Annotated in this window: 234 protein-coding genes, 4 tRNA genes and 1 other RNA gene (2 of these 239 running past the window's edge); 138 read left to right on the top strand and 101 right to left on the bottom strand. The window is 37.7% G+C overall.

What is annotated here, in order from left to right:
* The 34 genes from rplC to SJY23_RS01585 all read left to right on the top strand — a co-directional run.
* A protein-coding gene (gene rplC, locus SJY23_RS01750; protein WP_035335925.1) for a 50S ribosomal protein L3 crosses the window boundary here: on the top strand, positions 1-361 show its 3' portion. The gene continues 251 nt to the left of window position 1, outside the view; 361 of the gene's 612 nt are visible here — the last part of the coding sequence; the start codon falls outside the window, past its left edge; it ends in the stop codon at positions 359-361.
* Positions 361-990, top strand: coding sequence for a 50S ribosomal protein L4 (gene rplD, locus SJY23_RS01745; protein ID WP_035335926.1), 630 nt, complete (start codon positions 361-363; stop codon positions 988-990). Before rplC ends, rplD begins: the two co-directional genes overlap by 1 nt.
* 6 nt (positions 991-996) lie before the next feature.
* Positions 997-1287: a 50S ribosomal protein L23 gene (rplW, locus tag SJY23_RS01740; RefSeq protein WP_035335927.1), complete on the top strand. Its 291-nt coding sequence runs from the start codon at positions 997-999 to the stop codon at positions 1285-1287.
* A 9-nt stretch (positions 1288-1296) separates the two neighbouring features.
* A complete protein-coding gene (rplB, locus tag SJY23_RS01735; protein WP_013751325.1) occupies positions 1297-2121 on the top strand; it encodes a 50S ribosomal protein L2 in 825 nt (274 codons plus the stop codon).
* A 6-nt stretch (positions 2122-2127) separates the two neighbouring features.
* Positions 2128-2409, top strand: coding sequence for a 30S ribosomal protein S19 (gene rpsS, locus SJY23_RS01730; protein ID WP_035327551.1), 282 nt, complete (start codon positions 2128-2130; stop codon positions 2407-2409).
* Between the two features lie 6 nt (positions 2410-2415).
* Complete coding sequence (rplV, locus tag SJY23_RS01725) at positions 2416-2826, top strand: 50S ribosomal protein L22 (RefSeq protein ID WP_013751327.1); 411 nt, start codon at positions 2416-2418, stop codon at positions 2824-2826.
* 4 nt (positions 2827-2830) lie between these two features.
* Positions 2831-3553: a 30S ribosomal protein S3 gene (gene rpsC, locus SJY23_RS01720; RefSeq protein WP_013751328.1), complete on the top strand. Its 723-nt coding sequence runs from the start codon at positions 2831-2833 to the stop codon at positions 3551-3553.
* A gap of 21 nt (positions 3554-3574) precedes the next feature.
* Positions 3575-3997, top strand: coding sequence for a 50S ribosomal protein L16 (gene rplP, locus SJY23_RS01715; protein WP_013751329.1), 423 nt, complete (start codon positions 3575-3577; stop codon positions 3995-3997).
* 11 nt (positions 3998-4008) lie between these two features.
* Positions 4009-4197 carry a 50S ribosomal protein L29 gene (gene rpmC / locus SJY23_RS01710; protein WP_013751330.1) on the top strand — a complete coding sequence of 63 codons (189 nt, stop codon included), beginning with the start codon at positions 4009-4011 and terminating at the stop codon, positions 4195-4197.
* Between the two features lie 11 nt (positions 4198-4208).
* Complete coding sequence (gene rpsQ, locus SJY23_RS01705) at positions 4209-4466, top strand: 30S ribosomal protein S17 (RefSeq protein WP_013751331.1); 258 nt, start codon at positions 4209-4211, stop codon at positions 4464-4466.
* On the top strand, positions 4466-4834 hold the full coding sequence (gene rplN, locus SJY23_RS01700) for a 50S ribosomal protein L14 (RefSeq protein ID WP_035335929.1): 369 nt from the start codon (positions 4466-4468) through the stop codon (positions 4832-4834). The genes rpsQ and rplN overlap by 1 nt, the downstream gene beginning before the upstream one ends.
* Before the next feature lie 13 nt (positions 4835-4847).
* The gene (rplX, locus tag SJY23_RS01695; RefSeq protein WP_013751333.1) at positions 4848-5159 is read left to right on the top strand and encodes a 50S ribosomal protein L24; all 312 of its coding nucleotides are present in this window, start codon (positions 4848-4850) and stop codon (positions 5157-5159) included.
* A 2-nt stretch (positions 5160-5161) separates the two neighbouring features.
* A complete protein-coding gene (gene rplE / locus SJY23_RS01690; protein ID WP_013751334.1) occupies positions 5162-5713 on the top strand; it encodes a 50S ribosomal protein L5 in 552 nt (183 codons plus the stop codon).
* A 3-nt stretch (positions 5714-5716) separates the two neighbouring features.
* Entirely contained in the window at positions 5717-5986 is a 270-nt protein-coding gene (gene rpsN, locus SJY23_RS01685) for a 30S ribosomal protein S14 (RefSeq protein WP_013751335.1), read from the top strand.
* Positions 5987-6072: 86 nt separating this feature from the next.
* The gene (gene rpsH, locus SJY23_RS01680) at positions 6073-6471 is read left to right on the top strand and encodes a 30S ribosomal protein S8 (RefSeq protein ID WP_035335931.1); all 399 of its coding nucleotides are present in this window, start codon (positions 6073-6075) and stop codon (positions 6469-6471) included.
* Between the two features lie 20 nt (positions 6472-6491).
* The gene (gene rplF, locus SJY23_RS01675) at positions 6492-7034 is read left to right on the top strand and encodes a 50S ribosomal protein L6 (protein ID WP_035335934.1); all 543 of its coding nucleotides are present in this window, start codon (positions 6492-6494) and stop codon (positions 7032-7034) included.
* An 11-nt stretch (positions 7035-7045) separates the two neighbouring features.
* Complete coding sequence (gene rplR / locus SJY23_RS01670; RefSeq protein ID WP_035335936.1) at positions 7046-7402, top strand: 50S ribosomal protein L18; 357 nt, start codon at positions 7046-7048, stop codon at positions 7400-7402.
* A 5-nt stretch (positions 7403-7407) separates the two neighbouring features.
* Positions 7408-7932 (top strand): 30S ribosomal protein S5, encoded by a 525-nt coding sequence (rpsE, locus tag SJY23_RS01665; RefSeq protein ID WP_013751339.1) that lies wholly within the window; start codon positions 7408-7410, stop codon positions 7930-7932.
* A 10-nt stretch (positions 7933-7942) separates the two neighbouring features.
* The gene (gene rpmD, locus SJY23_RS01660; RefSeq protein ID WP_035335938.1) at positions 7943-8122 is read left to right on the top strand and encodes a 50S ribosomal protein L30; all 180 of its coding nucleotides are present in this window, start codon (positions 7943-7945) and stop codon (positions 8120-8122) included.
* 12 nt (positions 8123-8134) lie between these two features.
* On the top strand, positions 8135-8587 hold the full coding sequence (rplO, locus tag SJY23_RS01655; RefSeq protein WP_013751341.1) for a 50S ribosomal protein L15: 453 nt from the start codon (positions 8135-8137) through the stop codon (positions 8585-8587).
* A gap of 13 nt (positions 8588-8600) precedes the next feature.
* Positions 8601-9953, top strand: a complete 1353-nt coding sequence (gene secY, locus SJY23_RS01650; RefSeq protein WP_396597225.1) for a preprotein translocase subunit SecY — start codon at positions 8601-8603, stop codon at positions 9951-9953.
* Complete coding sequence (gene infA / locus SJY23_RS01645; protein ID WP_013751343.1) at positions 9953-10168, top strand: translation initiation factor IF-1; 216 nt, start codon at positions 9953-9955, stop codon at positions 10166-10168. Before secY ends, infA begins: the two co-directional genes overlap by 1 nt.
* A gap of 17 nt (positions 10169-10185) precedes the next feature.
* Positions 10186-10302: a type B 50S ribosomal protein L36 gene (ykgO, locus tag SJY23_RS01640; RefSeq protein ID WP_010519235.1), complete on the top strand. Its 117-nt coding sequence runs from the start codon at positions 10186-10188 to the stop codon at positions 10300-10302.
* A gap of 5 nt (positions 10303-10307) precedes the next feature.
* Positions 10308-10682: a 30S ribosomal protein S13 gene (gene rpsM / locus SJY23_RS01635; RefSeq protein ID WP_035335941.1), complete on the top strand. Its 375-nt coding sequence runs from the start codon at positions 10308-10310 to the stop codon at positions 10680-10682.
* Positions 10683-10691: 9 nt separating this feature from the next.
* Positions 10692-11075, top strand: a complete 384-nt coding sequence (gene rpsK, locus SJY23_RS01630) for a 30S ribosomal protein S11 (protein ID WP_035335943.1) — start codon at positions 10692-10694, stop codon at positions 11073-11075.
* An 87-nt stretch (positions 11076-11162) separates the two neighbouring features.
* Positions 11163-11768, top strand: coding sequence for a 30S ribosomal protein S4 (rpsD, locus tag SJY23_RS01625; protein WP_035335945.1), 606 nt, complete (start codon positions 11163-11165; stop codon positions 11766-11768).
* A gap of 25 nt (positions 11769-11793) precedes the next feature.
* Positions 11794-12786 carry a DNA-directed RNA polymerase subunit alpha gene (locus tag SJY23_RS01620; RefSeq protein WP_396597224.1) on the top strand — a complete coding sequence of 331 codons (993 nt, stop codon included), beginning with the start codon at positions 11794-11796 and terminating at the stop codon, positions 12784-12786.
* 57 nt (positions 12787-12843) lie between these two features.
* Positions 12844-13314 carry a 50S ribosomal protein L17 gene (gene rplQ / locus SJY23_RS01615; protein WP_396597223.1) on the top strand — a complete coding sequence of 157 codons (471 nt, stop codon included), beginning with the start codon at positions 12844-12846 and terminating at the stop codon, positions 13312-13314.
* 153 nt (positions 13315-13467) lie between these two features.
* Positions 13468-14184 (top strand): hypothetical protein, encoded by a 717-nt coding sequence (locus tag SJY23_RS01610; RefSeq protein WP_396597222.1) that lies wholly within the window; start codon positions 13468-13470, stop codon positions 14182-14184.
* Between the two features lie 75 nt (positions 14185-14259).
* Positions 14260-15372 carry a glutamine-hydrolyzing carbamoyl-phosphate synthase small subunit gene (gene carA, locus SJY23_RS01605; RefSeq protein WP_396597221.1) on the top strand — a complete coding sequence of 371 codons (1113 nt, stop codon included), beginning with the start codon at positions 14260-14262 and terminating at the stop codon, positions 15370-15372.
* Between the two features lie 151 nt (positions 15373-15523).
* On the top strand, positions 15524-16813 hold the full coding sequence (gene eno, locus SJY23_RS01600; protein ID WP_035335948.1) for a phosphopyruvate hydratase: 1290 nt from the start codon (positions 15524-15526) through the stop codon (positions 16811-16813).
* Positions 16814-17549: 736 nt separating this feature from the next.
* Positions 17550-18836, top strand: a complete 1287-nt coding sequence (locus SJY23_RS01595; protein ID WP_396597220.1) for a citrate synthase — start codon at positions 17550-17552, stop codon at positions 18834-18836.
* 102 nt (positions 18837-18938) lie between these two features.
* The gene (locus SJY23_RS01590; protein ID WP_396597219.1) at positions 18939-19436 is read left to right on the top strand and encodes a GyrI-like domain-containing protein; all 498 of its coding nucleotides are present in this window, start codon (positions 18939-18941) and stop codon (positions 19434-19436) included.
* Between the two features lie 99 nt (positions 19437-19535).
* A complete protein-coding gene (locus tag SJY23_RS01585) occupies positions 19536-20450 on the top strand; it encodes a dimethylarginine dimethylaminohydrolase family protein (RefSeq protein WP_396597218.1) in 915 nt (304 codons plus the stop codon).
* 29 nt (positions 20451-20479) lie between these two features.
* Here the strand turns inward: SJY23_RS01585 and SJY23_RS01580 are convergent, their stop codons facing one another.
* Genes SJY23_RS01580 through SJY23_RS01570 form a run of 3 tightly spaced genes read right to left on the bottom strand, consistent with a single transcriptional unit; the run spans position 20480 to position 23983 of the window.
* Positions 20480-20968: a MepB family protein gene (locus SJY23_RS01580; RefSeq protein ID WP_396597217.1), complete on the bottom strand. Its 489-nt coding sequence runs from the start codon at positions 20966-20968 to the stop codon at positions 20480-20482.
* Between the two features lie 6 nt (positions 20969-20974).
* Positions 20975-22138, bottom strand: coding sequence for a formate-dependent phosphoribosylglycinamide formyltransferase (gene purT / locus SJY23_RS01575; protein WP_396597216.1), 1164 nt, complete (start codon positions 22136-22138; stop codon positions 20975-20977).
* 60 nt (positions 22139-22198) lie between these two features.
* Positions 22199-23983, bottom strand: coding sequence for a DUF885 domain-containing protein (locus tag SJY23_RS01570; RefSeq protein WP_396597215.1), 1785 nt, complete (start codon positions 23981-23983; stop codon positions 22199-22201).
* Between the two features lie 218 nt (positions 23984-24201).
* On the opposite strand from SJY23_RS01570, the gene SJY23_RS01565 reads away from it, so the two are divergent.
* On the top strand, positions 24202-25050 hold the full coding sequence (locus SJY23_RS01565; protein ID WP_396597214.1) for a carcinine hydrolase/isopenicillin-N N-acyltransferase family protein: 849 nt from the start codon (positions 24202-24204) through the stop codon (positions 25048-25050).
* 77 nt (positions 25051-25127) lie between these two features.
* Here SJY23_RS01565 and SJY23_RS01560 read toward each other — a convergent pair whose 3' ends face one another.
* Positions 25128-26312 (bottom strand): pyridoxal phosphate-dependent aminotransferase, encoded by a 1185-nt coding sequence (locus SJY23_RS01560; RefSeq protein WP_396597213.1) that lies wholly within the window; start codon positions 26310-26312, stop codon positions 25128-25130.
* Between the two features lie 111 nt (positions 26313-26423).
* Positions 26424-27521 carry an acyl-CoA desaturase gene (locus tag SJY23_RS01555; RefSeq protein ID WP_299147982.1) on the bottom strand — a complete coding sequence of 366 codons (1098 nt, stop codon included), beginning with the start codon at positions 27519-27521 and terminating at the stop codon, positions 26424-26426.
* Between the two features lie 201 nt (positions 27522-27722).
* Between SJY23_RS01555 and rsmG the strand changes: the two genes are divergently transcribed.
* The 5 genes from rsmG to dnaG all read left to right on the top strand — a co-directional run bounded on the left by rsmG (position 27723) and on the right by dnaG (position 33199).
* Positions 27723-28352, top strand: a complete 630-nt coding sequence (gene rsmG / locus SJY23_RS01550; RefSeq protein ID WP_038599649.1) for a 16S rRNA (guanine(527)-N(7))-methyltransferase RsmG — start codon at positions 27723-27725, stop codon at positions 28350-28352.
* Between the two features lie 138 nt (positions 28353-28490).
* Positions 28491-29060, top strand: a complete 570-nt coding sequence (locus SJY23_RS01545) for an RNA polymerase sigma factor (RefSeq protein ID WP_396597212.1) — start codon at positions 28491-28493, stop codon at positions 29058-29060.
* Positions 29044-29805, top strand: a complete 762-nt coding sequence (locus SJY23_RS01540) for a hypothetical protein (RefSeq protein ID WP_396597211.1) — start codon at positions 29044-29046, stop codon at positions 29803-29805. Before SJY23_RS01545 ends, SJY23_RS01540 begins: the two co-directional genes overlap by 17 nt.
* 51 nt (positions 29806-29856) lie before the next feature.
* Positions 29857-31020 (top strand): hypothetical protein, encoded by a 1164-nt coding sequence (locus SJY23_RS01535; protein ID WP_396597210.1) that lies wholly within the window; start codon positions 29857-29859, stop codon positions 31018-31020.
* 196 nt (positions 31021-31216) lie between these two features.
* A complete protein-coding gene (dnaG, locus tag SJY23_RS01530) occupies positions 31217-33199 on the top strand; it encodes a DNA primase (protein ID WP_396597209.1) in 1983 nt (660 codons plus the stop codon).
* Here dnaG and SJY23_RS01525 read toward each other — a convergent pair.
* Together SJY23_RS01525 and nadE are read right to left on the bottom strand one after the other, a co-directional pair.
* Positions 33196-33834 carry a response regulator gene (locus tag SJY23_RS01525; protein ID WP_396597208.1) on the bottom strand — a complete coding sequence of 213 codons (639 nt, stop codon included), beginning with the start codon at positions 33832-33834 and terminating at the stop codon, positions 33196-33198. The genes dnaG and SJY23_RS01525 overlap by 4 nt on opposite strands.
* Positions 33835-33958: 124 nt before the next feature.
* Positions 33959-34768: an NAD(+) synthase gene (gene nadE, locus SJY23_RS01520; protein WP_396597207.1), complete on the bottom strand. Its 810-nt coding sequence runs from the start codon at positions 34766-34768 to the stop codon at positions 33959-33961.
* 111 nt (positions 34769-34879) lie between these two features.
* Between nadE and gldB the strand changes: the two genes are divergently transcribed.
* The 3 genes from gldB to SJY23_RS01505 are packed head-to-tail and all read left to right on the top strand — an operon-like array spanning position 34880 to position 36564.
* Positions 34880-35833, top strand: coding sequence for a gliding motility lipoprotein GldB (gene gldB / locus SJY23_RS01515; RefSeq protein ID WP_396597206.1), 954 nt, complete (start codon positions 34880-34882; stop codon positions 35831-35833).
* A 3-nt stretch (positions 35834-35836) separates the two neighbouring features.
* Positions 35837-36175, top strand: coding sequence for a gliding motility protein GldC (gene gldC, locus SJY23_RS01510; RefSeq protein WP_035335975.1), 339 nt, complete (start codon positions 35837-35839; stop codon positions 36173-36175).
* Positions 36176-36180: 5 nt separating this feature from the next.
* Positions 36181-36564 carry a GTPase gene (locus SJY23_RS01505; protein ID WP_396597205.1) on the top strand — a complete coding sequence of 128 codons (384 nt, stop codon included), beginning with the start codon at positions 36181-36183 and terminating at the stop codon, positions 36562-36564.
* On the opposite strand, the gene yihA is transcribed toward SJY23_RS01505, so the two are convergent.
* Together yihA and SJY23_RS01495 are read right to left on the bottom strand one after the other, a co-directional pair.
* Entirely contained in the window at positions 36542-37147 is a 606-nt protein-coding gene (gene yihA, locus SJY23_RS01500; RefSeq protein ID WP_035335980.1) for a ribosome biogenesis GTP-binding protein YihA/YsxC, read from the bottom strand. The genes SJY23_RS01505 and yihA overlap by 23 nt on opposite strands.
* Before the next feature lie 121 nt (positions 37148-37268).
* Entirely contained in the window at positions 37269-38033 is a 765-nt protein-coding gene (locus tag SJY23_RS01495; protein WP_035335981.1) for an alpha/beta fold hydrolase, read from the bottom strand.
* 315 nt (positions 38034-38348) lie between these two features.
* Here SJY23_RS01495 and mraZ point away from each other — a divergent pair, with 315 nt between their 5' ends.
* The 18 genes from mraZ to SJY23_RS01405 all read left to right on the top strand — a co-directional run bounded on the left by mraZ (position 38349) and on the right by SJY23_RS01405 (position 58668).
* On the top strand, positions 38349-38819 hold the full coding sequence (mraZ, locus tag SJY23_RS01490; RefSeq protein ID WP_035335982.1) for a division/cell wall cluster transcriptional repressor MraZ: 471 nt from the start codon (positions 38349-38351) through the stop codon (positions 38817-38819).
* Positions 38806-39702, top strand: coding sequence for a 16S rRNA (cytosine(1402)-N(4))-methyltransferase RsmH (gene rsmH / locus SJY23_RS01485; RefSeq protein ID WP_396597204.1), 897 nt, complete (start codon positions 38806-38808; stop codon positions 39700-39702). Before mraZ ends, rsmH begins: the two co-directional genes overlap by 14 nt.
* 8 nt (positions 39703-39710) lie before the next feature.
* Entirely contained in the window at positions 39711-40031 is a 321-nt protein-coding gene (locus tag SJY23_RS01480; RefSeq protein WP_035335985.1) for an FtsL-like putative cell division protein, read from the top strand.
* 4 nt (positions 40032-40035) lie between these two features.
* Positions 40036-42027, top strand: a complete 1992-nt coding sequence (locus SJY23_RS01475; protein ID WP_396597203.1) for a penicillin-binding protein — start codon at positions 40036-40038, stop codon at positions 42025-42027.
* A complete protein-coding gene (locus SJY23_RS01470) occupies positions 42024-43487 on the top strand; it encodes a UDP-N-acetylmuramoyl-L-alanyl-D-glutamate--2,6-diaminopimelate ligase (protein WP_396597202.1) in 1464 nt (487 codons plus the stop codon). The genes SJY23_RS01475 and SJY23_RS01470 overlap by 4 nt, the downstream gene beginning before the upstream one ends.
* Entirely contained in the window at positions 43487-44725 is a 1239-nt protein-coding gene (gene mraY / locus SJY23_RS01465; protein WP_035335990.1) for a phospho-N-acetylmuramoyl-pentapeptide-transferase, read from the top strand. The genes SJY23_RS01470 and mraY overlap by 1 nt, the downstream gene beginning before the upstream one ends.
* A gap of 59 nt (positions 44726-44784) precedes the next feature.
* Positions 44785-46122: a UDP-N-acetylmuramoyl-L-alanine--D-glutamate ligase gene (gene murD, locus SJY23_RS01460; protein ID WP_396597201.1), complete on the top strand. Its 1338-nt coding sequence runs from the start codon at positions 44785-44787 to the stop codon at positions 46120-46122.
* Positions 46123-46223: 101 nt separating this feature from the next.
* Positions 46224-47432: an FtsW/RodA/SpoVE family cell cycle protein gene (locus SJY23_RS01455; RefSeq protein ID WP_396597200.1), complete on the top strand. Its 1209-nt coding sequence runs from the start codon at positions 46224-46226 to the stop codon at positions 47430-47432.
* On the top strand, positions 47419-48507 hold the full coding sequence (gene murG, locus SJY23_RS01450) for an undecaprenyldiphospho-muramoylpentapeptide beta-N-acetylglucosaminyltransferase (RefSeq protein WP_396597199.1): 1089 nt from the start codon (positions 47419-47421) through the stop codon (positions 48505-48507). Before SJY23_RS01455 ends, murG begins: the two co-directional genes overlap by 14 nt.
* 55 nt (positions 48508-48562) lie before the next feature.
* Complete coding sequence (murC, locus tag SJY23_RS01445) at positions 48563-49915, top strand: UDP-N-acetylmuramate--L-alanine ligase (protein WP_396597198.1); 1353 nt, start codon at positions 48563-48565, stop codon at positions 49913-49915.
* Between the two features lie 85 nt (positions 49916-50000).
* Positions 50001-50621 (top strand): cell division protein FtsQ/DivIB, encoded by a 621-nt coding sequence (locus tag SJY23_RS01440; RefSeq protein ID WP_396597197.1) that lies wholly within the window; start codon positions 50001-50003, stop codon positions 50619-50621.
* Positions 50622-50692: 71 nt separating this feature from the next.
* Positions 50693-52042 carry a cell division protein FtsA gene (gene ftsA / locus SJY23_RS01435; RefSeq protein ID WP_396597196.1) on the top strand — a complete coding sequence of 450 codons (1350 nt, stop codon included), beginning with the start codon at positions 50693-50695 and terminating at the stop codon, positions 52040-52042.
* A gap of 92 nt (positions 52043-52134) precedes the next feature.
* Positions 52135-54153 carry a cell division protein FtsZ gene (ftsZ, locus tag SJY23_RS01430; RefSeq protein WP_396597195.1) on the top strand — a complete coding sequence of 673 codons (2019 nt, stop codon included), beginning with the start codon at positions 52135-52137 and terminating at the stop codon, positions 54151-54153.
* A gap of 201 nt (positions 54154-54354) precedes the next feature.
* Complete coding sequence (locus SJY23_RS01425; protein ID WP_396597194.1) at positions 54355-54804, top strand: GatB/YqeY domain-containing protein; 450 nt, start codon at positions 54355-54357, stop codon at positions 54802-54804.
* Positions 54805-55007: 203 nt separating this feature from the next.
* Positions 55008-56966, top strand: coding sequence for an OmpA family protein (locus tag SJY23_RS01420; protein WP_396597193.1), 1959 nt, complete (start codon positions 55008-55010; stop codon positions 56964-56966).
* A gap of 35 nt (positions 56967-57001) precedes the next feature.
* A tRNA-Arg gene (locus SJY23_RS01415) sits at positions 57002-57075 on the top strand.
* Between the two features lie 259 nt (positions 57076-57334).
* Entirely contained in the window at positions 57335-57874 is a 540-nt protein-coding gene (locus SJY23_RS01410) for an RNA polymerase sigma factor (RefSeq protein ID WP_035336005.1), read from the top strand.
* On the top strand, positions 57871-58668 hold the full coding sequence (locus SJY23_RS01405; protein ID WP_396597192.1) for an anti-sigma factor domain-containing protein: 798 nt from the start codon (positions 57871-57873) through the stop codon (positions 58666-58668). The genes SJY23_RS01410 and SJY23_RS01405 overlap by 4 nt, the downstream gene beginning before the upstream one ends.
* Positions 58669-59140: 472 nt before the next feature.
* On the opposite strand, the gene SJY23_RS01400 is transcribed toward SJY23_RS01405, so the two are convergent.
* The 3 genes from SJY23_RS01400 to SJY23_RS01390 form a co-directional block, all read right to left on the bottom strand.
* Entirely contained in the window at positions 59141-60430 is a 1290-nt protein-coding gene (locus tag SJY23_RS01400; RefSeq protein WP_396597191.1) for a tetratricopeptide repeat protein, read from the bottom strand.
* A gap of 77 nt (positions 60431-60507) precedes the next feature.
* Positions 60508-61131, bottom strand: a complete 624-nt coding sequence (locus SJY23_RS01395) for a hypothetical protein (protein WP_396597190.1) — start codon at positions 61129-61131, stop codon at positions 60508-60510.
* A 19-nt stretch (positions 61132-61150) separates the two neighbouring features.
* A complete protein-coding gene (locus tag SJY23_RS01390; RefSeq protein ID WP_035336011.1) occupies positions 61151-61855 on the bottom strand; it encodes a DUF4331 family protein in 705 nt (234 codons plus the stop codon).
* 173 nt (positions 61856-62028) lie between these two features.
* On the opposite strand from SJY23_RS01390, the gene SJY23_RS01385 reads away from it, so the two are divergent.
* Positions 62029-62562 (top strand): hypothetical protein, encoded by a 534-nt coding sequence (locus SJY23_RS01385; RefSeq protein WP_396597189.1) that lies wholly within the window; start codon positions 62029-62031, stop codon positions 62560-62562.
* A 210-nt stretch (positions 62563-62772) separates the two neighbouring features.
* Entirely contained in the window at positions 62773-63474 is a 702-nt protein-coding gene (locus SJY23_RS01380) for a Bax inhibitor-1 family protein (protein WP_396597188.1), read from the top strand.
* Between the two features lie 75 nt (positions 63475-63549).
* On the opposite strand, the gene rpe is transcribed toward SJY23_RS01380, so the two are convergent.
* Entirely contained in the window at positions 63550-64209 is a 660-nt protein-coding gene (gene rpe / locus SJY23_RS01375) for a ribulose-phosphate 3-epimerase (RefSeq protein WP_396597187.1), read from the bottom strand.
* A 287-nt stretch (positions 64210-64496) separates the two neighbouring features.
* The gene (locus tag SJY23_RS01370; RefSeq protein WP_035336018.1) at positions 64497-65360 is read right to left on the bottom strand and encodes an RNA polymerase sigma factor RpoD/SigA; all 864 of its coding nucleotides are present in this window, start codon (positions 65358-65360) and stop codon (positions 64497-64499) included.
* 358 nt (positions 65361-65718) lie between these two features.
* Here SJY23_RS01370 and SJY23_RS01365 point away from each other — a divergent pair, with 358 nt between their 5' ends.
* The gene (locus tag SJY23_RS01365; RefSeq protein WP_035336020.1) at positions 65719-66000 is read left to right on the top strand and encodes a twin-arginine translocase TatA/TatE family subunit; all 282 of its coding nucleotides are present in this window, start codon (positions 65719-65721) and stop codon (positions 65998-66000) included.
* Positions 66001-66054: 54 nt separating this feature from the next.
* On the opposite strand, the gene SJY23_RS01360 is transcribed toward SJY23_RS01365, so the two are convergent.
* The 10 genes from SJY23_RS01360 to kynU form a co-directional block, all read right to left on the bottom strand.
* The gene (locus tag SJY23_RS01360) at positions 66055-66696 is read right to left on the bottom strand and encodes an O-methyltransferase (RefSeq protein WP_396597186.1); all 642 of its coding nucleotides are present in this window, start codon (positions 66694-66696) and stop codon (positions 66055-66057) included.
* Positions 66697-66762: 66 nt separating this feature from the next.
* Positions 66763-67854 (bottom strand): amidohydrolase family protein, encoded by a 1092-nt coding sequence (locus SJY23_RS01355; RefSeq protein WP_396597185.1) that lies wholly within the window; start codon positions 67852-67854, stop codon positions 66763-66765.
* Between the two features lie 79 nt (positions 67855-67933).
* Positions 67934-68395 carry a DUF1648 domain-containing protein gene (locus SJY23_RS01350; protein WP_396597184.1) on the bottom strand — a complete coding sequence of 154 codons (462 nt, stop codon included), beginning with the start codon at positions 68393-68395 and terminating at the stop codon, positions 67934-67936.
* Positions 68396-69175: an SDR family oxidoreductase gene (locus SJY23_RS01345; protein ID WP_396597183.1), complete on the bottom strand. Its 780-nt coding sequence runs from the start codon at positions 69173-69175 to the stop codon at positions 68396-68398.
* A gap of 58 nt (positions 69176-69233) precedes the next feature.
* Positions 69234-70676 (bottom strand): aldehyde dehydrogenase, encoded by a 1443-nt coding sequence (locus tag SJY23_RS01340; protein ID WP_396597182.1) that lies wholly within the window; start codon positions 70674-70676, stop codon positions 69234-69236.
* Positions 70677-70850: 174 nt separating this feature from the next.
* On the bottom strand, positions 70851-71147 hold the full coding sequence (locus SJY23_RS01335) for a GIY-YIG nuclease family protein (protein WP_396597181.1): 297 nt from the start codon (positions 71145-71147) through the stop codon (positions 70851-70853).
* A gap of 225 nt (positions 71148-71372) precedes the next feature.
* Entirely contained in the window at positions 71373-71825 is a 453-nt protein-coding gene (locus tag SJY23_RS01330; RefSeq protein WP_396597180.1) for a RidA family protein, read from the bottom strand.
* A gap of 15 nt (positions 71826-71840) precedes the next feature.
* Complete coding sequence (locus tag SJY23_RS01325) at positions 71841-73241, bottom strand: FAD-dependent oxidoreductase (RefSeq protein WP_396597179.1); 1401 nt, start codon at positions 73239-73241, stop codon at positions 71841-71843.
* A 50-nt stretch (positions 73242-73291) separates the two neighbouring features.
* Positions 73292-73909, bottom strand: coding sequence for an FMN-binding negative transcriptional regulator (locus SJY23_RS01320; protein ID WP_396597178.1), 618 nt, complete (start codon positions 73907-73909; stop codon positions 73292-73294).
* Positions 73909-75171: a kynureninase gene (kynU, locus tag SJY23_RS01315; protein ID WP_396597177.1), complete on the bottom strand. Its 1263-nt coding sequence runs from the start codon at positions 75169-75171 to the stop codon at positions 73909-73911. The genes SJY23_RS01320 and kynU overlap by 1 nt, the downstream gene beginning before the upstream one ends.
* 185 nt (positions 75172-75356) lie before the next feature.
* On the opposite strand from kynU, the gene SJY23_RS01310 reads away from it, so the two are divergent.
* The 3 genes from SJY23_RS01310 (at position 75357) to SJY23_RS01300 (ending at position 77993) form a co-directional block, all read left to right on the top strand.
* Complete coding sequence (locus tag SJY23_RS01310) at positions 75357-75980, top strand: hypothetical protein (RefSeq protein ID WP_396597176.1); 624 nt, start codon at positions 75357-75359, stop codon at positions 75978-75980.
* A gap of 198 nt (positions 75981-76178) precedes the next feature.
* Positions 76179-77261 carry an MFS transporter gene (locus tag SJY23_RS01305; protein ID WP_396597175.1) on the top strand — a complete coding sequence of 361 codons (1083 nt, stop codon included), beginning with the start codon at positions 76179-76181 and terminating at the stop codon, positions 77259-77261.
* 90 nt (positions 77262-77351) lie between these two features.
* The gene (locus tag SJY23_RS01300) at positions 77352-77993 is read left to right on the top strand and encodes a 7-carboxy-7-deazaguanine synthase QueE (protein ID WP_035336039.1); all 642 of its coding nucleotides are present in this window, start codon (positions 77352-77354) and stop codon (positions 77991-77993) included.
* A gap of 218 nt (positions 77994-78211) precedes the next feature.
* Here SJY23_RS01300 and secDF read toward each other — a convergent pair whose 3' ends face one another.
* From secDF to murC (SJY23_RS01275), 5 genes are all read right to left on the bottom strand, one after another.
* Positions 78212-81193, bottom strand: a complete 2982-nt coding sequence (gene secDF, locus SJY23_RS01295) for a protein translocase subunit SecDF (RefSeq protein WP_396597174.1) — start codon at positions 81191-81193, stop codon at positions 78212-78214.
* A 156-nt stretch (positions 81194-81349) separates the two neighbouring features.
* Positions 81350-81952 (bottom strand): hypothetical protein, encoded by a 603-nt coding sequence (locus SJY23_RS01290; protein ID WP_396597173.1) that lies wholly within the window; start codon positions 81950-81952, stop codon positions 81350-81352.
* A 250-nt stretch (positions 81953-82202) separates the two neighbouring features.
* Positions 82203-83129, bottom strand: coding sequence for a malate dehydrogenase (gene mdh, locus SJY23_RS01285; RefSeq protein ID WP_035327767.1), 927 nt, complete (start codon positions 83127-83129; stop codon positions 82203-82205).
* 873 nt (positions 83130-84002) lie between these two features.
* A complete protein-coding gene (gene gyrB / locus SJY23_RS01280) occupies positions 84003-85946 on the bottom strand; it encodes a DNA topoisomerase (ATP-hydrolyzing) subunit B (RefSeq protein ID WP_035336044.1) in 1944 nt (647 codons plus the stop codon).
* A gap of 185 nt (positions 85947-86131) precedes the next feature.
* Positions 86132-87484: a UDP-N-acetylmuramate--L-alanine ligase gene (gene murC, locus SJY23_RS01275; protein ID WP_396597172.1), complete on the bottom strand. Its 1353-nt coding sequence runs from the start codon at positions 87482-87484 to the stop codon at positions 86132-86134.
* Between the two features lie 294 nt (positions 87485-87778).
* Here murC (SJY23_RS01275) and ftsY point away from each other — a divergent pair, with 294 nt between their 5' ends.
* The 3 genes from ftsY to SJY23_RS01260 are packed head-to-tail and all read left to right on the top strand — an operon-like array spanning position 87779 to position 90799.
* The gene (gene ftsY, locus SJY23_RS01270) at positions 87779-88732 is read left to right on the top strand and encodes a signal recognition particle-docking protein FtsY (RefSeq protein WP_035327777.1); all 954 of its coding nucleotides are present in this window, start codon (positions 87779-87781) and stop codon (positions 88730-88732) included.
* Between the two features lie 14 nt (positions 88733-88746).
* Complete coding sequence (locus tag SJY23_RS01265; RefSeq protein ID WP_396597171.1) at positions 88747-89079, top strand: hypothetical protein; 333 nt, start codon at positions 88747-88749, stop codon at positions 89077-89079.
* 37 nt (positions 89080-89116) lie between these two features.
* The gene (locus SJY23_RS01260) at positions 89117-90799 is read left to right on the top strand and encodes an amidase family protein (protein WP_396597170.1); all 1683 of its coding nucleotides are present in this window, start codon (positions 89117-89119) and stop codon (positions 90797-90799) included.
* A gap of 46 nt (positions 90800-90845) precedes the next feature.
* On the opposite strand, the gene SJY23_RS01255 is transcribed toward SJY23_RS01260, so the two are convergent.
* A complete protein-coding gene (locus tag SJY23_RS01255; protein WP_396597169.1) occupies positions 90846-91970 on the bottom strand; it encodes a serine hydrolase domain-containing protein in 1125 nt (374 codons plus the stop codon).
* Positions 91971-92129: 159 nt separating this feature from the next.
* Between SJY23_RS01255 and rimO the strand changes: the two genes are divergently transcribed.
* Together rimO and SJY23_RS01245 are read left to right on the top strand one after the other, a co-directional pair.
* Positions 92130-93482 carry a 30S ribosomal protein S12 methylthiotransferase RimO gene (rimO, locus tag SJY23_RS01250; RefSeq protein WP_396597168.1) on the top strand — a complete coding sequence of 451 codons (1353 nt, stop codon included), beginning with the start codon at positions 92130-92132 and terminating at the stop codon, positions 93480-93482.
* Between the two features lie 115 nt (positions 93483-93597).
* Complete coding sequence (locus tag SJY23_RS01245) at positions 93598-94842, top strand: hypothetical protein (protein WP_396597167.1); 1245 nt, start codon at positions 93598-93600, stop codon at positions 94840-94842.
* A 257-nt stretch (positions 94843-95099) separates the two neighbouring features.
* Here the strand turns inward: SJY23_RS01245 and SJY23_RS01240 are convergent, their stop codons facing one another.
* The gene (locus SJY23_RS01240; protein WP_396597166.1) at positions 95100-97589 is read right to left on the bottom strand and encodes a M14 family metallopeptidase; all 2490 of its coding nucleotides are present in this window, start codon (positions 97587-97589) and stop codon (positions 95100-95102) included.
* 121 nt (positions 97590-97710) lie between these two features.
* Between SJY23_RS01240 and bshC the strand changes: the two genes are divergently transcribed.
* Positions 97711-99306 (top strand): bacillithiol biosynthesis cysteine-adding enzyme BshC, encoded by a 1596-nt coding sequence (bshC, locus tag SJY23_RS01235; protein ID WP_396597165.1) that lies wholly within the window; start codon positions 97711-97713, stop codon positions 99304-99306.
* A gap of 27 nt (positions 99307-99333) precedes the next feature.
* On the opposite strand, the gene SJY23_RS01230 is transcribed toward bshC, so the two are convergent.
* On the bottom strand, positions 99334-99867 hold the full coding sequence (locus tag SJY23_RS01230; protein ID WP_396597164.1) for a hypothetical protein: 534 nt from the start codon (positions 99865-99867) through the stop codon (positions 99334-99336).
* A 2-nt stretch (positions 99868-99869) separates the two neighbouring features.
* Positions 99870-100325 (bottom strand): tRNA (cytidine(34)-2'-O)-methyltransferase, encoded by a 456-nt coding sequence (locus SJY23_RS01225; protein WP_396598089.1) that lies wholly within the window; start codon positions 100323-100325, stop codon positions 99870-99872.
* A 149-nt stretch (positions 100326-100474) separates the two neighbouring features.
* On the opposite strand from SJY23_RS01225, the gene SJY23_RS01220 reads away from it, so the two are divergent.
* On the top strand, positions 100475-101623 hold the full coding sequence (locus SJY23_RS01220; protein ID WP_396597163.1) for a BamA/TamA family outer membrane protein: 1149 nt from the start codon (positions 100475-100477) through the stop codon (positions 101621-101623).
* Positions 101624-101710: 87 nt separating this feature from the next.
* On the top strand, positions 101711-103036 hold the full coding sequence (locus SJY23_RS01215) for a M24 family metallopeptidase (RefSeq protein ID WP_396597162.1): 1326 nt from the start codon (positions 101711-101713) through the stop codon (positions 103034-103036).
* A gap of 1 nt (position 103037) precedes the next feature.
* On the opposite strand, the gene SJY23_RS01210 is transcribed toward SJY23_RS01215, so the two are convergent.
* From SJY23_RS01210 to SJY23_RS01170, 9 genes are all read right to left on the bottom strand, one after another.
* Positions 103038-104054: a glycosyltransferase family 2 protein gene (locus tag SJY23_RS01210; protein WP_396597161.1), complete on the bottom strand. Its 1017-nt coding sequence runs from the start codon at positions 104052-104054 to the stop codon at positions 103038-103040.
* A complete protein-coding gene (locus SJY23_RS01205) occupies positions 104045-105037 on the bottom strand; it encodes an NAD-dependent epimerase/dehydratase family protein (protein ID WP_396597160.1) in 993 nt (330 codons plus the stop codon). Before SJY23_RS01205 ends, SJY23_RS01210 begins: the two co-directional genes overlap by 10 nt.
* Before the next feature lie 90 nt (positions 105038-105127).
* Positions 105128-105595: a sterol desaturase family protein gene (locus SJY23_RS01200; RefSeq protein WP_035327817.1), complete on the bottom strand. Its 468-nt coding sequence runs from the start codon at positions 105593-105595 to the stop codon at positions 105128-105130.
* A 17-nt stretch (positions 105596-105612) separates the two neighbouring features.
* Positions 105613-106452, bottom strand: a complete 840-nt coding sequence (locus SJY23_RS01195) for a phytoene/squalene synthase family protein (RefSeq protein ID WP_035336076.1) — start codon at positions 106450-106452, stop codon at positions 105613-105615.
* Positions 106452-107912, bottom strand: coding sequence for a phytoene desaturase family protein (locus SJY23_RS01190; protein WP_396597159.1), 1461 nt, complete (start codon positions 107910-107912; stop codon positions 106452-106454). The genes SJY23_RS01195 and SJY23_RS01190 overlap by 1 nt, the downstream gene beginning before the upstream one ends.
* On the bottom strand, positions 107905-108834 hold the full coding sequence (locus tag SJY23_RS01185; RefSeq protein ID WP_396597158.1) for a MerR family transcriptional regulator: 930 nt from the start codon (positions 108832-108834) through the stop codon (positions 107905-107907). Before SJY23_RS01185 ends, SJY23_RS01190 begins: the two co-directional genes overlap by 8 nt.
* Positions 108835-109069: 235 nt before the next feature.
* A tRNA-Leu gene (locus SJY23_RS01180) sits at positions 109070-109152 on the bottom strand.
* Positions 109153-109297: 145 nt separating this feature from the next.
* A tRNA-Lys gene (locus SJY23_RS01175) sits at positions 109298-109370 on the bottom strand.
* Between the two features lie 129 nt (positions 109371-109499).
* Positions 109500-109572: transfer RNA gene (locus tag SJY23_RS01170), tRNA-Lys, on the bottom strand.
* 119 nt (positions 109573-109691) lie between these two features.
* Here SJY23_RS01170 and SJY23_RS01165 point away from each other — a divergent pair.
* Entirely contained in the window at positions 109692-110213 is a 522-nt protein-coding gene (locus SJY23_RS01165; RefSeq protein WP_035336084.1) for a shikimate kinase, read from the top strand.
* Here the strand turns inward: SJY23_RS01165 and SJY23_RS01160 are convergent.
* Together SJY23_RS01160 and SJY23_RS01155 are read right to left on the bottom strand one after the other, a co-directional pair.
* A complete protein-coding gene (locus tag SJY23_RS01160; RefSeq protein ID WP_035336087.1) occupies positions 110205-110708 on the bottom strand; it encodes a phosphoribosyltransferase family protein in 504 nt (167 codons plus the stop codon). The genes SJY23_RS01165 and SJY23_RS01160 overlap by 9 nt on opposite strands.
* Positions 110709-110749: 41 nt before the next feature.
* Positions 110750-111145 carry an RNA-binding S4 domain-containing protein gene (locus SJY23_RS01155; RefSeq protein WP_396597157.1) on the bottom strand — a complete coding sequence of 132 codons (396 nt, stop codon included), beginning with the start codon at positions 111143-111145 and terminating at the stop codon, positions 110750-110752.
* 89 nt (positions 111146-111234) lie between these two features.
* Here SJY23_RS01155 and SJY23_RS01150 point away from each other — a divergent pair, with 89 nt between their 5' ends.
* Entirely contained in the window at positions 111235-112260 is a 1026-nt protein-coding gene (locus SJY23_RS01150) for an FKBP-type peptidyl-prolyl cis-trans isomerase (protein WP_396597156.1), read from the top strand.
* A 298-nt stretch (positions 112261-112558) separates the two neighbouring features.
* Here the strand turns inward: SJY23_RS01150 and SJY23_RS01145 are convergent, their stop codons facing one another.
* From SJY23_RS01145 to pyrE, 5 genes are all read right to left on the bottom strand, one after another.
* Positions 112559-113188: a porin family protein gene (locus SJY23_RS01145; protein ID WP_035336093.1), complete on the bottom strand. Its 630-nt coding sequence runs from the start codon at positions 113186-113188 to the stop codon at positions 112559-112561.
* Between the two features lie 97 nt (positions 113189-113285).
* Positions 113286-114239, bottom strand: a complete 954-nt coding sequence (locus SJY23_RS01140; RefSeq protein ID WP_396597155.1) for a transketolase family protein — start codon at positions 114237-114239, stop codon at positions 113286-113288.
* Between the two features lie 47 nt (positions 114240-114286).
* Entirely contained in the window at positions 114287-115132 is an 846-nt protein-coding gene (locus SJY23_RS01135) for a transketolase (protein WP_396597154.1), read from the bottom strand.
* Between the two features lie 110 nt (positions 115133-115242).
* Positions 115243-115635, bottom strand: a complete 393-nt coding sequence (locus SJY23_RS01130) for an SRPBCC family protein (RefSeq protein ID WP_396597153.1) — start codon at positions 115633-115635, stop codon at positions 115243-115245.
* Between the two features lie 16 nt (positions 115636-115651).
* Positions 115652-116293 (bottom strand): orotate phosphoribosyltransferase, encoded by a 642-nt coding sequence (gene pyrE, locus SJY23_RS01125; RefSeq protein ID WP_035336098.1) that lies wholly within the window; start codon positions 116291-116293, stop codon positions 115652-115654.
* A gap of 7 nt (positions 116294-116300) precedes the next feature.
* Between pyrE and SJY23_RS01120 the strand changes: the two genes are divergently transcribed.
* Positions 116301-116924, top strand: a complete 624-nt coding sequence (locus SJY23_RS01120; protein ID WP_035336099.1) for an NUDIX hydrolase — start codon at positions 116301-116303, stop codon at positions 116922-116924.
* Here the strand turns inward: SJY23_RS01120 and SJY23_RS01115 are convergent.
* The 3 genes from SJY23_RS01115 to SJY23_RS01105 form a co-directional block, all read right to left on the bottom strand.
* Positions 116892-118640: a M14 family metallopeptidase gene (locus SJY23_RS01115; protein WP_396597152.1), complete on the bottom strand. Its 1749-nt coding sequence runs from the start codon at positions 118638-118640 to the stop codon at positions 116892-116894. The genes SJY23_RS01120 and SJY23_RS01115 overlap by 33 nt on opposite strands.
* Before the next feature lie 105 nt (positions 118641-118745).
* Complete coding sequence (locus SJY23_RS01110; RefSeq protein ID WP_396597151.1) at positions 118746-119405, bottom strand: uracil-DNA glycosylase family protein; 660 nt, start codon at positions 119403-119405, stop codon at positions 118746-118748.
* On the bottom strand, positions 119405-120133 hold the full coding sequence (locus SJY23_RS01105) for a hypothetical protein (RefSeq protein ID WP_396597150.1): 729 nt from the start codon (positions 120131-120133) through the stop codon (positions 119405-119407). Before SJY23_RS01105 ends, SJY23_RS01110 begins: the two co-directional genes overlap by 1 nt.
* 105 nt (positions 120134-120238) lie before the next feature.
* Between SJY23_RS01105 and SJY23_RS01100 the strand changes: the two genes are divergently transcribed.
* Entirely contained in the window at positions 120239-120358 is a 120-nt protein-coding gene (locus tag SJY23_RS01100; RefSeq protein ID WP_396597149.1) for a 30S ribosomal protein THX, read from the top strand.
* On the opposite strand, the gene SJY23_RS01095 is transcribed toward SJY23_RS01100, so the two are convergent.
* The 4 genes from SJY23_RS01095 to SJY23_RS01080 form a co-directional block, all read right to left on the bottom strand.
* Positions 120355-120837: a hypothetical protein gene (locus tag SJY23_RS01095; protein WP_396597148.1), complete on the bottom strand. Its 483-nt coding sequence runs from the start codon at positions 120835-120837 to the stop codon at positions 120355-120357. The two genes, SJY23_RS01100 and SJY23_RS01095, sit on opposite strands and share 4 nt — an antisense overlap.
* 3 nt (positions 120838-120840) lie before the next feature.
* Positions 120841-121605: a peroxide stress protein YaaA gene (yaaA, locus tag SJY23_RS01090; protein WP_396597147.1), complete on the bottom strand. Its 765-nt coding sequence runs from the start codon at positions 121603-121605 to the stop codon at positions 120841-120843.
* A gap of 333 nt (positions 121606-121938) precedes the next feature.
* Complete coding sequence (locus SJY23_RS01085; RefSeq protein WP_396597146.1) at positions 121939-122982, bottom strand: RluA family pseudouridine synthase; 1044 nt, start codon at positions 122980-122982, stop codon at positions 121939-121941.
* A gap of 3 nt (positions 122983-122985) precedes the next feature.
* The gene (locus tag SJY23_RS01080) at positions 122986-123579 is read right to left on the bottom strand and encodes a PASTA domain-containing protein (protein WP_396597145.1); all 594 of its coding nucleotides are present in this window, start codon (positions 123577-123579) and stop codon (positions 122986-122988) included.
* A 129-nt stretch (positions 123580-123708) separates the two neighbouring features.
* Between SJY23_RS01080 and SJY23_RS01075 the strand changes: the two genes are divergently transcribed.
* Positions 123709-124704, top strand: coding sequence for a D-alanine--D-alanine ligase (locus SJY23_RS01075; RefSeq protein WP_396597144.1), 996 nt, complete (start codon positions 123709-123711; stop codon positions 124702-124704).
* 62 nt (positions 124705-124766) lie between these two features.
* Positions 124767-125264, top strand: coding sequence for a pantetheine-phosphate adenylyltransferase (gene coaD, locus SJY23_RS01070; RefSeq protein WP_375253482.1), 498 nt, complete (start codon positions 124767-124769; stop codon positions 125262-125264).
* A gap of 75 nt (positions 125265-125339) precedes the next feature.
* Here coaD and SJY23_RS01065 read toward each other — a convergent pair whose 3' ends face one another.
* The 12 genes from SJY23_RS01065 to SJY23_RS01010 form a co-directional block, all read right to left on the bottom strand.
* Positions 125340-125480 (bottom strand): hypothetical protein, encoded by a 141-nt coding sequence (locus SJY23_RS01065; RefSeq protein ID WP_157496178.1) that lies wholly within the window; start codon positions 125478-125480, stop codon positions 125340-125342.
* A 78-nt stretch (positions 125481-125558) separates the two neighbouring features.
* Positions 125559-126320: a tryptophan synthase subunit alpha gene (gene trpA, locus SJY23_RS01060; protein WP_396597143.1), complete on the bottom strand. Its 762-nt coding sequence runs from the start codon at positions 126318-126320 to the stop codon at positions 125559-125561.
* Positions 126321-126397: 77 nt separating this feature from the next.
* Positions 126398-127597, bottom strand: a complete 1200-nt coding sequence (trpB, locus tag SJY23_RS01055) for a tryptophan synthase subunit beta (protein WP_396597142.1) — start codon at positions 127595-127597, stop codon at positions 126398-126400.
* A complete protein-coding gene (locus SJY23_RS01050) occupies positions 127594-128202 on the bottom strand; it encodes a phosphoribosylanthranilate isomerase (protein ID WP_396597141.1) in 609 nt (202 codons plus the stop codon). The genes trpB and SJY23_RS01050 overlap by 4 nt, the downstream gene beginning before the upstream one ends.
* Before the next feature lie 62 nt (positions 128203-128264).
* The gene (locus SJY23_RS01045) at positions 128265-128663 is read right to left on the bottom strand and encodes a hypothetical protein (RefSeq protein ID WP_396597140.1); all 399 of its coding nucleotides are present in this window, start codon (positions 128661-128663) and stop codon (positions 128265-128267) included.
* Positions 128660-129436 (bottom strand): indole-3-glycerol phosphate synthase TrpC, encoded by a 777-nt coding sequence (gene trpC / locus SJY23_RS01040; protein WP_396597139.1) that lies wholly within the window; start codon positions 129434-129436, stop codon positions 128660-128662. The genes SJY23_RS01045 and trpC overlap by 4 nt, the downstream gene beginning before the upstream one ends.
* A 1-nt stretch (position 129437) precedes the next feature.
* On the bottom strand, positions 129438-130430 hold the full coding sequence (gene trpD / locus SJY23_RS01035) for an anthranilate phosphoribosyltransferase (RefSeq protein WP_035336121.1): 993 nt from the start codon (positions 130428-130430) through the stop codon (positions 129438-129440).
* On the bottom strand, positions 130430-130951 hold the full coding sequence (locus SJY23_RS01030; RefSeq protein WP_396597138.1) for a hypothetical protein: 522 nt from the start codon (positions 130949-130951) through the stop codon (positions 130430-130432). The genes trpD and SJY23_RS01030 overlap by 1 nt, the downstream gene beginning before the upstream one ends.
* 11 nt (positions 130952-130962) lie before the next feature.
* Positions 130963-131532 (bottom strand): aminodeoxychorismate/anthranilate synthase component II, encoded by a 570-nt coding sequence (locus tag SJY23_RS01025; protein WP_299148150.1) that lies wholly within the window; start codon positions 131530-131532, stop codon positions 130963-130965.
* Between the two features lie 3 nt (positions 131533-131535).
* Complete coding sequence (locus SJY23_RS01020; RefSeq protein ID WP_035327902.1) at positions 131536-132933, bottom strand: anthranilate synthase component I family protein; 1398 nt, start codon at positions 132931-132933, stop codon at positions 131536-131538.
* A gap of 240 nt (positions 132934-133173) precedes the next feature.
* Positions 133174-133746 carry a YceI family protein gene (locus SJY23_RS01015; protein ID WP_396597137.1) on the bottom strand — a complete coding sequence of 191 codons (573 nt, stop codon included), beginning with the start codon at positions 133744-133746 and terminating at the stop codon, positions 133174-133176.
* Between the two features lie 37 nt (positions 133747-133783).
* Complete coding sequence (locus SJY23_RS01010; protein ID WP_396597136.1) at positions 133784-134251, bottom strand: MarR family winged helix-turn-helix transcriptional regulator; 468 nt, start codon at positions 134249-134251, stop codon at positions 133784-133786.
* Positions 134252-134417: 166 nt separating this feature from the next.
* Here SJY23_RS01010 and SJY23_RS01005 point away from each other — a divergent pair, with 166 nt between their 5' ends.
* From SJY23_RS01005 to SJY23_RS00985, 5 genes are all read left to right on the top strand, one after another.
* Entirely contained in the window at positions 134418-134921 is a 504-nt protein-coding gene (locus SJY23_RS01005; protein WP_396597135.1) for a TlpA family protein disulfide reductase, read from the top strand.
* Positions 134922-134923: 2 nt separating this feature from the next.
* Entirely contained in the window at positions 134924-135547 is a 624-nt protein-coding gene (locus tag SJY23_RS01000; RefSeq protein ID WP_396597134.1) for a thioredoxin family protein, read from the top strand.
* A 103-nt stretch (positions 135548-135650) separates the two neighbouring features.
* Positions 135651-137039: a rhodanese-like domain-containing protein gene (locus tag SJY23_RS00995; protein ID WP_396597133.1), complete on the top strand. Its 1389-nt coding sequence runs from the start codon at positions 135651-135653 to the stop codon at positions 137037-137039.
* 72 nt (positions 137040-137111) lie between these two features.
* Positions 137112-137417 carry a rhodanese-like domain-containing protein gene (locus tag SJY23_RS00990; RefSeq protein ID WP_013751473.1) on the top strand — a complete coding sequence of 102 codons (306 nt, stop codon included), beginning with the start codon at positions 137112-137114 and terminating at the stop codon, positions 137415-137417.
* A 16-nt stretch (positions 137418-137433) separates the two neighbouring features.
* A complete protein-coding gene (locus SJY23_RS00985) occupies positions 137434-137850 on the top strand; it encodes a rhodanese-like domain-containing protein (protein ID WP_396597132.1) in 417 nt (138 codons plus the stop codon).
* A 79-nt stretch (positions 137851-137929) separates the two neighbouring features.
* On the opposite strand, the gene SJY23_RS00980 is transcribed toward SJY23_RS00985, so the two are convergent.
* Positions 137930-139759 (bottom strand): cytochrome-c peroxidase, encoded by a 1830-nt coding sequence (locus SJY23_RS00980; RefSeq protein ID WP_396597131.1) that lies wholly within the window; start codon positions 139757-139759, stop codon positions 137930-137932.
* 73 nt (positions 139760-139832) lie between these two features.
* Positions 139833-141374: a hypothetical protein gene (locus SJY23_RS00975; protein WP_396597130.1), complete on the bottom strand. Its 1542-nt coding sequence runs from the start codon at positions 141372-141374 to the stop codon at positions 139833-139835.
* Positions 141375-141758: 384 nt separating this feature from the next.
* Here SJY23_RS00975 and SJY23_RS00970 point away from each other — a divergent pair, with 384 nt between their 5' ends.
* Positions 141759-142217: a Na(+)-translocating NADH-quinone reductase subunit F gene (locus SJY23_RS00970; RefSeq protein ID WP_396597129.1), complete on the top strand. Its 459-nt coding sequence runs from the start codon at positions 141759-141761 to the stop codon at positions 142215-142217.
* 11 nt (positions 142218-142228) lie between these two features.
* Here SJY23_RS00970 and SJY23_RS00965 read toward each other — a convergent pair whose 3' ends face one another.
* From SJY23_RS00965 to SJY23_RS00935, 7 genes are all read right to left on the bottom strand, one after another.
* On the bottom strand, positions 142229-142744 hold the full coding sequence (locus tag SJY23_RS00965; RefSeq protein WP_396597128.1) for a PepSY domain-containing protein: 516 nt from the start codon (positions 142742-142744) through the stop codon (positions 142229-142231).
* A 122-nt stretch (positions 142745-142866) separates the two neighbouring features.
* A complete protein-coding gene (locus tag SJY23_RS00960; protein WP_035336140.1) occupies positions 142867-143640 on the bottom strand; it encodes a TrkA C-terminal domain-containing protein in 774 nt (257 codons plus the stop codon).
* Between the two features lie 78 nt (positions 143641-143718).
* Positions 143719-144420 (bottom strand): ZIP family metal transporter, encoded by a 702-nt coding sequence (locus SJY23_RS00955; RefSeq protein ID WP_396597127.1) that lies wholly within the window; start codon positions 144418-144420, stop codon positions 143719-143721.
* 66 nt (positions 144421-144486) lie between these two features.
* Positions 144487-145752 carry a cation:proton antiporter gene (locus SJY23_RS00950; RefSeq protein WP_396597126.1) on the bottom strand — a complete coding sequence of 422 codons (1266 nt, stop codon included), beginning with the start codon at positions 145750-145752 and terminating at the stop codon, positions 144487-144489.
* A gap of 4 nt (positions 145753-145756) precedes the next feature.
* The gene (locus SJY23_RS00945) at positions 145757-146269 is read right to left on the bottom strand and encodes a hypothetical protein (RefSeq protein WP_396597125.1); all 513 of its coding nucleotides are present in this window, start codon (positions 146267-146269) and stop codon (positions 145757-145759) included.
* Positions 146270-146431: 162 nt separating this feature from the next.
* A complete protein-coding gene (locus SJY23_RS00940; RefSeq protein WP_396597124.1) occupies positions 146432-147313 on the bottom strand; it encodes an aldose 1-epimerase family protein in 882 nt (293 codons plus the stop codon).
* A 110-nt stretch (positions 147314-147423) separates the two neighbouring features.
* Positions 147424-148848 (bottom strand): DUF4041 domain-containing protein, encoded by a 1425-nt coding sequence (locus tag SJY23_RS00935; protein ID WP_396597123.1) that lies wholly within the window; start codon positions 148846-148848, stop codon positions 147424-147426.
* Between the two features lie 302 nt (positions 148849-149150).
* On the opposite strand from SJY23_RS00935, the gene SJY23_RS00930 reads away from it, so the two are divergent.
* From SJY23_RS00930 to SJY23_RS00885, 10 genes are all read left to right on the top strand, one after another.
* A complete protein-coding gene (locus SJY23_RS00930) occupies positions 149151-150785 on the top strand; it encodes a TldD/PmbA family protein (protein ID WP_396597122.1) in 1635 nt (544 codons plus the stop codon).
* A 26-nt stretch (positions 150786-150811) separates the two neighbouring features.
* Complete coding sequence (locus tag SJY23_RS00925; RefSeq protein ID WP_396597121.1) at positions 150812-152128, top strand: TldD/PmbA family protein; 1317 nt, start codon at positions 150812-150814, stop codon at positions 152126-152128.
* A 109-nt stretch (positions 152129-152237) separates the two neighbouring features.
* Entirely contained in the window at positions 152238-153089 is an 852-nt protein-coding gene (locus tag SJY23_RS00920; RefSeq protein WP_396597120.1) for an alpha/beta hydrolase-fold protein, read from the top strand.
* A gap of 16 nt (positions 153090-153105) precedes the next feature.
* On the top strand, positions 153106-153726 hold the full coding sequence (locus SJY23_RS00915; RefSeq protein ID WP_013751488.1) for a DUF4159 domain-containing protein: 621 nt from the start codon (positions 153106-153108) through the stop codon (positions 153724-153726).
* Between the two features lie 881 nt (positions 153727-154607).
* Positions 154608-155606 carry an AAA family ATPase gene (locus SJY23_RS00910; RefSeq protein ID WP_396597119.1) on the top strand — a complete coding sequence of 333 codons (999 nt, stop codon included), beginning with the start codon at positions 154608-154610 and terminating at the stop codon, positions 155604-155606.
* Between the two features lie 26 nt (positions 155607-155632).
* Positions 155633-156529 carry a DUF58 domain-containing protein gene (locus SJY23_RS00905; protein WP_396597118.1) on the top strand — a complete coding sequence of 299 codons (897 nt, stop codon included), beginning with the start codon at positions 155633-155635 and terminating at the stop codon, positions 156527-156529.
* A 1-nt stretch (position 156530) separates the two neighbouring features.
* On the top strand, positions 156531-157817 hold the full coding sequence (locus SJY23_RS00900; protein WP_396597117.1) for a BatA domain-containing protein: 1287 nt from the start codon (positions 156531-156533) through the stop codon (positions 157815-157817).
* Positions 157817-160036 (top strand): tryptophan-rich sensory protein, encoded by a 2220-nt coding sequence (locus SJY23_RS00895; RefSeq protein ID WP_396597116.1) that lies wholly within the window; start codon positions 157817-157819, stop codon positions 160034-160036. Before SJY23_RS00900 ends, SJY23_RS00895 begins: the two co-directional genes overlap by 1 nt.
* Positions 160026-161777 (top strand): hypothetical protein, encoded by a 1752-nt coding sequence (locus tag SJY23_RS00890; RefSeq protein WP_396597115.1) that lies wholly within the window; start codon positions 160026-160028, stop codon positions 161775-161777. The genes SJY23_RS00895 and SJY23_RS00890 overlap by 11 nt, the downstream gene beginning before the upstream one ends.
* A gap of 52 nt (positions 161778-161829) precedes the next feature.
* On the top strand, positions 161830-162234 hold the full coding sequence (locus tag SJY23_RS00885) for a hypothetical protein (RefSeq protein WP_396597114.1): 405 nt from the start codon (positions 161830-161832) through the stop codon (positions 162232-162234).
* 545 nt (positions 162235-162779) lie between these two features.
* Here SJY23_RS00885 and SJY23_RS00880 read toward each other — a convergent pair.
* The 3 genes from SJY23_RS00880 to SJY23_RS00870 form a co-directional block, all read right to left on the bottom strand.
* On the bottom strand, positions 162780-163058 hold the full coding sequence (locus SJY23_RS00880; RefSeq protein WP_396597113.1) for a hypothetical protein: 279 nt from the start codon (positions 163056-163058) through the stop codon (positions 162780-162782).
* Positions 163059-163751: 693 nt separating this feature from the next.
* Positions 163752-164417, bottom strand: a complete 666-nt coding sequence (locus SJY23_RS00875; protein ID WP_396597112.1) for a DNA-binding response regulator — start codon at positions 164415-164417, stop codon at positions 163752-163754.
* A complete protein-coding gene (locus SJY23_RS00870) occupies positions 164417-166057 on the bottom strand; it encodes a hypothetical protein (RefSeq protein WP_396597111.1) in 1641 nt (546 codons plus the stop codon). The genes SJY23_RS00875 and SJY23_RS00870 overlap by 1 nt, the downstream gene beginning before the upstream one ends.
* A gap of 369 nt (positions 166058-166426) precedes the next feature.
* Here SJY23_RS00870 and SJY23_RS00865 point away from each other — a divergent pair, with 369 nt between their 5' ends.
* From SJY23_RS00865 to SJY23_RS00855, 3 genes are all read left to right on the top strand, one after another.
* Positions 166427-167767 carry a D-arabinono-1,4-lactone oxidase gene (locus SJY23_RS00865; RefSeq protein ID WP_396597110.1) on the top strand — a complete coding sequence of 447 codons (1341 nt, stop codon included), beginning with the start codon at positions 166427-166429 and terminating at the stop codon, positions 167765-167767.
* Positions 167731-168390, top strand: coding sequence for an HAD family hydrolase (locus tag SJY23_RS00860; RefSeq protein WP_396597109.1), 660 nt, complete (start codon positions 167731-167733; stop codon positions 168388-168390). The genes SJY23_RS00865 and SJY23_RS00860 overlap by 37 nt, the downstream gene beginning before the upstream one ends.
* A gap of 358 nt (positions 168391-168748) precedes the next feature.
* On the top strand, positions 168749-168967 hold the full coding sequence (locus SJY23_RS00855) for a hypothetical protein (RefSeq protein ID WP_035336170.1): 219 nt from the start codon (positions 168749-168751) through the stop codon (positions 168965-168967).
* Between the two features lie 228 nt (positions 168968-169195).
* Here the strand turns inward: SJY23_RS00855 and SJY23_RS00850 are convergent, their stop codons facing one another.
* The 7 genes from SJY23_RS00850 to ssrA all read right to left on the bottom strand — a co-directional run bounded on the left by SJY23_RS00850 (position 169196) and on the right by ssrA (position 176645).
* Positions 169196-169705 carry a WG repeat-containing protein gene (locus SJY23_RS00850; RefSeq protein WP_396597108.1) on the bottom strand — a complete coding sequence of 170 codons (510 nt, stop codon included), beginning with the start codon at positions 169703-169705 and terminating at the stop codon, positions 169196-169198.
* Between the two features lie 18 nt (positions 169706-169723).
* Entirely contained in the window at positions 169724-171136 is a 1413-nt protein-coding gene (locus SJY23_RS00845) for a hypothetical protein (protein WP_396597107.1), read from the bottom strand.
* Positions 171137-171294: 158 nt separating this feature from the next.
* Positions 171295-171915 (bottom strand): response regulator, encoded by a 621-nt coding sequence (locus SJY23_RS00840; protein WP_396597106.1) that lies wholly within the window; start codon positions 171913-171915, stop codon positions 171295-171297.
* Positions 171912-173756, bottom strand: a complete 1845-nt coding sequence (locus SJY23_RS00835) for a sensor histidine kinase (RefSeq protein WP_396597105.1) — start codon at positions 173754-173756, stop codon at positions 171912-171914. Before SJY23_RS00835 ends, SJY23_RS00840 begins: the two co-directional genes overlap by 4 nt.
* Before the next feature lie 2 nt (positions 173757-173758).
* Positions 173759-174331: a hypothetical protein gene (locus SJY23_RS00830; RefSeq protein ID WP_396597104.1), complete on the bottom strand. Its 573-nt coding sequence runs from the start codon at positions 174329-174331 to the stop codon at positions 173759-173761.
* A gap of 167 nt (positions 174332-174498) precedes the next feature.
* Complete coding sequence (locus SJY23_RS00825) at positions 174499-176109, bottom strand: hypothetical protein (RefSeq protein WP_396597103.1); 1611 nt, start codon at positions 176107-176109, stop codon at positions 174499-174501.
* A 137-nt stretch (positions 176110-176246) separates the two neighbouring features.
* Positions 176247-176645: a transfer-messenger RNA gene (gene ssrA / locus SJY23_RS00820) on the bottom strand.
* Positions 176646-176771: 126 nt separating this feature from the next.
* Between ssrA and SJY23_RS00815 the strand changes: the two genes are divergently transcribed.
* Both SJY23_RS00815 and SJY23_RS00810 read left to right on the top strand, forming a co-directional pair.
* Positions 176772-177977: an NAD(P)-dependent oxidoreductase gene (locus SJY23_RS00815; RefSeq protein ID WP_396597102.1), complete on the top strand. Its 1206-nt coding sequence runs from the start codon at positions 176772-176774 to the stop codon at positions 177975-177977.
* 84 nt (positions 177978-178061) lie between these two features.
* Positions 178062-178982: a TIGR01777 family oxidoreductase gene (locus tag SJY23_RS00810; protein ID WP_396597101.1), complete on the top strand. Its 921-nt coding sequence runs from the start codon at positions 178062-178064 to the stop codon at positions 178980-178982.
* Between the two features lie 59 nt (positions 178983-179041).
* On the opposite strand, the gene SJY23_RS00805 is transcribed toward SJY23_RS00810, so the two are convergent.
* On the bottom strand, positions 179042-179707 hold the full coding sequence (locus SJY23_RS00805; RefSeq protein ID WP_396597100.1) for a YceI family protein: 666 nt from the start codon (positions 179705-179707) through the stop codon (positions 179042-179044).
* 423 nt (positions 179708-180130) lie between these two features.
* Between SJY23_RS00805 and SJY23_RS00800 the strand changes: the two genes are divergently transcribed.
* From SJY23_RS00800 to SJY23_RS00750, 11 genes are all read left to right on the top strand, one after another.
* Positions 180131-180697, top strand: a complete 567-nt coding sequence (locus tag SJY23_RS00800; RefSeq protein ID WP_396597099.1) for a nucleotide exchange factor GrpE — start codon at positions 180131-180133, stop codon at positions 180695-180697.
* A gap of 89 nt (positions 180698-180786) precedes the next feature.
* Positions 180787-181917, top strand: a complete 1131-nt coding sequence (dnaJ, locus tag SJY23_RS00795; protein WP_035336185.1) for a molecular chaperone DnaJ — start codon at positions 180787-180789, stop codon at positions 181915-181917.
* Positions 181918-182231: 314 nt separating this feature from the next.
* Positions 182232-183170 (top strand): ABC transporter ATP-binding protein, encoded by a 939-nt coding sequence (locus SJY23_RS00790; RefSeq protein WP_396597098.1) that lies wholly within the window; start codon positions 182232-182234, stop codon positions 183168-183170.
* Positions 183167-184471, top strand: coding sequence for an ABC transporter permease (locus tag SJY23_RS00785; RefSeq protein ID WP_396597097.1), 1305 nt, complete (start codon positions 183167-183169; stop codon positions 184469-184471). Before SJY23_RS00790 ends, SJY23_RS00785 begins: the two co-directional genes overlap by 4 nt.
* Positions 184456-185451 (top strand): mechanosensitive ion channel family protein, encoded by a 996-nt coding sequence (locus tag SJY23_RS00780; RefSeq protein WP_396597096.1) that lies wholly within the window; start codon positions 184456-184458, stop codon positions 185449-185451. Before SJY23_RS00785 ends, SJY23_RS00780 begins: the two co-directional genes overlap by 16 nt.
* Positions 185444-186340 carry a DUF6268 family outer membrane beta-barrel protein gene (locus SJY23_RS00775; RefSeq protein WP_035336190.1) on the top strand — a complete coding sequence of 299 codons (897 nt, stop codon included), beginning with the start codon at positions 185444-185446 and terminating at the stop codon, positions 186338-186340. The genes SJY23_RS00780 and SJY23_RS00775 overlap by 8 nt, the downstream gene beginning before the upstream one ends.
* A gap of 2 nt (positions 186341-186342) precedes the next feature.
* Positions 186343-187506, top strand: coding sequence for a sigma-54-dependent transcriptional regulator (locus SJY23_RS00770; protein WP_396597095.1), 1164 nt, complete (start codon positions 186343-186345; stop codon positions 187504-187506).
* Positions 187507-187513: 7 nt separating this feature from the next.
* On the top strand, positions 187514-188392 hold the full coding sequence (locus SJY23_RS00765; RefSeq protein WP_396597094.1) for a PPK2 family polyphosphate kinase: 879 nt from the start codon (positions 187514-187516) through the stop codon (positions 188390-188392).
* Positions 188385-189785, top strand: a complete 1401-nt coding sequence (locus SJY23_RS00760; RefSeq protein WP_396597093.1) for a M20/M25/M40 family metallo-hydrolase — start codon at positions 188385-188387, stop codon at positions 189783-189785. Before SJY23_RS00765 ends, SJY23_RS00760 begins: the two co-directional genes overlap by 8 nt.
* A gap of 85 nt (positions 189786-189870) precedes the next feature.
* Complete coding sequence (locus SJY23_RS00755) at positions 189871-190362, top strand: hypothetical protein (protein WP_396597092.1); 492 nt, start codon at positions 189871-189873, stop codon at positions 190360-190362.
* Positions 190363-190421: 59 nt separating this feature from the next.
* Entirely contained in the window at positions 190422-190982 is a 561-nt protein-coding gene (locus tag SJY23_RS00750; protein WP_396597091.1) for a hypothetical protein, read from the top strand.
* A gap of 3 nt (positions 190983-190985) precedes the next feature.
* Here SJY23_RS00750 and SJY23_RS00745 read toward each other — a convergent pair whose 3' ends face one another.
* Positions 190986-191369: a hypothetical protein gene (locus tag SJY23_RS00745; protein ID WP_396597090.1), complete on the bottom strand. Its 384-nt coding sequence runs from the start codon at positions 191367-191369 to the stop codon at positions 190986-190988.
* A gap of 116 nt (positions 191370-191485) precedes the next feature.
* Here SJY23_RS00745 and SJY23_RS00740 point away from each other — a divergent pair, with 116 nt between their 5' ends.
* Genes SJY23_RS00740 through SJY23_RS00730 form a run of 3 tightly spaced genes read left to right on the top strand, consistent with a single transcriptional unit; the run spans position 191486 to position 193643 of the window.
* A complete protein-coding gene (locus SJY23_RS00740) occupies positions 191486-192832 on the top strand; it encodes an MATE family efflux transporter (protein WP_144784682.1) in 1347 nt (448 codons plus the stop codon).
* A 13-nt stretch (positions 192833-192845) separates the two neighbouring features.
* Positions 192846-193079, top strand: coding sequence for a hypothetical protein (locus SJY23_RS00735; RefSeq protein WP_013751518.1), 234 nt, complete (start codon positions 192846-192848; stop codon positions 193077-193079).
* A gap of 3 nt (positions 193080-193082) precedes the next feature.
* Positions 193083-193643 carry a phosphatase PAP2 family protein gene (locus SJY23_RS00730; RefSeq protein ID WP_396597089.1) on the top strand — a complete coding sequence of 187 codons (561 nt, stop codon included), beginning with the start codon at positions 193083-193085 and terminating at the stop codon, positions 193641-193643.
* Here the strand turns inward: SJY23_RS00730 and meaB are convergent.
* Together meaB and SJY23_RS00720 are read right to left on the bottom strand one after the other, a co-directional pair.
* Positions 193640-194686 carry a methylmalonyl Co-A mutase-associated GTPase MeaB gene (gene meaB, locus SJY23_RS00725; RefSeq protein ID WP_396597088.1) on the bottom strand — a complete coding sequence of 349 codons (1047 nt, stop codon included), beginning with the start codon at positions 194684-194686 and terminating at the stop codon, positions 193640-193642. The two genes, SJY23_RS00730 and meaB, sit on opposite strands and share 4 nt — an antisense overlap.
* Positions 194687-194757: 71 nt before the next feature.
* Entirely contained in the window at positions 194758-195291 is a 534-nt protein-coding gene (locus SJY23_RS00720; RefSeq protein WP_035336203.1) for a DUF2383 domain-containing protein, read from the bottom strand.
* A 216-nt stretch (positions 195292-195507) separates the two neighbouring features.
* Here SJY23_RS00720 and SJY23_RS00715 point away from each other — a divergent pair, with 216 nt between their 5' ends.
* The 4 genes from SJY23_RS00715 (at position 195508) to SJY23_RS00700 (ending at position 199128) form a co-directional block, all read left to right on the top strand.
* Positions 195508-196053, top strand: coding sequence for an RNA polymerase sigma factor (locus tag SJY23_RS00715; protein ID WP_396597087.1), 546 nt, complete (start codon positions 195508-195510; stop codon positions 196051-196053).
* Positions 196037-196642: a hypothetical protein gene (locus SJY23_RS00710; protein ID WP_396597086.1), complete on the top strand. Its 606-nt coding sequence runs from the start codon at positions 196037-196039 to the stop codon at positions 196640-196642. Before SJY23_RS00715 ends, SJY23_RS00710 begins: the two co-directional genes overlap by 17 nt.
* A 2-nt stretch (positions 196643-196644) precedes the next feature.
* Positions 196645-198357, top strand: a complete 1713-nt coding sequence (locus tag SJY23_RS00705) for a hypothetical protein (RefSeq protein WP_396597085.1) — start codon at positions 196645-196647, stop codon at positions 198355-198357.
* Positions 198358-198447: 90 nt separating this feature from the next.
* The gene (locus SJY23_RS00700) at positions 198448-199128 is read left to right on the top strand and encodes a peptidoglycan DD-metalloendopeptidase family protein (RefSeq protein WP_396597084.1); all 681 of its coding nucleotides are present in this window, start codon (positions 198448-198450) and stop codon (positions 199126-199128) included.
* On the opposite strand, the gene SJY23_RS00695 is transcribed toward SJY23_RS00700, so the two are convergent.
* The 9 genes from SJY23_RS00695 to SJY23_RS00655 form a co-directional block, all read right to left on the bottom strand.
* Complete coding sequence (locus SJY23_RS00695; protein ID WP_396597083.1) at positions 199103-199921, bottom strand: Cof-type HAD-IIB family hydrolase; 819 nt, start codon at positions 199919-199921, stop codon at positions 199103-199105. The two genes, SJY23_RS00700 and SJY23_RS00695, sit on opposite strands and share 26 nt — an antisense overlap.
* Before the next feature lie 64 nt (positions 199922-199985).
* Positions 199986-203348, bottom strand: coding sequence for a preprotein translocase subunit SecA (gene secA / locus SJY23_RS00690; protein ID WP_396597082.1), 3363 nt, complete (start codon positions 203346-203348; stop codon positions 199986-199988).
* Between the two features lie 95 nt (positions 203349-203443).
* Positions 203444-203665, bottom strand: a complete 222-nt coding sequence (locus tag SJY23_RS00685; protein ID WP_013751528.1) for a DUF2795 domain-containing protein — start codon at positions 203663-203665, stop codon at positions 203444-203446.
* A 177-nt stretch (positions 203666-203842) separates the two neighbouring features.
* Positions 203843-204418 carry a cob(I)yrinic acid a,c-diamide adenosyltransferase gene (locus tag SJY23_RS00680; RefSeq protein ID WP_396597081.1) on the bottom strand — a complete coding sequence of 192 codons (576 nt, stop codon included), beginning with the start codon at positions 204416-204418 and terminating at the stop codon, positions 203843-203845.
* Between the two features lie 197 nt (positions 204419-204615).
* Positions 204616-204798, bottom strand: coding sequence for a hypothetical protein (locus SJY23_RS00675; protein ID WP_396597080.1), 183 nt, complete (start codon positions 204796-204798; stop codon positions 204616-204618).
* A gap of 48 nt (positions 204799-204846) precedes the next feature.
* Positions 204847-205947 (bottom strand): pentapeptide repeat-containing protein, encoded by a 1101-nt coding sequence (locus tag SJY23_RS00670; RefSeq protein ID WP_396597079.1) that lies wholly within the window; start codon positions 205945-205947, stop codon positions 204847-204849.
* 95 nt (positions 205948-206042) lie between these two features.
* The gene (locus SJY23_RS00665; protein ID WP_396597078.1) at positions 206043-206729 is read right to left on the bottom strand and encodes an ABC transporter ATP-binding protein; all 687 of its coding nucleotides are present in this window, start codon (positions 206727-206729) and stop codon (positions 206043-206045) included.
* Between the two features lie 166 nt (positions 206730-206895).
* Positions 206896-207675 carry an O-methyltransferase gene (locus tag SJY23_RS00660; protein WP_396597077.1) on the bottom strand — a complete coding sequence of 260 codons (780 nt, stop codon included), beginning with the start codon at positions 207673-207675 and terminating at the stop codon, positions 206896-206898.
* Between the two features lie 61 nt (positions 207676-207736).
* Positions 207737-209656 (bottom strand): ABC-F family ATP-binding cassette domain-containing protein, encoded by a 1920-nt coding sequence (locus tag SJY23_RS00655; RefSeq protein WP_396597076.1) that lies wholly within the window; start codon positions 209654-209656, stop codon positions 207737-207739.
* A gap of 271 nt (positions 209657-209927) precedes the next feature.
* Between SJY23_RS00655 and SJY23_RS00650 the strand changes: the two genes are divergently transcribed.
* The 8 genes from SJY23_RS00650 to SJY23_RS00615 all read left to right on the top strand — a co-directional run bounded on the left by SJY23_RS00650 (position 209928) and on the right by SJY23_RS00615 (position 219473).
* On the top strand, positions 209928-210713 hold the full coding sequence (locus tag SJY23_RS00650; RefSeq protein ID WP_035336217.1) for a polysaccharide biosynthesis/export family protein: 786 nt from the start codon (positions 209928-209930) through the stop codon (positions 210711-210713).
* 3 nt (positions 210714-210716) lie between these two features.
* A complete protein-coding gene (locus SJY23_RS00645) occupies positions 210717-213179 on the top strand; it encodes a GumC family protein (RefSeq protein WP_396597075.1) in 2463 nt (820 codons plus the stop codon).
* 21 nt (positions 213180-213200) lie between these two features.
* Positions 213201-214061, top strand: a complete 861-nt coding sequence (locus SJY23_RS00640; RefSeq protein ID WP_396597074.1) for an ABC transporter permease — start codon at positions 213201-213203, stop codon at positions 214059-214061.
* Between the two features lie 4 nt (positions 214062-214065).
* A complete protein-coding gene (locus SJY23_RS00635) occupies positions 214066-215031 on the top strand; it encodes a glycosyltransferase family 10 domain-containing protein (protein ID WP_396597073.1) in 966 nt (321 codons plus the stop codon).
* A 154-nt stretch (positions 215032-215185) separates the two neighbouring features.
* Positions 215186-215908 carry a glycosyltransferase gene (locus SJY23_RS00630; protein WP_396597072.1) on the top strand — a complete coding sequence of 241 codons (723 nt, stop codon included), beginning with the start codon at positions 215186-215188 and terminating at the stop codon, positions 215906-215908.
* A complete protein-coding gene (locus SJY23_RS00625) occupies positions 215896-217308 on the top strand; it encodes a hypothetical protein (protein ID WP_396597071.1) in 1413 nt (470 codons plus the stop codon). Before SJY23_RS00630 ends, SJY23_RS00625 begins: the two co-directional genes overlap by 13 nt.
* The gene (locus SJY23_RS00620; RefSeq protein WP_396597070.1) at positions 217305-218600 is read left to right on the top strand and encodes a polysaccharide ABC transporter ATP-binding protein; all 1296 of its coding nucleotides are present in this window, start codon (positions 217305-217307) and stop codon (positions 218598-218600) included. Before SJY23_RS00625 ends, SJY23_RS00620 begins: the two co-directional genes overlap by 4 nt.
* A gap of 12 nt (positions 218601-218612) precedes the next feature.
* A complete protein-coding gene (locus tag SJY23_RS00615) occupies positions 218613-219473 on the top strand; it encodes an FkbM family methyltransferase (RefSeq protein ID WP_396597069.1) in 861 nt (286 codons plus the stop codon).
* A 4-nt stretch (positions 219474-219477) separates the two neighbouring features.
* On the opposite strand, the gene SJY23_RS00610 is transcribed toward SJY23_RS00615, so the two are convergent.
* The gene (locus tag SJY23_RS00610) at positions 219478-220221 is read right to left on the bottom strand and encodes an FkbM family methyltransferase (RefSeq protein WP_396597068.1); all 744 of its coding nucleotides are present in this window, start codon (positions 220219-220221) and stop codon (positions 219478-219480) included.
* A 155-nt stretch (positions 220222-220376) separates the two neighbouring features.
* Here SJY23_RS00610 and SJY23_RS00605 point away from each other — a divergent pair, with 155 nt between their 5' ends.
* The 10 genes from SJY23_RS00605 to SJY23_RS00560 all read left to right on the top strand — a co-directional run.
* Positions 220377-221234, top strand: a complete 858-nt coding sequence (locus tag SJY23_RS00605) for a glycosyltransferase family 2 protein (RefSeq protein WP_396597067.1) — start codon at positions 220377-220379, stop codon at positions 221232-221234.
* Positions 221235-221341: 107 nt separating this feature from the next.
* Complete coding sequence (locus SJY23_RS00600) at positions 221342-222184, top strand: glycosyltransferase family 2 protein (RefSeq protein WP_396597066.1); 843 nt, start codon at positions 221342-221344, stop codon at positions 222182-222184.
* Between the two features lie 5 nt (positions 222185-222189).
* Positions 222190-223122 carry a glycosyltransferase family 2 protein gene (locus tag SJY23_RS00595; RefSeq protein WP_396597065.1) on the top strand — a complete coding sequence of 311 codons (933 nt, stop codon included), beginning with the start codon at positions 222190-222192 and terminating at the stop codon, positions 223120-223122.
* Between the two features lie 140 nt (positions 223123-223262).
* Entirely contained in the window at positions 223263-224117 is an 855-nt protein-coding gene (locus tag SJY23_RS00590) for a glycosyltransferase family 2 protein (RefSeq protein WP_396597064.1), read from the top strand.
* Positions 224117-224977, top strand: a complete 861-nt coding sequence (locus SJY23_RS00585) for a glycosyltransferase family 2 protein (protein WP_396597063.1) — start codon at positions 224117-224119, stop codon at positions 224975-224977. Before SJY23_RS00590 ends, SJY23_RS00585 begins: the two co-directional genes overlap by 1 nt.
* A 5-nt stretch (positions 224978-224982) precedes the next feature.
* Complete coding sequence (locus SJY23_RS00580; RefSeq protein ID WP_396597062.1) at positions 224983-225765, top strand: glycosyltransferase; 783 nt, start codon at positions 224983-224985, stop codon at positions 225763-225765.
* Position 225766: 1 nt separating this feature from the next.
* A complete protein-coding gene (locus SJY23_RS00575) occupies positions 225767-226798 on the top strand; it encodes an acyltransferase family protein (RefSeq protein WP_396597061.1) in 1032 nt (343 codons plus the stop codon).
* The gene (locus tag SJY23_RS00570) at positions 226795-227973 is read left to right on the top strand and encodes a glycosyltransferase family 4 protein (RefSeq protein ID WP_396597060.1); all 1179 of its coding nucleotides are present in this window, start codon (positions 226795-226797) and stop codon (positions 227971-227973) included. The genes SJY23_RS00575 and SJY23_RS00570 overlap by 4 nt, the downstream gene beginning before the upstream one ends.
* The gene (locus SJY23_RS00565; RefSeq protein ID WP_396597059.1) at positions 227970-229124 is read left to right on the top strand and encodes a glycosyltransferase family 4 protein; all 1155 of its coding nucleotides are present in this window, start codon (positions 227970-227972) and stop codon (positions 229122-229124) included. Before SJY23_RS00570 ends, SJY23_RS00565 begins: the two co-directional genes overlap by 4 nt.
* Positions 229124-229972 carry the 5' portion of a glycosyltransferase family 2 protein gene (locus tag SJY23_RS00560; RefSeq protein WP_396597058.1) on the top strand. The gene runs 30 nt beyond the window's last position, so the window shows 849 of its 879 coding nt (coding positions 1-849); its start codon is at positions 229124-229126; the stop codon falls past the right edge of the window. The genes SJY23_RS00565 and SJY23_RS00560 overlap by 1 nt, the downstream gene beginning before the upstream one ends.

Below are 229972 nucleotides of genomic sequence, written 5' to 3'. Positions count from 1 at the left end.
AGGAGAGTTTAAATTAGGAGATGCAATTACTGTAGATCATTTTGCTGAAGGAGAATTTGTCGATGTATCGGGAACTTCAAAGGGTAAAGGTTTTCAGGGTGTTGTAAAGCGTCACGGTTTTGCCGGTGTAGGTCAAGCGACTCACGGTCAGCATAACCGTCTAAGAGCTCCTGGTTCAATTGGAGCAGCATCTTACCCTGCACGTGTATTCAAAGGAATGCGTATGGCAGGTCGTATGGGTGGTGACAAAATTAAAGTTCAAAATCTTAAAGTATTAAAAGTAGTTGCTGAGAAGAATCTACTTGTAGTGAAGGGATGTGTTCCTGGTCATAAAAATGCTTATGTAATCATTCAGAAGTAATGAAGGTAACAGTTGTAGATATTAAAGGAAAAGAAACAGGGAGAAAGGCAGACCTTTCTGATGCTGTTTTTGGAATTGAGCCTAATAAGCACGCTGTGTATCTTGATGTGAAGCAATATCTTGCTAACCAACGTCAAGGAACGCACAAATCTAAAGAAAGAGCTGAGATTGCGGGATCTACTCGTAAAATCAAAAAGCAAAAAGGAACTGGTACAGCTCGTGCGGGTAGTATCAAGTCTGGTGTATTTAGAGGTGGAGGACGTATGTTCGGACCAAGACCTAGAAATTACTCTTTCAAATTAAACAAAGGATTAAAGAGACTTGCACGTCGTTCTGCACTTACAATTAAGGCTAACGATAACGCAATCACTGTAATAGAAGACTTCAATTTTGACGCTCCAAAAACTAAAGATTTTGTGAATGTTTTGAAAGCCTTAGGGTTAGAGAATAAAAAGTCGCTTATAGTGTTGGGAGAGTCAAATAATAACGTATATTTGTCGTCGCGCAATTTAAAGTCAGCTAAAGTCGTAAAAAGCTCAGAATTAAGCACTTACGGAATAATGAATGCAAACAATGTTGTATTCTTAGAAGGCTCTTTAGAAGGTGTTGAAGCAAATTTAGCAAAATAAGACACGATGAGTATTTTAATAAAGCCTGTTATTACAGAAAAAGCAACAAAAGATAGTGAGGAATTAAATCGCTTTACTTTTGAGGTTAGTATGAGAACAAATAAGGTTGAAATTAAGAAAGCGGTAGAAGCTGCTTATGGTGTTTCAGTTGAAAAAGTTCGCACAATGAATGTCCGCCCGGATCGCAAGTCTCGTCATACGAAGTCTGGTGTTCTTACTGGTAAAACAAATGCAATTAAAAAGGCAATTGTACAGCTGGCGGAAGGTGATACAATAGATTTTTATAACAACATTTAAGACAACAAAATGTCAGTAAGAAAATTAAAACCTATCACTCCAGGGCAGCGATTTAGAGTTGTAAATGGTTTCGACCAGATTACAACTGATAAGCCGGAAAAAAGCCTATTGGCTCCGAAAAAACGCTCAGGAGGTAGAAATAATACTGGTAAGATGACTATTCGCCAAGTAGGTGGAGGTCATAAAAAACGTTACCGTATTATCGATTTTAAACGTAACAAAGAAGGAGTTCCTGCAACTGTTGCATCAATCCAGTATGATCCAAATAGAACAGCGTTTATCGCTCTTCTTGATTATCAAGATGGTGAGAAGCGTTATATTATCGCTCAGAATGGTTTACAAGTTGGTCAGAACTTAGTTTCTGGTGCAAGTGTGGCTCCTGAGATTGGTAATGCTATGCCACTTTCGGCTATTCCTTTAGGAACTATAATATCTTGTATTGAGCTACGTCCAGGTCAGGGTGCTGTTATGGCGCGTTCGGCAGGTTCTTTTGCTCAGTTAATGGCTCGTGATGGTAAGTTTGCTACGGTAAAACTTCCTTCTGGAGAAACAAGATTGATCTTATCAACGTGTATGGCAACAATAGGTGCTGTATCTAATAGTGATCACCAGTTATTAGTTTCTGGTAAAGCTGGTAGAAGTCGTTGGTTAGGTCGTCGTCCACGTGTACGTCCAGTTGTTATGAACCCTGTTGATCACCCAATGGGAGGTGGTGAAGGTAAGTCTTCTGGAGGTCACCCAAGAAACCGTAATGGTGTACCTGCTAAAGGTTACAGAACGCGTTCTAAGACGAAGTCGAGTAATAAGTATATTGTAGAACGTAGAAAGAAATAATTAGATATGGCACGTTCATTAAAAAAAGGACCTTACGTTCACTATAAGTTAGAAAAGAAAGTTGCTGCAAATGTAGAAGGCAATAAAAAGACTGTCATTAAGACTTGGTCTAGAGCTTCTATGATTACTCCAGATTTTGTGGGGCAAACAATTGCAGTACATAATGGTCGCCAGTTCGTACCAGTATATGTTACTGAGAACATGGTAGGGCATAAGCTAGGAGAATTTTCACCTACGCGCTCATACAGAGGGCACGGAGCTGATAAGAAAAATAAAGGTAAAAGATAACAGGAGATGGGAGTTCGTAAAAAAGAAGCGGCTAATCGTCGCAAAGAGGCTAATAAGTCTATCGCTTTCGCGAAATTGAATAACTGCCCTACCTCTCCACGTAAAATGCGTCTTGTAGCAGATATGGTACGAGGTACGCAAGTGGAAAGAGCACTTCAGTTGTTGAAATTTAGTAATAAAGAAGCGTCACGTAAAGTTGAAAAACTTGTTCTTTCTGCAGTTGCAAACTGGGAAGCAAAGAATGAAGATGCTAGTATCGAAGATGCTAATCTTTTTATTAAAGAGATTAAAGTGGATTCTGGAACAATGTTGAAAAGACTACGTCCGGCACCACAAGGTCGCGCGCACAGAATAAGAAAACGTTCTAATCACGTAACTGTGATTCTTGGAGCAAAAGATAACACACAAAGCAATTAATTAGATGGGACAGAAGACAAATCCAATCGGAAATCGCCTTGGAATAATCAGAGGATGGGAATCTAACTGGTACGGAGGTAATGACTACGGTGATAAACTTGCCGAAGACGATAAGATTAGACGTTACATTCACGCTCGTTTAAGTAAAGCTAGTGTGTCTAGAGTTATAATTGAGCGTACGCTTAAACTTGTAACCGTTACTATTACTACTGCAAGACCTGGTATTATTATTGGGAAAGGTGGTCAGGAAGTAGACAAGTTGAAAGAGGAGCTTAAGAAACTCACAGGTAAAGAAGTACAAATTAATATTCACGAGATTAAACGTCCAGAGCTTGATGCATTTCTGGTAGGTCAAAGTGTTGCTCGTCAGATTGAAGGAAGAATTTCTTTCCGTCGTGCAATAAAAATGGCAATCGCAGCAGCGATGCGTATGAATGCTGAGGGTATTAAAATTCAGATTTCTGGACGTTTGAATGGTGCTGAAATGGCACGTTCAGAGTCTTACAAGGATGGACGTATTCCTTTATCTACTTTTAGAGCCGACATAGATTACGCTTTAGTTGAAGCTCATACTACTTATGGTAGATTGGGTATTAAAGTGTGGATCATGAAAGGTGAAGTATATGGCAAGAGAGAACTTTCTCCTTTAGTAGGACTGCAGAATAGCAAGTCTGGAAAAGGTGGTGGAGGTCGTAAGGACAACCGTGGACCACGTCGTAGAAAGTAATTTTTAAAAAGACAGTAAAAAATGTTACAGCCTAGAAAAACAAAATTCCGCAAGCAGCAGAAGGGTCGTATGAAAGGACTAGCTAATAGAGGGCATTTGCTTTCTAACGGTCAGTTCGGTATAAAGTCACTCGATTCATCTTTTGTAACTGCGAGACAAATAGAAGCAGCTCGTATAGCAGCAACACGTTACATGAAAAGAGAGGGAACTCTTTGGATTAAGATCTTCCCAGATAAGCCTATTACAAAGAAGCCTTTAGAGGTACGTATGGGTAAAGGTAAAGGTGCTGTAGAATATTGGGCAGCAGTTGTAAAACCAGGACGCATAATGTTCGAATTAGGAGGGGTTCCAGAACCAGTAGCAAAAGAGGCTTTACGTCTTGCAGCTCAAAAACTTCCAGTAAGAACTAAGTATGTCGTAGCTAGAGATTTTTCAGCTGAATAAATTATAGTACTATGAAACAATCAGAGGTAAAAGGATTATCTGTAGCAGAATTGCAAGAGGAGCTTGGAAAGGCAAAAAGATCTTATATGGATCTTAAGATGGCACATGCTATCTCTCCGCTTGACAATCCTATTCAACTGCGTTCTATGAGACGTACAGTCGCTAGAATCGCAACTGAATTAACTAAAAGAGAACAATAACGCTGCTTAAGATGGAAAAAAGAAATTTAAGAAAAGAGCGTGTCGGTGTAGTAACTAGTAACAAGATGCAAAAGTCTATCGTTGTTGCCGAGGTTAAAAAAGTAAAGCACCCTATGTATGGTAAATTCGTTTTAAAAACGAAGAAGTACGTAGCACACGACGAAACAAACGACTGCAACGAAGGAGATACAGTTAGGATAATGGAAACACGTCCTATGAGTAAATCAAAGACTTGGAGACTAGTAGAAATCATTGAAAGAGCGAAGTAATGTTACAGCAAGAATCAAGATTAAAAGTAGCAGATAATACTGGAGCAAAAGAAGTTTTGACTATCCGTGTATTAGGAGGTACTAAGAGAAGATATGCTTCTGTAGGAGATAAGATTGTAGTTTCTGTAAAAGATGCTACACCGAACGGTCAAATTAAAAAAGGAGCCGTATCTACAGCAGTAGTTGTGCGTACTAAGAAAGAAGTACGTCGTCCAGATGGATCATACATCCGTTTTGATGATAATGCTTGTGTTCTTTTAACTGCTCAAGGTGAAATGCGCGGAACTCGTGTATTTGGACCAGTAGCAAGAGAGCTTCGTGACAAACAGTTTATGAAGATTGTATCATTAGCACCAGAGGTGCTTTAATACAGACAATAAGATGACAAAGCTTAAAATAAAAACGGGAGATACTGTAAAGGTTATTGCTGGAGATCACAAAGGATCAGAAGGTAAAGTCGTTAAAGTATTTATCGAGAAGAACAAAGCAATCGTTGAGGGTGTGAACATGGTGAAGAAGCATGAAAAGCCAAGTGCCGCAAATCCTCAAGGTGGAATTAAAGAAAAAGAAGCGCCACTTCAAATTTCTAACTTATCTTTGATGGATAAGGATGGTAAGACTACAAGAGTAGGTTACCGCATGGAAGGAGATAAGAAGGTACGCTTTGCAAAGTCTAACAACGAAATATTATAGTGATGGGATACGTACCAAGACTAAAACAAGAGTTTAAAGACCGCGTAACGCCAGCCCTTCAAGAAGAGTTTGGTTACAAAAATATTATGCAGGTACCGCGTCTTAATAAGATTGTAGTATCTCGTGGTGTTGGAGCTGCGGTTGCAGATAAGAAGCTTGTAGAAAACGCTGTTGAAGAGCTTACGCTTATCACAGGACAAAGAGCTATCTCGACAATGTCTAAGAAGGATGTTGCGACATTTAAATTACGTAAAGGAATGCCTATTGGCGCTAAAGTTACTTTACGTGGAGAGCGTATGTATGAGTTTTTAGATAGACTTGTAACATCTGCATTACCGCGTGTACGTGACTTTAACGGAATCAATGCTACAGGTTTTGATGGTCGTGGTAACTACAGCATGGGAGTTACTGAGCAAATTATCTTTCCTGAGATCAATATTGATAGAATAAAGAAGATTGATGGTATGAACATCACTTTTCAAACTTCTGCTCAAACTGATAAGGAAGCAAAATCATTACTTGCAGAATTAGGTTTACCTTTTAAAAAGAATTAAGATATGGCTAAAGAATCAATGAAAGCCCGTGAGGTAAAGCGTGCTAAAACAGTTGCAAAATATGCTGAAAAACGTAAGGCTTTAAAAGAAGCTGGAGATTACGAAGGACTGCAGAAATTGCCAAAGAACGCTTCACCTATACGTCAGCACAATCGTTGCAAACTTACTGGTCGTCCTAAAGGTTATATGCGTCAGTTCGGATTATCACGTGTGATGTTTCGTCAGATGGCAAACCAAGGATTAATACCAGGTGTTAAGAAAGCGAGCTGGTAATATAAAGAGTATAAATTGGTAGAAGGTTCTTTTTATGCTTTCGCGAAAGCGAAACTAGAGAAAACCACTACCGTAACTATAATTAAATGAATACAGATACTATTGCAGATTTTCTGACACGTGTGCGTAACGCATCGGCAGCAAATCACAGAGTGGTCGAGATTCCAGCATCAAACCTTAAGAAGGCGATGACTAAAATCTTATTTGACCAAGGTTACATTCTTAGCTACAAGTTTGAAGAAGGTAAAGCGCAAGATACTATCAAGATAGCCTTGAAGTATGATCGTGTTACTAAAGAAGCTGTTATTAAGGATATACAAAGAATAAGTAAGCCTGGTTTACGTAAATATTCTTCATCAACAGACATACCTCGTATACTTAACGGATTGGGTATTGCTATTGTTTCAACTTCAAAAGGAGTTATGACAGGTAAGCAAGCTGCTCAACACAACGTAGGAGGAGAGGTACTTTGTTACGTTTACTAATCAGATAAAAAGACAACGAAATGTCAAGAATAGGTAAAAGCCCAATTACAATTCCAGATGGTGTTACGGTAAACGTAGCAGACGGTGTTGTAACGGTAAAAGGAAAATTAGGCGAGCTTACGCAAGAGTACTCTGGTATAGATATCAAAATCGAAGACGGAATTATTACTCTTGAGCGTGACTCAGATAAGAAGGATGTTCGTGCAAAGCACGGACTATACAGGTCTTTGATTGCAAACATGATTGAAGGAGTTTCTAAAGGTTTTGAAAAACAATTAGAGCTTGTAGGTGTAGGTTATAGAGCAAGTAACCAAGGAAATAAACTTGATCTTGCCGTAGGATTTTCTCATAATATAGTTTTGGATATCGCTCCAGAAGTTAAGGTTGAGACAGTTTCTGATAAAGGAAAGAATCCTATTGTAAAGTTAACTTCACATGATAAACAACTTGTAGGTCAGGTAGCCGCAAAAATACGTGGTTTCCGCAAGCCAGAACCTTACAAAGGAAAAGGTATCAAGTTTGTAGGAGAAGTAATTAGAAGAAAAGCAGGTAAGTCTGCATAATACATAGAGAAATGGCATTATCAAAAAGTGAAAAAAGAAATAGAATTCATCTTAGAATTCGTAAGACTATTTCTGGATCTGCGGAGAGACCAAGACTCTGTGTATTTAGAAGTAATAAAGAGATTTATGCTCAATTAGTAGATGACCTTACGGGGAAAACTATTATGGCAGCATCGTCACGTGATAAGGATATCGCAGCTGCAAAATCAACTAAAACTGAGACTGCAAAGCTTGTAGGTAAAGCAATCGCTGAAAAAGCTACAAAATCTGGAGTTGAGGCTGTAGTATTTGATAGAGGTGGTTACTTATATCATGGGAGAATTAAACAACTAGCAGAGGGCGCAAGAGAAGGCGGTCTTAAATTCTAAAAAGTATGTATCAAGATTATAAAAACGTAGAGTTAGTAAAACCATCTGGGTTAGATCTTAAAGATCGTTTAGTTGGTGTACAGCGTGTTACTAAGGTAACTAAAGGAGGTAGAGCTTTTGGATTTTCTGCTATTGTTGTAGTAGGTGATGAGAACGGAGTTGTAGGTCACGGTTTAGGTAAATCTAAAGAAGTAGCATCTGCAATTGCAAAGGCTATGGAAGATGCTAAGAAGAACTTAGTACGTATTCCATTAAATAAGGCAACTATCCCTCACGAACAGAAAGGGAAATTTGGAGGAGCTCGCGTACTTTTATTACCAGCAGCAGCGGGTACTGGAGTTATAGCGGGTGGTGCAATACGTGCGGTACTTGAATCAGTAGGTATTCATGATGTATTATCTAAAAATCAAGGATCTTCAAACCCACATAACGTAGTAAAAGCAACTTTTGATGCTTTACTTAAGTTAAGAAGTGCTGAGACTGTTGCAAAGCAACGTGGTATCACACTAGATAAAGTGTTTAAAGGATAAATCAAGGACAATGGCAAAAATCAAAGTAACAAAGGTTAAGAGCGCGATAAATCGCACTCAAAACCAAAAGAGAATCTTAGAATCTCTTGGATTGAGAAAAATAGGCCAGGTAAAGGTGCATGAAAATACACCAAACATCCTTGGTATGGTAAATAAGGTTAGTCACTTAGTTTCTGTAGAAGAAGCTTAATATAAATAACAGATGGAGTTAAATAACTTAAGACCTGCAAAAGGTGCTGTTAAGAAAAACGATAGTCGTAAAGGACGTGGTCAGGCAACTGGTCAAGGTGGTACGGCTGGTCGTGGACATAAAGGACAGAAGTCTCGTTCAGGTTACAGTAAGAAAATTGGTTTTGAAGGTGGGCAAATGCCGCTTCAACGTCGTGTTCCTAAGTTTGGATTTACAAACATTAACAGAAAAGAGTATGCAGGTGTAAACCTTGACACACTTCAAGAGTATGTTGATGCTGGACGCCTTACGGAAGAAGTATCTATCGAATCTCTTATGGAGGCTGGATTAGTTGGAAAAAACGATCTAGTTAAAATATTAGGTAGAGGAGAGCTTAAAGCGAAAATTAAAGTATCTGCACATAAATTTACTGCAACTGCAAAGGCTGCTGTTGAGGCTGCTGGCGGTGAAGCTGTAACGTTATAATTGATATAAGAGGATGAAATTTATAGATACAATAAAGAATATCTGGAAGATTGATGAGCTAAGGAATAGAATACTCCTTACGCTCACTCTTCTCCTCGTATATCGTTTTGGTGCTCAAGTTGTACTTCCTGGTATTGATGCTTCACAATTAGGAGGCTTGCAGAATAGTACTGACCAAGGTTTGTTAGGTCTTCTTGCTGCATTTACAGGTGGTGCATTTTCAAATGCATCAGTATTTGCGCTTGGTATTATGCCATACATTTCTGCATCTATTGTGGTGCAGTTAATGGGGATAGCAATACCTTATTTACAGAAATTGCAAAAGGAAGGTGAAAGCGGTCGTCGTAAGATAAATCAAATTACTAGATGGTTGACTATCGCGATTTGTTTATTACAAGCGCCTACATATTTAGCATCATTACCCGCTTTAGGAGTTCCTGCTAGCGCTTTTGTGATGGGTTTAACACCTACATTCTATATATCATCTGTATTAATTTTAGTTACAGGTTGTGTTTTTGCTATGTGGTTAGGGGAAAAAATCACAGACAAAGGTATTGGTAATGGTATTTCACTTTTAATTATGGTGGGGATTATTGCTACAATGCCTATATCATTTGTACAAGAATGGGTAGCCCGTGTAACAGAGTCTAATGGTGGTTTAATCATGATACTCATTGAGTTAGTGATTTGGTTTGTTATTATTCTATTATGTATACTACTTGTAATGGCGGTACGTCAAGTACCTGTTTCCTATGCAAGGAGAACAGCAACTGGAGCTTATGAAAAAAATGTTTTTGGTAGTAGACAATTTTTACCACTAAAACTTAATGCTTCTGGGGTAATGCCTATTATATTTGCACAGGCAATTATGTTTGTTCCTGGTTTGATAGGTGGAGCAAGTTTCCTCGCAGATACATCTGCTGGTACTTGGCTGCAAACTAACTTTGGGAATAATATATTTGGATTTTGGTATAATCTTGTTTTCGCATTATTGATAATTGTGTTTACATATTTTTATACTGCAATCACAGTTCCTACTAATAAGATGGCAGACGATTTAAAACGTAGTGGTGGCTTTATTGCTGGTATACGTCCAGGATCTGAAACAGCTGAGTATTTAGATAAAATAATGTCACAGATTACCCTTCCGGGTTCTATTTTTCTTGCACTTATCGCAATATTTCCTGCAATAGCAGTTAATGTTTTGGGTATGCAACAAGGATGGGCATTGTTTTATGGAGGTACATCACTTCTTATTATGGTGGGTGTAGCAATAGATACTATGCAACAAGTAAATTCTTACCTTTTAAATAAGCACTATGATGGTCTTATGAAATCAGGTAAAAACAGAAAAGCAGTAGCATAATGGCAAAACAAGCAGCAATAGAACAAGATGGATCTATAATCGAGGCATTGTCTAATGCAATGTTTAGAGTAGAACTAGAAAACGGTCACGTTGTGACAGCGCATATCTCAGGTAAGATGCGTATGCACTATATAAAATTATTACCTGGAGATAAAGTGAAATTAGAAATGAGTCCTTACGATTTATCAAAGGCTCGTATAACTTACCGCTATTAAGCGGAAAAAAGCTGGATATGAAAGTAAGAGCATCCATTAAAAAGAGAAGTGCCGATTGCAAGATCGTTCGTCGCAAAGGCAGATTATACGTAATCAACAAAAAGAATCCTAGGTTTAAACAAAGACAAGGTTAATAGTTATGGCTAGAATTGCAGGGATAGATATCCCAAAACAAAAGAGAGGTGTAATTGCATTAACGTACATCTTTGGAATCGGAAAGAGCAGAGCAGAAGAAATTCTTGCTACTGCAAATGTATCAGTAGATAAAAAAGTATCTGATTGGGATGACGACGAGATTGGTCGCATACGTGATGCTGTTGGTACATTTACAATAGAAGGAGAGCTTCGTTCAGAAGTTTCTTTGAACATAAAGCGTCTGATGGACATCGGTTGTTACCGTGGTATTCGTCACCGTGTGGGTCTTCCTTTAAGAGGACAACGTACAAAGAACAATTCTCGTACTAGAAAAGGAAAGCGTAAAACAGTTGCAAACAAGAAGAAAGCAACTAAATAATAAGGCATAATGGCAAAGCAAACTGCAAAAAAACGTAAGGTTGTTATAGAATCAGTTGGGGAAGCTCATATTACTGCTTCTTTTAATAACATCATTGTTTCGTTAACAAACAAAAAGGGAGATGTAATCTCTTGGTCATCTGCTGGTAAAATGGGTTTCAGAGGTTCTAAAAAGAACACTCCATATGCTGCTCAAACTGCTGCAGAAGATTGTGCAAAGGTTGCTCACGAAGCTGGCCTTCGTAAAGTAAAAGTATATGTTAAAGGCCCTGGTAATGGACGTGAGTCTGCAATCCGTGCTGTACATAATAGTGGAATTGAAGTGACTGAGATAATCGATATCACTCCAATGCCTCACAACGGTTGTCGTCCTCCTAAGAGACGTCGCGTTTAATAATTTATTATAATTAATATCTCGAGGGAGAACGATTAGCAAAGGATTGACCTTAATTTCTAATCACCCTCAACAAATACATTTAAAATGGCAAGATATACTGGTCCCAAAACAAAGATCGCTCGTAAATTTGGCGAAGCTATCTTCGGAGAAGACAAATCTTTTGAAAAAAGAAACTACCCTCCAGGGCAACACGGAAACAACAGACGTAGAGGAAAAAAATCCGAATACGCTGTACAATTAGCTGAAAAGCAAAAGGCGAAGTACACTTACGGAATCCTTGAGCGTCAGTTTAGAAACATGTATGACAGAGCAAATCGTGCTCCAGGAATTACAGGTGAAGTTTTACTTCAACTTTGTGAGTGTCGTCTTGATAATGTTGTATACAGAATGGGGATGTCTCCATCTAGAAGTGGCGCTCGCCAGCTAGTAGGACACCGTCACATCACTGTAAATGGTAGTATAGTTAACATACCGTCATATCAGGTTAAGCCTGGGGATGTTGTTGCTGTACGTGAGAAGTCTAAATCTTTAGAAGTAATTTCTAACTCTCTTCAGAATTCAAGTAACGTTTTCGAATGGATTTCTTGGAACAACGATAAGAAGGAAGGTACTTTCGTGGCAATTCCACAACGTCTTCAGATTCCTGAAAACATCAATACCCAGTTCATCGTCGAGCTGTACTCTAAGTAATAACCACTAAAGCTAGAAAACCGATATGGCAATATTAAATTTCCAGAAGCCCGATAAAGTCATTATGATTGACTCTACTGATTTTGAAGGTAAATTTGAGTTTAGACCTTTAGAACCAGGTTACGGTTTAACCGTAGGAAACGCTTTACGTCGTGTGTTGTTATCTTCATTAGAAGGTTTTGCAATCACATCTGTACGTATAGAAGGTGTAGATCACGAGTTTTCTACATTGGCTGGAGTAGTTGAGGATGTAACAGAAATTATCCTTAATCTTAAGCAAGTACGTTTTAAAAGACAAATAGAAGAGATAGACAATGAGACTGTAACAATTTCATTATCTGGAGTTGATCAATTAACAGCTGGAGATTTCCAAAAATTCATTTCTGGTTTCCAAGTGCTTAATCCTGATATGGTGATAGCAAACATGGATAAGAAAGTGAATCTTAATATGGAAATCACTATCGAAAAAGGACGTGGATATGTACCTGCAGAAGAGAACAAGAAGTCTAATGCACCTCTTGGAACTATCTTTACAGACTCTATTTATACTCCTATCCGTAATGTTAAATATAGTATAGAGAACTATCGTGTTGAGCAAAAAACTGATTATGAAAAATTAGTTTTTGAAATCATCACTGATGGATCTATTCATCCTAAAGAGGCTCTTACTGAGGCTGCTAAGACTCTTATTTACCACTTTATGTTATTCTCAGACGAGCGTATCACTTTAGAGGCAGATGAGATAGCTCAGACTGAGACTTATGATGAAGAATCTTTACATATGCGTCAGTTGCTTAAAACTAAGCTAATCGATATGGATCTTTCCGTACGTGCGCTTAACTGTTTAAAAGCTGCAGAAGTAGAAACATTAGGAGATCTTGTTTCTTATAACAAAAATGACTTGATGAAATTTAGAAACTTTGGGAAAAAATCACTTACTGAGCTTGAAGAGCTTGTAAATGTAAAAGGCCTTAGTTTTGGAATGGATCTAGCTAAGTATAAATTAGATAAAGACTAGTTAGCTATAGTAGAAATACAATAGCGCTTTCGCGAAAGCGGGAAAATACATATTACAATGAGACACGGAAAGAAATTTAATCACTTAGGGAGAAAGACTGCACATAGAAAGTCTATGCTTGCAAATATGGCTTGCTCTTTAATTGAACATAAAAGAATAAACACGACAGTGGCAAAAGCAAAAGCTTTAAAGCAGTTTGTTGAGCCAATGATCACAAAGTCAAAAGAAGATACTACTCATAATCGTCGTATCGTTTTTGCTAAACTTCGCCAGAAAGACGCAGTAACTGAATTATTCAGAGATGTAGCGGCAAAGATAGGTGATCGTCCAGGTGGTTACACTCGTATTATCAAATTGGGTAACCGTCTTGGTGATAACGCAGATATGGCAATGATAGAGCTTGTTGATTACAACGAGATTTACAGTGCAGGTAAACCTGTTAAGAAGAAAAATACTCGTCGTGGAGGTAAGAAAACAGAAGCTGTTGCTCCAGTACAAGAGGAAAAAGCTTCTAATGAAGAAGAATAGAATCATCTATTTTATTTAAATATAAAAGGTCCTGCTTTGAGTAGGACCTTTTTTATTTAGATATATTCATAATATCTTGTTAAGAATGTTGTTTTGATATTTAGAATGGTTTATTCGGGCTATCTTAGATATTAATAAAGTAAAATTAACATTATGAAGTATTTTTTAAGTGTACTACTTTTATCTCTTTCCTTATTTGTTCATTCGCAAAATGAGGACGTAACTTTCATGTCAAGTTTAAATTCAAACCAGTCTATAGACGGATCTTTGGTGAGTTTTGATGGTGGTAATTATTCTGCAAGAACATTTAAGACTGCTACAAAATTGGAGGGAGATAAATTTCTATTAAATAATTGGCTTAGTACTGCTAGGGTTATAACAAAGAATAAGCAAGTCATAGATATAAGAAATGTAAATTTTGATATGGAACGTGGTACTTTCTCATTTAAAGAAGGTGAATATATTTTAGATGTAAATCAATTTGTTGTCAGTTCTGTTAAAATAAATGATTTAATCTTCAAAAGAACTTTAAATCCTCAAGACAATATATCTAGATTAATGGAAGTCATATACGAATCTGATGACCTCGCTTTGTTGAAAGACCATAACGTCAGAATAAGAGAAGGAAAATTTGATATACAAGTTGGACAAGAGCCTGATGAATATGTAAGTAATACGAACTATTTTCTTATAAGTGAAGGAGAGTTTAAGAAATTTAAGCCAAAGAAATCCTCTGTACTCTCAATTTTCAATGATTATGAGGATGTAATGGTTCAATATATTAAAGAAAATAAGTTGTCCTATAAAGAAGATCGTGATTTGAAGAAAATATTTTCAAAATTAAGCACGGTTAGATCTTCTTCTAATTAATGTCAGTGATAAAACTATTCTTTTTTCAAAAGAGTATATTCACTACTTTTGTCTTCTGTAAGGAAAAAACAAAAAATGAAATATCAATCTAGAAGACCAGCCATAATATTACTTGCAGACGGAACAATTTTTCACGGTAAGTCTGTGGGAGATAAAGAAGCAACTTCTTTTGGTGAAGTTTGTTTTAACACTGGAATGACTGGCTATCAAGAAATTTTTACTGACCCATCGTATTTTGGTCAGTTAATGGTTACTACAAATGCTCATATAGGAAACTATGGCGCTACAGATGTTGAAACGGAATCAGATACGGTTAAGATATCAGGTTTAATTTGCCGAAATTTCAGCTATACATATTCCAGGAAAGATGCAGAAGAGTCTTTAGAGACTTTTTTAAATAATAGTAAACTATTTGCGATTTCAGATGTAGATACAAGAGCACTCGTTGCTCACATTCGTGATAACGGTGCTATGAATGCTGTTATTTCAACAGCTGTAGATGATATTGAAGGTTTAAAGAAACAATTATCTGACGTTCCGGACATGAACGGACTAGAATTAGCGTCAAAAGTTTCCACTAAAGAGGCATATTACTTCGGAGATGAAAATGCAGATGTTAAAGTTGCTGCTTTAGATATAGGGATTAAACGTAATATCTTGCGCAACCTCGCAAAAAGAGGTGCCTACATAAAAGTATTTCCATTTGATACGACTTATGATCAAATGAAAGAATGGAATCCTAATGGTTATTTTCTTTCTAATGGTCCTGGAGATCCAGAACCACTTGATAACGCAATACAGGTAGCTAAAGATATTATTAAGGCAAATGATCCTTTGTTTGGAATATGCTTAGGTCACCAAGTGATTGCACTTGCTAATGGTATCTCCACCTATAAAATGCATAATGGACATCGCGGTATTAATCACCCTATAAAAAACTTAATCACTGGAAAAGGAGAAATCACTTCTCAGAACCATGGTTTTGCAATTAATAGAGAAGAAACTGAAGCAAATAATGATGTGGAGATAACACATGTTCATCTCAATGATAATACAGTTGCTGGTATAAAATTAAAAAACAAGAATTGTTTTTCAGTTCAATATCATCCAGAGGCTAGTCCAGGTCCCAATGATGCAACCTATTTATTTGATCAGTTTATAGATAACATAAAAAGCACAGTAGCTTAAAAATTAATCCCCATCTTGAAACTTAAGATGGGGATTTTTACATTTTTAGTGATTGCGTTTTCGCGAAAACGTTATCGCGACAAAATAAGTCCAACTTCATAAAATCATCATCAAAATCGTATTTTTACCTAACTAATAAAACAACTATAACATGAGTATTATCATAGAAGTTCACGCAAGGCAAATTTTTGATTCACGAGGAAACCCAACAGTAGAAGTTGATGTAATTACAGAATTAGGTGTTATGGGAAGGGCAGCTGTTCCTTCTGGAGCATCCACTGGTGAACATGAGGCAGTAGAATTACGTGATGGAGGTGATGCTTTTATGGGAAAAGGAGTTTCTAAGGCGGTAGAAAATGTAAATACGTTGATCGCCCCAGAACTACTTGGAGTATCTGTTTTTGAACAAAACGCTATCGATCAACTTATGATTGATCTTGATGGCACTCCTAATAAATCCAAGCTTGGAGCAAATGCCATATTAGGTGTTTCACTAGCTTGTGCAAAAGCTGCAGCTGCCGAGTTAAATATGCCATTATATAGATATATAGGTGGGGTAAGTGCAAATACACTTCCAGTACCTATGATGAATATTATTAATGGAGGGTCGCATAGTGATGCACCTATTGCCTTCCAAGAATTTATGGTAATGCCGGTTAAAGCTAAGAGTTTTAGTCATGCCTTACAGATGGGAACAGAGATTTTTCATAATCTTAAAAAGGTTTTACATGATCGTAATTTAAGTACTGCGGTAGGTGATGAAGGCGGTTTTGCTCCAGCACTGGACGGTACAGAAGATGCGCTAGATAGTGTGAAATTAGCAGTAGAAAAGGCTGGTTATTCTTGGGGAGATGAGATTATGATTGCTCTAGACTGTGCTGCTGCCGAGTTTTATGTAGATGGCAAGTATAACTACGCAAAGTTTGAAGGTGAAGGCGGTAAAATACGTACAAGTGAAGAACAAGCAGATTACCTAGCTGAACTAGCGGCTAAGTATCCTATCATTTCAATAGAAGATGGTATGGATGAAAACGACTGGGAAGGATGGAAGTATCTTACAGATAAGGTAGGTGATAAAGTACAACTTGTAGGTGACGATTTATTTGTAACCAATGTAGAGAGACTTTCTCGTGGTATAAACGAAGGAATTGCAAACTCTATCCTTATTAAGGTAAATCAAATAGGTACTCTTACAGAGACAATCGCGGCTGTAAATATGGCACATAATGCTGGCTATACTTCAGTGATGTCACACAGATCTGGAGAGACAGAAGATAACACCATTGCAGATCTAGCTGTAGCACTTAATTGTGGTCAAATAAAAACTGGTTCTGCTTCAAGATCTGATCGTATGGCTAAGTATAATCAACTTATTCGTATAGAGGAAATGCTTTCTGATACGGCATACTTTCCTGCCATGAATGCTTTTAAGATAAAGTAACAGTTATAAGAATTATATTATTGTAAAAAGCCTTCTCCTGGAGAAGGCTTTTTTATTTTGAATAGTAATGGTTTTTTCAACTTCTTTGTGGCTTATCTTAATACTTTGCATCGTAGAAATATTCTTCAGATAATGATTCTTTAGGATTGTTATAATGATGTCAAGAATTATTTTGAACAGTTTTGTTGTTTTAATTCATAAAAGTAGGGTAATTCTTACCGAATAAGTGCTTGATATGCGTTTAAAAGCATTAATTTTACATTTCCAAACTGTAATCTTTAGAGAGTGATGTTTTGCTTTCGCGAAAGCGGATGTAAAATAAATGTATCTCTTTAAATTATTTACCTAACTCATTCGTTGCATCGTTAGTGAATAAACAAGCAAGTATGATTTTAAGTTGGGTAAGAGCGGGCAGTTACGCTTCAATGTTGTACACTCGCTCTTTTTTTAAATGGATTTTGGAGATATCCAAAATCTAGATTTAAGTTGGGTAAAGGACATGTGCTTAGGTACATGTCCTTTTTTATTGCTGTTTTACCAATTACACTTTCTTATGTTGATAATCACGCTCAGACGAGGTTAGTTGATATTATGTGATTCCTCTAAAATTATCTTGTAAGATTTTAATTAATATTTAACCTTGTATAAGGGCTATATGTTAAAAAATGAGACTTCTTTTTTGTAATTTAGCCTTACTTCAAATAATAGAATAAAAAAAAGAAAAATATAACGATAGATGGCAGATAAAGCAACCCTAACGATAGATGGAAAAAGTTTCGAGTTTCCTATCATTACAGGAACAGAGCAGGAGCAAGCAATAGATATTAAAACATTAAGAGGTGCTACTGGAGGTATTACTACAATTGATCCAGGTTATAAAAATACGGGCTCTTGCCAAAGTGCTATTACCTTTCTTGATGGAGAAAAAGGTATCTTAAGATATAGAGGTTACTCAATAGAAGAACTGGCCGAAAAAGCAGATTTTCTTGAAACTGCTTATCTTTTGATTTTTGGAGAATTACCAACAAAAGAACAACTTGCAAAATTTGATGCAGACATTAAGTCTGAGTCTCACGTAGATGAGGATATGAAGAAAATCTTAGATGGTTTTCCTAAGTCTGCTCACCCTATGGGAGTATTAAGTGCTCTTACATCTGCACTTATTGCATTTAACCCTTCTACGGTAAATGTAGATTCTGAAGAAGAAATGTATAACGCAATTGTAAAGCTACTAGCAAAGTTTCCAGTGCTAGCTGCTTGGGCAATGCGTAAAAAGAAAAGTCAGCCACTAGATTATGGTGATAATTCATTAGGATATGTGGAGAACTTACATAAAATGATGTTCTCAAAGCCTAATCAAGAATACAAGGTTGATAAAGCAGTTATCGATGCAATCGATAAATTATTAATCTTACATGCAGATCACGAGCAAAACTGTTCAACGTCTACAGTACGTATCGTAGGTTCGTCACATGCTGGTTTATTTGCTTCTATCTCTGCAGGTATCTCTGCATTATGGGGTCCTTTACACGGTGGAGCGAACCAAGCAGTTATAGAAATGCTTGAGGCAATAAAGAATGATGGTGGTGACACTAAAAAATATATGGGTAAAGCTAAAGATAAGCAAGATCCTTTCCGTCTTATGGGCTTTGGACATAGGGTGTATAAAAACTTCGATCCACGTGCAAAGATTATTAAAGTAGCTGCAGATGATGTTCTTACACAATTAGGAATTGAAGATCCAGTACTAGATATTGCAAAAGGACTCGAAAAAGAAGCACTTGAAGATCCATATTTTGTAGATCGTAAATTATATCCTAATGTAGATTTTTACTCAGGTATTATTTACAGAGCTCTAGACATTCCAGTAGAAATGTTTACGGTTATGTTTGCTTTAGGTCGTCTTCCAGGGTGGATAGCTCAATGGAGAGAGATGAGATTAGGTAAAGAGCCTATAGGCCGTCCACGTCAGGTTTATACCGGTGAAAACTTAAGAGCTTTCAAAGAAGTTTCTGAGAGATAAAAACTCAATAGTACAATATAAAAGAGCAAGCGTTTAGTTTGCTCTTTTTTTATGCCTCAAAAGCAATAACGTAACTATTTAAAAAATTGTAAATTCACTTTCGTGAAAGATACCAAACACCCATCACCAGTTATTATAGAGCAACCTGCACTTACTCTTGTAGGTTTACAGGCTAAAATGTCTCTGTCTCATAATACTACAATGCAGTTATGGCAAACCTTTGGACCGCTTAGGAAGACTATTCTTAACAAGTCTAATGGAGGGAGTTATAGTGTCCAATGCTATGCAGATGATTTTATGACTACTCCATTTACACCAGAAACCAAGTTTGTAAAATGGGCCGCAGTAGCGGTAACAACCGAAAATGATATTCCAAATCAATTAGAAGTATTAAAAATCCCAAAAGGCAAATGGGCAGTTTTTCCATACAAAGGAACCACACGTGATTTTGGAGCATTTGCTCAATATATCTACAGTCAGTGGTTAACAAATTCTGGGTATCAATTAGATCATAGACCACATTATGAATTTATGCCAGAGGACTACTTAGGACCAAATAATCCACAATCTGAAGAAGAAGTGTGGATACCTATTAAGTAAGCTTTCGCGAAAGCGTAAAAATCACGATGTACTGCGTATATGATAAATTTCATATAGATAGGCATTCTTTTTTTAGCAAAACTGAGTTATCTTTACCTTATGCTTAAACTAAACGTAAAGAACGAAACTTCAAGGCTTAGAGCCGTAATCTTAGGTACTGCCGAAAGTAATGGGCCTACTCCAAAACTTGAGGATGCCTACGACCCAAAATCTGCGCTACATTTAAGAGAAGGAACATATCCTCTAGAGAAAGATATGGTTCCAGAGATGGAAGCTGTAGCAGCAGTTTTTAAAAAGTATGATGTAGAGGTTTATAGGCCAAAGCTTATTAAAGATCTTAATCAGATTTTTACACGTGATATTGGTTTTGTAATAGATGATAAGTTCTTTAAGGCAAATATTCTTCCAGATAGGGAAGAAGAGATAGATGCTATTGAGCACGTTATAAAACAGGTGCCATCTACCCACGTTTTTAGATTACCAGAAGAGGCGCATATAGAAGGAGGGGATGTGATGCTGGTAGATGATCATATTTTTATAGGTACCTATCGTGGTGATGATTATCCAGATTATATCATTGCGCGTACTAATATGCTTGCGGTAGGTATGATTCAAGATTTATTTCCTCGTAAGAAAGTAATGTCTTTTGACCTTAGAAAGTCTAATACAGATCCTTATAATAATGCTTTACATTTAGATTGCTGTTTTCAGCCAGTGGGGAATGGGAAAGCTATACTTCATAAAAATGGCTTTTTACAAGAAAAGGAATACGAGTGGCTGGTAAACTTTTACGGAAAAGAAAATATCTTTGAAATCTCCTCTCAGGAGATGTTTAATATGAATTCAAACATCTTTAGTATCTCTCCAGAAGTTGTTATTTCTGAGCGTAATTTTTCCAGGTTAAACACTTGGCTACGCGATCAAGATATCACTGTAGAGGAGGTTCCTTATGCAGAGATAGCAAAACAAGAAGGCTTATTGCGCTGCAGTACATTACCACTTATAAGAGACTAGAAAATGTAGGCTAATTTTACAGTTTTTACTTAAGTGTAAAGGGGTGTAATAAGGTTTATATCAATCACTTTTTTGGCTTCATAAAAATAATCTAGTTGCCATTTTTGGGTCTTTAGTGCTAGTTTGTTGTTTGGTGTATCCCATGCTGGATATACCCTAAAGCCTCGTTTCCCTTCTCTAGTTTGGGTTGAGATGATTCCCTTTTTAATAAGTGTTGACTTTGGAAATACAAACTGACCTAATTTTTTTTCTGATTTTACGTTTACTACATAAAAGTCAATAATATCACTTTCGTGAAAAGGTGAAATCTCTCCGCTTTCTGATCTTTTCCAGAACGTTACAAATTGACCTACTTTTTTAGGCGTTACTTTTGCATCTCTACATATGATGTCAAAGCCCGCTATTTTGAAAGTACATGCACCGTAAACTTTGCCCTCCAGCTCATCTTTGTAATTTGAAATAATAAGCGAGCATTTGTCATAAATGCTCGCTTTAATCTGTTGCAGATTAGAAGTCATTGTTTGTTAAATTACAGTAACCTTGGCAGCAAGCTCTTTTGCTCTCGATACAACCTCGGTAATATCTCCATTAAGGTTATCGTAGGTTACCACAACTCCCATACGCCTGTATGGGCGAGAAGTAGGTTTTCCGAAGAGCCTAAAATCGCTTTTTGGCGCGGTGGCTAGTTCATTAATCCCTGTAAATCCTGGATTGTCAGAATTCTCGGTTGCCAGAATTACAGCACTCGCACCTATACGTTCTTGAGTAATTTCTTTTATCGGAAGTCCTAGCACGGCTCTTAGGTGCAGTTCAAACTCATTATAATTTTGCGTGTTTGCAAGCGTTACCATACCTGTGTCGTGTGGGCGTGGAGAAAGCTCAGAAAAGTACACACCGTCATCTCCTACAAAGAACTCAACACCCCATAAACCAGCTCCGCCTAATGCAGCGGTAACTTGAGCCGCCATTTCTTGAGCGGTTTTAAGATGGGCATCTTCCATAGTAGCGGGTTGCCAACTTTCTTGATAATCACCACGTTCTTGACGGTGACCTACAGGTGGGCAAAATAATGTCTCACCATCTCTCTGCGTTACAGTAAGTAGTGTAATCTCATAATTAAAGTTTACAAAAGCTTCTACAATCACCTCTGCAACATCACCACGAGAGCCTTCTTGAGAGTACTCCCACGCTCGTTGTATGTCGTTTGGTGTTTTGATAGTAGATTGTCCTTTTCCGCTAGAAGACATTAGGGGTTTTACCACACAAGGAATCCCTACTTCCTTTACCGCTTTTTGCAGCTCTTGAGCAGAGGTTGCATAGCGATAATTTGCAGTTTTTAAGCCAAGGTCTTTTGCAGCAAGATCGCGTATAGACTTGCGATTCATTGTGAAGTTTGCAGCTTTTGCACTTGGAATCACAGTGTATCCTTGCTTCTCATATTCATAAAAACGCTCGGTGCGTATGGCCTCTATTTCTGGAACGATGTAGTCTGGCTTATGCTTCTCTACTAGTTTATCTAGCGCCTCTCCATCAAGCATATTTATCACTTCGCGACCATCTGCTACTTGCATAGCAGGAGCATTATCATAACTATCTACAGCAATTACGGTCTGACCTAGTCGTTGTGCAGCTATGACAAATTCCTTTCCTAGTTCTCCTGAACCTAGTAATACTATTTTTTTATTCATAATGTTTTGCTTTCGCACTTCGGCAAGCTCAGTATAAACTTCACTTGCGTGAAAACGGTATTATTTACTTTCTTCTATCCAACCATTAATTTTTTCCTCAAGTAGCGCAAGAGGGATACATCCTGTCTCGAGTACTTCTTTATGAAAATCTCGTATGTCAAATTTATCACCTAGCTCCTGAGTTGCTTTTTCTCTAAGTTCTCTAATCTTAAGTTGGCCTATTTTATAAGAAAGCGCTTGTCCCGGATTTGCCATATAGCGCTCAATTTCTGATGTAATGCCTGCTTCACTTTCGGCTTCATTTTCTAGGCAGTATGCGATTGCTTTCTCACGGCTCCATCCTTTGGTGTGGATTCCTGTATCTACTACAAGTCTAACTGCTCGGTGCATTTCGGCTCCTAGTGTTCCAAAGTATTGGTATGGGTCTGTATAAAGTCCTAACTCTTTACCAAGCGACTCTGTATATAATGCCCAGCCCTCACCATAAGCACTGTACCATAAAGTTTTTCTAAACTGTGGTAGTGTCTCACTTTCTTGCGTAAGTGACACTTGGAAGTGGTGACCTGGTATAGCCTCGTGTAAAAATAAAGACTCGTCTGAGTATATATTATAGGTAGTTGCGTCTGGTATAGGTGTGTAGAAAATACCTGGTCGAGTACCATCTAGTGATCCTGGGTTATACTCTGCACTTGCAGATTTTTCACGGAAAGCTTCTGTCTGTCTTACTTCAAAAGCTGTTTTAGGTTGTAAGCTAAAGAGCTGGTCTACCTGCGGCTTTATAGTCTCGTGCATTGCATTAAAGTTTGCAATAATCTCTTCTGGAGTACTGTACGGCATTAGCTTTTTGTTAGTGCGTACATCGTCAAAAAATGCTTTAAGATCTCCTTTAAAACCTACTTGCTCCTTTACTTTTTCCATTTCCTTGCGTATACGAGCTACCTCACTTAGACCAAGCTGGTGTATCTCGTCTGCGCTCATAGTAGTAGTGGTATATAATTTTATAGCATAGTCATAATACTCACTTCCTTGTGGTAAATCACTATAACCAGAGCTATCACGTCCAGCCGCTAGATATTCGTTTTGTAAGAAGTCACGCATCTTTGCATAAGCAGGGATTACTTTACCTTCTATCATATTTTTATAATCTGTGCGTATGATATTCTGGTCTTCTTCGGTTATTCCATCAGGAAAATTTGCGACAGGCTTATAAAAAAGGTGATTCTCTATGGTAGGCTCTGTCATAGCGTCCATTTGTGGGATGATTTTCTTAATAAGTGATTTAGGAAGTACATACCCTTCTGTCATACCCTTGCGCATATTTGTTTCTGAGCTGTTGAGCCACACTAGGTACTCATCTACGCGTTGTTGCCAGTTGCGGTAATCTTCTACAGTGTTAAAAGGTTGTGCACTCGCTCCACTTGCAAGCTGGCCAAACATAAGATGAGGTGACCACATCTGGTCTATAGGTGTGAGGTCTTTTTTAAACTCCATACCCTCTAGATTGATAGCAATATCCCAGAGCAATACCTCCTTACTCATCTTCTCCGTGTCTGTGAGATCACTGTCGTTAAACTGCTGTATAGAGTCGCGGTAAGATGTATAATAAGTTTTTACTGCATCCTTATGAGATTGAGATAATGCATCTGGAAATTTATCATTATACCTATTATTACCAGACATTGTTGCATTAAGCGGATTAAGCTTTAGGCCGTCTTCATAATAGTTATCTAGCACATTGTTAAATGCCAGAGATGTATCTCCTGTGCTAGCTGTTTCTGTGGTAGCGTCGTTTTTACAAGCTATAAGGCTTAGAGCCATCATTCCTGCAAGTAGCGTTTTTTTCATAAGTCGAGTCGTATTAATTCTCACAGTATTTTACTACTGATCGTGGTTTTTGTGGGTTTTTACGCTTTCGCGAAAGCGAGATTACTCATTTTAAAAATTACTCTACTAAGATACCTATAAGTACATAAATTATGAGGTAATAACTTGCTTGTTAAACTTGGTGTGTATGTGATTTTTGTTGCATCTTTAAGGAAGTCAGGTTCTTAAAGCTGTAAATTATGATTCATCTCTTGACAAAGAAAGTGAGCAACACCTCTAGAAAGTGGTTATTAACGCTATGTTTAATTGCTGCTTGTGCTAGTTCTATGTATGCGTGTTCTATTTTGTATTATGTAGATAAAGAAACGGGTACTATTTATGCCGTAAATAATGAAGACTTCTGGCTTGATACCGATGCTTATATAAAGATAGAAAAAGCGACTTCAAAAAAGCTAGCTAGATTATGGTATGGCTGGGATAATTTTGCTCAGGGAGGTATAAATAGCGCAGGATTATTTTTTGACGTAGCGGTGACGCCAGAACAAAAAATGCCAGAAGGGTATGGCTGGGCAAAAGGTAACATAGGAGATGATTTACTGGCAAACGCAAGTACAGTAGCGGAAGCGCTTGCCTGGATAGAGGAGCAAAAACTCGCCGTGCATCAGAGTCATTTTTTAATAGGTGATGCCACCGGTAATGCAGTTATTGTAGAGTGGATAGACGGCAAGAAACATATCATACCTATGGAGGGCAACACGCTAGTAGCAACAAATTTTTTAGTAAATGCTCCAGAAGACGGCGGCTTCCCTTGCCACAGATATCAATCTATAAACTCACGCGTAGATGAGCTAGAACGTAGTGGAGAAGGCATCACCTTAAAATCTGTGGGGCAAACGATGGCTGGAGCAGTGCAACCAGCTGCAGACTGGGGTGAAGGTAGAATGGGAGGGACGCTCTACACTACCTTTTTTGATATTACAGCGATGCAAATGGTTATGGTGCCAAAACTAGATGGAAGCAAAATGATGCGTATAGATCTCAAAAAAGAATTTGCACTTAACAAAAAACGAAAAATCGATATGGATTAACTCCATTACAAATGAAAAAACCCGCTAAGAGATTAGCGGGTTTTGTTTTGCTTTCGCGAAAGCGTAATATATAAGGTCTATGAAACAGCAGCTTTAATCTGCTTCATTGCGTCTTTAATGTTGTCTACACTCGCTGCATAAGATATACGTATACAATCTGGGTTTCCAAATGCTTCACCTGTAACCGTAGCAACATTTGCCGCTTCAAGAAGGTAAAGAGAAAAATCTGTTGCGTTTTCTATTTTTTGACCTCCTAGCGTTTTTCCAAAATAGTGTGAGATATTTGGAAATACGTAAAACGCACCTTCTGGCTCGTTACATTTAAAGCCTTCAATATCATTGAGTAAGTCCAGTATTAAGGTACGACGACTTTTAAACTCATCAATCATATATTGTACTTTACTTACTGGAGCCTCAAGAGCCGTAATTACTGCACGTTGTGCAATACAGTTTGTACCACTAGTAATCTGTCCCTGCATCTTGTTACAAGCGCGCGCAATATATTCTGGACCTCCTATGTAACCTACACGCCACCCCGTCATTGCAAATGCTTTTGAAACACCATTTACAGTTACCGTACGGTCATACATATCTGGAAACTGTGCCATACTTGCGTGATCTCCCACATAATTAATGTGTTCATAAATCTCGTCACTTACTACTATAATTTGTGGGTGCTTTGCAAGTACATCTGCCAGAGCGCGTAGCTCTTCTTTACTGTATATTGATCCAGATGGATTACAAGGAGAGCTATACCAAAGCATCTTTGTCTTTGGCGTGATAGCTTCTTCTAGCTGCTCTGGTGTCATTTTAAAATCTGTATCTATTGAGGTTTTTACCTCTACTGGTACACCTTCGGCTATTTTTACAATGTCTGAGTAGCTCACCCAGTAAGGGCAAGGTAATATTACCTCGTCACCTGGGTCAAGGCATACAAGTGCAATATTTGCAAGTGACTGCTTTGCACCTGTAGAAACCACAATTTGTGGGAGGGTGTAATCCAGATTATTATCTCTTTTAAATTTTGTGATAATCGCCTCTTTTAACTCTACATAACCATCTACCGGTGTGTACGAATTGTAATTATCATTTACTGCTTGAATTGCAGCATCTTTAATAAAGTCTGGAGTATTAAAATCTGGTTCTCCTAGACTAAGACCTATGATGTCTTTTCCTTCTGCTCTTAATTCGCGAGCCTTTGCAGCCATTGCAAGAGTTGCAGAGGTTGCCATATTTGTAACGCGGGTAGATAAATTCTTCATACGAGGCGCATTCTTTATTTAGTTGATAAAAGATTGTAGTGCAAGGTAACTAAAAACGCCAAATCCTTATGGGATTTGGCGTTTGATATTTTCTTAAAAATTTAACCACTTCTATGCAGAAATCGCAGGTTTCATACCCATCTCACGTAAGTGACTAAAGTGAGCGATAAGTGCCTTTCTAGTAGTTTTATACTCGTGGTAAGGTAAATTAAACTCTTGTGCTGTCTCCTTTACAATTTTACTAATCTTAGTATAGTGTACGTGGCTTATGTGGGGGAAGATGTGGTGCTCCACCTGGTGGTTTAATCCTCCAGAAAACCAGTTCATCACCTTATTTTTAGTTGAGAAGTTTACAGTAGTAAATAGCTGGTGTATCGCCCAAGTATTTTTCATAGTTCCTGTCTCATCTGGTAGCGGCATATGTGCATCTTCTACCATATGCGCAAGCTGGAAAATAATACTCAAAATAAGACCTGCCGTATAGTGCATAATAAAGAAGCCTATTAAAATTTTCCACCAAGCAAGATCAATAAATACAAGAGGTATAACAATCCACATTGCGATGTATATCGCTTTTGTAATAAGTAGTGTGCTCCACTGCTTTGCAGGGCTCTGTAGTTTTCCGTAAGATAATTTACGTTTCATATAACGTTTCATCTGGAAGAAATCTGTAGTAAGTGCCCAGTTAAAGGTAAGTAGACCATATAAAAACACCGAGTAGTAGTGCTGGAACTTATGTGCCCAGTGCCATTTTCCGTGTTTTGAAAAACGTAACACGCGACCAGCCTCCATATCTTCATCGTGACCGTGTATGTTAGTATACGTGTGGTGAAGCACGTTGTGTTGTACTTGCCAGTTATAAACATTACCAGCTAGTATGTAAATACTGCTTCCCATTAATTTATTTACCCATTTTTTACTAGAAAATGAACCGTGATTACCATCGTGCATCACATTCATCCCTATACCAGCCATACCCACACCCATAACAATGGTAAGGACAATCTGAAGCCAGGTAGGCATATCTAGCGTTAAAAATAAAAAGTAAGGAACTAAGTAAATGGCAAACATAATGATTGCCTTTAGGTACAATTTCCAGTTACCTGTGCGTTTTATATTATTCTCTTTAAAGTAGTTGTTTACACGTTTATTTAAAGTTCTGAAGAACTTTGCAGAGTCCGTGCGAGAAAATTTTATAGTAGTCTCCATAATATAATAATTACTCTCATAGCGCTACAATAGCTGTTTTATTGTAGTGTTGTTGAGGTTTTTGATTCCGCTTTCGCGAAAAAAAATAATCTTCTTTTAATAGCTTGGTAAAAGTAATGCATAATATAGGCTACATCTATGAACCTGCGTTAAAATAATAGCGGGTATTATGGTACTTTTACACCGTTAATATACTAAATAATGGATATCATATTAAAATATTTTCCAGATCTAACGGATACTCAGATCGAGCAGTTCTCAAAACTGAAAGATTTATATCAAGATTGGAATCTCAAAATCAATGTAGTAAGCCGTAAAGATATAGATGAGATTTACTTACGTCACGTACTGCATTCACTAGGTATAGCAAAAGTTCAAACCTTTAATCCAGGTGCCAGTATAATGGATGTAGGTACGGGAGGAGGCTTTCCTGGAGTACCACTTGCCATACTACACCCAGAAGTAAATTTTCACCTTGTAGATAGCATAGGTAAAAAGATAAAAGTAGTAAACGAGGTGGTAGAGGGCCTAGGTATCACAAATGTAAAAACTACAAACGACCGAGTAGAAAATGTACCTGGTCAGTATGATTTTATTGTGTCTAGAGCGGTAGCCCAAATGGAAACATTTGTAAGATGGGTGCGCGGGCACATTGCAAAAAAATCTAACCACGAACTCAAAAACGGAATTTTATACCTCAAAGGAGGAGACCTCACAGAAGAACTTAAAAAGTATACCACCACTACTATTTATGATCTTCCCACATTCTTTGAAGAAGATTTCTTTGAAACAAAAAAGGTCGTTCACTTACCTATGAAGTATAAAGGATAAGCTATAAAACAGACCTTTATGTACAAATCCAAATTTCTAATTACACTACGGTAAGAAGAAATTTGGATTTTTTTTTGCCTTGAGGCAACCTTTTTTAAAAACGATGCGTCTTTATAAATAGAAACCCAAACATCAGGTATGAAAGTCATACAATTTAATAACGAGCGACAACTCATAAAAAAAGCCATTAAAGGTAATAGAGATGCACAGCGCAAACTCTATGATGAGCACTCGCCTAAAATGCTGAGCATCTGTCGTTATTATATAAGAGATGTACATCAAGCCGAAGAGGCAATGTGCAACGGTTTCTTAAAAGTATTTACAAAGCTAGACACCTACGGAGGTAACGGGAATTTTGAAGGGTGGATACGCAAGATTATGGTACGAGAAAGCATCTCATACCTAAGAGCAATAAAGAAGTTATATTTCTCAGAAGATGGTGTGGTAGAAAATAATGATGCTATAAATAACATACAGACAGATCTTGAAGTGGCGCATATACAATCACTCATAGACGACCTGCCAGAAGGATATCGAGTCGTATTTGTAATGTATGCCATAGAGGGGTATAAGCACAGAGAGATAGCAAAAGCACTAGGTATAAGTGAGAGCACTTCAAAAAGCCAATTGTTTAAAGCGAGAAAGCAGTTACAAGCAGCGGTAAAAAAAGAATTAATAAATAACGGTAGAGATGAACTTAGAGGATAATTTTAAAGATAAGCTAGAGAGACGTCGTCTCGAGCCTACCGCATCTGCCTGGGATCGTATAGAGGGCAAGCTAGATGCTAGTCAGGGCAAGAAAAAAAGTAAAATAGTTTTATGGATGGGTATCGCGGCAAGCTTTATTGCAGGCGTGTTTATCACAGCACTTATTTACAACACGAGTGTGGTAGATGAACAAACACCTTATGTAGAAAATCAACCAGTAGAGGTGATAGATGAGATAGCACCAGAACAAATAAGTGATAAGCCTAGTGAAATCATACTAACAGATGCAACAACAAATAATGTAGAATCACAAAAATCTGTTACGTCACCCAAGAACAATACTGCTGCAAAGAAGAAAAGAACAAATCCTACTAAAAGTAAGTATCGCCCATACAGCAATGCTAATACTATAAACTCACAAGTAGAAGAAGCTGTAGCCACTTCTATTATGAAAGAGGCAGCGATAAAATCTACTATAAATGCTGTTGTAGATGTAAATCCTGATGAAGTAAAAACAAGCGAAGAGTTACTAGATGATGAGGTAGAAAACCTACTCAAAGCTGCCCAGCAAAATATCAATAAACAACCAGTGTATGCACAGCCACAACGAGTGGTAGACGCAAACGAGTTATTACTAGACGCCGAAGCTGAGGTAGACCCAGACTCCTTTAAAGATAGAATGTTCCGCACGCTCAAAAAAGAATTTAATAGAGCCGTAGAAGCAGTTGCAAATAAAGATAATTAAGAAAATTCATCAATAACGCGCCATCATCGAGCGCACAAAACACAAACAATTATGAAGTCAATTATTAAAATTGCCCTAGCGGCAACAGTGATCATCTTTGCCCAAAATGTGCATGCGCAAGACACAGAATCCCCTGTGGAGACAGAAAAAGAGCAGAAAATACGTGAGATGAAAGAATGGAAAGCAGAATATGACAAAGAACATGCTGAGGAAAATGAGCAAAAAAAACATGAGCAAATTACCGCTTTAAATAAACGAAAAGAAGATGTCATAAAAAGTTGGAAAGAAGCTTTGAAAGTGAGAATAGAGGCAGGAAATAGGTTAAGGGATAGCGGGTTTTACACTCAGGAAGAATTAGAAACAAGCAAGAAAAAAGCAGCAGAAGAAGTTGCTCTTAATATTGAAAACGAATTAGCAATTATTAATAATCAAATAGAATTAGTAAAGCGTACCGGTCACATTAATTCTTTATACGGAACTTCGGTTGAGATAGGATTAGGAGGTATGGACCAAGATGGAAATAGGGTTTTAGGGGTTGCTGTAAATAGGAATAGACCTGGAGTAACAAATTATGACAGACGTACCTATGGAGAAACCGTTTTTGCAATGGGTCTTAATAATGCGATAAGTGATAATGCAGATATAGGTGATGACTTTTCTATAGGTAAATCTACGTTTGTGGAGTTAGGGTACGCTTGGAAAACGAGAGTTTTTGAAAATTCTGGAGCACTACAATTTAAGTACGGACTCTCCTTACAAAGCAATTTCTTATCGATTAAGGACAACAGAACTTTAGAAAGCGTAGATGGAGAAAATACTTTTCAAGAATTTCCATTTGACCTTAAGAAAGCAAAAATCAGAGTGACAAATCTTGTGGTGCCGTTGCATTTTGAATTTGGAGGATGGAAGAAAGAACAGAAGGAAGATTATGTGCGTTACAGAACGGGTGGCAAATTTAGAATGGGAATAGGTGGATATGCAGGGGTGCGCTTGGGAACTCAGCAGAAATTGAAATACAAAGAAAATGGCGATCGTGTAAAAACAAAGTCGCGTCAAGACTACGACGGTGATAACCTAGTTTACGGGCTGTCAAGTTACATAAGAGTGACAGGAGATTTGAGCTTGTATGCAAAATACGATTTGAGTTCGGCGTTTAAAACGGTAGAGCTAGGAGAGGTAAATAATATTTCTCTTGGATTGCGATTAGACTTATAGGTTTGTTGTTACGCTTTCGCGAAAGCGTGATTAAAAAAATAATAGCTCAGATATGTAAAATGTCTGGGCTATTTCTATTTATATGTGATTCTATTTTATAAAAACGCTCTTGTGTATTATATTGAAAACTGTTGTAATTTGAAGTACTTTTGCAGGCTACCAAAAGTTATTGTAACATAATCACGACAAGCTAGATTTGATATCAAAAGAAACCATAGACAAAGTTTTTGAAACCGCCCGTGTAGAGGAGGTGATAGGGGATTTTGTAAATCTTAAAAAATCTGGATCTAATTTTAAAGGCCTCTCTCCATTTTCTGATGAGCGTACGCCTAGTTTTATGGTGAGTCCTGTAAAGCAAATTTGGAAAGATTTTTCTACTGGTAAAGGAGGTTCGGCGGTTTCATTTTTGATGGAACACGAGCACTTTAGCTATCCAGAAGCGATAAAATACCTAGCCAAAAAGTACAACATTGAAGTAGAAGAAACAGAGCGCACAGATGAGCAAAAGGAAGCAGCAAATGAGCGTGAGAGTATGTATCTCGTGAGTGAGTATGCTCGTGATTACTTCCATAAAACGATGCTCAATTCTGAGCAGGGTAAGGCTATAGGTCTTTCATATTTTAAAGAACGCGGGTTTACTGCAGCGACTATTGAAAAATTTCAGCTAGGATATAATCCAGATCAATGGGATGCTTTTACGAGTGAGGCAATACGTCAAGGTTACAAACTAGATTACTTAGAAAAAACCGGACTCTCTATAGTTAAGGAGGAGAAGCAATTTGACCGTTTTAAAGGGCGTGTGATGTTTCCTATACACTCTATGAGTGGTCGTGTGCTAGGTTTTGGAGGTAGAATATTAGATAGTAGTAAGAAAGCAGCAAAGTATCTCAACTCTCCGGAGAGTGATATTTACCATAAGAGTAAAGTGCTGTATGGTATTTACTATGCAAAACAAGCTATTGCAAAGGAGGATAACTGTTACCTAGTAGAAGGGTATACAGATGTGATACAAATGTTTCAGTCGGGTATTGAGAATGTAGTTTCGTCTTCTGGAACGGCACTTACTCCAGAGCAAATACGATTAATCAATAGACTTACTAAAAATATAACGGTCCTCTTTGATGGTGATGCTGCTGGACAGCGTGCAGCACTACGAGGGATTGATTTAATTCTCGAGCAGGGAATGAATGTGAGGGTTTGCTCTTTTCCTGAGAGGGAAGATCCAGACTCATTTTCGCGAAAGCATAGTAAAGAAGAAATCGTTGCTTTTTTTGATGAAAATGCAAAAGACTTTATACAGTACAAAGCAAATCTGCTTGTAGAAGAAGCGGCTGGTGATCCTGTAAAAAAAGCAGATACTGTGCGTGATATGGTAGAGAGTATTTCTAAAATACCTGACGCCATAAAGCAAGAAATTTATGTGCAAGAGTGCGCGCGCATAATGGAGGTCTCTGAGACTGTGTTGTATAATACGCTTGCTCAAATACTTAAGAAAGATAAAAAGGAAACTGTAAAACAAAATAGGGGTAATCAACCTCAATCACCACCACCAGAATATATGTCTGTGGTGCCAGATGAGATGCCTAATGCTGTTGAGAAAGTTAATGTGTTATATGAGCTTGAGCGCAAGCTTATAGAGTCATTACTTTTATATGGTCAGGTAGAAGAAGATTTTGAAGATCTGGTTCTCAAAGAGAATGAGGATGGTAGTCTTGAGCTGGAGCCTATAGTGCATAAAGCTAGAGTTTTTGAGAAAATCTATCTGGATCTGCAAGATGATGAGGTGGAGTTTACAAATGACCTCTTTAAGGTGCTCTATGGTAAAATAGTGGAGCAGATGCATCTAGATACTAACTTCCAAGTTCAGAATTTTATCAATGAACTCGCTCCAGAAGAAGCTAGTGAGATTTCAAATATTATTCTCAATGATGAGAAGTATGAACTTCATCGCTGGGATACACGGGAGGTTTATGTGCGCAAGAAGGATACTTCTGTAGGTCAGTTTGTAACAGAGACAGTATTGAGTCTCAGAAAATATCTTATCACAGAAAAGATAAAAGAGTTAATGAATCAAACCAAGGATAGTGTTGACAACAAAGAAATCATTAAAGATATTCTAGATTATCAATCTCTCAATACATTACTAGGTAATAAACTAGGAAGAGTATTATCTGTCTAAACGTGACTGCTCTGTAATAATCTTGCGTGCTTTATGAGCTCAGCAACATTTTGTGCTTCTAGCTTCTTAAGAAGTCTCATTTTATACGTACTTACTGTCTTCTCATTAATGTCTAGCTCTGCTGCAATTTCTTTATTGCGCTTTCCATTAGATAATAAATTTAATACTTCTATCTCTCGACTAGAGAGTTTTTTGTATTTAAATGCTAGTCCTTGAGTTGCGTTACCGTCACTCACTAGTCTCTGACTAAGTGCTTCGTTGAGGTAAATTCCTCCTCGCTGTACTTGGTTTATCGCATTAAGAACGCGCTGTATGGAAGCGGTTTTTGCAACATATCCAGAAGCCCCATATTTTATAGCACTTAAAGCATACATCTCTTCTGGATGACAGCTTAATACTAATATCTTGATGTGAGGAAATTCTCTTTTTATGGCCTTTAGCGCGGTAATACTATTAAGGTTAGGAATGTCTATCTCGAGAATGAGAATGTCAATCTCTGTAGTAGTCAGTATGTTAAGGAGGTCATTACCATCATTAACATATCCGATAACTTCATAGTTTCCCTCCGCGAGAAGTATGGAAGAAATTCCTTTACGCGTTATTGGGTGGTGGTCTGCTATTAAAACTTTGTTCATTAGTTATTTTGTTTAACAAGTAATGAAACAAGTGATTGAGGGGTAGTACTTGTTTGTTTGCACTGCAAAGTACGCTCAATTGTTTATAGTTTTAACCTTTTTGATGATTTATTCGTTAAAATACCTACTTTTTTAGGTTAACGGGGATGTTGCAGACTGGTATTGGGTTCATTTTGTGCAAATTGGCGGTGTTTAATCGCTTATAAAGGTCAAAAACTCGTCTTTGTTCTGGAGTGAAATCTTCAACAGTTTTGTTATTTTCTCCACTTTTAATTAACTCATCTTGGTGCATTGCCCATTCAAGTTGATCATATGTAGCACCTATTTGATCTTCATCTGTGCGGTCATCTCCCCATAGTCCATCTGTAGGGGCTGCATTTTGAATACTTTCTGGAACACCAACAGCTGCTGCAAGCTCAAACACTTCAGATTTCATAAGATCTGCAATAGGGCTTAAATCTACACCTCCATCACCGTATTTAGTATAAAAGCCTACACCAAAGTCTTCTACTTTGTTACCTGTACCAGCGACAAGGTATTTGTGAAGCCCTGCAAAATAATATAAAGTACTCATACGCAGTCTAGCTCTAGTATTTGCTAGACTTAGATTAAGCTGCTCGCTCATCTCTACTGTAGGTACAGCCTTTTTCATTTGCTCAAAGGTGTCGGTAAGGTTAACCTCTACGTCTGTAACGTTTGCAAATCGTTCCTTAAGTTGTTTAATGTGTTCTTTTGCGCGTGTCACTTGACGCTCATCCTGATGTATAGGCATCTCTACACAAAGTACTCGTAGTCCAGTTTTTGCACATAACGTTGAGGTAAGTGCGCTATCTATACCGCCACTTATACCCACTACAAAGCCGTTCATTCTCGCATTAGTTGCATATTCTTTTAGCCAGTTTACGATGTGTTCTACTACTTTGTCAGTTTGCATAGGTTGCTGTATTTTGAAGTGCTTTAAATTGGTACTTTTGTATGCTTAAATGTATGAAATATACGCTTTAAGAAAAAGACTCGTTTTCTTGAATATAAAGATACAAACTCTATGAATAAAATGCTTATAATTCTGTCATTGCTAGTGTTTATTGCTGGTTGTGCAGAGGATACCAAAACCCCACCAGAAATTAAGGCCATGTCTGTAGATATGGAGGTGAGAAGATTTGATCAATTATTTGCGGCTGCTTCAAAAGAAGATCTTGCACCTTTAAGGGCAGAATTCCCATACTTGTTTTCAAAAAAATTCCCTGACGAATATTGGGCGCAGCGTTTTACAGACACCATACAGCAAGAAATTAATGAAGAAATTAAAAAAGTCTTCCCAGATTTTGATGCAGAAGAAGCGTCTATTGAAAATCTTTTTCGTCATATTAAGTATTACTTTCCAGAAACTACGGTGCCTAAAATTGTCACCCTAACGACAGAAGTGGATTATAGGAATAAAGTAGTGCTCGCAGATAGTCTTTTGTTAATAGGATTAGATACGTACTTAGGTCAAGATCATCATTTTTATACAGGTATTCCAAAATTTCAAAGCAAAAACTTTAGAACAGAGCAGATGCCTGTAGATATAGCAGCTGCTTTTGCAAAAACTAAAACCAATAGACTGCGTCAAAAAGATTTTCTATCTGAAATTATACACGAAGGTAAAAAGCTTTACCTCATGCAGTTGTTGCTTAGTGAGACACCTGCACACGAAATCTTGGGATATACTCCTCAAGAATTGTTATTTGCACAAGAGAATGAAAAGAATATGTGGGAGTTCTTTGTAAAAAACGAACTGCTGTATAGTACGGATAGAAAGCTGCTTAGTCGTTTTGTGAATCCAGCACCTTTCTCAAAATTTTATCACTCTTTTGATAATGAGACGCCTGGCCGAGTGGGTAGGTATATAGGTTTTGAGATTGTAAAATCATATATGGATAAGAACGATGTATCGCTCAAATTCTTACTGAATCAAGATGCAACTACTATCTTTGCAAACGCAAAATACAAACCTTAAGGAATGGCTAGAAAAGAAAAATCTGAAATAAAAATAGCAATCGAACTTGATGAGAATCGCGTTCCAGAAAAGATGGCGTGGACGGCTCGTGATGGAGGAGTAGCAAATGAGGAAGCAAAGGCAATGCTTTTGTCATTATGGGACCCAAACCAGAAGGAGAGTGTACGTATTGATTTGTGGACTAAAGATATGCCTGTAGATGAGATGCAGCAGTTTTTTCATCAGGTACTTGTAGGGATGACAGACTCCTTTCGTCGTGCTACAAATGATGAGAAAATGGCAGACACCATGAAAGACTTTACAGATTACTTTGCAGAGCATCTTAACTTAACTGAGAAGTAAAAATTATGGGTTTGCTATTTATATATAATGCAAACTCTGGCACCTTAAATGGTGTTTTAGATACAGCTCATAAGCTGGTGAGTCCAGAGACTTACCAGTGTGAGCTTTGTGATCTTACCCACGGAGCTTTTACAGAAAAAAAGGAATGGTTACGCTTTCGCGAAAGCGTAAAAACTCCAATGCAGTTTTTGCATAAAGATGAGTTCTTAAAGCGTTACAAGTCTAAGTGGTTGCCGCAGTATGATTTTCCTGTGGTTCTAGCTGTGGTCGATAGTGGTCTAGAAGTAGCTATCTCAAAAGAGCGACTTACTGAGTTGCAAACACCTGAAGCTTTGATAAAAGAAGTGCGAGAGGTGTTGCGCCTATTTAATTTTCAAGATTATTGTTAATCTCTTCTATGTAGTTTAATATATCGTCTTGACCTCTACCATTTGTTGAGCTACTTATAAAGTAGTTAGGAAACTCCCACCATACCCCTTCAAGCATAATACGTTTATATTCTTCTATATTGCGTTCTAGTACTTGTGGTCGCAGCTTATCTGCCTTAGTAAATATGATTGAAAAAGGTATTTCCTTCTCACCCATATACTCCATAAACTCCATATCTATTTTTTGAGGCTCGTGGCGGCAATCTACAAGCACAAATGCGGAGATCATTTGCTCGCGTTGCTCAAAATAGTCTGTAATGAATTTTTGGAAATACTTCTTATCCTTTTTTGAAACTCGAGCATAACCATAGCCAGGTAAATCTACTAGATGCCAGTTTTCGTTTATTAAAAAGTGATTAATAAGCTGCGTTTTACCAGGTCTTCCAGAAGTTTTGGCAAGACTCTTACGGTTAGTAAGCATATTAATAAGCGAAGACTTTCCTACATTAGAACGGCCTATAAAGGCATATTCTGGGATGCGAGTGTTGGGACACTTTGTGACTTCGGAGTTACTTACTACAAAAGAGGCAGACTTGATTTTCATATCGCAAAAATAGTAATGTAATCGTTTAATAAAGAATATGCAGCACATTATGTGCTCAAAAGTCTAAGAGATGACTGTGAGGGTAATTCTTAGTGTGTATTATTAATGTGGGTAAGAGGTATTAAAATTCTCTTTCTTTAAGCCACTTAAGGAGTATGTCGTTAAACTCGTTAGGCTTTTCCATCATTGCTGCGTGACCACACTCATCTATCCAAAAAAGATCTGAGTCTGGAAGAAGTTTATTAAAATCCTCAGCAACCTCTGGCGGAGTGACTCCATCTTGACGTCCCCAGATAATACAAGTAGGTGTATTCATTTCTGGAAGGTCTTGCGCCATGTTGTGACGTATAGCGCTTTTTGCAATTGCAAGTGTTTTGAGTAATTTGTTACGATCGTTTACCGTGTCGTACACCTCGTCTACAATTTCCTTAGTAGCACACTCTGGGTTGTAAAAAACACCTTGAGCCTTCTGTTTAATGTATTCATAATCACCGCGCTTAGGGTAGCTTTCTCCCATTGCACTTTCATAAAGTCCAGAGCTTCCTGTGATTACAAGAGCTTTTACTTTTTCTGGAGACATTTTTGTGTGATAAAGCCCCACATGACCACCCATAGAATTACCTAGAAGAATTACTTCTTTGTAGCCCTTCATGGTGATAAATTCATCAAGGTACTTTGCAAATGATTTTACACCTGTTTTAACAAGCGGCATTGTGTACACTGGAAGTTCAGGTATAACCACCTTATACCCATTTTCCGAAAAATGAGAAGTTACTGCATCAAAATTACTCAAGCCTCCCATTAAACCATGTAAAATGATAATTGGTGTTCCTTCGCCTTTTTCTAGATAAGTAAATTTCCCTTCGGTTATTAAGTCGTGTTTCATAAAAGTGGTTAGTAATCAATAGAAGCAAATATAGTTATTTCGCTTTTGATTAGTCGTTCTTTTTTGACTTTGAATTTATGAGGGTTTATCTGTATTTGTTAGAAGTATAACACGTTGTTTTTGTGCGCTTTCGCGAAAGCGAAATTTTAAAATCATAGTTCGTTTCTACAAGAAATGTAAAAAAAACATTCATCAACATATTGTTAACAAGTGGCGGGAGGTGGTACAACTTATCAACAAAGTGGTAGAATGTGGTAAAAAGTGGTAATATTTGCGCTATATTTGAGTTAATACATAAAAACTAACCTATCTCGAGTGATTAATCTCATTGGAACATATGAATGTAAAATAGACGCTAAGGGTCGACTCATGTTGCCTCAAGCGTTTAAAAAGCAGCTGGCGCCTGTCCTTCAGGATGGTTTTGTGCTTAAGCGTGCTGTGTTTCAAAAATGTCTTGAGTTGTATCCTATTGCAGAGTGGAATGTGCTGAGTGCAAAAGTGAATAAGCTTAATCGTTTTAATAAGAAGAATGATGAGTTTATACGTCGTTTCAATGCAGGTGTTAAGCCAGTGGAGGTTGATGGAACGGGTAGAGTTTTAGTATCAAAAGATTTAGGAAGTTTTGCAAAACTTGAGAAGTCTATCGTGGTAAATGCCGCGTTTAATATTCTTGAGATTTGGGATAAAGATTTATATGAAAAAGCCATTGACGAGGCAGCGGTAGATTTTGCAGATCTAGCTGAGGAGGTGATGGGAGATAGCGATATACCAGATGGATTATCATAACCCAGTATTATTAAAAGAGACGGTAGATGGTCTCAATATCAAGCCAGATGGTGTCTATGTAGATGTCACCTTTGGTGGTGGTGGTCATTCTCGTGAGATCATGAGTAGGTTAGGTCCTGAGGGAAAGCTATATGGTTTTGATCAAGATGTAGATGCTCAACAAAATGTTATTGAGGATGAGCGATTCACGCTTATTCCAGAAAACTTTAGATACATCAAGCGATTTATGCGCTTTCATGGTGTGAAAAAAGTAGATGGTATTCTTGGTGATTTTGGCGTGAGTTCACATCAATTTGATGTTGCAGAGCGTGGTTTTTCTACTCGTTTTGAGAGTGATCTTGATATGAGAATGAATCAGAATGATACGTTATCTGCTTATAACGTGATTAATGATTATGCAGAGGAAGATTTAAGACAAGTGTTCTGGCAATATGGAGAGCTTCGTAATGCTCCTAAGCTGGCTAGTACTATAGTGCATGAGCGCAGTAGTCAGTTTATAAAGACTAGTGAGCATCTTAAAAAGGTATTAGCTCCTTTTTTGCCTAAGCATAGAGAGCATAAAATACTTGCTCAGATTTATCAAGCAATACGTATAGAGGTTAATCAAGAGATAGAGGTTCTTAAAGAATTTTTACTCCAGACAGAGCAGCTCCTTGAACCAGGTGGTAGAATAAGTCTTATAAGTTATCACTCACTTGAAGACCGTCTAGTGAAGAGATATATAAGAAATGGAATGTTTGAGGGAGAGCCAGAAAAAGATATGTATGGCAATTTTGAAGTTCCTTTTAAGAAAGTAGGGAAGCTTATTATTCCAGACAGCAATGAGATAAAGTCAAACAACAGAGCGCGTAGTGCAAAGTTGAGAATCGCTGAAAAACTTTAAGAGGCACAGTGAGCAAGTTTAATAATATACTCAAGGGTAAATTTCTAGTAGATGAGGATGCCTTTAAAAACTGGAGGATGATCATCTTTATTTCTGCACTAGCATTAATCATGATTGCTAGTTCGCACAGAGCAGATGAGAAAGTTTATGAGATTGCGAGGCTAAAAGAAGAAGTAGCAGAGTTAAGAAGCGAAGCTGTAGACAGCCGAGTGAATCTCTGGAAGTTAAAAACAAATAGTAGTGTGGCAAAAGCATTAGAGTCAAGGGGAATTAAACCATCTAATGTGCCGCCAAAAAAGATAAAAGTAACAACACAAGAAACAGATTAATAACGTGGCAACCACAGAGAAGCACATATTAAACCGCCTTTATTTCGTCGCTGGATGTATGTTCCTCCTAGCGATCATAATCGCATATAAGCTTATTGCGATTCAGGTGTTTCAGGGTGCAAAGTATCGTGAGCTTGCTACTACTAGCACAGAGAAGATGGTAACCATCCCAGCTACTCGCGGTAATCTGTATGCAGAAGATGGTAGTCTTCTCGCGACCTCACAAATCAAATATGATATACGATGGGATGCAGTAGCACCGTCTAATGAAAATTTTAACGAGAATATAGTTGGTCTTTCTAAGGGGCTCTCTCAAGTGCTCGGTAAGCCTCAATCATATTATGAAAATAGATTGCGCAAAGCGCGTAGCACAAAAAATCGCTACTTGTTTATAGCCCGTAAACTAGGTTATGCAGAGTATGTAAAGATTAAATCACTTCCATTATTCAATAAAGGCCAATTTAGGGGTGGTATCATTATCGAGGAGCATACAGAGCGTGAGCATCCGCTTGAGAAAATGGCAGAACGCACCGTGGGTTATGAGCGTCAGGATGATAGTGGTTATTATACACGAGTAGGTCTTGAGGGTGCATACGGATATTATTTACGTGGTAAAGAAGGACGCCGTCTCAAGCAAAAGATTGCAAAGGGAGAATGGAAACCTCTTGGGGTGGGTAATGTTATTGAACCACGAGATGGGTATGATGTAATATCAACCATAGATGTAAATATTCAAGACGTTGCACACAATGCCTTGCTTACGAGTCTCGAAAAATACCAGGCAGATCACGGTTGTGTGGTTGTTATGGAAACTAAGACTGGCGAGATTAAAGCAATCTCAAATTTAGGCCGTACTAAGGAAGGAAAATATTACGAGCGTCTCAATTATGCGGTAGGAGAGGCGCATGAGCCGGGTTCTACATTTAAGTTAATGTCTATGGTTGCTGCGCTTGAAGACAAGGTGATTGACTCAAGTACGGTGTTTGATACAGAAAATGGTCGTGTGAAATTCTATGACCGAACGGCGATAGATTCTAAAAGAGGTGGTTATGGTAAAATAACAGCTGCAAAGGCATTTGAGCTGAGTAGTAATACCGCTTTCGCGAAAATGATAAACGATAACTATGCCTCAGATCCAGAAAAGTTTGTAAAACGACTTTTTAATATGGGGCTCAACGATCAATTAGGACTTGAAATTAAAGGAGAAGGGAAACCGAACTTTCCGTACCCAGGTGATAAAAACTGGTATGGGACTACGCTTCCATGGATGGCTTTTGGATATGGCATAGAGTTAACGCCATTACAAACGCTCACATTTTATAATGCTATTGCAAATGATGGTGAGATGGTAAAACCTCGTTTTATAAAAGAGGTGAAAGAATGGGATCAAACCATTGAGTCTTTTGATAAAGAAGTAATCAATTCTCGTATCGCTTCTCAAGCTACTATAAACGTAGTAAAGGAGATGATGAAGAAAACAGTAGAGCGAGGTACAGCGAGAAATATTTATAGTGAAGAATTTTCAATGGCGGGTAAGACGGGTACTTGCCAGACTGAGTATTGGATAGAAGCAGGAAGATATATTTCATCATTTGCGGGTTATTTTCCAGCAGATGAGCCTAAGTATTCTTGTATTGTAGTGGTTAATAAGCCTAAAAAATCTATAGGGTTTTATGGAAATGTTGTTGCAGCTCCGGTGTTTAAGGAAATTGCACAGAAAATTTATACAGATACTCCTGTAATTGATGAGGTGAATTTACCCACGGAGAATTCAAAGATTATTGAGGGGGATTATCAGAGGTATTATGCAAATGTCAATAAAGCACATAGCAAGATGCCTAATGTAAAAGGAATGCCTGGAATGGATGCGATTGCATTGCTAGAAAACCTAGGCTTAAAAGTAAATTTTCGCGGAAGCGGGAAAGTGAAAAGTCAGTCTATAAAAGCTGGTGATAAAATAGAGAAGAATAAAACAATCACGCTACAATTATCTTGATACTACTTAAAGACATATTATATAAAGTAACACTAGAGTCTGTAGTGGGTAACACTGCTGTTGCAATTACTAATGTTCATTTTGACTCACGTCAAGTGTCTCTCAACGATGTGTTTGTCGCTGTGCGTGGTACGCAAAGTGATGGGCATGAGTATATAGGAAAAGCTGTAAATCAAGGCGCACTCGCAATCATTTGTGAGGAGCTTCCAGAAAAAACCGTAAACGGAATAACCTATGTAAAAGTCGCAGATACTTCTAGCGCACTTGCTACAATTGCTTCTAATTTTTATGGAAATCCTTCGGCTAACTTAAAGCTTATTGGTATTACGGGAACTAATGGTAAGACTACTATCGCTAGTTTGTTATACCAGCTGTTTCAAAAGGCAGGTTATAAGACAGGACTGCTATCTACGGTAAAGATTTTAGTAGATAAGACCGAGTATAAAGCGACGCATACCACTCCTGATAGTTTGACAATAAATAAGTATCTCGCAGAGATGTCTGAGGCTGGTGTAGAGTATTGTTTTATGGAGGTGAGCTCGCATGGGATTCATCAAAAACGTACAGAAGGTTTGCATTTTGAGGGAGGGATTTTTACAAACCTATCTCACGATCATCTAGATTACCACGACACCTTTGCAGAGTATAGAGATGTTAAGAAAAAGTTTTTTGATGAGTTACCTAAAACGGCTTTTGCGCTCGTAAATAACGATGATAAAAATGGACCTGTTATGGTTCAAAATACAAAAGCAAAAAAAGTAACCTACGCTTTAAAATCATATGCAGATTATAGAGCGCAAATTCTAGAAAATCAATTATCGGGATTATTACTTAAAATTCAAGATCAAGAAGTTTGGGTGAAGCTTATTGGTTCGTTTAACGCATATAACCTCTTAGCCATTTTTGCAACAGCAGAATTGTTGGGGCTAGATCAAATGGAAGCATTACAGCTTTTAAGCGAGCTAGAGAGTGTGTCTGGACGTTTTCAATATTTCATTTCTGAGGGTAATGTGACTGCAATAGTAGATTATGCACACACGCCGGATGCTCTTAAAAATGTGCTAGAAACCATAAATGATATCCGTACTAAAAATGAGGAGCTTATTACGGTTGTAGGAGCTGGAGGAGATAGAGATACCACAAAGCGTCCTAAAATGGGGCATATTGCAAGTGCGCTGAGTACGAAAGCTATTATCACAAGTGATAATCCGCGCTCAGAAAAGCCAGAAGCAATTATAGAGCAAGTAGAAGCAGGTGTTGAGCCTATTAACTACAAAAAAATCTTATCTATCACAGATAGAAAACAAGCTATCAAAACTGCTTGCCAACTTGCAAATCCAGGAGATATAATTCTAATCGCGGGCAAAGGTCATGAGACTTACCAAGAGATTATGGGAGAGCGATTTGATTTTGACGATTATAAAATAGTACAAGAAACCCTTAAACAACTTAATAAGTAATGCTGTATCATCTTTTTCAATGGTTAGACGAAGCTTACAACTTGCCAGGAGCAGGGTTGTTTCAGTTCAGTACGTTTCGTGCTGCACTTGCGGTGTTGATATCGTTAGGACTTTCTACTATTTATGGAGAGCGCATTATTAAGCTCCTGCAGCGCAAGCAAATGGGAGAGCAAATAAGAGATCTAGGTCTAGAGGGACAAGCAGAAAAAGCAGGAACACCTACTATGGGTGGTCTTATTATCATAGGCGCCACTCTTATTCCTGTGTTGCTATTAGGTGACTTGCAAAACGTTTATATCCTTCTTCTTATCGTTACGACGGTGTGGATGGGAATCATAGGCTTCTTAGATGATTATAAGAAGAAAATGCAAAAAAATAAAGACGGCCTTGCTGGTAAATATAAGGTAGTTGGTCAAGTGGGATTAGGAATTATCGTGGGAGCAACAATGTTTTTCCATAGTGATATTACTATACGTGAAGAGATTAAGCAAACTGCTGGTACAGAAAAAGTTGAAATTACTACTGTAAGAGGAGATGCAAAATTTGATGAAGCACATAAAAGCTTAAAAACTACCATACCATTTGTAAAGGATAACGAGCTCAATTATGAAACAATCCTTACAAGCATAAACGAAGATTGGAAAGGGTATGCGTGGATCATATTTATACCTATTGTAATCTTTATAATCACAGCGGTGTCTAATGGTGCAAATCTCACTGATGGTATTGATGGCCTGGCAGCAGGAACAAGTGCAATTATTGTGCTCACCCTGGGGATTTTTGCCTTTATATCTGGTAACATCATCTTTAGTGATTATCTCAATGTGATGTATATCCCAGGTACGGGAGAGATGCTCATTTTTATTGCTGCATTTGTAGGAGCGCTTATTGGATTCTTATGGTATAATGCTTATCCAGCGCAAGTTTTTATGGGAGACACAGGTAGTCTTACTATAGGAGGAATTATTGCTGTGCTTGCTATTGCAACTAGAAAAGAATGGCTTATCCCAATACTGTGCGGAATTTTCTTAATGGAGAATCTTTCGGTGGTATTACAGGTGGGATATTTTAAATACACAAAGAAGAAATTTGGGGAAGGTAGACGCATCTTTTTGATGTCTCCTTTGCACCATCATTATCAAAAGAAAGGTATTCACGAGAGTAAAATTGTTTCCCGCTTTTGGATTGTAGGGATTTTACTAGCGGTACTTTCTATCATAACATTAAAAATTAGATAATCACGCTTTCGCGAAAGCGAAGTCAACACTAGATCTAGCTAAGTTAGAGGGTATAAAAAATGAAGAAACGATTAGTCATATTAGGAGCTGGAGAGTCTGGCGTAGGTACTGCCATTTTAGGTAAGGCCAAAGGCTATGACGTGTTCTTGTCTGATTTTGGGAAGATAAAGAATCACTACAAAGAGATACTCATTGCTGAGGATTTTGCTTGGGAAGAAGAAGGGCATACAGAAGCACTTATTCTCAATGCAGATGTAGTGATGAAGAGTCCTGGAATACCAGATAAAGCACCTATTGTGCAAAATCTGATAGAAAAAGGAGTGCCTGTAATCTCTGAGATAGAGTTTGCTTCTCAATATACAGACGCTACAATTGTTGGTATTACTGGAAGTAACGGAAAAACCACAACTACTATGCTCACTGGGTTTATTCTAGAGCAAGCGGGAATCAATCTAGGTGTAGCTGGAAACATAGGTGACAGCTATGCAAAGATGGTGGCACAGAAAGAGATCGATACGTATGTGCTAGAAATAAGCAGTTTTCAGCTAGATGGAATAGCAGATTTTGCACCACATATCGCGGTAGTGTTAAATGTGACACCAGATCATTTAGATCGATACGATTATAAGTTCGAAAATTACATTGCTTCAAAATTTAGAATAGCAATGAACCAAAAAGAAACAGATTATCTCATCTACGATGCAGATGATCCTGTGAGTGTAGACTGGCTCAAAAAACATCCAGTCAAATCAAAATTATTGCCTTTTTCACTTGATAAAGAATTTGAAAATGGCGCTTTTATAAAAGACAATAACCTAACAGTACAACTAGATAATAACACCTTTACCATGGCTACAAATAATCTCGCTTTAAAAGGGCAACACAATAAGAAAAATGCAATGGCTGCCTCAACTGTAGCAAATCTATTAAATATTCGTAAGTCTACTATTCGTGAGAGTCTAGAAGGTTTTCAGGGTGTTGAGCATAGATTAGAGCAAGTGCTTAAAATCAATAATGTACAATACATTAATGATAGTAAGGCTACTAATGTAAACGCAACATTTTATGCTTTAGATAGTATGAGTGAACCTACTGTTTGGATTGTAGGTGGTGTAGATAAGGGTAATGATTACCGTGATTTATATCCACTCGTAAATGAGAAGGTAAAAGCTATTATCTGTCTAGGTGTTGATAATGCAAAATTGATGAGCCATTTTGGTAATATGGTTGACGTTATTGTTGAGACACCGTCTATGACAGAGGCAGTAAAAATTGCTTATAAAGTGTCTGAGCGTGGAGATAATGTATTGCTTTCTCCTGCTTGTGCAAGTTTTGACTTGTTTGATAATTATGAAGATCGCGGCCGCCAGTTTAAGGAAGCTGTGCGTAACCTTTAATTCTGATTTGAAAGCTGATTGTACTTCATTCCCCCGTGTAAGGCATTCAGCTTATCAGAGTTTATAACTAAAGAAACCGAATAATAGATAATTACTAGGCGTTGAGTACCACATTTAAAAACATATTTGCAGGGTTACAAGGTGACAAGACTATATGGGCTATTGTTGCCCTTCTTGCGTTGTTTTCTTTTTTACCTGTGTATAGTGCTGCAAGTAATCTCGCATATATCAAAGGTGATGGAAACACAGTGAGGTTTCTTATCAAGCACGGTATGCACTTAGTGTTAGGGTTTGCCATGTTATATGGAGTGCATAAAATACCCCATCATTATTTTAAAGGGCTTTCTTTTATAGCGCTTCCAGTTGTCATTATTTTACTTATTGTGACACTAGCTCAAGGAACTACCATGGGTGGAGCAAATGCAAGTAGATGGATCAAAATACCTATTCTTGGTGTCGGTTTTCAGACCTCCACATTTGCAGGTGTTGTATTGATGGTGTACGTAGCTAGGTACTTAGCAAAAATTAAGGATACTGCAGTAACATTTAAAGAAACTATTGTACCCTTATGGTTGCCAGTGTCAGCTGTTCTTGCATTGATTCTTCCAGCAAATTTTTCTACTACTGCAATTATAGCAGCAATGGTTATTGCTTTGGTGTTTTTAGGTGGTTATCCATTAAAATATTTAGGTATTGTTATTGCAACAGGCGTTGTTGCACTTTTGTTCTTCGTATTATTAGCAAAAGCTTTTCCTGGTGTATTCCCTAACCGTGTTGATACTTGGATAAGCCGTGTAGAGAATTTTGCAAATAATGAAGTAGACGCAGATGCAGACTACCAAATAGAAAAAGCAAAAATAGCAATAGCTTCAGGGGGTCCATTTGGACTTGGTCCCGGAAAAAGTGTTCAGAAAAACTTCTTACCGCAATCTTCATCAGATTTTATTTTTGCAATTATAGTAGAAGAGTTTGGTATTACTGGTGCTGGATTTCTACTGTTCTTGTATATGTTGCTATTATTTAGAATTACCGTAGTTGCTCATAAAGCAGAGACGGTTTTTGCAAAGCTAGTTGTGGTAGGTGTAGGATTGCCTATAGTCTTTCAAGCCTTAATAAATATGGCGGTTGCTGTAGAGTTATTTCCTGTAACTGGGCAAACATTGCCACTAGTGAGTAGTGGAGGTACTTCTATATGGATGACCTGTCTGGCAGTTGGGATTGTACTCAGTGTCAGTGCAAAACGTACGGCAGTTGTGCCAAAAGATGAAAGTGAGTTAAACCCTTTAGACATACTTAGTGAAACCATATAGAGTTATATTATCTGGAGGAGGAACAGGAGGTCATATCTATCCTGCGATTGCTATTGCAAAGGAAATCCAGCGCCGTCATCCTGACGCGCAATTTTTATTTGTAGGAGCGAGTGATCGCATGGAGATGGAAAAAGTGCCGCAAGCGGGCTTTGAGATAGAAGGGTTATGGATAGCTGGAATACAGCGCAAGCTTACGGTAGATAATCTTATGTTTCCCATTAAGCTCATAAGTAGCTTGATGAAATCTCGTAAGATTATTAAAAATTTTAGGCCAGACGTTGTAATAGGTACTGGTGGTTTTGCAAGTGGGCCATTGCTTAAGATGGCTACAATTGCAGGGATACCGGCAGTTATCCAAGAACAAAACAGCTATGCAGGTATTACAAATAAACTCTTAGGTAAGTCTGTTGAGAAAGTGTGTGTTGCTTATGATGATATGCACCGCTTTTTTCCAACAGAAAATATCGTAAAAACCGGTAATCCTGTACGTGCAGACTTACTGGATATAGAAAGTAAACGTAGTACCGCTTTCGCGAAATATGAGTTGTCTCATAGTTCGAAAGTAGTTTTAATTATAGGAGGAAGTCTAGGAGCCAGAGCTATAAATGAATTGATTGAGAAGCAACTCCCATTTTTTAAACGAAAAGGAGTACAGGTTTTATGGCAAACTGGTAAACTATATTATGATAAGTACAAACATCATCAGGCATATGGTGTTCAAGTAATGGCATACATCGACCAGATGGATATGGCTTATGCAGCAGCAGATATTATTATCTCTAGGGCAGGAGCAGGATCTGTATCAGAACTATGTATCGTAGGAAAGGCGACTATTTTTATCCCTTCTCCAAACGTTGCCGAAGATCACCAAACTAAAAATGCGCAAGCTATCGAGAAGACGGGTGCTGCAATTTTAATAGCAGAAAAAGATCTCGATAAAAAATTTGAGCTCGTTTTTAAGGGGTTACTCAACGATGATAAAGTTTGCTTTGAGCTAGGAAGAAAAATAAAAACACTTGCATTACCAAATGCCACAGCAGACATTGTGGATGAAGTAGAGCAATTATTGAAATAATAATTTGAAAACATAATAGCTGTAGTTTTTAAACTATAGTGTGTAGCATATAAAAATGAAACCTTTAAAAGACATACAGAACATTTACTTCATCGGTATCGGTGGGATAGGTATGAGCGCTCTAGCTTTGTACTTCCATAAGGAGGGCAAGAACGTAGCGGGTTATGATAAAACGCCTTCAGATGTTACTGCAGCTTTGCAAGCCTCTGGTGTTAAGGTTCATTTTGAAGATAAAAAAGAGGGGATTGATAGTTCTTTTACTAGCAAGGAAGATACCTTAGTGGTGTTTACTCCTGCCGTTCCCAAAATGATGGGGGAGCTAGTATATTTTCGCGAAAGCGGATTTATGCTTAAAAAACGTGCAGAAGTGCTTGGTATGATTGCAAATCAAACCTTCTCGCTTGCTGTTGCAGGAACGCATGGTAAAACAACTACTTCTAGTATTTTAGGTCATCTACTTGCGGCATCCGGAGCCCCGGTAACTGCGTTTATAGGTGGCATCACAAATAATTACAATGGTAATTTAATTCAAAAAGGTAGTAATGTCGTGGTGGTAGAAGCAGATGAGTTTGATCGCTCTTTCCTTCAGCTTAGGCCAGATATTCTCTGTGTGACTTCAATGGATGCAGATCATCTTGATATTTATGAAGATGAGGCAGACCTTATTGCTACATTTCAAGAATTTGGGGCGCTAGCTCCAGAGGATAAGCGTTTTGTGAAAAACGGACTTCCACTTGCTGGAAATACGGTTGGTATTGAGGAGGATGCAGATTATACTGCGCAGCGAGTACGCATAGAGAATGGCGCTTATGTCTTTGACTTGCATTACCCAGATGGCGTTTTAGAGAATTTGCAATTTAGTCTGCCAGGAAGACATAATCTTTTTAATGCTGTAGCTGCTTTAGGCATGGCGTTATCATACGGTAGCCCTAAAGAAAAGTTGATAGAAGCGCTAGCGAGTTATTCAGGCGTTAATCGCCGATTTACATACCGTATCCAAAAAGAAGATATGGTGTTGATAGATGATTATGCGCATCACCCTACAGAAATCGCTGCGGTGCATCAAAGTGTAAGAGAGATGTATCCAGAGGAGCGTGTGCTTGCTATTTTTCAGCCACACTTATTTAGTAGGACTAAAGATTTTATGAGTGATTTTGCAATAGAGCTTTCTCGTTTTGACGAAGTAGCCCTATTAGATATTTATCCAGCAAGAGAAGAGCCTATCGATGGTATTACTAGCGAAGTATTGCTTAGTGAAATGACGCTTTCGCGAAAGCAAATCATACAGAAAAACGAGCTTGTTGATTTGGTAAAACATACGAATCACAAAATCGTTGTGATGATGGGTGCTGGAGATATAGGTGTAGAGATTTTAAAAGTAACGAAAGAACTGCATGGTGAAGGTTAACTGGTTTTACATAAAGATGTCGGTTTTACTGCTGTTGACAGTGTTTTTGTTTGCGTTTGCCATTCAAAGAAATGAGGCGCGCACAGTGGCCGAAGTTAGTGTTTCGTTTAAGGATGAAAGTGCTCCTTTTGTGACGCGTGAGACCGTTAATAAATTGTTGATAGTAAGTAACGAAAAGCTTGCAGGAAAGGCTAAAGAAAATATAGCTTTGAGTGAGATGGAAAAGCGCGTCAAGGCGCATCCAATTATCAAGAATGCAGATGTTTACGTAACGATGGGTGGTGATATAGGTGTTGCAATAGAGCAACGTAAGCCTATAGCGCGACTTGGCGGTGCTATTTCTTTTTATATAGACGAGAGTGGTAAGGTGATGCCGTTGTCCCAAAATCACTCTGCACATGTGCCGCTTGTGACTGGAGCAACGGAGAAAGACGTAAATGAAGTGTACAGACTGGTAAACTTTATTAGGAATGACAAGTTTCTTATAAAACACATCATTGGTATAGCTCGAGCAAAAAACGGAGAGTATACATTAAAGGCTAGAAAACTAGGGTATACTATATCACTTGGTAAGGTAGAAGCGTTAGAAAAGAGGTTTAGTAACTATAAGGCTTTTTATGAAAAAGCGCTTAAAGATAAAAGTTTAGATAAGTATAAAACTATAGAGCTTAAGTATGACGGGCAAGTAGTTTGTGAGAAAAAATAAAACGGGGATTGAGCAAGCTTTCGCTTATTCCGATAGCTATCGGGAGGGAGTAAACTCTCAAAATTAAAGGTATGGAAAATCAAAATATCGCAGTAGGACTGGACATAGGGACCACGAAGATCGTGGCAATGATAGGGCGGTACAATGAATACAACAAGGTGGAGATTCTCGGTATAGGGAAGTCTAAAAGTCTTGGTGTACACCGTGGTGTGGTAAATAATATCACCCAGACCATACAATCTGTGCAGCAAGCTGTGCAAGAAGCAGAAGATGTATCTGGAATTAAAATTCAAGATGTAGTGGTAGGTATTGCTGGCCAGCACATACGCTCATTACAGCATAGTGATTATATAACTCGTAACAACTCTGAAGAGGTAATTGATGCAGCAGATATTGATGCGTTATGTAACCAAGTACATAAACTGGTAATGTTACCAGGTGAAGAGATCATTCATGTATTACCACAAGAGTATAAAGTAGATGGGCAAAGCGAGATTAAAGAGCCTATAGGGATGTACGGTGGTCGTGTAGAAGCAAATTTTCACGTAGTCGTAGGTCAAGTTGCATCCATAAGAAATATTGGTCGTTGTGTAAAGAGCGCAGGATTAAACCTAGATCGTATTACACTTGAGCCACTTGCATCTGCAAATGCTGTGTTGAGTCAAGAAGAAAAAGAAGCCGGAGTAGCACTTATCGATATAGGTGGTGGTACAACAGATCTTGCCATTTTTAAAGATGGAATTATTAGACATACAGCTGTAATCCCTTTTGGAGGGAATATTATTACAGAAGATATAAAAGAAGGTTGTTCAATTATTGAGAAACAAGCGGAGCTTCTTAAAATTAAATTTGGTTCTGCATGGCCAGGAGAAAACAAAGACAATGAGATTGTCTCTATCCCTGGATTGCGTGGTCGTGAGCCTAAGGAAATAACACTAAAGAATTTGTCAAAAATCATTCATGCTAGAGTTGTGGAGATTGTTGAGCAGGTGTATCTAGAAATTAAAAATTACGGACACGAGGAGCAAAAGAAAAAGCTAATCGCAGGTATTGTACTAACTGGTGGAGGTAGCCAACTCAAGCACTTAAAACAGCTAGTAGAATATATTACTGGTATGGATACTCGTATAGGATATCCTAATGAGCATCTTGCTGGAGATAGTGATGCAGAGACTACGAGTCCGCTATATGCTACCGCTGTTGGATTAGTGATGAATAGTCTGGAACATGGTTTATATAATAGCCAACTAGAACCAGAAGAGGAAGTTATTGCAAAAGAAGAAGAGGTCTTTACAGAGACCATTAATGAAATACCAGAAACTGATATCGAGGCTAGGCCTAAAAAACCACAAGCGCCTAAAAGAAGCATATTTGATAGATGGGCAGATAAGTTTAAAGATTTTTTAGACAACGCAGAGTAGTTTTTAAATCGATAAAGAATAAATAAGGAATAATAAGATAGCTACGCAAGTAGTAATTGATTGTATAAGAATAAGGGGCAAAAACAAATCATATGAGTACGACACAATTTGATAACATCACATTCGATCTTCCTAAAAACCAAAGTCACGTAATTAAAGTGATAGGTGTAGGTGGTGGAGGTAGTAACGCTATTAATCACATGTTCCAGCAAGGGATAAATGGGGTAGATTTTGTAATCTGTAACACAGATGCACAAGCACTAGAAAATAGTACAGTACCTAATAAGATACAACTGGGAGTAGGTCTTACAGAAGGTCTTGGTGCTGGGGCAAATCCAGATGTAGGAGAGCAGGCAGCTATAGAGAGTGAGATGGATATCAAGCAAATGCTTGGTACTAATACAAAGATGATATTCATAACTGCCGGAATGGGTGGTGGTACAGGAACTGGTGCAGCACCAGTAATTGCCAAAATGGCTCGTGAGCTTGATATCCTAGTCGTAGGGATTGTCACGATACCATTCCAGTTTGAAGGTAAAATGCGTAATGAGCAAGCTCAAAAAGGAGTAGATAGACTTCGTGCCCAGGTAGACTCACTCATTGTTATAAATAATAATAAACTCCGCGAGGTGTATGGTAATCTTGGTTTTAAAGCAGGGTTTAGTAAAGCAGATGAGGTTCTTGCAACTGCTTCACGCGGTATCGCAGAGGTAATAACTCACCATTACACACAAAACATTGACTTGCGTGATGCAAAGACAGTGTTGAGTAAATCTGGTACAGCTATTATGGGTAGTGCTACTGCTAGTGGTACAAGCCGTGCAAATGAGGCTATATCAAAAGCACTAGACTCCCCATTACTTAATGATAATAAAATTACTGGGGCTAAGAATGTATTGCTACTTATTGTGTCTGGTGGTGATGAGATCACAATCGATGAGATAGGAGAGATAAACGATCACATTCAAGCAGAAGCTGGGCACAGCGCAAACATTATTATGGGTGTAGGTGAAGATGATTCCCTAGGTGATGCAATTTCAGTAACGATTATCGCTACGGGATTTAATGCAGAGCAGCAAAATGATATTGTAAATGTAGAGACTAAGAAAATTATTCATACGCTAGAAGAGGAGCAGAGAGCACAGCAAGATCTAATGCCAGATGCTACAGTTGAGATTCCACCTTCGGCACCTGTAGCTCCACAAGCACCTGCGCCTCCTAAGAAAATAGTGCACACACTTGATCTTGATGAAATAGAGGAGAAGAAGCCTACCGCTTTCGCGAAAGCGCCTGTAAAAGATATTACAAGGGAGCAACCAGTGCCAGAACAGGCTCCTAAAGTAGAGCCGGTACAGCCACCTACACAACAGTATAGTATGGATATAGTTCCTACTACAGATGTTATTAAGAATATCACTGTTGTATATGATGAGGTATTGGCAGAGAATGAGGCAGATTTTGAAATTATCGATACCACGGTACGTAAAGAAACTGCTAGAGTAGAGCATAAAGAACCAGAAAATAACGGAATGTTGTTTTTTGACATGCCATTAACCACTGAGGCTCCAGTAGAGGAAGAAGATGAGAAGCCTATCATGTTTGATCTTGATGACACCACAGCATCCATCGAAGTTAAGGAGCCTGTAGAAATTGTGCCTGTCACAGAGCACACTAATAATGGAGAAACTCGATATAGTCTTGAGGACTATATGGAACTAGAAGAGACACTCTCTAGTGCATATAGTGATGATGATGAAGCAGATGTTGAGGAAGAAACAATTGTCTTTGAGACAAAAACAGTAGCGCCTAAACAAGAATCTGAGGATGAAAATGCAGAGGTGGACCCTATGAATAGTCCTATCTCACAAATCCTTATAGATAGAGCATCTGAGCGCAAGCGTAAGATGAAGGAGTTCAATTACAAATTTCGCACAAATCAGTCGCGTATTGAGGAGATAGAAAAACAGCCTGCATACAAGCGTATGGGGATTGACCTAGAAGAAACTCCAGCTAAGGATGGTAGTTTGTCTAGAACATCACTTTCTACAGATGATAACGATGAAATTCAATTGAGAAGTAATAACTCATTTCTACATGATAATGTAGATTAAGCAGATAATGCTTAGAGTTTTTAGCGACCCGGCTATCTTCCCCAAGATAGTCGGGTTTCTTTTTTATAAGCTATCTGTGTTGTGTATATAATTTCGCTATTTCTCGTATCTTCGTGGTCTTAACTACTTATTATAACCAATAATTATAGCTCTCAAAATCCATAACTAAAACGGAGTGATGAGCACAAAATATATACTACTATGAGCCTATCTACACAAGTGATGACCGCAATGAAAGAAGCAATGAAAGCTAAAGATCAAAATGCACTAACATCATTACGTGCTATAAAATCTGCAATCTTACTTGCGCAGACAGAGACGGGTTCAAAAGAAGAGATTACCGAAGAGCAGGAGCTTAAATTGTTGCAAAAACTTGTGAAGCAGCGTAAGGATAGTGCAGCTATTTTTACCGAGCAGGGACGCAATGACTTAGCAGAACCTGAGATAGCACAGGCAGAAGTGATAGCTCGATTTTTACCAGAACAAATGAGTGAGGCAGATGTAGCTAAAGTAGTAGATGAGGTCATTGCTGCAACAGGAGCCCAAGGGATGAAAGATATGGGAAAAGTGATGGGACAGGTAAATGCTAGACTGACTGGAAAAGCAGATGGTAAAACGATTAGTACAATTGTTAAGGCACGTCTTTCTTAAAAGTATATAGATAGCTTATTTTTTTTAAAACCCTTGTATAATAGCCTTTTATGCGTGAAAGCAGTCTTTTCATCGAATTGACAACGTAGTTGTGTCATTTAAATAAAAGGTTTACTAATATTGTGCTCCCCAGCGAGACTCAAGCAGTCTTTAAATAAACCCCCTAAATAGTTTTTAACGTTTAACTTTTATACCAACAGGTTATGAAGGGATTTATGAGGTGCGCCTTTATTCTAGTGATTATTTTGAGTGCCGTAAGTAGCGCAAGTGCTCAACAAGGAAAGCTTGCGAGAGCAAATAAAAAGTTTAATCAGCTAGCTTATATAGATGCGATAGAGATTTATAAAGACCTCGTTGCAGAGGGTTTTAAATCATATCAAGTTTTTAATAAAATTGCAGAGGCTTATTACTATAATGGTAAGTATTCTCAAGCCCAAGAGTGGTATGGCAAACTCACAGAGAGCTATGCAGATTCTGTAAGTGATGAGCATTACTTTAGATATGCTCAAACACTACGCGCTATAAAAGAATATGATAAGTCTGATGAGATGATGCAAATATTTGCAGATCGCAGCGGAAATGATTTTAGGGCAAAACTATTCAAAGAAAATCCAGATTATACAAAGGTAGAAGGCTATCGAGAAAGCTATTATACGGTTAATATGATACGAGAGATGAACTCTCGATACTCAGATTTTGGTCCGTCATATTATAAAAACCAAGTGATTTTTGCTTCGGCAAGAGATACGGGTTCTATTACAAGACGTATACATAAGTGGAACAATCAGCCATTTCTAGATTTATATAAGTCTACTATGAAAGAAGACGGAAGCATGTCTCCGCCTTCACGTTTTCACCGCAAGGTAAATACTATCTTCCATGAGAGTACTCCCACATTTACTAAGGATGGAAAGACAATGTATTTTACAAGAAATAATTTTACAGATGGAGATTTTGCAAAATCGTCAGATGGGATTAATAAATTGAAGATCTATAAATCTACGCTGGTAGATAAGGAAAAAGGAAGTTGGTCTGAAGCGGTTGAAGTTTCATTTAATGAAGAAGAATATGCTACTGCACATCCTGCGTTAAGTGCAGATGGAAAAACCTTATACTTCTCATCAGATAGGCCTGGAAGTGTGGGGTTGTCAGATATTTGGAAAGTAGCTATTAACGGGGATGGAAGCTTTGGTGAGCCTGAAAATCTTGGCAAGCCTATAAATACAGAAGGAAGAGATGCCTTTCCATTCATGAGTAGTACAGGAAATCTTTACTATGCCTCAGATGGATACCCAGGGCTGGGAGGACTTGATATTTTTGTGACTAACCCATCTTCAGAAGAGATTACGGTTGCAAGTTTGGGTGAGCCCATTAATAGCTCTGCAGATGATTTTGCGTACATAGTGAATGATACTTTAAAAACTGGTTTCTTCTCTTCAAGTCGTAACCAAGGAATGGGCAGTGATGACATTTATAGATTCAAGCAAAAGGAAAAGCCAGAGCCACGTTGTGACGTAGATGTCTTAGGATTTATCACGGATGCAGTTACAAAGCAACCTATAACGGATGCAAAAGTACAGCTCATGAATGCCGATAATGAAGTGGTAAAAGAAGTTGATGTAAATTCTCGCGGGTTATATAGATTTAGTCTTGTTTGCTCAGAGAATTACGTGATCCGTGCGACTTCAAAATTATATTATGCAAAGGAGGTGATAGTAATCACACCGGCAGAACCAGAAACTTTACAAAAAGATATAGAGCTTGAGTTGAGACTTACAGAAGTGGGCGTGGGTGATGATCTTGCAAAACTTCTTAAGCTTAACCCTATTTATTTTGATTATAATAAATCTAACATAAGACCAGATGCAGCGCTAGAACTTACAAAAGTGATATCGGCCATGAAGCAAGTGCCAGATATGGTGATAAGTGTAAGGTCTCATACTGACAGTAGAGGTAAGGATGACTATAACCTGTCACTTTCAGATAGAAGAGCAAAGTCTACAGTTGCATATATTATTTCTAGAGGTATCGATGCTAGTAGAATTACTGGTCAAGGCTATGGAGAGACAGAGCTGGTAAATAACTGTGATAATAATGCAGACTGTACAGAGGAACAACATCAGTTAAATCGTCGTTCAGAATTTATTGTGATTACTCAGTAAAGATTTACATTTGCGCTTTCGCGAAAGCGTAAAAAGGCTCAGTAGTTCAACTGGATAGAATATCAGATTTCGGCTCTGACGGTTGGAGGTTCGAATCCTCTCTGGGTCACGAATAAATAGAAAAGGAGGAAATAATTTGAGCTTGCTCAGAAATTATTTTTCTCCTTTTCTATTTTCAAAGCGGAGCTTTGTAGGATCACCGAAGCGCAGCGGAGGTAATCCTTTCGTGAAAGTTTCCATTACAGATATATATTCCAGAAGCTAGTAGGAGAGTGAGATTAATTACAACCACATGTAAATTATTATAGGCTTTAACAGTTCAATAGTTGCATATGGTAAATCATAATCCTACATTGGTAGTCTAATCTATGATGACACAACCAGACGCATTAATTAATAAGTTTCTCGAGAAAGATCCTGCATCTTTTGAGAAAATTTATGAACTCTATAGCGAGAGCTTATTTGGAGTCATAAATAGTGTTGTACATAACCAAGAGGTGGCAGAAGAGTTATTACAAGACACCTTTGTTAAAATCTGGAACAATTCAGATAAGTACAACCCTTCAAAAGGAAGATTTTTTACGTGGATGCTCAACATAGCTCGCAATGGAGCTATAGACAAAACACGTTCTAAAGATTTCAAAAATCAAAAGAAAAACCATACTGCCGAATATTTCGTAGATATTCTCGAGGAGAAAGGAAGTTTTAATACTTCGGTAGATGCGATAGGTATCAAGAAGTATGTAGACGTCCTAGAGCCGCTCTGTAAAAAGATAATTCATTTCTTGTTTTTTCAAGGTTACACTCAAAAGGAGACAGCCGAAGAGCTAGACATTCCTTTAGGTACCGTAAAAACACGAAATAGAATTTGTATTAAAAAACTTAGAGATATAGTAGGCGTAGTATGAAAAATTCACAAACATATATAGATTCAGGGGTTCTCGAACTCTTTGTATATGGAACACTTCCTGAAGAGGAAATGGTGGAGATTGCTCGTGAGGTATCTCAAGATACAGCGCTACAACAAGAAGTAGTAGAGATCGAAAACCACTTAATGCATCTTGCTAAGGCAGCCGCTCCTGGTGAGCCTAAGGATGTGAGTGTTCTAAGAAAGTATATAAAAGATAATGATACAAAGGTAATCCCGCTTTCGCGAAAGCAAACACCTATCATTGCATTTATGGGATGGGCTGCAGCAATATTACTGCTTGCGGGTATAGGTTACTTATACACTGAAAATAACAAGCTTGAAGATCGTATTGTTGATACGGAGAGAGAATTGTTACTTCAAGAAGGTAAAACACAGGTTGCAGAAACAAACCTCGATCAAACTAGAGGATTGCTTAATGTAATACGTAAACAAGATTTAATTGCAGTGCCACTAGGAGCGCAAGCTATAGCACCAGAAGCTTATGCATCTGTGTATTGGGATAAGAAAAGTGGTAAAGCATATATAGATGTAAAAGGTTTACCAGAACCTCCTAAAGGGAAGGTTTACCAAGTGTGGTCTCTTACCTTAGAGCCTCTTACGCCTACGAGCATAGGAGTTCTTGATCAGTACGATGCTAGCGGAAATCAAATATTTGAACTAAGCAACCCTAATGAGTCCGAAGCCTTCGGAATTACGTTAGAGCCAGAAGGAGGAAGTGCTTCTCCTACACTAGAGCAACTATATACATTAGGAGTGGTTGCAGCATCTTAAGGTGCTTAAGAGACTTCTAATTACATTTAATATACATACGTATAGTATCAATTTAAAAACTCCTTGCTAGTTCTATAGTAAGGAGTTTTTTATAATCCATCAATTCACTTACCAACAAATAATCTCGCTAGTTTATTAACTATTCATATAGTTATGTAGGCTCTAGCGATGGTCTCATGGGATGTGCTTACTTAGTTAACTTTCTAAAAGACCTTACATGGCGATGGCTTATTCGAACAGGATGCCCATTGCTTTCGCGTGTAGGTCATATATTATTATGTGTTACTTGAGCTTATGCTTATGAAGTGGTGATAAGCTAATCTAACTTATGAAACATAAAAAAAGCGTCTTACTCAAAAGAGTAAGACGCTCATACAAACAAAATCAAAAACTATCCAACCATTAATAGTTTTCTAATAACCTTACTATATCTACGTAAAACATTGTCAAGCGGTTTCGTAGATTAGGAAAATTATAAATTTTGTATTTCTTTATAGGTAACAGGACCTAGTTCAAAGCTTGTTTCCAGTAGCTCTTCCTTCACAGGCGCTAGCTCATTTTTCATATCAAGAGCTTTATATATTTGTGCTGTGTGGAACTGTGCCATAGGTTCATGAGTTTTACCAATTACATGTTCTTGAGTTATGCTTAAGGCTTTTTCATAATCTCCATTTCCATAATAAGCATGTGCTAGTAGGTCATAAGACATAGGAGTGGGTCTATTGTTTACTTCCTTTTGAGCTAGGGTTATAGCCTGCTGTGATGTCTCAGGCTTGCTTGCATATATTTCAACTAGGTAAGCTCCATACATATCTCCGTAACTTGGATTTGAAACTCGGGATAAAAAATTGTTTAACGCTTCTCTGGCGCTATCTTCATCGCCAGTGCTTTCATAAATCTCTGACTTAAATAATTCATAATCTGGGCTTTTACTATCTTTTTCTATAGCTTCAATTATGCGCAAAGCTTCAGTAGGATTGTTTTCATAGGAGTATGCAATCCAGGCAATTCCTTTTTTTGCGTAAGCATTACTAGGATCAATTGCTAGTGCTTTGAGATAGTGGTTGTAAGCATCATTAATTCTTCCTGCATGACCATAATAATCTGCGAGATTTGTGTAGACCCACACTTGTAATCCCTTTTGCTTGCTACTTTCTGCAATGGCTTTTGCAGCTTCCATGTGCTGGATTGTTTTGTCAAGGTTTCCTTTGTAATCTTCCAGTTTGCCAAGTCTTATCAAATAGTTGTAGTCTGAGAAGTCTGTTTCTTTTGTTAGGATTTTTTCTGCCTTCTCATAATCTCCTAGTTCCATGGCTACATCAAAGGCAACTAGATTAATAGCTTTGATTTCTCCACCAGCTACTATACGAGCGCTATCTACAAGTGTTTTTGCTTCTTTAAAACGGTGCTGAGTGATGTAGTTTTGGGCTAATGCTAGTAGTTTACCATCTTTGCCTATGTTTGTTACTAGCGCAGATCTTGTAAGGTTTTTTTCGGCATTTTTAAGTTGCTCTATTGATGCATTAAGTTGAAAGATCTTCGTTTGCATTCCTGCACTTTTTGATAGCTCAATAAGCTGGATGCTATCCTCTTTTATCCGTTTATTCCAGAAGCTCAATTCTTTTTCTGCCTTTGCAATTTCTTTTGAGTTACTTGTTTGCAGGTATTTTTCATAATCTGCTTTGTTAAGAATGTTTTTGTCCTCATTTGAGCATGAGATAAAAAGCGCGGTTGTGAGAATTAGTAAGGTTGTAAATTTCATAAGATTGTTTGATTTTGTACAAAAAAGGGTCTGAACAAATCAGACCCCTTTTAAGCTAATTAAAAATAATTACATTTTTATTGTGGTCCTACCAAGTATGGAAATGTATTTGTTCCCATAGCACCTGTTCCAGCGCTTACGTTATCTGTAACTAAAATTGGTAAATCTGCTGTTCCATCATCATCAAGATCTTGTCCGTTGTATTTGTCTCCATTATTTCCTCCAAAAAGTAAAATTAGAGATACATCTACAACATCATCACTAAGAGTTCGACCTGTTAAAACATTAGTTCCATCAAAATATGTAGTAGGTGCATCTGGTGCAACCTGTAATACGTCTTGAGCTAATATTGTTGTAAGCGTTGGAGCGTCTAGACCTAAAATGTTTGTTTCATATTCAACTCCAAATGCATCGTGCAGGGCTACAGCTTTGTTTAAGAAGTCTGCTTGAAATCCAGCAACCATCTCAGAAGGGATTGTTGTATTAAAGCTATTTTTTGATGCACTATCTCCTCCTAATACAGTATTAATTGCTGCACGTCCCATTTGATCTTGTTGAACAAACGTTCCAGAAAAGTCAACCTCTGTAGGTGTAGGTTCTGGGTCGATTGTGATAGGTGTGTTATCGTCGTCGTCGCTACATGATACAACTCCCGCTAGAAGAACTGCTGCAAATAGATATTTTATATTTTGTAATTTCATGATATATGTCTTTTAACTATTATTGTTTTGTTTTTGCTTCAACCCAAGTATTCCAGATCTGAACACCTGTTCCAGCTGGATGTGCCGAAGTACCACCTAGTAAAGTGTTTGGAACTTCAACTACTACAGAAAGTACGTTTGTCCCTTCAAAAGGATCTGAAGCATTTTCAGCAGTTTGAAAACCACCGTTTGGTCCAGTTGTTCCTGTAAAAGGTCCTTCAGGATTTCCTACAACAGCATTAAAAGTTGTAAAATCAAAGAAAAAAGGATCTGCTCTTAATCCAGCAAATATTTTAATTCCATCTGTGGTAGTCATTGTGACAGCGTCATCTCCAGTAGAGATATCTACAGATCCTATAAGAGCGCTTTCGTCAATCGTACTGTTAAGTCCTGTTGAAGAAATTTCATAAGGTCCAAAGAAATACATTTTCCCATCTCTTGGGATTGCCTGTATTACTCTATCTTCCACTAGATCACCATCGTTGTCTATGTTGAACTCAACAAGGACGTTCTCGTCAAACTCAGCTTCTCCAGCTAGCGAACTTTGCACGTTTGCTACAAATACGGTGTTGCTTGAATTTTCAGCACTTTCAAATGCGAAGTAATCAGTAATGTCTGCGGTTGTTCCGCCTACTGCAGGAGCATCTAAGTGATCTGCTGCGATAAGTGCACCTACTCCGAGTAAGACAGCACCTGCGATTAGAATTTTTGGTAATTTTTTCATTGTTGTATATTGTTTATTTGAGAACACTTACGCAGTTAATATTCGTGAGGTTTCTATTAAGACGTTAAAATCTTGTTAAGAGAAAAATCTAAGAAACCAAAACACCAGATGGTTATTCTATATATTAGCAGCAACACACAAGAAATAACATAACATAAATTATATATAATATCATGAATACCATATTAGGAATAGGAAGCAGGATAGACCATAACAAACTAGGTAAAGGTGTAATTACAAATGTCACTTCAGAATTATATTGGGTTACATTTATAGATGGAGGACTAGAGACAATTACCTTAGATGATAATTTTGAAGTTATAGAGGCGATAGAAGGTGAGGTGGATAGTGTGAGTATGTATGAGGTAGAAAAAACCTTCCGAGATCTATTAAAAAGATACAGTGATGTCTCAGAGGTAGTCCCTATTGCAGATAAGTGGAGGGGAGGAATGATGACATTATCTCCTAAGGATAGTAACTTGTCATCTAAGGATATATCAATAGAAAGCTTCTTTCATAAAATTGTGATGGTACGTGACCGAGTGCGCGTTATGGAGCAAAAGATTAATGCCAGTAAGATACTAGACGATCAAGATAAGATTGATCTCCAGCAGTACATAACACGTATTTATGGTAGTCTTACTACGTTTAACGTGCTGTTCAAAAATTCGTCTCAAAACTTTAAAGGTGCGTCTTCTAAAAGGTAAATGCTGAGGTAATTGGATACAGCAGACTATTTATAATATAAGTACGCTTTCGCGAAAGCAAAAAATAAATACCTCCCGTAAATTATAATAGATACACCTTTAGATCATAATAATATTTAATCTTTATGAACTGCGTATTTCTACATTGCTTACATTTATGGCTCACTTTCTAATCTAATAAGAATCAAATCGATCAAATCAATCAAATCAATGGAATCATATCAACCACAAATAGTACCAGTAAGTGCATTATCTGATGAGCGCCGAGTGGCATTTTATCGCAAGACGTACACTTATGTAGCACTTGCAGTATTATTATTTATCATCACCGAATACTTGTTTTTTCAATCACCAGTTATTGTGAATTTTGCTTTATCTCTCACAGGAGGTTGGAGCTGGCTATTATTATTAGGTGCATTTATGTTTATTACAAACTACGCAGAGGGTTTAGCACTTAAAACCAGAGATAAAAATCAACACTATTTAGCTTTAGGAGTTTATGTAGTTGCAGAGGCTTTTATTTTTATTCCTCTACTTTTCATGGCATTTTCTATGATAGATGGAGTAGAGATTTTACAAAAGGCTGCCGTGATGACTATTGCTTTATTTGCTGGATTATCTGCAGTGGTGATCCTTACTAAAAAAGACTTTTCTTTTTTACGATCTATACTTGCTATAGGATTTTTTCTAGCAATAGGCCTTATGGTTGCGGGACTTCTCTTTGGATTTGACCTCGGCTTGTGGTTTAGTGTCGCAATGGTAGCACTCGCTGCTGGATCTATCTTATATACTACTTCAAATATGGTTCATAAATATGATGAAGAGCAATATGTAGCAGCGGCTTTAGGTTTATTTGCCTCACTCATGTTATTATTCTGGTATATTTTGAGAATATTTATGTCAAGAGATTAATAATTAAGATAATGTAATACAAGAAAGCCATCGCCTTGAACAGCGATGGCTTTTTTATTTATGAAAGTATACTCTTTATGAGAGCTGCGATTTTAGATTCTTGATGGTAATTACAGGGTCTTTTGATTTAAAAATAAAACTTCCTGCCACAAGTACATCTGCTCCTGCTTGAACAAGTCGGGAAGCATTTTTGTCACTTACCCCACCGTCAATTTCTATAAGCGTAGATGCATTTTTCTTGTTGATTAAAGCTTTGAGAGCAGTAACCTTATCGTAAGTGTTTTCTATAAACTGCTGTCCTCCAAATCCTGGATTTACACTCATCATACACACTAGATCTATGTCTTGTATAACATCCTCGAGGTGGCTCACAGGCGTGTGTGGGTTGAGTGCTACGCCAGCTTTCATTCCTGCTGCTTTAATTATTTGTAATGTTCTATGAAGGTGAGTACACGCTTCAAAATGTACGGTAAGAATATTTGCTCCTAGATCTGCAAAAGTTTGCACGTAGCGATCTGGATCTACAATCATTAAGTGTACATCAATTGTTTTTTTTGCATGTTTTGCAATGTCACGTAGTACAGGCATTCCAAAAGAAATATTTGGAACAAAAACACCATCCATAATATCTATATGAAACCAGTCTGCTTCACTGGTATTTATCATTTCTATATCACGTTGCAAGTTTGCAAAATCTGCAGCAAGTATTGAAGGGGCAATGAGTGTGCTAGGCATATAATAGACGTTTTGTGTAAAGATATGATTCTCCTTTAAGGTATGAAGGGAGGGGCAAAAAGTTTTATTATCTAGAATATATAAAATGAAAAATCCCCGGTAATCAGCCGGGGATTCATTCATCAATCAAAAAACGAACAGTTATGATAAACTGTTGTTGTCATTATTAAGTCGCCAGGGGCGTTAATTGCAATTTTGTATAACAAAGATACCAAATCTTTTTACTGTAAAAAACACCAAGAGCATTCCCAATTGGTTTTAACACATTATCGGTAAAAATGATAAGGTTATCCTAAATAAGTCTTAAGAATTTTACTGCGAGAGGTGTGTTTTAATCTACGTATCGCTTTTTCCTTAATCTGTCTCACTCGTTCGCGAGTAAGATCAAAAGTTTCACCTATTTCTTCAAGTGTCATAGGTTGTTGATCTCCTAGACCAAAATAAAGTCTAACTACATCTGCCTCACGTGGTGTTAGTGTTTCTAGCGCACGTTCTATTTCAGTTTTAAGTGATTCATGTAATAAGGCTCTGTCTGGATTAGGCGATTCGCCAGAGTTTAAGACATCATACAAGTTAGAGTCTTCTCCTTCTATAAGAGGAGCATCCATACTAATATGTCTTCCAGAATTTTTAAGAGATTCCTTCACATCCTTAACCGTCATATCAAGCTCCTTGGCAATTTCCTCAGGGCTAGGAGGGCGTTCATTTGCTTGTTCTAAGAAAGCAAATGTTTTATTAATCTTATTAATGGACCCAATCTTATTGAGCGGTAAACGCACAATACGAGATTGCTCTGCTAGTGCTTGTAGTATAGACTGGCGTATCCACCACACGGCATACGATATAAACTTAAAACCACGAGTTTCATCAAAGCGCTGTGCAGCTTTAATAAGTCCTAAATTCCCTTCGTTAATAAGATCAGGAAGAGTAAGTCCTTGATTTTGATATTGTTTTGATACCGAAACCACAAAACGTAAATTTGCTTTAGTAAGCTTTTCTAACGCACGGTGATCACCAGCTTTTATACGCTGTGCTAGTTCAACCTCTTCATCTGCTGTGATGAGGTCAACTTTACCAATTTCTTGTAAGTATTTGTCTAAGGATGCGGTCTCACGATTAGTGACCTGCTTAGTAATTTTAAGCTGTCTCATAGGGTTGTAATGAACTAGGGTTTGTCTATTATAACTGTTATACGCAGCAAAGTTGCAAAATGTTACAAAAATCTTAAAGTTTTTTTTAAATGATTTTTATGTTATAGCTTACGCGACTTTGATAATTTTATTAATCTATTGCTGTTTAGGTGTTTGTAGATTTGGGATAATCCTTCAGTAGCTTGCTTTGTGAGCTTCTGGCTTTTAAGATTAGAAATTATATTTCCAAGTGATTATCGCTGTTGTAATTCCGCTTTCGCGAAAGCGTATTTAGAACCCATAAACATTCCCATATAGTTTGTTATTATTCTATTTGAAAATTTTTAAACTACTGCGCTATTAAATACCTTTGTTGTCTATGATAAGTTTACCTCTTTTTATTTCTGGTGCCGAAATTGCCTTCGTTATCTTTATAGTGATTATGGTTTTTGGTGCAGACAAAGTTCCAGAAATCGCGCGCGGTTTAGGGAAGGGAATGCGTCAACTTAAAGACGCTACAAACGATATCAAGTCAGAAATCACAAAAACTGCCGAAAGAAACGATATTGATCTTGATCTGACTAAGGATATTAAGAAGGAGATTGATAAAGCAAAAGAGGATATAAACGACATTACAGGCCCTATTAAAAGATCCTTATAACGCATTGGTATTCTCTAAGCTCTGAAATCTCAAGGAGTGTTTCTTACATATTTATTACTTCACACGACTTACCGTAAGCCCATCTCTTATAGGTAATAGAACGGTCTCTAGACGTTTGTCTTCATTAAGTAGCTTGTTATAATCGAGTAACACTTTAGTGTCTATGTCTTTATCATTAAGTGGTTCAACCACTTTGCCGCTCCAGAGCACATTATCAGAAAGGATAATGCCACCCTTGCTCATCTTATCAATAATCACATTATAGTAATTAATGTAGTTGCGTTTATCTGCATCTATAAAAACGAGGTCAAAAGTAGTGTCAATGGTTGGAATGATATCTAATGCTTGACCGAGGTGCTGTGTAATTTGTGATCCGTAAGGCGAAGCGTCAAAATGCTTGCGCTGGAAGTCTACAAGTTCTTCCTTAATATCTATGGTGTGTAGAGACCCTTCTTGTTGTAAACCTTCGGCGAGGCATAAGCCAGAGTAGCCGGTAAAAGTCCCTATCTCAAGAATGTTTTTTGGGTTTACTAGCTTGCTTATCATACTAAGCACTCTACCTTGATACGCACCAGAAAGCATACGCGGTTGTAGTATCTTTTGGTAGGTTTCCTTTGTAAGCGCTTTGAGATGAGCTGGTTCTTGCGCCGAGTGGGCAACCACGTAATCATCAAGTTCCTCTGGTAAAAAATGCATTATAAATAAGTTTGAAAAGGCAAAATTACCTATCGTTTTTGAGATAGGTCTAGGTAATGCAATAATTTATTTTTCGCCTAATATTCTTTTCCTGAAAGCTTCCTTGCGCTTCTCATCATCTCCATATAGCCAGCGCACAACATTATCATCCCATATCTGGTCATACTCGGTAGCATTAATAATCTCGCGTTCTAAAGCAAGATCTAATATCTTACCAGGATAACTACTCTGGGTGTCGCTTTCCATCTCACCCAGCGGGTATGGATCATCAAGTCCCATAACCACCTGCTTGCTTCCTTGGTTTTCTATCACCATTTTAAGCGAATTTGTATCGTGTACTAGGGTGTCAAAAAAGATATTAGGATGCCCCACAGATTTACGTGGGTGTGTTTTTCCTTCAAAAAGATCTGGCCTTCCGTCAAAACCTTGTATACGTCTCCCTAGATTTATTTGTGCTAGTTGGCCACCGTGTGCAAAGCACACACGCATACCTGGATACTTATCTGCATAGCCATTAAGCGTAAGAAAGTGGTAGGCATCTGCACATTGTGCAAGCATCCAGATGAGGTGAAAACGCCAGTTTGTATTCTGCAGTTTTATAAACTTCTCACCATCATACGGGTGAATCTCTACTGCGAGATTATACTTGCTTGCAAGTTCAAAAATAGGTTCATTTTCTTCATCAAAAATACATCGCCACGTCCCGATGGTATCCATATAGTGTGTAGGCAAGCATAGTAAATCCATACCTAGCACTTCTACACATCGCTCTATTTCCCATAAAGCTCCACGTACAAACCCTGGATGTACTACAAAACCAGTTGTAAATTTATCTGGGTGATCTTGTTGTACTCGTGCATTAAAGTCGTTCTGAAACTTAAGTGCTTGCTTCATTTCCTCTAGACGCAGTCCGTTTCCATAAAGTTGCGAGAGGTTAAGTACCACCGCGTGGTCTACCTTGTTGCGTTCCATCCACTCCAGTTTTTCGTGCAAGAAAAAACTAGAATCTGTCACAGGTCTGCTCCAGTCTTTTTGGAGCATAAACTTTCGGTCTTTGTCTACCCAAAAAATCCCTTTGTCTTTCATAAACTGAGGAATTTCCTCAGGGTAGGGAAGTAGGTGAGAGTGACCGTTTATGCGAAGTTTTTTATGTGACATATTGAGTATGCTTTCGCGAAAGCGTACTACGCAATCGCTGTTGTGTTTTTAAAAATACAATTATTATATGAGTACCGCCTTACTCTTTTACCTTCTTGAGTTGTATATAATATAAGACGAGTAGTATAATAAAACCGCCAAAGGTTGCCACCAAAAAATAACTGCTTAATCCCGTCTGTTTACCCACGGCAACTGCCATAGATTGATATACCAGCCACCCAAAAAGAAGGGTGCAATAAAGCGCCATTTGTGACATAAAGGTTTTTGTAACGGTAACCTGTGCCTCATTTTTAACCCCTTGTTTATGCTTGTTAATCTTTATAGACTTGCCTGTCATAAACTGGAATAGTAAGATAAGTAAGACGCTAAGTGCTGGTAAGATAAAAAGTTCATTTTTTGAACCATATCTATCTACCACCCCAGTCGCATCAAAGTGCATTGGCACCTCGTTTGGAATGTCTCCATAGTGTATCAAAATCATCGCAAAGGTAACTCCCGCTACGAGCCAACTTAGTGTCCAGAAAATCTTTTTAATATCCATCTACAAGCTTTTTGTGCGTCCTCCATCTACAGGAACATTGATTCCATTAATAAATGAAGCGGCTTCACTAGCTAGAAAAACAATTGCATTTGCTACCTCTTCTGGCTTTGCAAAACGTTTTGCTGGTGAAGCGTTTGCCATAGTTTGTGATACCTCTTCTATAGATTTCCCAGTCTTTTTTGCCTTGTTTTCTATAATCTCAGAGAGCCTGCCAGTTGCGGTTGCGCCAGGAAGTACGTTATTTACGGTAATGCCGTATTGTCCTAGTTCATTTGCCATCGTTTTACTCCAGTTTGCCACGGCACCACGTATCGTATTACTCACGCCTAGACCATCTAGCGGTTGCTTTACCGAGGTAGAAATCACGTTAATAATACGCCCATATCCTTCGGCTTTCATTCCTGGGAGTACGGTTTGTGCTAATAGGTGATTGGTTTGTAGGTGTTGTGTAAACGCTTTCGCGAAAGCGGTAACATCTGCATCCACAATTGGTCCACCTGGAGGGCCACCCGTGTTATTGATTAATATGTGATACACATTGCCCGTTGCCGAAACAGCAGCTGCCACCTCCTGCGGATTTGTAAAATCTGCCACCACATAGCTGTGCTTTTGTGAACCGTTATTAGGTAACTGTGCGATAACATTTTTGAGCTTTTCTTCTGTACGAGCAGCAAGGGTTACGTTTGCACCTTCTTCTGCTAGACCCATTGCGGTTGCAAGTCCAATCCCTGCTGTAGAGCCACAGACGAGGGCATTTTTATTAGTTAGGTTTAGTTTCATAGTATGTGATTGCGAGCGTAGCGAACTAATCTGTCCGAGTGAGCTCTAATTTTATTTTCTAATTATATTTTATACAAACATTCTTTGCTTCAGTAAAAAATCGGAGCGCTTCAAAACCACCTTCACGACCCACGCCGCTTGCTTTGACTCCGCCAAAGGGTGTGCGCAAATCTCGATTCATCCACGTATTCACCCAGACAATACCAGTTTCAAGTGCATTGCTTAAACGCATTGTTCTGTCAAGTTGCTGAGTCCAAACTGTTGCAGAGAGTCCGTATTTTGTTCCGTTTGCTAGTGCAAGGGCTTCTTCTTCGGTGTCAAAGGGCATTATAGTCACTACAGGTCCAAAAATCTCTTCTTGATTCAGTTTGCAGTCATTACTGTCCACCTCAATAACCGTAGGTTCTAAGTAATAGCCATTCTCATATCCTGCAACGGTTACTCGCTTACCACCATAAAGGACAGTACCTCCGTAAGTCTGTGCGTTATTAATGTAATCTTCTACTTTCTCAAGGTGTGATTTTGAAACGAGAGCTCCAAGGTTTGTTTTCTCTTGTGATGGATGTCCCACGACTAATTCCTCGACTTTTGAAATGAAATCACTTTTAAATCGGTCATAAATAGATCGCTCTACAAAAATGCGACTCCCACAGAGACAGATTTGCCCTTGATTTGCAAAGGAGCTCCTCACGGTTGTGGCAAGCATATCCTCATAATTACAATCGGCAAAAATGAGGTTTGGGTTTTTACCTCCTAGTTCTAGGGAAAGTTTTTTAAACATAGGTGCACACGTCTTTGCGAGATGCGCTCCCGTTTTTGTACCTCCCGTAAAACTTATTGCTTTGATATCTTTATGTTCTAAAATAGCTTGTCCCGTTGTTTGCCCCAGTCCGTGTACAATATTGAGAACACCAGGAGGAAGTCCGGCCTCCGTACAAATCTCACCTAGTAGGTAAGCTGTCATAGGAGTCACTTCACTAGGTTTTGCAATCACACAATTGCCAGCGGCTATTGCTGGAGCGATTTTCCAGGTAAAAAGATACAGCGGTAAATTCCACGGACTTATGCATCCCACCACGCCTATGGGTTTACGCAGGGTAAAATTCATTGCGTTCAGCCCCACACTCTCGTGACTCTCTGCCGAAAACTGAGTGATCGCATTTGCAAAAAAACGAAAGTTGCTCGCCGCCCTTGGGATATCTACAGCCATTGCTAGTGAAACCGGTTTCCCATTATCACGACTTTCGGCTTGAGAAAGTTCTTCAAGTCTAGCTTCAATGCCACTTGCAATGTTCATCAAGATGCGACTGCGCTCATCAAGTGTGGTGCTGGACCACTGCGGGAATGCCGCTTTCGCGAAAGCGGTAGCTTCCTCAATATCTTGCGCACTACTATTAGGAATCTGCCCATATACCTCGCCAGAAGCTGGCTCATAATTATCTAACCAATCATTTGATGCTGGATTTTTATAGTCGCCGTTTATGTAGTTTTTGATGTTCATTGTCTTTTTTTTATCAGTTCAATCTCTACATTTTTCTGCTGTCATTTCGAGCGCATTCGAGTTTTCCTGTCAGTTCGAGCGCAGTCGAGAACTAATTCTGGTTCTGGCTCTAAATTTCTCTTGTCAGTCCGAGCGCAGTCGAGTTTTCTTTGTCAGTTCGAGCGCAGTCGAGAACTATCTGTCAGGGTTATATTTAAAATGACTCGCATTCCTACATTCTGCTAAAGCCTGAATCATATCATAATCTTCAGATGCGAGAGCCAATTTCTTTTTTGAACTCCATTTTTTGAGCTTCTTTTCAAAGGTAATTGCTTGCTCTATATCATTAAACACTTCGTGCCAAATCAATGTAACTGGGCGACGCTTGTATGTGAAGCTACTCTTATTTCGTCCTTGTTGATGTTCTTCATAACGTCTCGCTATGTCACTTGTAACACCTGTGTAAATCAGGTTGTCATTACATTTAAGCATATAGACATAATAGGTTTTCATTAGGTTAGGTTCATTGAGTTCTCGACTGCGCTCGAACGGACATCTTCTCGACTGCTTTTGAAATTACATCATTTCGACTTTATTTAAAAAGACATCTTCTCGGCCGTGCTAGAAGGGACAACTTCTCGACTGCGCTCGAAGAGACACTTTCAGAATTTCTAGCCAATGGGCATCTTCTCGAATGTGCTCGAAGGGACATCGCTTCTATTTTTCTAGAGGCTTATAAGCCATCACCTTAATCTCAACCACCAGATGCGGGTGTGGTAGCTGGTGTACGGCTACGGTGGTTCTTGCAGGGCCAGTTTCTTTATTAAAAAACTCTCCGTAGGCTTCGTTGTAACCGCCAAAATCATTCATATTAACAAGAAATGACGTAACATCTACCACATCTTCCATCGTTGCATTTGCGGTTGCGAGTGTTTTCTTGATGTTTTCTAGTACGGCTCTGGTTTGCTCTTTGATATCAAGGTGCATTGTGCCCATCTCGTCTATCACGTGCACGCCAGCAAAAGTATTATCGGCTTTTCGGCTGCTGGTGCCCGAGACAAATAGAAAGTCTCCAGCTCTTTTAATATGAGGATAAGCTCCTCTAGGTGTCACTTTCTTTTCATTAAAAGGATCGCCTTGTAAACGTAGGTCTAAATCTTTATCACTCATAGGTATATGATTTTGTTATATATTTCCGGCTATGGCATCGTCGTGTAAGATGTCTTCTGTAGCCTGTTGTACTTTTTTTAATTTCGCTTTAAGCGAAAGAGAATCTGGTAGCAATCCGTCATCCAGTAGGTTTAAAATAGCCTTGTTTTGTGCTCTACCGCGCGTCATTGCCTCTTTATATCCTATCGCCTCGTTAAAAGTTACTAAACTATATTTTGAGTAATACTCCGTTGGGAATTCTTTCTCAAATTGTGTCTCGAGCTTTCTCTTCTCTTGAAACATAGGGTGCGCCGTGTGTTCTTTCATCTCGTGAAAGTTATCTACCGCAAGGTCTGCAATGGCATCTGTATCTGGTTTTCTAGTTTTTTCAAATTCTTTGAAAACCTTCTCCCATCCTTGATCGCCGAATGCATCTAGCGTCTCGTCAAAAACTACCACATCTTCAAAACTAGCATTCATCCCTTGTCCATAAAATGGAACAATGGCGTGTGCCGCATCTCCTAGAATACACGTTTTTCCAAAAGCGCTCCACGGGTGGCATTTTATAGTACCTAGCGGCCCTACAGGATTTTCTTCATACTCTTTTACCAGTTCTGGCATCATAGGGATAGCGTCTGGAAACTGTCTTATAAAGTATTCTGTAATCGCAGCCGGACTATCTAAAGATGCAAAACTATCTGGTGCATCTTCATAATCTATAAATAGCGTTACAGTAAAACTCCCATCTAGGTTAGGTAAAGCAATGATCATATCACGACCACGTGGCCAGATGTGTAAGGCATTTTTTTCGGTGCGGTAACCGCCATTTTCGGCAGGAGGGAAGGTGAGTTCCTTATAACCGTGACCTAAATAATCTTGCGAGAAGCTGAATAAAAAGTCGCGACTCATATACATACTCTTACGCACTGCAGATCCTGCACCATCTGCTCCTAAAATAATATCTGCAGTGATGGTTTGCTCTTCTTTTGTGTGATAATCTGTAAAGGTTGCCGTAGCATTTTTAAGATCTACGTTTGTACACGCCTGGTTAAAGTGAACCTGTAAGGTATCATACTCATCTGCCGCATTGAGTAGCATAATGTTGAGGTCTGTACGTGAGATAGAATTTATGTATTCATCTGTACGTCCAGAATATGGGCTAAAAAGCGTGTTACTTTCTTTGTCGTGCAACATCCTTCCATTCATAGGGATGCACAAATCTTTTACTCGATCCTCAAGACCTACGAGGCGTATTCCTTTTAAACCTCTGTCTGATAGGGCGAGGTTGATACTTCTACCAGCATCTTGATGTACGGCTCTTAGGTCTGGACGCTTTTCCATCAAGGTGATTTTATAACCACGCTGCGCCATACGTAATGCTAGAAGCGAACCGCAAAGGCCTGCGCCTATAATGAGTATGTGTTCTTGTTTTGCCATATTATATTGTGAGTACTAGCGTGATTTCTCCGTTAGTACTGTTTGAATTTTTATTTATTTCTTAAGCACTCCATTTCGTCTGCGACGGCTTTGTCGTTTGGAGTTCCATTTTCGCGTAAGCTAGATACAACAGCAGCGTGATTTTTATCGTTTCTGTTTTGTGACATCTTTTTTACAGCTTCAATACTCGTGATCTCAATCTCAAATGCCACGACGCCGTTTATTTGTCGCAATGTCTTTTCAGAAAGCGCATCCATATTTATAGGATTTTTTTGCGGCGCTTCATACTTATCCATCAATGCTTTGATGGATTTATAAGTACCTTCCTTATCTAGTAAACGCACATTACCTCTCACTTGTACGGCCGTGTAGTTCCAAGTGGATACTTCTTCAAAATCGTACCAACTAGCCGAAATATAACTGTGAGGTCCATTAAAAATACAGAGCGCCTCTGCGCCATTGTTGAGATGGGCAACTTGCTCATTCATTTTTGAGATGTGTGCGTGTATGATTTCGGTGCCGTCTGGACGTTTTGATAATTCTAAAGGGATGTGTGTCGCACACGATTTTCCATCAAGATTTGTGACAAGAATCCCAAAAGCATTCTCTTTTAAGAAACTGCGTATCTCCTCTGGGTTTTCATTTTTATAAATCTCAGGAATATACATTACAGTATCTTTTTGAGTCGTTCTACCATTTCAAATACGTCTTGATAACTATTGTAAAGCGGTGCTGGAGCGACACGTATTACATCTGGCTCACGCCAGTCTGAGATGACTCCTGCTTCGGTGAGTTTTTTGTGTAAACTCTTGTCGGCATTTTTTACTTGAATACTTAGTTGACACCCACGTTGCGCTGGATCGCTAGGTGTAATGATAGCGATGTGCTCATTGTTGAGTTCGCTTACTAAGAACTCTAGGTAACCAGTGAGTTTTTCAGATTTTGCACGTATGTTGCTCATACCAGCTTCCTCAAAAATATCTAAGCTCGCCTTTACCGCTGCCATACTGAGGATAGGAGGATTTGATAATTGCCAGCCTTCGGCAGTTGGGATTGGGTCAAAGCCTTTGCGCATATTAAAGCGTGTGTCTTTATTCTGTCCCCACCAGCCCGTAAAGCGCTGTATATTTTTATCTGTATGGTGGCGCTCGTGTACAAAGCATCCACCTAGACTTCCTGGGCCGCTGTTGAGGTATTTGTAAGTACACCATACGGCAAAGTCTGCACCGCTCTCGTGTAAGTCTGGCATAATATTACCCACTCCGTGTGCAAGGTCAAAGCCTACTTTGCTGCCGTTGTTATGACCTAAATCAGTGATTTTTTTAATAGGGTAGCACTGCCCAGAATAATAGTTTGTGTTACCAATTAAAAGAAGCGCAACGCTGTCGCCGTGTTCTTTTACAAGAGTTTCTAGGTCTTCATAACGGCATAATTCTTCTCCTTCTCGAGGTTGCCATAGTATAAGGCTCGTCTCTGGATCATACCCACGCTGGCGTATCTGACTTTCTACCGCATACTTATCTGATGGGAAAGCGTCACTTTCTATAATGATTTTATGACGTGATGGCGTAGGATTATAAAATGAAACCATCATCAAGTGAAGGTTTGTCGTGAGGGTGTTCATTATCACTACCTCACTAGGTTTTGCACCTACGATGTGTGCCATAGGTTTTGCGAGTTCCTCGTGATAAGACATCCACGGAGTTTCTTCTTTAAAATGCCCTTCAACACCCAGATCTGCCCAGTCATTGAGTTCTTGCTCGATGTATTGTGCAACAGATTTTGGCTGACAGCCTAGACTGTTTCCGCAGAGGTAGATAAGTTCGTTATCTTCTTTGTCTACTGGTATGTAGAAGTGATTACGGTACTCTTTAAGGGGATCTTTTTCGTCTTGCGCTTTCGCGAAAGCGAGATTATTTTCATACACCATATATGCTGTTTTCTTGAAGAACTGTTGCTTGTCTAAAAATAATGATTTTAATGGAGAAAATGTCTTTACAGGCTTATGAAGCAGCGCAAATGTTCAGCACATTTAAATTGTAATATGTAACTGAGTTTTTCTTACGTTGAGAGCCGAGGTTATTTATATTTGTGGACCATTTAATAATGAAATTTATGAAAAAACTAGTTGTACTACTTTTATTAATTGCAGGTTGCCACACACAGGTTACTGCACAAGAAAAAGAAAAATTTAGATTTGATATACGCCTTGGTTATGCTGCCGGTAATGAATATGGCGATGGTGTTTTATTTAATCTGGAGCCTAAATGGTCAATAGATGAAAAAATAAATGTAGGTTTTAGAATAGGTGGTGCGGCACTTGCCGAGTTAACAAGTCCTTCTAATGGAATTGACGCTTTTGAAACAGATATTGTCACTGTTTATGGATCATACCTAGGTACAATAGATTATTACTTTTACCATAAAGATGGGTCACCTTTTGCAGTATTTGGTGGTGCCGGGATAGGATATGTTTCTAGTGCAAACGTAATCGCAGATTTTGATGAATACGACGATGCAAATAATATTGAAACCGATAATGGTCTAGGTGGGATGTTGCGAGTAGGTTTTGACTATTTTAAGTTTAGACTTGCTGCAGAGTATAATTTTGCGCCTGAAGGTCAATTACGTGACCTTAATAATAATGAGTTTGGTGCTGTAAAGAATGGATACTTTGGTATCTCTTTGGGATTTTACTTTGGTGGTGGAAAATGGAAAAATGTAACAGTTCAAGAGTAAATATTACTGACATACTATAATAAAAAGGTCTCTCAATATGGGAGACCTTTTTATTATAAAACGTTTGCGTACAAATTCTTGCGCTATTGTGGTTTGAGTTATAAGATGATTTACTTTTGAGAGATGAACTCTCTGTTTCTCATACTATCAAGAAAAAGATACTTTGCACCCGCTTGGGTTTTTGCTTCACTCAATATTATGATAAGTACTTGGGTGCTTTACATCCCGAGAGTAAAAGAAAAGCTAGGAATAGATGATGGTGAGCTAGGTGTAGCTTTATTCTGTATGGGGTTAGGAAGTCTCGTGTCGCTCACGGTGGCCTCTCGAGTTATAAAGCGAGTGGGAGTAGGGGCATCTACAGTAGTAGGTATTATTATCTTCTCACTATTGTTTATAATGCCATTACTTGTGCCATCTTATGCACTTTTGTGTGTTTCCTTGTTTTCTGTAGGGCTATTTTCTTGTTTTACAGATATAGCAATGAATGCGCTCGTCTCAGATATTGAAACCGAAGATGATGTGCATATTATGAGTTCTTCTCACGGTTTCTTTTCTATAGGGGGAGCAATTGCCGCAGTGATAGGTTATTTTATAATAGACCTTGTTAAGGTGCCTGTTTATCACATTATGGGAGCTGCACTTCTGGTCATTGTCACAAATTTGTGGATTTGCAAAAGTTATATAGCTCATAGAACACCTATAGATGACAGTCACGGGACACTTAATTTCAATTTACTCAAACCACTGCTAGGTCTTACTATTATAGCTCTTATAATTATGGGCAGCGAAGGAGCCATTGAGCAGTGGAGTAAACTATATCTAGAAGATATTGTGCAAGTGGCTACAGAAAAAACTGCAGGAATGGGGTTTTTACTTTTCTCACTGTTTATGGCGATAGGGCGTTTCTTAGGTGATGGGGTGAGTAAGCGTTTTGGGTCGTTCAAAATTATCATAGGTGGTGCTCTTCTTGCGGTTGTAGGCTACCTAGCGGTACTCTCAGCTAGTACCTATGTCACTCTTGTAGGTTTTGCAATAATAGGGCTCGGCTTTTCTGTGATTATTCCTGAGTTGCTTAGACTTGCAGGGAAGGCAAAGGGAGTAAACAGCGCAGACGGTATTTCTTTTGTTGCGGGAGCTGGTTTTATAGGGTTTCTTGCGAGTCCTCTATTGGTGGGGTTTCTGGCAGATTTTTCAAGTCTCAAGCTGAGCTTTACGGTGCTAGGTGGTGGAGCATTACTAGTGATGATTATTGGGATTACGCTTTCGCGAAAGCGTAATTAACTCCAACTATAGCTACACGTATGTTAAGGTAAAGTAGACAGTTATTGTAAATAGTTTTAAATCTAGTAGTATTATCTATCTTTGCACGCTATGACAAAACAGGCCCTAGATTCATTACAAGCACAAATAGACCTTGGTGAGATGCTTCCGCTAATGGAGGAATTTTATACCATACAAGGAGAAGGATTCCATAAAGGAACAGCAGCTTACTTTATACGAGTAGGTGGTTGTGACGTGGGATGTCACTGGTGTGATGTGAAGGAAAGTTGGGACGCTGCAATACACCCTCCTACAAATGCAAATACCATTGCCGAAAATGCTGCAAAGTACTCAGATACTATTGTGGTAACTGGTGGTGAGCCGCTTATGTGGGATATGAACCCGCTTACTAAAAAATTAAAGTCACTAGGACTTACAACTCACATAGAAACTTCTGGTGCCTACCAGCTTTCTGGTGATTGGGACTGGATATGTCTTTCTCCCAAAAAGCGTATGCTGCCTACGCAGTCTGTACTAGAAAAAGCAAACGAACTGAAGGTGATTATCTTTAATAAGTCAGATTTTGACTTTGCAGAGAAGCACGCCGCACAAGTAGGTGAGGACTGCATTTTGTACTTACAACCAGAATGGTCTGTGCGTGATAAAATGGTGCCACTCATTGTAGATTATGTGATGAAAAACCCAAAGTGGAAGGTGAGCTTACAGACACATAAATACTTAAATATACCATAGTAGGCTTTAGGCTTTAAGCGATATGCTATAAGCAGGGGATATTTTTATAGAGATGATGAAGTTGGTAGCTCAACAGTTTCTGTACTTCTTTGTTAAAAATTTTATCGTCAAATATCCAGCAACTTTATATTTGCTAACAGCTAATTTTCGCGAAAGCGCATAAAAAAATCCGCTACTTCTCAGTAGCGGATTTTTTATTTATTGAGTTTCTTAGAAGCTTATGCTTCTACTTCTTCCTCTTCTTTTTCTTCCTTTAATCCTTTCTTCTGTACTGTGTCAAACATTACAGGAGTTGCGATAAATAGTGAAGAATATGTACCTACGATTACACCTACAATAAGTGCAAACATTAATCCTCTAATAGATGGAGCTCCTAAGAAGAAGATCGCTAGAAGTACGATTAATGTAGTTACAGACGTATTAAGTGTACGGCTTAACGTACTGTTAAGTGCTTGGTTAATTAATTTACCAAATCCTCTAGTAGAACCGTGCTCTTTAATATACTCACGTATACGGTCAAAAACTACCACGGTATCATTCAGAGAGTACCCAATTACGGTAAGAATAGCCGCAATAAAGTTCTGATCTACCTCCATATCAAATGGCATTATGTTTTTGAATATTGCAAATACACCTAGTACTAACAATACATCGTGGAAAACTGCAGCTACAGCTCCAAGAGAGAATTGCCATCTACGGAAACGTAATAAGATGTATAAGAATACCACAATTAATGAACCGATTACGGCAAAAAGTGCTCCTTTCTTAATATCATCTGCAATAGTAGGACCTACCATATAGTATTCCATTTTACCTACCTGCTTATCATCTGTAGACTTGGCGAAAGCTGCATAGCTCATACCGCTAGGTAAGAATGGTGTAAGTGATGTAAATAGTTGTTGCTCAACCTGAGCATCAATATCTGTACCTGTCTCATCGATACGATACTTTGTAGTAATCTTTAACTGATTATCTGCTCCAAAAGTTTTTACATCTGCACTTCCAAAATCTGCAACAAGTGCATCTTCTACTTCTTGTGCGTTCATAGGTTGATCAAAACGTACTGTATACGTACGACCTCCTACAAAATCAATACCTGCGTCAAGACCTCCTGTTAATAAAGCAGCAAGACCTCCTACGATAAGTACTCCAGAGATAGCGTAAGCGATTTTACGTTTTCCTAAGAAGTCTACATTGTTGTTTACAAATAGATTCTTAGTCATACCTGTAGCAAACTCTAGAGACTTTCCGTTTTTACCGTATCCATCTATAAATAGACGTGTGATAAAGATTGCACAGAAAAGTGATGTTGCAATACCTATCATAAGCGTAGTTGCAAATCCTTGTACCGGTCCTGTTCCAAATAAGAAAAGGATAAGTGCCGTTAAGAAAGTCGTAATGTTTGCATCAAGAATAGATGAAAGTGCGTTGTTAAAACCGTCTTTAATAGCATCTTTTTGAGATTTCCCTTTGCGTACCTCTTCTTTAATACGCTCAAAGATAAGTACGTTTGCATCTACAGACATACCTATAGTAAGTACGATACCCGCAATACCAGGAAGTGTAAGTACAGCTCCAAGACCTGCAAGTACTCCAAAGATGAAAAGGATGTTTACTACAAGTGCGATATCTGCAAATCCTCCGGCTTTACCGTAGTAAAATACCATCCAGATAAGTACTAGTGAAAGTGCGATTAAGAATGATAAGATACCAGAGTTAATAGCCTCTTGACCTAATGATGGTCCTATTTCTTCTGCTTGAATAATCTTTGCAGATGCAGGGAGTTTACCTGCGTTTAATACTGTTGCAAGATCTTGTGCGCTTGCTACTGTAAAGTTTCCAGAGATTTCTGTCGCACCACCTTTAATCTCTTGACGAGCATTTGCTGCAGAGTAAACATTACCATCTAGTGCAATAGCGATAGCGTTTCCTTTTTGAGCAACCTCACGAGTCATTTTTGCCCACTGGTTTACACCTTGTCCTTCAAAATCAAGACCTACAGCAGGTTGTTGCGTTTGTGTAAATTGCTGGCGTGAGTCGTTTACAACATCACCGTCCATATAAGGCGCTCCTTGTCTATTAGACTCAAGTGCATAAAGAGCTACGATATCTGCTCCTTCATCAGGAACACCCCACGCAAACTTTGCATAACGTAAAGCTGCTGGACGCTGCTTGATAACTGCTGGGTTTCTTAAGTAAGAGTTGATAGTTGCTGTATCTTTTACCGCAGCAAATCCTACAGTTGGGATTGAGCTCATCTGAACTGCTTGCTGGTTAGGGCTAAAGATTTTAAATAATGGTCCAAAATCTTGCTCCTCTTCTTCTTCATCTACATCTTTAAGTAAATCAGATACGTTATCATCAAGAGTACTGTCTTGGGCTACTGCAGCTTCTTGTTTCTCCTCGTTGCTAGCAATAAGTCCACGTAGTGTTTCATTTGCTCCTATTAAGTAGTTAAGTGCATCTCCAGCGTAGTGAGTTTGGTAGAACTCTAATTGTGCTGTTTTTTCAAGAAGACCTCTTACACGATCAATATCTTTTGCTCCTGGAAGCTCAACAAGAATACGCCCATTATCTCCTAGAGACTGGATGTTAGGTTGTGTAACTCCAAACTTATCAATACGATTACGTAGAGTTTCAAAAGCAGAACCTATCGTTTCTTTAATTTCACCTTCAAGAACTGTAGCAACTTCTTCGTTGCTCATTCCTGTATCTACTTTTTCGTTAAGGATAACATTTGCAAAGATATCTGGAGAAGCTAGTTGTCCACCTTGAGCTTCAAATGCAGATATGAAATCCTCAAAATATGTGTTCTGGCTATCTTTTTGCGCCTCATCTGTAGCATCTAGTGCTGCGATAAATGCTGGGTCTGTACTGTTGTTAGAAAGACCACCTAAGATATCACGTATAGATATCTGAAGGATTACGTTAATACCTCCTTTAAGATCCAGTCCTTTGTTAAGTTCTTTTTCTTTAGCATCATTATAGGTGATACCAGCAAAAATAGGATTTGCTCCTATACTATCTAAGTAAGCGCGCTCTACCACATCCTGCATGTCTGCATCTTCTGGTGCCTGTGAGATCGCATAAGCCTTAGCTTCGTCTTCTGTTTTGTTTGTGAAATACGTAAATGATAGTTGGTATAAACATACCAGACCAAAAATTATCGCAAAAAATCTAATGAGTCCTTTGTTTTGCATTTTAGTGTGTTTGCATCAACATAATAAATAACACATCGGTGTGTGATTATCACATTGAAATTAATGTAAAGTAATTAGTAATTTAATCTGTGGGATTGCTTTTGTGATAAAAGCAATTAGCTAGCGCAGTGCTGCATTAGCTAATGTTGTTATACTTTAAGACAGCGGTCCAGCTCTCGTCTCAGGTATATTGTAGAATGAGTTAATAAAAGCAATATCACATCTCTTATGAATATTGTAAGCCGTCTGTGTTTTGCTTTCAGTCACACTCTCACTTAGCTTGTGAAGACTAGCATATGTTTTTAGTGAAGAGGAACGTGTATACTCAGATTTTGATTCAATAGTGATTCCCGCAGCACCTCCCATGTCTGGGCTGTCCTGTATTTTATAGACGTCAAGTTTATAAAGAGCAAGATCTTTGTCACCAGGTAGGCTTGAGTTGTTATTCTCAAGGTTGTAAGTAGTTTGTGATGAGGTAGTAGGTGATAATTTATTCTTTATCTCGGTAACATCAATAGTACTGTAGTATGTTACTTTTAGAGATCCATTATCGAGTTGGTCTACTTTAATATTATCTGCCTCAAGCGAGCTAAGCTTGCTTTTTACTAATGCAATTGCTTTTTCTGTCTGAGTAGGATCTGTTTGAGTATCAGAAAAGGTAATAATTATTTCCTGATTAGGCGCAGTGCGTTGCTCCAAGCTTATACTTACGATAGCTAGGGCAATTATAAATGCACTTATGAACCACTTATTTCTCACACACTTGATTATAAAAACATCATCTATAGTGATTTTATGTATAGATTTCTGTTTTTGACAAACACGCAAATATAGGATTCTCAGTGCTAGTACCCAATAATTTTTGTGTCATTATAAGTTTAACTTAAACTGTTTACAAGATACCTAATAACACGTCTTTGATTAGGATAGTTGCGCTTTCGCGAAAGCGTAAAAAAAAGCCTGCTACATTTAAGTAACAGGCTTTTTGTATCGAGTTATGTAGGCTGTATTATAGCTCTAATAATCCGTTAGTTTTCTTAACGCCCTCTGCGCTTTCTGCAAGGTGTGCTTTTTCTGCATCGTCAAGGTTGATCTCTACTATTTTTTCGATTCCGTTTTTACCTAGTACTACTGGCACACCGATACAAAGATCAGAAAGACCGTACTCACCATCTAGTAGTGTAGAACAAGGGAATATTTTCTTTTGGTCACAAGCAATAGCCTGTACAAGACCTGATACTGCTGCTCCTGGTGCGTACCAAGCAGAAGTTCCAAGAAGTTTAGTAAGTGTTGCTCCGCCTACTTTAGTATCTTCTTTTACTTGAGTAAGACGATCGTCAGAAATAAATTCTGATACTGGTACACTGTTGCGAGTTGCAAGACGTGTAAGTGGTACCATTCCTTTATCAGAGTGTCCACCTATTACCATACCGTCTACATCTGAGATAGGAGCTTCAAGAGCTTCGGCAAGACGGTACTTAAAACGTGCACTATCAAGAGCACCACCCATACCGATGATACGGTTTTTAGGAAGTCCAGTTACTTTGTGAGCTAGGTAAGTCATTGTATCCATAGGATTAGATACGACGATAAGGATCACGTTAGGAGACTCTTTTACAAGACTTGCGGCAACGCTTTTTACGATACCTGCGTTAATACCTATAAGTTCTTCACGAGTCATACCTGGCTTACGAGGTATACCAGAAGTAATTACCGCGATATCACTACCAGCAGTTTTTGAGTAATCACCAGTAGTACCTGTGATTTTTGTATCAAAACCGTTTAAAGAAGCTGTTTGCATTAAATCCATTGCTTTACCCTCGGCAAAACCTTCTTTAATGTCTACTAATACTACTTCACTAGCAAAATCTTTTATTGCGATGTATTCTGCACAGCTGGCACCTACGGCTCCAGCACCTACTACGGTAACTTTCATTGGATATAATTTTTAATATTTATGTTGATTTATAAAGCTTTTCACGGCTGCTACGAAAATACGATATATCCCTCTTTTTATGTAATCTATCGTAATAAAACTGTCTTAAGATATTTCAAAAAAAAATCCCTGTCGCTACTAGTAGTGACAGGGATAGAACAAGCGTGGAAATTCACAATCCAAATGAATCAAATAATATTAGCTTGCCCATAAAAGTTAAACTATTGTAAATACCCAACCTATAATAGTTTAGAAATCACTGCTGTGATTATATGATACAAAATTAATGAGCTTGTTTAACTTGTATTTATATGCTCAAGTCCAGATCTGTATTTAGTAGTTTTTAAGTAGTTTGTCGACTATAAATGTATATTGACGATATCTTGATGGTTTTTTTATTTCTTTAGTCTTTTGATAATGTTTGAAATTAGTTGCAATGTTCTGGGATTTAGTGCATAAAAAAAATCCTTGCTATAAAATAGCAAGGATTTATAGGTTGCTAATCTCTATCCAATTAAACCCCTACATCTAATCTTAAGAAATTAGCAGAAATAACTTTTAAATAATCTAAAATATTCCTTTCGTTGGTAAATATAGAGATAGCATCAAACTCAACAGGAAAACTTAAAAAAGAAATTAGACAAACTATATTCTGTGTATTTTGTCGATTATTATGTGTTTTTGGTCTAATTTTCGATTGATTTTAGGAATAGTGAGCAATGTTGGATGATTGTGTAAGAATATGTTTTTCTTGCGTATAATACGATGTGTAAGGTTTTGATATGGACTCTAGTTTTCTTTAAAAATTGACATAAAAAAATGGTTCTGAGATAATTTCTCAGAACCATTTTTAATAATATATAAGCTGTTTAATTAAGCGTCTATGTTTGCATAGATAGCATTCTTCTCGATAAACTCACGGCGAGGTGGTACCTCGTCACCCATAAGCATAGAGAATATTCTATCTGCCTCTGTACCATTATCTATTGCAACTTGGCGTAGTGTTCTAAATTCAGGATTCATAGTTGTATCCCAAAGCTGCTCTGCATTCATCTCTCCAAGACCTTTGTATCGTTGTATAGATACACCTTGAGTACCCAGACGTTCTGCTATCGCATCTCGTTCTTTATCATTCCAAGCATATTGCTTTTTCTGACCTTTTTTAACCAAATATAATGGTGGTGTTGCGATGTATACAAAACCTTTTTCTACCAGCTCCCTCATATAACGGAAGAAAAAAGTAAGAATAAGAGTAGAAATGTGACTACCATCTACATCGGCATCACACATAATAACTACTTTGTGATATCTAAGTTTTGAAAGGTTAAGTGCTTTACTGTCTTCCTCCGTACCTATAGTTACACCAAGAGCGGTGAAGATATTTTTAATCTCTTCGTTTTCAAAAACTTTATGCTGCATTGCTTTCTCAACGTTCAAGATCTTACCACGTAGTGGTAAAATGGCTTGAAACTCACGGTCACGACCTTGCTTAGCCGTTCCACCTGCCGAGTCTCCCTCAACAAGAAATACTTCACAAACTGCAGGATCTGTTTCAGAACAGTCAGATAATTTACCAGGTAAACCACCTATACTCATTACCGTCTTACGTTGTACCATCTCACGCGCTTTCTTTGCTGCGTGACGAGCTTGAGCTGCAAGAATTACCTTTTGAACAATGGTCTTAGCATCATTCGGGTTTTCTTCCATATAGATCTCAATCATCTCTGCCACTGCTTGAGATACTGCAGATGTAACCTCACGGTTACCTAGTTTGGTTTTAGTTTGCCCTTCAAATTGTGGCTCACTTACCTTTACAGAAATAATAGCTGTAAGACCCTCACGAAAATCATCTCCCGCGATGTCAAACTTAAGTTTATCTAGCATTCCAGAGGCATCTGCAAATTTCTTGAGTGATCCCGTAAGACCACGACGAAAACCTGCAAGGTGTGTTCCTCCTTCGTGTGTGTTAATGTTGTTTACATATGAGTGTAAGTTCTCTGCATAGCTATCATTATAAATCATAGCCACTTCTACAGGGACACCATTTTTCTCTCCCTCCATAGAGATAACGTTCCCTATAATAGGGTTACGGTTACCATCTAAGAAACGTACAAATTCTGAAAGACCTTCATTAGAGTGAAAAGTTTCATTTTCAAACTCACCATCTTCTTTCTTATTTCGCTTGTCTGTAAGTGTTACAGTGATACCTTTATTAAGGTAAGCCAGTTCTCTTAATCTTGAAGCAAGCGTGTCATAATTGTATTCTGTAGTTTGCTGGAAGATAGAATCATCTGGAGTAAAGGTAACTTCGGTACCTGTAAAATCTGTATCACCTATAGCTTTTACTGGGTATAATGCTTTACCACGTTCATACTCTTGCTCCCATACTTTACCTTCTTTATAAACCGTAGCTTTAAGATGGTTAGAAAGTGCATTCACACAAGATACACCTACCCCGTGTAGACCACCAGAAACCTTATAAGAGTCTTTGTCAAATTTACCACCGGCACCTATCTTAGTCATTACTACTTGTAATGCAGATACGCCTTCTTTTTTATGAATCCCTACAGGAATACCACGACCATTATCTCGTACCGTGATTGAGTTATCCTCGTTAATAGTAACATCTATAGCGTCACAGTAACCTCCCATAGCCTCATCAATAGAGTTGTCTACCACCTCATATACTAAGTGGTGCAAACCTCTAACTCCTACATCTCCAATATACATCGAAGGACGCATACGTACGTGCTCCATTCCCTCAAGGGCCTGAATACTATCTGCCGAATATTGCTTTTTATTAGCGTCGTCGCTCATATTATAATTCTTAAAATATTGTCTAAAAACAAATATAAAGAAAGGGTCTCCAGAAAGGTCTTAAAAACCCTCGAAAACCCTTGAAGTTATTAACATTTTGTGGAAAAATACAAGCCTCTTTTTAGCGCAATTTGTGAGGTGCATTTTTACGCTTTCGCGAAAGCGGAATTTATCCTCATTAAGAGTTACACCAATCCCTTAACCTCCTCAAAATCTAAGCCGCCATAATTCCCACTACTCATAAGCAGTATGGCTTTATTTTTAAGCTCTTGTTCAAATAGAAAGGCTTTAAAATCTGCTGGGTCTGTAAATATGGTAAGGTCATCACGTTTAAACGCTGCCGCGATTTGCTGCGCTGTGATAGGTTCTAGTTTTTTGATTTTGACAGCCTTTGGTGAGTAAAAAACCACCGCCACATCTGCAGCATCTAGTGCTCCTTGATATTCGCTTAAAAATTCTGGATTCAGACTGCTGTAAGTATGAAGCTCTAGGCAGGCTACAACAGTACGGTCACCATATTGTTCTTTTACGGCGCTTGTAGTTGCAGCTACTTTAGAAGGACTATGCGCAAAGTCTTTGTAAATAACCGTGTCTTTACTTTTGGCGATAAGTTCTAGTCGCTTGCTGGCTCCTGTAAAGGTTGAGATGGCTTCATAAAAATCTTCTTCTACAACACCCATATGCTGGCAGATCCATTTGGCACCGGCTAGGTTATTGAGATTATGTTTCCCAAAAACTTCTATAGGCATCGCACCATCTGGAGTTTCTAGTAGGGTCTCAGCATCCTCTACCGTGTACTCAGGTGTTTGGTAAGGATATTTTTTAATGTGAGCAGTGGCGTTCTCTACTACTTTCACCACATTTTCATCTTCGGTATTGTACACCATTGCACCACCGTTTGTCATTGAGTCTACAAAAATCTGAAATTGCTCCACATAATTGTCAAACGTAGGAAAGACATTGATATGATCCCAAGCAATGCCGCTAAGTAGGGCAATGTTAGGCTTGTATAAGTGAAATTTTGGTCTGCGATCTATAGGGCTACTCAGGTACTCATCACCCTCTAGCACCATAAAATCTGCGTCATCTGTCATTCTCACCATCGTGTCAAAGCCTTCTAGCTGTGCACCCACCATATAGTCTACCTCTTTATCCCAGTAGTTCATCACGTGCAGTATCATAGAGGTGATAGTAGTCTTGCCGTGAGATCCTCCTATAACGACCCTAGTTTTGTCTTTTGCACGCTCATATAGATATTCTGGATATGAGTAAATGTTGAGACCTAGTTCTTGTGCTTTGAGCAGCTCTGGGTTGTCTTCTTTTGCGTGCATTCCTAAAATAACAGCATCGAGGTCGCTTGTTATTTTTTCTGGAAACCAGCCAAATGCTTCAGGTAATAGTCCATATTTTTCAAGTCGAGATTTTGACGGATCAAAAATCGTGTCGTCACTACCTGTTACGGTCTCTCCTTTGTGATGTAAAGCAAGTGCTAGATTATGCATTGCGGCTCCACCTATGGCTATAAAATGAATGTTCATATATTGTAAAAGTCTTTATCGTAAAAATAAGATTTCGATTCCAAATGTGCGAGTATTATAAGTTCTATTTTGGGTGTGAGTACGCTTTCGCGAAAGCGTAACAAAAACACTTTTTTCTCTTAAACCTCGCTGCCAAAACACTGTTACGACTGCAAAAAGGCGTTTGTTTGTGCAGAAATATTGACTCTCTGCGAGTTGTCTGTACTGACATAACGACATTCTCAGTAAAAGGCACTATTTTTGTCTAACCGATACCAACGTTCTGCTTACGGAACACTGAAAACGCACAACCAAATGAGTTTCTTCAAGAAAATATTTTCAAAAGAAAAAAAAGAAACCCTTGATAAAGGGCTAGAGAAGACAAAAACGAGCTTCTTTGATAAGATGAGTAAGGCAGTTGCCGGAAAGTCTAAGGTAGATGATGATGTACTTGATAATCTTGAAGAGGTGCTTGTTACCAGTGATGTGGGTGTAAAAACCACGCTCAAGGTGATCACTCGTATAGAAGAGCGTGTGGCCAAAGATAAGTATGTAGGTACAGATGAGCTTAACAGAATACTACGCGAAGAAATTGCCGGTCTACTAAGTGAGACAAACACTGGTAACGCAACCGAATTTGAAATCCCATCGCAAAATAAACCACACGTGATTATGGTGGTAGGTGTAAACGGTGTGGGAAAAACAACCACTATAGGAAAGCTTGCTTACCAGTTTAAAAAGCAAGGTAAAAAAGTGGTGCTTGGTGCGGCAGATACGTTTAGAGCAGCAGCGATAGATCAACTGCAGGTATGGGCAGATCGAGTGGATGTACCTATTGTAAAACAGCAAATGGGAAGTGACCCAGCCTCAGTAGCCTTTGACGCACTAGAGAGTGGCGTAAAACAAGATGCAGATGTGATTATTATAGACACTGCCGGGAGATTACACAATAAGGTAAATCTTATGAACGAGCTTACTAAGGTGAAGCGTGTGATGCAAAAGGTTGTGGGAGATGCTCCTCACGATGTACTTCTTGTACTTGATGGTTCTACAGGTCAAAACGCCTTTGAACAAGCAAAACAATTTACAGCAGCTACAGAGGTGACTTCGCTAGCCGTAACAAAACTAGACGGTACCGCAAAAGGTGGTGTGGTGATAGGAATTTCTGATCAGTTTCAAATCCCTGTAAAATACATTGGAGTGGGAGAAGGTATCGAAGATTTACAAGTCTTTAATAAAGTAGAGTTTGTAGATAGTTTCTTTAAGTAAGCCATCACTTTTTTATGAAACTCGATTTTAGGTGGCTTCCAGAACTTATGTTGCGCACCTTACGAGTGGTTGCTATTGGTTTCTTATTACTTAACCTGTATAGCGTCTATACAGCATACACTGCAGTTAGGAGTGACCTTGTGCCTAAATATCTAGCGCAGTACAACGCTTTTCCTCACTATATATTTATTGCCTTTTACAGTCTCATCATATTTTATATATGGAGAATCCTTAAGGGAGCGATTGCTTCACAATACTGGTGGGTACCCGTAATTGCGGTGATTACATTTGAGTCTACTAAGTTTTTTATCTACGGTTTCTTGATGTGGGTTAATCCTTTTGGGTGACGTATTTTGTATTTTTAGTGGACTATAAAAATGCACTATGAAATACTTGTATACCCTCGCGCTCGCAACGGCGCTTTTTTCTTGTAAAAATGAAGCTCCTACTACTGCGGCAGACACAACTCCGCGATATGTGTGGGAAGCTTATAATGACTCCCTAGATATTGCAAAAACGCAAGCCCTAGAAAATAGCAGAATGCACCTCAAGCTTGTAAACGCAAAGGGACTCGATAAAAATGATATTTGGAAAGATCTTAATGGGGAAATAAATACGCTTTCGCGAAAGCGTATCTCAGAAATCTCTCCGCTTATTTTAGAACAAGATATCCCGACCATCCAGAAGCACGTTAAAAATGGAGATTACTCATACGAAGAACTGACGCTATTTTACCTAAATCGTATCGCGCGTTTTGAAAGTGACAATGACTTAGCGCTTAACGGAGTCATCGCTCTCAATAAAGAAGCGGTGAAGGAAGCGAGAGCGCTTGATACTAAAGATAAATCTACTATAGATGAATATTCTGTGTACGGAATGCCTATACTTTTAAAAGATAACATTGGCGCAGCGGGAATGCCTACAACAGCAGGATCTGTAGCACTCACAGATAATAATGCAGGTGATGCATTTATTACCAAAAGGCTCAAAGAAGAAAATGCTATAATACTAGGAAAAGCCAACTTGAGCGAGTGGGCTTATTTTTTATGTTCGGGTTGTCCAGTAGGTTATAGTGCCGTAGGTGGTCAGACCATAAATCCGTACGGTCATTTACAATTTGAGTCAGGAGGATCAAGTTCTGGATCTGGGGTGAGCGTAGCGGCAAATTATGCCGTAGCCGCCATAGGGTCTGAAACTAGTGGTTCTATACTATCACCTTCTAGCCAAAATAACCTAGTTGGGCTCAAACCTACCATCGGTCTTTTAAGTCGTAGTGGGATTGTACCTATTTCTAGTCACCTTGACACAGCTGGTCCTATGACAAAGAATGTAGTGGATAATGCGATAGTACTACAAGCACTCACAGGTAAAGATGCTGCAGATTCTTATAGTTATGCATCTACGGGTAATTATGTTCAAGCTGTTAAAGAAGGGAACCTTGAAGGAAAATATCTTGGTGTTATAAAGGGATACTTGCAAGACAGTACGTATGCCGCGGCTATCAATAAGCTTAAGGAAACAAAAGCTACACTTGTTGAGGTAGATATGGAGCGAGTTAATATGCCTGGTTTTCTGTCTATCTTAAATATAGATATGAAAAATGATCTCCCTGCTTACTACGATGCAGAGGTTGCCCCTACAGTAAAAAATAGGAATATAGAGGAGCTCATTTCATTTAATAATCAAGATAGCCTTGCGCGTATTCCTTACGGACAACAGCTTTTTAAAGGTATCGTTGCAGATAGCACAACCGATACAGAGCTTAAAGCAATCAAAGAAAACCTTATGGAGGTTACTCAGGCTTATTTTCAAGACGCGTTGAGCAAGCACCCTGAAGCTAGTGGGCAACTAGATGCAATACTCTCCATAAATAATTATGATGCTGGCTATGCAGCAGCGGCACATTATCCAGCACTTACATTACCTATGGGTTTCACCGCACAAGGAGAGCCTAAGGGAATTACCATTATAACTCCGTCTAAAAATGAAGAAGTGATTTACAATATCGCGGTAGGAGTAGAGAGCACACTTAATGCTAGAACACTGCCAGAAGGATATCAGGAGTAAAAAAGGAATACATTTTAAATGGCTGTTGTCGTCTAGCTCTTAGAAGCTATTGGATAACAGCCATTATTTTTTCCCATAAATCTGTATCAAAACCAGAAGGACCTAATAATGACTCTTCGGTTGCATCGCCTAGGCGTATTACTACTAGTCCTTCACTGGGTAAAACATATACTTTTTGATCATCTTTACCTAAACCAGCGATAAGATCATCTGGTGCAGTAGGGATTAATTTTCCTGAAAATGTTGTCGTGGTTCCGGGTAGTCTATAGCTGTTTTGCCCATTAAGCCACCATAGATGTCCGTAAGCTTCATTAATTTCTTGAGAAGGCGTTGTCATTTCTGTAAAGTATTCGGGATTTATTAGTTGGTTTCCGTCCCAATTTCCTTCATTGAGCGTGAGTAGTCCAAAACGCGCCATACTTCGAGCTGTACTAAAGTATAATCTAAAATAGCCAAAAGGCACCCAAGCACCCGTCATTCCAGTTTGCGACTTAAGCTTATTGTCATAGTAGGTATTAAAATCATCGGGTACAGCTGCTGTTACTACGTCTTGTAATAAGGTGTAAAAAGCGTTATGATAGTACCACTCAGCACCAGCATCATTTAGGTAAAGCAGACACTCAGGGTCAGAGCAGTTGGTATCGTCTACTGTATAATCTCCTCCGCTCGTCATTGTGAGTTGGTTACGTATTGTTACCGCTGCTTCTTGTTCTGGAGTCATAGTAGTCCATCCCGTGCCTAGGTAATTGCTGGAAGCATCATTTATAGATAAGTAGCCTTCTTGTTGAGCAATACCTACGGTGTAAGCCGTGAGCGTTTTTGCGGCGCTATTCCAGCGATGGCTTGTGGTTGCGTCTGTATCTTGATAATAATTCTCTACTACTATTTTTCCGTCTTTAAGGATGATAAAAGCTTTGCTGTTATTTTCTGCTACATAATCAGTAAGATCTTGTAGGGCTGTAAGATTCCAGTTAAGAGTAGACGGGCTTGTCACTTCCCAAGTGTCACCTGCGATAGGAGGGAAGTATAGATTACTAGTCTCGCCAGTATCATCTGGCTCTTCTGCGATGGTATCATCAGTTATAATAATCGTATCATCTGTGATGATTTCATTATCTGTAGTTGAACACGATAGACTTATAATTGATAAGAAATATAGGTAACGCATCATTGAGGCTTTATGATAGGACTCTAAAATATAAAAAAGGATTAATGTCACTCTCATAATTAAGGAATTGGCAGTTTTTAGAGCTATCAAAAGGTGTAAAATATCAAGGTGCTATTTACTATGTTATTTGGCTTATCTTTGCACTCCCTTAAAAGGAAGGCTATGCGTACAAAATCATTGAAGAAGAATAAGATAAACGTAGTAACTCTAGGTTGCTCAAAAAACGTTTATGATAGTGAGGTCTTAATGGGCCAGCTTAAAGCAAATGAGATGGATGTTGCTCACGAAGAAGATGGTAACATCGTTGTGATTAACACCTGCGGATTTATAGACAATGCAAAAGAGGAGTCTGTAAACACCATTCTTGAGTACGTAAAGCAAAAGGAAGAAGGCGATGTAGATAAGGTATTTGTTACAGGGTGTCTTTCTGAGCGTTACAAGCCAGACCTTCAAAAGGAGATTCCAGATGTAGATCAGTATTTTGGAACAACAGAGCTACCAGGATTACTTAAAGCACTTGGAGCAGACTATAAACACGAGCTTATAGGTGAGCGTATCACAACTACACCAAAAAACTACGCCTACCTAAAAATAGCCGAAGGTTGTGACCGCCCTTGTTCTTTCTGTGCAATTCCTTTAATGAGAGGTAAGCATAAGTCAAAAACTATTGAGCATCTCGTAGTAGAAGCAAAAAAGCTTGCTGCAAACGGCGTGACAGAGTTAATCCTTATCGCACAAGATCTTACATATTACGGTCTTGATTTATATAAAAAACGCAACCTAGCAGAGCTTCTTGAAAACCTTGTTCAAGTAGAAGGTATAAAATGGATTCGTCTACACTATGCATTTCCTTCTGGTTTCCCGGTAGATGTACTTGATGTGATGAAGCGTGAGCCTAAGGTGTGTAATTACCTTGATATTCCGTTGCAACACATTGCAGATCCTATCTTAAAATCTATGCGACGTGGTACAACAATGGCAAAGACAAATGCGTTGTTAGAACGCTTTCGCGAAAGCGTACCAGAGATGACCATAAGAACTACGCTTATTGTAGGATATCCTGGAGAAACCGAAGAAGATTTCCAAACGCTGAAGCAATGGGTAAAAGATCAACGTTTTGAGCGTTTAGGATGTTTTACATACTCACACGAGGAAAACACACACGCATATAATCTAGAAGATGATGTGCCGGAGGATGTAAAAATGGATCGTGCAAACCAGATTATGGAGATCCAATCACAAATTTCTTGGGAGCTCAATCAGCAGAAAATAGGGAAGGAGTTTAAAATTGTTGTAGATCGTAAAGAAGGGAACTTCTTTATAGGTCGTACAGAATTTGACTCACCAGATGTAGATAATGAGGTGCTAGTGGATGCGACTAAGTTTTATTTAAAAACTGGAGACTACGCAATGGTAAAAGTAACAGAGGCAGAAGATTTTGATCTCTATGCAGAGCCACTTGTAGCCCTAGAGCGACCACAAGCACTACACGCAAAGCGTGCTACTAAAAAATAAGAGGTAGTAAATTAATTTACAAAAAGCCTTTTGGAACAAATGTTTTGAAAGGCTTTTTTGTGTGTAAGAGTTTGTTTGCAAGGCTTACATTTGTAGCACTAAAAAAGCTTTTTTTATGCGTATTATTTGTCTAGTATTTTTTGCTTTTATCCTTATTACTTCTTGTAAAGAGTCTAATCAAACTGAGGTTGCCCCAGTAACAGAGCAGCCAGCAATAGCCGCGTCTACTACCAATGCATCACTCACTGCGATACAACTACCCTCTACAGGAAAGTCTCATTTACCTAGACTCAAGTCGAGTGGCGGCAAATTACATATGACTTGGGTGGAGCAAGAAGACAAGATGGCAATTTTAAAATATGCTAGTTACGATAGTGCCAAGTGGAGCCAACCTAGAACCATTACATCTGGAGATAATTGGTTTGTAAACTGGGCAGATTTTCCAGCCCTAGGAGTAAATGGTGATTACGTACTCACTAATATCTTAGAAAAATCTGCAGAGGGCACTTATGATTATAATATAAAGCTTCAATTATCAAAAGGTGATGCGGTTATTAAAGATGATTTCCTACTCAATACAGATGGCGTAGATGCAGAGCACGGTTTTGTATCTATACAAGCGTATGATGGAGGTTTTTATGCTACTTGGCTAGATGGTAGAAATACAAAAAACGAAGACAAGAGTAAAAACCAAATGACGCTCCGCAATGCCTACATAGATTTAGCGGGAAACATAACTCAAGATACAGAGATAGATAGTCGCGTTTGTGACTGCTGTAATACAGCAACGGCTATTACAAATAATGGACCGGTTGCCGTGTACAGAGATCGCTCAGACACCACACCAGAGATACGAGATATGGCAATTGTGCGATGGGTAGATGGAGCGTGGTCAAAACCTATGGTTATAGGTAATGATAATTGGGAACTTAACGGTTGCCCCGTAAACGGACCTGCAATAGCAACCAAAGAAGAAAATGTGGTGGTGAGTTGGTTTACCGCAGAAGGTGATGCGCCTAGAGTGCTCACGGCTTTTTCAAATGATAATGGAGCCTCTTTTGGAGGTGCAATCCGTATAGATAACGGAAACGCAATAGGTAGAGTAGATACAGATTTTATGAGTGATGGAAGCGCTCTCATCTCGTGGTTAGAACCAATGGGGGAAAACGTAGTGCTTCAAGTAGCCCGAGTATATGTAGATGGCACACACAATGCCCCAGTGACAGTAACCAATACCTCTGCCGAACGACAAAGCGGCTTCCCACAACTAGAAGTTGTAGGCGATTCGATTTTTGTCGCCTGGACAGATCTTAATGGTGACAACAGCGAGGTCAAGATGGTGAGGTTTGAGATGGACTAGCCTAGTTTTCCCAATAAAGCGCCCTATTCCACAACAGTGTCCCTCTTCCAAGAGGGAGTCAGGGAGATGTCCGCAGGAGTGAGTAAACTAGAATTTTCCATACTAATTCTATCCATCAATATTAGATATAAAATAACGTAACCTACCCACAACAGTGTCCCTCTTCCAAGAGGGAGTCAGGGAGATGTCGGCAGGAGTAAGTAAACAAAAAAATGCCCTGAAATAGGGCATTTTTTTTGTTTTAGTAAGTATTGAATCTACAACCTAAACTTCCCGTTATTGGTCAAGAAAATAGCATTGGTGAAGAATAATTTTCCATTATGCCAGAACGCTCTAAAAAGTGGGTCGTCTACCATATAGATAACGCTCCCGCGTCCCATACGTTCTTCTCCAAAAACAAGAGAGTTACTTAGTTTTCCTTTGGCCGTTTCTCCTGCAAATCCTGCTACATTCTCTACCTCTTCAGGAATCCACGCTACATTGTAGCCGCGGTCAAGATATGAGTAAGAATTGCTTCCTAGCTTAAGACTGTAATACGTGTCTGGATAGCCAAAAGCCATTGGGTGCGTCGTATCTACTTTAGTCTTAAAGATAGAACCTGTGATAAAGTTTGTGGTACTTGCATTCTCACGATCTGCATATGGAGTTAGGTTTTCTTTCTTGTCGCTTTTTTCGGTATCGCTGCCGCCGGTATTTCTTTTTATTGAAAATCCAGATTTGCCAGCGAGGCTTCCTACAGCATTTGCTAGTGCAATTACTTTACCGCCACCACGCACAAAGTCTTTTACCTTGTCAAGGTTACTTTCATTAAGTACGCTTCCGTACCAGCCGCTAGGCATCACGAGTACATCAAATTCATCAAGATTTACACGCCCTAGCTTATCTGCATTTATAGAAGTCACTGGGTACTGTAATGTCTGTTCAAAAAAGTACCACGTAGCTCCATAACTCAATGATGAGGTTGCATCTCCTTTAAGTAATGCAATCTTTGGCGGATTGATAAGCTTTACTTGTGACGACCCAAAATCTGGTCCAGAGCTTGCAAATGAGGTTGTCGTAGCGGTAAGGGTTCTATTATGCTTTCGCGAAAGCGTACTCAACACCTCATTAAAATCTTTACGTCCCAGATTATCACTTTTTGTGATGATTAAAGAACCGCGCTCGTAAGAAATTCCATTATTTACAAAGGGTTGCTCACTAAAACGTACTCTAATACCTTCCTTAAGAAGTCCTGCAAGAAACTGTGCATCATCAAGACTATTCCACTTCCCGATGTAGCCCGCTACATTTGTGCTTGCTGTGGTTCTGTTTGTTTTAAAAGGGCTCGCGGCATTTGCTTTTACCAGTGATGTGCTTGCCACGGCATTAAGACCGTAAGCGTGTGGTAAATTCCACGCGGTGATATCATAAGTGAGCGGTGTGCTTAGTTTTGCATCTGGCTCAAAAAGTGCCTTTACCATCTTTCCTTTTGGCTGGTCTGTACTTATCACCATTGCTGTGTCATAGCTCATACTACCTTGACCGTTTGAGGTGTAGTTAAAACCTGTTGCCTTACCATTTGAGGCAAAGCCATAGTTTATCTCGTGCTTGTCCATTAAGTCGGCTAGCGCTTTGAGATTATCTACATTACCAGAAAGTACGTAGCTTTTATATTTGAGATTGTTGTTATTAAAGTATGCTTTAAACTCTGAGTTGAGCTTTGCAGCATTTTTTACAGAAATCTCTACGGTAGAGAGTCCTGTAGTTTTGTGGTGTGCTACACGATCTACCAGCGTGAGTTCATAACCTCGATCTGTATGAATACCTAAACCGGCACGACCGTGACCAGCCTGCTCATAGGTCATCCCTATTGCCCCCATAAAGGTAGGGTAGGTGTCACCGTAAGAAGGGTAGAGTAAGTCAAAACTCTCTCTTGTAAAAAACAGCCAACCTTCCTTATCAAAATAACGTGCGTGATTTGCTCCTATTTGCGTTTGGAAATCCATCTGCCAGTCTGTGATAATCTCGTGATATGGCTCTGCTGCAGGAGCAAAATAATAAGGATTGTTTATTCCTTGCTCGTGAAAGTCTACGTGCACGTGAGGCATCCACTTGTTATATACTTTTAATCGTTGTTGTGACTCTACTTGTGATGCCCACGCCCAGTCGCGGTTAAGGTCAAAAAGGTAGTGATTAGGTCTTCCTCCTGGCCACGGCTCATCGTGCTCTGCAGCTATTTGTGCTGGGTCGTAAGGTGTAGACGCTACTTGGTTAAACCAGTTTGCATAGCGATCACGCCCGTCTGGATTTACACAAGGATCCATAATAATCACGGCATCTTTTAACCATTCTTTTTTTGACGTAATTAACTCATATAGTGTCACCATAGAAGCCTCTGTAGATGATGCTTCATTACCGTGCACGTTATAAGAAAGCCAGACTATTGCCTTGTCTGCCGTACCAGAGTTGCCGGTGGCAATACCCGTTTGCTCCAGGTTTGCCTTACGTATATTTTCTAGATTGCTATGGTTTGCGCTTGTGGTAATAACGGCATAGGTAAGGGGTCTACGCTCGTTAGTTTTACCATATTCTTGATAGGTAACTAGGTCACTATTTTCGGCTACGTGTTCAAAGTAGCGCACCACGTCTGAGTGTCGTGAGAACTGTGTTCCTATCTCATAACCCAGAAATTCTGAGGGAGATTGTACTTGAGCGGTAAGTAATGTTGTGAGAAATAAGGCGACAAAAAAGCTGTAGATTCTGAGCATTTGGTTGGTTTTAGCAAAAGCTAAAGCTATAAAAAGAGCTCGCCGCAAATCAGCGTTTTAACGTTTTTTTGGGAAAAGTCGCAATTTATCAGAATTATCTTTACTATCTAAACCATAATTTATGCCAACCGACTGTCTGCCGTACCGAGAAACGGGGTATTTTTCTAATCTTATCACAAACTATCTAGATCAAGAAGAAGCACTTAAGCCCTTTTATCACAGATTTCCTACAGCAGATAATCTTATTAAACAGGCAGAAGAGAAGGGGCAATTTTTTAGTCCGCTTTCGCGAAAGCGTTTATATGATTCCCTCATCGCGCAATATAAAAATACAAACACCTCTGCCGAGACGCAGCTCAATCTAGAGCATCTTGCCAGCGAAAATACGTTTACCATCACCACAGGGCACCAGCTCAATTTATTTACGGGGCCGCTCTACTTCTTATATAAAATTATCTCAGTCATTAATCTCTGCAAGGAGCTTAAAGAGAAAGATCCAGACCGCAATTATGTGCCTATTTACTGGATGGCGACAGAAGATCACGATTTTGACGAGATTAACTATTTCAATTTTCAGGGTAAAAAAGTACAGTGGAATCGTGAGGATGGAGGCGCCGTGGGCGCACTCTCAACCGATGGACTGGCTGAGGTACTAGCATTATTTAAAACACAGCTAGGGACTTCAAGAAATGCAGAGTACCTCTCAAAACTTTTTAGTGATGCCTATCTCAATCACGATAACCTGGCAGATGCAACGCGCTATCTAGGCAACGAGCTTTTTGGTGAGTACGGCCTTGTCATTGTAGATGGTAACGACGCGGGACTTAAAGAATTATTTGCTCCTTATGTACAACGAGAATTGCTAGAGGGCGTGTCGCACGCAAAGGTGACACAGCAAACCGAGCAACTCACTGCGCTAGGCTACCCAGAGCAAGTGCACCCTCGTGAGATTAACTTGTTTTACATTACAAAAGGCATCCGTGAGCGCATTATTAAGGTGGATGATATGTATGTGGTAAATGATACAGATATCCGCTTTCGCGAAAATGAGATTCTCAACGAGCTTGCTAACCATCCAGAACGCTTCTCTCCTAACGCCTTGCTAAGACCACTTTTTCAAGAAGTGATTTTGCCGAATCTTTGTTACATAGGTGGAGGCGGAGAGCTGGCGTACTGGTTCCAGCTTAAAACATATTTTGAAGAAGTTGGAGTTCCTTTTCCAGCGCTATTACTTCGTAACTCGGCACTAATACGTACCGAAAAGCAACGTATAAAAGCCGAAAATCTAGGCGTGTCGTTGCCAAATTTATTTCTAAAACAAAACGAACTCATCAACCGAAAGGTGCGTGCCATCTCAAATATAGAGATAGACTTCTCTGCACAACGCAGCTTCTTAAAAGAGCAGTTTAAAGCAATGCACTTACTAGCCGAAGAGACAGACGCTAGTTTTATAGGAGCCGTAAAAGCACAAGAAGTAAAACAACTCAAAGGTTTAGAAAACTTAGAGAGTAGATTGCTGCGTGCACAAAAGCGTAAACTAAGTGATCACGTACAACGCCTAGTAGATTTACAAAACGAAGTTTTCCCAATGCAAAGCCTGCAAGAAAGGAATACGAACTTCTCACAATTTTATCTAGAATTTGGCGAGCAACTCATCCCTGAGCTAGTAAATGCGCTGGAGCCGCTAGGCGGCGAGTTTACGGTGGTTACTTTGTAGGGGGTTATATCTAATGGAAGGGTGAATCTAATTAAACATTAGATTGCCTTCGCTATCCCTTTTTCCTACCATAGCCATTCCACAAGCACATCCTTGCCTTCTCGTACATTCAGAATAGGGAATTGTTTTGTTTTCGAGTGCTTCTGTTATAGATATGTATGTTCCAGTTAGTTCTTTACTTTCGTCACAATCTTTACATCCTATAATACCAAAGTGATAGTGTAAAGAATTGCGTCTGTTTTGTAATTCTATATTAACTTTTGTAAGATTATATAATGCCAGAATTTCATTAGCTTTTCTGTGCTCAATTCTTCTTCGAAAATCAAGCATAGCTGAATAAATCTTTAAATTTCTTTCGTAAAAGCCTAGAACATCATTTGATTGAATTTTATTTTCGTTAAGTAGGTTGTTAAAAATAAACCAAAGGTAGTTGTCAATACTCTCGGTATTAGTTTTCTTCCAAGTTTCATAGTAATCAATGATATTTTGCTCTTCCATCCCAAACTGAGAAAAAAAGTTCATATATTTTTCAATAAGCCATTCAAGGTTTCTTTTATTCATATCTATAAATTTAACTGCCTTATCCCCTCATAAGCTACAATTCCAACGGCATTTGCGAGATTTAAACTTCTGATGTGTTCGCTAAATAATGGTATTTTATAAAGTTGGTCGGGGTGTTTTTCGGTGATTTCTTTTGGGAGTCCTTTAGATTCTTTTCCAAAGACGAGAAATAGGTCGTCTTCAAAAGGAATGTCATAATGTGATTTTGTGCCGTGACTTGAGAGAAAGGCCATTTTCGCGAAAGCGTTCTTTTTAAAAAAGTCTTCTGTATTATCGTAATACTGCACGTCTAGATGCTGCCAGTAGTCAAGACCTGCGCGCTTAAGGCGGGTGTCGTCTATCTCAAAACCAAAGGGTTTTACAAGGTGTAACTTGCAGCCAGAACCGAGGGCAAGCCTACCTATGTTACCTGTATTGTTTGGGATTTCTGGATTGATGAGTACAATATTGAGCATAATGGCTTGCTTGATGGGATGTATGGTGTATAAATGGTGTGCGAGATACTAATGTTATCACAAAAACTAAAGCTTGTCACGGGCTATAACTCCCGTCTACAGTATCTTTACCCAAAAATAGCATTTTGAGAGTAAACTACTTCCCCCAAAAATTGATATATCTTTTTGCCATCGTACTTTTTACGGTAGGTAATACACAGACGGCACAGGCACAGGATTTTGAAAAAATTAAAGAGTTTTTTACGTTTCACCCTAACCACAAGGCGGTTGCAAAAGATAGTACTTTATATGCATCTAAGTTTATAGCAGCACCAGTAATGAGCTACAGCCCGGAGACAAATTTTGCCTTTGGGACGGGTGCAAAATACTTATTTAAATTTAACGGTAGTGGGGAGGAGACGCGTGTGTCTAATATGCCTATCACGCTGCAGTACACACTTAATAGTCAGTTTTTTGTTTATTCTGGATTTGAGATTTTTACTAACCAAGAGAAATGGGTGATAGAGGGTAATATCCTTTTTCAAAATTACCCAAGACTGTTTTATGGTTTTGGCACAAACTCACCAGAAAGTGCAGAGGAGGAGTATAATTATTACCAGTTACTAGTGGAGCCTATCTTTTTAAAGCAGGCTTTCACACGTTACCTTTTTGTAGGTGCCGGTGTGCGATTTAATCACATTTACTCAGTTGATATAGAAGAGGGCGGACTTATAGATCAAACTAGACCTACGGGTTATGATGGATCTACATCACTAGGTGTTGAGGTTGCAGCGCTGTATGATAACAGGAATAATGTGCTTAATGCTCAAAATGGATGGTACCTCGAGACGACGAGAGGTCAATATTTTGAGGCGCTGGGAGGTACACACAATTTTGATTTAACACGTTTTGATTTAAGACATTATACAAAGCCATTTGCAGATAAGGATGATATTCTTGCATTCCAGATGGTGGGAAGGTTTACTCGTGGTGACTTACCGTTTTCTGAGTTTTCTTTTCTTGGAGGTAGTGAGATTATGCGTGGTTATAGAGAAGGCCGTTATGTAGGTAGAGATTTACTTGCAAGCCAGGTAGAGTATAGAAAGACGTTTAAGAACTCTCGTTTTGGCGCTGTATTATTTGCCGGTGGAGGTGATATCTATAATGATGTAAGCGATTTTCAGTTTAAGAACTTAAAACCTACCTATGGAGGTGGTCTTCGTTTTATGATAGATAAGGAAGAACGTCTCAATCTTCGTTTTGATGTAGGTTTTGGTAGAGGCTCTAGTGAGTTTTACTTAGGGATTGCAGAGGCATTTTAATAGCTAGGAGCTAGTTTAATTTGCATCATTTTATTTTTAGAGATAGGAACAAAATTTCTATATTACTCTGAAAATAATCCTGATACGATGCTTAAACCTGTACTCTTTTTTCTTTCCATTTTTTTAGTTTGTAGTTGTGCTCAACAACAAGAACCAGAAGTTGACATAAACCCAGAAACGTACTGGGGAGAAAATCCTTGGCCAGACATTAGAAAGAAGCGTATTAGTCAGCTATTACCGCAAGCTCTCAAAACTGCAGAGGTAGATTGCTGGATGACTATTTGTAGAGAAAATAATAATGACCCCATTGCTGATCACATAGGAGGAGAAAATGCTGGTGGCACCGCCGTATTTTTATTTTATAACGACGCAACTGGTTTTCACTCTAAAGTATTCTCACCTTCTGGAGAAGCAACTGCGCTAGATGATCTAGATATACACGAGGAGGTCGTGAGTGTAGCGCGAGGAACCTCTGCTATTGAGCAAGCGTCAGATTTTATCAAAACAAAAGATTTTAAAAGTATTGCCGTAAACACATCTTCAAAAAATGTGATGGCAGACGGACTTACGCATACACAGTATGAAGAAATCGCTACTGCCTTAGGTGACGTAACTTCAAAACTAGTATCCTCTGAAGAGGTGGTCTATGAGTGGTTATCTATAAAGCTACCAGAAGAAGTTGCCATCTTAAAGAAAGCAGCAAAGCTCACTGCCCAGTGGCAGATTGAAGCCTACGAGCAAGTAGTACCTGGCACATCTACAGATGCAGACATTGCAAAATATTTAAAACAAAGAATGACCGAGTATGGCGTGACAGATGGATGGGCACCTGCTCAAAATCCTAATGTAAATTCTGGGCCAGACCGTGGGCACTCGCACGCTACAGATAAAGTAATTATGCCTGGTGATGTGATACAAATAGATTTTGGTATCAAAGTATATGACAGATGGGTGACAGATATACAGCGATTTGCATATGTTTTAAAAGAGGATGAGAGCGAGGCTCCAGATGAGATTATGCACTACTGGGAAAGTTCTAAAGCTGGAAATAGGGCAGCACTCGCTGCGATGCAACCTGGCGTAAAAGGAGTAGATGTAGATAGAGCCCAGCGCATACTTATGGAAAAAGCAGGGTCTGATTATGTGATGTGGAGCACGGGTCACCCAGTAGGCTATGTCGCTCACGATGTAGGACCTAATCTAGGAGGTTCTCAAGCATCACACGTGAGACCAGCCTCAGAAAAAGTGATCAAGGAAGGGATGACGTTTGCCTTTGACGGTTTTCACTCTTGGAAACTAGCAGACGGTGGTGTAAAAACAATGTCTGTAGAGGAGATGGCTGTAGTAACAGAAAATGGTGCGGAGTATCTTATCGCTCCACAAGAAGAACTTGTTATTATCTCAAATAAATAATCTAAGCAAAAAACCAGTAATCTTTAACGGCTTCTTTGCCCCAAGCATCGAGTAGTGCTTGTATTTCCTTCTTACCATCTGGAGAAGAAACTACAATCATAATCTGCGCATTTTCTATAGACGGGACATCTGTAAAAGATTGCATACGTACATCATAAATGTCTTTGCCTATCTGTTTCTCATTATTAGAAACCCAGTGAAAGCTGTCATTATACGATTGTAAAATTTTAGCCATATCCTTACCGTTACGTCCGGCACCCCAGAGTACGAGTGGTCGTGTGTTATCACGATCTATCTCATAAAAGAAACGCATTTTCATATCAAAATAGCGATTGTCTTTATACTCATCCCAAGTACGTGAGATACGGTTAGAGCGATCACGCCAGTGGTGAAGTATGGCATCTATCCCTATAACTTTGAGCCCGTGTTTATACATACGGAAACACAAATCATAATCTTCTGGATAGATAACAGGATCAAAAGCACCTACGGCATCAAAATCATCTTTATGAATCATCCAGCAATGTGACGGGATAACACACTCTTTATAAATTTGCTGGTAGTGTGTGCTTGTTCTTGCCACCTCATTGAGCCAGCGCTCATAGCGTAAAAAACCATCACCTACCTCGCCCTCATCTACAAAGTGCTCTGTACCTCCAGCAATCACGTGCCCTTTTCCATACTTATGCCACTCATCTACGAGAAGCTGAATTTTATAATCTGGCATTTTATCATCAGAGTCCATCCTGTTGAGCAGGGTTCCGCGTACTTCTCTGTATCCACATTGTAATGTTGGGATGAGTTTATAGCCGTCACTGTCAAAAACACGAACGCGTGCATCTTGCTTTGCAAATGCCGCAAGAATCTCTGGAGTCTCATCTGTACTGTGATCATTTACAGCAATAAGTTCCCAGTTTTGATACGTCTGGTTTATAATGGAGTTTATGCAATCGCGCAGATATGAAGCCGTGTCTTTTACGGCCATTATGATAGATACGAGGGGTTGATTTACTGCCACGATTTTGGAAGGTTTTTTGTGATTTCTATAGGGTCAAAAGTACTACTTTCTCTCGCGCCGTGTTCGGTCACCCATTTTGCGGTTTCTTGTAATCCTTGTGCAAGTGTTGTGGCTGGCTTTGGGCTAAAGATTTCTATAAATTTTGAGTGGTCTGCATAGGCGTGTACTACTTCCTCACGCTGTTCAAGGTGGTTGATGATCACTTCTTTTTCCATAGCAACTCCTACTTCTTTAGCTAGATCATTTACCGTGTTTTCGGTATCTGCGCCTATGTTAAAGATTTGGTTGTCCGCTTTCGCGAAAGCGTAACTAGCCGCAATATAAGGTGCCACATCATCTATGTAGGTAAAAGCACGGGTTTGATTTCCGTCGCCAAAGATGGTAAGCGGTTCGCCCTTTAATATCTGATTCATAAAAATGCCCACCACATTGCGATACTTATCTCCGATGTTTTGCCCAGGCCCATACACATTGTGCGGGCGAAAGATGATATAGTCTAGCCCAAACATTTTATGTGCATTATCCAGATCCATCTCTACCGCATATTTTGCAATACCATAAGGGTCTTCGGGTTGTGGTTTTTGCAATTCTTTAAGTGGTAATTCTTGAGTTCCATACACAGCAATAGAGCTTGTAAAGATGAACTTCTTTATGTTATGATTAACCGCAGCATTAATGAGGTTGATGCTCCCTATGAGGTTATTCTCGTAGTTGAACTTACGTATAAAATGGCTCAACCCTTCGGCGGCATATGCGGCTAGATGGTAGATGTAATCTATGCGATGTTGTGCAAATATCTCATCTATAAGCGCGGTGTTTGTAATACTTCCTTCTATAAAAATCGCACCTTGAGGAACATTACTTGTAAAGCCGCCAGAGAGGTCGTCAAGTATGATTACTCGGTGATGTAAAGCTAGTAAATGACGAGCAACGTGGCTTCCTATAAAGCCAGCGCCACCGGTAACTAATGAGGTTATTTGCATACTGCAAACTTAGGAAAAGGAATTGAGAGGGGCGTTGTTACGCTTTCGCGAAAGCGTAAAAAAACCACCTTTTACAGTGGTCTTTATATATTATCTCTTGCTTGCTCTGGCTTGCTTAAAATATTTTACTGGAGGAAAGAGCATCCCGAAAGATTCTCCATCATCTTTGCCTAGGTGTTTGTGGTGCATTTTATGTGCTCTTCTTAATGCTTTACCGTACCATCCATTTGCATTGCGAAACAACTTAAATCGCTGATGGATAAAGATGTCGTGCACACCAAAGTAGGCAAGACCATAGGCAAAAATACCTAAGCCTATAGGTAAACCTATCCATACGCCTTCGTACTGCCACAATAGGAAACAGCCTATTGAAACTAGTGCATAAAAGATAAAGAAGAGGTCATTTTTTTCCCACCAAGAGTTGTGTTTTTTATGGTGGTGGTCTTGGTGTAAAGACCATAAAAAGCCGTGCATTACATATTTATGTGTTGCCCAGGCTAGAAATTCCATAATGACAAAAGTCATAACAAAAACGAAGATCCAAAGTAATGTTTGCATTTGTATAGGGGATTCTTTTAAATAAGGTTTAAACGATATTTTACATAGCTACGTGCAAGCAGACTTGCCTTTACGTAGTCTGGTACGCGCACTCTTGTGTTCCTAATTTCGGCAGAGGGAACGCGTTTAAGTTTTGTGAGTAGTTTTCGATAATAACGGAAAGCGGTATACACACCAAACTTTGCTTCTATAGGCAGTCTATTTATACCTGCTAGTCCCTTTGCAAAGTCTTCTTCTATCTCTTCGATAATACGCTGCTTAGAGGCTTCATCAAGATTTACAAGATTTGTATTAGGGAAGTAAGTGCGACTTAGTCCTTCAAAATCTGCCTTGAGGTCACGTAAAAAGTTTACTTTTTGAAAGGCAGAGCCTAAACTCATCGCGCTGTCTTTAAGGCTTTCGTATTTTTCTTTGTCTCCTTTTACAAAAACGGTAAGACACATAAGGCCTACTACATCTGCGCTTCCGTAAATGTATTCCTTGTACTCTGCATCCGTGAGATAATCTAGTTTTGTGAGATCTAGGCGCATACTTTTCATAAACGATGCGATATGTGCAGGGTCTATATCATATTTATGCACGGTCTCTTGAAAGGCGTTGAGAATAGGGTTGAGGCTTATTTTATCTGTAAGCGCGTGCTCAAGATCTTCTTCAAAACGTTTGAATAGCGTAGGCTTGTCATAGTCGTGAAAAGAATCTACAATCTCATCTGCAAATCTTACAAAACCATAAATGTTATAAATGTCCTGACGTATACAGGGTGCAAGCATTTTAGTCGCGCTTGCAAATGAGGTGCTATATGATTGAGTTACAACCTTTGCACAGCTTCTCGATACGGTGTCAAATAGAGATTTCATTATTTAATTGATTTGCTTATTAATTTTGATACAAGCTTACCAGATATGAGGGCTGGAGGTACGCCAGGTCCTGGAACCGTTAACTGTCCAGTAAAATACAAATTTTTAACTTTCTTACTTCTTAAATTAGGTCTAAGAAAAGCTGTTTGCTTTAAAGTATTTGCCATTCCGTAGGCATTTCCTTTATAACTGTTATACTCACTTACAAAGTCATCTACACAAAATGACTTCTTAAAGATAATATGATTTCTAAAATTTTGACCAGATAATCGCTCTAGTCTTTCCATTATAATATCAAAATATTGATCACGTAGTGCCTGCGTATCTTCTACACCAGGAGCTATAGGGATTAAGAAAAATCCATTTTCTTTACCTTCTGGCGCCATTGTCTCATCTGATACCGATGGGAAATTTGCATAAAATAAAGGCTCTTCTGGCCAAGCAAGATCGTCATAAATGGTTCTTGCGTGCTGGTCAAAATCTGTATCAAAGAACAAGTTGTGATGAGCTACGTTATCAAACTTTTTATCAAAACCTACATAAAAGAGTAGTGATGACGGTGCAAATACACGGCTGTCCCAGTACTTCTCTGTGTATTGTCTATATGATGGGTCTAGCAAAGTCTCACTGTGATGATAGTCTGCTCCACTTACGACATAATCTGCAGTAATGGTTTCCCCATTAACTATAATTCCTTGTACTTTTCCTTGATCTACCAGAATTTTACTGGCACCAGCGCTTGTATGAGTTTTTACTCCTAGTGAGTGTGCCAGCTTAATCATCCCTTTGATGACCTCGTGCATACCACCTTTAGGATGCCAAGTCCCTAAGCCAAAATCTGCATAGTTCATAAAACGATAGAATGCAGGTGTGTTATTAGGTTTAGCTCCGAGAAACAATACTGGAAATTCTAAAATAGAAACCAGCTTTTCATTTTTAAAAGCCTTGCGCACGTCATCACTTATAGTCTTAAAAAACTGATTTACGCGTACTGCCGTTTCTGGAGTTACAAGTTCAAAAGGTGAAAGGCCTGGCTTGTTTACTACATCGTTAATAGCAATGTCATAGTTGACTCCAGCATTTTTTATAAACTTTTTGAGTTGAGGAGAGCTCCCTGGCTCTATACGCTCAAACTCTGTAGCTATTTTATCTAGCGTATCACCTATGGTTACAACTTCATCTTTAAACCAAACGTAATAAGCGGGGTCCAGCTTTTCTAACTGGTAAAAGTCTGAAACCTTTTTATTAAAATCTCCAAAAAACTTTTCAAAGATGTCTGGCATCCAGTACCAGCTAGGGCCCATATCAAAAGTAAAGCCCTCTTCTTTAAGTTGTCTGGCACGACCACCTAGGGTTTGATTTTTTTCATAAAGGTGCACCTCGTTACCAGCTTGAGCAAGATAACACGCAGCAGATAGGGATGAAAATCCAGATCCTATAATTACAATTTTTTTATGCATATGATGGTGTAGACTGTTTTATAACATTTACAAACTCTCTTATGCTAAGCATAATGTGAATGTTTGAAGGAACTTTTGTTTCATCTATTTTGCTAGTCATTGCTCCTAGTACGTAGAGGTCTAATTTCTGATTTTCAAAAACAGCATTAAATTCTTCAAAATATTGTGGAATCTCGCTTTCTAGGGGGTTCACAGTGAAGTAAGATGCAAATGATAGATTAGGGTGATTTACAGAAAGGTATTTTAAGTTGGAAAGCATAATGCTTTGACCCAAGTAAATAACCTTGTAGCCATGGGATACCAATTCATAATTAAGAAATAATAGCCCTAACTCATGTATCTCATTCTCGGGAAGAAAAAGTGCAAATGTCTTTTCTTTCAGCGGTGGAACGTTGATCTGAGTTTTTTCAATATTAATAAGAATTTTGTGCTTTATAAGATTAAATATAAAATGTTCGTGTGATGGATTGATAGTGTCTGTTTGCCATAGCAATCCTATCTCATGTAATAATGGTATAAAAACCTCATAAAATATTTTTACAAAGGGCTTAGTCTCATTAAGGGCATTATATGTTTTGTGAAATAAATTTTGATCAAAATTCATCATCGCTATCTTGAAAGAATTGATAGCGTGGTTTTCACTAGACTCATCAGAATCAGAAATCAAACTTGCAACTAGCGCCGCAATTTCTTTAGTCGAATGACGAGCAATTTTTGAAATTTTGTATTTGTGCTCTGTAAGAAAAACAACATTAAGTAGCTTTTGTAAATCACTTAGTGCATAAGTTCTTATATTGGTATCTGTACGTAGTGGTTCAAGAAGTCCATATCTTTTCTCCCATATACGTATGGTGTGAGCCTTAATACCACTTAAGCCCTCAAGGTCCTTTATACTAAATTTTGTTTTTACAGCATTTTTCATAAAACTCCTTATTTATATGTAAAAGTAGGGAATTTAATTATTTTGTTTAACCTATGACTATTAAAATTTAAACAAAGTTTATGAAAATAGGGTTGCGCTTTCGCGAAAGCGTGAATATTTCAAATAAAAGGACTAGTATGATAACCTTTCTGCGTGCATAGTATCTGAGGGATCTTTATAATCAGGAAAGAATTACAATAAAAAAGAGAGTTAATCTTAAGACTAACTCTCTTTGTACCCGGGATGGGACTTGAACCCACACGCAACTAGTGCACACGGCCCTCAACCGTGCCTGTCTACCAATTTCAGCACCCGGGTAGATAGGTAGCATTTTATCAATGCGGGTGCAAATATAAAATCTTCTTATGAAACTCTAGGGCGAATCTAAAACTATTTTTAAGTGTTGTTAATTTTAGCGCATAAAAAAACCTCCATCTATTGATAAAGGTTTAAACTCATAAAGTGACCTGGCTGGGGCTCGAACCCAGGACCCTCTCCTTAAAAGGGAGATGCTCTACCAACTGAGCTACCAGGTCGTCATTTTAACGAGGGTGCAAATATAAAGTCTTCTTTTGAAACTAAAGGCTTAAATGTGAAAAAATTTTAAGAACATTTTTGGTCATAAAAAAACCTCCATCTAGTGATGGAGGTTTGCACTTATCAAGTGACCTGGCTGGGGCTCGAACCCAGGACCCTCTCCTTAAAAGGGAGATGCTCTACCAACTGAGCTACCAGGTCATTGCCTTATTGCGGGTGCAAATATACACTTAATTAATTGTTGTAACCAAACGTTTTAAATAAAAATTTCAATCTTTTTTTTAGATTAATATATACCTTTGTTTTTCAATTAGTTTGCTATGAATTATTTTTTGATGGGGTATATGGGTTCGGGAAAATCAACCATTGGACCACTGCTTGCTGAAGCACTTTCTTACAATTTTTTAGATTTTGACGCCTATATAGAAGAGAAAGAGGGGAGTAGCATTACCGAAATATTTGAAAATAAAGGTGAAATTTATTTTAGAAAAGCCGAGACAAGACATCTTAAAGCGCTTATTGATAATAATGATGATGATACAATAATAGCCTTGGGCGGTGGAACACCTTGCTATGGAAATAACTTGCAACTTATTAAAGATGCAAATGCAAAGACTATTTACCTTAATTGGAATTTTAAAGTACTGGCAAATAGATTATGGCAAGCAAAGGAGCAGCGTCCATTAATTGCTAGTATGCAATCGCTAGAAGATCTAGAAGACTATATAAGGAAGCACTTATTTGAGAGAGGTTTTTATTATAACCAGGCAGATATTGTGGTTAAAGTAGAAAGCCAATCAGCAGAAGAACTAACAGCCCAAATTTTAAAGAAATTACTCTAGAACAGCTGTGTCGTTACCTTTTCTAAAAGTGACTTTTACAGATTCATTAAGCGATGTGCTCAATGAAATGCCTTTGAAGTCTGCTTTTACGGGGTATTTTTTGTGATTTCTATTAACTAGTACGGCAGTCTTAAATCTCTTTAATGGTACGTCTAGAAAATGTTTTACGCCATATACAAGCGTTGTACCAGAATTGAGTACATCATCTATAAGTACGATAGATTTATTTTGATACTCACTTGCAGGTAAACTTGTCTGGACCGTACCCAGCGGGTTCTTCTTGTCCATAGTTACTTTACAAAGGATTGTTTTCAGAGGAGATATTTCGGAAAGTACCGTAGCTAGGCGTTCGGCAAATTTGTAGCCATTATCTGCAATACCTGCTAGTATAACCTCTTCTTCATTTGCATTGCTTTCATAGATTTGAAAGGCAATGCGCTTTGTTTTATGGGCTATTGCTTGGTGGTCTAGTATTTTTTCAAGTTTAACTTTCATGTCTGTGCTAGCTTAAGGGTTAAAGATATTCAATTAACCCACTATTCCTCTTCATCACTTTTAAAAAAATCATCATTGTTGTAAATCTCATCAATGCTTCTTCTGTCTTTCTTTGTAGGACGTCCTACACCCTTTTTACGATAGTAATCTTTAGAGTATTTAAGTAATTCTAGTTTTTCTAGATTCTCTTTTGGAGTTTTGTCTCGCACATACATGCCCACTAGTTTTGCACCCAGTCTGCTTTCGGGAAGATCAAGAACTTCTAGAACGTAAGTAACCTGATTTTTGCGCACAGTAATGGTGTCAGTAGGATAGATGTCTCGAGAAGGTTTTACAGAGGTGTTGTTTATTTTTACTTGACCCTTCTTGCAAGCTGTAGTTGCAATAGATCTAGTCTTAAAGTAGCGCACGCACCATAAATATTTGTCTACTCTCATATAAAATGGGATAAAACCGCGTTAATAAAGATAAAGTAATGTGCAAAAATACATCAAAATTGTATCTTGCACTCCTTAAATTAAAATTGATGAAATTAAGAAATTACCTAGGTTTAGCTATAGTTTTATTACTATGTGTTGGTTGCCCTTCTGATGATGATGCAGATATTACAATTGTTCCTCCTAGAGATAGAGGAGAGCAGGCGGTAGAGGATGATGCAGAGATTCGTGATTATCTAGAGACTCACTTCTACAATTATGAAGAATTTGAGAATCCTACAGCAGATTTTGATTACAAAATACGCTTTGATACTATTGCTTCTGTGAATAGTGATAAAACACCAATAATTGATCGACCTGAGTTGACAAGTCTTACTTATAATCGAGAAGATACTGATCAAACGATTTATATACTTACTGCAAGACAAGGATCAAGTGAAAAGCCTGCAGCTACGTATGCAGATTCTACACTCTTAAATTATACGGGTAGAAACTTAAATAGTTCTGTTTTTGACTCTTCGCCTAATCCAGTGTGGTTTGACCTCACTAGAACTATAGATGGTTTTCAAAATGGTATAGCCGGTTTTAAGGGAGCTGGGTCAGGCCCTATGACCAATGGAGATGGAACAACAGCTTACGAAGACTATGGTGTAGGAGCTGTGTTTATACCTAGCGGGTTAGCATATTTTAATCTTCCTCCTGGAAGTGTTGAAATATACAGTCCTCTAGTATTTACTTTTTCTGTTTTTAATGTAGTGATTACAGATCATGATGATGATGGTATTATCACGATAGATGAGGATCTAGATGGTAATGGTTTCCTTTTTGATGAGGCAGATGATCCAGATAGTGATTTGTCTTTTGCATATCAAGATCCAGATGATGATAATGATGGTGTGACTACGAGGTTAGAAATTACGCTTGACGAAGAAGGGAATTTAGTATCATTTATCGATACAGATGGAGACGGGATCAACAATCACTTAGATGATGATGATGATGGCGATGGTAGAAATACTATTGATGAAATCCGAATTAATAGTTCAACGGGAGTTGTTACCTATACAGATACAGATGGAGATGGTACACCTGATTATCTAGATGCAGATAGCTAGGATGTAATCACGCTTTCGCGAAAGCGTTATAGAAATTTAAAAAAGTCACATTGGATAAACCAATGTGACTTTTTTATTTTATCTATTTTAAGGCACTAAATAATGGTCACAACAGATGTCTAAGAAGTAATGAAAAATAGAATATAAAGTGTAAGACCTTCCTAAAAGAGATTAGGAGGTGTGACATAATTGCATTTTCTAATAGCTGGTTATGGTTAATAGCCTTTAAGTTATATCAAAAAAAAATCGAGTATCCTCAGAAAGGATACCCGATTTTAAAATCTATATTTTTTTAAAACTAATTCCCTCCGTCAAGGGCGTAAGATAAACTAAGAATCCATTGCGTTGGTCTCGCATCTACTTTGAAGCCTACACTGTTTTCTTCGGCTTGTGATTCTGTTATAATTGTATTGTCTGTAAATGCTCCTTCATATCTTACATCAATACCAAGTCTACCAAACGAAAGTCCTGCACCTAGCTGGTAACCTACGGTAAATGAATTTTCTGGATCTTCAAAATCAATATCTATCCCATCAAATTCATCATCCAAAATGTATTGGAAAGAAGGCCCACCCTTAACATTCAAAGGCCCTACAACGTTAAACCCTATTAGCACAGGAACATCAATTTTTGACAATTCATAATCTATACTACTAGAGCCTGAAATATTACTCTGATATTCGGTATTAATTTTAGTGTATAATAGCTCTGGTTGTATAAAAATACCAGCAAATTCTGCCTTGTAATATATACCAGCGTGAAAGCCAGACTTGTTTTCTTTGTCAAAAGTACTTTCGGCAAATTCTGATGTAAACTCAAGATCTCCTACAGAGCCATAATTGAGTCCGCCCTTGATACCGAACCCTTCGCTTTGGCTGAATGCAGTTATACTTGATAAGAGTAATACTGCTACAATGATTTTTTTCATAATTGAAGTTTTATTGATTAATAGAGAGACAAATAAAAAGGCAGTATGTTACAATCATACTGCCTATGTCTTTTATATAAACGGTTGTGTTGTTTGATTATTTTCTAGCTACTACTTTTTCTACAGCTTTTACGATGGCATCTGCATTTAGTCCGTACTTTTCCATAAGTTGAGCAGGTGTTCCACTCTCACCAAAGGTGTCTGCTGTGGCAACGTACTCTTGTGGTACAGGGTGGGTAAGAGATAGCTCTCTAGCAACACTCTCACCTAGACCTCCTAAAAAGTTATGCTCCTCTGCAGTTACCACGCATCCAGTCTTTTTTACAGACTTAATGATTGCCTCTGCATCTAGAGGTTTTATAGTGTGTATATTGATTACATCTGCTGTGATGCCTTTTTCGTTAAGTACTTTACAAGCCTCTAGCGCTTCCCAAACAAGGTGGCCCGTTGCAACGATGGTAACATCATTTCCTTCTTGTAATTGTACTGCTTTACCTATTTCAAATGTTTGATCTGCTGGAGTAAAGTTAGGTACTACTGGACGGCCAAAACGTAAGTAAACCGGTCCTACGTGGTCTGCAAGTGCGATAGTAGCCGCTTTAGTCTGGTTGTAATCGCAAGTATTAATCACTGTCATCCCTGGTAACATCTTCATAAGACCTATGTCTTCAAGAATTTGGTGTGTTGCACCATCTTCACCTAGGGTGAGACCCGCGTGAGAAGCACATATCTTCACATTTTTACCAGAGTAGGCTATAGATTGTCTTATCTGGTCATAAACACGACCTGTAGAGAAGTTTGCAAAAGTTCCTGTAAACGGAATTTTTCCTCCTATAGTAAGTCCTGCGGCGATACCCATCATATTAGCTTCGGCAATTCCTATTTGAAAAAAACGTTCAGGGTTTTCATCTATAAACGTCTGTATTTTTAGAGAACCTATAAGGTCTGCACAAAGAGATACCACATTAGGATTTGTTCTTCCTAATTCTGTCATTCCTGCGCCAAAACCTGATCTTGTATCCTTACTGCCTGTATTTTCGTATGTTTTCATTGTAAAAGTTTTTGGTACGCTTTCGCGAAAGCGTAATAAGAAAAGGTTTAGTAATCGCCTAAAGTTTCTGGATTTTGCTCTAGTGCACTAGCGAGTTGATCATCATTAGGAGCTTTACCATGCCACGCGTGGGTACCCATCATAAAGTCTACACCATTACCCATGATTGTGTGTAATAATACACAAACTGGTTTTCCGTTTCCAGAAAGATCTTTGGCTTGATTCATTCCTTTTACAATAGCGTCTACATCATTTCCTTGTTCAATATCAAGAACAATCCACCCAAAGGCTTCAAATTTTGCACGCACGCTTCCCATGTTTAATACGTGGTCTGTGCTACCATCTATCTGCTGGCCGTTGAGATCTACGGTAGCTATAATATTATCAACCTTTTTTGCCGAAGCATACATAATTGCTTCCCAATTTTGACCTTCTTGCAATTCACCATCTCCCATTAAGGTATAGATAGTATGGTTGTCTTTGTTAAGTTTTTTTGCTTGAGCGGCACCTACCGCAACACTTAGTCCTTGCCCTAGTGATCCAGAGGCGATACGCACTCCAGGAAGCCCTTCATGTGTAGTAGGGTGTCCTTGTAGTCTAGAGTTAAGTAGTCTAAAAGTGTTAAGTTCTTCTACTGGGAAATATCCAGAACGAGCTAATACGCTATAAAAAACAGGTGATATGTGACCGTTAGAAAGGAAGAAAAGATCTTCTCCTATACCGTCCATATCAAATCCTTCATTACGTTCCATAAGCTCTTGATAGAGAACCGAAATAAATTCGGCACATCCTAATGATCCGCCTGGGTGTCCAGAACTTACTTTGTGTACTTGTCGTACGATATCTCTACGCACTTGTGTTACAAATGCCTCTAGCTTCTCTATGTCTGCCATATTATTGAATTTATTATGTAAAAATAAGCATATAAAAAAGTCCTACCATCGAGATTGCTCAAGATTGTAGGACTTCTTTGATTTTTACGAAATATTGAATTTAAACTGCTTTATGCAATAACATCCATATTATCAGAAAGTGTGCCTATGAATTTTGTGATAGGTCCTTTAACCATCATAGCCATCATTGCATTGAATTCTCCTTCAAAATGTAGTTGAACTTCACTTTTATCTGCTGCTAGTTCTTTGATGTCTGCAGTAAGTTGGAAAGGTACTTTGTCACTGGCAGCCCCTAATACTACTTTGTTATGAGGAATTCCTTCCTTAAGATCTAGTACTATTTCTGGCATTCCTTTAAGTCCAAAAAGGAAACGTGTGTCGTTTATCTTCTCAAACTTAGTATTTTCGGGCATTAATTTTTCGAAGTTCTCAATGTTCATTAAGAAATTATAAACTTCTTCTGGCGACTTGTCTAATGTCTTTACAGGACTTTCTAAATTCATTTAGGTAGTTTTAATGTTATTTTTCCCAGGTTGATGGGCTTTTGCGCCAGTTTTCTAGCGTTTCTTGTTGTGCTTCTGTGATAAAATTTGTGTCCCTAGCTTGCAGTAATAAATGAGAATAATCACTTAATGTATTAAGTGTAACTCCAGCTTCTTCAAAATTCTGAGTAGCGGTATCAAAACCGTAGGTAAAGATGGCAAGCATGCCTTTTACCGTCATGTTAGAATTTTTAAGAGCTTCTACTGCCATAAGGCTACTCTTACCAGTGCTTATAAGATCTTCTATTACCACTACATTGCTGTTAGGTTCTAGGTGACCTTCTATTTGGTTTTTACGTCCGTGCTTCTTAGGCTCTGGACGTACGTAAGCAAAAGGTACGTTGAGATAATCTGCAACAAGCATACCAATACCTATGGCTCCTGTAGCAACACCCACAATAGCATCTGGCTTGCCGTAGATACTTTCTACTTGCTTTGCCATTTCTTGATGAATGTAGTTTCTAATAGGAGGATACGATAGTGTGATGCGGTTATCACAATAAATTGGGGATTGCCAGCCAGAAGCCCATGTAAAAGGTTCTTGCGGTTGTAATTTTATTGCATTAATTTGCAAAAGCAATTCGGCAGTTTTTTTTGCCGTTTCTTTGTCTAAAATCATACTGCAAATGTATAAAGTTTTTGTGAATGATATTCCTATTATTCTATCTACAGAAAAGGTGATAGGTAAGAACTATAAAACCATCTCTATAAAGAAGGTGAAGATCAAGAAATTGATTAAGAAATTATATAAAGGAGAACAGTTATATATTAACCTCTACCATCCTAAGGAAGAGAAGTTACTCAAGCACCTGCGCAAGAAACTTAAACTTGTGATAGCGGGCGGCGGACTTGTATACAACGATAAAAAAGAAATTCTTTTTATCTATCGCAATGGTCGCTGGGATTTGCCTAAGGGTAAGATTGAGAAAAAGGAAGATATAGAGGACTGTGCCATTAGAGAAGTAGAGGAGGAGACAGGTGTGACGGGACTTACGATAACAAAGCCTCTAGAAATCACTTACCACGTTTTTAAACGTAATGGCGAGTTTAGGCTTAAAGAGACCTTCTGGTTTGAGATGCACACAAGCTGCACAGACGAGCTAGTACCACAAGCAAAGGAAGGTATTAAGAAAGCAAAGTGGCTTAACTTTGAAAAATCACAGAAAGCGCTTGATAAATCTTATGAAAATATCAAGCTCATCTTTCCTAAAGAATATCTAGTTAAGCATCCTAACGATAGGGTAGCGTAGGTGGGCCTTCTCATAACTAGAAGATTTTTTATGAATCCAGTCTAGCTGAGCATACCAGTTATTTGCAAAATCAGAATTTAACGACTTCTTGAGATTAAACTCTATTCTAATTTTAGGGTGGGTCTCAAGAAATTGTTGTGCCTTATCTTCCCATACGTATGGTGAGAAGCCTTCCTTCTGTTGTAATATAGTGTCAAAATAGTTCCAGTTAAAGAAACTATCTGTCGCCTCTGGCTCTAGTGTTTCTAGAATGTAGCGTATTCCTTTTTGATCTGTAGGCACTATATAACCACCTTTAGGTATGGTAACTTCTTCTTCAGAAGTTTTTAAACTTGTGTTGTAATGCAAATAATGACCTTCATAAGGACTCTTGCGGGTTTCATAGGTGTCTATGTGATATACTTGAGCTACAAAAGTAGTATCCATTTTAAGCTGATCAAACTTGATGTCATTTGCCTTTAAGATAAGAGCAATATCTCTGTAACCTCGAGGGATTACATAAGCTTTTGGTATTGTTACCTCCTTAGTAGGCTTAAAATAATCGTAGTAAGTCACCTTCTTAGTAAAAGGTTTATTGACATCATATTTGAGACGCTCCTTCCCGGTCACTTCACTAGGCTGCATCTTTCCTTCATATCCTAAGAAATCTAGGGTGGTGGTTTTGGTCGTGTCTAGAGCAAATTGTACGGGATAAGTTTCCGCTTTCGCGAAAGCGTTAAAAGCACCCTCGCGCATTTCTTTAATCTTTGTGCCGTTTTCGGCAGTGATTTTTAAGATGCTCTTCATTAATTCGTATGTTCCTTCTACACGTGGTTTATAAGGCTTCAGCATGTGGGTTTCTACCATGAGGCCGATAGTATTCCAGAGCGAAGTGAAACCCGTCGAGTAGCGTGGGTAATCCATAAACTGGCTGAAACCTTTTTCTGGAGTACTGTTAAAAACGTTTACATACGGAGTAATCTCCCAGTCTTTGGCTTTAAGATCTTCCTCAAGCATAGGCTGGAATTCCTCATGGACATAATCACCTAATGCTCCTCCTAATTTGTTGTGCTGTGTAAAGAGGTGTGTAAGCGTGTATTGATAATCTGCGCCATTGCTTACGTGATTATCTATAAAAACATCTGGCTCAATCATGTGATAAATCTCTGCAAAAGCGGCAGCATTTTTTGTGTCACGCTTTATAAAATCACGATTGAGATCATAATTTTGAGCATTACCGCGGAAACCATATTCTTTTGGTCCGTTTTGATTGGTTCTCGTCCCGCTATTGCGGTTAAGAGCGCCACCCACATTATAGATTGCAATCGCACTTACCCATGTGTTTTCTGGGGCCTCTATCTTTCCTTGTGCGAGGTCTCGCATAAGCATCATAGTTGCATCTATCCCGTCTGACTCCCCAGGGTGAATACCATTATTAATGAGAATTCGGCGCACATCCATATCATTAGAAAACTCACTATCAAAGCTTCGGTTGGGATTAAAAGTAACAAGTGTAAGTGGTTCGCCAATGTCTGTCGTGCCTACTTCATAGGTTTTAATAGAGCGATACGCAGTATCAAGATCTTTATAAAAAGCGATGACTTCTTGGTAGGTTGGGGTTTCTGTACCTCCACTTTTTTCAAAGCGTGTAGTAAAGTCTTTATTTTCTGGATTGTCTTTTGTGTCACCACAACTGATTGCAATGGCGAGTAGCGGGAGTAAAAAAAGTCTTTTCATTTGGTTGAACTTGAAGTGTGAAGATACAAATTGGTTCAAAAATAAAAAGCAAGTTGTTTTGAGCAGTATAGTGTTAAGTTACGCTTTCGCGAAAGCGTAAAAACCTTAAAAGAATGGAGCATACTGCAAGACTCTGAAGTCTATGGTATTAAATTGCGGATTTTCCTTTTTAAGTTGTTTGTAAAGAGCAAGACTGCCCACGGCTCTATTTGCTGCTCCTGATGGCGCAGTGAGAGATACAGTTTTAATAGCACGTCCTTGCCATTGAAACTGATGAACTCGTGGTACTTCGCTACTTATTACTTTTAACTTTATACCCTGCTCCTTACAAGCTTTCCTAAAGAAATACTCAGGACCATTTTTACTGTTTCCGCCGGTAAATAATAGTGTTTCCACCTTTGGAGACTTGCTTAAGTAGCCGAAAATATCTCTAAGCGTGACGTTAGTCATCCCAATATCTGAAGCGTCTATTTTAATGCGTTCTGAGGAAGCGACAATATCGCAAACACCGATATTACGAGATATCAAAAAGTCTTTACGCTCTTGAATGGCTTGCTCTGTAGTTTTAAATGTAAGATTGAGATTAAAAATCTTATTTAAAATAGGCCATAATTGCCCATCGATACTGCCATAGCAAAAGTTAACATCTCCAGGTTTGAGCGTACCTTCTGTAAACCGAGGAGGAGGTAGTGTGCCTACTATGAGTTTTGTGGCATTCTCAATATTAAATGGCGGGTAGGGATGTGTATGTTTAAAAATAGCCATTATGATTGTGTAGTAGCAACAAGTCTATCTACCTCTATAAACGTGTTTTTGTGCAGTTTTTTATTTGGTTTGGTAAGGTTTAGATATTCGTCTTGCATTTCATGAAGTACTTCTAGAGCTTTAGATTGCATCTCGTTTTCAATATAAAATTTAGATAATGCTAATCGTTCAGGGTAATTAGAATATCGCTGGTCTATTTTTTTTAGGATAGCTTCTGCCTCGTCATCCTTACCAGCTTTTGATAGTGCGAGTCCGTATTTAAATTGCGCTTGGGATTTTTCAAAATCCGAAAATTTGCTCATTTTCTCACCTATGGAAATCACTTCGTCATACTTTTCTTGCTCAAAAAGAGCAATTAGCAACTGTGTATTGGCATAGTAATCACTAGTGTGATTTCCATGTAAGACAGCATCATATTGAACGGCTGCTTCTTTAAAGTTACCTATCGCAAGTAGCGCATCTCCCAGCTCTACGCGGTTAGAATACGTATCAGAAAATTCTACTTTCTTTTCAAGTTGGCTGATCTTTTTGGTAGGATTGATAACCGCTGTAAATTCCTTTTGAACTACAGCAACATCTTTTTTATTAAAAATCTGAGCAATAACGTACACTAGGCAGCCTATTGCAGGCAATAGGAGGATGGCAAAATACCAGTAGAAGCTATTTTTATTCTTGTAAATATGGTAAGCACAAGCCAGTTGGAGTGCAATAAGAATATAATATGTCATCAAGGATCTTTTATTTATAAAGATAATGTAGGCAGATGATTAACAGAATTTTAAAATAGGTTCTTTTTAAAAAGTGCTACATTGAGATTAACCAAAAATAAGGATATGGGAAGAGGAGATAAAAAATCAAGAAGAGGAAAAATAAGCCGCGGAACTTTTGGCGCAAAAAGAAGAAAAAAAGGCAGGAAGAAAGCTAAGGAAGCTGCAAAAATGCAGAAGGTTTAACCTTTTGCTTTTAGTCTTTTTAAAATGCGTAGTTGTTTTTTGTCTACCTTTTTTCTAAGCATATTCCCAGAACAGAGACTGGTTGTATGTGCATTTTTATCATCTACCAGCTGTGGAAATCTATTATTAAAATGCGAAGTAGCTCTTGTATACACTAAGTAAGTCAAACCTTCACTAAATACATAGCCACAACTACTTCCAGAAGCTTCAGAAAGTATCTCAATCGTGCTTTTAGAAAAAGAGCCCTTGTACTGCTTGATGATTTCAAAGGTATAACGCACGGGATCTCCGCTACTGCGCTTGCGTGCTTTATTAAGTAATTCTTTCTTTATAAGATTACCGCTAAAAACGACATCGGCGCGTTCGTACTTATCTATAATTTCTTCTTTTTTTGAAACCTTCGGGTCTTTTGCACAGGTGCAAGCAATTGCTGGCACACTAGTGAGAACAAACAGCGCTATAATTAATGACCTTAGCATCGATTACCTTGTAAATACAAATTCGTTTTTATCTTCATTAGACTCTTCTGCGCTATAGGCGTAGCCGTCATAATCAAAACCTTTGAGACCGTCTATTGTGTTTACATCCTTATCTATAATATAACGCACCATCGAGCCACGGGCTTTTTTTGCAAAGAATGAAATAATCTTAAGTTTCCCGTTTTTGAAATCTTTAAAGATAGGTGTGATTACGGGTACTTTGAGCTGCTTAGGTTTTATAGATTTAAAGTACTCTTGACTCGCTAGGTTTACAAAAAGCTCATCATCTTTAAGTTCTTTATTAAGCGCTTCGGTAAGGGTGTCTCCCCAAAACTCGTATAAATTTTTATTACTGTAGTACTCTAGTTTTGTGCCCATCTCAAGGCGGTAAGCCTGCATTAAATCTAGCGGTCGTAAGATTCCGTACATCCCACTTAAAATACGTAAAGTGTCTTGAAGTTTGTCAAGCTTTTCTGTAGGTAGGGTATAGGCATCAAGCCCCGTGTATACATCACCATCAAAGGTGTACACGGCTGGTCTCGCATTCTTTTTTGTAAATGGAGTGGTAAAATCTTGGTATCGCTGGTAGTTTAAGTCTGCAAGCTTCTCACTGATGTGCATCAGGTCTTGAATCTCTGTTTTTGTCGTATTAGAAAGCTTGCTGTTAAGCTTTTCTGCTTGCTCTAAAAACTGCGGCTGTGTAGCACGCGTAGTAGGTAGCTTATCTTCAAAATTAAGTGACTTTGCTGGTGATACAACGATTTTCATAGGTATTTTTCTTTTGTATCAAAGTTAGCAATTATGTCTTATAATTAAGTGCTTGGCTATTGTTTTTGGTTATGGTGGGATTGATAGTTTAATGTGGTGTTTGATTTATAAAGATGTAAAATTTAATAATGCCAAATGTTCAGCATCCCTCTAAATCTCCCTTCAAAGGGAGACTTCTAGCTCCTTTTCTTTGACGGAAGGTTGAGGTAGGTGTTTATCTGTATTTAAATATTACTACCAAAACTTACTTAAGTACCACAAAACAAAAAAGCAACCCCAAAAGGAGTTGCTGCTTATTGTTATGAGTAAGCTTTCGCGAAAGCGAAAAAAATCTTACTGCTCTTTGCTGTGTACGGCATAGGCGCGCCACTTTTCTATACAACCTGCCATATCTTCTGGGATAGGAGTTTCAAAACGTTTGTACTCGCCTGTGGTGGGGTGTACAAAACCAAGCGTTTTTGCGTGTAGTGCCTGGCGTGGTAATATTTTAAAACAGTTATCTACAAACTGTTTATATTTCGTAAATGATGTTCCTTTTAAGATGGCATTACCGCCATAACGCTCATCGTTAAAGAGGGTGTGGCCTATGTGCTTCATGTGCACACGTATCTGGTGTGTGCGTCCTGTCTCGAGCTTACAACTTACGAGTGTTACATAACCTAGACGCTCTATTACTTTGTAATGAGTAACAGCTGGTTTCCCTTGATCTGCTTCGTCTCCGTAAAAAACGGTGTTTTGTAATCTGTTTTTAGGGTGACGGCCTATGTTTCCTTCTATCGTTCCCTCGTCTTCTGTTACGTTACCCCATACGATAGCAACATATTCTCTCTCTGTTGTTTTATTAAAAAACTGCTTAGAGAGGTGAGTCATTGCTCGCTCCGTTTTGGCAACTACAAGTAGTCCGCTCGTATCTTTATCGATACGGTGTACAAGTCCTGGTCTATCACTGGAGTTGTTGGGGAGGTTATCTACGTGGTGGATAAGTGCATTAATAAGCGTTCCAGAGTAGTTACCATGCCCTGGGTGCACTACCATTCCTGCAGGTTTGTTGACTACCATAAGTTGGTCGTCTTCATAAACCACATCAATATCAATATCTTCTGGTGTGAGTAAAAACTCGTGTGGCGGGTGCTCAAACATGGCACGTACCACGTCTCCAGCTTTTACCTTATAATTTTGTTTTACAACAATATTATTCACTTGAATGCTACCATTTTTGGCAGCCTTCTGGATTTTATTACGGGTAGCATTTTCTACAAAATTCATTAAGAACTTATCTACACGTAATGGTTCTTGACCTTTGCTAGCAGTAAAGCTGTAGTGCTCGTAAAGTTCGTCGTCTTGAGGTTCTGGACCTATGGGTTGTTCTTCGTTCATTGTTTAGTTTTCGTCTGATGAGTCATCAGAAATAGCGTCGCGGTAGTCACCTTTACCATTACCTAGTACTAGGTCGATAACAGAAGTTTTTTCTAATCTATCTCCAGCTTTCACTCTCTTTCCTTTGTGTCTTATATCTCTTACTTCGTCTTTTCCTATCCAGTCTACATAGGTTACTTTGCCTATCTCAAATCCTAGCGCTTTTAATGAAGGTTCTGCCTGGCGGCGTGTTTTACCTACAATAGGAGGGATGGTCATTTTTTGATAACCAGAAGGGTTAAGTACTAAGTATATCTGTCTGTTTTCTTTTACAAATTTTCCAGCATTAGGCTCTTGATCAATCACAGAATACTTAGGATAGTCAGGATTAAAATTTGCACTGTCTATAATAAAGTAACGCAGATCTGCATTTTCTAGTTCTTGAGAGACTAGATCAAGCGTCATCCCTTTTACATTAGGCACGGCAATACGTTCATCGTGATTTGTGGTGCTTCCTAACCACCATCGAGTAATAAATACTAATGCGATGATGATGATGACAGCAAGTACAATTTGTTTAACAAATGCTTTGCTCACTAGAAATTTTAAAAGACTCATAGACGGGTTGTGGTTAAGGGTGCAAATATATAAAATAGATAGCCTATTTGGTGTAGGTATGATTATACCTATTTTTACATTAACGTTAATGAGACAGATTTAGTTTTGTCTTTTCAAATTTTCACGAAAGTGCAGAAAAAAAATATCGCCGTTTTAATGGGTGGCTACAGTAGCGAGTATGAAATATCGCTTAACAGTGGTGCCACCGTAGTTGCCTCTTTAGATAAAGAAAAATACCAAGTATATGCCGTGCACATCCTTATCGATGGGTGGTTTTGTGTGGTAGATGGTGAACGATTTACGATAGATAAAGGTGACTTTAGCTTTAAGGACGCTTCCGCGAAAAAGGTAACCTTTGACGCCTGTTACAATACCATACACGGAACGCCGGGCGAGGACGGAAAATTACAAGCCTACTTAGAATTGCTAGGAATCCCACAGACAAGTTGTGGTTTTTATGAGAGTGCAATGACGTTTAATAAGCGAGACACACTAAGCGTGTTGAGTTCATACGGCGTGCCAATGGCGCAATCTGTATACGTAAATAAGGGCGATGAGATTGATATGCCTTTTAAAAATTCACTAGCCTTAAAAGTGGGCTACCCTTGTTTTGTAAAGCCTAACCGTGCAGGTTCTAGTTATGGAGTGAGTAAGGTGTACAAAGAGGGTGATCTTATAGCGGCGCTAGATAATGCCTTTAAGGAAGATAATCAGGTTTTGATTGAGTCATTTTTGAGCGGGACAGAAGTATCTGTAGGAGTGTATGATTTTGGCAATGGGGCAGAGGTGCTTCCAGTTTGTGAGATTGTACCAGATGGAGACTTTTTTAGTCTAGAAGCAAAGTACTCTGGAAAATCACAAGAGATTGTGCCAGCAAGACTAGATGAGCGTGAGACGGCAGATGTGCAGGGACTTACAAAGGGTATTTATGAATTACTGGGTCTTAAGGGGATTTGCCGTATAGATTTTATCTTTCACGAGGGTAAACCGCATTTTGTTGAGGTAAATACTAATCCTGGATTGTCAAAGGAAAGTATTATCCCAAGAGAGTTTAAAGCAGCAGGATTATCACTTACAGACGTGTTTGGGAAAGCTATAGAAGTAGCAATTAGAAATAACAGTTAAATTTACAGAGGTAGTATCCTTGAGATTCTCGCTTTTGCGGGAATGACATTAAGATTAAGATTATGAAAAGAAAGGCAGTATTTCCGGGGAGTTTTGATCCCATTACACTTGGGCATTACGATATAATAGAACGAGGTCTTACGCTCTTTGACGAGATAATTCTTGCTATAGGTGTCAACTCAGATAAAAAATATATGTTCTCTCTAGAGCAGCGCAAGCAGTTTCTAGAAGATACGTTTAAAGATGAGCCACGCATTAAAGTAATGACCTATAAAGGTCTCACTATAGACTTTTGTAAAGAGCAAGAAAGCGAGTTCATTTTAAGAGGACTACGTAATCCTGGAGATTTTGAGTTTGAAAAGGCAATCGCCCATACTAACAGAAAATTATCTGGTATCGAGACCGTATTCTTACTTACGAGTTCTGGTAAGAGCTATATATCTTCTTCCATAGTACGTGATGTAATACGTAACGGTGGTGACTGCTCTGGTCTGGTACCAGATGTGGTTGAGCCTTGTGCAAATAAAATCTGGAAAGAGATACAAGCAAAAGCAAAATAAAGCTCAAAACCTTTATCCATAAAAAAAGCCGCCCAGTGGGCGGCTTTTACCATTTATATATAATCTAAAACCTAATTACTTCTTATTCTGCTGTTCTTTAATGGTCTTTTTATCGATATCAAAGTCGTTTGTAGTTTGATTTATATTTCCCGTTGGATTGGTCGGGTTAGTTTGCTCTACTTTTCTTTCAAATTTACGTTCCATAATCTTTTTCATTTTTAAGTTGATATAAAGATAAAAATCACGGTTGTTAATTCGTCTTAAAGGCTTGTTAGTCTTAGGTTAAAGTGTTGATTATCTTATGGTTTCTACAAAGCTAGCCACACTGTTTGCTCCATTCTTAGTAATATGCTTTATAAAAGCACTTCCTATAATGGCTCCTTTTTGATGGGTAGTGGCCGCGTTAAAAGTTTCCTCATTACTTATCCCAAAACCTACAATCTGCGGATTGTTAAGATTCATAGCTGCAATACGTTTAAAGTAATCTTCTGTGCTGTTACCAAAACCGCTCGTAGCGCCCGTCGTACTCGCACTACTCACCATATAGATAAACCCATCACTCGCGGCATCTATCTGTTGTATACGCGCGTCACTAGTTTGTGGTGTGATTAGGAATACATTAATAAGTCCGTACTTTTCAAAAATCTCTTTATACTCCGCTTCATATTCGGCAAGTGGTAAGTCTGGCATAATAATACCATCTATCCCTATTTCTTGACATCGCTTACAGAATTTCTCAACCCCATATTGTAACATCGGGTTAAAGTAGCCCATCACAATAAGTGGGATATGTATGGTCTCACGAATACCGTCTAACTGGCTAAACAACTTTTCGGTAGTCATCCCATTATGAAGTGCGGCAGTACTTGACTCTTGAATAGTAGGCCCATCTGCCAGCGGATCTGAAAATGGTAATCCTATCTCCACCATATCAACACCGCTTTCTTGAAGCTGTGTTAAGATAGAAACAGTATCATCTATGGCTGGATATCCAGCAGTGAAGTATAAGCTTAGTAGCTTTTTATCTTCTTGTAATTTTTCTTTTATTCTATTCATCTGAATAAATATTTTGTCATTCCTGTCTAAGCGGGAATTAATATTGATGTTTATTTCGCTTTCGCGAAAGCGTAGTTCTATAAATTAAAATATTCTATAAACGTATTTAAATCCTTATCACCACGTCCCGAAAGATTGATCACTACGATATCGTCATTTTTGAATTTTCTAGTCTCAAAAATGGCAAGTGCGTGACTTGTCTCAATCGCAGGGATAATACCTTCTAGTTTACTAAGCTCTAGTCCAGCCGTCATCGCATCTGCATCTGTGACAGAGATAAACTCCCCACGCCCAGAACGGAAGAGGTTTGCGTGCATAGGTCCTACACCAGGGTAATCAAGACCAGCAGAGATAGAGTAAGGCTCTGTAATCTGCCCATCGTCTGTTTGCATTAATAAGGTCTTACTCCCGTGTATAATCCCCTCGCGTCCTAGTGCAGATGTTGCAGCACTCTCACCAGTGTCTACTCCTTTACCAGCAGCCTCTACTGCGATAATACCTACTTCTGGTTCATCGAGATAATGGTAATATAATCCAGCGGCGTTACTACCACCACCCACACAGGCTACTACATAATCTGGATTTTCTTTCCCTTCTTTTTCTAGCAACTGCTTCTTAGTCTCCTCAGAAATCACCGACTGAAAACGAGCCACCATATCTGGATAAGGGTGTGGTCCCACCACAGAACCTATGATGTAATGTGTGTCTACTGGGTTATTAATCCAGTCACGTATCGCTTCGTTAGTCGCATCTTTTAAGGTTCTACTTCCAGACATTGCTGGACGTACGGTTGCTCCTAGCATTTTCATACGAGCTACGTTAGGCGCTTGGCGCTCAATATCTACAGCACCCATATATACAATACATTCTAGTCCCATAAGTGCACACACCGTTGCTGTTGCAACACCGTGCTGTCCCGCGCCAGTCTCTGCGATAATGCGGTTCTTGCCTAGTCGCTTAGCCATAAGGATCTGGCCTATGGTATTATTTACTTTATGAGCTCCGGTATGACAGAGATCTTCCCTTTTGAGATATACCTTTGTGCCATACTTCTCGCTAAAGCGTTTTGCATAATAAAGCGGTGTAGGACGACCTACATAATCTTTTAAGAGTTGTTTAAACTCTTCTTGAAAAGAAGGCTCCTGCATAATTTGCACATACTGAGAGCGCAGTTCTTCTACGTTAGGATAGAGCATCTCTGGAATAAATGCTCCGCCAAAATCTCCGTAGTACCCTCTCTCGTCTGCTTGGTAACTGGTGTTATTTTCTAGTATCATAGCTGCAATACTTTTTTAAATTCGGTTAATTTTTCAATATTTTTTAATCCTGGTTTATCCTCAAATTTGCTATTTACGTCTAGTGCGATAATAGGCAAATCTGTTGCCAGTATTTCTTTTACTTTTTCTACTTCTTCTAGTCCTATGCCGCCACTTAAAATGATAGGCGTTTGGGATGTGTAATTTTTTAAAACACTCCAGTCAAAGGTGTAGCCGTTGCCTCCTTTTTCTTTTCCCTTTGTGTCAAAAAGGAATGCATCTACAAGGCCCTCGTAAGGTATGAGCTGCTCAAAGTCAAAACTGTCTTTGATTCCAAAAACTTTCCAAATCTTGAGGTCTCGACTGCGCTCGACCAGACAACTTCTAAGCTCATTTATATATGCTGGTGACTCGCTCCCGTGTAACTGGATGACGTTGAGGTTGTGCTGTGTTATTTTCGCTTTCGCGAAAGCAATATCAGCATCTACAAAAACTCCTACGCGGTCAATTCCCTCAGGTAATTCTGGAATCGCTAGGTCGCCAAAATCTCGTTTGCTCTTCTCATAAAATATAAAGCCAAGATAGTCTGGCTGCAACGCAGCGACCTCTTGTGTGTTATATTTCATACCGCATATTTTGAGTTTCATTATCGGGTTACTATTGAGGTTATTTATAATTATTTAATCTTTTAAGAATTGTATTGGTGTGGATCTAAGGCTTTAATCTTTGGAATGGCTATAAACTCTTTCCAGTCTTCTTCACGTACCTGATCCTTACTAAGACTTACTTTATTTGTTTGCGAAACAAGTACAAAATCTCCAGCCACGTGTTTAATCTCTATAAGTTGGTCAATGGAGATTCTTTCTTTCTTCAATTCTCCAACGACTATAACACCATTGGTAATCTTTGCATATCCTTGATGTTGATATAATATAAATATTATAATATGCACGACACCAAGCACGAGGTACGAGTACTTAGTGAAATTGTTTTCATTTTCAATAAAGGATATAATACCAAGTACACTCCATACAAGGGCCATTACTCCATAAATAATAAGCTTTTTCTTTTTATATCTTAACTTCATAACTGATTAATAAAAGTTGCTGCACTCTCTCCTGGGTTATCTGTTTTCATAAAGTTTTCACCAATTAAAAACCCGTGAAAACCGTGTGGTTTTAGTTCTTTAATCGCTTCAACCGAGCTAATGCCGCTTTCTGACACTTTTACAAACTCATCTGGAATTTGCTTGATGAGTTCTTTGCTCGTCTCTAGGCTTACTTCAAAGGTCTTTAGGTTTCGGTTGTTGATGCCTAGCATATCTACAGAAGGCATAATAGACTTCTGTAATTCTTTTTCATTATGAGATTCACAAAGCACATCGAGACCAAGACTTTTTGCAAAGGTTGAAAACTGCTCTATTTGCTTTCGCGAAAGCGTAGCTGCAATAAGTAATATCGCATCTGCACCGTAGGCTTTGGCCTCAAGAATCTGGTATTCATCTACTATAAACTCTTTACGCAATAGCGGAAACTGTGCTGCTGCTCTGGCGAGTAATAAGTCGTCTAGCGAGCCACCAAAATATTTTCCATCTGTGAGTACAGACATCCCGCTCACGCCTGCCTGCTCATAACCGCTTGCGACGTCTTGCACACTCAGGCTGTTGTTTATAACAGACTTGCTAGGAGACCTTCTTTTATGCTCTGCAATAATCCCAGAGCCTGTACTTACTGCTTTTGCAAGTGATGCGGTTGCTCTGTCAAAAAGAACAGATTGCTCTAGCTGGCTCACAGGGATGAGACTTTTTTTTAAAGCTACTTCCTTAATTTTATCTGCTGTAATTTTATCTAGTATGGTCATCTTAGTTGCTTAGGGCTTGAAGTTGTTTGAGTTTTTGTGCGGCTTTACCAGAGAGTAAGCTCTCTTTTGCTTGTTCAAAACCTTGTAAAGGTGTTAGCCCTTTTACAGTCGCAATAGCCATCCCAGCGTTTGCACACACCACATTATTTTGCGCCTGGGTACCTTTACCAGAAATTACATTTGTAAATATTTGCGCCGAAGATTCAACAGAGTCACCACCATAAATATCTTTTTGAGCGTGTGCATTTACACCAAAATCTCGAGGTGTGAGCATAAGCTCTGTTTCATTTGTAATAGCCTTTGTAGCTCCTGTAAGTGATATCTCATCATAACCATCTAGGGCGTGCAGTATGGTAAAATTCTTATCTCCTTTTTGATATAAATATCCATACATTCTTGCCAGTTCTAAATTAAAAACTCCCACTAGCTGGTTGCTAGGGAATGCAGGATTAACCATAGGGCCTAGCATATTAAAAAAGGTTTTTACACCTAGCTCTCGACGTATAGGGCCTACGTTTTTCATAGCAGGGTGGAAGAGTGGTGCGTGTAGAACACACATCCCTACCTCATCCATAGAGCGCTTCAAAAAGTCCTTGTCATTACTAAATTTTATGCCTAGATACTCCATCACATTACTACTCCCACTTACCGAGCTCACCCCATAATTACCGTGCTTAGTCACGTGCACACCAGCACCTGCTGTTACAAAGCTAGAGAGTGTTGAGATATTAAAAGTGTCTTTACCATCACCACCTGTACCACAAAGATCTATGGCGTTATACTCAGAAAAATCTACGGCAAGGCAAAGATCCAGCAAGGCATCTCTAAAACCTTCTAGCTCCTCTACCGTGATGCTACGCATCATATAAACGGTAAGGAAAGAAGCAATCTGACTCTGGTTGTATTTACCCTCAGAGATGTTTACGAGAACCTCACGGCTTTCGGCTTTTGTGAGTTGGTCGTGGTTAATTAATCTATTAAGTATGGCTTTCATTATTTAGGCGTGTTGATGTGAACAATAATAGGGTCTGCTTTATCTTTCTTTATGTTTTGCAATCCTATTGTTGCTAGTTCTTGATCTGTTGCTAGTCTTGAACTAGCTTGATTAAGTGCTACGTAATTGTAAACTCCCTTTGGTGTGCTTGCTATCCATCCTTTTGTAAGTGGTGACTTTCTTACAGAAGCAGACTCGCTTGTAAAGCGTTGCAAGAAACCTAATGCGCTTTTACGCATATCTTCTTTACTCGTTCCCGTAGGGAAAATAATATAGGTGCCGTTAGAAAAAAGTACCCAGTTAGGTCGCTTAGGACTTACACCAAGTTTTGTGTTAAAAATCAGGTTTTTATAGACATCTACATTCTCATCTTCTACTACTTCTTTAAGCGGCTCAGGTTCGGCTTCTATTACGACCACGGGTGTCGCAGGTTTTGTAGTTTCTTTAGGTGTTGATTTTGTGCTCTCACAACCACCTATTAATAGAAAACAACTTGCTAGTAGAAATAATGTAAATCTCATCGTATATAGTATTAACTAATCACCCAATTTTTAATCATTGTTTTTCCTTCTGGAGTAAGTACAGATTCTGGGTGAAACTGTACACCGCGTATATCAAGTTCTCTGTGACGCAGTGCCATTATCTGGCCATTTTCATCTACCGCAGTAACTTCTAATGCTGGCGGAAAATCTTCTGTAGCTACCACCCACGAGTGATAACGCCCTACAGCTATTTCTTTACCAAGGTCTTTAAAAAGTACTGTGTCTGGCTGCGTGATACTCACTTGTGTCGCGACACCGTGAAAAACCTTATCTAGATTGATAAGCGTGCCTCCGTACACTTCACCTATGGCTTGTTGCCCTAGGCAAACGCCAAGTATAGGTTTTCTTCCTCCATAAGTTTTTATTACTTGCTTGAGCAGTCCAGCTTCCTCTGGAATGCCAGGGCCTGGAGAAAGTAATATTTTATCATACTGCTCGCACTCTTCAAGCGCAAACTGGTCATTACGTTTTACGGTAACGATGCAGTCTAATTCTTCTAGGTAGTGCACAAGGTTGTACACAAAGGAATCATAGTTGTCTATTACTAATATCTTTTTCATTGTCTAAATATCTTCTGCGATGTCAAGTGCTTTGTTAAGCGCTCCTAATTTGTTGTAAACTTCTTGTAATTCTTTAGCGGGATCACTGCCAGATACCACTCCAGCACCTGCTTGCCAGTGTAGGGTGTGATTTTTACTTAAGAAAGAACGTATGATAATAGCGTGATTAAAATTACCGTAAAAATCCATAAAACCTATCGCTCCACCGTAGAAGGTGCGATTGCGGTTTTCATACTTCTCAAGTAGCTGCATTGCCATATGCTTAGGCGCACCACTGAGTGTTCCTGCTGGAAAGGTGTCTGCTACCACTTGTAAGGTATTGCTACCCTCGTGCATTTGTCCCGTTACCTTACTCACGAGGTGTATTACGTGTGAGAAAAACTGCACCTCACGATAGGTGTCTACCTTTACATCGTGACCATTGCGTGATAAGTCATTACGAGCAAGATCAACGAGCATCACGTGTTCTGAGTTTTCTTTTTCGTCTTTGGCTAGTTCTTTTGCAAGTATGGCGTCTTGCTCATCATTACCGGTACGTTTAAAAGTACCTGCAATAGGGTGAATCTCTGCGAGACCATCTTGCACAATAATCTGAGCTTCTGGTGATGAGCCAAAGATTTTATAATCTCCGTAATCAAAATAAAATAGATATGGCGACGGGTTAACACTGCGCAAAGCCCTGTAAACATTAAACTCATCTCCCGTAAATTGCTGCGAGAAGCGTTTACTAGGCACAATCTGAAAAACATCACCACGCTGGCAGTGCTTTTTACAAGTTTCTACGAGTGCTTTATAATCTGCATCTGTGATGTTGCTGGTGAGTTCGTTCTTTCGGTTGAAGTTAAACTCTGCAAAGTTTTTTGATTTTAAAAGCTGCTCAATCTCATCGATATTATTGTCTCCCGTGGTGTTGTGACAAAATATATGCGCCTCATTATTAAAATGATTAATAGCGATAATATTTTGGTAAACGGCGTAGTAAATATCTGGTATATGGAGATCTCCTTCTTTTTTGGCGATTTCTATATCTTCAAAGTACTGCACAGAATCATACGATAGGTAACCAAACAAGCCATTGTTAATGAACTTGTGTGCTGTCTTTGTAGATGAGAACGCTTTCGCGAAAGCGTCTAAAACCCCCACAACATTAGTCTCTGCTGTAATTGTAATTTCCTCCTTCTTGCCATCTGGAAATTGCTGTGTGATTATACCATCGCCCACGCTTATAGAAGCGATAGGGTTGCAGCATATGTAAGAGAAGCTATTATCATTTGCGTGATAGTCACTACTCTCGAGCAGTAAACTATTAGGGAAACGATCGCGCAGCCTTAAGTATACCGATACAGGAGTGATGGTATCTGCTAGGAGTCTTTTTGAAAATGTAGTTAATTGATATTTCATTTGTTACATATTGTTTTCTCAAAATTGAGAACAAAAAAAAGCCTGTCGTAAAGACAGGCTGTATATGAATGGTACATAGATGCGTGCTTACGACAACGATTGTTGTGTAATCCACCACCAAGTATGTACTGTATTGTTTTTCATTTATGATGTAAAGATAGGGAGCGATTTTATAATAAAAAAGCCCAATGGATAAAAAATATACACTGAGCTTTTTACGGGGGAATAATTAGGAAATTATTAGAGAGTCAAGCTCACTGCTAGCTCAAAATTATCTGAAATAGCATTGTCTTTTAAGTTGTCAAAAAACGATGCAGAGCCATAACGTACACCATATTTTGTACGATCTACATTAAAAACGGTAGTGGCTACGCCATTCTCTATGGTCATATTAACCTTTGTAGGTAGTGTAGTTCCTTTTATAGTAAGGTCACCTACTACGCTGTAACCATTACCACTTTTTGCTACTTCTGTGATAACAAATGTAGCCTCGCTATGGTTTGTAGTATCAAAGAAGTCTGCAGAGTTTAAGTGCCCTTCTAGTTTTTCTTTTCCTTCGCCAGCTTTTAAGTCTGTTACCGTAATGGTAGTCATATCTACTACAAAGTTACCACCTACTAGCTGGTCACCATCCATTTCAAGTGTTCCAGATTTTAGCTTAATAGTACCTGTGTGTTGTCCTAATACCTTTTTGCCCGTCCAAGTAATGGTGCTTTCTTTTACGTTTACTGTTTTTTCTACCGGTTCTGTGTTTGCAATGGCTCCAGTGGTTACGATAAGAGCTAAGAATGCTGTTGTGATTTTCTTTTTCATTTTTCTAATTTTTAGTTTCTGTTCTTAGTTTCTGTTCTTAGTTTCTGTTCTTAGTTTCTGTTCTTAGTTTATTGAGCAAGTTATTGAGTTGCTCTATCTCAGTATTGTCTAGTTGAGTAGTTATTTTATTTTCGGCTTGAGTCACTACTTTGTCTAACTCATTAAGTAATGACAAGCCAGCCTCTGTAATTGTAATTTCAATTTTACGACGGTTTGAGGGGCACGTACTGCGATTTACAAGCTCTTTTTTGAGTAGCTTATCTACGAGGCGTGTTGTATTACTTGCTTTTGTAACCATACGGTCATTGAGCGTAGATAGGTTTGCAGGTTTTCCTTTTTGCCCACGTAATATGCGTAATACATTAAACTGCTGTAATGATATATCATAAGGCTTTAATGCCATTAATAATATATCATTAGACCATTGTGCTGTATAGGCTAGGTTTATAATAAGCCTTTGTGAGGGCTTGAGGCTCGTGGTTTTTATGTGTTCTTCTATTGTCATTACAATATTTGTATATACAAATGTATGTTTAAATATCAATTGTCAAAAAGCTTTATAGTTATTTTAACATGTTAACCTTAATAACATTCTAAAAATCCTTAACAATCCTTTCATAAAGTGTGTTAATTGAGAAATGTAAAAGACAGAATCACAATAATTTTGTTAGATGAAACAAATACTAATAGTCTTATTAATCATCTTAACATCCTGTCGAGGAGGGCAAAAGGATTATAAGGAAACGTTAGTAGAGGGTAGTAACATCAAAGCGCTGGATTATGATGGTCTAGAATATTATATAGAAAATCATCCTTCGGAAACTTTAGTAATTAACTTTTGGGCAACATGGTGTGCTCCGTGTATCAAGGAGTTACCGGCTTTTGAGAAATTAGAAGAAGAATACAAGAGCAAAGACGTAACTGTATTATTAGTAAGTCTTGATTTTCCAGATCAACTAGAAGCATTAAAAACTTTCGTAGACAAGAAGAAGCTAAAATCTGAGGTTTTGTACTTAGATGATGGAGATGCAAATAATTGGATACCCAAAGTGAGTGATTCATGGAGTGGCGCTATACCAGCAACACTTATAACTGGATCAAAAAGAAAGAAATTTTATGAGCGCTCTTTTACCTATGAAGAACTAGAGCAAGAATTGAATACCTTAATAAATTAATAATGAAAACGTTTAAAACCTTAACGCTACTTGCCTTAGTGGTTGTCATATCTGCTTTTGCTGCAAATGCTGTCATTAAAAAGGATAGAAGTGGCTATGATATAGGAGATGCAGCAGGAGATTTTTATCTGCGTAATGTAGATAATGCGATGATTTCTTTGAGAGATTTTGAGGATGCAAAGGGTTTTATAGTAATATTTACATGCAATACTTGTCCTTTCTCTATAGCAAATGAAGACAGAATTATCGCATTAGATAAAAAGTACAAGTCACAAGGCTACCCCGTGATAGCGATTAACCCTAATGATCCACACGTTAAACCTGGAGATAGTTTTAAGGCTATGCAGCAACGAGCACGAGAAAAAGGATTTACATTCCCTTATTTACTTGACGACGGGCAGGAGGTATATCCAAAATATGGAGCTACAAAGACTCCACATGTTTATGTACTGCAACGCGTTAAAGAAAAAAATATAGTTAAGTATATAGGTGCTATCGATAATAGTAGTCGAGATGAAAAGGCTGTGACCGAAAAATATCTCGAAAATGCTCTTGATGAGATTTTGTCAGGCAAAGAAGTTACAATTAAGGAGACAAAAGCTATAGGTTGCGCGATAAAATCATAGATTTAATTAGACAAGTCAAAATATAAATGAGCTTATTTGAGCTCATTTTTTTTGTATAATCTCATCTGTGAGTATTTTGTAAATTTGCACTCAAAATCCCAGAATGATATTACAGCAATTATATACTAAATGTCTAGCTCAAGGAGCTTATTTTATAAGTTCAAATGGAGAAGGAGCTATCATAGATCCTTTGCGAGAGGTACAACCGTATCTTGACCTTGCTGAGGAACATAAGACGACTATTAAGTATATTTTTCTCACTCATTTTCATGCAGATTTTGTGAGTGGTCAAGTGGATCTAGCAAAGGCTACTGGAGCGACCGTGATTTTAGGTCCTATGGCAAAAGCGGGGTATGACTATCACAGCGCTATTGATGGAGAGGTGTTCACAATAGGAGATTTGTCTATGACCACGATACATACACCAGGGCATACTATGGAGTCTACGTGTTATCTTCTTAAGGATAAACAAGGGAAAGAAGAAGCTCTTTTTACTGGAGATACCCTTTTTATAGGTGACGTAGGAAGGCCAGACCTTGCTGCAAAAACTGACCTAACCACTCAAGATCTTGCAGGTTATCTGTACGACTCATTACATCATAAAATTGCACCTTTATCAGATGATATTATCATTTATCCTGCGCACGGAGCAGGATCTGCTTGTGGTAAAAACATGAGTAGTGAGACTAGTGATACGCTAGGTAATCAGAAACAAAATAACTACGCATTTAAACTCAATAAAGAGGATTTTATTAAAGAGCTCACAGACGGCTTGACACTACCACCGGCTTATTTTCCACATAATGTGGCAATGAATAAGAAGGCAAATACAGATTTTGACACGATTGTCAAGAGAGGAACTACGGCTTTGACACCTGATCAATTTGAAAAGCTAGCAAATGAAAATGATGTACTCGTACTTGATACTAGAAGTGTTTCCGCTTTCGCGAAAGCGTCATTACCTCAAGCTTGGTTTGTAGGATTACAAGGGCAGTTTGCACCATGGATAGGAGCGCTCATTACAGATATTCACCAGAAAATAGTCTTTATTGCCGAAGAAGGTACTGAAGAGGAAGTAGTAACCAGACTTGCGAGAGTAGGTTATGATAATAGTTTGGGATTCTTAACTGGAGGAGTAGAGGCTTGGCAACAATCTGGTAGAGATGTAGTTGCTACAGCAGAAATAACTGCGCAAGAGTTTGTAGATGGTATTGCTACTGGCGATATTAAACATCCTCTGGATGTACGTAAAGCTGGAGAATATGCAACAAGTCATATAGCAGGAGTGCCACATATGGGGCTAGATGAAGTACACGTAAATGCTCGCACTCTAGAAGCAGATAATACCTATCATATACATTGTGCAGGTGGTTATAGGTCTCTTATTTATGCATCTATAGCAAGATCATATGGCATAAATAATGTAGTGAATGTGCTAGGTGGATATGGAGCCATAAAAAAGGCAGATACTTCTAGTATTAAATTGACATAATTCATCTAATTTTAAACAAATACTAATTGCGACAGCTCATAGAGATAGTAGCTGTTGCACAAATATTAAACAATGACAGATTTAACAATCCCACAATGGGAAGAAAAAATTGCTCAAGATAAAGATGCTGTAATTCTAGACGTACGTACGGAAGAAGAGGTAGAAAACGGAATGATAGAAGGAGCAAAACATATTGATATTTATTTAGGTCAAGGGTTTCTTGATGAGGTAGAAAAGCTTGATAAGAGTAAAAACTATTATGTGTATTGTCGTTCAGGAGTAAGAAGTGTACAAGCGTGCGCTCTTATGGGACAAAAAGGATTAAACAACACTTACAACTTATTAGGTGGTTATAATGCTTGGGATGCAGCGCATTAAAAATAGCAAAAAGCGTTTGAGATATACGCTTGTTGCGATGGTCTTTTGTTTAGCTCTGTCAAGTTGTAATGAAGCCACATCTCAAAAAGAATCAAGCAGTATCACTACTACTCAAGAAGTAATCACAGTGATTGATGTTGAGACTTTTGAAAAGGAGGCAACGGTTGCAGGAGCACAACTTGTAGATGTACGCAGAGATAATGAGTGGGAGCGTGGTCACCTTAAAAATGCTAAACATTTTGAGATGGGTAACCCAAACTGGCAATCTCAAATAGAAACGCTAGATAAGAATAAGCCGGTGTATGTGTATTGTGCAAAAGGCGGTAGAAGTGCAAAATGTGCACAACAACTTAAAGAGGCAGGATTTACAACTATTTATGATCTTGAAGGAGGTATAAATAACTGGAAAGCCTCAGGAAAACCAATTGAGTAAACCTCAGTTTTGAATAATAAAAAAGCCCATCGATACGATGGGCTTTTTTATTATAGGTTGAGATTTTCTATTGTTAACGCTAGTAATTATCTACAATCTCAGTAGCTGTAAGTGTTTTTACAAATGCCGTGAGAGAAGCTAGTTCCTCTTCAGTGAGTTCAAGGTTATCAAATGGCAAGGTTTGATGCGGAAGGTCAAACCCTAGTCCGCCGCCACCACCTTTATTGTAAAAGTCCATTACTTGCTCTAGTGTTGAGTAAACACCATTATGCATATATGGAGCTGTAAGTGCAGCGTTGCGCACCGTTGGAGTTTTGAACATTCCTTTGTGTTGCTCAACTTCAAAACGCCAGTAGTAGCCAGTGTCATCATCAAGGTCTTTATTTTCTGCTGTTTCTGGAACGCCTATCACCTCACGCTCAGTCTCTACAAAAAATGGAGGTACTGTTCCATTTGTTAGAGGCATAAAATGACACGTTGCACATAAAGCTTTACCCATAAACAAGTTCATACCTCGTTGTTCTTCTTTTGTAAAGGTATCTTCATCACCTCGCATATTACGGTCAAACTTTGAATCAAAGCTATTGAGCGTGCTTACGTATGAAGAGATTGCCTTCACAACATCTGTATTGCGTGTAGATACTCCTCCATAAGCTTTTTCAAACATTTCTAGGTAACTAGAGTCTTCTAGAATCCTTTTAGAAAATTTATGCACATTAGTATCAAACTCCTTCTTATTCGTAAATACTGAAGAGACTTGATCAATGATGGAACCAGAACGACCATCTGCAAAAAAGTTTTGTTGGAATATTGTGTTGAGTAGTGTGGGTGTATTTCTCTGCAGCGCTTCGCCAGTATTGCTTTTATTTGTCACGAGGCCGTCTGTATAAGCTTTTTCTGGGTCGTGACAAGTTGCACACGCCATCGTACCGCTAGTGGATAGCTTTTTATCAAAAAATAATTTCTTCCCTAATGTGATTTGATCCTCTGTAGGGTTCTTGTTGATGCTTGGAGTAAAAAAGCTTACATTAAAACTATCATCCTCAAAGAAAGTAGGTGCGTCAAAGTTAAATGGAGTACTCTGGTTTCCTTCCCATAGTTCGCTAGCTTTTCTTATAGCTACCCAGCTGCGTGTGATGGGAGTAAGGTAATTTCTTGTAAAGGAATAGCGATCAAATGAATTATAGTCACTATTTTCATTTATAAAAGCGATAGCCTCTTTAAGTTGTGATGTGAATTTTTTATCAAGTGCTTCATCCTTAGCAATAACAATTGATTGAATACTTGCGCGATATGTATCATTAAGATTTTGAAGTGATACAGCACCTTCTGCAATACCTAGCTGACTCACAGGAGTGTCAAAACCTGCAATTGAGAAGCTCAATATCCTTAGTAACTGCTGGTGAGTGGCAGTAAAGTACCTAGGTGCATTAAGTTCTCTTTTTTCAATATTTTTTTTGAGATTTTGTAAAAGACCATAAGTGACCGTAAGCTCCTTGTCATACTGTCCTTGAGAAGCTTCCCCCTCATAAATACTTTCTTCTATTTTTTGTAATCCTACAGGATTCATTGTTTTTCCATTATCCTCCTTGTAAATAGGTAGTGCTGGTCCATTCACTCGGTGTCCTACTGCAGGGTTGAGATAGGAGGCATATGGTTCTGCCTTTTTAAAAGCAATACGTAATGTTTTAAAAACTTCTTTGGCTTTTGGGTCTGTTACAGGGAGTTGTTTTAATGTATCTATCCCAGCAATAGCCTTATTTAGTTCGTTTAAATAGATTTCCCTTGATGCTTCCCAGTTTGCTTCAGGTGTTGAGGTGTATTTTTCCGTATCACCATTGCAACTATAGAGTAGTGCGACTGAAATTAGTAGGAGTAAAAGAAGTTGTTTTATTACTATATTTTTCATGTAAATGTATTCATTGTAAAAGCGCAATCCCAAAAATGAGATTGCGCTTTATTAAAATAAAATTGGCTTATATCTACCTAGGTAAACCTTTTAGCAATACAACTTGTGATGCTTGGTTGTCCTCATAGGCACTGTTAGTATGACCATCTAGTGCTTTAAAATCTTCACTTCTCCAGTAGTGAGGTTGTATGTTTAATAGGAAAGTATTTGGCTCTCCTACTTTATCAGAGATATCTATAAGTGCACCAAATTCTCCACTTAAACCAGTACTGTTATCGTCTGCTAGGTCTTGACGTACTACTAGCTCAAGTACTTGCTGTACATTTGTACCGCTTAAGTCTGATTGGTAAATGTATGCAGCATGACCTCTTGAAAAAGAGTTAGGATCTTCTTGTACGTATACAAAGTTCTCTGTAACACAGATGTTATCTGGACTTTGTAAAGCAGCTAGATTACCATCTGCGTTATTTGTATCTGTATTTCCACTTATGATTTGTGTAAGCTTTCCTTCTAGTGGATTGTTTTCATTAAGAGCAAGTTTATATACCGTTCCCCAGTCATTGTAAGTTCCTCTTCCTGGACCACGACCAGTTACTGCAAAGAATACATTTCTTCCATTTGCATCAGATCCTTTCTGGTAATCCACATCTTCTACACGCATAAATTGTGCAGCAAATACGTCATTACAAGCAGTTTCCATTTCGTTCTTAGTAAGTGCAGCACCATTAGGGATTTCTACAAATTCTACATCATATTCTACTTGCAAATCTAAAGAAGACTCATTGTAAGAAGTGTCAGGCATAACGTCTTGTACACCTCCCATTCCATCAGATACTTGCTTAAAACGTAATACGTAGATAGAACCTCCAGTAAAATCTGCATCTCCAGCAGTAGAGTAATACATTGATACTTGACCTTCTGAGTTACTTGAGTCATCATCACCACCCATAATTACAGTAGCTCCAGAATAAGCATCTTTAGGTAGCGGAGTTGCATTTTCCCAAGAAAATTCTCCTAGTGCATCTAGTCCAAAATCTGCTTGTGGTGTTGGAGTAGAAGTTCGTGGGTCTATAGCTTTTACATCATAAGCAATACTTTCTGACGCAGATAAGAAGATATCTTCATCACCTCCATGTATATCTGCTTCCCACATAGTAGCGCTACATTGTCTTGCAAAGTCAGCCACTCCAGAATCCAGTAAGTAATCTCCAGAGATAGGTACTAGATTTTGATCAAAGCGTATACGAGCAACTGCATAACTATCTTCACAGTTAGTCACATATATGTAATCTTCACCATCTACTAAAAAGCCAGCACCATCTGCAGATCCTGCAAGTTGGAAATCTCCACCTATTACATCAGGAGTAGATACTAGTGAGTATGCTTCTACGTAGTTAAATTGCGGTGACATTGCAACTAGTGGTGGTGTTGCAGATTTATCTGAAAATATTGTAGTTCCCATTTCAAAATCTTCTCCGTCTTCTCCGTCTTGCCCATCTGCACCGTCTGCACCATCTTGGCCATCTATTCCGTCTACACCATTTATACCGTCCATTCCATCTTCGGCATCATCACAGCTTGTAAAAAGAACACCTGTTCCTGCTATAAATAGCATTGTTAAAAAAATTGACTTTACTTGTTTCATTTTTGTTGAATAATTAGTTGATTATTAGAATGGTTTAAAAGTAGTCTCAGAGTAAAGGTGTAAACGTTACCTAATCGTAGCCTTTCTATTAAAAAAGAGTTTATTTTATGTAAAGCCTTAACTGTTTAGTAAAACGAGATTTTACATTAAGTTAAAATGCATTATCAATAAATCTTATATTTTTTAAAGGAAAATGAGAGGTACGCTTTCGCGAAAGCAAAACTAAAGACATTGATATTCAGTTGAAAAGAGGGTGGTGGTGGTAGTTGTGAAAAGCAGAAGTACACAATTTTTGTACCTGCTATTAACATTTTATCTCAACCACAACTATTAACTTTATAGTAAAAACTAGCGATGACGACTATACTTCCAAACAGACTTGAACGAGCCTTGTCAAGATTATATGCAGCTTTTTCTGATGGCAGCCTCCATCCAGGTTGCTGCACAGCTTGTGCAGTAGGAACTATTTGTGACAATAAAGATATGTGGAAGCATATGACAGATGCTCACGGTTCACTTGTACTCAATTATGTAGGGAGGGTAAATGAAGCCTTTGGCAAACGTTTTTATGGGTATTTGCCTAGTGAGTTACTTCAGATTGAAGCTGTATTTTTACGAGCTTGTGGTTATGAGTTACCTATAAGCCGCCGCAGTATGAAACCAACAAATCCACAAGGTGATGAGGTAATGTTTAATGGGATGCGTGCCGTTATTCATTACTTATGCGAGCTCGATGGAGTGCAAGACGTAATGGATATTCAAAAGCAATTTTTTCCTGCTACTGCAGTAAAAAAGGCGTTAAGTGATGTTTAGTAAGCTTGCGTTTAGACAAATAGTAATATAAGCGCTAGTGCAATTCCTCCAGCTACAAAGAGCATTCCTTTTCTATAAATAGGACTTGATGGAATAAACATCCAGAATGAGGATACGACAAAGAATAGTAAGCTTAGACCAAAAAAGATGTTTAAAAAATACAAAGGGTCTCCAGATTTGGCTTTATGAAAATGGGTGAGCTTATCAAGAATAAAAGGCAATTCTTTTTTAGAATAGACAACCGCTCCCGTGGCGCTATTGTAAGTACCTTCTTTAAAGTAAAGGATACCGCTTTCTTCATTAGTAACCTTGAGTCTCTTATTATTTACAGCCTTGGCAAGTGATTGAGCAGAGAGGTTTGGATCAAGCGTTTTTTCTATCACAACCGTATTCTTAAAAGTATCTGAGTCTCTAAAGATTAATACAATTCCGCTTATCGCATAAACCGCCATGATTCCTGCTAGAAAGAAGCCTAGGTATCTGTGAAGAATACGCATTTTAAGTGAAGTAGATTTTTTACGAGCCATGTATCTTTATTTAGGAGCGAAAGGTATAAAAAACTAATGCCGTGTAAAAGCAGAAGACTTGTAAAAGTGTTAAAAACACTGATTACTATTTATAATGTGTTTTGTAGATAACTACACTAGTTTTAGTCTGCTATGTTTTTCATTTTCTCAACATCATTTGCCTTGCGTTGCTCTTCTTTTTCTACAAATTTCTTATGTTCGAGATGTGCATAATGATCCTTCTTACGACTATATATGCTTTTGATACCGTCAGACTTGCCATAAAGTGTTACTTCGTCATGTGGTAACATTTTAAAACTACCTGATGGAGATCCAAAGTAACCAGCGCCTTCACGCTCCACACCTAGCACAGTGATTCCTTCTTCTCGTAAGTCTAGTTCTTGTAATGTACGATTGCACATCCAGCCATCTGTATCCACAGTAGCCTTTACAATTTTAAAATTATCTTTTAGGTGTAATACAGCAGCATAATCTTGAACTTCTAGGTCTGTATACTTTTTCAGCATCCTATTAATTATTTTAGATAAGCCACGGTTAACATACTTACTTCGTATTCCAAACCATAACAATAGAATACCGCCCACAATAATTAAAAACCCATAAAATCGACTAGCATTAGAATCTGGTAACACAAAGGTGAGGATCAATGAAGACATGGCAGTAACAATACCTGCATTACCTATGAGCATTAAATTATAAATAATTTTACGGCGCACAGGGTGGTTCATAATATTTTCAGTTTCCTCTGTGCTTAATCCTGTACCAGTATAAGCAGATCGTGATTGAAACTTGGCACTTTCTTCTGAGAGCCCTGTGTGTACTAATGCAATAGTAGAAATCTTTGTGATTAATACAGAGATCGTAATAATAAGGAATAGAGAAACAGCTGCGATCATATGTGGTGATTCTAGAAGCTACAAAGCTAGTTATTAATCATAATCTTCTTAAAAAATTTGTGTTCATTCAGGCGCTATTTATGCCAAACTATTAAGGTAAAAGGCAATAACCAGACCTAGAGCAGTTGCAATACCAGTCCAGTATTTATCTTCTTTAAAAGCCTTTGGAAATACTTCGATAGCGAGTGAGGCTACGACAGCACCTCCTGCAAAGCATCGTATGTTATTGAGAATATCTTTAGAAACATTTTCTAGAAAAAAGTAGCCTATAAGCGCAGCTGCAGAAAGTAGTAAGGCTGTTCCCGTCCATAATATGAGAATTGTCTTTTTTGACCTACCATCGTCTTTCATTTCTTTTGCTCCACCTGCGGCTTCGGGAAGGTTTGATAATAAAATAGATCCTGAGAGTGCTGCCACAGCAAGTGGGTCTGCGCTTATAAGAGCTACACCTAACGCTAGGTTTTCGGGAAGACCGTCTAAGGTTATGGCTGCTAGAAGACCCGCGCCTCCGCTTTTTGAACTCCGCTTTTCTTTTACGTAAAAATCTAAACCAGTAAATACCAAAGCCCCTATAAAAACAAATAGTAGCGGTAGCAGTACGTCACCATCCTCCATAGCTGGTTCTATAAGCTCTAATACTGCAGATACGATGAGTGCTCCTCCAGCAAGTGCAATGAGAAATCCCTCTGTTTTTTTCGATAGTTTGCCATATAAGCCCCACATTGCACCAACAACTAGAGATATTGAAACAACAAATACAACGAGAATGGTAATAAGCATAATGAAAAAGATATTTTGGCTTTAAGCCAACTAAAAATGTTTAAATCTATGTACGCTAGTGTGGGATTATGAGGCTGTTTTATTAGTTCGCTTAAAATAATCGATTACGTGAAGGCTCGTGAGTCCGTGAATAAGAATACTAAAGAGAACTACATAGCTCACAATTCCGAATAGCTCGTCATACTCTGTAAAATCGCCATGTATCAAAGCATAACTAAGATAAAAGAAACTCCCTATACCGCGTATTCCAAAGAAACTAATAGCCCATTTTTTTGCCCTTGAAAAGCTTGTAGTAAGCATAGCGAGATACCCAAAAATAGGTCGCAACACGAGTACAATAACTAGACTAGCTATGATACCATTTACATCTGTATATGATAAAATACCTGATACTAGTGCGCCACCAAAAAAGATAGTCCACAGTGCGACGAGTAATTTTTCTGTCTCCTCTGCAAAGTGCAGCATGGAGGTATTTACATTATCATCTGCAGATTTGCCGCAGTGATATTGCATAAAAACGCCGGTAGCAAACACACTTAAAAAGCCGTAGGTGCTCAGTATTTCCCCTAGGCCATAGGAAAAGAACGTGAGTGCGACCGCAATAAAACCATTGAGTATATATTTTTGATGTTCTTTACTGTGATAGTGTACCACCCAGCTGTATATAAACCCTATCAAGGCGCCTACTAGTAGACCGCCTATAATTTTAAATAAGAAATAATAACTTATAAAGTGTAACCAGTCTATTTCTTGAAAACTACTAGCCTCGCTCCAGAGTATGGCTAAGAAAACAAATGGAAATGCAAACCCATCATTGATTCCAGCCTCTGCAGTAAGTGTGTATCGTAAACCTGTATTTCTTTCTTCTAAATCCTGGCGCTCTTCTAGTTGTAACTCACTAGCGAGCACAGGATCTGTAGGAGCAAGCACTGCTGCGAGAAGTAAAGAAACTGGGCCATTGAGTCCTAGTAAATAGTGAGCAATGGCAAAGATGGCAATCATGCATAAGGGCATTGTAATCGCCACGAGCGATAAAGGTTTTTTCCAATCACTCCACTTATAACTCGTGCCTATTTTGAGCCCAGCTGTCATAAGACTTATAATCACAATAACTTCACTTACAATCTTACCTGTTTCTAACTCCCATAGCGGATCTGGCCAAGGTAGAGGAGCGCCCGCAAAAAATAATATCATACCTAATAGTAGTAGCGGTATGATATAAGTGATTTTTATTTTTTTTGAATACACGGGAATAAACGCCATAAGCGAGATGGCAAAACCTGTGCATGCTAGCGCAATATAATATGGAGGGGTTTCTACGATTAACGCCATAAAGCTAGTTGTTTTTATTATTTACTCTAACTCTTTCCTCAAGAATCGCAGGAGGAGGTATCGGTGCCAGTCTTCGTTCTTTAATCTCCATTTCGTTCACATTTATTTTTATCTGGAGTTCTTTGATTTCAATAGCGAGATACTCTTGATATGCATTTATCACCTCTTCTTTTGTTTTATAAACCTTTCCTTGATGTCCTTCAATTCTCAAAAAATCATGTTCATCTATTGAGATTTTAGAAGCAAAATGTTGCTTTATCTCTTTTAAACTATTGATAAGAAATTGCCTTTCTAGTTGGTCTATGGTGGTATCGCAATCATTACACGGAGCATTCAATACGCGTGTTAAACGATCTTGATCTTCAAAATAATCAAGCACATTATTGAGTTTCTCAGATGGTCTAGGGACAGCTTCTGTAGATATCTTAAATGAAACGCCTGGTTTTTTTGTTTTCTCACGCTGAGAAAAAGCTGTGGTAGCGATAGATAGTACTAAGAGTGTAGTTGTTATTTTCATAATAATGCAATAGTTAAATGAGTGCTTTTAGAATATCAAGTACGCTCAAGAAGCATATAATATGGAAAGAAGATACTACTTTTCTGCTTTATCGTTCGTTTTTTTTAATAATCAGAATGCGTGATAGCGATTGTTTAAGACTTGGTCAGTAATTCATGGCAGTCAGTTTTGCTCTATTTCGGTTTCGATAGTGATATCAAATGTTGCACCTGGTGAAAGCGTTTTATAAGAACCTTTTTTAGTGATATCGATACTTTCATGTTCACTATCTGGAAGTCCTAACCACGGCTCAATACACACATAGTCTGCACCAGGTTTTGACCATAATGCGAGGTTAGGATAATCCTTAAAGCGCACGATAATGCCTTTCTTTTTATCTTTTTTACGCAGTCGTACCCAGTCATAATTAATGTCTGTAAAGATGAGAGCATCTTCATTAAAGATCGTTTCTGAGAGTGGTAATTGGCCGTTATCAGTTTTAATAGGTCGTGTTTTAGGAGATAATAATCCACTATTTCCTAGCGTGCGAGACTCAAGATTAAGTGGCTCTGGGAACTCAATGACATAATCAGATAGTGCAGTATGCTCATCAAGCGGGCAAGCATAAGCAGTGTGACCACCACATGCAAAATGCATAGGCACGGTATCATTATTTGTAACCGTATAGGTCATTAACAATCGATACTCAACAAGGGTAAAGCTTACGCGAAAATGGAACTTATACGGATACTGTCGTAATGTTTCATCAGAACTTGTGAGCGTAAAAGAACAACTAGACGCGTCGTGTTGCTGAAATTGAAGCTGCTCATTATTTCTTATAATTCCATGCTTAGTCATAGCATAGTCTTCTCCATTAAAAACAATCTTGTTCTCCTTGATATTACCAATAGCAGGAAACAACACTGGCGAACTACTTCCCCAAACTGAAGGATCAATTTGCCAGATGTATTCTTCACCAGTCTCCTTATTAATTAAAGAACGTATTTCTGCCCCTTTTGAAGTAATGGTACAGATGAGGTTTTCGTTTTGTATGGTGTGGAGCATGGATGAGTGTGTAGAGTTTGCGCAATAAAGTTAGGGAATTAATAAATTCCGAGTCTGAGATTTTTCCTTTATAAGGACGTATGTGTGGTGTTCTGGTATATTATTACCCTTTAAAATAAACTATCGGGATACTTTTCTACTTCAACTTGCGACTGTTCATTTTCTTCTGTTTGAAGTTGCTTTATAATTGATTTGGTCTCTCTAAATTGTTGAGCTTCGATGCTTTTTATAAAATTTACCTCTTTATCATATTTTTCAATGATAACCTGCTCGATTTCATCTAACGACACTCTAAAATATTCTTTCCTGTAGTTAACTTTATTAATGCGTCGATCATTAAATTCTCTATGTAGTAGGTTTTCTAATTCAGGTGCATTTTCTGAAAAAATCATCGCATGTAAATCAAAAGTAAATGGGACAGATGCATCTCCTAACTCCTTAACTCTATCCATTGGATCAAGACGCCTGGTCATTCCAATTTTATAAACGTTTTCTCCAAATGAACCTAGATTAGATATTATATAAACGTGTCCAGATTTAGTTTCTTGTGCTCTCGAAATTGCTCTTTCCTTTGCTGCGTGTGCTTCTTTTAAATTCTGTTCCAATTGTGCTATTTGAGAATTTAATTCAATTAGTTTTTCCCCACTTACTAATCCTAAATCCATTCTAGCACGTTCCAAAGCTTTTTGAAAACGTTTTTCTTCTATTTCCGCAGCTTTCCTTGCTCTTTCAAACTCTCTTTGAGCTCGCTCCTCTTCACGCTGTTCTTGTCTAATTGCTCGTGCCTCTTCTTTCTCTTGATGTTTTTTATGAACATATTCATAAACTAAATTCAGTTCATCTAATTTTAATTTCAGATAATCTTCAGTTACAAAAGTGTTTTTTGATTTACCAAGTTTATTAATTGCATTAAAAGCCTTTATAATCCGCTCTTCAAAGCGTTTTACATTATTCCATCTTACTTTTGAAATCAATGAATCACATTCTCCATTAAATGCTCTTAGAGTTAAATTAATATATCTTCTCGTCATTATTTCGCCTTGTTTACGGCTATTTCCAACTTCCCACTCTGTATCACAAATGCAGGCTTTTCCGAATTTTATGAGTTGTTTTTGTGCTATTACAATTTGTGTGATTTTATCTTTATATTTTTCTGAAGATTCTAAATCAAAAATAGGTTCGTAAATTCCTAATTCAACAAACTCTAAATCGTTCTGATAGAGTTTGATGTCTTGTTCTAGCTGCTTAAATATTGATTTTGCATTAATAAATTTATCATTTAATTCGGATGCGTAAGATTGGATTTTCGCAAATTCAATATTCTTAGATTCTATTTCATTCTCAATTGAAATAATCCCATTAAATCTTTCTAAATCAGAACTAAGCTTGCTGTTTTCTTCTATTTTTTTAGATAGTTCTAACTTTTCGTTTTCAAAGAGAACATTCAGTTTTGCTTTTTCTTTTCTGTGCTGTTTGAGTATAAAGAAAAATGTAATTCCTGAAATTAAAATTGTGAGTATAAAGGCTATTGTCATTTTCTTTTATTTTTTTATTAAAGCCAATCTACAAAACCAAATCCAACTCCAAGTACGGTAATCCCCATCCTAAAGCATTAGTTTTCAACTTTTATGCACAATTTTAATCGGCTGTATCCTCTGTTTATATGAATGGAGTAGGTGTTTGAGGAATCATATTTTCGCGAAAGCGTAAAATTTTAAGATATAATTAGCATTTATACTACAAGACACCTTAACATAAATTCTGATATTATACTGCTTTTAATAATTATATGTTAAAAACGCAATAAAACAAACAATTCAATAAAACCTAAGACCTTATGAAAAGACGAAATTTTGTCCAACTCGCTGGTATGGGAGCAGGTGCCTTAATGGTGCCATCGATGATGCTGGGAAACAATATCCCAACAGAAGCACTGCTCGAACCAGGAATGGACGTACTGCTTAAAAAACAAATGGCAGATGTCGCCCTTAATACGGCAAAAGGTTTAGGTGCTTCATATGCAGATGCTAGAATAGGGAGATACCTAAACCAGTTTGTGCGCACACGTGAAGATAAAGTGCAAGGCGTTGTAAATACCGAATCTTTTGGGATAGGGATACGCGTGATTGCAAATGGAACTTGGGGTTTTGCATCTACTAATGATGTAACGCCAGATGGTATCCAGAAGGCAACAGAGCAAGCAGTAGCAATTGCTAAGGCTAACTCAAAATTTCAAACAAACCCAGTAGTGCTAGCTCCAGAAGCTTCTTACGGAGAGGTCAGCTGGAAAACGCCTATTAAAAAAGACTTTAAAGAAGTGCCTGTATCTGAGAAGGTAGAGCTGTTGCTTACAGCAAATGCTGCTGCACAGTCTAATGGTGCAAACTTTGTAAACTCTGCGCTCTTTATGGTAAATGAGCAAAAGTATTTTGCTTCTACCGAAGGGTCATATATTGATCAGGATGTGCACCGTATCTGGCCTACATTTGGCGTGACGGCTGTAGGTGGTGGTAAGTTTAAGACTCGCCAGGCTATGAGTGCTCCTATGGGACTTGGGTATGAATACCTAGATGGTCTTGAGTCAGAAAAACTTGAAGGGCCGCAAGGATTGAAGTTATATAGAAATAGCTACGATATTATAGAAGATGCTGCCATGGCGGCAAAGCAGGCTAAAGAAATGCTTACTGCAAAGTCTGTAGATGCTGGTAAATATGATCTTGTACTAGAGCCTAATCACTTAGGTCTTACCATTCACGAGTCTGTAGGTCACCCTACGGAGCTTGATCGTGTACTTGGGTATGAGGCAAACTATGCAGGAACAAGTTTTGCAACCATAGATAAGTGGAAGTCTAAAAACTTTAAATATGGTAGTGACCTTGTGAACATTGTGGCAGATAAGCAACAAGTGGGATCACTAGGAGCTGTAGGCTGGGATGATGAAGGTGTAAAAACCAAGCAATGGGATATCATACGTAATGGTGTGCTGGTAAATTACCAGGCAATACGTGACCAAGTACAAATGATAGATCAGAATGAGTCTCATGGATGTTGTTATGCTCAAAGTTGGAACGATGTACAGTTCCAGCGTATGCCTAATATCTCGCTAGAGCCAGGTAAGGAGCCGTATTCTATTAACGATATGATTAAGGATGTAGAAAAAGGAATCTACATTGCAGGGCGTGGATCTTATTCTATAGACCAGCAGCGATATAACTTCCAGTTTGGTGGTACCATGTATTACGAGATTAAGGATGGAAAAATAGTTGGGATGCTTAATGATGTAGCATACCAATCTAATACACAAGAGTTCTGGAATTCTTGTGCAAAAATATGTGATCAGAATGACTACCGTCTCTTTGGATCATTCTTCGACGGGAAAGGGCAGCCTTCGCAAGTGAGCGCAGTATCACATGGAAGTGCCACGACACGATTTAATGATATTAATGTGATCAATACGGGTCGTAACGTTTAATCGTCAATTTTTAAAGAAGAAACACAATGGGAATATTTTCAAAAGAAGAGGCAAAAAAAGTGATGGAGAAAGCAATGAGCTTCTCTACTGCAGATGCCTGCGTTATAAATTTAGGCGGTAGCGAGAGTGGTAACATCCGTTATGCACGTAACTCTGTTTCTACCTCAGGACACCAGTCTAACCAGAGTCTTGCGGTCACTGCAAGTTTTGGTAAAAAATCAGGCACAGCAACCATAGACGAGTTTGATGATGCGTCACTTGAAAAAGTGGTAAAACGAGCAGAAGAACTTGCAAAGCTTGCTCCAGAAAACCCTGAGTTTATGGAGCCATTAGGACCGCAAACGTATGACGAGTCAAAAACGTATGTAGAGGCAACGGCAAATATGACTCCAGAGTACAGAGCACAAGTAGCAGAGAGCAGTATACAACCAGCCAAAGCAAATGATGTAACCGCAGCTGGTTTTCTAGATGGTGGTGCAGGCTTTAGCGCGATGATGAATTCTAACGGACTGTTTGCTTATAATAAGTCGACTAATGTTGAGTTTACAGTAACCATGCGATCTAACGATGGTACGGGTTCTGGATGGGTAACAAGAGATTTTAATGATGTGTCAAAATTTGACGCAGCAGAAGCTTCAAAAGTTGCCATTGATAAGGCAGTAATGTCTCGTGAAGCAAAAGCAATCGAGCCAGGTAAGTACACCGTGATTCTTGAGCCATCTGCTGGATTAGGACTACTAGAAGGCTTGGGGCGTTCTATAAGTGCACGATCTGCAGATGAGGGTAGAAGCTTTATGTCTAAAGAAGGTGGAGGCACTAAGATGGGTGTCAAAATTGTAGATGAGCGTGTAAACCTATGGTCAGATCCTCTTAATGAAGAAGTGCCAGCAGGTACTTGGAACGGAGAAGGGCAACCGCTTAAAAAGACAAGCTGGATAGAAAACGGAGTGGTAAAAAATCTTGCATACGATCGTTTCTGGGCAAAAGAAAAGGGTGTAGAGCCAGTACCGTTTCCTAGTAATTTTATCATGGGCGGTGGTGATGCATCTCTAGAAGATCTCATCAAGTCTACAAAGAAAGGAATCCTCGTTACAAGACTATGGTACATACGTTCTGTAGATCCTCAAACATTACTGTACACAGGTCTTACCCGCGACGGAACTTTTTACATTGAGAACGGAAAAATCAAGTATCCTGTAAAGAACTTCCGCTTTAATGAAAGTCCTATTATTATGCTTAATAATCTGGAAACTCTAGGCAAGCAAGTACGCGTAGATGGTAGTTTAATCCCGTATATGAAAATACGCGATTTTACATTTACCAGTCTTTCAGATGCTGTATAAAAACGTATAAATTATATAAGACTGGTTATCACAAAAGTGGTAGCCAGTTTTTATTTTAGGTTCGCTTTCGCGAAAGTGAATAGTAAGGTATTATATAGAAAAAGAATAAATGAAAGTAGTTAAATTAATATGTCTTGTTGGGTTTGTTAGTTTATCTATGATGGCCTGTAAATCTAAAATTGAACCTAACAATCTTGAATCAAGGTTTTTTACTGATTCTATTTACAGTAACTCTTTATCAGAATATCGGAAGCATAAAATTTATTTACCTCCAAAATTTAATAAAGATTTGAATTACCCTATTATATATGCAACTGATGGTAATAGCCCTATAACAGACAAGAAAGAGATTTTGGATTCATTAATAAATGGCGAATTGATAAAGCCATTGATTTTTGTGGCAAGTTTTCAGAATTCAAAAATCGCAGATAGTACAAGCACGATTACGGGTGATGGAAAGAAAGTATATCTCTCTTATAGGAATTTTGAATATGTCGACAGAAAACCCGAAAGAGTTGAAGATTCATTACTCGTAGATAGGTTTGAAAATCATAAGTCTTATTTTGTAGATGAATTGATAACATCAATAGAAAAACAATATACTCAGAATCTTAATAAAAATGATCGATATTTTTACGGGGTTTCAAACGGCTCTGGCTTTGGGGTAAGCTTACTGAACAGTAATCCAAGTTTAATTGGAACTTACATATGTTTTTCAACTTTTGGAGGAGATATTCAATCTAATTTTTGGCATAGCGATACGAAGTATCCTAATTTATATTTGAGGTACGGATCAGAAGAGCCATTTTTCTTGAAAGATGATGCTCAGTATATTCAGGGAAAATATGCTGAATTTCAATCGTTTATTGAGATAAAAACTTTTGAAGGTGGGCATCATAACAAATTTTGGGAAATAGAATTTACTAATGTAATTAGTGACATATTCAAACGAGAAAAGTAGCATTTCGCAATTTACTATGAATAACAAATTTTTCTTTACGCGCTTGCAATACGAATCTGGAGACTGGGACGTAGATCAGCGTATGCCATCTAATTTGCTTAACTCACTGGTAGAGTATACCACCCTTGCGGTAGATACTAAGGAAAACATTATCTCACTAGCGAGTGATGAGATTTTTAAATGTCCGTTTTGTTACATCTCAGGACATAAGCTCGTACAGTTCACAAAGAAGGAAAAAGAGAATTTTAAAAAATATATAGAAAACGGAGGTTTTGTTTTTGCTGATGATTGTAACCACGACATCGACGGATTATTTGCCAAATCATTTGAGCGCCAGATGGAGGAGATTTTTGGTCAAGATGCACTCAAAAAGATTCCTAACGATCACGAGATTTATAACGTTTTCTTTGAGTTTGAAGACGGTCCACCCACCACAAGTCAAGAATTAAACGGCTGGGGAGATGATCTTGTACATGAATACTTAAAAGCCATTGAAGTCAATGGAAGAATAGGAGTACTGTACAGCAATAAAGATTACGGCTGCGAGTGGGACTACGATTTCAGAAACAAACGATGGTATAAAATTGATAACACAAAATTTGGAGTGAATATCGTGATGTATGCATTGACATCATAAATCGCTAACATCTCCCTGACTCCCTCTTCAAAGAGGGGCACTGTTGCGAGAAGAGTTTGCTTTTGCTTTTGCTTCGCAAAAAGCAACTTAAAAGTTCCCCTCTTCGAAGAGGGGTTAGGGGAGATGTTTTTGCAGGGGAAGCCAGGAGTAAGAGAATAATCTTTCACCAACATCTCCCTGACTCCCTCTTCAAAGAGGGACACTGTTGCGAAGAAATGTTGTTTTTGCTTTGCAAAAAGCAACATAAAAGTTCCCCTCTTCGAAGAGGGGTTAGGGGAGATGTTTTTGCAGGGGAAGCTAAGAGGAGAGTAATATTGAAAAGATGAACCAAACATAGAATTTTCTAACCTTCAGGGTCGGGGAAGGAAAATTCGCAACATCTCCCTGACTCCCTCTTCAAAGAGGGACACTGTTGCGAAGAAAAGTTGTTTTGCTTCGCAAAAAGCAACATAAAATCCCCCTCTTCGAAGAGGGGCTAGGGGAGATGTTTTACAGGAGTAGCTAAGAGGAGAGTAATATTGATAAGATGAACCAAACATAGAATTTTCTACCCTTCAGGGTCGGGGAAGGAAAATTCGCAACATCTCCCTGACTCCCTCTTCAAAGAGGGACACTGTTGCGATAAGAGTTTGCTTTTGCTACGCAAAAAGCAACTTAAAAGTTCCCCTCTTCGAAGAGGGGTTAGGGGAGATGTTTTACAGGAGAAGCTAAGAGTAAGAGAATGATGTTTTACAGGAGTAGCTAAGAGTAAGAGAATGATGTTTTGCAGGAGAAGCTAAGAGTAAGAGTACAATATTGAAAAGAATAACCAAGTACAGAATTTTCCACCCTTCAGGGTTGGGGAGAGAAAATTTGGAACAGAGATTTAACAAGGTAACACTATGAATAACACACTAACCGAATTACAACAAGAAGTAACCACACTCACTGGGAAGCTTAAAGATCTTAAGAAAGAGATTGCAAAGGTGATTATTGGTCAAGAGGAAACGGTGGAGCAATTACTTATTACGTTTCTTGCTGGTGGCCATGCCTTGTTAGAAGGAGTTCCGGGGCTTGCAAAAACGTTGATGATTCGCACCTTGTCACAGGCGATAGACTTGAATTTTAAACGTATCCAGTTTACCCCAGATTTAATGCCTTCAGATATTATTGGAACAGAGATTCTGGAAGAAGATCAGGCGACGGGTAAAAAGTTTTTCGAATTCAAGAAGGGACCTATTTTTGCAAATATCATTCTAGCAGATGAGATTAACCGTACACCGCCAAAAACACAAGCTGCATTACTGGAAGCGATGCAAGAATTTGAGGTGACCTATTCTGGTAAAACCTATAGTCTTGAGCGTCCATTTTTTATACTCGCAACCCAAAACCCTATTGAGCAATCGGGTACATTTCCATTACCAGAGGCGCAGCAAGATCGTTTTTTGTTCTATATCAAAATAGGATATCCTACAGCAGCAGAGGAAACTCATATTTTAAAAAGCACTACGAGTGGCGTTAAGCAGACAGTACACCCTGTACTCACGGGAGCAGATATTTTACGATTACAGCAACTTGTAAGAGAGGTGCCCATAAGCGATAATCTTATCGATTTTGTAAGTACGATAGTACGTGCAACCAGACCAGAAACCACTACAAACGACTATGTAAAACAATGGGTAGGTTGGGGCGCAGGTCCAAGAGCGGGACAGGCAATGATTCTTACTGCAAAGGCGAGAGCGCTCTCACAAGGTAGAATGGCAGTAACACTAGAAGATATTAAAAATGTGGCATTGCCAGTATTACGTCACAGAGTGATTGTCAACTTTAAGGCAGAGGCCGAAGGGATCACATCAGACCAAGTAACCACTCACTTACTTAAAGAAATAGACTTAGCTTAATCACCATAATAGCAGCAAAGAATACTATGCCAAAAGACGATTACAAATCGCTACTTAAACCCGAAGTGATAAACAGAGTTTCTGGATTATCACTTATTTCGCGCGTTATCGTAGATGGATATTTGTCTGGACTTAATAAAAGTAGGCGGGTAGGTGCGGGATTAGAATTTAGTCAGTATCGAGGGTATGAGCCTGGGGATGACCTCAGGTTACTAGACTGGAAAATGCTAGCGCGTTCTGGTAGATATTACATCAAGCAGTCAGAGATAGATACTCATATCTCTGTTAGATTTATAGTAGACGCAAGTTTGTCTATGCTTCATACAGAAGGTGATATTTCAAAAATGGAGTATGCAAATGTACTCGTGGCAAGTCTTGCACATCTAGCACAAACGCAAGGTGATGCGATAGGTCTACTTACGGTAAATAATCAAAAGTTAGAAGCATTGCAGCCGGCTATTGGGAAGCAACATTTTAATAGATTCTTGTACCAATTATTACAATTAAAAAATCAAGGCTCTTGGCCTAAGCAGTTGGGAAGTGAGAAGCTTCATAATCGTAGTCATAAGGAGCTCATATTTTTTATCACAGATTTTTATGAAAAGGATGAGGAAATTATAACAATGGTCAAACAGCTTAAAACAGCCAGAAACGAAGTTGCAGTGTTACATTTGCTGGGTAAGAGCGAACTAGAATTTGATTACAAGGGACAAGTGATTTTTGAAGATCTTGAATCTGGTGCTAAGGTGAAAGTAAACGCAAAGGATGCAAAAACTACTTATTTACAAGCGCTAGAGCAATCTATAAAAACTACTAAGGAAGCGTTACTTGCTAGCGGTATAGACTATGAGTTATTTTCAATAGAAGCCCATATTGGCGAGGCATTGCACTTATTTCTTAAAAAACGTAGCAGTATTTTTTGATATGACACTACTACAGCCATCATATCTCTGGGGACTACTCGCACTCGCGATTCCAATTATCATTCACTTGTGGAGTCGCAAGAAGGTGCGCACCATCAAAGTGGGCAGTATACAATTTATCGCGCCCACAAAATCTAAAGAGAGTAATAGTATCCAGCTTAATGAATGGTGGCTGCTCTTATTACGTTGCTTGATCATTAGCACGCTAGTTGTAATTCTTGCAGAACCTCATATTACAACAGCTCCCGATAAGGAGGAGGTTGCTTATCTTTTTGAGCCTTCGCTACTTTCTACCGCAGATGGTCTGGCGAGATTTGAACAAATACCGCTGGAAGGAAGGCGATTATTACAAGAAGATTTTCCACTGTGGGAGACCGGAGATGTAATAACAAATAAAGAGGTGGTGCCTAATTACTGGCAGCTCGCTAGAGAGATGGAAGAGTTAGCTGCAGATAGTATTGTGGTTTTTACACACGCTTTCGCGAAAGCGTTACAAGGCAAAAGGCCTACTATAAAAAAGAACATCACTTGGATTCCTGTGGAAACTACCAGACAGGATGAGAAATCACTAGTCGCAATTGCTCGTAAGGATAGTTTAGAAATCATTAATGTGTTAAGCGAGGCGCAACTACTTGGTATAAATAAAGAGAAAGTAGCGATACGTGATGCAGCAATAAATCTTGCAAAAGACAGCGTCGAGATCAGAACGAATGGTATTTCTAGAACCATTGCTATAAAAGAGTATACTCCTATTGAGGTGACAATTATCTATAATAAAGCACATGACGCCGAACGTAGTTATCTAGAGGCTGCCTTACGTGCGATTAGTCAGTTTACTCAGAGAGAGATTACAATTACCACTGTTTTAGATAGAGAAGAAATAAATACGTCAACTATTGATTATTTGATTGACTTGAGTGGTAATCCTATGGTAGCTAGCGAGATGGCTACGCTATATTATCGACCGAATGAAATTGCAAATTCGCTTATTGTTACAGGACCTACAGCAACTACGTCGATACTGACAAAGAAACTAACGCCAAAACTCATAACAGAAGAGCCGCTAGTAACACAATTACTTACATGGCTCCATCTTGACCAAGAATTAAATACAAAAATAGCAGACCTTGATAATCGGGTGATGAGTTTAGAGCAACTACAAACCATTAATATTCCCGCTGCCGCAATGAAAAAAGAGGTAAAAGCAGATATATCAAGTATCTTCTGGATACTGCTTTTAGTACTCCTTGTAAGCGAGCGCATACTCTCTAGAATACGTAAACAATAATGCAAGAAGGGATACAACTCATACAGAAGTACATGAGGCGCTGGCAATTATTGCGAGGCTTAGAAGCCGTGCTTTATGGTATCGGTGCTGGACTTTGTAGTGCATTTATTACTAGAAACCCAACAATAGGTATTGTTGCTTTTATAGTGGTAACTGCAATAACAGTGCTTATGATTAAACCTTGGAGAATCAATCTAAGTACAGTGAGTGCGTACATTGATAAACATCTCGATAATGCTGAATATAGTAGTAGTTTATTGTTGGCGGTGCCAGATGGAATGTCTGGGCTTGCACAATTACAGCAACAGAAAATTACCACACTCTTATCACAGCAAATTACCACTGTGAAACCTAAAACGAGGTTGCGATATGCTGCGATTACAGCAAGCGCATTAATACTGGTGGGTGTCATAGTTTTTTATGCATTTGGAAAGAGCATAAATCGTACTATTGGAACTACACCTGAGCAGGAGATAATGACATTTTCTGTGACAGATTCTGTTGCTCCGGCATATAAGCCGCCTGTGCTCATTAATCAGAAGCTTACCATTCGTTATCCAGCTTACACAAAACTTGGTTCACGTACTTCTAGTTTGATGAACACAAAAGCTGTTGAGGGATCACAGCTATATTGGCAATTAGATTTTGACAGTAAGGTAAGCGAGGTTATAGTAGAAGTAATAGGAGTTAATGATAAGATGAGGGGTGATGGTACCGCTTTCGCGAAAGCGTACAAACCCACACAATCTGGTTACTATAATTTTAAATTTACAGATACGCTTGGGGCTAGTTACGCATCAGATATTTATGCGATTGAAGTGGTGAAAGACAAAGCGCCTTTAGTTGAAATAAAAGATATCCCACAGTTTACTTCATTTGAATATTCAGATAACAAGAAGCTCAGCTTTGTTGCTCAAATTAGTGACGATTATGGAGTGGCAGCAGCACACATTATTGCCACGGTAAGTAAAGGAGAAGGAGAGTCTGTAAAATTTAGAGAGGAAAAGTTGGCTTTTAATCAATCGGTTCAAGTAGGTGAGAAATCCATGCGATTATCTAAAAATCTTAATTTAGATCAGCTGAAGATGGAGCTAGGAAATGAGTTGTATTTTTATGTTGAGGTAAGTGATCAAAAAACACCAAGACCTAATATCACACGTAGCGAGACCTTCTTTGCAGTAATTAAGGATACGGTGAGTGATGGTTTTGGAGTAGAAGGAACACTAGGAGCAGATTTGATGCCAGACTACTTTAGGAGCCAGCGACAGTTGATTATCGATACGGAGAAACTCATAGAAGAACGACCACAACTCACAGAGGAAGAGTTTAAAACACGAAGTAATGATTTAGGTTTTGACCAGAAAGCATTACGATTAAAGTACGGTCAGTTTATGGGAGATGAGGCAGATTCTGGTATCGCTGTAACTCCGGATATTTCTCACGAAGATTTTGATGCAGATGATCCCACGGCAGGTTTTAGACATGATCACGATAGTGAGAATGAGCATAATCTTGTTCCAGAAGAACATGATCATGAAGAAAGCGGTGAGGAAGAAGGTGAAAAATCTATACTTGAGGGATATGTGCACAATCACGATGACCCTGAAGAATCAACCCTTTTTACAGAATCCTTGCGCGGCAAACTCAAACAAGCCATGGCCGAAATGTGGGATGCAGAGCTACACCTTCGTCTTGCAGATCCTAGCGTGTCACTACCTTATCAATACAGGGCATTGACATTAATACAAGATATTAAAAATAGTGCGCGTATTTATGTGCACCGCATAGGATTTGATCCGCCGCCTATTAAGGAAGACAAGCGACTTTCTGGAGATCTCAAGGAGATTGAAAATTTTTACAAAACCGAACAAATAGCGGCTAATAATCCCTATGTAAATATGGAGGAAAGTATTGCGCTTCTTGAAAATCATATTGCTGAACAGACGCCTTTGACAGCTTCAGATAAGACGATACTTGCTAATGCAGGAGAAGAGCTAGCAATAATTGCAATACAAGAACCTGCACGACATCTTAACACCTTGCAACAACTCAAAAGACTCACAGAGGAAAAGCAACAACCAGCAACTACACTGCGACAAGTACAGCGCGGTTTGTTACAAGCATTGCCAGTAAATGATGCAATGCCAATTACTCCTAAGCCATACAGAGGAAAACTAGAAGATATATTCATTAAAGAACTACAGACGGGTGATCGATAATATATCATTTATACATGAAGAGTGGATGTTGCCTGTAATTGCTGGCGCCGCAGTATTGTGGGGTCTTTTTATATGGAAAGAACTCCGCGTTACAGGCATTAAATACGTGTTTTTAAAGGCAATAGTAGCTATTATTGCAGTAGCTAGTCTTGCATTGATGTTACTGCAGCCAGTAAAAGCTGTGCCACGTACAATGGGCGTTGGTATAATTCTCACAGAAGCTTATAAACAACAGCAGGTAGATAGCTTACAGGGACTCTACAAGGACATAGAAATTATCAATTATGATGGTGATGGTTTTAATCCCTCACAACTTGAGGCTATAAGTACTGCTTATATACTCGGGAATGGTATTGCTTCTTATGATATTTGGCAATTACGACCTATGGCAACTACCTATTTAACAGGTGAAAGATTGAGCGGTATTACAAAACTTGCTTATAATAAATCTGCAACCGTAGGAGATTCCCTTTCAGTTCGCGGGATTTATTCATTACCTGCAAAAGGGCATCGCTTGTTACTAGAAGATGCTGGAGGAAATACTCTTGATTCGGTAACGGTTTCTGGAGGTGATGCATTTGATTTTGAGTTACAAGCCACAACTTCAGTAAGTGGAAGGTATGTGTATAAACTTATTGAAAAAGACAGTCTGGGTTCAATTATTACTGAAAATCCATTACCTCTAATTATCAAAGAAAAAGAACGCTTAAGTGTTTTAATTATAAATGGTTTCCCCACGTTTGAAACTAAGTACTTAAAAAATTACCTAGCAGACGAAGGGCACGAAGTGCTAGTACGCAGTCAGCTTACCAAGGAACGGTACAAATTTGAGAATTTTAATAGGAAGCAAGGGACTATTTATGGATTTACGAGCGCAAATCTTTCAGCGTTTGATGTGGTGATTATGGACGCTAGTTCTTATAATGGTCTGTCTAGCGGTTCTCGCAGAGCACTTAATAATCAAGTATCGCGTGAAGGTCTCGGTGTATTTATACAGCCAGATTTGGCAGTAGTAAATAATGGTAAACGATTTGGTTTTCGCTTTAAGCGAAACAATAAAAAAGAAGCCTCACTCTCAGCCTGGCCAAAGGTTAAGTTGGCTACTCTGCAACATAGTTTTGACACTGGAGCACTAGTACAACCTATTATTTCAAAAAATGGAAATGTGTGGGCAGCTTATGCTCAGCGGGGTGCTGGTAGATGGGGAAGTACTACACTTACAGATACCTACCAGCTCGTACTAGATGGTAATGAGGCTGCTTATAATTACTTATGGTCTTCTATATTGAGCGCAATAAGCCAGAGAGAATTACCCGTTTTACACTGGGAGTTTCAAGAAGAGCTAGGGGTAAGGGATGCACCTTTTCGCTTTAAGCTACGCACAGCAATACCTGCTCCAAAGGTTCTAGATAGTAAGCAGGTTGCAATATTATTGCGACAAGATCTTTTACTAGAAGATCAATGGGAGGGAACGGTCTACCCATCACAAACAGGCTGGAATGAATTACATCTAGAGAAAGACACCACAACAATAGGAAACTATTATATTCCTCTTGATACTGACTGGAAAACGCTAAAAGCGTCTACTCAAATTGCGCATAATAAGCGCACATTTACCGAAAATAAAAAAAATGTAGCCACTCAATCAGTCTTGAAACCTGTGGAACGTTTATGGTTATTTATCATATTTATTTTAGCTATGGGCTATTTATGGCTAGCACCTAGACTAGAAGGTGTGTGAGACTACTTGCCTTTTTTGAGTGATTATTTAATCTCTAACAAAACATCAATTTATGAGTTCGAAAATTATTTCTAAGCTTTTTGTAATGGCTGGCTTCTCTAATGTGCTAGGTGTTTTACTATTATCTAGAGGGTTAACAAATCAAGTTATGATGGATGCACAGCCAGAAGTAATGGGCTACTTTGGACTTATAGCTATCGTTTTATGGGGACTTGCGTATATAGCAGTAGCAAAAAGTTATGCAGCTGTGCCATGGCTCATAGCGGTATTTGCTGTAGAGAAGTTGGCTTACGTTATTGTATATCTGCAGTGGTTTACAAGTCATTCAATCGCTACAGTATATGAGCGGGACGCCTTTGCAGGAGTGTTTTATAGCATTTATGGTCTTAATGATTTTATCTTTATGCTCTTTTTTGGATGGGTATTTATACGCGTGTTTAGAAAAACTAAGAGATAATTATTACTCTTATAATTAAATTGATTTACGATTATCTATAAATCGCAAAAGGCTATCCATATGGATAGCCTTTGCAAAACAATCAGGTTAAATTAAGTATGGTAACAAATCATTACTCAAAACCAAATTGAAAATTTGGGGGAATTCAATCTAATAAACAATCTATAAAAACATCTTTTCTGCAGGGATAATCAAACTCCTTTTTCTATTCTAGTGTCGAGTAATACTCGATATGCTAGGTGAGTAAGTCATTCTGCACTGCTAAATTACCTATACATGATCTTCTCCATCATTTTTAAAATAACAAGTCGTACGTATTCTATGAAATACATAATTAATCGACAAAATGCACAAAACAAGAGTGTGGAGCTCCTAAGTTTTGAGCTTGATCATTTTATGAAAGAATAGGAAAGATTGAAAAAGCGGGCTGTTGAGGTTAGCTTTCGCGAAAATTGGATAGATTTTAAACTAATTATGATGAAAAAAACCATGATAATTAATCTTAGGTAGATGCTATGTCGTAGAATAGTGTTCTGAATGTAGTGTTAATTACTTAATGCCTCGAAAGTTTCGGCTATAGTAAAATCATTTTCCATTGCGTAAGGATAAATAAATAGAAAGGAGTAATGCTCGTCCTTCAACACTATTTCATATTTATCTAGAACGCCATTAACGGAGGACGAAAACATACTTTTAATACGACGATAATTTACGTTACTATCTAGAGCTACTAACCCATCGAGGTAAGAATAAGATGTAGCTACATCAGTTACCATGACTGGATGTTCTGCTGTGAGACCGTAGGTTTGATTTTTGCTTTCCATAGTATAAATTTAAGCTAGATACTAAAGTTTAAAAAGAATTGAAATTTAATAAGCATACACTTTCTAAGGTGTATTCACATTCTGGAAAATTCATTAGATTTTTGAGTATTTTACAGATTGCGTAAAGCAAAAAAGGGTCTCCAGATGGAAACCCTCTACAAACAATCCCGACTTAGAAACCCCTAGCAACTAAGCCGTGACAAGGATACGAACTTTACAAAAAGATGCCGTACGGGAAACCGCATTGAGTTCATTTTTATTTTTTTTAGTCAATAGATAGTTTAAAGAAAACTATAAATGAACTAGGTTTCGTTTTGTTTTTTTTTCGCGAAAGCGGACTTCTTAGTTGTGTATTTAAAACAAAAAGGCACCCAAGTGGGTGCCCAATGCAAATAATCTTGACCTAGAAACCCCTAGCAACTAAGCCGTCACAAGGATACGTGATTTTCTTATAGGTCTTTTACGGATTTCCTTTATTTGGGCGTTTTTTATTTTTTTTTAACATTTTTATATTTGGTGATATTTGATTGTTAGGTCTTTATAAAAAAAATAGAGGATGCCCGAATGAACATCCTCTACAAACAATCCTTGACTTAAATTCCCCCATGATTTTAAGTCGTAGTAAGATTACAAGATTTTTTAATGATTATCTTACGGTAAACCGCATTTGGGGTGATTTTCTTAGGGGTATTTCTAAATTAGACCTAAATCTTTTACTAATGCAACGAGATGGACAGCATTATTAGCTCTAAACTTTACTTTTAATTTGCTCATCTTTTTTTCAATAGCGCTTAGACTCGAGGGAGACACGTTGAGAGCAACGAGTTCTTTACTTATTTCATCATGAGAGTACCCGTAAGAAAGTAACCGCATGAGAGTAATGTCGTACTCATCTATTTCTAAATCTGCATTATTAGACATTGCCATTGCAACGCGTGAAGAAACAAAACGTTCTCCATTAAAAACAGTGTTAATAGCCTCTTTAAGATCTGAGATTCCTTCTCGTCCTTTGCATACAAAGGCATCTACCCCCGTATCATTATATAGCTGCCTCACACGCTGGAAGCGATCTTCTACAGAATAAATGATAATATTGAGCTCAGGATGTTCTTTCTTTAAAGTAGCTGCAAGATCATCTCCAGATGCAAATTGTTGCTTGCGGTGGTCTGCTACAAATGAGAGATCAGAAATTATGAGGTCATAAGGTTTACCATCCATTTCTGCTTTTTTAATGAGTTTATATGCCTCATCACAATATTGAACCTGCTTTATGTAGGGAACTTGATAGGTAGTGAGAATGTGTTGTACACCTTCATTAACACTTCCTAAATCGTCTGCTATAATTACTTTTTGAAACATTATATCTTGATCTGTGCTTTAAAACCTTGGTTAGACTTACTTTCAAAAGTAATTGTTCCTTTTAGAGCTTCTATACGGGATTCCGCATTAAGCAAACCATTTTTAGAATTTATAGCGCCGCCTATACCATTATCCTTATATAGAATATGCAATTTTTTACCTTCCTTTGAAACCTCAACAAAGGCTATAGTTGCTTTACTATGTTTCTTAGTGTTAGTAATGAGTTCTTGCAATACCCTATAAATAGTGGTCTTGTGGGCTTTTGGAATTTGATTCCAATCTATCTTGTCGATACCTTTTGTAATGATATTGAAAGAGGGAGTTTTATAACCCACTAACAAATCATTTAAGGATGTTTGGAAAGATTCTTCTGTCTCAATAAAACTATTTTCTCTAGATATATCTCGAGTTCGACTATAAATGTGCTCTAGATTGTCTAGTAAGTGACTTTCATTGTGCGTATTAGTTTGCACTTGTGAGATTAGTTTATACACATCATTTGCAACTTCGTCGTGTAATCTCTTTGAGATTTTTGTTTCTGTAATATATACTTGTTCAAGTCTCTTTCTTCTATGGCGAGATGAAAGAAAAATGATAATAACTACAGTAGTTACTGCAATAAACAAGGCTAAATATTGGTAGCGTGTTTTGTTGATTTTCTCCTGCTGCGCTATAAGCTCGCTTTCTTTTGCTTGCGTTTGGAAAGTGTCGTATTCATATTTTTGAGCTACATATTTATATTCTTGAAGAGTTTCTACTCTGTCTAAGCTGTCCAAGAGTTTTTTAAATACAACGGCGTTTGTTGTAGCACCTATATCAATTGCCAGTCCGAGGGCTTCTAGTTGATATCTAGGGTTGTTAAGGCTGTAAGCAATATTTTTTGCTATCAGGGCATATTTTCTAGCTAGTGCTTCTTTGCCTTGCTGATGGTAGTAGTACGATAGATGTCTATTTGTAGAAAAACTTCCCGTGATATTGTTTTCTTTTTCATTAATGGTAAGGGCTTCTAGCATCAATGTCTCACCCATTGAGTCACCTAGTTGCGTAATACTATACCCATAGTTATCATATATAGTAGTCAGTGTGTTGTTATCTTCTATGCGCTCTTTATCCTTCATAAATGGACTTAAGACTTGAGCAGCTTGTTCATAAGATGAGCGCTCCATATATATGGTGGCGATATTATTTGAAATTGCAATACTATCTTCTTTTTTTGTAGCCATTGCTAGCGCTTGCTGGTAATTTTCTAGGGCTAGTGGCAGATTGTTAAGACTTCTATGCAACCTACCCAGCCTATTTCTAAGACGAACGATAGTTTGTGTATCTGTTACAGGAATATCTTTTAAGAGGTTAATGGTGGTTTTTTCACTCTCAAAAATGTCACCATTATTGAAATATCCTAAGGATATAAGCTCAGAGTAATAATTGTTACGGGCTGTATCAGTATTAGGGTTTTCAAGTTGGCGCTTGAAGTAATTAATTCCCGCTGTCACATCCTCAGTGTTTTTTGGATATGCAATAACTCTATAGTAGTATTGGGTGCTATCTATAGGTGTCTGTGCCGAAAGTGGTGTTGTCCAAATACCACAAAGCGCGAGCACTAGTAATACAAGTAGGGTTGTAATAGTAGATTTCTGCATCCCTCAAAGATATTATATTTTGTAAGTGAGAAATAACGAGGTCGTAAGTAATAAAGTATTGATGTGGATAGTTACGCTTTCGCGAAAGCGTATACTTACAACTTGTATATCAAAAGCAGTATAATTTAATGTCAAAACCTTGTCTATCTAGATGAGAGGTTTTAAAAATTGTAAAATATGTTGAGAAAGTGTAGTGTTATAATCATTAATGAAACTTTAATTTGATGAGGTTAGGCTTACCTATAAATTGAATAGAAATGTTATGTAGTTTAAAAATCAGACTGTTTACTCTTTTCTATTTAATAGCGCCAATTAACTGTTCAATTACGATAGTAATTTGTTAAATCAATATAACTTTGCAATAAAAAATTGAAGAAAGAAAATACTTGGATTAGCTGGAATGAAAATGTAAAACATTCATTTACAAATAGCTATGATATCACTACAGAAGAAGAATTTGCAGATGCCATTAAGAACTCTGACAATGTCAGGTTTTACGGTTCTAAACAATCCTCATCAGATATTGCTGCAGGGACAGACTCGCTTATTAATATCAAGAATTATAATCGGATAATTGATGTTGATAAAGCATCTAAAAAAATAACTGTCCAATCTGGAATTGAGCTTAAAGACCTTCTAGAAAAAATAGAGAGTTTAGATTGGTGTATTCCTTGTCTGCCAGACATCAACACTATTACATTAGGTGGAGCCTTAGCAACAGGAACACATGGTACTAATGGAGGGCTTATCTCTTCGTATATGACGAGTTGTAGGCTCATTCAAGCAGATGGTTCAATCCAGGTGATTGATGAAAAGGATATGCTCATGGATGCTGTGAGAGTATCTCTGGGAGTTCTAGGTGCTTTCTCTACAATTACACTGCAATGTGAGGATTCATACACTCTACATTTAATTGAAGAACCTGAGAGTGATGCTGTATGGACTAAAAATCTAAGTAGCTATTTGTCTAATCATGATTTCTTAAGAATATTATGGCTTCCTCATACAGGGATGGGGTATGTGATAAAAGGAAAAAAGATTCCAAAAGATCAACACGTTGAGGAAGATCTAGGACCTGCATATTTGAAAAATAGGAGAAAGGCCTCAAAATTTTTATATCAGCTTACTAAGACAGCCCCTTGGACCATCTATTTTGCAAATAAAATTCTTTACCAGCGGTTTTTTAAAAGTAGAAAAGAACATAAAGGAAGTTTGTACCAAGCTACAGTTACAAAATCTAGAGGATCAACGCTTGAACTTGCGGAGTGGACAGTTGATTTTGAAAAATTCCCTTCATTACTTAAAGAACTGTCAGAAACTATAAATAGTTTTAAAAATAAATCATTCATCCACATACCTATGGATGTGCGTTTTGTAGATAGTGATGATAGCTGGTTAAGTAATGCGTACAAAAGAAAAACGGTAACGATGGGTTGCGTTTCAAGAGATGCATCAAGTGCAGATAGTTATGAAGCATTTAAAACAGTGGAGGATATTTTTCTTAAATACGGAGGAAGACCACATTGGGGAAAGCGCTTTGCTGCAAAAGACCCTGAGCTAACTAAACTCTACCCAAAGTGGAATGATTTTAAAGATTTACGTAAGTCTATGGATCCTACGAATAAGTTTTTAAACAAGTATTTAGCTTCTATTTTTTCAGAAAAATATAATCTATGGTTAAAGGAGTATTGTTTGATTTTGATGGAGTAATAGCTCATAGTAAGCACATACATTTTGCCTCTTGGCAGTTTGCTGTAAATGAGGTGCTGGATGCTACTGTAGTAATAACTTCTGGGGATATTAAATCTGGCGCATCACCAATAATCATATCAGAGATATTGTGTGAAAAATTTGGAAGTAATTCTGAAGCCGAGGAGCTACTAAAAGTTAAGAATAATTACCTAACTGAGCATATAGATGAAGTAGAGCACTATAAGGGTGTTGAAAAGCTCTTTGAATATCTAAAAAAGCACAATATACCTTATGGTATAGCCAGTAACGCGAGCAGTGATTTTGTAAAAGACTGTATAAAATTCTGGAAGTTTGAAGTACCCGTGATGTATGGCTATGAAGATTACGTAAATCCAAAACCTAACCCAGAACCTTATTTAAAGTTGGCAAATAGTTTAAATATAAAACCCGCTGATTTTAAAGATGTGTACATCTTTGAGGATAGTGCGCTAGGCTTACAAGCAGCTTTAAATTCCGGTATGCAATCTGTTTACATACAATCACATTGTGTAGTTGCTGAAAATATCATAAGTCAAACTAATTATCAATTTAATTCGGTGTTTGATGCGATGGGAACTATTGATAAGCTTATAGCTTCTTAGTTAATAATAGCTCTTTTCTTGAGCATTTTGAATATTTGATGGTCTTCAGTTCAGGTCGTTATTATTACTCATTGTTTAATAAAACTTAAAATATCACCATTGTAGGTGAATCATTTAGAGGTATTTAACGGTTGCTAGTTAAAATGTCATAATCCAGCTTAAAATATATTAGTGTCCAATTAAATTTATGTGAAACTAAAATAGATCACATGAAATTAGTAGGTAAAATATTCAGAATAGTGACAGTCGCTCAACTAGGTTATTATACCTACGACTGGATAAAGAACAAACGATCTTTTAATGATGAGTTTGTTCCAAATTTGAAGAAAATAAAAAGAAAACTAATATAATAAGCATTATGGACGATACTAAAAGAGCAGCAGATCTTGATAATAAGGAGCACGGTGTACATAAGGATAAGCACATAAATCAATACGGAGATCAAAACAAGGACTCATCGCAACCTAAAAGGGATGCTGGAGAGACTGATAAAGCTGGAAGCAATACACTTTCTAATAAAGAAAATGCAGTGCAAGATAATGCTCATAAGGACGCAAAACAAAAATCAAAACAATAAGATTATTGACTAAATTATTTCAAAATACTATAGTAGAAATTTATAATCAATACTGTAAAAAATGATTTGAGATTTCATCTCGACGATGTTAACATATATTCATTGAAGTGAAAAACCCCGTAAACTATATAGTTTGCGGGGTTTTTACTATAAATATGTAAATTCAATCCAACCTTAGCTCCACAGATAATAATAATGGTTCTCACACTTTTTAAGTGTGGATTTATACTAGTTCATCTTCCTAGTGGCAGGGACATCCCAAACATCAACATATTTAAACTTTCTAATAATTTTACCTTTGGTGTTAATTACGCCCCACTTACGTTTATATTTTACAGCACACTGGTCATCCTTATATCCTTGTGCACCTCCAAAACCGTACAACAAGTCATCATATTTATAGTCAATGACAAGCTCTCCTTTAGTATTGATGAAGCCATATTTCTTGTTTAATTTTACAGAAAACAATCCTTGGCATCTCTCGCCTAGTTCTTTATAGATTATAGGGATAACAACTTCGTTGGCTTTATTAATAACACCGTATTTACCCTCATATTTTACTATGGCAAGAGGTTCTTCACCTTGAAAGGTTGGTTCGTCTTCAAAGCAATCATAAAAAAAATCTAGAATTTTATCATACTCATAAACCTGTCCTATCATTTCTTTTCCGTCTTGTGCACTCAAGAGTTGTGCTGCACATAGAATTACTGTTGTCAAAATTAATTTTACCGTTTTCATATTATAGTTATTAGTTTGTTAATCACACTTCTTTCCAAAAATTGGCTTCGTGCCATCTTGAAATTTTAGTACTAAGCACGTCTTGCTTTTGATATATTTTAAATCCTTTTTTAATTGGTCATTATTTGCATTTTTTCTATTCTTAGGGTGATAATAGAGTTCGATTTTTTCAACATATTCACTGTCTAGTAAGCTTGGAGGTAGTGATTTGAGATACTTAGAATACACAGAAAACGTTTCTAGGTTATCTAATTCGTCAAAAACAGAAGAGTCTACATTTATGTTGGTTAAGTAGCCATTTCCAATGAATGTGATATCATTAAGATTACTTAATTCTTTAATCTCTGAGTTTAGCGTAAAAGACCCTCCATTTAATAGATCTGAAGTTAAATCTCCTGTAGAGTACAAGTCTAAGGTTAGGCTTTCTAGGTTTACTAATTTTTCAATGTCTTTAGGTAAACTTTTACTCTTATAGTTTCTTAGTGTGAGACTCCTTAAATTTATAAGGTTATTAATGTTTTGGCTAAGTTTATAAGAATTCCAATTAGCAAACTCGGCTTTTTTTAGACTAGCCATTTTCTCATCAGTAATAAGACTTTGTTTTTTTGCTATTGCGGCTATATCATTATCTCTTTTTGCAACAGCGTTTTGATATGCTCTTTCTTTTTTTTCGCTCTCTATAGCTTTTCTTCTATCTCTTTCTTGTAGTCCAGAAACTATACTGTTTGAGATTTGGCTTACAGCATTCCCTAGCTGTTGAGAAGAAGTCTTAACGCTAGCGACACGACCTTGTGTTTCTTGCATAATTTCGGCTCCTCGCTCTCTATCTAGTCGAGCTGCCTTTTCTGCTGGAGATTCTTTTACGCTAAAATCAGTTGAATTTGTATCATTACTTTCGTTGGATGTTGCATTATCACTATTATCTGTTTTCGAGTTAGTATTGCTCGTATTATTTGAATAGTTTTCACTGTCCTCATCATTGGTGATATTTTGATTTGAAGTTAATAGTTTATTCCAAGCGGCATACATTTGATTCCAATACCCTTCAGCGTTTATGATTTTATCTTTGTGATAATTGTCCATACTATTACAGTACCTAGAATCATCATTACAAATCCTTTTAAAATCTTTATAGTAATTAGTTATCACTATTATATCACCGTCGATTGGGTTGTTCCAATCTGCCTTTACTTCATTTAATACTTTAATATTTGATTTGATTACAGAGACGGGGATAGTTTCGGGATTGCCTCCTGGGTATGTCACAATCGCTGTAGTACCATAGATGTCCTGAAAAAATAATTTTCCAGTTTTCAAATTGGTGCCACGATATATTTTGTCTTGGGCTTTTTCTGCTTTGTCATAGTCGTACGACTGAGAAAACCCATAGTTGCTGATTAAAATTAGAATGGTTGTTAAGAAGATTCTCATTTTGAATGGTTTTAATTCACTCAAAAATAAAATCTTAGATACCCAAGATAAATACCCAAACTTGGGTAAATATGGTATGTAAGTGATTACTTGTTTTATAGATTTAACTCGTTCTCAACGCAGTTAAAGTTTCTTAAGAAGATACTAGGATGTTATCGCTAGTCAAAATCGTATCGCTTTTGTAACCCATAGCGCAATAATTCTCCGGAGCCACTAAGGCCTAATTTCTGGATCATATTCTTACGATGTGTTTCTACTGTGCTTCTCGATATAAATAGGAGTTCGGCTATTTCAGGATTGTTTTTTCCTTCTGTAATGAGTTTTAGGATTTCCTTTTGTCGCCGTGTGAGCACATTAATTCCTACATTATTTTGAGAGGAGGCGGGAGTAGCAACACCTTTGTCATAATAATCTTCGCCAGCATTTACTTTACGCACGGCTTCAAGGAGTATGGAGAGACTAGAGTTTTTGAGCACATAGCCTTTTGCACCTGCAGCAATCATCTGGTCAATCGCTTTCTTTTGATCAAACATTGTGAAGGCAATCACCTTAGTTTCTGGAAATTCTTTTAAAATTTGTGTCGTTGCTGTTATGCCATCTATAATGGGCATTCGTACATCTGTGACTACAATCGATGGTCTTTTTTTGCTAACTAAGTCAATTAATTCCTCACCATTTTTTGCAAAGCCTACGAGTTCAATATCTGATTCATATTTTAGAAAGAGTGCAATCCCTTCACTAAAACTCAAATGATCTTCTGCAATGGCGAGTCGTATCATACTATTGGGATGTTGATTATGATTGACGTTCCGCGACCTTCTTTGGCGTCTATTGTTAAGTTTCCGTCAAGCGCCTTTATACGTCTTTCTATAGAAGATAAGCCCATTCCGTCTGTTTTTAATGATGTTTTTTCTGGATCAAATCCTTTGCCGTCATCTTCAAATACAAGACTAATTTTATCTTCAAAATAAGTGAAGTCGATGGTTACCGCTTTCGCGAAAGCGTGCTTAATTGTATTTGTAATAAGTTCTTGAATAATCCTGAAAAGCGTAAGCTCCACCGCATTACCTATACGAGTGTCCTCCCCGTGAGAAAACACCTCAATGACCAGTTGGTTTGCACCTGAAACCTGTGCCGCATACTCCTTAATAGCAGGAAGCAAACCTAGAGAAATAGGATTTCCAGAGTTGCGCTCGTGAGCAATGCTGCGTACTTTTTGATAGGCAAGCTCAAGTATATCATCTGTTTTTTTAATGAGAGTTTCTTGCTCTTCTTCAAGCCTATTTTTCTTAATCTTAAGATTTTCCATATACAGCTTTAAGGTTGCAAGAAGTCCACCTAAATTGTCGTGTAGGTCCTCTGCTATGCGCTGTCTTTCTTTTGCTTGACCTTCTACCATAGCGTCTATGCTGGAGAGTTCTTGGTTTCTTAAAAGTATCTCGTTTTCTCGCTCTGTGAGTAATCGCTTTTTACGCTGATTTTTAATCAAGAAGATAGCTGTAATGGCAATTGCAATAAGCGCAAGGATTGCGGCAATAAGGAGCGAGCGATTAAGTAAACGTTTCTTTTTCTCAAGCTCATTTTCTAGTTCTAGTTCGCGCGTTCTATACAAGGTCAAGTTTTTATTCTGACTTTCTATTTGTGCGCTATCGGTATACTGTATGTATAATTCTTGATAGTAGAGCGCACTATCAAGAGCTGCAATATTTTTATAATCTGAAGAGAGGTAATTATAGAGATTACGTTTATTATTTATCTTGAACTGTTTTATCCCAATCTTATCTGCTCGGCGCATATAGGTAATCGCCTCTTTGTAATTTTCATTAGAGCGAGGTACGGTAGCTCTATTGAGATGAGCATAAAACAGATCATCTGAAGTTCCATATAATTCTGAAAGCTGCAACGACTTATCAAAATGATAAATAGCCGAATCCTGTTGCGTCGTAAAACTTGAATAATACAAGCCTATGTAGCTGTGATAAAGCTCCACTCGCGATGAATCTCCTATTCTTCTGGCAATTGCTTTTGCCTTATTCATTTGAGAGAAAAACTCTTTTTTGTGAGTAGCATCAAATTTTGCTGCTGCAAGGCCTATTCTCGCAAGTAACTCGCCTATTGGGTCATTGAGCTGCTCGCTATTACTCAACAACGTATTGAGCAAATTTTTGTTTTCTATAGCTAGATGCTCTTGCGAACTGATAATATAATGCAGCTCATAGTTTAATCTATTTGCTTGAATGGGAGCGTTAGATTCTTTAAATAACTTCTGGGCGATCGTTAGATTTCGATAGGCAAGATCTTCTTGGTTTGCATAGCTATAAGATTTACCAAGGCTTTTGTAGTAGTATGCTCTGTCTATGCCTGAAAGCGCTGTACTGTCTATCTTTTTAATATAGACAGACGCTGTATCCATTTCCTTCTCATACATTCTAAACAAGACTTGTATGTTGAGAAGAACATTTTTGGTAGCCTGTGACGACTCAAAACCTTCTAATATTAAGGCAGCTTTATCTACTTGCTTGTATTGTAGCAAAGAGTCAATAGTTTTAATCTGCGCATTAAGCTGGATGCTGAAAGCGCAGATTAAGAGTAGTAATATGTAGTATTTTTTTACAGGCATTTTTATTTTGTGCCTGGTTTTAGGACGCCGCCGTTTGAAGTGAGAGGGGAGTCGAAACCTTCTTTGCTTATGAGTTCATAAATTGCCTGTTGAATTTCTGTAGCATCAGGAATTTTTTGAGTTTGACCACGTCCAATTATGAAATTTTTACTCATGAATTTTGCAATTCCTTTTCTAACTTTTTTTGTAAAAAGGTCTTCGTCTTCTTCGTGTACTACTATTATGGCAAGGTTTTCATTGAATTCCGGGTCTATTCCTACAAGCTTACCATCTTCAGATATTGTGGTCAATTGAGTAGCTCTATCTTTAACCTCTTTTTCTACAACTTGAAAGTTATATACTACTAAAATCCCAACAGGTTTTTTCTTGTAGAATAATGTTCTGCAAATATTTACTGTTTTATTTTCAGATGAAAGTAAGCTATAGTCCGTGCCATCCTCAGTATATACTTCATTAGGTATATTGATACTTACTTTATAATCAAAATATTGCTTTCCTCTTTTGTATTCTCCTTCAATATTTTCAAAATTCGCCATCTCTTGTTTTAGTTTTTGGTTAGTTGTAATATTTGTCATAGTGCAGTGTTCTTGATTGCCAATCTTTTAAAAATAATAGAGTTGATCTATAAATAGGGTAGTGATATTTTAATGATTTGTTATGGTCTTGGATTACAATATATTGAAAATAAAGTGATTGTTGAAAAGCATGTGAGGATGTAATCTTCTATAAGTAGATTTAAGAATCATAACTTTTGTGTGAAATTGAAAGGCAAGCCTAGCTTAAATCCAAATCTCAAATCTTTATCGGTACTATTAGGAGATAAACTTAGATCAGATCTGTCTGCAAATAATTGGAGTGTAGCAAAGTTTTTCTTTTTGTTCTTGAGATTTATAACTGTCCCAAGACGCAGCTTGTATATCTCCATATCTTTACCTTGGCTTACATCAAAATTTTGATTGTTATAGCCTACTTGACCAAAAAGACCAAAATGTGTTGTAGTAAACCAGAAAAGCTCTACACCTAAAGCAGTGGTAAAGGCATAGTTATAATCAAAGCCATTCTTATTTAGATTACCTTGAATGAGATTAGGTGTAGAAATTATACCAGAAGTCAAGGTGTCAATGGGAGTAGCAGGGAAGGAATAAGTTTTCTTATTAAAAGCAGCTGCATTTGAACCTCTAGCTATATTTACACTAGCTCTAGCAAATATCATCTTTGTATAATATCTTCTCTCTTTTGATTCATAAAAAAATCCTAGCTGTCCCTCTACACCAAATAAATCTCCCTTTGTGTCGATAAATTGATCACTAAAACTCAGTGATTGATTAGCGGTATAGACACTTTTGATTTGTTCACGTATATAAAATGGTGACGCTCCTACATAAAAAAGGCGCTTGCTGTTCCAGTACGGTTGAGCATTTTTTTGTTCTAAATCAGCTAATTTTGTAGAGATGGAATCCAAACTAGCAATTGTTTCTTCATATCGGTTAATCACAGCGTCTATGTCATAGGTTGCATTTAAATTGTTCGAGAGTTTTTCATCTTCAACAATTCTAGTCTCTGAGTTATCTTTTATTATGAGATTAAAACCATTATTGTTGTTTTTGCTTTCTAATTTATTAGAAGTAATATATGCTGTGTCAGACATTATGGAAGTCTGGTCTATAGCTGCTACATCAAGAGTGTAATTAAAGTTTTTGATTATTTTATTAAAAGTCACCAGCTTTGAGTTACTACAATCTTGAGCGTTACACTGTTTTGCATTAATATCTTTAATTTTGATGGATGTTACAGGTATGCCGGCATCTTCTAGAAGGGTAGTGGTGTAATAAAAATCTTTTACAAGTTGCGCGATCTTTAACTGTTTTGCTTTTTCTATCTTATAGAAACCTCTCTTCACATCTAGGTCTGATGAGGGTTTGTTATACGACCTCACACCACCAAAACTATGGTAGTAGTTTAAAGAAAACTTTGCGTTTTTACTTCCATTATTCTCATCTATAAAATAAATTCCATTATCTGTAGCACTGAAGTCCCCTTTTACGGTTAGCAAGGAATGATCACCAGTATATACTGTCCCGCTTATCGCAATCTTAGACTTACTTTCATCAAAGGTTGCTTCTATCCCTTCGCTAGGCGTAGTACCTCCCAGTAATAATGACGAAAGATCTGCAAGAACAAGTTTGTCAAAAGAATAGTAAGAAACCAATTCGCCCGAAGGGATTACGCTTACTTTATTAGAAAAATCTAGGGAGGCGTTTTTGTCAAATACTAAGGTGTCGTTTACACTTTGAGCTATTGTTACCTGTGTAAAAAATAACACAATGACAATTGAAAGAATTGATTTAAACATCTAGAATGGTTTTAATGATGTGGTAAACTTAAAAATCCATTCATCCCACTTCCATACCCAATTGTAGGTATTTTATAGTTTATCTTTTTAGTTGATAAAATAAAAAACCCCATGAACACAAGTGTTACGGGGTTTAAAAGTGGAGTCGGAGGGATTCGAACCCTCGTCCAAACAAGCAATATTACTGCTTTCTACGTGTGTAGTTTCTGTTTGAATTTTCGTGAGATTGCCGGTTAGAAACTACCAACGCACTCCTTATCTTCAATTAGGTGTCTCTCTCGCATCAAAGCCCTACGAGGGATAGGTTTACTTTTACGAAGTCACTATATCGATTGCCGTAAACCAAGGCTCTCGAGTGACTTCCTGCTTGTCTACCTTGTAGACCGAGGCGTAATCTTACTATAATTCAGATTATGCAGCTAGGGCGTAGTTGTTCTCGCCGTTTAAAAAGATGAAAAATGAGATTTACGAGCTGTTTTCCAGCGCTCGACACGCTTACAATACTATTGGTCTCGCTGTCAAAACCAGTCGACCCCAGTATTAAAATTTCCACCTTGCTTTCGCGAAAGCGGAACTACAAATATACTACTAAAGCTTATATTTGCTATTAATATTATGCAAAAGCTGTACCAACTACAGACACTGCCAAAACTTCACACACTATGAAATTTGCAATTATCAAGGAACGTAAAAATCCACCAGATAGAAGAGTTGTTTTTTCTCCAGAAAAACTGGCAGAAGCAAGAGAGCAATTTGAAGATGCAAGCTTTGTTGTTGAAGCATCAGATATCCGTATATTTCCTGATATGGCTTACACCATTAATGGCTTTGATGTAGAAGAAGATGTCTCTGATGCAGATGTGATGATTGGGGTAAAAGAAGTGCCTATGGCTGCGCTTGTGCCTAATAAAAAATATTTCTTCTTTAGCCATACCATTAAGAAACAGCCATATAACCGTGAGTTGCTCAAGGCTATTCTTGATAAAAATATTGAGATGTATGATCACGAAGTAATCACGGAGGCTAACGGAGCACGACTTATCGGTTTTGGTCGTTACGCTGGGCTCGTAGGTGCCTATAATGGTTTTAGATTGTTGGGATTACGTGATGGGCTTTTTGAACTTCCTAAAGTAGAAACGCTACTAGATCTTGACGCTGTAAAAAGCCAACTCGATAAAATTAAACTCCCTGCTATTAAGATTTGTCTTTCAGGTAGTGGGAAAGTTGCCCGCGGAGCACAAGAAATTCTAGACCATCTCAATATTAAGGAGGTGACAGATCATGCTTACTTAAATGAAGAATTTAGTGAGCCAGTTTATTGTACGATTGACGTATTAGAATACAATAAACGTATAGATGGAACAGAGGGTTCTCGATTTGAATTTTATAAAGATCCTTCCGGATATGAAAGCGACTTTATGAAGTATGCAAAGGTGACAGATTACTTTATTGCTGGACATTTTTATGGTGATGGTGCGCCTTATCTATTCACTAGAGAAGATGCAAAAGATCCAGGGTTTAAGATTAACCTTATTGCAGATATTTCTTGCGATATAGATGGTCCCGTAGCTAGTACGATTAGACCCTCTACAATTGCAGACCCTTTTTATGGATACAATCCTGTTACAGAACAAGAAGATGATTATAATAAGGATGGTGTGATTGCTATGATGGCTGTAGATAATCTACCATGTGAATTACCTAAGGACGCTAGTGAAGGTTTTGGCGAGATGTTCTTAAAGCATGTGATTCCAGCATTTTTTAATGGGGATAAGACAGGACTTCTTGATCGCGCCAGAATGACGCAAGATGGGAAGCTCACTGAGCGTTACAGCTACCTTCAAGACTATGTAGACGGGAAAGAGTAACGTTAAAATTGCACTAAATTCCTACAAGTGTTAAAATATAAATGAGCTGTTATTGTATCTTTATCGTTCATCAATTAATTAATAATGAAAGTTCTTATCACAGGCGCAACGGGATTAGTAGGGCGCGCGCTTACAGACTTATGTCATAAAGATGGCATAAGTGTACATTATCTAACTACCTCAAAAGATAAAATTGAGGATACACCTAATTATAAAGGATTTTACTGGAATACAAAGACAGACGAGCTAGACGAAGCATGTTTTGATGGAGTCGAAACAATTATCCACCTTGCTGGAGCATCCATTGCGCAGCGCTGGACATTAGAAAATAAAAAGGCAATTTTTGAAAGTAGAGCCACAACAGCGAGATTGTTGTATAGTGCGCTTTCGCGAAAGCGGTCTAAAAACCAACCCATTTCTATAAAACATTACATATCTGCCAGTGCAGTAGGTGGCTACCCATCATCATTTACAAAAATGTATGATGAGTCTTATCCGGAATATGCTAAAGGATTTTTAGGACAAGTTGTTGAAGAGTGGGAAAATGCTGCTTTAGAGTTTCAAAAGCTCGATATCATTACTAGCCGCGTGAGAACGGGGATTATTCTTGACAAAGACAGTGGAGCATTACCTAAAATTATGCAACCTGTAAAATATGGAGCAGGTGCACCATTAGGATCAGGAAAACAATGGCAATCATGGATTCATGTAGATGATATGGCAGGGATTTACTTCCATATATTAAAAAATAAATTGGCTGGTATATATAATGGGGTAGCACCACATCCAGTTACAAATAAAAATCTGACAGAGGTGGTAGCAGACACTATGGGCAAACCACTTATAATATCTAGGGTTCCTAAATTTGCACTTAAACTTATGCTAGGCGACATGGCAGCAATTGTGCTTGAAAGTCAAAAAGTAAGCGCTCTTAAAATTAAAACAGATGGATATAAATTTAAATACCCAAAAATCGATCAAGCTATTGAAAGCTTATTAGACTAACCAAAAAAAGAAAAGCCACTCGCGAGAGTGGCTTTTTTATGCTTTCTAAAATGTAAGTCTTAAGCTTTAGTAGCTTTTAGGTTTACAGTAAGCTCGATATCGTCAGATATAAATTTATCTCCTAGATTGTCAAATACAGATTGTGACCCGTAGTTTACTCCCCAATCAGTACGATCAATAGTAAATGGCTCACTTGTAAGTGTCATATTTTCACCATCTACAGAGTAAGAAACTGGGAACTCAATGTTCTTCTTCTGGTCTCTCATAGTAAGATTACCTTGCATCATTTTTTTACCATCTTTTTCTGTAACTCCAGTTACTTCAAAAGCAGCAGTAGGATATTTAGCAACGTTAAAGAAGTGATCTTCTTTTCCTTCTGCCATTCCTTTTAGGTGTCCTTCAAGACTTTCTTTTCCGTCGCCAGCCTCAAGGTCAGTTACAGTAATAGAAGCCATGTCAATAAGAAATGTTCCAGTAATAGCATCTCCAGCAACATTTACAACACCATTTTCTATGTTGATAGTTCCGTTGTGCTTTCCTGTAGGCTTGCTTCCTACCCATTCAATTGTAGAGCTCGCAGCATCTACCTTGAATTTTGCAGCATTTTCGACTACAGCAACTTCTTGAGCGTCTTTTGCTTCAGTTTCATTTTTTTCTCCTTTACAAGAAACTACTCCTGCTACAAGAGCTACGGCAGCAAGTGTATTTAAAATTTGTTTTTTCATGTTGATAATATTATTTAGTGAATTGCAAAATTAACATTTATACATAGCGCTTATCATAATGTTATCTTAAATAGTAGTACGCTTTCGCGAAAGCGTAACAAACCCCATCTTAGTTATTTGCCACATAACCCATGCAGGAGTAGAGCTTTAGTCTTGGTGCTACTGGCAAAAGTAGTTAGGCAAGTAGCCGGGATATGATTTTAGTCATAACTGTAATAATATGATTAACTAAGAAGGAATGAAACCATTGTAAGGCTACTGAGGGAAGTCCATATATTGATAAATCATTTTATTGAGCTGTTCGTTTATGTGTATTATAAAAATCACAATACTATTAGTTTTAAAAAGCCAGTGACATTTTGACATTTTAATACAATTGGCAGTACTTTTGCCACCTCAATAAAAATTGAATTTAAGACCACTATGGCAACAGAAGATAAAACACCAGATAATACAGTAGACGAAGCTGCTCAAGAGCAATTTGTAAACGAAGCAGAAGATGCAACGGTAGAGCCTACAGAGGAGGTAAAAGATGAAAGAAGCGAACTAGAAATCGCTAAGGATCAACTGGCAGAGGAGAAAGATAAATTTTTACGACTTTTTGCCGAATTTGAGAATTATAAAAGACGTACTACTAAGGAGCGTATAGAGTTATACAAAACTGCAGGACAAGAAGTCATACAAGCGATGCTTCCAGTTGCAGATGATTTTGATCGTGCTCTTAATGAATTTAAAGGCGATAAAGATGACGTTCACGTAAAAGGAATGACGCTTATAAGCAATAAATTCAAGGAAACACTTAAGTCTAAAGGACTTGAGGAAATGAGTGTGAAAGCTGGAGATGATTTTAATGCAGATCAACATGAGGCAATAACTCAAATACCAGCACCTAACAAGAAATTGAAAGGTAAAATTGTAGACGTAATAGAAAAGGGATATAAACTAGGAGACAAGATTATCCGGTTTCCTAAAGTAGTTACGGGACAATAAATTTAAAATGATTTATGTCGTAGTGTGGTGTAAAAGCGATATTACGATTGCAATAGATTAAGAGTGCTCAGTAACGCTGAGCTTTGATTATGAAAGAAGATTTTTACGACATATTAGGTATCTCAAAAGGAGCCACAGCAGCCGAAATTAAAAAAGCATACCGAAAGAAAGCGGTGCAATATCACCCAGATAAAAACCCTGGTGATGATACTGCAGAGGCAAACTTTAAGAAGGCTGCAGAGGCATATGAAGTGCTTAGCGATGATAACAAGCGTGCTCGTTATGATCAATACGGACATCAAGCCTTTGAAGGAGGCGCTGGTGGTGGTGGCTTCGGTGGCGGAGGTATGAATATGGATGATATTTTCAGTCAGTTTGGAGATATTTTTGGCGGTGCTTTTGGCGGCGGTGGAGGTGGTTTTTCTGGATTTGGTGGTGGCGGAGGTCAGCGTCGAGTGAAAGGAAGCAACCTACGTATTCGTGTAAAACTTACTATTGAAGAAATTGCAAACGGCGTTGAGAAAAAAATCAAGGTCAAGCGTAAAAAGCAAGCGGCAGGAGTTTCATATAAAACGTGTACAACCTGTAATGGTGCTGGACAAGTAACAAAAATCCAGAATACTATTTTAGGTCGTATGCAAACAAGCGCTCCTTGTACTACTTGTGGTGGAGCAGGGCAGATGATTGATAAACGTCCAGCAGGAGCAGATGCACAAGGTCTTGTAGTTGAAGAAGAGACAGTAAGTATCAAAATACCAGCAGGAGTTGTAGATGGAATGCAGCTTAAGGTTACGGGAAAAGGTAATGAAGCACCAGGAAATGGTATTGCAGGAGATTTACTTGTAGCAATAGAAGAAAAAGATCACGAGTTCTTACAAAGAGAAGGCGATAACCTTCACCTAGATCTTTACATTAGTATTAGTGAAGCAGTGCTAGGTACTTCAAAAGAGATTGATACTGTTACTGGAAAAGTACGCATCAAGATAGAAGAAGGCGTGCAGAGTGGTAAAATATTACGCTTGCGTGGTAAAGGTATTCCATCTATAAATGGCTATGGTAAAGGAGATTTACTTGTACATGTAAATGTATGGACCCCTAAAACACTTAATAAAGAGCAAAAGCAGTTTTTTGAGAAGATGGCTGCAGATGATAACTTTACACCAAACCCAGAAACTGGAGATAAGTCATTCTTTGAAAAAGTTAAAGATATGTTCTCATAATGTGAAACTTTCAAATTTTGTGAAACCAAAATTATTAGGTTCATAAAAAAAACTTATATTTGAATAACGTTAAACAATGTTTGACGTTATTTTTCTTTTTCATAGCAATTTTTTTTCCCATCCTGAACTTACGTCTAGGGTGGGTTTTGCTTTTAGGACGTTTTGTAATTATCTTTTTTATAACGTACAGTCGCTTTCGGCGTTGTAATAAGATCATTTTCTGTGTAGTGTCTTTAATAAAACTCCTAAATTATAGCTAACAGTTATGTCTTCGTCAGGTCATATTCCTATCTTAGCTTGATTAACTATTATCTATGAATTCATTACTCGTTGCAGATACTGTCTCAAAGAAGTTTGGTGACTTTACCGCACTTAATAACGTTTCCATTGCTGTCCCAGAAGGAAGCATTTTTGGGCTACTAGGCCCTAATGGCGCTGGCAAGACAACACTCATTCGTATTATCAACCAGATTACTATGCCAGATACTGGTAGTGTAACGCTAGGAGGTGAGCCATTACAACAGCATCACATACGCGACATAGGCTATATGCCAGAGGAGCGTGGCTTATATAAATCTATGAAAGTAGGGGAGCAGGTGCTCTACCTAGCCCAACTTAAAGGTTTATCAAAAGCAGAAGCAAAAAAAAGAGCCAAACACTGGTTTGAAAAACTAGAAATAGGGGACTGGTGGGATAAAAAAATTCAAGAACTTTCTAAAGGACAGGCGCAGAAAATCCAATTTGTGGTGACCGTAATGCACCAGCCCAAGTTGCTCATTTTTGATGAGCCCTTCAGTGGTTTTGATCCTATAAATGCAAACCTCATTAAAGATGAGATTTTGCAATTACGTGATGAGGGAGCCACAGTTATCTTCAGCACGCACCGTATGGAATCTGTAGAGGAGCTTTGTGATCATATTGCACTTATCAATAAGTCTAATAAAATACTAGATGGTGAGGTAAACAGTATTAAGAGAGCATACCAGAATAATACGTTTGATGTGGGAGTGCAGGTTGTAGATGAGACCGCTTTCGCGAAAGCGGAACAAGAACTCAAAGCTGCTTTTAAAGTAACTCAAGCGCATTTTAAAAGTCTTGGTAATGAACGTAAGCTTCGTGTGGAAATGGGCGATAAGTCTACGCCAAACGAATTGCTTACTACCTTAAAGAATTATGGACAAGTCACTCATTTTATGGAAGTGATACCAAGCGTAAACGATATCTTCATTCAAACAGTTAGCCAAAACAAATGAGCATACTTAAGTTAATCATAAAGAGAGAGTACATTGCGAGAGTGCGTAATAAGTCGTTTTTAATAATGACATTTTTGAGTCCGCTTATACTTGTGGGGATGATTTTATTAATCTCTTACCTTACTCAACTTAATAGCGAGGATAAGCGCACTATTGTAGTAGTAGACGACTCTGGGAAATTTGAAACTGTATTTTTTAATACAGACCAGACTACCTATCTCAATCTTAGCGATCAGGGACTAGAAGCAGGAAAAGAGGTTGCAAAAGGTGAAGGTTATTATGGGCTTATTCATATCAATGATAATCCTGCTGTAGTAGAAGATGCTGTTACCTTTTATGGCAATGAAACACCTTCTTTTAGCTTTATAGGAGATATAGAAAAACGCATAGAAAAGAAAATGACCGATGAGAATCTCATCGCTCAAGGTATAGACTTGAATACACTAGAAACTGCCAAAAGCAGTATTGATGTGCAAATAGAAAATTTTTCTGGTGAGACGAGTTCTAAAATGAGTAACTGGGTTAAAGCTGGTTTTGGAGGTGCTGCGGGTTACTTATTAATGATGTTTATTATCATATATGGTAACATGGTAATGCGCTCTGTGATTGAGGAAAAGACCAATAGAATCATTGAAGTAATTATATCTTCTGTAAAACCCTTCCAGTTAATGATGGGTAAAATATTAGGTACTACACTCGCAGGAATTACACAATTCTCAATATGGGTTCTTGTGGGAGGGATTTTGCTAGTTGTTCTTACTACTGTATTCGGTATTGATCCTTCAGCGGCATCTGCGGCTAGTCCTGCTGCTTCACAAGCACAACAAATAGCAGAAGATCCTGGGATGGTGATTGAGTTACTACAAGAGATTCAAAAGTTACCTCTATTACAACTAGTAGGAGGCTTCTTTATTTATTTTATAGGAGGATACTTTTTATATAGCTCTATATATGCAGCGATAGGAGCAGCAGTAGATAATGAAACAGATACACAGCAGTTTATGTTACCTATTATCATGCCGTTAATGTTGGGGATTTATGTTGGCTTTTTTGCCGTAATAGATAATCCTCATGGAACGGTAGCGACCGTTTTTTCTATCATACCGCTTACCTCACCTATAGTGATGTTGATGCGTATACCATTTGAGGTTCCAGTATGGCAACTAGCGCTATCAATTACCTTACTAGTGGCATCATTCGTGTTTACAGTATGGTTTGGGTCAAAAATATATCGCGTAGGGATATTGATGTATGGTAAGAAGCCTACTTATAAAGATTTAATAAAATGGTTAAGATACTAGCACTCCTTCTTGTTCTGCAGGAAGAGACTGTAGAGAAGGTAAAAGATATTATTGAACAAGACGTATGGGGAACCATTAAGGAATGGTTAGGTTTCGAACTTATAAGTGTAGGTAAAGAGCCTAATCATATAGGTTTTACAGTGGGTCACCTTATCATTCTGATAATAGCTTTTATTCTTACAAGCATTCTCCTCAAGTGGATACGTGTGTTAATGACACGTAAAATGGAGGGAGATGACAAACTTAAGTTTGTAAGTGTTTTTAAGTTTATCAAGTATATCGCTTATATAGTGGTGGTGCTTGCTACGATGAGTGCCTCAGGGATTAATATTACGGTGCTGCTCACAGCCTCTGCAGCATTATTTGTAGGTCTGGGTCTTGCATTGCAAGAGGTATTTCAAGATGTGATAGGTGGTATACTTATTATGATAGATAAGTCCATATCTGCAGGAGATATTATAGAAACGGATGGTAGAGTAGGCCGTGTGTTTGAAATAAAATTACGAACTACAAGAGCATTAACTAGAGATGATAAAGTAATAATTATCCCTAATCATAAGTTTATAACAGACACTGTCTATAATTACACTCAAAACCATAAAACCACCCGAGAGAATGTAAAAGTGGGCGTTGCTTATGGAAGTGATACGAGACAAGTAGAAAAAATCTTATTAGAATGTGCAGTAGCACATCCTGAGATTTTAAAGCATCCAAAGCCTTTTGCACTTTTTGAAAACTTTGGTGATAGTTCGCTTGATTTTGGTTTATACTTTTTTGTGAGAGACAGTTTTGTAGATCCAAGAATTAAAAGTGCGCTTAGGTATGCTATAGACGACCGTTTTCGCGAAAGCGGGATTTCCATTCCTTTTCCTCAAAGGGATGTACATCTTTTTAATACGGCAAATCCTGTATATACACCTAATAAAACAGCAGTTAATACCAATATCGAACCCCCTAAAAATGATATGATTGATGAATAAACAGACTAACATTATTATAGTATTACTACTGTTGAGTGGTACTTGTTTTGCTCAGCTTACAGATTTGGCTAGGATTGAGTACACGTACTTTCCACAGGAGCAGTCTGATAATTCATTTAGAAGGTTTAGAACATTTATTAATGTTCCTATAAAACTGAAGGAAGATACGTATCTCGTTCCTGGGGTGGAATATCGTAACGTGAATCTAAAGTTTGAAGATGTTGTGCCTTTTAGTCGTGAGGATTTAGATAGGTTTCAATCATTTAGCTTCTCCTTAGGGTATACTCAAAAAATAAGCGAAAAGTGGCGTATAGGAGCAAAACTAGGAACCACTGTAACCTCAAATTTTAGTACAGGATCTGCTGCTAGTAGTGATTATGTGCACACTGGAGCTTTGTATTTTATAAATGATAAAACAAATGAAGGACTGGATAAACCGTGGCGACTTATTATTGGTGGCCGCTATGATACAGAGTCTGGAAGACCATTTCCACTACCCTTTATAAACTATTATAGAGAGTTTCATCCAGATTGGTCATTTACTTTAGGTGTTCCAAAATCGAATATAAAACGTTATTTTGGGAAAGACCGCAGGCACATTCTCCAAAGTTTTGTAACCCTAGATGGATTTTATGCAAATATTCAAGATAATGTAGATGTAGCAATACCTGCACAGGAGTTTGAAACGGCAGAGAGTATCTCGATGATGGTAGCACTATTTGGTGTGGGTTATGAGTACTGTTTTACAAAACACTTAGTATTCTATATCTATGCTGGACATACAATCATAAATGACATACGATTGCGTGATGGCGATAGAGACGATGTATTTACCATAAACGACAGAAATACATTTTATGGTCGTTCAGGTATTAAATTTAAAATATAACAATGGCAAAGATTTTAATTATAGAGGATGAGGCTGCGATACGTCGTGTACTTACCAAAATATTATCAGAAGAGAGTAAGGATTATCAAGTAGAAGAAGCGGCAGATGGGCTTGAAGGTATTAATAAGATACGCGAGGAGGACTATGACTTAGTGCTATGTGATATCAAAATGCCAAAAATGGATGGAGTAGAGGTACTTGAGGCTGCTCGTAAGCTTAAGCCAGAAATCCCTATGGTGATGATTTCTGGACATGGTGACCTAGATACAGCTGTAAATACAATGAGGTTAGGTGCTTTTGATTATATCTCTAAGCCACCAGATCTTAATAGATTACTTAATACCGTACGCAACGCACTAGATCGCAAGACCCTTGTCGTAGAAAATATTCAGCTTAAGAAAAAGGTGAGTAAGAAGTACGAGATGGTGGGTAAAAGCAAGGAGATTGATCAAATCAAAGAAATGATTGAGAAGGTTGCTCCTACAGATGCCAGAGTACTTATTACTGGGCCTAATGGTACTGGTAAAGAGCTTGTTGCTCACTGGTTACACGAGAAAAGTGATCGAGCAAAAGGAGCACTTATAGAAGTAAACTGTGCTGCAATACCGTCAGAGCTTATTGAGAGCGAACTTTTTGGCCATGTAAAAGGTGCTTTTACTAGTGCAAATAAAGATCGTGCAGGTAAGTTTGAAGCTGCAAACGGTGGAACTATATTTCTAGATGAAATAGGAGATATGAGTCTTTCTGCACAAGCCAAAGTGCTTAGAGCCTTACAAGAAAGCCGTGTACAACGTGTAGGGAGCGATAAGGATATTAAAGTAGATGTACGTGTAGTGGCGGCAACTAATAAGAACCTGAAAGAAGAAATCGCAGAAGGGAGATTCCGTGAGGATTTATATCATAGACTGGCAGTAATTTTAATTAAAGTACCGGCGCTCAATGATCGTAGAGATGATATCCCAATTCTTATAGAGCATTTTGCAAAGAAAATTTCTCAAGAACAAGGAACCGCAAAAAAATCATTTTCAGACAAAGCTATTGATTTACTCAAGGCTTATGACTGGACAGGAAACATACGTGAACTGCGCAACGTAGTAGAACGTCTTATCATTTTAAGTGGTCCAGAAGTATCAGAAGGAGATGTAAAACTATTTGCTAGTAAATAATATAATTATGAGTGACATTAAACCAGAAGACTATAAAATCACCGAGGGTGTAACACTTTCAGATAGAGAGACCACCTTGTTTTCAGACGTAGAAGAGAAAGAGCTAGAAAGTAAACTCAAGAAAATACGTAAGAAACTAGGCAAACTTCAAGACACTATGTACGCGCATGATAAATATAGCGTGCTTGTTTGTCTTCAAGGGATGGATACTTCTGGTAAGGATAGCCTCATACGTGAAGTCTTTAAGGATTTTAATGCACGTGGCGTTGAGGTACAAAGTTTTAAAGTTCCTACAGAGCTAGAGTTAAGTCATGACTACTTATGGCGTCATTATCTGGCACTCCCAGAGCGTGGTAAATTTGGCGTGCATAACCGTACGCATTATGAGAATGTACTTGTCACTCGAGTGCACCCAGAATATATTTTAGGAGAAAAATTGCCTAACGTTCACAGTGTAGATGATGTAAATGAAGCATTCTGGGATAAGCGATTTGAGCAAATCAAAAACTTCGAAAAGCATCTTTCAGAGAACGGAACCATCATCTATAAATTTTTTATGCATTTATCTAAAGATGAGCAAAAGGATAGATTATTACGCAGACTTAATAAGAAAGAGAAGAACTGGAAATTTTCGGCGGGAGATTTAATGGAGCGCAAGCTTTGGGATACTTATCAAGAATATTATGAGGACGCCATAAATCGTACATCGACAGAGAAGGCTCCGTGGTATGTGATTCCGGCAGATAATAAGCCGGCAGCTAGACTTGCTGTAGCAACCATATTGCTAGAGACGCTCTCGCAATATGACGATATTCAAGAGCCAGAATTAGACGATAAAACAAAGGCAAATCTTGCCGATTATAAAGAACAGTTGAGCAATGAATAAAAATTTACGTTATATACTTGCGACTGCACTAGTAGTTGTTTCCGCTTTCGCGAAAGCGCAAAATGATTCAATTACTGTGAGAAAAATATACTCGGCAGCGCTTACAGAAGGGCAAAGCTATGAGTGGCTAGATCATCTTTCTAACCAAATAGGATCGAGACTAAGCGGAAGCCTAGGAGCCGAAAGAGCCGTGACGTGGACAAAAAGCGAACTAGAAAAAGCGGGTCTTGATAAGGTGTGGTTACAACCAGTGATGGTGCCAAAATGGATACGCGGTGAAGCTGAAAGAGCATTTATAGAAGGGGATAACGCAAGCACGACATCTGTACCTATTTGTGCATTGGGAGGTTCTGTTGCTACAAAGACTACTGGACTTAAAGCACATGTAGTTGAGGTGATGGGAATAGAAGAATTGAAGGCGCTTAGTGCTGATGAGGTGAAAGGAAAAATTGTATTCTTTAACAGACCTATGGATGATGAGCTTATAAGAACATTTCAAGCATATGGCGGTTGTGTAGACCAGCGTTATGCTGGAGCGATGGAAGCAGCAAAGCTAGGAGCGGTAGGTGTGATTGTAAGATCTGTGACACATAGTCTTGATGATTACCCTCATACGGGCTCCATGTCTTATGGTGATTTGCCTAATTCTAAACGTATTCCTGCAGCTGCAATAAGTACCAAAGGAGCAGGGCTCTTAAGTACATCCCTGAAGCTCAATCCTGATACCAAGTTTTTCTATAAAATGTCTTGTAAAAACCTCGCAGATGTAGAGTCACATAATGTGATAGCTGAAATTACAGGAAGTGAATATCCAGATAAATATATGGTCGTAGGTGGTCATTTAGATTCTTGGGATCTAGGAGACGGCTCGCATGACGATGGTGCGGGAGTAGTACAAAGTATGGAAGCGCTACGATTAATGAAAGCAATAGGTTATAAGCCTAAGCATAGTATTCGTGTAGTATTATTCATGAATGAAGAAAATGGCCTTCGAGGAGGTAATAAGTATGCACAAGAAGCAAAGGCAAAAGGTGAAAACCATGTCTTTGCTTTAGAAAGTGACTCTGGCGGATTTACACCAAGAGGTTTTTCTTTTGATAGTGATGATCGTAACTTCAATAAAGTGCTTACTTGGAAATCATTATTTGAGCCTTACTTAATTCACGACTTCACAAGAGGAGGGAGCGGTGCAGATATTGGTCCGCTTAAAGCAACTAATGATGGTATTGTACTCGCAGGACTACGTCCAGACTCACAACGCTATTTTGACCATCACCATGCGGCAAATGATACCTTTGATGCAGTAAATAAAAGAGAACTTGAACTAGGCGCTGCCACAATGACTAGCCTACTGTATTTGATGGATAATTATATACAGCCTCCAGGGAAATAATGCTCTTTTATTCATGGGCTAGATTATGCTAAGAATACTTTTCCTTTTAGTGACAATTAATTGTATCGCTCAGAAAACGGAAAGGATGCCGCTTTTACATATCGCTCCAGAGGTAATGTATCTCTATGACGATAACATAGAGAACAAAGACGATATAGAAGCATCAGATTTTGAACCGAGAGATAGTGATTTTGTACAGGCTTTAGGAGTTAATGTCGGGTTTAACGTGAGTGAATACCTCTCACTTGGAGCTTTTGTGAGTAAAGAAAAAATACTGTCGAGAGCTCTTAATTATAATGGTTGGGCTATAGCTGCAAACTTTGGAACAGAACCCCAGAAAAACGGTTGGGCAGCAAGTATGAAACTTGGTAGCCACTTTGGAAATAACTTAAGAGAAGGAGGATTTTTAGGAAGACTTGGATTGGGTTTTAAATTTTATCTTTTTAAACTTCTTAACGCACAAACAGAGTTTATCTACTCTTACCAAGCCTTAAAATTTAAAGAAATTGTTGACGTCGAGTCTAGACAAAACTTAACCATTAATGGAATAGGCTTGTCTATGAAAATATACTTGTAGATAATTGATTTAATTCCAATGTTTTAAATACTTTTAAGAATTCATCAATCAATCTTAAAATGAAAAGAAATTTAAAACTCACGTACCTCTCAATCACCCTCTTGTTCTGTTCGCTCACGGTATATTCTCAAGAAGATACAGTTGCACCACTAGAAAATTTATTTAGCGCAAATCTCAATATTATAGGCGCGGGAGTAACTTATGAGCGTGTTCTTGGTAATAAGTTTACCACCCATTTCAATGCCTCATATCAACTTGTAGGAGTTAGTGGTGGAAGTAATCAAGATGTTGACTTAACCTTTGCGGGTAATCTATCTGTAGGTGGACGTTATTATTATAACAGAGAACGTCGCTTTGAAAAAGGAAAAAAGCTCACACAGAACGCGGGTAACTTTTGGGCTGCAGAGTTTCAAGTTATTCCTGATTTTACCGTGGCAACAGAAGAGCGTAATGTAAGATATCTTACTACTTATCTCTTAGGAGCAAAATATGGCCTACGCAGAAACATCACAAGAAATTTAAATTACGAATGCGAATTCGGACTAGGATATTTATTTACAGATGAGGATGCCACTGTTTATCCATTATTAGAATTTAAGCTGCAATACGTTTTATTCTAACTCTTAAGTGGATGTCATCAGCCCTTTTTCTTGGTAAATGGCAATACCTTTATCTATCATATCACTAATGGATGCTTCTAGTGAGGCATCCATTTTTTTGATATGAAAACAGCTTTTGCCTTTCAAACATTTTCTTAAGGCAGGATCTATGTTTGTAAATGCAGCTACGTCAGTATAAATAGGGAAGAAGTACAACCTGCAGTCCTTAGGCTTTGGGATCACACTGGCAAAATAAAAACCATCTACTTTCTGTTTTCCTTGCATGGTAGGTATGGTACCTGCCACTTCTAAGCCTGCGCTATCGTCTTTTCTTAATTGTAAATGTTGCTCGTGGCGTTTAATAATAGCACGAAGTGCGAGGTCTATTTCGATGGGATTTGTGATCATTTACGGTTCCAGTATTATTTACAAGCTTGAAGATAGTAAATTGGTTGAAATCTAGACGCTCTTTCTACGGGATGAAGTATTTTTGCGCTTTCGCGAAAGCGTATCAAATTTAATTAATGAGATTCTCAGACTACACAAAGGAATTTGGCATCAATCTTAAAATAGCATATCCTATTATGTTGGGGCAGCTAGGTCATATTCTTGTAGCGCTGGCAGATAATCTGATGGTGGGACAGCTGGGTGCAGCACAACTTGCAGCAGTAAGTCTAGGTAATAGCTTGGTGTTTATAGCACTTTCCATAGGTATCGGATTTTCATTTGCTATCACTCCACTTGTAGCAGAGGCAGATGGTAAAGGTGATATAGAAAAAGGTCGCTTGCACTTTCATCATGGTGTCATTATGTGTACCATAAATGGTGTGCTACTATTTATTACGCTATTAATCGCAAAGCCTTTATTGTACATGCTTGATCAGCCGCCAGAGGTGGTAGAACTGGCAATTCCATATCTTGAGATTGTAGCACTGTCTATGATTCCGCTTATGATATTTCAGGGTTTCAAGCAGTTTGCAGATGGCCTGTCACAAACCAAATATGCAATGTATGCTACTATTGTAGCAAACGTGGTCAACGTTGTTTTTAACTATGTATTGATTTACGGAATCTGGGTATTCCCAAGATTAGAAGTAGAAGGTGCAGCCTGGGGAACATTAATTTCTCGTTTCTTTATGGTCGCACTGCTGATTTTTATGCTTTCGCGAAAGCGTAAATTCAAACCCTATTTTCACTGGGGAAGTAAGGAGCACATCCAGCTTGCTGAGTTTAAAACCTTATTTAAATTAGGATTTCCAACAGCATTACAGATGCTTTTTGAAGTAGGCGTTTTTACAGCTGCTATATTTTTATCTGGAATACTAGGAACAAATGCACAAGCGGCAAATCAAATTGCGCTTAACTTAGCTTCTATGACATTTATGATTGCTGTAGGATTAGGAGTAACGGCAACCATACGCGTAGGAAATCAAAAAGGTAAAGCCGATTTTCCAAACTTACGACGTATTGCTTTTTCTATTTTTATACTTTGTTTCTTAATCGAAGCTGTATTTGCAGTAGGATTTATATTGCTTAAAGACTGGCTTCCTCCATTTTACATAGATAATCCAGAAGTGATTTTTCTAGCGGCTCAGTTATTAATTGTGGCAGCGTTATTCCAACTAAGTGATGGAGTGCAGGTAACCATACTTGGAGCATTGCGCGGATTGCAAGATGTAAATATTCCCACAGTAATCTGTTTTATAGCCTACTGGATCATAGGATTCCCTATCATGTGGTATATGGGTAAAGATGAGCAAATGGGTGTGCAAGGCGTCTGGGTAGGCTTGCTAGCAGGGCTTACGGCTTCTGCGGTGATGTTGTACTTTAGATTTAATTACCTTAGCAAGAAATTAATAGACCAACAGTAATAATACGATATTTATGAAAGTACCTAAGTTCCTTTTAGGCGATAATTCAGATTTTTCAGATCATATTTTTGTGATACATACTGAGTTCCCAAGGTTTATAATTGACCTTACGATAGACGAGATAGAATGGTTTGAAGAGTTTGATCGTCAAGACGAAGATGAGCTAGCCTCAGAAACAGAAAATGCCATCAAAGATGCTACCGAGTGGTATGATGCAGAGATGGAAAAGTTTGACAAAGAGCAATAAACGGTGGACCAACTAATCCAATACGATCAAGATTTTTTCCTTTTCCTCAACGGTTTAGGATCACCTACGTGGGATCAATTCTGGCTTATTGTTACAAATAAGCTTAGCTCGATTCCTTTATATGCCTTGCTACTGTTCTTTATTTATAAAAAGTTTGGTGTAAAAGGAACCTTGATAACAGTGGTAGCGGTTGCGTTACTAATTACGTGTGTAGACCAACTAGCAAATGCTTTTAAGCATGGTTTTGAAAGACCACGTCCTTGTAGAGTAGAAGACTTTAAAGGAATTATAAGATATGTAGCAGAGCGTTGTGGGCGTTATGGATATTATTCTGCCCATGCGGGTAATAGTATGGCGGTTGCTGTATTTGCAGGTCTTGCCTTAAGATCTACACATAAAAATTTAATCTTTATACTGCTATTTTGGTCTGCGATGGTGGGTTATAGCCGTATTTATGTAGGAGTTCATTATCCAGGTGATGTGCTTACAGGTTGGGTAATAGGAGCAATAGTTGGCTTTGCAATATATAGACTACAGCAGTGGGCCGTAGCAAAGTGGGCTTAAGAATCGGCGGTTGCGATTAGTGATTTTGCAGCTTTAAAAGGTGATACCTCACCGCGAGCAACTTTTTCAAGTATCTCGGGAAGCGTTGACTTCACGTCCTTATTATTATAAAATGTATCCTTAAGAGTATTATCTATAGTTTGTAATAGCCAGAATTTGTTCTGCTCTGCTCTTTTCTTAGCAAAATATCCAGAGGCCTTTGTGTGATTACAGTAATCTGAAACTAAGTCCCAAGAATCTGAAATTCCAGAATGTTCTAAGGCACTACAAGTAATGACTTGAGGAGTCCAATTGCTAGGCTTTGGAGGGAAAAGGTGCAATGCCTTTGCAAAAGCAGATCTAGCCAGCCGTGCTGCCTTTTCATTGCCACCGTCTGCTTTATTGATTACAATGGTGTCTGCCATTTCTATAATCCCGCGTTTAATTCCTTGTAGTTCATCTCCTGCTCCTGCTAGCTTTAGTAATAGAAAGAAATCAACCATAGAGTGTACTACCGTCTCACTCTGACCTACACCTACGGTTTCAATAATAATAGTATCAAAGCCTGCGGCTTCGCATAATATGATTGCCTCTCTAGTTTTACGAGCAACGCCACCTAGAGAGTCTCCAGAAGCACTAGGACGTATAAATGCATTAGGGTTTTGAGATAGCTCATACATTCTCGTTTTATCACCTAAGATACTACCATGAGAAACAGAGCTCGTAGGGTCTACCGCAAGTACAGCTACTTTTTTACCTTGGTTTGTAAGATAGTTTCCTAAGCTTTCTATAAACGTACTCTTACCTACACCAGGAACACCTGTGATTCCTAATCTAACAGACTTATTTGCATGAGGTAAACACAGTTCTATAAGTTGTTGTGCTTTTACTTGATGCTCTTGAACCGAGCTTTCTATTAAAGTGATTCCTTGTGATAATGCAGTGATATTACCAGCAATTAATAGCTGGGCCAGTTGTGATACATCAATAGTGCCTTGCCTTTTACTTTTTTTGTAAAATGCAGGATTAATACTCTTGTTTATGGATGTGTTTTTGTCGCTCACAATGGTGATACCAAATTACTACTTTCTACAAACATCTACATCAAAAAAAAACCACCATTTGGTGGTTTAACTTATTTTGAAGCATTCATTTTTTTAAAATCTATAACTCCTGAATTTTTCTTCTTGAGTTTTTTCTCTTTTGCCTTTTGTTTCTTTTTTTTCATCTTTTTCTTGAGCTTTAAGAGTTCGATGTGTGATTGCTTCATCTGGAATTCCATAGGTACAAGTACTTCTAGAATATTTACTGGAAGCCATCCATCGTCTATAATATCTTTAAGTAAGTTAAGTACAACTTCATCTTGTACCATACATTCTCCTATAAGATATTTTGGTTTGCTATTTTCTAGCGCAGCTTTTACTTCAATCCAGTCGCGATTAGAATTTCCTTTTACGATGTCTAATCTACTCGGTTCAATGCCTTCTTGCGACATACGCTCCACTATTTTATGGCAAAAGCGATTTCTATTCACACTTTCATGACTCAAAAAGCGCTTGTATTCTGTAATCTGGATATCTTCTGCGGCATTAAAGTAGCGTCGCTCTGCCCAGAAGCATTCATCTAGTAGATCATTTAATTTTTCGTACGATAAGTCAAGGTGCTTCATAGGGCTATTGTTATGGTCAAATATAATTCAGGATTAAACGTACGTGTACTAACTTAGTGTTAATACCTCTATATTTAAGAATAGTTTATTCAAAAATTATAGATTATCTTAATTTTCTGTTAATGTCGTATTTTTTTAGGTCATTTGCAACATAAAGAAAATAGTATCGTCTTTAGAGAGAATAGCAATCACAACCATCAAAACCAACCAACCATTTTGCTAGTTACTGAAATCATAGAAAAATGTAAAACTAATGATCGCAAGGCACAGCTGCAGCTGTACAATAAGTATTGTGATGGTATGTATCACGTCGCCTTTAGGTTTTTAAAAAATTCATTTGAAGCAGAGGAAGCGATGCACGAGGGGTTTATAAACGCCTTTGCAAAGCTGCATCAGTTTACTGGAGAAGTCACCTTTGGAGCCTGGCTTAAGCGTATCGTGATTAATAAAAGTCTCGATATGATCAAGGCAAAAAAAGCAGTAATTATCCCGCTTAATGAAGAGGTAATGGGCAAAGTGGATGATGATGACGGTTGGGATATAGGAGACGATGTTACTATAGAACATGTGAAAAACGTTATCAGCGAACTTCCTGAAAAGTATAAATTTCCCCTTATGCTATTCTTAATAGAGGGTTATGATCATCAGGAAATTTCAGAAATATTACAGATTACAGAAGTGGCTTCAAGAACGCTGGTGCACCGCGGGAAGAAAAAACTTCAACAACAATTAAAGACGCTTAATTATGGCACAGGATATTAGAGAGCTCATGAAGAATGATAGCGACAGTAAGGAATCACTGCGCGAGGGACATACACGTCGCTTTGAGAATTTACTTGAAGAGCGCTTACCTATTCAGGAGCAAAAAACTTCAGCTAAAGGAGGTATCTATTTATGGATGAAAATTGCAGCAGTACTTATTGTAGCTGGTGGAATTGTATTTATGGTGTATAATAACGCTTTCGCGAAAGCGGAAGATCAACAACTAGTAGAGGTAGAGACAAGTGAAAAACAAAGTGCAGAACCAGAAGTGTTACTAAGCGCCATCTCACCAGAATTTAAACGAGTGGAGGATTATTACCTCGCAAGTGTAAATCTTGAGATTGCGAGATTAGAAATCACAGACGATAATAAAGAACTTATAGATGCTTTTATGAAGCAACTGTCTGATCTGGATGAAGAGTACAAGAGCCTCAATCGTGAGATTACCGAAAGTGGAGTAAGTGATGAAATGGTAAGTGCGATGATTGAGAATCTCAAATTACGTGTAGAGCTTATGATAAAGCTCAAGTCAAAATTGAAAGAAATGAAAAACGCTGCTCAACAAGAAGCAGCCATTCAAACCGTATAAAAATGAAACAGTCAAACATATTTTGGACCCTCCTAGCGCTGCTTTTTGTGGCATCTGGAAGTGTATTTGCACAAAGCAAAAAAGAAAAACTAAACGAGCGCTTCTCAGTTAATAAGGATGTGTCTATCACAGTAGATACACGCTATGCAGATGTAGTTTTTGAAACATGGAATAAAAATGAAGTATCTGTAGAGGCTTATGTAGAAGGTAAAGATGCTAGTACTGCTCTCAAATCATGGGACTTAAATGTGTCAGGTAATAGTAATAATGTGCGCATTACTAGTAAAGGTGGTTATAGCGATGCAAAGGTGTATGATAGAAATGATATAGGTAACCTCAATCTAGATCTCGATCTAGACCTTGGAGAAATTATAGGTCAATCGCTTAGCCTAGTGGAGCCGGTTATGAATGGTCTTGTAGGGCCTCTGTTAGAAGGAATATCTGGACAACGATTACCAGATGAGTTTTATGAGGAAATGGGAAAGATGAAATTTGACCATGAAGCCTATAAAAGAGAGGGAAGAGCTTATCTCGATAGATGGGAGAAGCAAGTGGATAAAAGCTATGGCCCAGAGTTTGAAGAAAAAATGGAGAGATGGAGCGCAGAGTTTGAGCGTAAGTCTGAGGACTGGAGTGAGCGCTTAGTAGAACGTTCTGGGATCCCTAGGTGGCCTTTTAAAAGCGGAGGTAATATGACCTTTGATAGTGATGAGTATGAGAAGAACAAACAGGCATATGTAAACAAGCTAAACAGAAAGTACAACACAAGAGTAAGTGTACGTGAGGTAGATAAATGGCTGGATGATGTAGAGGCTTGGGGAGAAGATTTTGGAAAAAAGATGGAAGACTGGGGAGAAAACTTTGGTGAGTCTATGGAAGCATGGGGAGAATCTTTTGGAGAGAACTTTGGCAAGTCTATGGAGAAGTGGGGAGAATCTTTTGGGAAAGACATGGAAAAGTGGGGTGAAAACTTTGGAAAGAAAATGGAACGCTGGGCAGAAGACCACGAAGGAGAGTGGGAAGAGAAACATACTAAGGATGAAAAGGGAAACAAGAGTAGCCACTTTAGCCTTAATTGGGACTCTGAAAGTAATGGATCTAAAAAGTCAAATAAAAATGTAAAACGTATAATAATTATCAAGATGCCTAAAAAGGCAGAGTTAGATTTAAATGTACGTTATGGTAAAGTGAGAATGGCAGATGCTTATAATGCAAAAGCTACAATCTCACATGGAAGCCTTTTAGCAATAAACATCGATGGAGGACAAACCTCCTTCGATGTTTCTTATAGCCCAGTTGCGGTTGCAAACTGGAACGAGGGAACTCTTGATGTGAATCATGTGAAAGAATGTAACATCTCAACTGCAAATAATATTAAGGTAACGTCAAACTCTAGTAATGTAAATATAAATCGGATTGATGGAGCTGGGATGATATCTGGATCATTTGGTAAGCTATCCATACCCCAAGTGAGTGATAACTTTGGATCGCTTACTATCTTTCTTGAGAATAGTGATCTCTCAATGAGATTACCACAATCTGCTTTTAATTTTAATTATAGCGGAGATCATAATGACTTCTTTATTCCAAAACAGCTGGAGACACAGTCTATGAAAAATGGATCTACAGAGATGGTAAATGGTTTTCATAAATCACGCAGTAGTGCAAATACCATCACTATCAATGCTAAGTATAGTGACGTAGTACTACAGTAAATAAAGATTGCATAATTAATTACTTTGCAGCTATGGCTGCTTTTTCTGTTCACATTAGATTAAGTACTTTTATAGTGTAATTGACCCTCTATGAATAACAATTTTTTAAGTTCGCTCACACAGCAATTCACACCCATCATAAATCCTACCTTTCAAAAGGAGGATTACTTTCCATTAGATTTGTCTACAGCTAATAAGGATCTAGATATTGATATGCTCACGCGTCCGCATGATCATCATAATTTTTTGCAAGCGTATCTCGCACAAAATGATGCCAAAGTTGCTTATGGTGGCTATCTAGAGCAGCGTCCACTATATGATCGATCAGATTATTTTCAAGCTACAAATCCAAAGGACAAGCGTAATATCCACGTAGGGATTGACTTGTGGTGTGATGAAGGTACAGAGGTGCTCAGTCCTTTAGAGGGTGAGATACATAGTTTTAAGCGCAATGAGAATTTTGGTGATTATGGTCCTACTATAATCTTAAAACATAAGATAGGGGAGCACACATTTCACACTCTGTATGGCCATCTGAGTCTATCTTCTCTTGAAGGTAAGGAAGTGGGGCACAAGGTAGAAGCTGGTGAGCTTATAGCAACTTTGGGAACTCCAGATGTAAATGGTGATTATGCGCCGCACTTACATTTTCAAATTGTGATAGACATGGAAGGTAAGGAAGGAGATTATGCAGGCGTAGGAAGCCAGAATACCTTAGATTTCTACAAGAATAACTGCCCAGACCCTAATCTGCTATTAAAAATTTATTAATTGCTTGCGCAACGGCGTGTTCTTTATTTGTAAAAGGACTCACATAATTTGCTAGTGATTTTAGAGTGTCTGTAGCGTTTGCTACTGCAACACCTAGTCCTACTTTTTTTATGAGTTCGTCGTCATTATGATTATCGCCAAAAGCCATTACTTCACTCATCTCATAGCCATATTCGGCTAGTAAAAGTTTTTTCAAAGCAGTTGCTTTGTCTATATTTTTTAGAGTGATTTCTAAATACGTATCCTTAGAGCGATAAAAGTGTACGGTATCTTCATAAGCGGGCGTGAGAAGTTCTATAATTTCATCAAGCTCTTCTGGCTTACCCATACACATGAGTTTATGGATTCCAAGATGCTCTTTGTTTAAAAAGTCGAGACTTTCTAAGGCTGTTTGATAAAGGGGAGTTGCACGGGTGTTGTTTATTTCGCGTAAGCTCCACTCGTCTTCCTTATCTGTAAACCAGTGTTCATGACTATAAATACTTAGGTTGTAGCTATGTTTAGCGTGATGACTTACTAAGTTTTCAAGTAGCGAAGTAGGGAAGGTGTTGCTTTCTATAACCATGTTATTCTTGCCTATAATAAGCCCGCCATTAAAAGCTATTAGAGACTCACCCAGGTTGCCCAGACCTTCTTGTAAGTACCGCATAGCTTGCGGTGGTCTTGAGGATGCTAGAATAAGGGGTAATCCCGCTTTCGCGAAAGCGTAAACAGTCTCTTCACTTAACCAGCGTTCTTTATTTAATAACGTACCGTCTATATCTGAACAGAGTATTTTTATAGTGTTTTCCATAATGTAAGAAACTAAAACGGCGAACTTAAAAAGTTCGCCGTTGTTATATAATCAAAAGTGGTAGTTAGTTTTGTACAATTACCCATTGTCCTTTTGCAAGGAGTGGTTCTGCTTGTTTGAACTTTACTTCCTTAGTCTCGCCGTTCATCACGTTTTTAATAGTAACGCGGTCATTACGGCCTATTTTAGGCTGAGACCTTACTATAGTCTCTGTTACTTGTTGCTGCTGTGGCTGTGTGTTTCCAGCTGCTCTTGTCTGCGTAGAGCGCTCATCAAGATTAGGAATTTCTTCTTTTTGAGTTTGTGTTTGTTCACGAGTTTCACGCACTTGAGAAGCATCACTTACTTGCTGCTGGTTGCCTTGTGGAATTTCTCCTTTAAATAAGAAAGAAATTACGTCCTTATTTACTTTATCAATCATCGTTTTGAAAAGCTCAAAAGCTTCAAACTTATAGATGAGTAAAGGATCTTTTTGCTCGTGTACAGCAAGGCGAACACTCTGCTTAAGTTCATCCATCTTACGAAGGTGATCTTTCCAAGCGTCATCTATAATGGCAAGAGTAATATTCTTTTCAAAATCTGTTACTAGTTGCTTACCATCAGTCTCGTAAGCTTCTTTAAGATTTGTTACTACACGTAGCTCTTTGTTTCCGTCAGAAAAAGGAACAACAATACGTTCAAACTTTGCAGCAGGATCTTCATACACTCGCTTGATGATAGGGAATGCAAGGTCTGCATTCTTAGTCATCTTCTCTCTGTAGTGCTCAAAAGAGGCTTTGTAAATGATATCTGTAAGGTCCTTTGCAGATTTACTTGCAAACTCACTTTCACTCACTGGGCTCGTCATTGAGAAATAACGGATGAGCTCGAACTCAAAGTTCTTGTAATCTTGAGCCTGCTTGTTTGACTCTACAATTACCTCAGAAGTATCATAAATCATGTTTGCGAGATCTACTCGTAAACGCTCTCCGTAAAGTGCATGGCGACGACGCTTGTACACCACTTCACGTTGCATATTCATCACATCATCATACTCGAGAAGGTTCTTACGTACACCAAAGTTATTTTCTTCTACTTTTTTCTGGGCACGCTCAATAGATTTTGAAATCATTCCATGTTGGATAACTTCTCCTTCCTTAAGACCCATTCTGTCCATCATCTTTGCAATACGCTCAGAACCAAATAAACGCATCAAGTTATCTTCAAGAGATACATAAAACTGTGAGCTTCCTGGATCTCCTTGACGTCCAGAACGACCACGTAGCTGTCTGTCTACACGACGAGAGTCATGACGCTCTGTACCTATAATGGCAAGACCGCCGGCCTTTTTTACTTCGTCAGATAATTTAATATCTGTACCACGACCTGCCATGTTTGTTGCGATAGTAACCACGCCTGGATTACCAGCCTCTGCAACAATATCTGCTTCTCTTTTATGGAGCTTTGCATTAAGTACATTGTGAGGAATCTTACGTAGTGTAAGCATTTTCCCAAGTAATTCTGAAATCTCTACAGAAGTCGTACCAATTAGTACAGGACGTCCAGCTTTAGAAAGCTCTGTTACTTCATCAATTACTGCATTATACTTCTCGCGTTTAGTTTTGTAAACTAAATCGTCTTTATCTTTTCTAGCAATTGGGCGGTTAGTAGGAATCTCTACAACGTCAAGTTTGTAGATTTCCCAAAGTTCGCCAGCCTCTGTTACCGCTGTACCTGTCATACCAGATAGCTTGCGATACATACGGAAGTAATTTTGAAGTGTTACCGTTGCAAAAGTTTGTGTAGCATCCTCAATTTTTACATTTTCTTTTGCCTCAATCGCTTGGTGTAGACCATCACTGTAACGACGACCATCCATAATACGACCGGTTTGCTCATCTACAATCATTACTTTGTTATCCATTACTACATACTCTGTATCTTTTTCAAATAAAGTGTATGCTTTAAGCAATTGGTTCATGGTGTGGATACGCTCAGACTTAATCCCAAAATCCTTAAAAAGCTCTTCTTTTTCTGCAGCTTCTTCTTCTGGTGATAATCCTTTTGCCTCTATCTTTCCTATCTCTAGGCCTATCTCAGGCATTGTGAAGAAATCAGGGTTTTCTTTTCCAGAAAGTGTTTCTATCCCCTTATCAGTAAGTTCAATCTGGTTGTTCTTTTCGTCTATCGTGAAGTATAGTGCCTCATCTATTTGATGCATTTCACGGTTATTATCTTGCATGTAGAAGTTCTCCGTCTTTTGTAATAACTGGCGTATTCCTTCTTCACTCAAGTATTTTATAAGGGCTTTATTTTTAGGTAACCCACGGTATACTCGTAAGAGTTGTTTACCACCTTCCTTTGTATCACCAGCAGCAATAAGTTTTTTTGCTTCTGGAAGTACTTTTACAAGCTCTTGGCGTTGTATGTTTACAATCTTCTCAATTTGCGGCTTAAGCGCATTAAATTCATGCACATCTCCTTTAGGTACAGGTCCAGAAATAATAAGTGGTGTACGTGCATCATCTACAAGAACAGAATCTACCTCATCTACAATCGCATAATTAGGAGGTCTTTGTACAAGATCTTCAGGTTTATGTGACATATTATCACGTAGGTAGTCAAAACCAAATTCGTTATTTGTACCATACGTAATATCTGCCGCATATGCTGCACGACGCTCAGGGCTATTAGGTCTGTGATAATCTATACAATCTATTGTCATCCCATGGAACTGGAATATAGGAGCCATCCACGCGCTATCACGCTTTGCTAGGTAGTCATTTACGGTTACTAGGTGTACTCCATTCCCCGTAAGTGCGTTGAGATATACTGGTAGGGTAGCCACAAGTGTTTTACCTTCTCCCGTTTGCATCTCTGCAATTTTTCCTTGGTGCATTGCGATACCACCTATGAGCTGTACATCATAGTGAATCATATCCCATGTTACTTCTTTTCCGGCAGCATCCCAGCTATTTGACCAGATAGCTTTATCACCTTCTAATGTCACATAATCTTTTGTGCCACTAAGTAAGCGATCATACTCTGAGGCAGTAACCTCAAGTGCTGTGTTATTAGTAAAGCGTTTTGCAGTTTCTTTTACAACGGCATAAGCCTCCGGTAATATTTCGGTGAGTGTTTTTTCAGATATTTCGTATGCTTCGTCTTTAAGCTTGTCAATTTCTGCATAAACGTCCTCGCGTTCATCAATATCTTCGGTAGCCTCGGCTTTGATTTTTAGCGCTTCGGTAGCGTCTGTATTTTCCTTAAGCGCAGCGGCTAGCGTTCTTTTGAATTCAAGAGTTTTTTCGCGTAAGCTATCCAGAGATAATTTTTCTAAAGCTGCTTCGTGGGCTTTGATTTCGGCTACAATAGGAGTGATTGCTCCTACATCTTGTTTAGACTTATCGCCTACAAAAATCTTTAATACATTATCTAAAAATCCCATAATATGGTGTTGTTTTATGTCAATTTTGAACCCGTAAATTTAATCAAAAAAAAAGCCTCATAGAGAGACTTTTTAGTGTTTTAACGGGTATATTTTTAATATTCGTCTTCGTTCCAGAGGTAATCCTCGTCTGAGGGATAGTCTGGCCAGATCTCTTCGATAGAATCATAAGAGTCACCTTCATCCTCAATAGCCTGTAGATTTTCTACAACCTCAAGTGGTGCTCCTGTTCTAATCGCATAATCGATCAACTCATCTTTAGTAGCAGGCCAAGGCGCGTCACTTAGGTAAGAAGCTAGTTCAAGTGTCCAGTACATAGCATTTGTTTTTTTAATTTGTGCAAAAATAATTTTTCTAGGCAGAAATGCAAGTGAATTGGTGATTATTTCAAAATAAATGTAAGAACGTGGCTTTCAGACCTTGTAAAGTGGTGGATTTCGCTTTCGCGAAAATTTTCCTTCCTCTTAATAGTGCTTTTTCTGTAATCGGTACTCTTAATCTAGCTTTGTAGGTATCCATTTAACCTCATCTGCTTGTAAGTCTTTAGACAACTTCCGTGCCAGTACAAATAGGTAGTCAGATAGGCGGTTGAGATATTTAAGAGTATGTGCGTCAAAAGGCTCTAATTCATAAAGTGCTGTAGCTAAACGTTCTGCGCGTCTACACACTGTACGGGCTACGTGACAATATGACACGGTAGTGTGACCGCCAGGGAGTACAAAATGTGTCATTTGAGGTAGCGTTGTTTCCATCCAGTCTATCTCCTTTTCTAGTAGCTCAATATCCTCTTCATTAATTTTTGGAATATTGAGTCTATCCTTTCCATTTTTGAGTACCATTTTTTCTGGATCTGTTGCCAGTACAGCACCTACAGTGAATAGTTTATTTTGGATATGCGTGAGTATTTCTTTGCTGCGTACATCAATTTCTTGATCGCGTACTAGCCCTATAAACGAGTTAAGCTCGTCTACAGTACCATAACTGTCTATTCTTATATGATGTTTTGGGACACGGGTTCCGCCAAATAAAGCGGTAGTTCCTGCATCTCCAGTCTTTGTGTATACTTTCATTATCTTTTTTTTCTGAACTAGTGACTAATACTAGTGTTTAAGATTGAGATTTCTTTTTAATGGTGCTTATGGCACTGTAACTTATAGCCATAAGTGCTCCAAATAGCATTGCTTTAAAAATAGGATTCACTTGTGTTTTTAGATTGTCATATGCATGACGAGAATTTTACAAATTTTACGAGTAGTATGTAAACGAGTTACTTGTTTTCCCTTTCCTTCATTTTCTTGCTCAGACCTTCACCAAATTTACGTGTTCTTCTCCCTCGTTGATTTGAAGTATTACGTTTGCTATTTGCAAATACTAGAAGAAATAGAAGCGATACACCTATAATACTGACTATAATCTGTGTGGTAGGGGAGAGGTCATCAAAAAAATCCATATTCATGTGGTTTCAGAGTGATAGTAATTTCATAAATATTACTTACCCTTATTTTTGTTTTAAAGATACGACAAAGTACTGTTTATTCTCTTCATCACTTTCAGGTCCCTGTACTTGGTAAGTTGCAATGAGCTCATCTGCTCCTAAGACATTTGCGTCTTTTAATTCTTCTAACCAGTCTTTACTATCTACATGAACGTTTATAAGAGAGACGCCTCTCATATCACTATCAGCTAGTTTTGTGTTTTCTAAGAAAGCACCGTCTAGTACCGCTTTGATTAAAGTAGCCCCATTGAGTTGAGCGCCTTTAAGGTCTGCATTTGTAAGAATGGCGTTGTTTAATTGAGATCTCGTAAAATCAGTGTTTTTGAGATTTGCTCCTTTTAGATTTGCGTTCCATAAGTCTGCATAAGATAGATCTGCATCGGGCATATCAATATTTGCAAGTTGCGCTCCAAAGAGATTAGCTCTTTTTAAATACACATTACTAAAGGATGTGGTAAAAATATTTTGAAGACTTTTCTTGTTCATCCCACTATTAATAATGGCGAGTAGAAATTGTCCTTTTTCTGGACTCAGCGGTTTTGTGAGAATTTCATCTTCTAGAAAGCGATAAGGTCTAAAACCATAGAGCAATGCTTGAATACGAGCTATAAGAGGTTTAGATATGGATGCCGAATTTTGTAGTTCATCATGTACTTGATCGAGTACATTGTCCATGAGAAAGACTAGGTTATTTCTTCTGCTAGCCTCTTCTAGATAGACCTGTTGTTGTATCCTTTCATTTTGGATGTCTAATTTTTTATTCTGCTGGAATAATATGCCTGTTTGAATTAAAATTAAGAATACGGGAATCACTGCAAATAGTAGAGTAAATAGACCTATACGAGTGATGCGTTTGACTAGACTGGCAGAGAGTTGGGCAAATGAAGATTTTGATACATTAGGTAGCTCATGATAGACGCGATCAAAACTTTCCTTTAAGTCGGCGCCTGCCCATAGATGAATGCCTTTGAGTGTGGTTGTAAAAACTACTTTTTTATTTGATGAAGACTGTTCTTTAAGCTGCGTTTTTAAAAAATCATTTTCTTGACTTAATAACTCATTTTTACTGAGTGCTTGTTTAAGCTCATCATTCATTAAACTCATAGTTGCATTTTTTTACCAAAATACTATCAAATTCGTAAAGGAGCCCCTATGTTGAGAATAAATATGATTAATAATTCACTCACGAAATAAGCAAATTATTTATTTCTAGTGTCACTCTCAATGACTCCATCACGTAATCTAATCACGCGATGTGCATGCTCTGCAATATCTTCCTCGTGTGTTACTAGGATTACGGTATTTCCTGCAGCATGGATTGCATCAAAAAGTGCCATGATCTCAATACCAGTTTTTGAGTCAAGGTTACCTGTAGGCTCATCTGCAAGGATGATGGATGGTTTATTTACTAGGGCACGACCTACTGCAACACGCTGTCGTTGTCCTCCTGAAAGTTGGTTAGGTTTGTGGTCCATACGATCGGCAAGACCTACATCTGTGAGAACCTCTTCGGCACGAGCATTACGTGCAGATTTTGAAAGCCCAGCATAAACCATTGGTAAGGCTACATTGTCAAGAGCTGTGGTTCTAGGAAGTAAATTAAACGTTTGGAATACAAAACCTATTTCTGTGTTGCGTACTTCAGCTAGCTCATCATCTGTCATCTGGCTTACATCACGTCCATTAAGAACATAGGATCCAGCGGTTGGAGTGTCAAGACAACCCAAAAGATTCATAAGTGTAGACTTACCAGAACCAGAAGGCCCCATGAAAGCAACATACTCGCCCTTATCAATATCAAGATCTATACCCTTGAGCACGTGCACAGTTTCTGTTCCCAATGGGAAGTCACGAATGATGTTTCTAATTTTAATAAGGTTGCCCATAGAATGTTCGGTTTGCTATAAGAAGAGATTAACGCCTAAATGTTACACAATTTATGTAAAAAATTATCTAGTAGATAGGAACCGTAACGTTTTAAAATTAGCATTTGCTATTGTCTAATAACTATCCTAGTGGATTGTGTGCTATTAGTAGCGTGATGAAATGGCATTACAGTCTAATGTAAAAGTCTTCCTTAGCCTGCTGTGGTCTGAAGAATGCCATCCCAAAATGAAAAGCATCTATGGTCGCAGATATTTCTGGCATTTTCTTAATAGTTTGCCAGGCTTCTGTCATTTCTGGTGACCAGTGAATGTCGTCAAACATCCAGACAGTATCTGCTGTAGTTGTGCGAAGAAGTGATGATACATAATCTAGCGTGGCTTGCTTAGAGTGATTTCCGTCAAAATATATGAATTCAAACTTTTTATGATTGTGTTTTACAATCTCATCATTAAAGTCTCCTACGCAAAGCGTTACGTTAGTCACGTTTGCAGCATCTAGCTCCTTTTTTGCTACGGCCGCAGTATTAGGGCAGCCTTCTATAGTAGTGACATGTGCTGTATTTTGAATAGCGAGTGCTGCAGTGGCAACGCCTAGCGAAGTACCAAGTTCTAATACCTCTTTAGGTTGAAAATATGCCATAAGACGTTGCAGTAAAAGTACTCTTTTATGAGTAGCTCCAGCATATCTAGCAATGTCTCTTACTTTTCGTTGAGCCGATTTAAACACTCGTGAACCTGCGCCAAAATCCATGACCTCTATGCTCGTCTCGTTATCTAGTAGGGCTTTCTTGTATGTGTTGATTTTTTGTGAAATAGCAGGATCAGACGTGCCACGCAAGACCTCTTTCTCTAACTTAAATATAAACGGAGAATGTATCCCATGCAGGTGAAATGTCTTTGGGAGCCATTTTAAATAGGTGATTATGGAGTGTTTGTACTGGTTCACTTTGTAGGATATGAGCTATTTTGAGGTGTTCTTTATAATTGAGGTGGTCGTTTACAATTACTTATCCTTCCATCTTAGATGATAATTCAAACCATCGTTCCTCTTTTGAGGATATAGCGTCTATTATTTTCTGTAATTTCAGGCTTTCTTCGGTGATTTGATCTTGAGTAAGGTCAGGGTTTAAAAATACCTTCTGCTTTTCTTCTTTCTCGCGTTCTAGTTTTGCTATATCACGCTCTAATTTTGTATGTTCTTTTTGCTCATTATAACTAAGCGTTCCTGTGTGCTGTTGCTCTTTCCAAGATTTTGTTTCGGCAGCAGCGGCGTCTATAGATTCGTTAAATTTTTGCTTATTCTCTAGCTGTGCTTGTTCTTTTTCTGCTTTCGCGAAAGCGTTACTTATCCCACCCTCGTAAGCTCTAAAATCTGAGTAATTACCTGGGAAATCTTCTACTACAGCATCCCCTTTAAAAACAAAAAGGTGATCTACAATCTTATCCATAAAGTAACGGTCGTGAGAAACCACCACGAGGCAACCTGGGAAATCTAGTAAAAATTGCTCTAATACGTTAAGTGTTACAACGTCCAGGTCGTTTGTAGGTTCATCAAGAATCAAGAAGTTAGGATTCTGGATGAAAATGGTACATAAGTAAAGACGCTTGCGCTCTCCACCACTCAATCGCTCTACAAAATCATATTGTTTTTTACGGTCAAAAAGGAAGCGTTCTAGTAACTGTCCAGCAGAGATTGTTCTGCCTTTTTTAAGTGGGATGTGATCGCCAAATTCTTTAATAACATCTATTACCTTTTGTCCTTCTTTGATGTTTATTCCTTTCTGAGTGTAGTAGCCAAACTTTACAGTGTCGCCCACAATAACTTTTCCGGAATCTGGTGCCAGCTCACCCGTCATCATGTTGAGAAAAGTAGTTTTACCTGTTCCATTTTTACCTATAATCCCAACGCGCTCTCCAGTTTTGAAAACGTATTCAAATTGATCAAGTAATTTGAGATCACCAAAGGATTTACTGATTTTATGAAACTCAAGAATTTTACTTCCCATACGCTCCATATTAATCTCAAGCTGCACAGTATGGTCATTGCGACGCTCATGTGCACGAGATTTAATCTCTGCAAAGTCATCTATACGTGACTTTGACTTTGTGGTACGTGCCTTAGGCTGGCGACGCATCCACTCGAGTTCTTTCTTGTAAAGTTGCTTTGCTTTTCCCGTTTCTGTCTCCCATGCAGCAATGCGCGCATCCTTGTTCTCGAGGTAATAAGCATAGTTACCTTTATAACTATATAGCACACCACCCTCAAGCTCTACAATCTCATTACACACATTCTCCAAAAAGTAACGGTCGTGCGTTACCATAAAGAGTGTGATATTCTCAGTGCGAAAATAATCTTCTAGCCACTCAATCATCTCTAGGTCAAGGTGGTTAGTAGGCTCGTCTAGTATGGCAAGATCTGGTTTAGTGAGCATCATTTGAGCTAGTGCAAGGCGCTTTTTTTGTCCACCACTAAGTAGCTCAACTTTACGATCCATGTCGTTAAGTTTCAACTTGAAAAGGATCTGTTTATATTGTGTTTCAAAATCCCATGCTTGTGCAACTTCCATGGCGTCAAATGCTTTTTGGTAAGCATCTGCATCCTCCATATTGAGGAGTGCCTTCTCGTAATTTGCAATGGTTTTAAGAATAGGATTATCGTGAGCAAATATGGTTTCCTCTACGGTAAGATTAGGATCTAGATCCGGTTCTTGAGGTAAAAACGAAATCGTAATTCCCTTTCTACTGACTACTTGACCACTATCTGGAGCTTCTAGTCCGGCAATAATATTGAGGAGTGAGGTTTTACCTGTTCCATTTTTGGCAACAAAGCCTATTTTTTGATCTTTGTTAATACCGAACGCAATGTCTTTAAAAAGATGGTGTTCGCCAAAGGATTTTGATACGTTTTCTACAGAGAGGTAATTCATCAGGAAATAGTGTAGATGCAATACGTTGCACCATTTACGATTAGTTGGTCACATGAGTGCTCAACCAGTATTTTAGTATTGTGGTATGCGTTTACGCTTTCGCGAAAGCAAAAATAACGCTTACAAATAGAAATTACTTGATTTTAAGTCGTTGCGTAGTGTAGTTTTTATTTAATTTCTGATAATTTCAAGCTAATAATTAAGCATCAATCTGTGAACGTTTTATTTTTATCGATGAAGTGCTATATTTGTGATGCCTAACTTTACATAAATGAGATACCTGATCATACTGCTTTTACTCGTAATTGTCGCGAGTACAGCCTCTTGTGTGCCCCTTAAAGATATTACCTATTTGCGCGAGACAGAACGTGCAACTGATAGTATTGTATCTCTACAGCAACAGCAACCACCATATCGTGTGCAAGTAGGAGATATATTAAGCATTCGCTTGAAAGCATTGGATCAACAATTGGTTGACTTTTTTAATCCATCCAGCAATGGAGGAGTTTCACTAGACGAAGGCTTTTATTATGATGGTTTTGCTATAGATACTCACGGAAATATACGTGTTCCTGAACTAGGTGAAATTAACGTCTTGGGAAGAACCACCGACGAAATAAGGGAAATCATCGAAAAAAGACTACTAGCCGATTATATAAAAGACGAGGCAGATTTATTTGTGACTGTAAAACTACCAGGAATACGGTATACACTAGTAGGAGAGATAGGAACCTCTGGAACCCAAAATGTGCTTGCAGAAAAAGTCTCGATACTTGAGGCTATTGCAAACGCTGGAGGCGTACCTCTTACCGGTGACCTTACAGATGTACTGATTATAAGACAATATCCCGGAGGGCAGCGAGTACATCATGTGGACCTTACAAAGATTGATGTGATGCAGTCGCCTTATTATTACATACAACCTAATGATATTATTACGGTAAACCCGCTACCCCAAAAGGCAATTGGTATTGGTACTACGGGGCTTCAGGCATTCACTACCATATTAGGATTAGTAACAACACTAGCCTCTGTAATATTACTAGCAACCCGATAAGTGATGGAAGAAGAATTTGACGTACAAAGCTCTGGTGGTTTCTTTGATTTTAAGGGATTCTTGTTTAGGCTCTTAAGCTTTTGGTGGTTATTTGTAATATCATTGGCTATTGCCTTCTCTATTGCGCACTACATAAATGTGCGTAAAGTGCCTATTTATAGAGAGACAAGTATGATCTCTATAAAAGACGATCAAAATCAAATGTTCGGAGGTAATACAAGTTTGGTTTTTAATTGGGGTGGTACTACAGATAAGGTACAAACAAGTATTATCATGCTTAAATCTAGAACACATGCAGAGCGTGTTGTTCAATACCTACAATACTACATAAACTACCAGAAACAAGGTAAATACACCATTGAGGATGTGTATGGATACACGCCATTTAAATTAAAACTTAACGACTCATTCCCTCAACTGTATGGAAAAAGAATCACTGTAGTAGACCAAGGCGATGGTAGTATGAGGCTTACCATACCCTTTAGTGGAGGAAATGCTGCGCTTTTTAATTATAACACCCTTAAACCATCTACAATCCCTGCGCCAGCCACAGATTTTGATCATGTTTTTAAGTTAGGAGATACAATTGATACACCGTTTTTAAAAGGACAATTAATCGCTACAGATGTTTACCCTACCGCCGGTCAGGAGTACTTTGTGAGTATGGGTAATTTTAATGGTACTGCGGGTAGGTATCGTGGTATGGGAGTTACTCAAACTCCGCGAGGGAGTTCTACGTTAGAGTTGAGTCTTGTAGGTACTAATAAGAAGAGACTCATTGATTATCTAAATGCAAGTGTGGAGGTGCGTACAGAAGAGCAATTGCGCCAGAAGAATCTATTTGCTACAAAAACTATAAAGTATATCGATAGTAGTCTCAAGTCTAGTAATGTAGACTTAGACAAGGCATTGAATGATCTTAATTCCTTTCAAAATAAAAATAGTGCCATTACCTTATCAGGAGGAGCAGAACAAATAAGTGAAGAGTTACAAGCTATAGATAACGAGAAAGATGATTTAGCACGACAGCTCGTGTATTATAAGCAACTAGAAGAATATCTAAGAACCCGTACAGATTATACCAATGTGCCAGCTCCATCAGTTACACTTATTAGTGAAGGAAGTATTACAGCTGGGGTGTCAAGTATTATCCAGCTTGCCTTACAACGTAGTAATCTTGCATATACCGCAAAGGAAGGAAACCCAGCTTTTAGAGACCTTGATAGACGTATCGATGCAGAGAAAGCAGTATTGTTTGAAAATATAAGATCTAGCAAATCTCAGATCAATAGTCAGATTTCTAGTTTAAACAGAGAGATAGGTCAAGCCGAAAGGAAGTTAAGACAATTTCCGAAAGAAGAACAAGAACTTGCAGAGATACAACGCCGTTTCACCATAAGCCAAGAAGCTTATAATTTATATACCGCAAAGCGTAGCGAGGCGGAAATAATAAAAGCGTCAAATGTTTCAGATATCTTATTTATCGATAAAGCAAAGGATGTGGGTAGAGGCCCAATAGGTCCAAATACGCAACTCAATAAAGTGATGGCAGCCACTTTTGGAATTGTTATTCCTTTAGCCTTGGTGTTAATTATCTTCTTTTTAGATACAAAAGTTGGCACGCCAGAAGATGTAAAGAAACGATCTTCCATTCCTGTGCTTGGAGTAATAGGTAAAAGCAGGCGATCTTCGGGATTAGTGGTGCGTGATTATCCTCGATCTGCGATGGCAGAAGCTTTTAGAGGTTTACGCTCTGGCTTACAGTTTATGTATAAGAAGAAAGGCGTTGTTGGAGCAAAAACTGTATTAGTGACTTCAAGCGTAAGTGGTGAGGGTAAAACATTTACCTCTATGAATCTTGCTTCCGTTTTCGCTTTAAGCGAAAAGAAAACAGTGCTAGTGGGACTTGATTTACGTAAGCCGAAGATATTTGATGATTTTGAGCTGGAGAATGATAAAGGAGTAGTTAACTACTTGATAGGGGATGCCACGCTAGACGAAGTAAAACAACCTTCAGGTATTGACCATCTAGATGTTATCCTTTCTGGACCTATCCCTCCTAATCCATCAGAGCTTATTATAAGTGACGCGATGGGAGATTTCATTAATAAGCTCAAAGAAGAGTATGACTATATCGTTTTTGATACACCTCCATTGGGTCTTGTATCTGATGCATTTGAGTTAATGCCTTATGTGGATGCTTCTCTATACATGGTGCGTCAAGGCTATACCAGGAAAGATATGCTTGGTCTAGTTACAGATAAGTATGAAAAAGGACAAATAAAGCATGTAAGTTTTGTGCTCAACTATTTCCAACAGAAGCGTAAGTATGGTTATGGCTATGGTTCTGGCTCTGGGTACGGCTATGGCTATGGCTACGGAACCTATAACAATGGCTACCATGAAGAGGAACAAAAAGGAGGCTTGTTAGGTAAGTTAGGAAGGCTAATAAGAGGTCGTAAGTAGAGAGGGTTTATGGTTGAAAAAATGAGAGAGGACGAAGACTGGCTTTACGAGATTAAACCTAAGGGAAGGCTTATAGATTTGAATCTTAAGGAAATTTGGCGCTATAGAGATTTGCTTGTTCTTTTTGTAAAAAGAGATATTGTAACTGTTTATAAACAGACTGTTCTTGGACCTTTATGGTATCTCATACAGCCATTATTTACTAGTGTGGTTTTTACGCTTGTTTTCAACACATTTGCAAATATTGATACCGGTGTTGTTCCTCCATTTTTATTTAATCTTGCTGGAGTTACCTTGTGGAATTATTTCAAAGAATGTCTTAGTACGAGTAGCACTACTTTTACAGCAAACGCAGGACTATTTGGTAAGGTGTACTTCCCTAGGTTTATTGTTCCTGCTTCTAAGGTGATTTCTGGATTATTTAAGTATGGAATACAAATGCTAATTTTTGTTATTTTCTACGCTTATTTTGTCTTCTATAAAGATGCACAAATAGCCCCGTCTTACTTAGTATGGTTGTTTCCTTTTTGTGTAATTAATATGGCACTGTTAGGATTAGGATTTGGAATGATTTTGAGCTCTCTCACCACAAAATATAGAGATCTCACTATTTTGGTGTCTTTCGGAATTAATTTATTAATGTATTTAAGTGCGGTAATGTACCCACTAAGTGAAGCCAAGATAAAAAGTCCTGCGTATGCGTGGATTATAGAGGCAAACCCTCTGGCACAAACTATCGAGTTATACAGAAACGTTCTTCTAGGGGCAGATCATATTGCATTTGGAGGTTTTATAACAAGTTTTTTAATAAGTCTAATTGCTTTCTTTGTTGGATTGGTGGTGTTTAACCACACGGAGAAAACCTTTATAGATACCGTATAGACTAATGAAGCCAACACTAAAACTCAACTTCGTAGACTTCTGGTCTGGTTTTGACCCAAAGAATAACCTATTTACAAAGTTGTTAGTAGGGTATTATGATATAACAATTGCAGAGGATCCTGATTTTGTGTTTTTCTCATGCTATGGTAATGATTATCTCAAGTATAATTGTCCGAGATTATTTTACACTGCAGAGAATAGGGTTACACCAAGATTTGCAGCAGATTATTCTATAACATTTGAATTTTCGAAAAGTAGTACACAATACTATTTTCCTTATTATGCATATGGTTACTTGTTTTTAGATAAGACGGCAGTGTTAACCAAGTTGATTTCTAAAAGTGAGGCATCTGAAATCTGGAATAAGAAAAACCAATTTTGCTGTACCGTAGTCTCAAATCCTAATGGAATAAAACGCAATGCTTTCTTTGACAAACTTAATGCTCGCAAGAAAGTAAATTCAGGTGGGAAATATAAAAATAATGTAGGTGGAGCGGTTAGTAGTAAGCGTGAGTTTATTGAGCTACATAAGTTTGTTTTTGCTTTTGAAAATCAGTCTTACCCTGGATATGTGACAGAAAAGATAACGGATGCTTTGGAAAGCCAGGGTATTCCAATCTATTATGGTGATCCACAAGTAGGGAATGATTTTAATAAAAAACGTTTTTTGAGTTTTGAAGATTATAAATCTATGGATGATCTTATAGATTATATTCTAGAAATTTATAATGATGAAGAAGCATATACCGCTATAATATCAGAACCAATATTTACTAATAATGAATTACCTGAGTATTTAGATTCAGAAAAGTTATTAGCCTTTTTGAAATGGTGTATTAATGATTCTAAGAGTATAGTTCCTAAGGGGCAAACTTATAAAAGACAACTACACAATACTTGGCTTTTAATACGTAGAGGAATTAAAAAGGTTCCCATTTTGAGGCGTACTTTATTAATACAGTACAGATAGTTTATGGAGAAGTTTACTTTAAAAATTGAAAACTTATCTAATCAATGCCGTTTTAGTCTTGTAGGTGCGGGAATATTTTTCCTCTATTTGAACCGTTTCCGTCTAAATTAATAAATACTTCCAAAATGATAAATTACAAAGACCACTTGAAATTATGAGGAAAATTGCAGTAATAGTGCCTTGTTTTAATGAAACTACGCGATTGGATGTTATTTCTTTTCAACAGTTTATATTCGATAATAGTAATTTTTATTTTTATTTTGTCGATGATGGTAGCTCTGATAATACTTATGAATTTCTAATAAATAATTTTGGTCATCTTGAGTGTTGCCAGATTTTAACATCGGGAAGTAATGTTGGAAAAGGGAGAGTTATTCAGTATGCATTAAACTCAATAAACCTTCAATCTTATTGCTATTTTAGTTTTATTGATGCGGATCTTGATATACCATTAAATCAATTAATTTCTTTACAGTCTAATTTAGTATTGGCTCCACGCAATAGTTTAGCATTATCATATCGAAGTCAAAAAAAAATGGGAAATGTTAATTTGTTAAGAAAAATAGGGAGTTCTGTTATTAAGAAAATTGCTAAGAATATTATAGGATTCAAAACTCCCTTAAGAGATACACAATGTGGGTGTAAGATGTTTGATTCGCAGTTAGCATTTTTATTTCAAGAAGAATTTCTCTCAAGTTGGTTATTTGATATTGAATTAATATTAAGATTCAAGTGCAGTGATAAGTTTGTGCGCTCTAATATTTTAGAAGTACCTCTCCTTAGACTAAATTCAAACTCAGGATCAAGTAATATTAACATAACGACAGTCCCAAAGCTGATAATGGATATTTATAAAATTAATAGATGGTACAAATAACGAAGATTAGTAAAAATTTCTTATTAATAGGATTGATTATTCTATTGATACCTTTTTTGTATATTATTCGATTTGCTGAATTGTCTGGAGATGATTATACCAGAGCGATTATGAGTATTAATGATTTTTCCTTGAATTACTCAGATTGGTTTTTTTCTCATAATGGTAGATTTATTAATGGTTTCATAAGTATTCTACCACTTTACGGAAGATATACATTTAAAGTAATTTTGTTAATTAATTTTATCGCTATTCCTGTAATATTAAGAATACTAATAAAACGTTTTGTCAGCTTTAGTGAGATGGATGTAGATAATTCAGTGATGAATATTTCTGCGCTTTTATTGACGCTTTTAATTATAATACAATTACCATTGCCTGTCGAATTTTTCTACTGGATTTCATCAATGACGGTTTATTCATTCTCTTTGCTCTGTTTTCTAATGTTTATTTATGGGTTATTAGGTGTCAAACAAAATATGAAATATGCTGTTTTGGTTGCCTCAATATTTTCTCTATTAGCAATTGGAAATAATGAAATATTTATTTTGTTAAATAATTATATAATTTTTCTTTTTAGTATACACTTTTATTTAAGGTTTAATAAAGTCTGCAGTAAGTTAGTTATAATTCAAATCTTTAGTTTAGTATCTGGATTACTAGTAATTCTAGGTCCCGGTTCTAAAAGCAGACAAAGTCATTTTGAAGATGGTGGTAATATCTTAGCGTCTATTATTTTATCATTAAAGAATACAGTCTCCCTCATAGCTAATCAATTCCTAAATATTGGGGATATTTTGATTCTAGTAATGATTATATTTTTATCAATACTCATTGTGTATTCTAATCGGAGCAATAATTTGATGAAGTCGATCAACATCATTAAATTATGTTTGTTTAGTGTTGGAGCAATATTTCTTATAATATTAACTCCTAATTACGCGATGGGTGGTATATCTTACAACGAAGGAAGGCTAGGAAACCTAATTCAGATTTTACTGCTATTGATTTTTGTTGTCAATATTTTGAATTTTTGTATTATAAAAAAGGATTGGTTTTTGAATTTTTTTAAAAAAACAAAAACTCTTTATTCCATAATTTTAGTAGTATTATTTCTAAACGTTGTTATCTCAGATAATTATTTAAATTTATTGGAAGATTTCAGGAATTCGTCCTTCCTCAAACAAGAAATTGGATTGAATAATAGGATTAACTATCTAAAAAACACTAGTGAAAATAGTATCATTCTTGAAAGAAGATATAAATCAAAAACTTTAAATTATGAAGAACTCACTGTGGATAAGGGGCATTGGTATAATAAAAGTTACATTCTATATCTTAATTATAAGTACGATTTGTCACTAGAAAATATAATAGTTTTTAAGGAAAATAATAAATGAACCATACTATCCTCAAGGTTGAAAACTTATCTAAACAATATCGTCTTGGTCTTGTAGGAACAGGAACGCTTTCTCATGATTTAAACCGTTTTTGGCACAAAATAAGAGGTAAGGAAGACCCATACTTACAAGTAGGAGCTATTAATGACAGAAGTTCTGCTGCTAGCTCAGAATATGTTTGGGCATTGAAGGGTATCAATTTTGAGGTACAACGAGGAGAAATACTAGGTATTATAGGGAAGAATGGTGCCGGTAAATCTACCTTATTAAAGATGCTTTCAAGAGTAACCAGTCCCACTACCGGTAGCATAAAAACAAGAGGTCGTATTGCTAGTTTACTAGAGGTGGGTACTGGTATGCATCCTGAACTTACCGGTAGAGAAAATATTTTTCTAAATGGTGCTATATTAGGAATGACTAAAGCAGAAATTTTGGGAAAAATTGATGAAATTGTAGACTTCTCAGGTTGCCAGATGTATATTGATACTCCAGTAAAACGATATTCTAGCGGAATGCGAGTGCGATTAGGATTTGCGGTCGCCGCATTTCTTGAGCCAGATATTCTTGTGGTAGACGAGGTACTTGCAGTAGGGGATGCCGAATTTCAGAAAAAGGCTATTGGTAAAATGCAAGATATTTCACAGTCAGGAGGTAGGACGGTGCTAGTCGTTAGTCATAATATGGGAACTATACAGCAGCTCTGTAGTAAATGCGTTTTATTAGAACATGGTGCTGTAAGTTATATAGGTAATACTGCAAAGGCTATTGATAAATACTTAGCTGTTGGAAAAATAGAAAAAGAATCATCTTACTTAATAGACTATTTTAAACATCAAAAGGATGATGTTTTTAATCTTAATGCCCTTACGGTAAACCAAGTTAATGCTAATCATAATATGTATTATTCTGATAAAAGTATTGATGTCTATTATGAATTTGAAATCCTAAAGGAGGCGATTGGCCTACGTATTGGTTTTGATTTATTAGATATGAAGTCCGGAGTAACTTTGTGGCGTTCTTATCATGATGACCAAGCTTTAGAGATGGAGCTTATTCCAAAAGGTAAACACTCTATTAATATGAGAATTCCAAGTAATTTATTGAAGTTAGGGTCTTATGGATTAAAACCGCTTGTAGGAATTCACAACAATAGATGGATTGTCAATGATGATAAGTTTGTTTTTTATTTTGATATAGAAAATACAAAAGGAGTAGATGCTATATACACAGGAGGTCGTCCTGGAGTGATAATGCCAGCAATGGACTGGGGAAGTATTAGTAACATAAATTAAAGAAGTAACTGTATGAAATTTAATGCTATCAGTTATAGACTTGCCCGAAAGCTAGCTGCAAAATTATCAAAGTATGTGTCTATTAAGGAGAAGGATTTCGTAAAGAGAGAAACAGAAGATTGGTATAAGATTTTTAAGAAAGAAAAATCATTTACGCACAAACTTTCAAATAATATTAAAATAAATCTATATTCAGATAGTATATTATCACAGCTCATTTATAATGGATTTGAAGAATTAGAGCTGGATTTTTTAAAGGCTAACTTAAGTTCCGGAGATATCTTTTTAGATATAGGTTCAAATATAGGTTTGTTTAGTCTTGTAGCTTCGCAACGTGTTGGTGATGCAGGTCTTGTTGTGGCTTATGAGCCTAACCCTGTTACCTATTCTCGTTTGATCGAGAATATTAAAACTAATAATTTTGATAATATACAAACTCATAATATTGGATTGTCTAATTCAAAAAGTGAGCTTGATTTTTACATCTCTAAGAATGGTTATGATGCATGGAATTCTTTTGCTCCAGAGCCGTCTAAATTACAAGAAAAGATAAAAGTGCCTGTAAGTACTCTTGATTCATTAGTTAAAGAACTTGATGTTGAGAGAATAAAAGTAATCAAAATAGATGTAGAAGGCTGGGAGAAATTTGTATTGCAAGGAGGTCAACAGTTTTTGACAAAATTTAGTCCACTTTTAATAGTTGAATTCGGGGAAGCTAATGCGCTTAATGCCGACTATTACGTACAAGAACTTTTTGCTATTTTAGAAGACATGGGCTATAAGTGGTATGATATTCAACGTGATTTAAGCCTGCTTCCTCACCGTAAAAAACTAGCTTACACTTATTCAAATTTAATAGCAAAAAAGGTTTAAAGGTTTAAATTTTTACGAGTTGTGTATTTATAAATATTCCGTCCATTTGGAGTAACTGACCCGTAGTTTCACTATAAAATCCTGGCTCAATGGAAACAAGTTTAAAATGCTTTTGTGTGAGGTAGTTAATCATGTGGTCAAAAGTTTTCTCACCATCATAAAGAGGGATTAAAGACATCTCTATTTGAATCATTTTAACCTTATCTATAACATCTAAGCCTCCTTCTAAGACATTGTATTCATAGCCCTGGGTATCTATCTTAAGAAAAACATGATCGTTTTCAGAACAATAAGTTTTATAAATATTTGATAATGTATCTATCTGTATTTCTTCCTTATCAACATAAACAGATTGTGGAGCATTGTCTAAATGGGAAGGTAGCATTTCCAATAAAGAACTACTGTATGAATTTTTTGCAACATTTATGATTTTCGACTCTTTGGTAACGCCTAATCCAGCATTAATAACTACCCATTTATTATATGTGTTAGAATTTTTAAGAAGTGTTTGAAATGGTGATTTCATAGGCTCAAAAGAAACAATATTTCCTTTGTAATTAAGGCTTTTAAATTGTTCTAATGCATACTGACCACTATTTGCACCTACATCTATGATTTTATTTATTTCGCAATATAGTTGTAGTTTCTTTCTACGTTCACAGTCCATCGAAATTGCAGATTTTTCAATCAGATCAAATTTCTTTTTTAATAAGTGAATTACTTTACGCTTAATTTTATGTAAAATCATGGGGTAATTTATTTGTTCAAAAATATACCTTTCAATCTAGATATGAATTCGTTTTTTAAAATTGAGATTGAGAAATCATAAAATGACATAGATTCTAAGATTAATAAAGCCATACTATTCATTATATTTCAACTATTATTTTACATCAATAATTAATGATTAAAACGCAAAAGGTTAAAGTCTCAATAATAACGGTTAATTTAAATGACCTTAAAGGGTTAAAGAAAACTTGCGCAAGTGTGTTTTCACAGTCTAACAAAGATTTTGAACATATCATAATTGACGGTGCTTCTGTAGATGGAAGTCTTGATTATATTGAAGTTCACAAAGATAAATTCAACTATTGGATTAGTGAGCCAGATAGCGGTGTTTATAGTGCTATGAATAAAGGTATTCGTCAAGCAACAGGGGATTATATCTTATTTTTAAATAGTGGAGATTTCTTATACAATGAAGATGTGTTTTCAAAAGTTGAAAATTATCTAATCAGAGATATAGACCTTGTCTATGGTAATCTCTGGATTGAAGATGACAAGGGTTATGGATTCACAAACAAGTATCCAAAAATTATTGATTTTAATTTTTTTAAAAGAACTTCGTTAGGTCACGCTTCTACCTTTATTAAACGTTCGCTTTTCGAAAGCTATGGTGTGTATAGAACAGATCTTAAAATTGTATCTGATTGGGCATTTTTTTTTAAACTTATATGCTTAGAGAAAAGATCATATCTCAAAATAGATATTATAATAGCGGTATTCTATGAAGGTGGTTTGTCTACCGCATCTTCATATAATGAGTTACATAAAAAGGAACGTAAAAAAGTACTCCTAGAAAACTATGATCTCTATGATACTAATTTTGACCAGTTACTTATCTCAAATAAACAGCATCAAAAGTTTTATAATAAGATTAATCCAAGAGTAGAATTAGTTACTACCAATAGATTTTTTCTCAAGATTTTAAATTCAATTATTGGATTATTTGCTTTTATTTTAAAAAAGAAAAGATCTTAAAAAGAGAATTACTTTTGAATGACTAAGAATTGGTATTACGCTTTCGCAAAAGCGAAACAACGCTGTACATAGATAATAATAAGTTTTAAAACCTTTAGTTTTGCGCCATGTTCGTATCTGCTGTGATTCCATGTTATAATGCACAATCTACCATAGGTAGGGCTATTGATAGTTTATTACATCAAAGCATTGCTGTAGATGAGATTATAGTTGTAAACGACGGATCTGTAGATAATTCACTTCAAGTGTTACAAGACATAGCGAAAGGGAACGAAAAAATTAAAATTCTTACTCAAGAAAATAAAGGTGTTTCAAATGCAAGAAATGTTGCAATTAATGAAGCTCGTGGCAAATTCATATTGACACTTGACGCAGATGATTATTTTGAATCTACGTTTCTAGAAAAGGCAATTTTGAAGTTTGCGGAAGATGAAAATTATGGTGCCGTGATGTGTGGATATGTAAGAATTATTGATAACAAGAAAGTATTACCCTATATCCCCAGTGAAATTTCTTTAAAGTCCTGTCTATTTAATAATGGCGCACTTTCCTGTCTTTTGTTTAAAAAGAAAGCAATAATTGAGGCTGGAGGTTACGATGAGAAAATGGTAAAAGGGTATGAGGATTGGGATTTAAATATTAGAATTTTAAAGGCTGGATTTACCTTTGGGATTGTACGAGAAGTACTCTTTAATTATGTTGATACAGCAGGTTCAAGAACCTATACAGCTACTTCTAATGATATGGAGCTAAGGATTTATATGTATTATAAATATAAAGAGCTCTACAAGAAAAACGCTTCCTATATTTACCACCAATTAATAAGTCAAAACATACAATTAAGACGTCGCCAGAAAAAGTTTATGCAATCAATTTCTTTTAAGCTAGGAGATAAAATAATAGGAAGTTTGAGAGTTGTGAAGCATATTTTAAACTTTAAACGACAGTAACTGTTATGATATCAATAATAATAGCAACCTATAATAGAGCTCCTTATATACTCGAGACCTTACAATCTATTGCACAGCAAACGTATGAGAACTTTGAGTGCATTATTGTAGATGATGGATCTACAGATAATACAAATGAGATTGTAGCTCCTATCGTCGCAAAAGATAAAAGGTTTACTTATACACTAAGGCCAGAGACACAAAAAAAAGGTGCAAATCATTCTAGAAATTATGGGTTTACACTTTCAAAGGGTGATTACGTAAAGTTTTTTGATAGTGATGACGTAATGTTACCCACTCATCTTGAAGTAAGTATTAATACCCTAGAAAAGAGTCAATATGATTTTGTAGTAGCAGACTGTATAAATTTTGATACTAAAGGACTTTTAGAAAGACCTTACAATATAGATCGTAAAAATTCATCTATATCTGCTCTACGATATGCGCAGTTTAAAACAGCCTGGATAACAAATGATTTATTAGTAAAAAGAGAATTTGCAAATAAACTAAAGTTTGAGGGAGATATTAGAGATCAAGCGAGCGAATACCAGTATAATATAAGGTTACTTTTGCTTACTACTAATGGTTTTTTAATCGATAAGATTCTTACACATAGAAGAATACACGATGATGGATTTGTAGTAAAAGCAAAAAAAGATATGTTGCGCTTTGACATAATGAATGCAGAGCTCTACTACATTACTGCAAAGTATGTTAAAGATCTTGCTCCGGAAGCGCTATTGAGATGGTTATTATCAAGTCACGTATTATTAACTTATAAAGTAGCAACTCAGAAAGTATTTCCCGAAAATGTAATAGGTGCAACACTGTTTTTAGCAAGAATAAATGGTATAAGCGGATTGATGTATCCGCTATCTATTATTTCTGGCTATATTACAGGAAAAGGTTACAAATTAGCTAAGATCGCGAGAGAATAAAGAAAAAATTTGATATTACGCTTTCGCGAAAGCGTAAAACTATCGTAATGAAAATTTTTTTTAAAATCAAATCTGCATTGTAATTTCTTAGTCAAGTAAGTCGTTCTCACAAAAAGATACTTTTCCTATTTTTACAACTTATGGTAAAAAATGTTAGCAATAATGTAACCGTCATTATACCTTGTTATAATGATGGCGCCTATGTTTTAGAGGCACTACAATCTATATTTGCACAAACCATATTACCCAGTAAAATCTATATAGTAGATGATGGTTCTAACATTGAAACAAAGGGAGTTTTAAGAAAAATAAACAATGATCGAGTAGAAATTTTATACCAACAAAATCAAGGAGTATGTACAGCGAGAAATTATGGTATAAATAAAGCTACGACTAAGTACATACTTACTCTAGATGCAGATGATAGTTTTGAAAACACATTTATAGAGAAATCTGTTTATATTCTTGATAATATTACTGAGGTAGGTGTAGTATGTTGTTTTTATAAAGAGTTTGGAGAAGGAGTAGTAAATAAAGATATTATAAGGCCACAAGGTCGCACAGTTACTGATTTTCTCACAAAAAATAATGGTGTTGCTTCTGCTTTATTTAGAAAGGAGTGTTGGGTAGAAGTGGGAGGATATGACACACAATTTAAAAATGGATATGAAGATTGGGATTTTTGGTTATCAATCTTAAGAAATTCTTGGAAAATGGAAATTATAAAAGAGCCACTTTTTAATTACCGCAAAAAAAAATCTTCAAGGGATGCAATTGCCATAGCTTTGTATGATGAGGAATTGAGAATGAAAATTTTTAAAAAGCATAAAGACTTATATACCGAAAATTTAGGCTTCATTTTACAGCAAATGATTTATAAAAATAATATTGCCCAAGACCATTTAGAAAAACTTCAAAAAGGAAGGGAGTACAGGTTAGGACATAGCTTACTTTTACCTATAAAACTTTTAAAACAACTTGTACGTACAAAGTGATGACTATACCCCAGGTGTCCATAATCGTTCCTTGCTATAAACAAGCTCATTATCTTCAAGAGAGTTTGCAATCTGTTTTAGATCAAATTTTTGATGCTTGGGAATGTATCATAGTAAATGATGGAAGTCCAGACAGTACTGAAAATGTGGCTCAAAAGTGGTGTACAAAAGATGCAAGGTTTAAGTATATAAAAAAAACTAATGGTGGTCTATCTAGCGCTCGTAATGCTGGTATAGAGATAAGTCGTGGAGAATTTATCCTTCCGCTAGATGCAGATGATGTTTTACATAAAGCGTTATTAAGTACACTTGTCCCAGTTCTTGAAACTAATCGCGATGTGGCTGTAGTTTCCTGTTATAGTAAGTTTTTTGATGGAACATTAAGTAATATCGTTAATGAGCTAAAACCTAAAGGAGATAGTTATAAACACTTACTTTATGTCAATCAACTAGTTGCTACATCGTTATACCGGAAGAGCCTCTGGAAAGCAGTGGGAGGCTATGATGAGTCTATGAAAAAAGGATTTGAAGATTGGGAGTTTTGGATTGCAATCACAAAATCTGGGTGGAAATATAAAATAATTCCTGAATATTTATTTTACTATAGGAAAGCAGAGAAGTCTATGCTTGTAGATACAATTAATAACCACACTGAAATTGTAAAACAGTACATTATCACTAAGCATAAAGAACTTTATATTGAAGATTTTGAAAACTGTGTAGAAGTTTTTACTTACCACCTTAAGGTAAGCAGGGCAAAAGAGAAACGCTTACAAAATAGTATAGAGTATAAATCAGGAAAAGTTTTACTAAAGCCTTTTAGGTTGTTGGGGCTTTTGAAGACTAAAGATAAAGGGTAATTACTATGAAAATTTCTGTCGTAATAAGAAATAAGAATCAAGAGACCGCCCTTACGTTTTTACTCAAAAATCTAGTAGCGAGATATGCAGAGAATATTGATGAAATAGTTGTTATTGATAATCTCTCTACAGATAATAGTAAACAGGTTGCTGAAACATATGGCTGTCGTTTTGAGAGTATTGAGCAGTTCTCTTATGGCGGTAGTGCAAACTTTGCAGCTAGTAAAGCAAGCCATCCCATTGTTGTAATCTTTAGTGCTCATTCATACCCAGTAAGTCACGACTTTTTTGAACTTATTAGAGAACGCTTTAAAAATAATGATAAGCTCGCAGGGCTTCGTTGTTTGCATAGTTCTAGCGATTATAGAAGCTACATAAACGAGGTAAGTGCAATTGAGGACCCTAATAAAGCAGGCCTTATTTTTTCTGGATCTGCCTTTAGAAAGTCTGTTTGGAAAGTTATTCCATTTAATGAAGATGTAGCAACTTTTGAGGATAAAGAGTGGTCTACACGAGTTCTAAAAGCAGGGTATGATATTGACTTTGTTCCATCCATATTTCATTATCAAATAAAGAGAACAAAAAAGCAACTCTATTTTAGATTTAAAAATGATTTAATAGGTAATTATCAGCTGTGGCATCAAGATGTTAGTTTCTTATCTGCTACAAAGGGATTTATTGCAACGAGTTTTAGACTTAAAGTAGGACTATTAGTTGATCTATGGTATACTCTTAGGCGTTATATTCATACTATTAAGTTTATAATTAATAAACCTAAAAAGTTTTAGTTTGCAAAACCATCTTAGCTCTCAACGAGTAAATAATTTTGATTTTTTACGATTTCTGTTTGCGGTATTTGTGATTATTACACATTCATACGCATTGTCGGGTTTAGAAAGTCAACAAGATTTATTCCAGCAAGTAACTAATAATCAAGTTAGTTTTTCTAGTGTAGGCTTGAGTGGTTTTTTTGTAATAAGCGGATATTTTATTTTTAAAAGTTTTGAACGAAGTAGTCACTTTTATGAGTATTTAAAAAAACGGGTATTAAGAGTTTTTCCAGCTTTATTGATAGTACTACTTTTATCACTTCTGTTTGTAGGATTGATATATGAAGGTAAAACACCACTATTATTAAATTCTAGTTTTTGGACATACCTTCCTAATAATTTATCACTATACGGCTTTCAGGGCGTTATTTCTGGAGTTTTTGATGAGAATTCTTATCACTCTATAAATGGGTCACTATGGACGATACAGTATGAGTTTTCTTTGTACTTAGCCATAGCTCTCCTGTTTTTTATAAGAGGTAGACCTATTTTTATAACAATCGCCATTAGTTTCATAGCATTGGTAATGTTGAGTATGTATCACTTATGGATTGATACCTTTGGAGGAGTTAAGATTTTAGGTATGCAAGGTTTGCATATACTAAACCTTGGAAGTTTTTTTGTGGTAGGATCTTTACTTGCAATATTAGATTTTACAAAATGGAATAGTAAAATTCTTGTAAGTTTACTGTTTATAACAATACTAGTTTTCTTTAAGATAGGCTTATATAATCAAGTAAAGCACATCTTATTTCCTCCTTTTATAGTTGGTTTAGGTTTTCTTCCAGTTAAGTACATCTCTAATTTTTCAAAATATGGAGACCCTTCTTATGGGATTTATATCTATGCATTTCCAGTACAACAATTATTAATCTATTTATATAAACCTAGTATAGAGATTTTTATTATTCTTTCAATATCTATATCAATTTTGTTTGGTTATTTATCTTGGCATCTTATTGAGAAAAGAGCTATGTTGTACAAACAGTGAAGAAGTTAAAAATGATAAATCAAGTTAAGATTCTAATAATTGGTCCAATAGCTGATTTTGGCGGTAGAGAGGTTGAAGCAAAAATTTTAGCAAATAGTTTTGTTGAATATTATGCGGTAAACTTTCTATCTACAATCCATATGACAGAAAAGTCGTACGCCCTTTTAAATCATAAAAATTTTACTTGGAGCAACGTATCAAGAGAAATATACAAAGAGCATTTGTTAATAAGGTTGTCGAGTAAGCTTACTAAATTTTTGAATGGCAGAGTTGATGCTCCCATTACATTTATGGGCAATAAAGTTACGCATCAATTATATGATTTTAATAAGCTTTATTTGCAGACAATTCAGAGTGCTATCTCAGAAAATGATGTTATTGTTTTCTGTGGAGATTTTCAATCAAAATGGTTAAAAGAAATAGTTAATTATTCATTCACTCAGAAGAAAAAGTTTCTTTTTAGAACAACTGGGACAATTTATGGAATAACCGATGAGTTGAAGTCTATCTTTAAAAATGATTATAGAATTTTAGTACATTCTAAGCTCAATAGTCTTAATGCGGATAAAATATGGCCAAACAATAAAACAATTATTGATCAAACTACTTTAAATGAAGGGCACCTATTAAAAATCCCATTAGATTACAATAAAAATATCACATATGGTTATTTAGGCCGTTTCGGCAATGAAAAGGGAATTTTGGAATTATTGCAAATAACAGATTCATTAAGAATACCTATCATTTTTGCTGGTGATGGCCCGTTTAAAAGTGAGGTAATTGAATATTGTTCAATGCGACCAGAACGCGCTTTCATAGGTAAATTAAAAAGTGAAGAGATAACAACATTTTTTTCTAAAATAGATGTTTTAATTATTCCATCGCTAGAGGAGGCTGGTCCTTTAGTAAGTATAGAGGCAATGGCAGCCGGTAAAATAATCATCTCTACTAAAGTAGGTGCTACCCAAGAACGTCTAGAGGATACAGATAATCAATTTTGGTTTGATATAAATGATCCTCAATCGCTTTTAGATACAATTAAGTCTGTTGAGTCCTTATACCAAGATGAACTAGTTAGAGTTAAAAGACAAGTAAGAGAACGTTATCTTGCAAAGTATAGTAATGCAGAAATTGCTTCTCAATACATTAGAGTTGTTAAAGAATTACTTAATTGAAAATTCTAACCGTAGCCATACCGAATCATCACTTTTTTCAATGGGTAAACCAGCTGGAGAAGTCGGGGTATGAAGTATTTTGGTTTGATGTGACAGATGGTGGGGCTGCATCGCCCAAAATTTCTTGGGCTACACAAATTAAAGGATGGAAGCTCAAATGGGATTTCCCTTTGAGATCTAGGGTTAAAGGTGGATTACCAAAATTATATGAGACCATTCAGCACTGGAATGAACACGCTGTTGATGAGGCCTTCGCGAGAGTATACCAAGAAATACAGCCAGATATTGTCCATTGCTTTGAGATGCAACTAGCTGGACTTCCAATACTTTCTGTTATTCAAGATTTACCAGTTCCATTAATTTATTCCTCTTGGGGAAGTGATCTTTTTGACTTCAAGCGATTGGGAGTTTCTCAAGAGGTAGCAACAGCATTTTTAAAAAGAGTAGATTACTTGATTACAGACTGCAAGAGAGATCAAGTAATTGCAAAAGAAAATGGTTTTGATGGAACATCGCTAGGCGTATTCCCAGGCAATGGAGGGATTGATTTAGAAATGTCTTATATGCGAGTTGTAGCTGACAGAAATGCCATTATTATAAAGGGATATGAGGACGGAGTAGGGAAGGCTTCTGTAATTCTCAAAGCTATAGAGCTCTTAAATAGTAGGTGGTTAGATGGAAGGTCAATTATTATTTATAGTGCAGATCGTGCCATTGAATCTCAGATTAATAATTCAACACAATTATCTGCGCTTGGAATAAAAATCTACTCAAGGCACAATTTTATAAATAATACAGACCTTTTGAGAATTATGGGGGGAAGTAGTATTCATATTGCAAATAGTCTTTCTGATGGTATGCCTAATGCGCTGCTGGAAGCAATGGGGATGGGTGCTTTTCCAATTCAGTCTAATCCTGGTGGAGTAACTGAAGAAGTTTTGAGAAATGGCGAAAATGGATTCCTTATTAGAGATCCGTTCAACTCAAAAGAGATTGCTAGACTTATAGAATCTGCACTGGATAATCAATCACTCAGAGAGAAAGCTCAGGAATTCAACACTTCGTTTATTAATAAAAATTATAATAGAGCTATCTTACGGTCGCAAATAGTGGCATTATATAATCATATTTATAGCAATCATAATTTCTAATGGATATTTCTTTTTTAATAGTTACAAGAAATAGACCTGTAGACTTGAGAATAACGCTCGACAGGCTTAAAAAAATTATTGATCTAGACAGTCATGAGGTGCTTGTATTTATAGATGGCTGTGAGCAAACACACCCTTTGATTGCAGAATATGATTGGGTACATTGGATTACAACGGATCAAAGTATAAGTGCATCTCCAGCGAGAAATGAACTTTACAGACTAGCTAAAGGGAGAATTTTTGTTGGTTTAGACGACGACGCACATCCCATAAGCCCAGATTTTACAGTTGAGATAGAATCTCGCTTTCGCAAAAACAGAAACCTTGGTATACTTGCTATTCAAGAGGTGCGTGGTTTATTTGAAACAGATGAAGAGGCGTTATCACAATCTATAGATGGAGCTTCGTATCAAACAAATGATTTTGTAGGTTGCGGATTTGCTATCAAAAAAGAAGTTTATGATGCTATCAATGGTTTTCCTTTATGGATGGATATTTATGGAGAAGAATCTGCTGTGGCTATAGAGGTGATGGATGCAGGTTATGATATTTTATATGATTATAATCTTAAAGTAAACCATAGAGTAAACGTTCAGAAACGTAAAGTTATGGGCCGTAATTATTTTAGATTTGAGCACCAACTGCGTAACGTGTTGAATTATTATCTAGTGTATTACCCAAAACCAGCTCGTAGAATTCTAAGAACATTGCTGCATAATTTCAGGAAATATGCATTGAGTGATTGGACTTATTTTAAGGCATATTGGCGAGTTTTAATAGGTACACTTCTAAATATAAAAAGCACATTATCTTACAGAAAGCCAGTGCAGTTGTATACTATTGAGAAG

Origin of the sequence: Dokdonia sp. R86516, from assembly GCF_044596715.1 — a bacterium.
Lineage (GTDB): Bacteria > Bacteroidota > Bacteroidia > Flavobacteriales > Flavobacteriaceae > Dokdonia.
Note: the sequence above shows the minus strand (reverse complement) of the source record. Positions and strands in the feature narration are given on the sequence as shown.

What these genes read in the sequence shown, in the direction of transcription:
- rplD (WP_035335926.1), top strand. Translation starts at nt 361, where the DNA reads ATGAAGGTAACAGTTGTAGATATTAAAGGAAAAGAAACAGGGAGAAAG.
- rplW (WP_035335927.1), top strand. Translation starts at nt 997, where the DNA reads ATGAGTATTTTAATAAAGCCTGTTATTACAGAAAAAGCAACAAAAGAT.
- rplB (WP_013751325.1), top strand. Translation starts at nt 1,297, where the DNA reads ATGTCAGTAAGAAAATTAAAACCTATCACTCCAGGGCAGCGATTTAGA.
- rpsS (WP_035327551.1), top strand. Translation starts at nt 2,128, where the DNA reads ATGGCACGTTCATTAAAAAAAGGACCTTACGTTCACTATAAGTTAGAA.
- rplV (WP_013751327.1), top strand. Translation starts at nt 2,416, where the DNA reads ATGGGAGTTCGTAAAAAAGAAGCGGCTAATCGTCGCAAAGAGGCTAAT.
- rpsC (WP_013751328.1), top strand. Translation starts at nt 2,831, where the DNA reads ATGGGACAGAAGACAAATCCAATCGGAAATCGCCTTGGAATAATCAGA.
- rplP (WP_013751329.1), top strand. Translation starts at nt 3,575, where the DNA reads ATGTTACAGCCTAGAAAAACAAAATTCCGCAAGCAGCAGAAGGGTCGT.
- rpmC (WP_013751330.1), top strand. Translation starts at nt 4,009, where the DNA reads ATGAAACAATCAGAGGTAAAAGGATTATCTGTAGCAGAATTGCAAGAG.
- rpsQ (WP_013751331.1), top strand. Translation starts at nt 4,209, where the DNA reads ATGGAAAAAAGAAATTTAAGAAAAGAGCGTGTCGGTGTAGTAACTAGT.
- rplN (WP_035335929.1), top strand. Translation starts at nt 4,466, where the DNA reads ATGTTACAGCAAGAATCAAGATTAAAAGTAGCAGATAATACTGGAGCA.
- rplX (WP_013751333.1), top strand. Translation starts at nt 4,848, where the DNA reads ATGACAAAGCTTAAAATAAAAACGGGAGATACTGTAAAGGTTATTGCT.
- rplE (WP_013751334.1), top strand. Translation starts at nt 5,162, where the DNA reads ATGGGATACGTACCAAGACTAAAACAAGAGTTTAAAGACCGCGTAACG.
- rpsN (WP_013751335.1), top strand. Translation starts at nt 5,717, where the DNA reads ATGGCTAAAGAATCAATGAAAGCCCGTGAGGTAAAGCGTGCTAAAACA.
- rpsH (WP_035335931.1), top strand. Translation starts at nt 6,073, where the DNA reads ATGAATACAGATACTATTGCAGATTTTCTGACACGTGTGCGTAACGCA.
- rplF (WP_035335934.1), top strand. Translation starts at nt 6,492, where the DNA reads ATGTCAAGAATAGGTAAAAGCCCAATTACAATTCCAGATGGTGTTACG.
- rplR (WP_035335936.1), top strand. Translation starts at nt 7,046, where the DNA reads ATGGCATTATCAAAAAGTGAAAAAAGAAATAGAATTCATCTTAGAATT.
- rpsE (WP_013751339.1), top strand. Translation starts at nt 7,408, where the DNA reads ATGTATCAAGATTATAAAAACGTAGAGTTAGTAAAACCATCTGGGTTA.
- rpmD (WP_035335938.1), top strand. Translation starts at nt 7,943, where the DNA reads ATGGCAAAAATCAAAGTAACAAAGGTTAAGAGCGCGATAAATCGCACT.
- rplO (WP_013751341.1), top strand. Translation starts at nt 8,135, where the DNA reads ATGGAGTTAAATAACTTAAGACCTGCAAAAGGTGCTGTTAAGAAAAAC.
- secY (WP_396597225.1), top strand. Translation starts at nt 8,601, where the DNA reads ATGAAATTTATAGATACAATAAAGAATATCTGGAAGATTGATGAGCTA.
- infA (WP_013751343.1), top strand. Translation starts at nt 9,953, where the DNA reads ATGGCAAAACAAGCAGCAATAGAACAAGATGGATCTATAATCGAGGCA.
- ykgO (WP_010519235.1), top strand. Translation starts at nt 10,186, where the DNA reads ATGAAAGTAAGAGCATCCATTAAAAAGAGAAGTGCCGATTGCAAGATC.
- rpsM (WP_035335941.1), top strand. Translation starts at nt 10,308, where the DNA reads ATGGCTAGAATTGCAGGGATAGATATCCCAAAACAAAAGAGAGGTGTA.
- rpsK (WP_035335943.1), top strand. Translation starts at nt 10,692, where the DNA reads ATGGCAAAGCAAACTGCAAAAAAACGTAAGGTTGTTATAGAATCAGTT.
- rpsD (WP_035335945.1), top strand. Translation starts at nt 11,163, where the DNA reads ATGGCAAGATATACTGGTCCCAAAACAAAGATCGCTCGTAAATTTGGC.
- SJY23_RS01620 (WP_396597224.1), top strand. Translation starts at nt 11,794, where the DNA reads ATGGCAATATTAAATTTCCAGAAGCCCGATAAAGTCATTATGATTGAC.
- rplQ (WP_396597223.1), top strand. Translation starts at nt 12,844, where the DNA reads ATGAGACACGGAAAGAAATTTAATCACTTAGGGAGAAAGACTGCACAT.
- SJY23_RS01610 (WP_396597222.1), top strand. Translation starts at nt 13,468, where the DNA reads ATGAAGTATTTTTTAAGTGTACTACTTTTATCTCTTTCCTTATTTGTT.
- carA (WP_396597221.1), top strand. Translation starts at nt 14,260, where the DNA reads ATGAAATATCAATCTAGAAGACCAGCCATAATATTACTTGCAGACGGA.
- eno (WP_035335948.1), top strand. Translation starts at nt 15,524, where the DNA reads ATGAGTATTATCATAGAAGTTCACGCAAGGCAAATTTTTGATTCACGA.
- SJY23_RS01595 (WP_396597220.1), top strand. Translation starts at nt 17,550, where the DNA reads ATGGCAGATAAAGCAACCCTAACGATAGATGGAAAAAGTTTCGAGTTT.
- SJY23_RS01585 (WP_396597218.1), top strand. Translation starts at nt 19,536, where the DNA reads ATGCTTAAACTAAACGTAAAGAACGAAACTTCAAGGCTTAGAGCCGTA.
- SJY23_RS01580 (WP_396597217.1), bottom strand. Translation starts at nt 20,968, where the DNA reads ATGACTTCTAATCTGCAACAGATTAAAGCGAGCATTTATGACAAATGC.
- purT (WP_396597216.1), bottom strand. Translation starts at nt 22,138, where the DNA reads ATGAATAAAAAAATAGTATTACTAGGTTCAGGAGAACTAGGAAAGGAA.
- SJY23_RS01570 (WP_396597215.1), bottom strand. Translation starts at nt 23,983, where the DNA reads ATGAAAAAAACGCTACTTGCAGGAATGATGGCTCTAAGCCTTATAGCT.
- SJY23_RS01565 (WP_396597214.1), top strand. Translation starts at nt 24,202, where the DNA reads ATGATTCATCTCTTGACAAAGAAAGTGAGCAACACCTCTAGAAAGTGG.
- SJY23_RS01560 (WP_396597213.1), bottom strand. Translation starts at nt 26,312, where the DNA reads ATGAAGAATTTATCTACCCGCGTTACAAATATGGCAACCTCTGCAACT.
- SJY23_RS01555 (WP_299147982.1), bottom strand. Translation starts at nt 27,521, where the DNA reads ATGGAGACTACTATAAAATTTTCTCGCACGGACTCTGCAAAGTTCTTC.
- rsmG (WP_038599649.1), top strand. Translation starts at nt 27,723, where the DNA reads ATGGATATCATATTAAAATATTTTCCAGATCTAACGGATACTCAGATC.
- SJY23_RS01545 (WP_396597212.1), top strand. Translation starts at nt 28,491, where the DNA reads ATGAAAGTCATACAATTTAATAACGAGCGACAACTCATAAAAAAAGCC.
- SJY23_RS01540 (WP_396597211.1), top strand. Translation starts at nt 29,044, where the DNA reads ATGAACTTAGAGGATAATTTTAAAGATAAGCTAGAGAGACGTCGTCTC.
- SJY23_RS01535 (WP_396597210.1), top strand. Translation starts at nt 29,857, where the DNA reads ATGAAGTCAATTATTAAAATTGCCCTAGCGGCAACAGTGATCATCTTT.
- SJY23_RS01525 (WP_396597208.1), bottom strand. Translation starts at nt 33,834, where the DNA reads ATGAACAAAGTTTTAATAGCAGACCACCACCCAATAACGCGTAAAGGA.
- nadE (WP_396597207.1), bottom strand. Translation starts at nt 34,768, where the DNA reads ATGCAAACTGACAAAGTAGTAGAACACATCGTAAACTGGCTAAAAGAA.
- gldB (WP_396597206.1), top strand. Translation starts at nt 34,880, where the DNA reads ATGAATAAAATGCTTATAATTCTGTCATTGCTAGTGTTTATTGCTGGT.
- gldC (WP_035335975.1), top strand. Translation starts at nt 35,837, where the DNA reads ATGGCTAGAAAAGAAAAATCTGAAATAAAAATAGCAATCGAACTTGAT.
- SJY23_RS01505 (WP_396597205.1), top strand. Translation starts at nt 36,181, where the DNA reads ATGGGTTTGCTATTTATATATAATGCAAACTCTGGCACCTTAAATGGT.
- yihA (WP_035335980.1), bottom strand. Translation starts at nt 37,147, where the DNA reads ATGAAAATCAAGTCTGCCTCTTTTGTAGTAAGTAACTCCGAAGTCACA.
- SJY23_RS01495 (WP_035335981.1), bottom strand. Translation starts at nt 38,033, where the DNA reads ATGAAACACGACTTAATAACCGAAGGGAAATTTACTTATCTAGAAAAA.
- rsmH (WP_396597204.1), top strand. Translation starts at nt 38,806, where the DNA reads ATGGATTATCATAACCCAGTATTATTAAAAGAGACGGTAGATGGTCTC.
- mraY (WP_035335990.1), top strand. Translation starts at nt 43,487, where the DNA reads ATGCTGTATCATCTTTTTCAATGGTTAGACGAAGCTTACAACTTGCCA.
- murD (WP_396597201.1), top strand. Translation starts at nt 44,785, where the DNA reads ATGAAGAAACGATTAGTCATATTAGGAGCTGGAGAGTCTGGCGTAGGT.
- murC (WP_396597198.1), top strand. Translation starts at nt 48,563, where the DNA reads ATGAAACCTTTAAAAGACATACAGAACATTTACTTCATCGGTATCGGT.
- ftsA (WP_396597196.1), top strand. Translation starts at nt 50,693, where the DNA reads ATGGAAAATCAAAATATCGCAGTAGGACTGGACATAGGGACCACGAAG.
- ftsZ (WP_396597195.1), top strand. Translation starts at nt 52,135, where the DNA reads ATGAGTACGACACAATTTGATAACATCACATTCGATCTTCCTAAAAAC.
- SJY23_RS01425 (WP_396597194.1), top strand. Translation starts at nt 54,355, where the DNA reads ATGAGCCTATCTACACAAGTGATGACCGCAATGAAAGAAGCAATGAAA.
- SJY23_RS01420 (WP_396597193.1), top strand. Translation starts at nt 55,008, where the DNA reads ATGAAGGGATTTATGAGGTGCGCCTTTATTCTAGTGATTATTTTGAGT.
- SJY23_RS01410 (WP_035336005.1), top strand. Translation starts at nt 57,335, where the DNA reads ATGATGACACAACCAGACGCATTAATTAATAAGTTTCTCGAGAAAGAT.
- SJY23_RS01405 (WP_396597192.1), top strand. Translation starts at nt 57,871, where the DNA reads ATGAAAAATTCACAAACATATATAGATTCAGGGGTTCTCGAACTCTTT.
- SJY23_RS01400 (WP_396597191.1), bottom strand. Translation starts at nt 60,430, where the DNA reads ATGAAATTTACAACCTTACTAATTCTCACAACCGCGCTTTTTATCTCA.
- SJY23_RS01395 (WP_396597190.1), bottom strand. Translation starts at nt 61,131, where the DNA reads ATGAAATTACAAAATATAAAATATCTATTTGCAGCAGTTCTTCTAGCG.
- SJY23_RS01390 (WP_035336011.1), bottom strand. Translation starts at nt 61,855, where the DNA reads ATGAAAAAATTACCAAAAATTCTAATCGCAGGTGCTGTCTTACTCGGA.
- SJY23_RS01385 (WP_396597189.1), top strand. Translation starts at nt 62,029, where the DNA reads ATGAATACCATATTAGGAATAGGAAGCAGGATAGACCATAACAAACTA.
- SJY23_RS01380 (WP_396597188.1), top strand. Translation starts at nt 62,773, where the DNA reads ATGGAATCATATCAACCACAAATAGTACCAGTAAGTGCATTATCTGAT.
- rpe (WP_396597187.1), bottom strand. Translation starts at nt 64,209, where the DNA reads ATGCCTAGCACACTCATTGCCCCTTCAATACTTGCTGCAGATTTTGCA.
- SJY23_RS01370 (WP_035336018.1), bottom strand. Translation starts at nt 65,360, where the DNA reads ATGAGACAGCTTAAAATTACTAAGCAGGTCACTAATCGTGAGACCGCA.
- SJY23_RS01365 (WP_035336020.1), top strand. Translation starts at nt 65,719, where the DNA reads ATGATAAGTTTACCTCTTTTTATTTCTGGTGCCGAAATTGCCTTCGTT.
- SJY23_RS01360 (WP_396597186.1), bottom strand. Translation starts at nt 66,696, where the DNA reads ATGCATTTTTTACCAGAGGAACTTGATGATTACGTGGTTGCCCACTCG.
- SJY23_RS01355 (WP_396597185.1), bottom strand. Translation starts at nt 67,854, where the DNA reads ATGTCACATAAAAAACTTCGCATAAACGGTCACTCTCACCTACTTCCC.
- SJY23_RS01350 (WP_396597184.1), bottom strand. Translation starts at nt 68,395, where the DNA reads ATGGATATTAAAAAGATTTTCTGGACACTAAGTTGGCTCGTAGCGGGA.
- SJY23_RS01345 (WP_396597183.1), bottom strand. Translation starts at nt 69,175, where the DNA reads ATGAAACTAAACCTAACTAATAAAAATGCCCTCGTCTGTGGCTCTACA.
- SJY23_RS01340 (WP_396597182.1), bottom strand. Translation starts at nt 70,676, where the DNA reads ATGAACATCAAAAACTACATAAACGGCGACTATAAAAATCCAGCATCA.
- SJY23_RS01335 (WP_396597181.1), bottom strand. Translation starts at nt 71,147, where the DNA reads ATGCTTAAATGTAATGACAACCTGATTTACACAGGTGTTACAAGTGAC.
- SJY23_RS01330 (WP_396597180.1), bottom strand. Translation starts at nt 71,825, where the DNA reads ATGAGTGATAAAGATTTAGACCTACGTTTACAAGGCGATCCTTTTAAT.
- SJY23_RS01325 (WP_396597179.1), bottom strand. Translation starts at nt 73,241, where the DNA reads ATGGCAAAACAAGAACACATACTCATTATAGGCGCAGGCCTTTGCGGT.
- SJY23_RS01320 (WP_396597178.1), bottom strand. Translation starts at nt 73,909, where the DNA reads ATGTATATTCCTGAGATTTATAAAAATGAAAACCCAGAGGAGATACGC.
- kynU (WP_396597177.1), bottom strand. Translation starts at nt 75,171, where the DNA reads ATGGTGTATGAAAATAATCTCGCTTTCGCGAAAGCGCAAGACGAAAAA.
- SJY23_RS01310 (WP_396597176.1), top strand. Translation starts at nt 75,357, where the DNA reads ATGAAAAAACTAGTTGTACTACTTTTATTAATTGCAGGTTGCCACACA.
- SJY23_RS01305 (WP_396597175.1), top strand. Translation starts at nt 76,179, where the DNA reads ATGATAAGTACTTGGGTGCTTTACATCCCGAGAGTAAAAGAAAAGCTA.
- SJY23_RS01300 (WP_035336039.1), top strand. Translation starts at nt 77,352, where the DNA reads ATGACAAAACAGGCCCTAGATTCATTACAAGCACAAATAGACCTTGGT.
- secDF (WP_396597174.1), bottom strand. Translation starts at nt 81,193, where the DNA reads ATGCAAAACAAAGGACTCATTAGATTTTTTGCGATAATTTTTGGTCTG.
- mdh (WP_035327767.1), bottom strand. Translation starts at nt 83,129, where the DNA reads ATGAAAGTTACCGTAGTAGGTGCTGGAGCCGTAGGTGCCAGCTGTGCA.
- gyrB (WP_035336044.1), bottom strand. Translation starts at nt 85,946, where the DNA reads ATGAGCGACGACGCTAATAAAAAGCAATATTCGGCAGATAGTATTCAG.
- murC (WP_396597172.1), bottom strand. Translation starts at nt 87,484, where the DNA reads ATGAACATTCATTTTATAGCCATAGGTGGAGCCGCAATGCATAATCTA.
- ftsY (WP_035327777.1), top strand. Translation starts at nt 87,779, where the DNA reads ATGAGTTTCTTCAAGAAAATATTTTCAAAAGAAAAAAAAGAAACCCTT.
- SJY23_RS01265 (WP_396597171.1), top strand. Translation starts at nt 88,747, where the DNA reads ATGAAACTCGATTTTAGGTGGCTTCCAGAACTTATGTTGCGCACCTTA.
- SJY23_RS01260 (WP_396597170.1), top strand. Translation starts at nt 89,117, where the DNA reads ATGAAATACTTGTATACCCTCGCGCTCGCAACGGCGCTTTTTTCTTGT.
- SJY23_RS01255 (WP_396597169.1), bottom strand. Translation starts at nt 91,970, where the DNA reads ATGATGCGTTACCTATATTTCTTATCAATTATAAGTCTATCGTGTTCA.
- rimO (WP_396597168.1), top strand. Translation starts at nt 92,130, where the DNA reads ATGCGTACAAAATCATTGAAGAAGAATAAGATAAACGTAGTAACTCTA.
- SJY23_RS01245 (WP_396597167.1), top strand. Translation starts at nt 93,598, where the DNA reads ATGCGTATTATTTGTCTAGTATTTTTTGCTTTTATCCTTATTACTTCT.
- SJY23_RS01240 (WP_396597166.1), bottom strand. Translation starts at nt 97,589, where the DNA reads ATGCTCAGAATCTACAGCTTTTTTGTCGCCTTATTTCTCACAACATTA.
- bshC (WP_396597165.1), top strand. Translation starts at nt 97,711, where the DNA reads ATGCCAACCGACTGTCTGCCGTACCGAGAAACGGGGTATTTTTCTAAT.
- SJY23_RS01230 (WP_396597164.1), bottom strand. Translation starts at nt 99,867, where the DNA reads ATGAATAAAAGAAACCTTGAATGGCTTATTGAAAAATATATGAACTTT.
- SJY23_RS01215 (WP_396597162.1), top strand. Translation starts at nt 101,711, where the DNA reads ATGCTTAAACCTGTACTCTTTTTTCTTTCCATTTTTTTAGTTTGTAGT.
- SJY23_RS01205 (WP_396597160.1), bottom strand. Translation starts at nt 105,037, where the DNA reads ATGCAAATAACCTCATTAGTTACCGGTGGCGCTGGCTTTATAGGAAGC.
- SJY23_RS01200 (WP_035327817.1), bottom strand. Translation starts at nt 105,595, where the DNA reads ATGCAAACATTACTTTGGATCTTCGTTTTTGTTATGACTTTTGTCATT.
- SJY23_RS01195 (WP_035336076.1), bottom strand. Translation starts at nt 106,452, where the DNA reads ATGAAATCTCTATTTGACACCGTATCGAGAAGCTGTGCAAAGGTTGTA.
- SJY23_RS01190 (WP_396597159.1), bottom strand. Translation starts at nt 107,912, where the DNA reads ATGCATAAAAAAATTGTAATTATAGGATCTGGATTTTCATCCCTATCT.
- SJY23_RS01185 (WP_396597158.1), bottom strand. Translation starts at nt 108,834, where the DNA reads ATGAAAAATGCTGTAAAAACAAAATTTAGTATAAAGGACCTTGAGGGC.
- SJY23_RS01165 (WP_035336084.1), top strand. Translation starts at nt 109,692, where the DNA reads ATGAATTATTTTTTGATGGGGTATATGGGTTCGGGAAAATCAACCATT.
- SJY23_RS01160 (WP_035336087.1), bottom strand. Translation starts at nt 110,708, where the DNA reads ATGAAAGTTAAACTTGAAAAAATACTAGACCACCAAGCAATAGCCCAT.
- SJY23_RS01155 (WP_396597157.1), bottom strand. Translation starts at nt 111,145, where the DNA reads ATGAGAGTAGACAAATATTTATGGTGCGTGCGCTACTTTAAGACTAGA.
- SJY23_RS01150 (WP_396597156.1), top strand. Translation starts at nt 111,235, where the DNA reads ATGAAATTAAGAAATTACCTAGGTTTAGCTATAGTTTTATTACTATGT.
- SJY23_RS01145 (WP_035336093.1), bottom strand. Translation starts at nt 113,188, where the DNA reads ATGAAAAAAATCATTGTAGCAGTATTACTCTTATCAAGTATAACTGCA.
- SJY23_RS01140 (WP_396597155.1), bottom strand. Translation starts at nt 114,239, where the DNA reads ATGAAAACATACGAAAATACAGGCAGTAAGGATACAAGATCAGGTTTT.
- SJY23_RS01135 (WP_396597154.1), bottom strand. Translation starts at nt 115,132, where the DNA reads ATGGCAGACATAGAGAAGCTAGAGGCATTTGTAACACAAGTGCGTAGA.
- SJY23_RS01130 (WP_396597153.1), bottom strand. Translation starts at nt 115,635, where the DNA reads ATGAATTTAGAAAGTCCTGTAAAGACATTAGACAAGTCGCCAGAAGAA.
- pyrE (WP_035336098.1), bottom strand. Translation starts at nt 116,293, where the DNA reads ATGATTTTAGACAAAGAAACGGCAAAAAAAACTGCCGAATTGCTTTTG.
- SJY23_RS01120 (WP_035336099.1), top strand. Translation starts at nt 116,301, where the DNA reads ATGTATAAAGTTTTTGTGAATGATATTCCTATTATTCTATCTACAGAA.
- SJY23_RS01115 (WP_396597152.1), bottom strand. Translation starts at nt 118,640, where the DNA reads ATGAAAAGACTTTTTTTACTCCCGCTACTCGCCATTGCAATCAGTTGT.
- SJY23_RS01110 (WP_396597151.1), bottom strand. Translation starts at nt 119,405, where the DNA reads ATGGCTATTTTTAAACATACACATCCCTACCCGCCATTTAATATTGAG.
- SJY23_RS01105 (WP_396597150.1), bottom strand. Translation starts at nt 120,133, where the DNA reads ATGACATATTATATTCTTATTGCACTCCAACTGGCTTGTGCTTACCAT.
- SJY23_RS01100 (WP_396597149.1), top strand. Translation starts at nt 120,239, where the DNA reads ATGGGAAGAGGAGATAAAAAATCAAGAAGAGGAAAAATAAGCCGCGGA.
- SJY23_RS01095 (WP_396597148.1), bottom strand. Translation starts at nt 120,837, where the DNA reads ATGCTAAGGTCATTAATTATAGCGCTGTTTGTTCTCACTAGTGTGCCA.
- yaaA (WP_396597147.1), bottom strand. Translation starts at nt 121,605, where the DNA reads ATGAAAATCGTTGTATCACCAGCAAAGTCACTTAATTTTGAAGATAAG.
- SJY23_RS01085 (WP_396597146.1), bottom strand. Translation starts at nt 122,982, where the DNA reads ATGAACGAAGAACAACCCATAGGTCCAGAACCTCAAGACGACGAACTT.
- SJY23_RS01080 (WP_396597145.1), bottom strand. Translation starts at nt 123,579, where the DNA reads ATGAGTCTTTTAAAATTTCTAGTGAGCAAAGCATTTGTTAAACAAATT.
- coaD (WP_375253482.1), top strand. Translation starts at nt 124,767, where the DNA reads ATGAAAAGAAAGGCAGTATTTCCGGGGAGTTTTGATCCCATTACACTT.
- SJY23_RS01065 (WP_157496178.1), bottom strand. Translation starts at nt 125,480, where the DNA reads ATGAAAAAGATTATGGAACGTAAATTTGAAAGAAAAGTAGAGCAAACT.
- trpA (WP_396597143.1), bottom strand. Translation starts at nt 126,320, where the DNA reads ATGAATAGAATAAAAGAAAAATTACAAGAAGATAAAAAGCTACTAAGC.
- trpB (WP_396597142.1), bottom strand. Translation starts at nt 127,597, where the DNA reads ATGATACTAGAAAATAACACCAGTTACCAAGCAGACGAGAGAGGGTAC.
- SJY23_RS01050 (WP_396597141.1), bottom strand. Translation starts at nt 128,202, where the DNA reads ATGAAATATAACACACAAGAGGTCGCTGCGTTGCAGCCAGACTATCTT.
- SJY23_RS01045 (WP_396597140.1), bottom strand. Translation starts at nt 128,663, where the DNA reads ATGAAGTTAAGATATAAAAAGAAAAAGCTTATTATTTATGGAGTAATG.
- trpC (WP_396597139.1), bottom strand. Translation starts at nt 129,436, where the DNA reads ATGACCATACTAGATAAAATTACAGCAGATAAAATTAAGGAAGTAGCT.
- trpD (WP_035336121.1), bottom strand. Translation starts at nt 130,430, where the DNA reads ATGAAAGCCATACTTAATAGATTAATTAACCACGACCAACTCACAAAA.
- SJY23_RS01030 (WP_396597138.1), bottom strand. Translation starts at nt 130,951, where the DNA reads ATGAGATTTACATTATTTCTACTAGCAAGTTGTTTTCTATTAATAGGT.
- SJY23_RS01025 (WP_299148150.1), bottom strand. Translation starts at nt 131,532, where the DNA reads ATGAAAAAGATATTAGTAATAGACAACTATGATTCCTTTGTGTACAAC.
- SJY23_RS01020 (WP_035327902.1), bottom strand. Translation starts at nt 132,933, where the DNA reads ATGAAATATCAATTAACTACATTTTCAAAAAGACTCCTAGCAGATACC.
- SJY23_RS01015 (WP_396597137.1), bottom strand. Translation starts at nt 133,746, where the DNA reads ATGAAAAAGAAAATCACAACAGCATTCTTAGCTCTTATCGTAACCACT.
- SJY23_RS01010 (WP_396597136.1), bottom strand. Translation starts at nt 134,251, where the DNA reads ATGACAATAGAAGAACACATAAAAACCACGAGCCTCAAGCCCTCACAA.
- SJY23_RS01005 (WP_396597135.1), top strand. Translation starts at nt 134,418, where the DNA reads ATGAAACAAATACTAATAGTCTTATTAATCATCTTAACATCCTGTCGA.
- SJY23_RS01000 (WP_396597134.1), top strand. Translation starts at nt 134,924, where the DNA reads ATGAAAACGTTTAAAACCTTAACGCTACTTGCCTTAGTGGTTGTCATA.
- SJY23_RS00995 (WP_396597133.1), top strand. Translation starts at nt 135,651, where the DNA reads ATGATATTACAGCAATTATATACTAAATGTCTAGCTCAAGGAGCTTAT.
- SJY23_RS00990 (WP_013751473.1), top strand. Translation starts at nt 137,112, where the DNA reads ATGACAGATTTAACAATCCCACAATGGGAAGAAAAAATTGCTCAAGAT.
- SJY23_RS00980 (WP_396597131.1), bottom strand. Translation starts at nt 139,759, where the DNA reads ATGAAAAATATAGTAATAAAACAACTTCTTTTACTCCTACTAATTTCA.
- SJY23_RS00975 (WP_396597130.1), bottom strand. Translation starts at nt 141,374, where the DNA reads ATGCTATTTATAGCAGGAACAGGTGTTCTTTTTACAAGCTGTGATGAT.
- SJY23_RS00970 (WP_396597129.1), top strand. Translation starts at nt 141,759, where the DNA reads ATGACGACTATACTTCCAAACAGACTTGAACGAGCCTTGTCAAGATTA.
- SJY23_RS00965 (WP_396597128.1), bottom strand. Translation starts at nt 142,744, where the DNA reads ATGGCTCGTAAAAAATCTACTTCACTTAAAATGCGTATTCTTCACAGA.
- SJY23_RS00960 (WP_035336140.1), bottom strand. Translation starts at nt 143,640, where the DNA reads ATGATCGCAGCTGTTTCTCTATTCCTTATTATTACGATCTCTGTATTA.
- SJY23_RS00955 (WP_396597127.1), bottom strand. Translation starts at nt 144,420, where the DNA reads ATGCTTATTACCATTCTCGTTGTATTTGTTGTTTCAATATCTCTAGTT.
- SJY23_RS00950 (WP_396597126.1), bottom strand. Translation starts at nt 145,752, where the DNA reads ATGGCGTTAATCGTAGAAACCCCTCCATATTATATTGCGCTAGCATGC.
- SJY23_RS00945 (WP_396597125.1), bottom strand. Translation starts at nt 146,269, where the DNA reads ATGAAAATAACAACTACACTCTTAGTACTATCTATCGCTACCACAGCT.
- SJY23_RS00940 (WP_396597124.1), bottom strand. Translation starts at nt 147,313, where the DNA reads ATGCTCCACACCATACAAAACGAAAACCTCATCTGTACCATTACTTCA.
- SJY23_RS00935 (WP_396597123.1), bottom strand. Translation starts at nt 148,848, where the DNA reads ATGACAATAGCCTTTATACTCACAATTTTAATTTCAGGAATTACATTT.
- SJY23_RS00930 (WP_396597122.1), top strand. Translation starts at nt 149,151, where the DNA reads ATGAAAAGACGAAATTTTGTCCAACTCGCTGGTATGGGAGCAGGTGCC.
- SJY23_RS00925 (WP_396597121.1), top strand. Translation starts at nt 150,812, where the DNA reads ATGGGAATATTTTCAAAAGAAGAGGCAAAAAAAGTGATGGAGAAAGCA.
- SJY23_RS00920 (WP_396597120.1), top strand. Translation starts at nt 152,238, where the DNA reads ATGAAAGTAGTTAAATTAATATGTCTTGTTGGGTTTGTTAGTTTATCT.
- SJY23_RS00915 (WP_013751488.1), top strand. Translation starts at nt 153,106, where the DNA reads ATGAATAACAAATTTTTCTTTACGCGCTTGCAATACGAATCTGGAGAC.
- SJY23_RS00910 (WP_396597119.1), top strand. Translation starts at nt 154,608, where the DNA reads ATGAATAACACACTAACCGAATTACAACAAGAAGTAACCACACTCACT.
- SJY23_RS00905 (WP_396597118.1), top strand. Translation starts at nt 155,633, where the DNA reads ATGCCAAAAGACGATTACAAATCGCTACTTAAACCCGAAGTGATAAAC.
- SJY23_RS00900 (WP_396597117.1), top strand. Translation starts at nt 156,531, where the DNA reads ATGACACTACTACAGCCATCATATCTCTGGGGACTACTCGCACTCGCG.
- SJY23_RS00895 (WP_396597116.1), top strand. Translation starts at nt 157,817, where the DNA reads ATGCAAGAAGGGATACAACTCATACAGAAGTACATGAGGCGCTGGCAA.
- SJY23_RS00885 (WP_396597114.1), top strand. Translation starts at nt 161,830, where the DNA reads ATGAGTTCGAAAATTATTTCTAAGCTTTTTGTAATGGCTGGCTTCTCT.
- SJY23_RS00880 (WP_396597113.1), bottom strand. Translation starts at nt 163,058, where the DNA reads ATGGAAAGCAAAAATCAAACCTACGGTCTCACAGCAGAACATCCAGTC.
- SJY23_RS00875 (WP_396597112.1), bottom strand. Translation starts at nt 164,417, where the DNA reads ATGTTTCAAAAAGTAATTATAGCAGACGATTTAGGAAGTGTTAATGAA.
- SJY23_RS00870 (WP_396597111.1), bottom strand. Translation starts at nt 166,057, where the DNA reads ATGCAGAAATCTACTATTACAACCCTACTTGTATTACTAGTGCTCGCG.
- SJY23_RS00860 (WP_396597109.1), top strand. Translation starts at nt 167,731, where the DNA reads ATGGTTAAAGGAGTATTGTTTGATTTTGATGGAGTAATAGCTCATAGT.
- SJY23_RS00855 (WP_035336170.1), top strand. Translation starts at nt 168,749, where the DNA reads ATGGACGATACTAAAAGAGCAGCAGATCTTGATAATAAGGAGCACGGT.
- SJY23_RS00850 (WP_396597108.1), bottom strand. Translation starts at nt 169,705, where the DNA reads ATGAAAACGGTAAAATTAATTTTGACAACAGTAATTCTATGTGCAGCA.
- SJY23_RS00845 (WP_396597107.1), bottom strand. Translation starts at nt 171,136, where the DNA reads ATGAGAATCTTCTTAACAACCATTCTAATTTTAATCAGCAACTATGGG.
- SJY23_RS00840 (WP_396597106.1), bottom strand. Translation starts at nt 171,915, where the DNA reads ATGATACGACTCGCCATTGCAGAAGATCATTTGAGTTTTAGTGAAGGG.
- SJY23_RS00835 (WP_396597105.1), bottom strand. Translation starts at nt 173,756, where the DNA reads ATGCCTGTAAAAAAATACTACATATTACTACTCTTAATCTGCGCTTTC.
- SJY23_RS00830 (WP_396597104.1), bottom strand. Translation starts at nt 174,331, where the DNA reads ATGACAAATATTACAACTAACCAAAAACTAAAACAAGAGATGGCGAAT.
- SJY23_RS00825 (WP_396597103.1), bottom strand. Translation starts at nt 176,109, where the DNA reads ATGTTTAAATCAATTCTTTCAATTGTCATTGTGTTATTTTTTACACAG.
- SJY23_RS00815 (WP_396597102.1), top strand. Translation starts at nt 176,772, where the DNA reads ATGAAATTTGCAATTATCAAGGAACGTAAAAATCCACCAGATAGAAGA.
- SJY23_RS00810 (WP_396597101.1), top strand. Translation starts at nt 178,062, where the DNA reads ATGAAAGTTCTTATCACAGGCGCAACGGGATTAGTAGGGCGCGCGCTT.
- SJY23_RS00805 (WP_396597100.1), bottom strand. Translation starts at nt 179,707, where the DNA reads ATGAAAAAACAAATTTTAAATACACTTGCTGCCGTAGCTCTTGTAGCA.
- SJY23_RS00800 (WP_396597099.1), top strand. Translation starts at nt 180,131, where the DNA reads ATGGCAACAGAAGATAAAACACCAGATAATACAGTAGACGAAGCTGCT.
- dnaJ (WP_035336185.1), top strand. Translation starts at nt 180,787, where the DNA reads ATGAAAGAAGATTTTTACGACATATTAGGTATCTCAAAAGGAGCCACA.
- SJY23_RS00790 (WP_396597098.1), top strand. Translation starts at nt 182,232, where the DNA reads ATGAATTCATTACTCGTTGCAGATACTGTCTCAAAGAAGTTTGGTGAC.
- SJY23_RS00785 (WP_396597097.1), top strand. Translation starts at nt 183,167, where the DNA reads ATGAGCATACTTAAGTTAATCATAAAGAGAGAGTACATTGCGAGAGTG.
- SJY23_RS00780 (WP_396597096.1), top strand. Translation starts at nt 184,456, where the DNA reads ATGGTTAAGATACTAGCACTCCTTCTTGTTCTGCAGGAAGAGACTGTA.
- SJY23_RS00775 (WP_035336190.1), top strand. Translation starts at nt 185,444, where the DNA reads ATGAATAAACAGACTAACATTATTATAGTATTACTACTGTTGAGTGGT.
- SJY23_RS00770 (WP_396597095.1), top strand. Translation starts at nt 186,343, where the DNA reads ATGGCAAAGATTTTAATTATAGAGGATGAGGCTGCGATACGTCGTGTA.
- SJY23_RS00765 (WP_396597094.1), top strand. Translation starts at nt 187,514, where the DNA reads ATGAGTGACATTAAACCAGAAGACTATAAAATCACCGAGGGTGTAACA.
- SJY23_RS00760 (WP_396597093.1), top strand. Translation starts at nt 188,385, where the DNA reads ATGAATAAAAATTTACGTTATATACTTGCGACTGCACTAGTAGTTGTT.
- SJY23_RS00755 (WP_396597092.1), top strand. Translation starts at nt 189,871, where the DNA reads ATGCCGCTTTTACATATCGCTCCAGAGGTAATGTATCTCTATGACGAT.
- SJY23_RS00750 (WP_396597091.1), top strand. Translation starts at nt 190,422, where the DNA reads ATGAAAAGAAATTTAAAACTCACGTACCTCTCAATCACCCTCTTGTTC.
- SJY23_RS00745 (WP_396597090.1), bottom strand. Translation starts at nt 191,369, where the DNA reads ATGATCACAAATCCCATCGAAATAGACCTCGCACTTCGTGCTATTATT.
- SJY23_RS00740 (WP_144784682.1), top strand. Translation starts at nt 191,486, where the DNA reads ATGAGATTCTCAGACTACACAAAGGAATTTGGCATCAATCTTAAAATA.
- SJY23_RS00735 (WP_013751518.1), top strand. Translation starts at nt 192,846, where the DNA reads ATGAAAGTACCTAAGTTCCTTTTAGGCGATAATTCAGATTTTTCAGAT.
- SJY23_RS00720 (WP_035336203.1), bottom strand. Translation starts at nt 195,291, where the DNA reads ATGAAGCACCTTGACTTATCGTACGAAAAATTAAATGATCTACTAGAT.
- SJY23_RS00710 (WP_396597086.1), top strand. Translation starts at nt 196,037, where the DNA reads ATGGCACAGGATATTAGAGAGCTCATGAAGAATGATAGCGACAGTAAG.
- SJY23_RS00705 (WP_396597085.1), top strand. Translation starts at nt 196,645, where the DNA reads ATGAAACAGTCAAACATATTTTGGACCCTCCTAGCGCTGCTTTTTGTG.
- SJY23_RS00700 (WP_396597084.1), top strand. Translation starts at nt 198,448, where the DNA reads ATGAATAACAATTTTTTAAGTTCGCTCACACAGCAATTCACACCCATC.
- SJY23_RS00695 (WP_396597083.1), bottom strand. Translation starts at nt 199,921, where the DNA reads ATGGAAAACACTATAAAAATACTCTGTTCAGATATAGACGGTACGTTA.
- secA (WP_396597082.1), bottom strand. Translation starts at nt 203,348, where the DNA reads ATGGGATTTTTAGATAATGTATTAAAGATTTTTGTAGGCGATAAGTCT.
- SJY23_RS00685 (WP_013751528.1), bottom strand. Translation starts at nt 203,665, where the DNA reads ATGTACTGGACACTTGAACTAGCTTCTTACCTAAGTGACGCGCCTTGG.
- SJY23_RS00680 (WP_396597081.1), bottom strand. Translation starts at nt 204,418, where the DNA reads ATGAAAGTATACACAAAGACTGGAGATGCAGGAACTACCGCTTTATTT.
- SJY23_RS00675 (WP_396597080.1), bottom strand. Translation starts at nt 204,798, where the DNA reads ATGGATTTTTTTGATGACCTCTCCCCTACCACACAGATTATAGTCAGT.
- SJY23_RS00670 (WP_396597079.1), bottom strand. Translation starts at nt 205,947, where the DNA reads ATGAGTTTAATGAATGATGAGCTTAAACAAGCACTCAGTAAAAATGAG.
- SJY23_RS00665 (WP_396597078.1), bottom strand. Translation starts at nt 206,729, where the DNA reads ATGGGCAACCTTATTAAAATTAGAAACATCATTCGTGACTTCCCATTG.
- SJY23_RS00655 (WP_396597076.1), bottom strand. Translation starts at nt 209,656, where the DNA reads ATGAATTACCTCTCTGTAGAAAACGTATCAAAATCCTTTGGCGAACAC.
- SJY23_RS00650 (WP_035336217.1), top strand. Translation starts at nt 209,928, where the DNA reads ATGAGATACCTGATCATACTGCTTTTACTCGTAATTGTCGCGAGTACA.
- SJY23_RS00645 (WP_396597075.1), top strand. Translation starts at nt 210,717, where the DNA reads ATGGAAGAAGAATTTGACGTACAAAGCTCTGGTGGTTTCTTTGATTTT.
- SJY23_RS00640 (WP_396597074.1), top strand. Translation starts at nt 213,201, where the DNA reads ATGAGAGAGGACGAAGACTGGCTTTACGAGATTAAACCTAAGGGAAGG.
- SJY23_RS00635 (WP_396597073.1), top strand. Translation starts at nt 214,066, where the DNA reads ATGAAGCCAACACTAAAACTCAACTTCGTAGACTTCTGGTCTGGTTTT.
- SJY23_RS00630 (WP_396597072.1), top strand. Translation starts at nt 215,186, where the DNA reads ATGAGGAAAATTGCAGTAATAGTGCCTTGTTTTAATGAAACTACGCGA.
- SJY23_RS00625 (WP_396597071.1), top strand. Translation starts at nt 215,896, where the DNA reads ATGGTACAAATAACGAAGATTAGTAAAAATTTCTTATTAATAGGATTG.
- SJY23_RS00620 (WP_396597070.1), top strand. Translation starts at nt 217,305, where the DNA reads ATGAACCATACTATCCTCAAGGTTGAAAACTTATCTAAACAATATCGT.
- SJY23_RS00615 (WP_396597069.1), top strand. Translation starts at nt 218,613, where the DNA reads ATGAAATTTAATGCTATCAGTTATAGACTTGCCCGAAAGCTAGCTGCA.
- SJY23_RS00610 (WP_396597068.1), bottom strand. Translation starts at nt 220,221, where the DNA reads ATGATTTTACATAAAATTAAGCGTAAAGTAATTCACTTATTAAAAAAG.
- SJY23_RS00605 (WP_396597067.1), top strand. Translation starts at nt 220,377, where the DNA reads ATGATTAAAACGCAAAAGGTTAAAGTCTCAATAATAACGGTTAATTTA.
- SJY23_RS00600 (WP_396597066.1), top strand. Translation starts at nt 221,342, where the DNA reads ATGTTCGTATCTGCTGTGATTCCATGTTATAATGCACAATCTACCATA.
- SJY23_RS00595 (WP_396597065.1), top strand. Translation starts at nt 222,190, where the DNA reads ATGATATCAATAATAATAGCAACCTATAATAGAGCTCCTTATATACTC.
- SJY23_RS00590 (WP_396597064.1), top strand. Translation starts at nt 223,263, where the DNA reads ATGGTAAAAAATGTTAGCAATAATGTAACCGTCATTATACCTTGTTAT.
- SJY23_RS00585 (WP_396597063.1), top strand. Translation starts at nt 224,117, where the DNA reads ATGACTATACCCCAGGTGTCCATAATCGTTCCTTGCTATAAACAAGCT.
- SJY23_RS00580 (WP_396597062.1), top strand. Translation starts at nt 224,983, where the DNA reads ATGAAAATTTCTGTCGTAATAAGAAATAAGAATCAAGAGACCGCCCTT.